Origin of the sequence: Nocardiopsis sp. YSL2, assembly GCF_030555055.1 — a bacterium.
In the GTDB taxonomy this organism is placed as follows: domain Bacteria; phylum Actinomycetota; class Actinomycetes; order Streptosporangiales; family Streptosporangiaceae; genus Nocardiopsis.
This window is the reverse complement of the sequence record NZ_JAMOAO010000001.1, coordinates 57,672-288,357: the sequence shown is the minus strand read 5'-3', so window position 1 is coordinate 288,357 and position 230,686 is coordinate 57,672. Positions and strand designations below refer to the sequence as shown.

At 70.7% G+C, this 230,686-nt stretch carries 189 protein-coding genes and 2 pseudogenes (2 of these 191 only partly in view); 113 read left to right on the top strand and 78 right to left on the bottom strand.

The annotated features are described in order from the left end of the window. The 5 genes and pseudogenes from M1P99_RS01185 to M1P99_RS01170 form a co-directional block, all read left to right on the top strand. Positions 1-884 carry the 3' portion of an AAA family ATPase gene (locus M1P99_RS01185; RefSeq protein ID WP_304450844.1) on the top strand. 385 nt of this gene lie to the left of the window's left edge, so the window shows 884 of its 1,269 coding nt (coding positions 386-1,269); its start codon lies off the left edge, out of view; its stop codon occupies positions 882-884. Between the two features lie 331 nt (positions 885-1,215). Then, on the top strand, positions 1,216-1,509 hold the full coding sequence (locus M1P99_RS01180) for a hypothetical protein (protein ID WP_304450843.1): 294 nt from the start codon (positions 1,216-1,218) through the stop codon (positions 1,507-1,509). A gap of 9 nt (positions 1,510-1,518) precedes the next feature. Then, positions 1,519-2,259 (top strand): hypothetical protein, encoded by a 741-nt coding sequence (locus tag M1P99_RS01175; protein ID WP_304450842.1) that lies wholly within the window; start codon positions 1,519-1,521, stop codon positions 2,257-2,259. Positions 2,260-2,321: 62 nt separating this feature from the next. Then, positions 2,322-2,597, top strand: a pseudogene (locus tag M1P99_RS28605) (multiprotein-bridging factor 1 family protein); the annotation flags it as partial. Positions 2,598-2,795: 198 nt separating this feature from the next. Continuing rightward, entirely contained in the window at positions 2,796-3,014 is a 219-nt protein-coding gene (locus M1P99_RS01170; RefSeq protein ID WP_304450841.1) for a hypothetical protein, read from the top strand. A gap of 576 nt (positions 3,015-3,590) precedes the next feature. Here the strand turns inward: M1P99_RS01170 and M1P99_RS01165 are convergent. The 5 genes from M1P99_RS01165 to M1P99_RS01145 form a co-directional block, all read right to left on the bottom strand. Further along, on the bottom strand, positions 3,591-3,824 hold the full coding sequence (locus M1P99_RS01165; protein WP_304450840.1) for a hypothetical protein: 234 nt from the start codon (positions 3,822-3,824) through the stop codon (positions 3,591-3,593). 73 nt (positions 3,825-3,897) lie between these two features. Then, positions 3,898-5,085: a helix-turn-helix transcriptional regulator gene (locus M1P99_RS01160; RefSeq protein ID WP_304450839.1), complete on the bottom strand. Its 1,188-nt coding sequence runs from the start codon at positions 5,083-5,085 to the stop codon at positions 3,898-3,900. A 118-nt stretch (positions 5,086-5,203) separates the two neighbouring features. Beyond that, positions 5,204-5,467: a hypothetical protein gene (locus M1P99_RS01155; protein WP_304450838.1), complete on the bottom strand. Its 264-nt coding sequence runs from the start codon at positions 5,465-5,467 to the stop codon at positions 5,204-5,206. A gap of 165 nt (positions 5,468-5,632) precedes the next feature. Then, positions 5,633-5,827, bottom strand: coding sequence for a hypothetical protein (locus M1P99_RS01150; protein ID WP_304450837.1), 195 nt, complete (start codon positions 5,825-5,827; stop codon positions 5,633-5,635). Positions 5,828-5,903: 76 nt separating this feature from the next. Beyond that, entirely contained in the window at positions 5,904-6,491 is a 588-nt protein-coding gene (locus M1P99_RS01145; protein ID WP_304450836.1) for a hypothetical protein, read from the bottom strand. A 206-nt stretch (positions 6,492-6,697) separates the two neighbouring features. Between M1P99_RS01145 and M1P99_RS01140 the strand changes: the two genes are divergently transcribed. Both M1P99_RS01140 and M1P99_RS01135 read left to right on the top strand, forming a co-directional pair. Then, positions 6,698-7,900, top strand: coding sequence for an IS110 family transposase (locus M1P99_RS01140; RefSeq protein ID WP_304450835.1), 1,203 nt, complete (start codon positions 6,698-6,700; stop codon positions 7,898-7,900). Positions 7,901-8,131: 231 nt separating this feature from the next. Continuing rightward, positions 8,132-8,854, top strand: coding sequence for a hypothetical protein (locus tag M1P99_RS01135; RefSeq protein ID WP_304450834.1), 723 nt, complete (start codon positions 8,132-8,134; stop codon positions 8,852-8,854). A 156-nt stretch (positions 8,855-9,010) separates the two neighbouring features. Here M1P99_RS01135 and M1P99_RS01130 read toward each other — a convergent pair whose 3' ends face one another. Continuing rightward, a complete protein-coding gene (locus M1P99_RS01130; RefSeq protein WP_304450833.1) occupies positions 9,011-9,778 on the bottom strand; it encodes a hypothetical protein in 768 nt (255 codons plus the stop codon). A gap of 651 nt (positions 9,779-10,429) precedes the next feature. On the opposite strand from M1P99_RS01130, the gene M1P99_RS01125 reads away from it, so the two are divergent. After that, complete coding sequence (locus M1P99_RS01125; RefSeq protein WP_304450832.1) at positions 10,430-11,257, top strand: hypothetical protein; 828 nt, start codon at positions 10,430-10,432, stop codon at positions 11,255-11,257. Here M1P99_RS01125 and M1P99_RS01120 read toward each other — a convergent pair. Further along, the gene (locus M1P99_RS01120) at positions 11,254-11,562 is read right to left on the bottom strand and encodes a hypothetical protein (RefSeq protein WP_304450831.1); all 309 of its coding nucleotides are present in this window, start codon (positions 11,560-11,562) and stop codon (positions 11,254-11,256) included. The two genes, M1P99_RS01125 and M1P99_RS01120, sit on opposite strands and share 4 nt — an antisense overlap. A 262-nt stretch (positions 11,563-11,824) precedes the next feature. Here M1P99_RS01120 and M1P99_RS01115 point away from each other — a divergent pair, with 262 nt between their 5' ends. Then, positions 11,825-11,974: a hypothetical protein gene (locus tag M1P99_RS01115; protein WP_304450830.1), complete on the top strand. Its 150-nt coding sequence runs from the start codon at positions 11,825-11,827 to the stop codon at positions 11,972-11,974. Here the strand turns inward: M1P99_RS01115 and M1P99_RS01110 are convergent. The 3 genes from M1P99_RS01110 to M1P99_RS01100 form a co-directional block, all read right to left on the bottom strand. After that, positions 11,923-14,292: a bifunctional SulP family inorganic anion transporter/carbonic anhydrase gene (locus tag M1P99_RS01110; protein WP_304450829.1), complete on the bottom strand. Its 2,370-nt coding sequence runs from the start codon at positions 14,290-14,292 to the stop codon at positions 11,923-11,925. The genes M1P99_RS01115 and M1P99_RS01110 overlap by 52 nt on opposite strands. A 326-nt stretch (positions 14,293-14,618) precedes the next feature. Beyond that, positions 14,619-17,141 carry a hypothetical protein gene (locus M1P99_RS01105; protein WP_304450828.1) on the bottom strand — a complete coding sequence of 841 codons (2,523 nt, stop codon included), beginning with the start codon at positions 17,139-17,141 and terminating at the stop codon, positions 14,619-14,621. A gap of 345 nt (positions 17,142-17,486) precedes the next feature. After that, positions 17,487-18,200 carry a YbhB/YbcL family Raf kinase inhibitor-like protein gene (locus tag M1P99_RS01100; RefSeq protein ID WP_304450827.1) on the bottom strand — a complete coding sequence of 238 codons (714 nt, stop codon included), beginning with the start codon at positions 18,198-18,200 and terminating at the stop codon, positions 17,487-17,489. A gap of 336 nt (positions 18,201-18,536) precedes the next feature. Between M1P99_RS01100 and M1P99_RS01095 the strand changes: the two genes are divergently transcribed. Further along, positions 18,537-21,869, top strand: a complete 3,333-nt coding sequence (locus M1P99_RS01095; protein WP_304450826.1) for a BTAD domain-containing putative transcriptional regulator — start codon at positions 18,537-18,539, stop codon at positions 21,867-21,869. Positions 21,870-21,969: 100 nt separating this feature from the next. Here the strand turns inward: M1P99_RS01095 and M1P99_RS01090 are convergent, their stop codons facing one another. Both M1P99_RS01090 and M1P99_RS01085 read right to left on the bottom strand, forming a co-directional pair. Further along, positions 21,970-22,800 carry an ABC transporter permease gene (locus tag M1P99_RS01090; protein WP_304450825.1) on the bottom strand — a complete coding sequence of 277 codons (831 nt, stop codon included), beginning with the start codon at positions 22,798-22,800 and terminating at the stop codon, positions 21,970-21,972. After that, complete coding sequence (locus M1P99_RS01085) at positions 22,797-23,771, bottom strand: ATP-binding cassette domain-containing protein (RefSeq protein ID WP_304450824.1); 975 nt, start codon at positions 23,769-23,771, stop codon at positions 22,797-22,799. The genes M1P99_RS01090 and M1P99_RS01085 overlap by 4 nt, the downstream gene beginning before the upstream one ends. A 143-nt stretch (positions 23,772-23,914) precedes the next feature. On the opposite strand from M1P99_RS01085, the gene M1P99_RS01080 reads away from it, so the two are divergent. Both M1P99_RS01080 and M1P99_RS01075 read left to right on the top strand, forming a co-directional pair. Next, positions 23,915-24,502, top strand: a complete 588-nt coding sequence (locus M1P99_RS01080) for a PH domain-containing protein (protein ID WP_304455520.1) — start codon at positions 23,915-23,917, stop codon at positions 24,500-24,502. Next, a complete protein-coding gene (locus M1P99_RS01075) occupies positions 24,502-26,457 on the top strand; it encodes a PH domain-containing protein (protein WP_304450823.1) in 1,956 nt (651 codons plus the stop codon). Before M1P99_RS01080 ends, M1P99_RS01075 begins: the two co-directional genes overlap by 1 nt. A gap of 57 nt (positions 26,458-26,514) precedes the next feature. Here M1P99_RS01075 and sepH read toward each other — a convergent pair whose 3' ends face one another. Next, the gene (sepH, locus tag M1P99_RS01070) at positions 26,515-27,849 is read right to left on the bottom strand and encodes a septation protein SepH (protein ID WP_304450822.1); all 1,335 of its coding nucleotides are present in this window, start codon (positions 27,847-27,849) and stop codon (positions 26,515-26,517) included. Between the two features lie 569 nt (positions 27,850-28,418). On the opposite strand from sepH, the gene M1P99_RS01065 reads away from it, so the two are divergent. Then, complete coding sequence (locus M1P99_RS01065) at positions 28,419-29,390, top strand: hypothetical protein (RefSeq protein ID WP_304450821.1); 972 nt, start codon at positions 28,419-28,421, stop codon at positions 29,388-29,390. A 21-nt stretch (positions 29,391-29,411) separates the two neighbouring features. On the opposite strand, the gene M1P99_RS01060 is transcribed toward M1P99_RS01065, so the two are convergent. After that, positions 29,412-30,710: a D-arabinono-1,4-lactone oxidase gene (locus M1P99_RS01060; protein ID WP_304450820.1), complete on the bottom strand. Its 1,299-nt coding sequence runs from the start codon at positions 30,708-30,710 to the stop codon at positions 29,412-29,414. Positions 30,711-30,861: 151 nt separating this feature from the next. On the opposite strand from M1P99_RS01060, the gene M1P99_RS01055 reads away from it, so the two are divergent. The 3 genes from M1P99_RS01055 to M1P99_RS01045 all read left to right on the top strand — a co-directional run bounded on the left by M1P99_RS01055 (position 30,862) and on the right by M1P99_RS01045 (position 35,224). Continuing rightward, positions 30,862-31,881: a ferrochelatase gene (locus M1P99_RS01055; protein ID WP_304450819.1), complete on the top strand. Its 1,020-nt coding sequence runs from the start codon at positions 30,862-30,864 to the stop codon at positions 31,879-31,881. Positions 31,882-32,076: 195 nt separating this feature from the next. Then, entirely contained in the window at positions 32,077-34,113 is a 2,037-nt protein-coding gene (locus M1P99_RS01050) for a S9 family peptidase (RefSeq protein WP_304450818.1), read from the top strand. Between the two features lie 298 nt (positions 34,114-34,411). Next, complete coding sequence (locus M1P99_RS01045; RefSeq protein ID WP_304450817.1) at positions 34,412-35,224, top strand: inositol monophosphatase family protein; 813 nt, start codon at positions 34,412-34,414, stop codon at positions 35,222-35,224. Positions 35,225-35,345: 121 nt separating this feature from the next. Here M1P99_RS01045 and M1P99_RS01040 read toward each other — a convergent pair whose 3' ends face one another. Beyond that, positions 35,346-35,510, bottom strand: a complete 165-nt coding sequence (locus tag M1P99_RS01040) for a hypothetical protein (RefSeq protein WP_304450816.1) — start codon at positions 35,508-35,510, stop codon at positions 35,346-35,348. A 656-nt stretch (positions 35,511-36,166) separates the two neighbouring features. Here M1P99_RS01040 and M1P99_RS01035 point away from each other — a divergent pair. The 4 genes from M1P99_RS01035 to M1P99_RS01020 all read left to right on the top strand — a co-directional run bounded on the left by M1P99_RS01035 (position 36,167) and on the right by M1P99_RS01020 (position 39,836). Then, on the top strand, positions 36,167-36,820 hold the full coding sequence (locus M1P99_RS01035) for a response regulator transcription factor (RefSeq protein WP_304450815.1): 654 nt from the start codon (positions 36,167-36,169) through the stop codon (positions 36,818-36,820). Then, positions 36,817-38,067: a cell wall metabolism sensor histidine kinase WalK gene (locus M1P99_RS01030; RefSeq protein ID WP_304450814.1), complete on the top strand. Its 1,251-nt coding sequence runs from the start codon at positions 36,817-36,819 to the stop codon at positions 38,065-38,067. The genes M1P99_RS01035 and M1P99_RS01030 overlap by 4 nt, the downstream gene beginning before the upstream one ends. Before the next feature lie 464 nt (positions 38,068-38,531). Then, complete coding sequence (locus M1P99_RS01025) at positions 38,532-38,828, top strand: DUF4193 domain-containing protein (protein ID WP_053619708.1); 297 nt, start codon at positions 38,532-38,534, stop codon at positions 38,826-38,828. A gap of 162 nt (positions 38,829-38,990) precedes the next feature. Continuing rightward, on the top strand, positions 38,991-39,836 hold the full coding sequence (locus tag M1P99_RS01020; RefSeq protein WP_304450813.1) for a hypothetical protein: 846 nt from the start codon (positions 38,991-38,993) through the stop codon (positions 39,834-39,836). Between the two features lie 76 nt (positions 39,837-39,912). On the opposite strand, the gene M1P99_RS01015 is transcribed toward M1P99_RS01020, so the two are convergent. After that, positions 39,913-40,200 (bottom strand): DUF4235 domain-containing protein, encoded by a 288-nt coding sequence (locus M1P99_RS01015; RefSeq protein ID WP_304450812.1) that lies wholly within the window; start codon positions 40,198-40,200, stop codon positions 39,913-39,915. Positions 40,201-40,382: 182 nt separating this feature from the next. Here M1P99_RS01015 and valS point away from each other — a divergent pair, with 182 nt between their 5' ends. The 4 genes from valS to M1P99_RS00995 all read left to right on the top strand — a co-directional run bounded on the left by valS (position 40,383) and on the right by M1P99_RS00995 (position 45,210). Next, on the top strand, positions 40,383-42,956 hold the full coding sequence (gene valS, locus M1P99_RS01010; protein ID WP_304450811.1) for a valine--tRNA ligase: 2,574 nt from the start codon (positions 40,383-40,385) through the stop codon (positions 42,954-42,956). Positions 42,957-43,039: 83 nt separating this feature from the next. Continuing rightward, positions 43,040-43,516 carry a dUTP diphosphatase gene (gene dut / locus M1P99_RS01005; RefSeq protein WP_304450810.1) on the top strand — a complete coding sequence of 159 codons (477 nt, stop codon included), beginning with the start codon at positions 43,040-43,042 and terminating at the stop codon, positions 43,514-43,516. A 60-nt stretch (positions 43,517-43,576) separates the two neighbouring features. After that, entirely contained in the window at positions 43,577-44,407 is an 831-nt protein-coding gene (locus tag M1P99_RS01000; protein WP_304450809.1) for a DUF3710 domain-containing protein, read from the top strand. Positions 44,408-44,472: 65 nt separating this feature from the next. Then, positions 44,473-45,210 (top strand): PIG-L deacetylase family protein, encoded by a 738-nt coding sequence (locus tag M1P99_RS00995; RefSeq protein WP_304450808.1) that lies wholly within the window; start codon positions 44,473-44,475, stop codon positions 45,208-45,210. A gap of 30 nt (positions 45,211-45,240) precedes the next feature. Here the strand turns inward: M1P99_RS00995 and M1P99_RS00990 are convergent, their stop codons facing one another. Next, the gene (locus M1P99_RS00990) at positions 45,241-46,347 is read right to left on the bottom strand and encodes a serpin family protein (protein WP_304450807.1); all 1,107 of its coding nucleotides are present in this window, start codon (positions 46,345-46,347) and stop codon (positions 45,241-45,243) included. A 390-nt stretch (positions 46,348-46,737) separates the two neighbouring features. Here M1P99_RS00990 and M1P99_RS00985 point away from each other — a divergent pair, with 390 nt between their 5' ends. Continuing rightward, positions 46,738-47,496 (top strand): DUF3159 domain-containing protein, encoded by a 759-nt coding sequence (locus M1P99_RS00985; RefSeq protein WP_304450806.1) that lies wholly within the window; start codon positions 46,738-46,740, stop codon positions 47,494-47,496. Positions 47,497-47,505: 9 nt separating this feature from the next. On the opposite strand, the gene M1P99_RS00980 is transcribed toward M1P99_RS00985, so the two are convergent. Both M1P99_RS00980 and M1P99_RS00975 read right to left on the bottom strand, forming a co-directional pair. Continuing rightward, positions 47,506-48,204 carry a TrkA family potassium uptake protein gene (locus tag M1P99_RS00980; protein ID WP_304450805.1) on the bottom strand — a complete coding sequence of 233 codons (699 nt, stop codon included), beginning with the start codon at positions 48,202-48,204 and terminating at the stop codon, positions 47,506-47,508. Beyond that, on the bottom strand, positions 48,197-48,877 hold the full coding sequence (locus tag M1P99_RS00975; protein WP_304450804.1) for a TrkA family potassium uptake protein: 681 nt from the start codon (positions 48,875-48,877) through the stop codon (positions 48,197-48,199). The genes M1P99_RS00980 and M1P99_RS00975 overlap by 8 nt, the downstream gene beginning before the upstream one ends. Before the next feature lie 247 nt (positions 48,878-49,124). On the opposite strand from M1P99_RS00975, the gene M1P99_RS00970 reads away from it, so the two are divergent. The 3 genes from M1P99_RS00970 to M1P99_RS00960 all read left to right on the top strand — a co-directional run bounded on the left by M1P99_RS00970 (position 49,125) and on the right by M1P99_RS00960 (position 52,758). Continuing rightward, positions 49,125-50,411: a class I SAM-dependent RNA methyltransferase gene (locus M1P99_RS00970; RefSeq protein ID WP_304450803.1), complete on the top strand. Its 1,287-nt coding sequence runs from the start codon at positions 49,125-49,127 to the stop codon at positions 50,409-50,411. Between the two features lie 215 nt (positions 50,412-50,626). Further along, positions 50,627-51,190, top strand: coding sequence for a dihydrofolate reductase family protein (locus M1P99_RS00965; RefSeq protein ID WP_304450802.1), 564 nt, complete (start codon positions 50,627-50,629; stop codon positions 51,188-51,190). 182 nt (positions 51,191-51,372) lie between these two features. Continuing rightward, positions 51,373-52,758 (top strand): MFS transporter, encoded by a 1,386-nt coding sequence (locus M1P99_RS00960; protein ID WP_304450801.1) that lies wholly within the window; start codon positions 51,373-51,375, stop codon positions 52,756-52,758. Positions 52,759-52,869: 111 nt separating this feature from the next. On the opposite strand, the gene M1P99_RS00955 is transcribed toward M1P99_RS00960, so the two are convergent. The 6 genes from M1P99_RS00955 to M1P99_RS00930 all read right to left on the bottom strand — a co-directional run bounded on the left by M1P99_RS00955 (position 52,870) and on the right by M1P99_RS00930 (position 57,375). Then, positions 52,870-53,271, bottom strand: a complete 402-nt coding sequence (locus tag M1P99_RS00955; RefSeq protein WP_304450800.1) for a type II toxin-antitoxin system VapC family toxin — start codon at positions 53,269-53,271, stop codon at positions 52,870-52,872. Beyond that, complete coding sequence (locus M1P99_RS00950; protein ID WP_304450799.1) at positions 53,264-53,512, bottom strand: hypothetical protein; 249 nt, start codon at positions 53,510-53,512, stop codon at positions 53,264-53,266. The genes M1P99_RS00955 and M1P99_RS00950 overlap by 8 nt, the downstream gene beginning before the upstream one ends. An 86-nt stretch (positions 53,513-53,598) precedes the next feature. Beyond that, positions 53,599-55,113, bottom strand: a complete 1,515-nt coding sequence (locus M1P99_RS00945; protein WP_304450798.1) for a hypothetical protein — start codon at positions 55,111-55,113, stop codon at positions 53,599-53,601. After that, positions 55,110-56,000 (bottom strand): ABC transporter ATP-binding protein, encoded by an 891-nt coding sequence (locus M1P99_RS00940; protein ID WP_304450797.1) that lies wholly within the window; start codon positions 55,998-56,000, stop codon positions 55,110-55,112. Before M1P99_RS00940 ends, M1P99_RS00945 begins: the two co-directional genes overlap by 4 nt. Next, on the bottom strand, positions 55,997-56,797 hold the full coding sequence (locus M1P99_RS00935; protein WP_304450796.1) for a zf-HC2 domain-containing protein: 801 nt from the start codon (positions 56,795-56,797) through the stop codon (positions 55,997-55,999). The genes M1P99_RS00940 and M1P99_RS00935 overlap by 4 nt, the downstream gene beginning before the upstream one ends. After that, positions 56,794-57,375 carry an RNA polymerase sigma factor gene (locus M1P99_RS00930; protein ID WP_053619580.1) on the bottom strand — a complete coding sequence of 194 codons (582 nt, stop codon included), beginning with the start codon at positions 57,373-57,375 and terminating at the stop codon, positions 56,794-56,796. Before M1P99_RS00930 ends, M1P99_RS00935 begins: the two co-directional genes overlap by 4 nt. A 127-nt stretch (positions 57,376-57,502) precedes the next feature. Between M1P99_RS00930 and M1P99_RS00925 the strand changes: the two genes are divergently transcribed. From M1P99_RS00925 to M1P99_RS00900, 6 genes are all read left to right on the top strand, one after another. Further along, positions 57,503-58,438 (top strand): LLM class F420-dependent oxidoreductase, encoded by a 936-nt coding sequence (locus M1P99_RS00925; RefSeq protein WP_304455519.1) that lies wholly within the window; start codon positions 57,503-57,505, stop codon positions 58,436-58,438. A 264-nt stretch (positions 58,439-58,702) separates the two neighbouring features. Continuing rightward, a complete protein-coding gene (acnA, locus tag M1P99_RS00920; protein ID WP_304450795.1) occupies positions 58,703-61,420 on the top strand; it encodes an aconitate hydratase AcnA in 2,718 nt (905 codons plus the stop codon). A gap of 151 nt (positions 61,421-61,571) precedes the next feature. After that, positions 61,572-63,551, top strand: a complete 1,980-nt coding sequence (locus M1P99_RS00915; RefSeq protein ID WP_304450794.1) for a hypothetical protein — start codon at positions 61,572-61,574, stop codon at positions 63,549-63,551. Continuing rightward, positions 63,541-64,890 carry a hypothetical protein gene (locus M1P99_RS00910; protein ID WP_304450793.1) on the top strand — a complete coding sequence of 450 codons (1,350 nt, stop codon included), beginning with the start codon at positions 63,541-63,543 and terminating at the stop codon, positions 64,888-64,890. The genes M1P99_RS00915 and M1P99_RS00910 overlap by 11 nt, the downstream gene beginning before the upstream one ends. A 196-nt stretch (positions 64,891-65,086) precedes the next feature. Then, the gene (locus M1P99_RS00905; RefSeq protein ID WP_304450792.1) at positions 65,087-67,354 is read left to right on the top strand and encodes a serine/threonine-protein kinase; all 2,268 of its coding nucleotides are present in this window, start codon (positions 65,087-65,089) and stop codon (positions 67,352-67,354) included. A 42-nt stretch (positions 67,355-67,396) separates the two neighbouring features. Next, positions 67,397-69,307, top strand: a complete 1,911-nt coding sequence (locus tag M1P99_RS00900; RefSeq protein WP_304450791.1) for a serine/threonine-protein kinase — start codon at positions 67,397-67,399, stop codon at positions 69,305-69,307. A 105-nt stretch (positions 69,308-69,412) separates the two neighbouring features. Here the strand turns inward: M1P99_RS00900 and M1P99_RS00895 are convergent, their stop codons facing one another. Continuing rightward, the gene (locus M1P99_RS00895) at positions 69,413-69,976 is read right to left on the bottom strand and encodes a uridine kinase (protein WP_304455518.1); all 564 of its coding nucleotides are present in this window, start codon (positions 69,974-69,976) and stop codon (positions 69,413-69,415) included. A 173-nt stretch (positions 69,977-70,149) separates the two neighbouring features. Between M1P99_RS00895 and M1P99_RS00890 the strand changes: the two genes are divergently transcribed. From M1P99_RS00890 to dxs, 7 genes are all read left to right on the top strand, one after another. After that, a complete protein-coding gene (locus M1P99_RS00890) occupies positions 70,150-71,325 on the top strand; it encodes an ROK family transcriptional regulator (RefSeq protein WP_304450790.1) in 1,176 nt (391 codons plus the stop codon). A gap of 384 nt (positions 71,326-71,709) precedes the next feature. Beyond that, positions 71,710-72,852, top strand: coding sequence for a sugar ABC transporter substrate-binding protein (locus tag M1P99_RS00885; RefSeq protein ID WP_304450789.1), 1,143 nt, complete (start codon positions 71,710-71,712; stop codon positions 72,850-72,852). A gap of 82 nt (positions 72,853-72,934) precedes the next feature. Further along, complete coding sequence (locus M1P99_RS00880; protein ID WP_304450788.1) at positions 72,935-73,735, top strand: ATP-binding cassette domain-containing protein; 801 nt, start codon at positions 72,935-72,937, stop codon at positions 73,733-73,735. After that, positions 73,732-75,012, top strand: a complete 1,281-nt coding sequence (locus tag M1P99_RS00875) for a sugar ABC transporter permease (protein ID WP_304450787.1) — start codon at positions 73,732-73,734, stop codon at positions 75,010-75,012. Before M1P99_RS00880 ends, M1P99_RS00875 begins: the two co-directional genes overlap by 4 nt. Positions 75,013-75,467: 455 nt before the next feature. Beyond that, on the top strand, positions 75,468-76,733 hold the full coding sequence (locus tag M1P99_RS00870) for a styrene monooxygenase/indole monooxygenase family protein (RefSeq protein WP_304450786.1): 1,266 nt from the start codon (positions 75,468-75,470) through the stop codon (positions 76,731-76,733). Positions 76,734-76,772: 39 nt separating this feature from the next. Beyond that, on the top strand, positions 76,773-77,543 hold the full coding sequence (locus M1P99_RS00865; protein ID WP_304450785.1) for a sulfite exporter TauE/SafE family protein: 771 nt from the start codon (positions 76,773-76,775) through the stop codon (positions 77,541-77,543). Positions 77,544-77,815: 272 nt separating this feature from the next. Further along, positions 77,816-79,741, top strand: a complete 1,926-nt coding sequence (gene dxs, locus M1P99_RS00860; protein WP_304455517.1) for a 1-deoxy-D-xylulose-5-phosphate synthase — start codon at positions 77,816-77,818, stop codon at positions 79,739-79,741. 81 nt (positions 79,742-79,822) lie between these two features. On the opposite strand, the gene M1P99_RS00855 is transcribed toward dxs, so the two are convergent. The 6 genes from M1P99_RS00855 to M1P99_RS00830 all read right to left on the bottom strand — a co-directional run bounded on the left by M1P99_RS00855 (position 79,823) and on the right by M1P99_RS00830 (position 87,637). Further along, positions 79,823-80,956: a rhamnogalacturonan acetylesterase gene (locus M1P99_RS00855; RefSeq protein WP_304450784.1), complete on the bottom strand. Its 1,134-nt coding sequence runs from the start codon at positions 80,954-80,956 to the stop codon at positions 79,823-79,825. A gap of 178 nt (positions 80,957-81,134) precedes the next feature. Beyond that, entirely contained in the window at positions 81,135-83,936 is a 2,802-nt protein-coding gene (locus M1P99_RS00850) for a Tat pathway signal sequence domain protein (RefSeq protein WP_304450783.1), read from the bottom strand. Between the two features lie 67 nt (positions 83,937-84,003). Continuing rightward, on the bottom strand, positions 84,004-84,573 hold the full coding sequence (locus M1P99_RS00845) for a hypothetical protein (protein WP_304450782.1): 570 nt from the start codon (positions 84,571-84,573) through the stop codon (positions 84,004-84,006). A gap of 6 nt (positions 84,574-84,579) precedes the next feature. Then, the gene (locus tag M1P99_RS00840; RefSeq protein WP_304450781.1) at positions 84,580-85,422 is read right to left on the bottom strand and encodes a carbohydrate ABC transporter permease; all 843 of its coding nucleotides are present in this window, start codon (positions 85,420-85,422) and stop codon (positions 84,580-84,582) included. Next, positions 85,419-86,360 carry a carbohydrate ABC transporter permease gene (locus M1P99_RS00835; protein WP_304450780.1) on the bottom strand — a complete coding sequence of 314 codons (942 nt, stop codon included), beginning with the start codon at positions 86,358-86,360 and terminating at the stop codon, positions 85,419-85,421. The genes M1P99_RS00840 and M1P99_RS00835 overlap by 4 nt, the downstream gene beginning before the upstream one ends. Before the next feature lie 8 nt (positions 86,361-86,368). Then, positions 86,369-87,637 carry an ABC transporter substrate-binding protein gene (locus M1P99_RS00830; protein WP_304450779.1) on the bottom strand — a complete coding sequence of 423 codons (1,269 nt, stop codon included), beginning with the start codon at positions 87,635-87,637 and terminating at the stop codon, positions 86,369-86,371. A gap of 471 nt (positions 87,638-88,108) precedes the next feature. Between M1P99_RS00830 and M1P99_RS00825 the strand changes: the two genes are divergently transcribed. Next, positions 88,109-89,515: an FAD-dependent oxidoreductase gene (locus M1P99_RS00825; protein WP_304450778.1), complete on the top strand. Its 1,407-nt coding sequence runs from the start codon at positions 88,109-88,111 to the stop codon at positions 89,513-89,515. A gap of 264 nt (positions 89,516-89,779) precedes the next feature. Here the strand turns inward: M1P99_RS00825 and M1P99_RS00820 are convergent, their stop codons facing one another. Together M1P99_RS00820 and M1P99_RS00815 are read right to left on the bottom strand one after the other, a co-directional pair. Further along, entirely contained in the window at positions 89,780-90,889 is a 1,110-nt protein-coding gene (locus M1P99_RS00820; protein ID WP_304450777.1) for a neutral zinc metallopeptidase, read from the bottom strand. A 90-nt stretch (positions 90,890-90,979) separates the two neighbouring features. After that, positions 90,980-91,774, bottom strand: a complete 795-nt coding sequence (locus M1P99_RS00815; RefSeq protein WP_304450776.1) for a TetR/AcrR family transcriptional regulator — start codon at positions 91,772-91,774, stop codon at positions 90,980-90,982. Positions 91,775-91,922: 148 nt separating this feature from the next. Between M1P99_RS00815 and M1P99_RS00810 the strand changes: the two genes are divergently transcribed. Continuing rightward, positions 91,923-94,148 (top strand): MMPL family transporter, encoded by a 2,226-nt coding sequence (locus M1P99_RS00810; protein WP_304450775.1) that lies wholly within the window; start codon positions 91,923-91,925, stop codon positions 94,146-94,148. A 195-nt stretch (positions 94,149-94,343) separates the two neighbouring features. Here M1P99_RS00810 and M1P99_RS00805 read toward each other — a convergent pair whose 3' ends face one another. The 6 genes from M1P99_RS00805 to M1P99_RS00780 all read right to left on the bottom strand — a co-directional run bounded on the left by M1P99_RS00805 (position 94,344) and on the right by M1P99_RS00780 (position 102,121). Further along, positions 94,344-95,204: a hypothetical protein gene (locus M1P99_RS00805; RefSeq protein WP_304450774.1), complete on the bottom strand. Its 861-nt coding sequence runs from the start codon at positions 95,202-95,204 to the stop codon at positions 94,344-94,346. A 142-nt stretch (positions 95,205-95,346) separates the two neighbouring features. Beyond that, positions 95,347-97,440 carry a 3-hydroxyacyl-CoA dehydrogenase NAD-binding domain-containing protein gene (locus M1P99_RS00800; protein WP_304450773.1) on the bottom strand — a complete coding sequence of 698 codons (2,094 nt, stop codon included), beginning with the start codon at positions 97,438-97,440 and terminating at the stop codon, positions 95,347-95,349. After that, a complete protein-coding gene (locus tag M1P99_RS00795; protein WP_304450772.1) occupies positions 97,437-98,636 on the bottom strand; it encodes an acetyl-CoA C-acyltransferase in 1,200 nt (399 codons plus the stop codon). Before M1P99_RS00795 ends, M1P99_RS00800 begins: the two co-directional genes overlap by 4 nt. Positions 98,637-98,844: 208 nt before the next feature. After that, positions 98,845-99,909 (bottom strand): tetratricopeptide repeat protein, encoded by a 1,065-nt coding sequence (locus M1P99_RS00790; RefSeq protein WP_304455516.1) that lies wholly within the window; start codon positions 99,907-99,909, stop codon positions 98,845-98,847. Positions 99,910-100,218: 309 nt separating this feature from the next. Beyond that, positions 100,219-101,481 (bottom strand): HRDC domain-containing protein, encoded by a 1,263-nt coding sequence (locus M1P99_RS00785; protein WP_304450771.1) that lies wholly within the window; start codon positions 101,479-101,481, stop codon positions 100,219-100,221. Positions 101,482-101,545: 64 nt separating this feature from the next. After that, positions 101,546-102,121, bottom strand: coding sequence for a DUF3000 domain-containing protein (locus M1P99_RS00780; RefSeq protein WP_304450770.1), 576 nt, complete (start codon positions 102,119-102,121; stop codon positions 101,546-101,548). A 280-nt stretch (positions 102,122-102,401) separates the two neighbouring features. Here M1P99_RS00780 and hemE point away from each other — a divergent pair, with 280 nt between their 5' ends. Further along, positions 102,402-103,436 carry a uroporphyrinogen decarboxylase gene (hemE, locus tag M1P99_RS00775; protein WP_304450769.1) on the top strand — a complete coding sequence of 345 codons (1,035 nt, stop codon included), beginning with the start codon at positions 102,402-102,404 and terminating at the stop codon, positions 103,434-103,436. Between the two features lie 315 nt (positions 103,437-103,751). Here hemE and M1P99_RS00770 read toward each other — a convergent pair whose 3' ends face one another. Further along, positions 103,752-104,822 (bottom strand): DUF4349 domain-containing protein, encoded by a 1,071-nt coding sequence (locus M1P99_RS00770; protein ID WP_304450768.1) that lies wholly within the window; start codon positions 104,820-104,822, stop codon positions 103,752-103,754. A 165-nt stretch (positions 104,823-104,987) separates the two neighbouring features. On the opposite strand from M1P99_RS00770, the gene hemG reads away from it, so the two are divergent. Then, positions 104,988-106,454, top strand: a complete 1,467-nt coding sequence (gene hemG, locus M1P99_RS00765) for a protoporphyrinogen oxidase (RefSeq protein ID WP_304450767.1) — start codon at positions 104,988-104,990, stop codon at positions 106,452-106,454. Continuing rightward, positions 106,451-107,161, top strand: a complete 711-nt coding sequence (gene hemQ / locus M1P99_RS00760; RefSeq protein WP_304450766.1) for a hydrogen peroxide-dependent heme synthase — start codon at positions 106,451-106,453, stop codon at positions 107,159-107,161. The genes hemG and hemQ overlap by 4 nt, the downstream gene beginning before the upstream one ends. A 211-nt stretch (positions 107,162-107,372) precedes the next feature. Here hemQ and M1P99_RS00755 read toward each other — a convergent pair whose 3' ends face one another. The 3 genes from M1P99_RS00755 to msrB form a co-directional block, all read right to left on the bottom strand. After that, positions 107,373-108,176 carry a phosphatidylcholine/phosphatidylserine synthase gene (locus M1P99_RS00755; RefSeq protein WP_304450765.1) on the bottom strand — a complete coding sequence of 268 codons (804 nt, stop codon included), beginning with the start codon at positions 108,174-108,176 and terminating at the stop codon, positions 107,373-107,375. Further along, positions 108,163-108,834: a phosphatidylserine decarboxylase gene (locus tag M1P99_RS00750; RefSeq protein WP_304450764.1), complete on the bottom strand. Its 672-nt coding sequence runs from the start codon at positions 108,832-108,834 to the stop codon at positions 108,163-108,165. Before M1P99_RS00750 ends, M1P99_RS00755 begins: the two co-directional genes overlap by 14 nt. 276 nt (positions 108,835-109,110) lie before the next feature. Beyond that, positions 109,111-109,548: a peptide-methionine (R)-S-oxide reductase MsrB gene (gene msrB, locus M1P99_RS00745; protein ID WP_304450763.1), complete on the bottom strand. Its 438-nt coding sequence runs from the start codon at positions 109,546-109,548 to the stop codon at positions 109,111-109,113. 250 nt (positions 109,549-109,798) lie between these two features. Between msrB and M1P99_RS00740 the strand changes: the two genes are divergently transcribed. Then, positions 109,799-110,218, top strand: coding sequence for a hypothetical protein (locus tag M1P99_RS00740; protein WP_304450762.1), 420 nt, complete (start codon positions 109,799-109,801; stop codon positions 110,216-110,218). A 57-nt stretch (positions 110,219-110,275) separates the two neighbouring features. Here M1P99_RS00740 and M1P99_RS00735 read toward each other — a convergent pair whose 3' ends face one another. The 9 genes from M1P99_RS00735 to M1P99_RS00695 all read right to left on the bottom strand — a co-directional run bounded on the left by M1P99_RS00735 (position 110,276) and on the right by M1P99_RS00695 (position 120,686). Then, positions 110,276-111,064, bottom strand: a complete 789-nt coding sequence (locus M1P99_RS00735; protein WP_304450761.1) for a GntR family transcriptional regulator — start codon at positions 111,062-111,064, stop codon at positions 110,276-110,278. 167 nt (positions 111,065-111,231) lie between these two features. Further along, positions 111,232-112,017 carry a pyrimidine reductase family protein gene (locus tag M1P99_RS00730; protein ID WP_304450760.1) on the bottom strand — a complete coding sequence of 262 codons (786 nt, stop codon included), beginning with the start codon at positions 112,015-112,017 and terminating at the stop codon, positions 111,232-111,234. 139 nt (positions 112,018-112,156) lie between these two features. Next, the gene (gene glgX / locus M1P99_RS00725; RefSeq protein WP_304450759.1) at positions 112,157-114,319 is read right to left on the bottom strand and encodes a glycogen debranching protein GlgX; all 2,163 of its coding nucleotides are present in this window, start codon (positions 114,317-114,319) and stop codon (positions 112,157-112,159) included. Between the two features lie 314 nt (positions 114,320-114,633). After that, positions 114,634-116,265 (bottom strand): acyl-CoA dehydrogenase family protein, encoded by a 1,632-nt coding sequence (locus M1P99_RS00720; RefSeq protein WP_304450758.1) that lies wholly within the window; start codon positions 116,263-116,265, stop codon positions 114,634-114,636. Positions 116,266-116,497: 232 nt separating this feature from the next. Then, a complete protein-coding gene (locus M1P99_RS00715) occupies positions 116,498-117,154 on the bottom strand; it encodes a pyridoxal 5'-phosphate synthase (RefSeq protein WP_304450757.1) in 657 nt (218 codons plus the stop codon). Next, positions 117,151-117,885 (bottom strand): sirohydrochlorin chelatase, encoded by a 735-nt coding sequence (locus M1P99_RS00710; RefSeq protein ID WP_304450756.1) that lies wholly within the window; start codon positions 117,883-117,885, stop codon positions 117,151-117,153. The genes M1P99_RS00715 and M1P99_RS00710 overlap by 4 nt, the downstream gene beginning before the upstream one ends. A 139-nt stretch (positions 117,886-118,024) precedes the next feature. Beyond that, positions 118,025-118,726 (bottom strand): phosphoadenylyl-sulfate reductase, encoded by a 702-nt coding sequence (locus tag M1P99_RS00705; protein WP_304450755.1) that lies wholly within the window; start codon positions 118,724-118,726, stop codon positions 118,025-118,027. Then, the gene (locus M1P99_RS00700; protein WP_304450754.1) at positions 118,723-118,920 is read right to left on the bottom strand and encodes a hypothetical protein; all 198 of its coding nucleotides are present in this window, start codon (positions 118,918-118,920) and stop codon (positions 118,723-118,725) included. Before M1P99_RS00700 ends, M1P99_RS00705 begins: the two co-directional genes overlap by 4 nt. A gap of 68 nt (positions 118,921-118,988) precedes the next feature. Then, complete coding sequence (locus M1P99_RS00695; RefSeq protein ID WP_304450753.1) at positions 118,989-120,686, bottom strand: nitrite/sulfite reductase; 1,698 nt, start codon at positions 120,684-120,686, stop codon at positions 118,989-118,991. 395 nt (positions 120,687-121,081) lie between these two features. Here M1P99_RS00695 and M1P99_RS00690 point away from each other — a divergent pair, with 395 nt between their 5' ends. From M1P99_RS00690 to M1P99_RS00680, 3 genes are all read left to right on the top strand, one after another. Beyond that, entirely contained in the window at positions 121,082-122,092 is a 1,011-nt protein-coding gene (locus M1P99_RS00690) for a YihY/virulence factor BrkB family protein (protein ID WP_304450752.1), read from the top strand. A gap of 377 nt (positions 122,093-122,469) precedes the next feature. Further along, a complete protein-coding gene (locus M1P99_RS00685; RefSeq protein WP_304450751.1) occupies positions 122,470-123,915 on the top strand; it encodes a hypothetical protein in 1,446 nt (481 codons plus the stop codon). 29 nt (positions 123,916-123,944) lie between these two features. After that, on the top strand, positions 123,945-124,814 hold the full coding sequence (locus M1P99_RS00680) for a hypothetical protein (RefSeq protein WP_304450750.1): 870 nt from the start codon (positions 123,945-123,947) through the stop codon (positions 124,812-124,814). A 95-nt stretch (positions 124,815-124,909) separates the two neighbouring features. Here M1P99_RS00680 and M1P99_RS00675 read toward each other — a convergent pair whose 3' ends face one another. Further along, positions 124,910-126,109, bottom strand: a complete 1,200-nt coding sequence (locus M1P99_RS00675) for an MFS transporter (protein ID WP_304450749.1) — start codon at positions 126,107-126,109, stop codon at positions 124,910-124,912. A gap of 371 nt (positions 126,110-126,480) precedes the next feature. On the opposite strand from M1P99_RS00675, the gene M1P99_RS00670 reads away from it, so the two are divergent. Together M1P99_RS00670 and M1P99_RS00665 are read left to right on the top strand one after the other, a co-directional pair. Further along, a complete protein-coding gene (locus tag M1P99_RS00670) occupies positions 126,481-127,041 on the top strand; it encodes a GNAT family N-acetyltransferase (protein ID WP_304450748.1) in 561 nt (186 codons plus the stop codon). A 139-nt stretch (positions 127,042-127,180) separates the two neighbouring features. Beyond that, on the top strand, positions 127,181-128,482 hold the full coding sequence (locus M1P99_RS00665) for a phosphoribosyltransferase family protein (RefSeq protein ID WP_304450747.1): 1,302 nt from the start codon (positions 127,181-127,183) through the stop codon (positions 128,480-128,482). Between the two features lie 120 nt (positions 128,483-128,602). Here M1P99_RS00665 and M1P99_RS00660 read toward each other — a convergent pair whose 3' ends face one another. Then, positions 128,603-128,902, bottom strand: a complete 300-nt coding sequence (locus M1P99_RS00660) for a WhiB family transcriptional regulator (RefSeq protein WP_017588640.1) — start codon at positions 128,900-128,902, stop codon at positions 128,603-128,605. Positions 128,903-129,676: 774 nt separating this feature from the next. Between M1P99_RS00660 and M1P99_RS00655 the strand changes: the two genes are divergently transcribed. The 6 genes from M1P99_RS00655 (at position 129,677) to M1P99_RS00630 (ending at position 136,708) form a co-directional block, all read left to right on the top strand. Then, the gene (locus M1P99_RS00655) at positions 129,677-130,084 is read left to right on the top strand and encodes a YccF domain-containing protein (protein ID WP_304450746.1); all 408 of its coding nucleotides are present in this window, start codon (positions 129,677-129,679) and stop codon (positions 130,082-130,084) included. Positions 130,085-130,206: 122 nt separating this feature from the next. Continuing rightward, on the top strand, positions 130,207-131,529 hold the full coding sequence (locus M1P99_RS00650) for an AI-2E family transporter (RefSeq protein ID WP_304450745.1): 1,323 nt from the start codon (positions 130,207-130,209) through the stop codon (positions 131,527-131,529). Between the two features lie 228 nt (positions 131,530-131,757). Next, the gene (locus M1P99_RS00645) at positions 131,758-133,356 is read left to right on the top strand and encodes an ABC-F family ATP-binding cassette domain-containing protein (RefSeq protein ID WP_304450744.1); all 1,599 of its coding nucleotides are present in this window, start codon (positions 131,758-131,760) and stop codon (positions 133,354-133,356) included. Positions 133,357-133,559: 203 nt separating this feature from the next. Further along, positions 133,560-133,766 (top strand): helix-turn-helix domain-containing protein, encoded by a 207-nt coding sequence (locus M1P99_RS00640; RefSeq protein WP_304450743.1) that lies wholly within the window; start codon positions 133,560-133,562, stop codon positions 133,764-133,766. Between the two features lie 211 nt (positions 133,767-133,977). Beyond that, the gene (locus tag M1P99_RS00635) at positions 133,978-134,817 is read left to right on the top strand and encodes an enoyl-CoA hydratase/isomerase family protein (RefSeq protein WP_304450742.1); all 840 of its coding nucleotides are present in this window, start codon (positions 133,978-133,980) and stop codon (positions 134,815-134,817) included. Between the two features lie 355 nt (positions 134,818-135,172). Further along, positions 135,173-136,708, top strand: a complete 1,536-nt coding sequence (locus tag M1P99_RS00630; RefSeq protein WP_304450741.1) for a DEAD/DEAH box helicase — start codon at positions 135,173-135,175, stop codon at positions 136,706-136,708. A gap of 92 nt (positions 136,709-136,800) precedes the next feature. Here M1P99_RS00630 and M1P99_RS00625 read toward each other — a convergent pair whose 3' ends face one another. Further along, on the bottom strand, positions 136,801-138,156 hold the full coding sequence (locus M1P99_RS00625; RefSeq protein WP_304450740.1) for an MFS transporter: 1,356 nt from the start codon (positions 138,154-138,156) through the stop codon (positions 136,801-136,803). Between the two features lie 263 nt (positions 138,157-138,419). On the opposite strand from M1P99_RS00625, the gene M1P99_RS00620 reads away from it, so the two are divergent. From M1P99_RS00620 to M1P99_RS00595, 6 genes are all read left to right on the top strand, one after another. Beyond that, a complete protein-coding gene (locus M1P99_RS00620; protein WP_304450739.1) occupies positions 138,420-139,982 on the top strand; it encodes a sodium:alanine symporter family protein in 1,563 nt (520 codons plus the stop codon). Between the two features lie 179 nt (positions 139,983-140,161). Continuing rightward, on the top strand, positions 140,162-141,235 hold the full coding sequence (locus tag M1P99_RS00615) for a permease (protein WP_304450738.1): 1,074 nt from the start codon (positions 140,162-140,164) through the stop codon (positions 141,233-141,235). Further along, entirely contained in the window at positions 141,232-142,059 is an 828-nt protein-coding gene (locus M1P99_RS00610; protein WP_304450737.1) for a TIGR03943 family protein, read from the top strand. Before M1P99_RS00615 ends, M1P99_RS00610 begins: the two co-directional genes overlap by 4 nt. 197 nt (positions 142,060-142,256) lie before the next feature. Beyond that, positions 142,257-143,606, top strand: a complete 1,350-nt coding sequence (locus M1P99_RS00605; protein ID WP_304450736.1) for a cell wall metabolism sensor histidine kinase WalK — start codon at positions 142,257-142,259, stop codon at positions 143,604-143,606. Next, positions 143,603-144,679, top strand: a complete 1,077-nt coding sequence (locus tag M1P99_RS00600) for an AI-2E family transporter (protein ID WP_304450735.1) — start codon at positions 143,603-143,605, stop codon at positions 144,677-144,679. Before M1P99_RS00605 ends, M1P99_RS00600 begins: the two co-directional genes overlap by 4 nt. 7 nt (positions 144,680-144,686) lie before the next feature. Then, the gene (locus M1P99_RS00595) at positions 144,687-145,370 is read left to right on the top strand and encodes a TVP38/TMEM64 family protein (protein WP_304450734.1); all 684 of its coding nucleotides are present in this window, start codon (positions 144,687-144,689) and stop codon (positions 145,368-145,370) included. A 40-nt stretch (positions 145,371-145,410) separates the two neighbouring features. Here M1P99_RS00595 and M1P99_RS00590 read toward each other — a convergent pair whose 3' ends face one another. Both M1P99_RS00590 and M1P99_RS00585 read right to left on the bottom strand, forming a co-directional pair. Continuing rightward, positions 145,411-146,739 carry an ABC transporter substrate-binding protein gene (locus M1P99_RS00590; protein ID WP_304450733.1) on the bottom strand — a complete coding sequence of 443 codons (1,329 nt, stop codon included), beginning with the start codon at positions 146,737-146,739 and terminating at the stop codon, positions 145,411-145,413. Between the two features lie 347 nt (positions 146,740-147,086). Further along, positions 147,087-148,013 carry a LysR family transcriptional regulator gene (locus tag M1P99_RS00585; RefSeq protein ID WP_304450732.1) on the bottom strand — a complete coding sequence of 309 codons (927 nt, stop codon included), beginning with the start codon at positions 148,011-148,013 and terminating at the stop codon, positions 147,087-147,089. 226 nt (positions 148,014-148,239) lie between these two features. On the opposite strand from M1P99_RS00585, the gene M1P99_RS00580 reads away from it, so the two are divergent. Further along, positions 148,240-149,391: an acyl-CoA dehydrogenase family protein gene (locus M1P99_RS00580; protein ID WP_304450731.1), complete on the top strand. Its 1,152-nt coding sequence runs from the start codon at positions 148,240-148,242 to the stop codon at positions 149,389-149,391. On the opposite strand, the gene M1P99_RS00575 is transcribed toward M1P99_RS00580, so the two are convergent. Then, positions 149,366-150,166, bottom strand: coding sequence for a 4'-phosphopantetheinyl transferase superfamily protein (locus tag M1P99_RS00575; protein ID WP_304450730.1), 801 nt, complete (start codon positions 150,164-150,166; stop codon positions 149,366-149,368). The two genes, M1P99_RS00580 and M1P99_RS00575, sit on opposite strands and share 26 nt — an antisense overlap. Positions 150,167-150,268: 102 nt before the next feature. Here M1P99_RS00575 and M1P99_RS00570 point away from each other — a divergent pair, with 102 nt between their 5' ends. From M1P99_RS00570 to M1P99_RS00555, 4 genes are all read left to right on the top strand, one after another. Further along, a complete protein-coding gene (locus tag M1P99_RS00570; RefSeq protein ID WP_304450729.1) occupies positions 150,269-150,418 on the top strand; it encodes a hypothetical protein in 150 nt (49 codons plus the stop codon). A gap of 58 nt (positions 150,419-150,476) precedes the next feature. Continuing rightward, positions 150,477-151,283, top strand: a complete 807-nt coding sequence (locus M1P99_RS00565) for a DeoR/GlpR family DNA-binding transcription regulator (RefSeq protein ID WP_304450728.1) — start codon at positions 150,477-150,479, stop codon at positions 151,281-151,283. Positions 151,284-151,456: 173 nt separating this feature from the next. Continuing rightward, positions 151,457-152,275 (top strand): polyprenol monophosphomannose synthase, encoded by an 819-nt coding sequence (locus M1P99_RS00560; protein WP_304450727.1) that lies wholly within the window; start codon positions 151,457-151,459, stop codon positions 152,273-152,275. A gap of 85 nt (positions 152,276-152,360) precedes the next feature. After that, positions 152,361-152,654, top strand: a complete 294-nt coding sequence (locus M1P99_RS00555; RefSeq protein ID WP_304450726.1) for a hypothetical protein — start codon at positions 152,361-152,363, stop codon at positions 152,652-152,654. Positions 152,655-152,724: 70 nt separating this feature from the next. Here the strand turns inward: M1P99_RS00555 and M1P99_RS00550 are convergent, their stop codons facing one another. The 3 genes from M1P99_RS00550 to M1P99_RS00540 all read right to left on the bottom strand — a co-directional run bounded on the left by M1P99_RS00550 (position 152,725) and on the right by M1P99_RS00540 (position 157,899). After that, positions 152,725-154,266, bottom strand: coding sequence for an MFS transporter (locus M1P99_RS00550; protein ID WP_304455515.1), 1,542 nt, complete (start codon positions 154,264-154,266; stop codon positions 152,725-152,727). Between the two features lie 152 nt (positions 154,267-154,418). Beyond that, positions 154,419-157,130, bottom strand: a complete 2,712-nt coding sequence (locus M1P99_RS00545; protein WP_304450725.1) for an ABC transporter permease — start codon at positions 157,128-157,130, stop codon at positions 154,419-154,421. 4 nt (positions 157,131-157,134) lie between these two features. Beyond that, a complete protein-coding gene (locus M1P99_RS00540; RefSeq protein WP_304450724.1) occupies positions 157,135-157,899 on the bottom strand; it encodes an ABC transporter ATP-binding protein in 765 nt (254 codons plus the stop codon). Between the two features lie 343 nt (positions 157,900-158,242). Here M1P99_RS00540 and M1P99_RS00535 point away from each other — a divergent pair, with 343 nt between their 5' ends. Together M1P99_RS00535 and M1P99_RS00530 are read left to right on the top strand one after the other, a co-directional pair. After that, on the top strand, positions 158,243-159,490 hold the full coding sequence (locus M1P99_RS00535) for a sensor histidine kinase (RefSeq protein WP_304450723.1): 1,248 nt from the start codon (positions 158,243-158,245) through the stop codon (positions 159,488-159,490). Continuing rightward, positions 159,487-160,146: a response regulator transcription factor gene (locus tag M1P99_RS00530; RefSeq protein WP_304450722.1), complete on the top strand. Its 660-nt coding sequence runs from the start codon at positions 159,487-159,489 to the stop codon at positions 160,144-160,146. Before M1P99_RS00535 ends, M1P99_RS00530 begins: the two co-directional genes overlap by 4 nt. Before the next feature lie 18 nt (positions 160,147-160,164). On the opposite strand, the gene M1P99_RS00525 is transcribed toward M1P99_RS00530, so the two are convergent. Next, a complete protein-coding gene (locus M1P99_RS00525) occupies positions 160,165-160,482 on the bottom strand; it encodes a hypothetical protein (RefSeq protein ID WP_304450721.1) in 318 nt (105 codons plus the stop codon). Between the two features lie 60 nt (positions 160,483-160,542). Between M1P99_RS00525 and M1P99_RS00520 the strand changes: the two genes are divergently transcribed. From M1P99_RS00520 to M1P99_RS00505, 4 genes are all read left to right on the top strand, one after another. Further along, entirely contained in the window at positions 160,543-161,247 is a 705-nt protein-coding gene (locus tag M1P99_RS00520) for a beta-ketoacyl-ACP reductase (protein ID WP_304450720.1), read from the top strand. Positions 161,248-161,310: 63 nt separating this feature from the next. After that, positions 161,311-162,075 carry an enoyl-ACP reductase FabI gene (gene fabI, locus M1P99_RS00515; protein WP_053619507.1) on the top strand — a complete coding sequence of 255 codons (765 nt, stop codon included), beginning with the start codon at positions 161,311-161,313 and terminating at the stop codon, positions 162,073-162,075. 82 nt (positions 162,076-162,157) lie between these two features. After that, entirely contained in the window at positions 162,158-162,919 is a 762-nt protein-coding gene (locus M1P99_RS00510) for an SDR family NAD(P)-dependent oxidoreductase (protein ID WP_304450719.1), read from the top strand. A gap of 118 nt (positions 162,920-163,037) precedes the next feature. Further along, on the top strand, positions 163,038-163,625 hold the full coding sequence (locus tag M1P99_RS00505; protein ID WP_304450718.1) for a Uma2 family endonuclease: 588 nt from the start codon (positions 163,038-163,040) through the stop codon (positions 163,623-163,625). 89 nt (positions 163,626-163,714) lie between these two features. Here M1P99_RS00505 and M1P99_RS00500 read toward each other — a convergent pair whose 3' ends face one another. Then, on the bottom strand, positions 163,715-165,445 hold the full coding sequence (locus M1P99_RS00500) for a helix-hairpin-helix domain-containing protein (RefSeq protein ID WP_304450717.1): 1,731 nt from the start codon (positions 165,443-165,445) through the stop codon (positions 163,715-163,717). A 134-nt stretch (positions 165,446-165,579) separates the two neighbouring features. Next, positions 165,580-166,533, bottom strand: a complete 954-nt coding sequence (locus M1P99_RS00495) for an aldo/keto reductase (RefSeq protein ID WP_304450716.1) — start codon at positions 166,531-166,533, stop codon at positions 165,580-165,582. Positions 166,534-166,676: 143 nt separating this feature from the next. Here M1P99_RS00495 and M1P99_RS00490 point away from each other — a divergent pair, with 143 nt between their 5' ends. The 4 genes from M1P99_RS00490 (at position 166,677) to M1P99_RS00475 (ending at position 170,039) form a co-directional block, all read left to right on the top strand. Continuing rightward, positions 166,677-167,522 carry an MSMEG_4193 family putative phosphomutase gene (locus tag M1P99_RS00490; protein WP_304450715.1) on the top strand — a complete coding sequence of 282 codons (846 nt, stop codon included), beginning with the start codon at positions 166,677-166,679 and terminating at the stop codon, positions 167,520-167,522. Between the two features lie 162 nt (positions 167,523-167,684). Further along, a complete protein-coding gene (locus M1P99_RS00485; protein ID WP_304450714.1) occupies positions 167,685-168,266 on the top strand; it encodes a DUF3090 domain-containing protein in 582 nt (193 codons plus the stop codon). 7 nt (positions 168,267-168,273) lie between these two features. Next, positions 168,274-169,020 carry an SCO1664 family protein gene (locus tag M1P99_RS00480; RefSeq protein WP_304450713.1) on the top strand — a complete coding sequence of 249 codons (747 nt, stop codon included), beginning with the start codon at positions 168,274-168,276 and terminating at the stop codon, positions 169,018-169,020. A gap of 212 nt (positions 169,021-169,232) precedes the next feature. Continuing rightward, on the top strand, positions 169,233-170,039 hold the full coding sequence (locus M1P99_RS00475) for an HAD-IIA family hydrolase (RefSeq protein ID WP_304450712.1): 807 nt from the start codon (positions 169,233-169,235) through the stop codon (positions 170,037-170,039). A gap of 65 nt (positions 170,040-170,104) precedes the next feature. Here the strand turns inward: M1P99_RS00475 and M1P99_RS00470 are convergent, their stop codons facing one another. Next, entirely contained in the window at positions 170,105-170,488 is a 384-nt protein-coding gene (locus tag M1P99_RS00470; RefSeq protein WP_053619498.1) for an RNA polymerase-binding protein RbpA, read from the bottom strand. Positions 170,489-170,985: 497 nt separating this feature from the next. Between M1P99_RS00470 and M1P99_RS00465 the strand changes: the two genes are divergently transcribed. The 9 genes from M1P99_RS00465 (at position 170,986) to M1P99_RS00425 (ending at position 179,961) form a co-directional block, all read left to right on the top strand. Beyond that, on the top strand, positions 170,986-172,392 hold the full coding sequence (locus M1P99_RS00465; protein WP_304450711.1) for an ATP-binding protein: 1,407 nt from the start codon (positions 170,986-170,988) through the stop codon (positions 172,390-172,392). Continuing rightward, positions 172,392-172,802, top strand: a complete 411-nt coding sequence (locus tag M1P99_RS00460) for a roadblock/LC7 domain-containing protein (RefSeq protein ID WP_304450710.1) — start codon at positions 172,392-172,394, stop codon at positions 172,800-172,802. Before M1P99_RS00465 ends, M1P99_RS00460 begins: the two co-directional genes overlap by 1 nt. Then, entirely contained in the window at positions 172,799-173,161 is a 363-nt protein-coding gene (locus tag M1P99_RS00455) for a DUF742 domain-containing protein (RefSeq protein ID WP_304450709.1), read from the top strand. The genes M1P99_RS00460 and M1P99_RS00455 overlap by 4 nt, the downstream gene beginning before the upstream one ends. Continuing rightward, positions 173,142-173,762, top strand: a complete 621-nt coding sequence (locus tag M1P99_RS00450; RefSeq protein ID WP_304450708.1) for an ATP/GTP-binding protein — start codon at positions 173,142-173,144, stop codon at positions 173,760-173,762. Before M1P99_RS00455 ends, M1P99_RS00450 begins: the two co-directional genes overlap by 20 nt. After that, positions 173,759-174,976: a cytochrome P450 gene (locus M1P99_RS00445; protein ID WP_304450707.1), complete on the top strand. Its 1,218-nt coding sequence runs from the start codon at positions 173,759-173,761 to the stop codon at positions 174,974-174,976. Before M1P99_RS00450 ends, M1P99_RS00445 begins: the two co-directional genes overlap by 4 nt. Continuing rightward, positions 174,976-176,220 carry a cytochrome P450 gene (locus M1P99_RS00440; protein WP_304450706.1) on the top strand — a complete coding sequence of 415 codons (1,245 nt, stop codon included), beginning with the start codon at positions 174,976-174,978 and terminating at the stop codon, positions 176,218-176,220. Before M1P99_RS00445 ends, M1P99_RS00440 begins: the two co-directional genes overlap by 1 nt. A gap of 93 nt (positions 176,221-176,313) precedes the next feature. Next, on the top strand, positions 176,314-177,543 hold the full coding sequence (locus tag M1P99_RS00435; protein ID WP_304450705.1) for a cytochrome P450: 1,230 nt from the start codon (positions 176,314-176,316) through the stop codon (positions 177,541-177,543). Beyond that, positions 177,543-178,787: a cytochrome P450 gene (locus M1P99_RS00430; protein ID WP_304450704.1), complete on the top strand. Its 1,245-nt coding sequence runs from the start codon at positions 177,543-177,545 to the stop codon at positions 178,785-178,787. Before M1P99_RS00435 ends, M1P99_RS00430 begins: the two co-directional genes overlap by 1 nt. A gap of 208 nt (positions 178,788-178,995) precedes the next feature. Continuing rightward, positions 178,996-179,961 carry a hypothetical protein gene (locus M1P99_RS00425; protein WP_304450703.1) on the top strand — a complete coding sequence of 322 codons (966 nt, stop codon included), beginning with the start codon at positions 178,996-178,998 and terminating at the stop codon, positions 179,959-179,961. A 21-nt stretch (positions 179,962-179,982) separates the two neighbouring features. On the opposite strand, the gene M1P99_RS00420 is transcribed toward M1P99_RS00425, so the two are convergent. Then, on the bottom strand, positions 179,983-181,413 hold the full coding sequence (locus M1P99_RS00420; RefSeq protein ID WP_304450702.1) for a nucleobase:cation symporter-2 family protein: 1,431 nt from the start codon (positions 181,411-181,413) through the stop codon (positions 179,983-179,985). 262 nt (positions 181,414-181,675) lie between these two features. Then, positions 181,676-182,068 (bottom strand): annotated as a pseudogene (locus M1P99_RS28600) (ATP-binding cassette domain-containing protein); the annotation flags it as partial. A 228-nt stretch (positions 182,069-182,296) separates the two neighbouring features. Here M1P99_RS28600 and M1P99_RS00410 point away from each other — a divergent pair. The 4 genes from M1P99_RS00410 (at position 182,297) to M1P99_RS00395 (ending at position 191,124) form a co-directional block, all read left to right on the top strand. Beyond that, entirely contained in the window at positions 182,297-184,402 is a 2,106-nt protein-coding gene (locus tag M1P99_RS00410) for a hypothetical protein (RefSeq protein WP_304450701.1), read from the top strand. Positions 184,403-184,533: 131 nt separating this feature from the next. After that, positions 184,534-186,048 carry a TIGR02677 family protein gene (locus M1P99_RS00405; protein WP_369696576.1) on the top strand — a complete coding sequence of 505 codons (1,515 nt, stop codon included), beginning with the start codon at positions 184,534-184,536 and terminating at the stop codon, positions 186,046-186,048. Between the two features lie 213 nt (positions 186,049-186,261). Next, entirely contained in the window at positions 186,262-187,020 is a 759-nt protein-coding gene (locus M1P99_RS00400; protein ID WP_304450699.1) for a DUF2637 domain-containing protein, read from the top strand. Positions 187,021-187,377: 357 nt separating this feature from the next. Further along, complete coding sequence (locus M1P99_RS00395) at positions 187,378-191,124, top strand: hypothetical protein (RefSeq protein ID WP_304450698.1); 3,747 nt, start codon at positions 187,378-187,380, stop codon at positions 191,122-191,124. Between the two features lie 93 nt (positions 191,125-191,217). Here M1P99_RS00395 and M1P99_RS00390 read toward each other — a convergent pair whose 3' ends face one another. From M1P99_RS00390 to M1P99_RS00350, 9 genes are read right to left on the bottom strand one after another with little or no spacing between them, the layout of a single operon-like run. Next, positions 191,218-192,126, bottom strand: a complete 909-nt coding sequence (locus M1P99_RS00390) for a hypothetical protein (protein WP_304450697.1) — start codon at positions 192,124-192,126, stop codon at positions 191,218-191,220. Positions 192,127-192,128: 2 nt separating this feature from the next. After that, a complete protein-coding gene (locus M1P99_RS00385) occupies positions 192,129-194,606 on the bottom strand; it encodes a beta-ketoacyl synthase N-terminal-like domain-containing protein (RefSeq protein WP_304450696.1) in 2,478 nt (825 codons plus the stop codon). Positions 194,607-194,616: 10 nt separating this feature from the next. Beyond that, positions 194,617-195,585, bottom strand: coding sequence for a transglutaminase domain-containing protein (locus M1P99_RS00380; protein ID WP_304450695.1), 969 nt, complete (start codon positions 195,583-195,585; stop codon positions 194,617-194,619). After that, positions 195,582-196,346 carry a class I SAM-dependent methyltransferase gene (locus M1P99_RS00375; RefSeq protein ID WP_304450694.1) on the bottom strand — a complete coding sequence of 255 codons (765 nt, stop codon included), beginning with the start codon at positions 196,344-196,346 and terminating at the stop codon, positions 195,582-195,584. The genes M1P99_RS00380 and M1P99_RS00375 overlap by 4 nt, the downstream gene beginning before the upstream one ends. Next, the gene (locus M1P99_RS00370) at positions 196,346-196,507 is read right to left on the bottom strand and encodes a hypothetical protein (protein WP_304450693.1); all 162 of its coding nucleotides are present in this window, start codon (positions 196,505-196,507) and stop codon (positions 196,346-196,348) included. The genes M1P99_RS00375 and M1P99_RS00370 overlap by 1 nt, the downstream gene beginning before the upstream one ends. Positions 196,508-196,562: 55 nt before the next feature. Beyond that, complete coding sequence (locus M1P99_RS00365) at positions 196,563-197,759, bottom strand: cytochrome P450 (protein ID WP_304450692.1); 1,197 nt, start codon at positions 197,757-197,759, stop codon at positions 196,563-196,565. A gap of 19 nt (positions 197,760-197,778) precedes the next feature. Continuing rightward, positions 197,779-199,020 carry a daptide-type RiPP biosynthesis aminotransferase gene (mpaD, locus tag M1P99_RS00360; protein WP_304450691.1) on the bottom strand — a complete coding sequence of 414 codons (1,242 nt, stop codon included), beginning with the start codon at positions 199,018-199,020 and terminating at the stop codon, positions 197,779-197,781. 5 nt (positions 199,021-199,025) lie between these two features. Next, positions 199,026-200,825 carry an ABC transporter ATP-binding protein gene (locus tag M1P99_RS00355; protein ID WP_304450690.1) on the bottom strand — a complete coding sequence of 600 codons (1,800 nt, stop codon included), beginning with the start codon at positions 200,823-200,825 and terminating at the stop codon, positions 199,026-199,028. Beyond that, positions 200,812-202,677, bottom strand: coding sequence for an ABC transporter ATP-binding protein (locus tag M1P99_RS00350; protein WP_304450689.1), 1,866 nt, complete (start codon positions 202,675-202,677; stop codon positions 200,812-200,814). The genes M1P99_RS00355 and M1P99_RS00350 overlap by 14 nt, the downstream gene beginning before the upstream one ends. An 823-nt stretch (positions 202,678-203,500) precedes the next feature. Between M1P99_RS00350 and M1P99_RS00345 the strand changes: the two genes are divergently transcribed. The 16 genes from M1P99_RS00345 to M1P99_RS00270 all read left to right on the top strand — a co-directional run bounded on the left by M1P99_RS00345 (position 203,501) and on the right by M1P99_RS00270 (position 222,443). Beyond that, positions 203,501-204,574, top strand: coding sequence for a Gfo/Idh/MocA family protein (locus tag M1P99_RS00345; protein ID WP_304450688.1), 1,074 nt, complete (start codon positions 203,501-203,503; stop codon positions 204,572-204,574). Continuing rightward, a complete protein-coding gene (locus M1P99_RS00340) occupies positions 204,571-205,407 on the top strand; it encodes a carbon-nitrogen hydrolase family protein (protein WP_304450687.1) in 837 nt (278 codons plus the stop codon). Before M1P99_RS00345 ends, M1P99_RS00340 begins: the two co-directional genes overlap by 4 nt. 38 nt (positions 205,408-205,445) lie before the next feature. Next, complete coding sequence (locus tag M1P99_RS00335; protein WP_304450686.1) at positions 205,446-206,423, top strand: TIGR03621 family F420-dependent LLM class oxidoreductase; 978 nt, start codon at positions 205,446-205,448, stop codon at positions 206,421-206,423. Then, entirely contained in the window at positions 206,420-207,409 is a 990-nt protein-coding gene (locus M1P99_RS00330; RefSeq protein ID WP_304450685.1) for an NAD-dependent epimerase/dehydratase family protein, read from the top strand. The genes M1P99_RS00335 and M1P99_RS00330 overlap by 4 nt, the downstream gene beginning before the upstream one ends. Positions 207,410-207,438: 29 nt before the next feature. Then, positions 207,439-208,317: a glycosyltransferase family 8 protein gene (locus tag M1P99_RS00325; RefSeq protein WP_304450684.1), complete on the top strand. Its 879-nt coding sequence runs from the start codon at positions 207,439-207,441 to the stop codon at positions 208,315-208,317. Then, positions 208,314-208,568, top strand: a complete 255-nt coding sequence (locus M1P99_RS00320; RefSeq protein WP_304450683.1) for an acyl carrier protein — start codon at positions 208,314-208,316, stop codon at positions 208,566-208,568. Before M1P99_RS00325 ends, M1P99_RS00320 begins: the two co-directional genes overlap by 4 nt. A gap of 25 nt (positions 208,569-208,593) precedes the next feature. Beyond that, positions 208,594-210,243 carry a carbamoyltransferase C-terminal domain-containing protein gene (locus M1P99_RS00315; protein ID WP_304450682.1) on the top strand — a complete coding sequence of 550 codons (1,650 nt, stop codon included), beginning with the start codon at positions 208,594-208,596 and terminating at the stop codon, positions 210,241-210,243. Positions 210,244-210,649: 406 nt separating this feature from the next. Continuing rightward, on the top strand, positions 210,650-211,906 hold the full coding sequence (locus tag M1P99_RS00310) for a glycosyltransferase family 4 protein (RefSeq protein ID WP_304450681.1): 1,257 nt from the start codon (positions 210,650-210,652) through the stop codon (positions 211,904-211,906). Then, positions 211,899-212,942, top strand: coding sequence for a nicotinate-nucleotide--dimethylbenzimidazole phosphoribosyltransferase (locus M1P99_RS00305; protein ID WP_304450680.1), 1,044 nt, complete (start codon positions 211,899-211,901; stop codon positions 212,940-212,942). Before M1P99_RS00310 ends, M1P99_RS00305 begins: the two co-directional genes overlap by 8 nt. Further along, positions 212,939-213,568, top strand: a complete 630-nt coding sequence (locus tag M1P99_RS00300) for an HAD family hydrolase (protein WP_304450679.1) — start codon at positions 212,939-212,941, stop codon at positions 213,566-213,568. Before M1P99_RS00305 ends, M1P99_RS00300 begins: the two co-directional genes overlap by 4 nt. After that, positions 213,565-214,917 (top strand): class I adenylate-forming enzyme family protein, encoded by a 1,353-nt coding sequence (locus tag M1P99_RS00295; protein WP_304450678.1) that lies wholly within the window; start codon positions 213,565-213,567, stop codon positions 214,915-214,917. Before M1P99_RS00300 ends, M1P99_RS00295 begins: the two co-directional genes overlap by 4 nt. After that, positions 214,898-215,464: a hypothetical protein gene (locus M1P99_RS00290; protein WP_304450677.1), complete on the top strand. Its 567-nt coding sequence runs from the start codon at positions 214,898-214,900 to the stop codon at positions 215,462-215,464. Before M1P99_RS00295 ends, M1P99_RS00290 begins: the two co-directional genes overlap by 20 nt. After that, entirely contained in the window at positions 215,461-218,571 is a 3,111-nt protein-coding gene (locus M1P99_RS00285; protein ID WP_304450676.1) for an amino acid adenylation domain-containing protein, read from the top strand. The genes M1P99_RS00290 and M1P99_RS00285 overlap by 4 nt, the downstream gene beginning before the upstream one ends. A gap of 17 nt (positions 218,572-218,588) precedes the next feature. Beyond that, positions 218,589-219,905, top strand: a complete 1,317-nt coding sequence (locus M1P99_RS00280; RefSeq protein WP_304450675.1) for a condensation domain-containing protein — start codon at positions 218,589-218,591, stop codon at positions 219,903-219,905. A gap of 294 nt (positions 219,906-220,199) precedes the next feature. After that, positions 220,200-221,162, top strand: coding sequence for an NAD(P)-dependent oxidoreductase (locus M1P99_RS00275; protein ID WP_304450674.1), 963 nt, complete (start codon positions 220,200-220,202; stop codon positions 221,160-221,162). Positions 221,163-221,762: 600 nt separating this feature from the next. After that, on the top strand, positions 221,763-222,443 hold the full coding sequence (locus M1P99_RS00270; RefSeq protein ID WP_304450673.1) for a PIG-L deacetylase family protein: 681 nt from the start codon (positions 221,763-221,765) through the stop codon (positions 222,441-222,443). Here M1P99_RS00270 and M1P99_RS00265 read toward each other — a convergent pair. After that, positions 222,427-222,840, bottom strand: a complete 414-nt coding sequence (locus M1P99_RS00265) for an NUDIX domain-containing protein (protein WP_369696575.1) — start codon at positions 222,838-222,840, stop codon at positions 222,427-222,429. The genes M1P99_RS00270 and M1P99_RS00265 overlap by 17 nt on opposite strands. A 1,674-nt stretch (positions 222,841-224,514) precedes the next feature. Here M1P99_RS00265 and M1P99_RS00260 point away from each other — a divergent pair. The 5 genes from M1P99_RS00260 to cas7c all read left to right on the top strand — a co-directional run. Next, complete coding sequence (locus M1P99_RS00260) at positions 224,515-225,282, top strand: DUF2637 domain-containing protein (protein WP_304450671.1); 768 nt, start codon at positions 224,515-224,517, stop codon at positions 225,280-225,282. Positions 225,283-225,897: 615 nt separating this feature from the next. Then, the gene (gene cas3 / locus M1P99_RS00255; protein WP_304450670.1) at positions 225,898-228,090 is read left to right on the top strand and encodes a CRISPR-associated helicase Cas3'; all 2,193 of its coding nucleotides are present in this window, start codon (positions 225,898-225,900) and stop codon (positions 228,088-228,090) included. After that, positions 228,087-228,785 carry a type I-C CRISPR-associated protein Cas5c gene (cas5c, locus tag M1P99_RS00250; protein ID WP_304450669.1) on the top strand — a complete coding sequence of 233 codons (699 nt, stop codon included), beginning with the start codon at positions 228,087-228,089 and terminating at the stop codon, positions 228,783-228,785. Before cas3 ends, cas5c begins: the two co-directional genes overlap by 4 nt. Before the next feature lie 4 nt (positions 228,786-228,789). Next, positions 228,790-230,604, top strand: a complete 1,815-nt coding sequence (gene cas8c, locus M1P99_RS00245; RefSeq protein ID WP_304450668.1) for a type I-C CRISPR-associated protein Cas8c/Csd1 — start codon at positions 228,790-228,792, stop codon at positions 230,602-230,604. 35 nt (positions 230,605-230,639) lie between these two features. Then, positions 230,640-230,686: the beginning of a type I-C CRISPR-associated protein Cas7/Csd2 gene (cas7c, locus tag M1P99_RS00240; RefSeq protein ID WP_304450667.1), read on the top strand. Its footprint extends 841 nt past the window's final position; 47 of the gene's 888 nt are visible here — the first part of the coding sequence; its start codon is at positions 230,640-230,642; its stop codon lies beyond the right edge, outside the window.

Sequence of the window (230,686 nt, the reverse complement as noted above, 5' to 3'; positions counted from 1 at the left end):
ACGGCAAGCCCCGCAGCGTCATCTACGCCGCCAGCGAGGACTCCTGGTCGTTCACCATCGCGCCCCGACTGGTCGCGGCTGGTGCTGACCTCGAACTCGTGTTCCGGGTCGACGTCGCCGACGACCAGGAAGCACACACCCGCCTCACCTTGCCCGTAGACATTCAGCGACTGGGCAAGGCCGCGGAGGAGTACGGGGTCGGTCTGCTCATCGCAGACCCGCTGCTGTCCCTCATCGACCGCCGCATCAACGACTACAAGGCCGCAGAGGTCCGCCAGGCCCTCGAACCGCTCGTGGCGACCGCGGACAAGCACGCGTTCACCATCCTCGGACTCGCGCACTTCACGAAGGCCGGCGACGCGGACCCGCTCAACCGCATTGCTGGGTCCGGTGCCTTCGGCCAGCTCATCCGCTCCGCCATCGTGTTCTCACGTGTCGAGGACCCCGAGGGAGACGGCCCCGGGTTCGTCATGAGCTTGGAGAAAAACAACCTCGGGCGCCTCGATCTGCCCTCGTATGAGTACACGATTCAGCCCGTGACCGTGGACATCCCGGGCGACGAACCCGCGTATCTGTCCAAGTTCGTACTCGGGCCCGAGGCCAGCACAACCGTCAAAGAGCAGATGCTCAACGGCGCACGCCCCGACGAGGAACGCGACGCGACCAGCGAGGCCGCGGAGTGGCTCGCCGGGTACCTCGCCGACGTCGGGGGTGCGGAGACCCGACCGGAGATCAAGAGGGCCGCGAAGGTGGCCGGCCTGAGTGAGTCGGCTGTGGAACGCGCCCGGAAGAAGCTCCGCATCCGTAGCAAGACGTCGGGCTTCGGCAAAGAACGCGTGGCGACCTGGTACCTGCCGGATGCGTTCCCCCAGGAGACCTCATGAGCGCTCTCCCATCACACCCTGACAGCTATGACGCTTATGGACCCCGACCTGCACTGATGCATAGCTGTCACGTGACTCCTATGGCGACACCTATGCACCCGCCATAGCTGCCATCCGTGTCATAGCTGTCACCCATAAGTGTCAGAAGAAACCGCAGGTCAGACACATAAATACCAATACTTTCAATCTCTTGTGATTAGGGGGACCGGATGAGCGACAACCCGCGCCGTCAAGTCCGCCCGGTCGTCGAGGAACAGGACCTACCGCGAACCACCCGCGCACCTCCTTCCAACCCTGACCACCAGCCATCCGCATACGAGAGGACCCACTGATGAAGAGGATCACCGCACCCGCCGGGGCCGCTGCCCACGGCGCGTTCAACCCGTTCGGCGACGAGCCGCACACGTGGTTCGTGGACGGCGTCGCCTATGTCGCTGACGACTCGCCGCTGCTGACCTACTTCGCTCGCAAGGGCTACGCCATCGACGACGACGCCACGCCCCCCCCGAGCGACTACACCGACCGCGCGGCCGCCATGGCGGGCGAGACCACCGTGCACGGCGCCGGCGACTCCCAGGACGCCATGGAACCCAACCGCCGATACACCAGCTACCGCAACCTCTAGGAGCACAGCATGTTCAACGTCTACGGCGCACACTCCGCCCTCAGCCGCCTCCGCAAGATCCGCAACGAGGAGCTGCCCGCGGTCCGCAGGGACTACTTCGAGGCCGCGGACCAGTCCATCCCCGACGCCCACCACCTCACCCAGGAAGGGCACGACACCCGCCGCAAGGAACAGCGCGCCGCGGCCCGCGCCCGTGCCGATGCCCGCATGGACCAGTTGGAGGCTGAGTTCACTCTGGCGCTGGACACGGTCCGCGCCTACGCCCGTGGCGCCCTGGCCCCGTCGGACGACCCCACCAGTGCCCTCCTGGCGGACCAGCGCCAGGGCCACGCCTGGGAGCGCAGCCGGCGACTCCTCGAATCCGGGCACAACGTCGCCAGCGTCATCAGGAACGCTCCCGACGCCGACACCGTCCACGCCCTGCGTGCGGAGCTGTCCGCCTGGATCAGCGCCCAGAACGGGCCGACGCGGCAGACCCTGGGAGGGGAGGCGTCCGACTTCTCCCCGCTCATGCGCAGCCTCGACGAGAAGCTAGTCGAGCACGTCAGCGGGGACGCCCGGACGCTCCTGCGGGCGCGCCTGGAAGCCGACGCCCTCGACCCCGGGGCACGGGAGTCCTTCAAGGCCATGCGCTCGACCGTCGAGCAGCACAGGGGGAGCCTGGGCGGCGCCCTCGCCGTCCGCATGGCTGACCAGCTGGCCGGCCTGACCGTCGATGCCATCGAAGGCCCCGACGACGCCGCCGCATAGAACCACCACCACGGGCCGCCCCGAGACCCGGGGCGGCCCACCGAACACCCAGGGGGCAGACGATGGTTCTCGCGCGAGAACACACCAGCACTCCCGCGCACGTGCGCGCGTTAGGCGCCCATGTTGTGAACGACCGGGCGAACTTCGCTGAGGCTGTCCCCAGCGACGACGAGCGCGAGCACCTGGCGTCCACACTTGGTAAGGCTCTGCGGGACATGCGCGCCGACCGCGGCCTGTCTACCCGGTCCCTGGCCGAACGGTCCGCGCTCGCCCGGTCGACCGTCAGGCGGTTGGAGTCGGGGGAGCGCAGGCCCCGTCCGGTCGTGTTGGAGGCGATCGCCTACGGGTTGGATCACAAGGCCCCTGAGCCGCTGTGTGCGGTCCTCAGAGAGGCTGCGGGAGCCTCGCTACGCCCCGACACCCCAGCGGGGCGCCGTCGCCACGCCAGGCGCCTACGTAACGCGCTCAGGGCCGCTGAACTCCGACGTGCCCGGGTCTACCGCGCCGCTGCGGCGATGTCCTCTGCGTGGTTGGGAGTGATTACCTCCTCTTGGCCCGAGGTCACCGCATCGTTCGTCAACGACGCCGAAGCGATGGACGCTGCCATCGTGCGGATGGACCGGGCCAACGCCCTGGCGGACCGGCTCGAACACGGCGCCAAGGCGGCGCGCTCGTGGCTGCGGGAAGCCGAACACCCGCTCGACCTTCAACGAATCCGCTACGCCGAATCGAGCATCGACTATGCCAACCAGTGACCGCACCCGTGCGGAGCTCTTGGAGTGGGCGCGGAAGTTCCGGCGCGCGGAGCACGAGCGCAAGGTTCGTGCCGGCCGTGCCAAGCCGCGGAACTGCCGAGAGGTGGACATGTTCGCGGTCGACTTGCTCGGGCCGCGCGAGGAGCCGGACGCTCCCGATAAAACCTGACCTCCGATAAGCGCGTTTACCGGAGGTCAGAAACGGTCGATAACCGTACATAGCACGCGGCGAAGGTAGACCACTCCGAACGCCTGGATTGGTCTACCTTCTGACCTGCGGAAATGCCAATGAACGTCTCACGAGAGGGTCATACCGAACGGCCCGCACTGCGCCACGGCTCCGGAAGCTTCTCACCTCCGCGCAAGAGTCGATCGAGCTCACTCAGTAGCCGGTCCGCATCCCGCAATGCTTCGTAGGCCTCCCCTGCGTGCCGGGGCCGCATCCGCAGCACCTCGGACAACTCGTCGTACACCTCGGTGCATCCGGCCTACGTCGAGGCAACCGCCCGCCTTCGACCAAGCGCACGGGACGCTCGGCTCGTCGAGGCGCAGTCAGCCGTGTGAGCTCTTCGAGGGTCACAGCGCCTCCCGCTGGAACGGGACCGCCACACGATCCCCCGGCGCACGCAGCTTCTCCTCCAACGCCGCGGCGCTCTCCTCCATCAACGTCGGCTCAGAGCAGACCCGTTTGTCTCGGGCCGTTGCGATCCAGTACCGGCCCTCAACCGACCGCCACAGCGCATACTCGTCTCCGAACTCCGACCGGAGCCGTTCAAGCTCCTGTTGATCCTGCTTCGTGGTGGTGTCCATGGCGTCGAGCATCGGCGCCCGCGGCCGGTGACACGAGTACGACCAGTGGTGACAACCCGATCCGTCACCACAGTCACCGGCCCCCGCCCGCCTCCAACGCCAGCCGCTCCCGGTAGTCCACCACCAGGCGCTCACCCCGGTAGCGGTTCTCCAACTCCGAGAGCAGGCCGCGCGCCCAGGACGTCAGCGCACCAGACCGGCGCTCGGACTCGAACGCCGCTTCCCCCAAGGACACAGCCTCGTCCAACGCGCCCCGACGCGCCGCGAGGATGCCCAGATTCAGACGGGCCGTAGCCAACCTCATGGGCCGGTACTCGCGCTGGTACCGGTCCGCCATCTCCGACGCGTACTCGCCAGCGGCCTCGTCCCACCCCAACCAGGTGTACGCCGTCGCTTCATGGCTGGTGAGCTTGTCAGGGTCGAACACGAAGTGGTGTTCGGGTTGGTCCGTGGCAGGCAACTGGGCGAGCATCTTCCCGGCCTCACCGAGCAGCCGGTGCGCGTGGTCGTCACCCAACTTCGCTGACGCCTTGGCCTGCTGAACGAGGAGTTGCACACCACCGCTGGACACCCCGGCGTGTGCGCGGCCGGCCTCAGCCGCGGTCACCACCGCCTGGTACCGGCCCTCGGACAGCGCGAACCACGCGGTGATCTCATACGCCCACGCGACGATCTGGCCGTGCCCGGCCTGCTCGCCCAACTGGTGCGCCATCTTGCGGGCGGTCTCCGCGGCGAGCCGGTCGCCAACGTCAAAGTGCACGCACCCAAGGAGCGCGGACAGCCATCCCACGTGGACGAGGAGCTCCCGGTGTTCAGCGAGGGTGGTGCGGCGCTCCAACAGCCCCAGGGCGTGTCCCATGAGCTTCTTGGAGCGGTCCCGCAGGACCGGCCCCGGGGCGGTCGGGTAGTCGCGGCAGAGTTGATCTACGGCGCTCCCGAGGACGTCGAGGGTGCCTGCCCCGAGCTCTGAGGTTTCCGCGCGCCGCATGAACTCCAAGACCTCGCCGGTCTCTGCCAGGTCGTCGGACGGAGGTGGTGCGTCGACCAGGGCGACGAGGTTCCCGCCGGCGTTGAGCTCCTGGTCGACGGCGTCAGCGAGCGCGGGTGAGGGACGCTGCTTCCCTGCCAGCACACGGGATAGGTATGCGTGGTCGAACCGGGTACGGCGGGCGAGTTCACGCACGGACACGCGCTGTTCGGCGAGGTGGGCACGGACGGTTTCACCGAAGGACGCCGGCACTGCGGGGGTAGGCTTTGGCATGAGGGCTCCGCCTTGCTGATCGGGTCGCACCATCAGCGTATGGCGGGGCCCTCGCCGTGTCAGGGGAGCGGCCGTGTTGTGACTGGGCGCCCGACCCGCACGGGCGCACGGCGAACCATCAACCGAGCTCGGCGATCAGGCGCTCTGCCTCCGCGCGACCTTCCGGCGTCAAACCATCAAAGAAGTGGACCGGACCGAACGCGCCGGGCTTCACCCCACGCAGCCACCCCTTCTCCTTGAGCCACAGAAACGCTGACTTGATGCGGTACTCGGACAGAGACGTCTTGGTGACGACCTCAGCTGGCGTAATGGGGAACGGGGCATGGGCCCGAGACTGCTCGATGTGGTAGATGGCCACGAGGACCTGTTCTTTCTTCTCCATGTGGCTGATGATCCATCGCACTTCCCCAGTTGATGGCACGCAACGCCGGGGTGTCAGCGAGGGGCGCAGGATAGCCACATGCGGACGAGAAACCGAGGGGGCGAGGTCGGTATGGGCGGAAGGTCCCCGAACACGCAGAAGGCCCCTCCGAAGAGGGGCCAACGTTCAGTCCGCAGGCGGGTCCTGGGCAACTTCCGACATCGCATTCCGAACCGGGTCCACCTGTTCGGCCACAGGCTTCTGGACGCCCTCGTTGACGACCTCTCTGTCCTCATTCGAGATGGACTGATCCGTGTGGAGCACGTGGTCATGGAGGCCGTCCATGATCTCGTCCTTCACCGGTTTCATGCTTTCGCTCATGCCGCCACCGTAGAACTCGGTAGGTCAACGCAGGACAAGGACTATCCCAGGCCCGCGGCCGGAAGCGGATACTCAGTCACTTGTCCCCGGGTACCTCGGACAGTCCGTCGCGGTGATGCAACCGCCAGCGCACACCGGACTCATCGGTGAAGTACACAGAGATGTCTTGCTCATCGACTTCCTTCAGCCAGTACAGCCGGGCGAAACCACCAGCGGTGACGGCATTCAGCGGCGGCGCGGACATACGCCGCTCTCCTTGCACGATGCCGCATCGGATCGGTGCGTCACCCGAGGTCGCGGTGATGTCGCGAATCGGTCCGTCGCTGTTGTTCGCGACGACCATCCTGGTAGTGAGTCCGCTGGGGTGAAGTCCAGAGCCTTTGAGGAACGCGAGGATGAGGGGCTCGTCGTCATCGCCGGGTCGCCATCCACGGAACAGCCTGAGGCGGACCGAGCGAGCTTGCTGCTGTCGTTGACGATCAGCCTCGTTGCGCCGCCACGCCATCTCGTCGTTGAGCGCCTTCGTGGTGGCCACGAGAGCTTCGTCCTGCTTCTTGGAGAGCCTGACGGTGGCGGACAAAGCCCCGTACTGCTTGATGATAAGGACGAGCGCGACGACCAGCGTTCCGACACTGCCGATCGCGGCGAGCCATTCGGGGGTCATGGGGGCTCCGTAAGTTGTTAAGTGGCCCGGGAGGGCCGGGTGTGGCTGATGGGGGCTTGCCTTCAGTGGCTTGCCAGGAGTGGCCGCCCGTCCCTCCGGGGCGCTCCGATCGCTGATTGAGATCTGCGCACGAGTCGCTGTTTACGGAGATGACGACGGGGTGTTCCACGGGCCGACGGCATGACGTCGAACGCCTGGAGGAGCGGATGGAACCCTCGCGTCAACGAGTCTGGGTCGGCATCGACGCGGGCAAGGCCCACCACTGGGCCACCGTGGTCGACGACACCGGCACCACCCTGTGGTCGAGCAAGATCGCCAACGACGAGAACTCGATCCTGGACGCCCTCGTCGAGATCCTGGCCCTGGCCGACGAGGCCGTGTGGGGCATCGACATCTGCGGCACCGCCTCGGCTCTGCTGCTCGCGCTGCTGGCCGCGCACGGCCAACAACCCCTGTACGTGCCCGGACGCACCGTCAACCGGATGGCCGGCGCCTACCGGGGCGAGGCCAAGACCGACGCCCGCGACGCCTATGTCATCGCCGAAACGGTGCGCCACCGCTGCGACTTCGCGCCCATCGACGTGCCCGCCGAGACCGTGCGGTCCCTGGCCGTGCTGACCGGCTACCGCAACGACCTGACAGCCGACCGGGTGCGGGCCGTCAACCGGCTGCGCGACGCTTTGTGCTCGATCTTCCCCGCTTTGGAGCGCGCCTTCGACTACTCCGGCGCCAAGGGGCCGCTGGTGCTGCTCACCGGATTCCAGACCCCTCGCGCTCTGCGCAAGATCGGCCGGGCACGGTTGGGGACCTGGCTGCGCAAGCGGGGTGTGCGCAGCGCCGAGTCGATCGCTGACAAGGCGATGGAAGCGGCCGCTTCCCAGCGCACGCAGGTGCCCGGCGAGGCCGTGACCGCGTCGATCGTGGCGGACTTGGCCCGCCAGGTCTTGGACCTGGACGACCGGCTCAAGGACACCGAGAAGCAGATTCGCGAGGTCTTCCGCGAACTGGACGCCGCGAAGATCATCGAGTCGGTGCCCGGGTTCGGTCCCGTCCTGGGGGCGGAGTTCATCGCCGCCGCCGGTGACCTGACCGCCTACCGGGACGCCGGGCACCTGGCTTCGGCTGCCGGGTTGGTGCCGGTGGCCCGGGACTCCGGGAGACGGACCGGTAATCTGCACCGGCCCAAACGCTACAACCGGGCTTTGCGCAGGGTGTTCTTCATGTCCGCGCTCTCGGCGCTCAAGGTCGAGGGGCCCAGCCGGGAGTTCTATCAGAAGAAGCGGGGCGAGGGGCTCAAGCACGTCCAGGCGGTGATCGCTCTGGCCCGGCGCAGGGTGAGCGTGCTGTGGGCTTTGTTGCGGGACGGGCGGGTGTTCACCCCCGTCCCACCGGTCCCGCTGGCGGCTTGACAACTTCATTGAGACTCCTTGGGGGTGGGGTTTCCCCGATCTTGGCACGCCCGACGGTGGCGCGGCATGAGAAGATCCAACCGAAGCCGGGTCTCGCCACAGTGGCAGGGGTAATCCCTCGACCTGCTCGCGCCGCAAGATCGTCTATGTGCGGCAAGGCTTCGTCGGACATGAGGTCAAGACTGGTCGCCGACAGCTACCGCATCGCTCGCAGGTGGGTAGTCCGCCGGTATGAACCCAGAACGCGGCATCCGAGTGTGGCCAGCCGACGGACCCGTGACTCTCCAGTGGCGCGCAAATTTGGGAGCGGAAGTTGGCCTCGACGACATCATCCGCCATCTCGGTTCCCTTGATGCCCTGCTTGAGCTAGCTCAGGAAGTTGCTGAGGAACAAGTCCGGAGCGAGGTGACCCATCGGCTGTTGCGTATGGTCGCTGATGCGGATCGAGGCCTCGTAAGCGAACTTCATTGGGCAGCGGAGAGTTTTGGTTTTGATGTCGACGCGTTGAAGAGCTTCCGGCACATCGGGTATCCGTCGATGTCGGTCCTTGGAGCCCAATATTCCGTGTCTCAGGCACTGAGCGGGATGGTGGAAGAGCGCGTGGCACGGACAATGTCATTCGCACCCGTCGTGAAGCGCGTCACATACTCAAACCCCATCGAGACGTGGATCGATGCCCTCCCTGCGGTACTCCAAGCGTTCACAGTCTTGCTCCCCACGGTTCTTGGTGCGGTCAGGCAACTAGGTGAGGGAAAGAGCCGTCGGAAGATTGAGGATGCAGTCACTCAGGACCTCCTCAGCAACGGAGGTCTGGAAAACCTTCCTCACCATGTGAAGCTGGGCATCGCACTGGGCCTCAAACCGGAGGACTATCAGTACCTCGCCAACGGCGGGATTGTGGAGGACCAACCGGAACCGGAAGTTCCCGAGGGGGATGAGCCTGAGGAGACGTAGCCGCCAGTACATGCTGTGCTCCGGTGGTGTCTCTAATCGGTCTAGCCGCTCTAGATCGCAGCTCACAGAGGGTCTGGGGACCTAGACAGGGGGTCTAGTTCTAGGCCCTCAGACCCTAGAACTAGACCCCCGCCAGACAACGCCGTAGACCCCCGATCACACCCGGTCGAGGGTCTCCTGCACACGGTCACGCCGGTACCCGTTCCTGTTCCGGCCGTCGAGGTCGACCTGCCCGGGGATCAACCCCAACGGCTTCACGGTCGCCGCGAGCTTCGCCGCATCCCACCCGATGTACTCGTCGGAGATCGCGGCCAGACGCCCCAACAGGTCCGCGGTGTGGACGCCCTTCGGATGCACCATCGCTTCCAGGATCGCCGTCAACAACCGCACCTCGGGCCGGTCCGCTGTCGCCGGAAGCGTCCCCGCCTCCCTGCGCAGCTCATACGGCCGGTCCGCCAACGCCTGCAACTCGCCCCGGTCCGGGTCGATGAACGCCGCCCGCGTCTGCGCAGGCGTCGAACCCTCCGCGAGCAGGTAGCCGGCGCCCCGCTGGTCCGGCTCGAACAGCGCAGCGGAGTAGCCGTGGCCCGACCAGCCCGAACCGAGGATTGTGTCCGATGCCGCCGGGGTCGTGCACCGCAGCGCCCACCGGATCGACAGGATGTCCCGCAGCCGGGTCGGCACCACCTCCGCCGCGGGCCGCTGAGTGATCACCCCCGTGATGATCCCGGCCGCGCGGCCCCGGCCGACGATGTCCGCGAGCATCACCATGAACTTCTCGTTCGACTTCTTGTCCCCGCCCGCAGACCAGTACTGGACCTCGTCGATGTGCACGACGATCGGGTGGAGGTCGTGCCGTTCCGCGATGTCCTCGGTGACCTTCGGGACCCCGAGCTTGCGCAGGAGCCCGTACCGCCGGTCCATCTGGGACGTCGCCGACGTTGCCGAACATTGGGGCGTCAGCCCGCAGACCATCCACAGCTACCGTTCGCGCAAGCGGGGGGAGATCCCCGCGCCCGACAAGACCTTCGGTCGGTCGCCGGCATGGAAGCCCGAGACGATCATCAACTTCGAGCGGCCAGGCCGCGGTGCCCGGACCGACCTCAAGTAGCCAGAGAGCACGACGGCCCCGGCCGGTGGACGCACCACCGAACCGGGGCCGTTCTGTGTCAGGAGTAGGGGAGTGCTCGGGCATCGGCCGCGCGCCTTCCGAGAGGGGCGGTCGGCCGTCACGCCCGTCCCGGAACCATCCCGGATGAACCCCAGACTTGCCCGGTCAAGCCGGGTCTAAGCGGGAATACGAAAGCGCAGGTCAACCGCTATGCGATTGGTATCTGCGCAGGTGGGGGAGGGTGTACCGTCATTATCCGGCTTACCGGCCGACTCCCTCCCTCACACCCCTGTGACCTGCGGCGCAGCGAGCGAGAGTCGGCCGTGTTCGCTCCTCGTTTGCTCCGGCCGTTCTCGTGGAGCCGGTGGCAGGCCAGGACCGAGGTGCGGACCATCACGCCCGTGCGGTGTGCGTGGTCGCCCGGATCTGGTCGGGTGGGCGGCACACCCTCGGGAGGTGGAGCGGTGAGCGGTAGTGAGGCGGGCGAACTGTTCAGGGACGACCCCGTGGCACGGCCCCTGACGTATCCGGGCACGGTCCCCGGCGCCTCGGGTGTCCTCCTGGGCGATGCCTACCTTGCGCTGCGGCCCGAGGCCGACGAGCCCGTGGCCGACTGGGCCGTGGAGTGCGCGGGGGAGCGGACGGCGTTGGCCGGTGTGCTGGCACGGCTGGGCCGGGCCCCCATGGCGGACCGGCGCCCGGTCCTGGCGGTGGGGTCCAACGCCGCGCCCGCCCAGTTGCGGCGCAAGCTCCGCTCCCGGTCCCCGGACTCTGCCGTCCCGATGGCCGTGGCCCGCGTGGACGGCATCGCGCCGGGCGTCTCCGCGCACGTGAGCCGTCCGGGCTACGTGCCGGCGGCTCCCGTCGTGGCCCCTGGCCGGAGCCGCCTGTTGGTCCTGTGGCCGGACCCGACGGAGCTGGAGGTGCTGGACGCCACCGAGCCCAACTACCGGCGACGGCCCCTGTCCGTGGCCCGGCATCCCGTCACGCTCGCCTCCGGCGTGCGGCTCCCGTCGTGCTTCGTCTACGTGGGCAGGCACGGCTGCCTGGTCGACGATGGGGGTCGGCCGAGGAGGCTGACCGGCCAGGCGGCCCTGATCCGGGCCCTGCTGGCGGAGTCGGCCGCGCTCCGCGGTCTCTGCGGAACCACGCCCGAGGAGTTCGTGGACCGTGTCAGGGATCCGGGGGTGCGGGAGGCCGTGAAGCTGCTCCTCCGAGACGAGGGGCGTGTGGCCGTCCAGCCGGAGGACGCCTGGCCGCCCGCCCGCCGAGGGGGACCGCCCGAGTCCTAGGTTGCCGGGCGCAGGCGGGCCAGGTCGCCGGGGGCCTGGGCCAGAAAGGCGTCGGGGTCGATGTCCTGGTCTTCGACGCGGTACCCGATCTCCGTGAACCCCGGCCCCGTGGTCAGGTTCGCGCCGCGCAGGACCTCCTCCGCGCGCCCCCTGGAACGGCCCCTGGCGAACCACCCCGGGTCGAGGTAGACGACCACGTCGGCGGTGGTGCCGCCGACGGTGACACTGCCCAGGCGCGTGCTCGTGTACTGCCGCCCGGTGGGCAGGGTGCGGGTCGTCCAGTCGGCTCTGGTGGTGCTGGTCATCGGTGTCCCCTCTGTCGCCGGCATGGCCGCCGGGGCGAGGGAACGGCCCTCCCCCGGCAGCACGCAACGTACAGCAGGTCGGGTGCGGTTCGCGATCGGGTACGGCGCTACAGCGCCGTGGTGATGGCCCGCGTCCCGCACTCACCGGTAGATTGGCCCTGCGCTCCGTACCCCCGGAGAGTCCCGGGGCGCGTCCGTCCGTGGGCCGGCGTCGGGGGTCGACGGCCTGGCGGGCATCCGCGGTTACGGGAATGGGTGACTCTTGTTCGACTCCACCGTGTTCTGGGTGGTCCTGTTCGGCCTGCCGTTGGCGGCGATCGGGGTGATCGTCGCGCTCGCCGCCTACCAGGCCTCAGGTGTTCAACAGGACGGGCGTGACGACGCGCCCGACGACGACTCGTCCGCCGGCTGATCGCCTTCGGCCGCGCTCGCGCGCGGGTGCGGCACGGGAGCCGCGACGTCCTGGACGCCGAGGACGGGCGTGAACCGCCCCGTCCCGGTGTCCAGCAGGTGTACCCGGGCGGACTCCAGGTCGTAGTACATCCCCGTCAGCTCCAGCGTTCCCGATTCCACCCGCTCGCGTACCACCGGGTACTCGAGCAGGTGGCCGATCTGCTGCTCCACGTTCGCCTGGGCCAGACGGCGCAGTGCTTCGGCCGTGGGCAGTCCGGCCAGTGCGCCGGAGTAGGCGCCGACGTGGGCCAGGCTCGCCTCTCCGGTCGACAGCCATCGGCGCATGTACGCGGTGGCGGCGTCTCCCTGCTCCAGGTGGGCCCGGTCGAGCAGGGCCTGCATCGCGCCGCAGTGGGAGTGGCCGCACACGACGATGGAGGGCACCCGCAGCACGTTCACGGCGTACTCGATGGCGGCGCCCACCGATCCGTCACCGGTGGCGTCCGGCGCCGGGACCAGGTTGCCCATGTTGCGGACGGTGAAAAGGTCTCCCGGGCCGCTCGCGGTGATGAGGTTGGGCACCACACGTGAGTCGGCGCAGGTGATGAACAGCGCCGTGGGGTGCTGGCCGTGCGCCAGACGGCCCATGACCGACCGCATCCGGTCGGCGGTGCTGGCGTGGTACTCGCGGGCGCCGGCGGCCAGCAGGGCGAGAGGATCCACCTCCCGGTCGGCGTCTCCGCGCATGTCCCAGGGCGCCCAGCTGCGCGCCATGCCTCCGGGCGCGGTCTTGGCGGCCGGGGCCGAGCGGGCCGAACTGCGCGCGTACCACTGTTCGTGGACCTCGTCGATGTCGACGCTGCCGCCGGTGCGCTCGTGGTCGACCCGCCAGGCGTGGATGGCCTCGAAGGCGGCGTGGTCCATGAAGTCGACGTGCAGGTCGAGGTCGACACGGCACCCCGATGGAACGGTGCGCAGCACGTGGGCGAGCCTGGGCACCCCCAGGAAGGTGAGCGACCCGTGCACGGTGACGTGGACGCGGTCACCGGACTCCTCCGTGGTGACGGTGAGCTTGGTCAGGCGCCGCAGGGACACCACCATCGCCAGGGCGAAGCCGAGGAAGACCCCTTCGAGCAGGCCGAGGAACACCACGCCGCCCATGGTGACGAGGTAGACGCTGGCCTCGTGGTGCCGTCGCAGGTCCCGCAGGTGGGCCACGGAGACCATCTGCACGCCGATGAAGACGAGCAGAGCCGCCAGTGCGGCCATCGGGATCAGTTCGACCACGTGGGCGAACAGGGCGACGAACAGCAGGATCCACACCCCGTGCAGGATCGTGGAGAGGGGGCTGTGCCCGCCCGCGCGGACGTTGGCGGTGCTGCGCACGATCGCGCCGGCCACGGGCAGGCCGCCCAGGGCCCCGCTGACGGTGTTGGCCGCGCCCTGGCCCATGAGTTCGCGGTTGAGCATCACGCGGCGCCCGTTGTGGCGGCGGTCGATGGCGATCGCGGAGACCAGGGACTCGACGCTGGCGACCATCGCGACGGCGGCCACGGCCAGGGCGATGCCGTCCCACTGCCCGGCCTGGGGCAGCTGCGGCAGGCTCCAGGCGTCGGCCAGGGAGTCGGGAAGGGCGACGGTCTCGACCCGCCAGTCGCCCAGGGCGGCGATGGTGGTCGCCGTTCCCACGGCGACCAGGGCCGCGGGGATCATCGACGGCCGGAGGCGGCCCAGGGACGGCAGCCGGTTCCACCCGAACATGATGGCGATCGTGATGACTCCGACCGCGACGGCGGCGGTGTGGTTGTGGGCGATCTGGTCGGGCAGATCGATCAGGTTGGCCAGGGCCGAGCTCTGCGGGGCGCCGCCAAGCACCACGTGCAGCTGGGCGAGCGCGATGGTGATGCCGACACCGGCGAGCAGGCCGTGCATCACGGCGGGGGAGACGGCCAGGGCGGCGCGGGCGATCCGGAAGGCGCCGAGGGCGAGTTGGACCAGGCCGGCGAGCACCGTGATCAGGCAGGTCACCCGCCACCCGTAGGTCAGCAGGAGGTCGGCGATGATGATGGTCTGCCCGGCCGCCGGGCCGCTGACCTGCACCATCGAACCGCCGACGAGGCCGGCGACGATGCCGCCGACGGCGGCGGCCACGAGGCCGGCCATGAGTGGGGCGCCGGAGGCGACGGCGATCCCCAGGGACATGGGGACGGCGACCAGGAAGACCACGAAGGAGGCGCCGACGTCGGCGGCGATCCCTTTGCGGTCGGCGTGGCTCCCGGTGGACTCCGCGGGCTTCGGCGGAGGTGCGGGGTGTGCTCCCTGGGCGTCGTTGCGCATGGTGGCTCCGTTCGGGTTGGACCAGGCAAGGCGGGCATGGGCGCTCGGGGACGTCGGTGTCCGGAGGGGGGATGCGCGCGGCTCGAATCGACGCGAGAACTGCGAAGTGTGCCACGACAGTAACTAATTGTAGCCAATCTTCGTGACGCAGTGTGACTCACTGTGGGCCTTTCGCTCACTGTTGCCTCGTGTTCACATCCGGTGGGGACAGACCGGGACACAAGAACACCGAGGTGGCAGGGGAGTTCCCCGCCACCTCGGTGGTGTGAAGGAGTGACGCGGCCGTGGGACCGGCCCGGTCACGCGCGGTGGTCAGCCGTCGCGGATCAGCGGAACCGGCCGTCCTCGTAGCCGCCTTCGTAGTACTCCTGGGGGTAGCGGCGCGGATCACCGGTCGGCTCGGTCGGGTAGTAGCCCTGCGGCTGTGGCCCGGGGGCGTGCGGGTGCCCCGCCTCGGGGCTCCATCCGTCCACGGGCGCGTAGTCGCCGTAGTCGGGCTGCGGAGCCGGGTAGCCGCCGCTCAGCACGTCGGGGTGGCCGCCGCCGGGCGGCGCGGGGGGCGCGACGGGGTGCCCGTAGGGGTCGGTCGGAGGCGGGAAGCCGCCGTAGCCGGGCAGCACGTCGGAGTAGGAGGGGTCGGCGGGGTAGCCGCCCGAGGGTCCGCTTCCGGCGGCGTAGCCCTGATGGTCGGCCGGGGCGCCCGTTCCACTGCCGGGGAAGGTCGGCTCGGAGTAGGAGGGGGGTGCGGTCGGCCCGCTGTTGGGGAAGGCCGGCTCCGAATACGAGGGCGGTGCGGTCCGCCCGCTGTCGTAGGCCGAGTGCCCGTGGACGGGCGCCCCCGGTCCGGGCGCCACGGGCCCGGGAAAGCCGCCGGACGGGGTCGGGGCGCCGCCTGTGTGGTCACCGCCGGGTCGGCCGCCCCACAGTGGTGCGTTGCCCGCCTGGTCGGGGCGCGTGTGGTGACCCGTGTCGTAGGCGGAGCGCGTGTGGTCGCCGGTGTCGAACTCGGGGCGCCCGTAGGGATCGGTGCCGTAGGCGGGCCGGGTGTGATTGCCGGTGTCGAACTCGGGGCGCGTGTGCGTGCCGGAGTCGAAGGCGGGGCGCGTGCCCGTGTCGAACTCGGTCCGGGCGTACGCGCCGCTCTCGTGCGCGGGGCGCGTGTAGTGGCCGGTGTCGAACTCGGGGCGCCCGTAGGGATCGGTGCCGTAGGCGGGCCGGGTGTGGTCGCCGGTGTCGAACTCGGCTCTGGGGGATGCGCCGAAGTCGGCGCGCAGGTGGGTGCCGCTGTCGTAGGCGGGCCGGGTGTGGTTGCCGGTGTCGAACTCGGGGCGCGTGTGCGTGCCGGAGTCGAAGGCGGGGCGCGTGCCCGTGTCGAACTCGGTCCGGGCGTACGCGCCGCTGTCGTAGGCGGGCGGGGCGTGGCGTCCCGTGTCGAACCCGGGACGTGTGGGGTCGCCGGTGTCGTAGGCGGAGCGGGTGTGGCTACCGGTGTCGTACTCGGGTCGGCCCAGGGGGTCCGTGCCCTGGGAATCCGGCCCGAAGGAGGGGTCCTGGCGCCGCGTCGACGCGTAGCCTCCGGTCAATGGGTCGGGCGCCGCTGGACCGCCGTAGGACGGACGCCCGCCGGTGCCGCCGTCCGTTCCGCCCGGTAGTCCGGAGCCGCCCAAGCCGTTCGGCAGCCCGGGTCCGCCGGCCGGCCCCGTTCCGCCCGGCAGCGCGGAGCCGCTCGCCCCCGGCAGGTTCGAGCGCCGGTGTCCTCCGGTGTCCATGCTGGACCAGATCGGCGAACCCCCGCTCGGCTCCTGTGAGGGCAGGGGCGGTCTGAAGTCCGGCGCGAGCGGGTCGGTCGTCCCCGACCGCTCCGTTCCGCCGCTCCAACCCGAGCCCGTGGAGCCGTACCCGGCGTGGTCGGTGCGGCCGCTCGTCCCGCTGTAGCCGAGCGGGTCCGACAGTGGATCGCCCGCCTCCGGGGCGCCGCCCGAGCCCGGGCCGTGCGTGCCGAAACCCGCTCCGGTGCCGGTCGAGCCCGCGGAGCCGATACCGGCGCCGCCGCTGTCGCCGATGCCGGCGCTCCCGCTCGGGCCGCCGTGCCCGCTCAGACCGCTGCTCCCGCTCGTGCCGAGCGGATCCAGCGGGTCCACCGCCCGGGCCGTCGGGGCTCCCAACGGGTCCGGCGTGACCGGTGAGGAGGTCTCTGCGCCGCCGGTCGGCCACGATCCCGTTCCCGGGCCGCGGCCCGCCTCCGGCGCGTCGTCGTCGCTCGCCGCGGCGGGCGGATTCGATCCTCCGTGGCCCAGGCTGGCGAGCATGGCGAGGTCGTTCGTGGGGTCGGCGCCGGCGGGTGTCGAGGGGAGCGCGTCCGCGACGGGCGCGGCGTCGACCGCGCGGGTGGGAGCGTGCGCTCCACCGCCTGCGGGCGCGGGAGCGTCGTCCTCCTCCTCGTACTCCTCGTACTCGTCGTCCTCGTACTCGTACTGGGTGACGGTCGGTTCCATGCCGCCGCGCCCGTCCCGGTCCGGCTCCTCCTCGCCGTCGCCGAGGCTGGACCAGAAGCCGTTGTCGGACAGCGCGGAGTCGTCGTCATCCCAGTCCACGCCGCGCTGGCGCCGTCCCCTGGGGCGCCGCCCGCCCCCGCCGCCGTCACCGCGTGATCGCCGCGCGCGCCCGCGCGGCGCGCGTTCCTCGTCGTCCCGGCCCTGGTCGGGCGCCTCGCCCTCGTCGTGGTCGTAGTCGTCCTCGTAGTCGTCGTCGCGCGAGCCGAGGCTCAGCGCGCGCATGCCCAGCAGCAGAAGCACCAGGACGGCGAGCACGACGATGACGGCGATGATGATGATGACGGTGACGGTCATGTTGTACGCACTACCTTGGAGAGGTCGGCCGCACCCACCACACGCGTGGGGTCGGCTTGGCGAGGACCGGCCGAGGGGGATCGGTGGCCGCCGGGCCCGCGGGCCCGGTGCGGCCGGCGAGCCGGCCGTGGCGAATCCGGTGTGACCGCGCCGCGCGGAGGCGTGCGGCGGTCGGACGGGATTCGGTCAGCTGAAAATGGGTGAGGGGCACCAGGCCACTGTATGCCTTGTCGCGCCCTGTGTGCAGAGGGCGATGGGGGCTTCCTTGCGTGAATCCCTCCGGGCCCGGACGCATCGCGGGTTCACCCGCGCGATGCCCCTCGTTCACCTCACGAGTGGGCCATGTCACTCACTGGTGGTGGTCAGAGTGCCCCTGGCGATCGCGCTGTCGGCGATGGCCTCCAGGGTCCGGCTCAGCTCGGATCCGTCGGGCAGGTCCAGGGTGCCGCTGAGCGCGTACACCGTGAAGCGGTACTCGTGCGGGTCCCCCTCCTCCGGGCACGGCGGCAGGTAGCCGGTCCCGCCCGCGCTGTTCTGTGCCTGGCGAGCGTCGGGAGGCACGGTGCCCTGCCGGATCCCGCCCAACTGCGGGTCCACGTCGAAGAGCACCCAGAAGACCTCGGCCGCCTGCGGGTCGTCGACCACGACCGCGATCGAGCCCACGGAGTCCGGGTCGGGCAGTCCCGACCAGTTCAGCGGGGGAGAGGTCCCCTCGACCGTCTCCTCGGCCTCCTCCCCGGCCGCGCCCTCGTCGGACTCCTCGCCGGTGTCCTCTTCCCCGGTGTCCTCTTCCCCGGTCAGGCCCTCGCCGTCCTCGTCGGCGGGCGCGTCGGTGTCCGCGGCGCAGGTGTAGGCCGCCGGCAGCGCCCGGCCCTCCTGGACCAGGGGGCTGGTGACGTTGATGTCGCTGGTGACCTCCCCGCCCGGCGTGAACAGACCGCACCCCGTGGTCAGCGCGACTGCGGCCCCCGCCGCCAGTGCGCCCGCGCGCGTGCCGGGGAGGGAGCGGGGCGCGGGCCGCGCACCGGTGGTCCGGGTCAGAGGGAGGGCCGGGAACAATGGGACTCCTGCTGGGCTTTCGGGCCGACGTGGCCAAACTCGCTGTGCACCTGCCGCGGTGTCGGGTCGTTCCCGCGCCGCGTATGGGGGAGCGCGCGTGCCGCACCTCGACGGGCACCGGCGCACGTTCCTGAGCGAACCCTACTGCGGTCGGGCGCGCACTGCGGCTGTGACCACCGCCCCCGCGCGCCACGACGCCCGAGTACACGCGCGTCCCCCGTCCCCGGCGGTACTCCGCACGCGCCCCGCACGGCGCCGGCCGCCACGGCCGTGACCGCGTCCCCAGCCCTGTGCGCCGAGCGGGCGCCGGTCGTCGGCATCGGTCATCATGGGGCGGTGCGGTTCTCCATTCTCGGTCCCCTCCACGTCCATGACGGTTCCGGCCGTCCGGTATCCATCGGCGGCGCCCGTCTGCGTACCCTGCTGGTCCTGCTCCTCCTGCGCCCGGGACAGCGCGTGGCCACCGACACGCTCGTGGACGCCATCTGGGGCGGGTCCGCCCCGGCCGCCACCGGCAACGCCCTCCAGGCCCTGGTGTCGCGCCTGCGCAGGGTCCTGGGCGGGGAGGCCGAGATCCACGGCGACGCCTCCGGTTACCGGTTGGAGGTCGGTCCCGGGCAGGTGGACCTGACGGAGTTCGAGGCGCTGACCCGGCGGGGCCGCGCACACCTCGCGGCGGGCCGCCCCGCGGACGCGATCACCTGTCTGGGCGAGGCCCTGGCGCTGTGGCGCGGCCCCGCCCTGAGCGACCTGACCGCGCGCGGCATCGCCGAGGACACCGCGCTGCGGCTGAACGAGACCCACCGCATGGTGCGCGAGGAGTACCTGGCGGCCCTGGTCGCTCTGGGCCGCCACACCGAGGCCCTGCCCGAGGCCGAGGCGCTGACCAGGGCCGAGCCGCGCCGCGAACGCCCCGTCGAGCTACTGATGCGCGCCCTGGCCGGAACCGGGCGCACCGCCGACGCGGTGGCCGCCTACGACTCCTTCCGCGCCCGGCTGGCCGACGACCTGGGCCTGGATCCGTCGGCCCGGCTGCAGGACGCGCACCTGCGTCTGCTGCGGGGCGAGCTGTCGGCCGCCGAGCCCGTGATCGCCGAGCCCGCGGAGACCGCCCGATCGGCGCGGCCCGGTCCGCGGGCCGAGGAGCCCCGGGCCGATCCGCCCCAGCTGCACCTGCCCTCGACCCTCACCAGCTTCGTGCCGCGCGAGGCCGAGGTCGACACGGCCGTGGACCTGCTCGCCCAGGGGCGCCTGGTCACCCTGACCGGCCCCGGCGGGGCGGGCAAGACCCGGCTGGCCATCGAGACCGCCGCCACCCTGGCCGCCCGCGCCCCCGCACTGCTCTCGCGCGGCGGCTGGTTCGTCGGGCTCGCGCCCGTCACCTCCGGCGCCGACGTCCTCGACGCCATCGCCCTCGCCCTGGACCTGCGCGAGCACGCCGTCATGCGGGCCCGCGCGAGCACCACGCCCAGTTCACCGACCGAACGCATCGCGGCCTTCCTCGGCGACCGCCCGGCCCTGATCGTGGTCGACAACTGCGAACACCTGGTCCGGGAGGTCGCCCGGGCGGTCGAACCGCTCCTGGCGCGGTGCCCGGGCCTGCGGGTGCTGGCCACCTCCCGCGAACCCCTGGGGGTGCCCGGCGAACGGCTGTTGACCGTGCCCTCGCTGGCGCTGCCGCCCGCGGACGCCGACGTCGCCCAAGCCGTCGCCAGCCCCGCCGTGGTGCTGTTCACCGAGCGCGCCCAGGCGGTCAGCCCCGGGTTCGCGGTCACCCCCGGCAACGTCGCCCACGTCGTGCGCATCACCCGTGAACTCGACGGCATGCCGCTCGCACTGGAACTGGCCGCGGCCCGGATGCGCACGATGGCGCCCGCCCAGCTCTCCGCGCGCCTGTCCGACCGCTTCCGGCTGCTGACCGGGGGCAGCCGCTCGGTGCTTCCCCGGCACCGGACCCTGCGCGCCGTCGTGGACTGGAGCTGGGAGCTGCTCGACGACGCCGAGCGCCGTCTGCTGCGCCGCCTGTCGATCTTCTCGGGCGGTGCGACCCTGGACGCGGTGGAGCGGGTGTGCGCCGACACCGGGGCCGAGGGCACCGTGCACGGCCAGGACACCTGGACGGTCCTGTTCGCGCTCGTGGACAAGTCCCTGGTCATCGCGGACACCGCCACCCGGGACGACGCCCCGCCCCGCTACCGCCAGCTGGAGACCGTGCGCGCCTACGCGCTGGAGCACCTCGCGCGCAGCGGTGAGGAGGAGCGCGTCCGCGACGACCACGCCCGCTACGTGCGGGACCTGTGGCGCGAGTCCGACCCCCTGTTGCGCGGACCCCGCCAGACGGAGACGCTGGCACGGCTGAGCGTGGAAGCCGACAACTTCGGTCCGGCCATGCGGTGGGCGGTCGAGCGACGGGACGGCGACCTGGCTCTGGACCTGGTCGAGTACGGGCAGTGGTACTGGATGCTGGACGGCTCCTGGCGCCAGTTGTCCCGCTGGTCCCGTCCGGTGCTGGCGTTGCTGGGGGAGCGCGCCCCCGAGGGGCGCGCGGTCGCCTACGCCTGCGCCCGGTTCAACCTGGCGGCGGACACGGGCCTGTCCCAGGACGGGGTCGCGGTGCACGTGCGGCAGGCGCTGAGGACCTTGGAGGAGGCGGGGGAACGGGCCGAGCACCACCCCATGCTGGTGTACGGGCTCGTGTACCAGGCGGTGTTCGACGAGGGCACGGGCGAGGCCGTGGAGCGCCTGGAGCGCGCGGTCGACCAACCGGACCCGTGGATGGGAGCCACCGTGCGGCTCCTGCTGTCCCTGGTCGACTCCCTCCACGGCCGCGTGGACCGGGCCGTGGCCCTGATCACGGCCGCCCTGGAGGGATACCGTGCCTGCGCCGACCTGTGGGGGCAGTGCCAGGCGGTGCTGCAGATGGTGGAGGCCGTGCGGTACCAGGACCTCGACCGCTGCCTCGCGCTCCTGGACGAGGGCCTGGACATGGCGGGGAGCGCCGGCCTGTCCGGCAACGTGGCGGTCTTCCTGCTCCGCCGCGCCCAGGTCCGTACCGAACTCGGCGATCTCGAGGGCGCCCGCGAGGACCTGGACGCACTCGTCGACGTGGACACCGCCATCGAGGACGAGCACGTGGTCCCGTTGCGCATGGCCGAGGCGGCCTGGCTGTGCGCCAAGGGCGAAACCGAGCGTGCCCGCGGTGTGCTGGAGACGGCGGAGCCACTCGTCGCGGGCCTGGGAGGCTTCGCTCCCCTGTACGTCGAGCCGGTCGTGCGGAGCATGTCGGCGCTGATCGCCTGGACGGGGGGCGACGCGGACCGGGCCTGGCGCGAGACGGCCGCCGCGTGGTGGGCGAGCACACGCGGGGTGGGTCCGGTCGGTGCCGAGGTCCTGGACATGTTCGCCGTGATGCTGGCCGCCGACGAGCCGGGGCGCGCGGTCGCACTGCTGGGCTCGTCCACGGTCCTGCGCGGAGTGCCCGACACGGCCACACCGAGGGTCGTCCGGGCACGGGAGGAGTGCCGGCGGGCGCTGGGGGACGCCGAGTTCGAGCGCCTGCTGGAACAGGCGGGGCGGTCGGACGCCAAGGCCGTGCGGACTCAGGTGGGCGCGTGGCTGGCGCGCCTGCTGCCGGACACGGTGCCCGAGGGCGGACCCGGGCGGGACTGAGGCCGGTGTGCGCCGACACGGGGGCGGCGCCGCACCGTTCCGTGCGACGCCGCCCCGGGAGTACTACGCCCTCGCCGTCACCGCGCGGGGACCCGCACGCTCAGGTGCGGCGCCGGTAGGCCCACACCGCCAGCGGGAAGAACACCCCGACGAAGACGGCCGACCACAGCAGCGTCCAGGCCACCGGCCCCGCGACGTCGCCGCCCAGCATCAGGCCGCGCATGGCGTCCACCAGGTGCGTGACGGGGTTGTTCTCCGCCACGACCCGCATCCAGCTGGGCATGGTCTGCGGGTCCACGAACGCCGAGCTGCCGAAGGTCAGCGGGAACATCAGGATCATCCCGAAGCTCTGCACGGCCATCGGGGTGCGCACCATCATGCCGACGAACGCCGACATCCAGCACAGCGCGAACGCGAACAGCAGCACGACCGCGGCGGCGCCCAGCACTCCGAGAACCCCGCCCTCGGGGCGGAATCCGATGGCCAGGCCGACCACCAGCACCATCACCACGGTGATGGAGTACCGGACCAGGTCGCCCAGGATGGCCCCGATCAGCGGCGCCGACCGTGCGATGGGCAGCGACCGGAACCGGTCGAAGATGCCCTTCTCCACGTCCTGGCACAGGGCGAAGCCGGTGCCCAGGGTGGCGAACACGACCGACTGGGCGATGATGCCGGGCATCAGGAAGTCGCGGTAGGTCTGCCAGTCGCCCATCATCGCCTGTCCGAAGACGAAGACGAAGAGTGTCACGAACATGATCGGCATGAACGTGAGCCCGAGGACCTCCTCGGGGTTGGCCTTGATCTTCAGCACGCTGCGCCAGGCCAGCTGGAGGCCGTTCTGCACGGTGCTGACCGGCGTGATGTTGCCGGGCGCCGCCGGCGCTCCGGTGGGCAGGTCGGACCGTGACGCGCTCGTCACCGCGCTCATGCTCGGTTCCCTTCGTCCGCGGTGGCTCCCGCGGTCTCGTCTTCGGCGGTGTGGCCGGTCAGGGCGAGGAAGACCTCGTCCAGGCTCGGTTTGCGCAGCGACAGCTCGGCGACGGCCACGCCCTGCTCGTCGAGGCGGCGCACGACCTCGGGGAGTACGGCGGCGTCGGTCACCGGAACGCGGGCGCGCACGGAGTCGGAGGTCACCGGGCTGCTGGTGACGGCCTCGATGATCTTCGTCGCCAGGGGCAGCTGGGCGGGTTCGACGGTCTGCAGCTCCAGCATCTGGTTGCCGGCGTGGTTCTTCAGCTGCTCGGGGGTGCCCTCGGTGATCACCCGGCCGTGGTCGAGCACCATGATGTCGTCCGCCAGTTGGTCGGCCTCCTCCAGGTACTGGGTGGTGAGCAGGACGGTCACGCCGTCGTCCACCAGCCCGCGCACCACGTCCCACAGGCCGTTGCGGCTGTGCGGGTCCAGCCCGGTGGTGGGCTCGTCCAGGTAGAGCAGGGCGGGCCGGCCGACCAGGCTGGCCGCCAGGTCCAGTCGGCGCCGCATGCCGCCGGAGTAGGTCTTGGCCGGGCGCCCGGCGGCGTCGGAGAGCTCGAAGCGCTCCAGCAGTTCCGCGGAGCGCGCGCGGGCCTGGGACCGGTTGAAGCCGAGCAGGCGGGCGATCAGGACGAGGTTCTCCGTACCGCTCAGCTCGGCGTCGACCGCGGCGTACTGCCCTGTCAGCCCGATCAGGCGACGGACCTCGTGCGGTTGGCGGACCACGTCGAACCCGCCGACCTCGGCACGTCCCTCGTCGGGCCGCAGGAGCGTCGACAGGATGCGCACGGTCGTCGTCTTGCCGGAGCCGTTGGGACCCAGTACGCCCAGCACGGCCCCCGTTGTGGCCGTCAGGTCGACGCCGTCCAGGGCTCGCTTGCCCTTGAACTGCTTGACCAGGCCTTCCGCGCGGATGGCGTCAGTCATCAATCCTCCATCGTGAATGTCTGTCCCAAGTGTGCCGAGAAGGTCTGACAAATCACTGACACGGGCGTGAGCGCCCGGATGCGGGCACGTGTGTGTCCGGAGCCGCCAGGCGCCGGGAGAGCGGCCCTAGAATCGGCCACGTGATGAACACGCCGCCGCACGACCCCGCCCCTCCTCCCGGTGAACCCGCGCCGGACCCCGGAGCCGAGGGCGAGGACGCGGCCGAACTGCGTCCCCCGCTGCGCCGGGTCAGTCCCAGGGCGGTGGGTGTGTGGACGCTGCGGCTGCTCATGGGCTCGTTGTTCAACCTCGTCCTGCTCTCCGCGGCCGCCTGGGCCGTCTCGGCGCTGGGATGGGGGTGGGTGCCGGACTGGGCGCGCGAGCACGCCTGGAAGGCGCCGCTGGTCTACGCCCTGTACGCGCTGCTGCAGATCGCGATCGTGCCCTCCTGGCGGTACCGCGTGCACCGCTGGGAGGTGACCGACGACGTGATCTACACCCGGGAGGGGTGGATCAGCCGGACCTGGCAGCTCGTCCCGGTCAACCGGCTGCAGACCGTCGACCACACCCAGGGCTGGCTGGAGCGGCTCTTCGGTGTGGCGACGCTGAAGGTGCAGACCGCCTCCTTCGCCGGGTCCTCCGGCATCGAGGGGCTCGACGAGGAGGAGGCACGCGCGTTGAGCGAGCGGCTGGCCGTGCGCGCCGGAGCGCTGCGGGGGGACGCCACCTGATGGACGACGACGGCGGACGGCCCCGGGAGCCCCGGGACCAGGACACCGACGGCTGGGCCGTCCCCGGCAGCACGCCCAGCCGGGACGCCCGCCGCGAAGCCGACCAGGCCCCCTCGCAGGACCCTGCGCGGGGTCCCGTGCCGGACGAGGGCACGGGAGAGGGGCCCGGGAGCGGCGTGCCCCGCGCGGAGGCGGACGACGGCGCGCTCACGGCCCGTGGCGCGCTCACGCCCGGAGCCGCGCGCACGCCACGCGGTGCGACCCCGGAGGCGGACCGGGACGGCGGCGGGCCTGCGGGACCCGCGGACCGGGACGGTGGTGGCGACGGCGGTGCGGACACGTCCGGCTCCACGGGCCACGAGACCCCCGCGCGGGACTGGTGGGGCGGGGGCGACGGCTTCGCCGCGGCCGAGCCCGCCCGCCGACTCAGTCCGCGCAGTATGGTCGTCGGCCCGATCAACCAGCTCCGGAACCTGGTGGTGCCGATCGCCGTCGGCCTGTTCGTCGGCGGATTCAACCCGTGGGTGATCGGTGCCAGCGCCGCCGCCGTGGTCGCCCTGCTCGCGGGCGGGCTGGTGACCTGGCGGACCGTCTCCTACCAGGTGGGCGAGGAGCGTCTGGAGATCCGCAGTGGACTCGTCCGGCGCTCGCGCCGCACCATCCCCCTGGAGCGGGTCCGGGGCGTGGACGTCACCAGCACCCTGCTGCACCGGCTGCTCGGGGTGGCGGTGGTGCGGATCGAGGCCGCCGCCGGGGCGGGCGGCAGCGAGGACGGCAAGCTCGACGCCGTGGCCGCCGCCGAGGCCGAGCGGCTGCGCCGGGTGCTGCTGGACCGCCGGGCGGTCCTGGCCCACGGCGCGTCCGGGCCCGCCCCGGACACCGGGGCCCGCGCGGAGGGGGCGGCCCCCCGGGACTCCGAGGCCGGAACGGACTCCGGGGCCGGGGCCGACGCCGCGGTGACGCACTTCTCGATGCGGCCGTCGTGGTACCTGTACGGGGCGCTGAGCCTCGCCTACCTGCTCACCCCGTTCGCCCTGCTGGCGACGCTGTTCGGCGTGGTCCAGCAGTCGGCGGGCGACCGGGCCGCCGACTACGTGCTGGACTTGGTGACCACGACCGACCGCGGCCTGCTGACCGCGCTGTCGGCGGTGGCCGCGGGTGTGCTGGTGCTGCTGATGCCGGTGTTCGCGGTGGTCTCCTACGCGTTCACCCACTGGGGTTTCTCGCTGCGTGAGCGCGACGGGTCGCTGGTCGCCGAACGCGGTCTGTTCACGCGGCGCAGCGTGACCCTGGAGAAGCGCAGGATCCGCGGCCACGAGCTGCTGGACAACCCGTTGGAGCGCACGCGCAGGGCGGTGCGGTTGCGGGCCATCGTCACCGGGCTCGGCGACACCGCCAACCGCGCGGTCCTGTTGCCGATCGGGCCCCGCGCCACGGTCGACGCGGTGCTGGCCCGGGCGCTCACCCCCTTCCGGGGATCGCTCACACCCCATCCGCGCGCGGCGCTGTACCGGCGCTGGATCCGCGCGGTGGGTCCGTTCGCGGTCCTGGCCGGACTCGGCCTGGTCGTGCAATGGCCGTGGCTGGCGGTCACCGGGGCCGTGCTCGCGCCGCTGGGCGTGGTCCTGGGCCTGGACCGGTACCGTTCCCTGGGCCACGGCTACGACGGGACCATGGTGAGCGTGCGCACAGGGTCGCTGCGCCGCCGCCAGGCCACCGTCGAGCGTTCGGCCGTGATCGGGTGGATCTGGACGCAAACCCTCCTGCAGCGGCGCGCCGGCCTGGCCGATCTCCAGGTGACCGTGGGCGCGGGCGACGGCGGCTACACGGCCATGGACGCCTCTCAGCGCCGCTCGGTGGCCTTCGCCGCCGGCGTCACCCCGGAGATCGTGCGTCCGTTCCTCGTGCGGCCGCGGGCCGAGGGCGCCGGGACCGGAGACACGGCGGAGGGGTGACCGGCGGCCGTGCCGCGGTCACCCCTCGTCTCCTCGCGGTGGGGCCTGGCCCCGTGGCTACTCGCCCTTCTTGGAACCGAACATGATCTCGTCCCAGGAGGGAACCGAGGCGCGCCGGCCGCGTCCCTTGCGCTTGGGCGGGGCCGGCTCGGCGGCTCCGCTGGCCGGGGCGGCGACCGGCGGCGGCTCGGGAGCCGCGCGCCGGGGCGCGGCACCGGTGTCGTTCAGATCGATGGTGGCCCGTCGCCGGCGCGCCGGGCGGGCCTGGGCGGGCGGCTCGGCCGCGGGCGGCGCGGAGTCCTCCTGGCGTGCGGGCGGGCCGTCCTGGGGCCAGTCCGGCGCGGCTCGGCGGCGCGGCCGCTGTGGGACCGGCGGTTCGGACCGGGCGGCCGGGGCCGCGGGGCCAGGGGCCCGGTCGCGGTCGTCGCGGCGCGGCTCGGCGGGTGAGGGCCGGACGGGCTCCGCGGCCGGTTCGGCGCGGTGCTCGTACCGGTCGGCCTGCCGGTGCTCGGCGGCGCGGAGGCCGGGGGCCTCCTCGTGCGGCGGGTCCAGTGGCCTGTGCCTGGGACGGTCCGCCTCACGCGGCCGCTCGTTGCCGTGCCCGGGGCGCTCGGTCTCGCGCTCCCGTTCGGCGGCGGGGTCGGCGGCCGCCCGCAGCGGGTCGTCCAGCGGGGTGTCCCGGGTGAAGGGGCGGGACGCGGCGTCCAGGCGACGGTCGGCGGTGGGCGGGGTGTCCGTGCGCGCCGGTTCGGGGATCTCCCCGCGGCGCGGCAGGAACGGTGTGACGTTGGCGCCGGGCGCGGGAACCGGGTCCAGGGGGTCGGCGGAGGAGAACCGGGCGGCCTCCTCGTCGGCGGGGGAGACGCTGTTGTGTCTGGGCTCGTACAGCCAGTGCGCGACGCGCTCGGTCCCTCCGTGCAGGTAGACGAGCTTGAGCTGCCAGGTGCGGTCCTCGCGCTTCCACGAGTCCCACTCGGCGTCCCCGGTCTCCAGCTGGTGGGCACCGATCCGCTTGGTGACGAGTTCCTCCAGGGAGGGGCCGGGCGCGGCGTCGCCGTGCGAGCGCACGGTCGCCCGCTGGGCCTGCTGGGCGATGTACTCGCGCTCCTGCAGGACGGGCCCCTCGAACCAGCGGACCCGTTCGATCGGTATGCCGGAGATCTCGGAGATGGCCTCCGCGGTCTCGCCGGAGCGGATGCGGGCCTGGATTTCCTTGGGGCGCAACGGATTCTCCACTTCGATCTCGTACTGGCCGAGCCGGGAGAACTGGCCGCGTACAGCGGCGCGGAGGCGGTCGTCGACGGGCAGCATGAAACGGGTTCCACGGCCGGTGCTGGCGAGCACCAGGTAGGTGCCGTCCTCGCTCACGGCCACGAGGCGAAGCTCGTGCATCGCCCTCCCTTTCGCGTCCCGTCGAGGACCGGTCGCACGACCGGGCCCCCGCGTTCTCCAAGTCTGGTCGGCCGACAACGGTTCGGCCAGTACCGCGCCCGGCATGTCCGAACTGTGTGCCCGCCTCCCCGTCCGCGGCCTTCGCCACGGTGGGAGCCGCCCCGGACGTCCGGAGCGCTCACGGTCGCTTCCGGTGCCAATCTTGACACGCGGATCCGTCGGTGACGGGGAGCGGTCGTCGGGAATGTCGTCGTTCCCGCGTGAAGGCTCCGCGGTGATGGTATCGCTCGACTCCCGAATCGCCCCAGGCCCGGGAAAAACACCGATCTCGGACCGACTCGCTTACATGATCGTGCGCAAGCGAAGCAACTCGACACGCCGGGAGACGTCGAAAAGTGATGCTTGTGGTGACCTGTCGTGACTGGAACCCGGCGGGGCTTAGTCTGAGTTATCCGTCTATGGGCGCTATGTGGCTATTGGGTCACTCGGGCCATTCGGCCCACCATGCGTCCGCTCACCGACACCCCCACCGTGCTCTCGCGCGGGCGAAACAAAGGGAGGACGACCGGATGGGTCGGACCGGACACGACGGGGACCACGAGGATCACGAGCCGGGGGAGGGCGCGGGGGAGGCGAGGAAGCGCATCGACCTGAGCCTGTCCCAGGTCGCGGGAGCCGGAGCCGCCACACTGACGGCGGCCACGGCCGCCTCCTACCTCAACGTCTACGGCACGGTCATCGGGGCCGCCGTCATCGCCATCCTGAGCACCGTCGCCAGCCCCCTGCTCCAGCACTGGTTCTCCCGCGGCGGCGAGCAGGCCAGGCAGCTGGCGGGGAGGGTCAGGCCCGCAGACGCGGCGCGGGCGGGCGCTTCCCCGACCCGGCCCGCGGAGGGCGCGGCGGCCGGTGTGGACGCCACCCGCACCATGGCCCTGCCCATGATCGCGGACGGACCCGACGGACCCGACGGACCCGACAGGCCCCACGGACCCGACCGCCCGGACGGGCGGCAGGCCGCCGAGGGGCCGGACCCGGCCGCCCGCGCAAGAGTGGGCTGGCGCGGCGTCCTCATTCCGGCCGGAGCGGTCTTCGTCCTGGTCATGCTGGTGATCCTGGCCTTCGAACTGCTCACCGGCCGCTCCCTGACCGCGTGGACCAACGGCGTCGACGAGCCGACCGCTCCCTCCCTCCTCGGCGGTACGCACGTCACCCAGGAACAGGACGACACCGGCTCCACCGACTCCGGCCGGACCCCCGAACAGGACACCGGGACCACCGGTGAGCCCCCGCCCGCGACCCGGGCCCCCGAGGACACCACCGAGGACGGCACGGAACCCGGCGACGCTCCCGCCGACGGCGGCACCGGGCAGGACGGCCAGGAGGAGCAGGCGGACCCCGGCGCCACCGCGCCGCCCGAGGACGGCGGGACCGGGGGAGAGGAGGAGGCCCCCGCACCCGTCCCCGAGGGCGGAGACGGTGCCGGGGACGGTGGCGAACAGGGGTCCCTCACGGTCCCGGAGGACGCCCCCGCCACGCAGTGACGCCGGGACGGACCGGCACCCTCAGCCGAACACCCGGTCCAGGTAGGCGTTGCCGAAGCGGCGGTCCGGATCCACGCGCTCGCGCACGGCCAGGGCCTCGCCCAGGCGCGGGTAGACGCCCTCCAGGTAGGCGCGGTCGCGGGTGTGCATCTTCCCCCAGTGGGGGCGCCCGCCCACGGAGGTGAACACCGCCTCCAGATCGGCGAAGTACGCGTCGTAGGGCGTCCCCTGGTACATGTGCACCGCCACGTAGGCCGTGTCCCGCCCGTAGGCGGTGGACAGCCACACGTCGTCGGCCGGGGCGAAGCGCACCTCCACCGGGAAGCTCACCCGGTGGCCGCCCCGGTCGACGATCGACCGGGCCTCGCGCAGCACGTCCGCGACGTGCTCGGCGGGGATCGCGTACTCCATCTCCACGAAGCGCACGTCGCGCACCGAGGCGAACACCCGGTGGGACGCGTCGGTGTACTCGCGCGCCGACAGCGCCCGGGCACTGATCTGGTTCACCGCCGGCACCGCTCCAGGGAAGCGGCGGCACAGCCGGTTGACCTTGTCGAAAACGGTGTTGGAGAGGAAGTCGTCGTCCAGCCACGCCCGCCACGGGGCCAGCGGCCGGGCCGGGCCCTTGCTGACGTTGTTGCGCTTGGTGTTGGTGCTCCCGGTGTGCGGGAACCAGAAGAACTCGAAGTGGTCGTTGTCGGCGCGCAGCTCGGGCAGGCGCTCCAGGACCTCGTCCAGGGGCATCGGCTCCTCCCGGGCGTGCAACAGGAACGCGGGCCGCACCGCCATGGTCAGGGCGGTGACGACCCCGAACGCCCCCAGCCCCACCCGCGCGGAGTGGAACAGGTCGGGTTCGCGGTCGGCGGAGCACTCCACCACCGATCCGTCGGCCAGCACCATTTCCAGGCCGACCACCTGGGAGGCCAGCCCGCCCGCGTCGCGGCCCGTGCCGTGCGTGCCCGTCTGGACCGCGCCGGCCATGGTCTGGACGGCGATGTCGCCCATGTTGGCCAGTGCCAGCCCGTGCTCGGCCAGGGCGTCGTTGAAGTCGCACAGGGGGAGACCGGCCTCGACGGTGGCCGTTCCGGCGTCCGGGTCCACCGAGCGCAGCTTGGTCAGGGAGGCGGGGGAGAGGAGCAGTCCGTCGGTGACGGCCACGTCGGTGAAGGAGTGGCCGGAGCCGACCATGCGGACCCGCAGGTCGTCGTCGGCGGCGGAGGCGACCGCCGAGACCACCTCGCCGGTACTGCCCGGTGCCGCCGTCCGCCGGGGGCGGGCCTGGTAGGTGTCGGCCCACGTGTTCCACAACACATCTGTCATGCCATGCGACATTACCCACGAGTCACTTCCACGGCCAGAGGCGAGGGGGAACCGTCCGCGGGACCCGTGCCTGGCGCGAAGGCCGAGAACACGGCGCCCCGGACCGGGGGGTCGCGCGAGCGGGCCGCGAAGAGCTGGTTTCATAAGGTCCATGAGGCCTTACGACGCGTTTTTGCTGATCTCCTTCGGTGGCCCGGAGGGTGAGGACGAGGTCATCCCGTTCCTGGAGAACGTCACCCGCGGGCGCAACATCCCCCGCGAGCGACTGGCTGAGGTCGGCGAGCACTACTTCCGCTTCGGCGGAGTGAGCCCGATCAACCAGCAGTGCAGGGACCTGATCGCCGCGATCACCGCCGACTTCGCCGCGGGAGGCATCGACCTGCCCATCTACTGGGGCAACCGGTTCTGGGCGCCCATGCTCACCGACACCCTCGCGCGCATGAGAGAGGACGGTGTCCGCCGCGTCCTCGCGGTACCCACCTCCGCCTACTGCAACTGGTCCAGCCGGACCGCCTACGTGGAGGACATCGCCCGGGCCCGCGCGGCCCTGGGCGAGGACGCGCCCGAGATCGACCTGGTCCGCCCCTTCTACGACCACCCGGGGTTCGTCGAACCCCTCGTCGAGCACACCCGCGCGGCCCTGGACGCCCTGCCCGCGGACCAGCGCGAGGGTGTGCGCCTGCTCTTCTCCGCCCACTCCATCCCCACGGCCATGGCCGAGGCCAGCGGCGGTCCCGAGCAGGGGTTCGGCGCCCAGGGCGCCTACGGCGACCAGCTGGCGGAGGTGGCCCGCCTGGTCGTGGACCGGCTCGACCGCGACTACCCCTACGAACTCGTCTACCAGAGCCGCAGCGGCCCACCGAGCCAGCCGTGGCTGGAGCCGGACGTCAACGACCGCATCGAGGAGCTGGCCGCCGAGGGCGTGCCCGCGGTCGTGGTCGTGCCCCACGGCTTCGTCTCCGACCACATGGAGGTCAAGTTCGACCTCGACGTGGAGGCGCGCGAGACCGCGGAGAAGCTCGGGATGGGCTATCAGCGCGCCCTCAGCCCGGGAACCCACCCCGCGTTCGTCTCCATGGTGAGCGACCTGGTGCGCGAGTACTCCGCACGGGCCGAACGCCGCCGCCTGGGCGGCCTGCCCCGCTGCGCGGAGTGCACCTGCGACCGCTGAACGCCCCGCGGCCCGGCTGCCGAGCCGGGCCCGCGGCGCCCGAGGGTCCGGAACGCGGCTGTGGCACAGTGGGTAAACGCTGCTGACACCGCCGCCCCGCCGGCGCCGGTGTCCGGCCGCCGCCAGGGGGAAGTGCTGTAGGGGATCCCTATAGAGTCGCCCCAGAACACACGTCGACGGTTCAGGAGACTCGTCTTGGTTCGTTCCTGGTATGAACTACCGGAATACCTCACACTGCGCCGCGTCAACGGACTGCGCCTCTCACCGGACGGAACCCGTCTGGTGGCGCCCGTCAGCGGCCTCGCCCCCGACGCCAAGACCTTCCGCAGCGCCCTGTGGGAGATCGACGTCGAACCGGAGTCCGAGGGCGGGCGGGCGCCGCGCCGTCTGACCCGCTCCGCCAGGGGCGAGTCCGCCGCCGACTTCCTTCCCGACGGATCGGTCCTGTTCACGACCGGCCGCCAGGACCCCGAGGCCGAGCCCCAGGACAAGCCCGGGCCCGCCCTGTGGCTGCTGCCCGCCGAGGGCGGCGAGGCCCGGCAGGTGGCCTCCCGGCCCGGCGGCGTCGGCGCCTTCGCCGTGGCCCGCGACTCCGGCCTGGTCGCCTTCACCTCCGACGTCCTGCCCGACAGCGAGGACGCCGACTCCGACGCCTCGGCCCGCAAGGCCCGCGAGGAGGCCGGGGTCACCGCCATCCTCCACGAGGCGCTCCCGGTCCGCTCCTGGGACAGCGACGTCGGCCCCGACCACCCCCGCCACTTCGTCGCCGCCCCGCCCGCCGACGACGACGCCCGCCTGGGCGAGCCCCGCGACCTGACCCCCGGCGCCGGCCTGGCGCTGCTGGACTCGGGACCGGCCCTGACCCCCGACGGCGCCACCCTCGTCACCGCATGGAGGGTTCCCACCGGCCGCGGCGCGACCCGCCACGACATCGTCGCCATCGACACGGCCACCGGCGACCGCAGGACCCTGGTCAGCGACCCGGGGTACGACTTCGACGGCCCCCTGGTCTCCCCGGACGGGCGATCGGTCCTGGTCGGTCGCGCGTTCCCGGGCGACTACGACGGCGAGCCCCGCGACCACACCCTCTGGCTGGTGGACCTGGCCACCGGGCGGGGCCGCGACCTGCTCGCCGACCACGAGCTCTGGCCGCGCGACTACGCGTTCGCGGCCGACTCCTCCGCCGTGTTCATCGTGGCCGACCAGAACGGGCGCCGCCCCGTCTTCCGGATCGGCCTCGCCGACGGGGAGCTCACCCGGATCACCGGCGACCACGGCGCCTACAGCGCGCTCAACCCCTCGCCGGACGGGCGCCACGTCTTCGCCCTGCGCGACGCCTGGGACGCGCCCCCCGCCCCCGTGCGGCTGGACGCGGACACCGCCGACGGCGAGCCCGTCCGCCTGCGCACCCCCGGCTCCGAGCCGACCATGCCGGGCACGCTCACCGAGATCGAGGCCACCGCCGACGACGGCACCCGGGTCCGCTCCTGGCTGGTCCTGCCCGAGGAGGCCTCGGCCGACGCACCGGCCCCGCTCGTGCTCTGGGTGCACGGCGGCCCCTACATGAGCTTCAACGGCTGGTCCTGGCGCTGGAACCCGTGGCTGCTGGCGGCGCGGGGCTACGCCGTCCTGCTGCCCGACCCGGCCCTGTCCACCGGCTACGGCCAGGACATGCTCCGCCGGGCCTGGGGGCAGTGGGGGCCGCGTACCCACGCCGACGTCATGGCGATCACCGACGCGGCCGAGGCCCGCGACGACATCGACTCCGAGCGCACCGCCATGATGGGCGGCTCGTTCGGCGGCTACATGGCCAACTGGATCGCCGGACACACCGACCGCTTCAAGGCGATCGTCTCCCACGCCTCCCTGTGGGCCCTGCACGGGTTCAGCGCCGTCACCGACCACCCGCCGGTGTGGGAGCGCGAGTTCGGCACGCCGCTGGCCCGGCCCGAGCGCTACGAGCGCAACTCGCCGCACCTGAGCGCCGACCGCATCCGCACGCCCATGCTCGTCATCCACGGGGACAAGGACTACCGGGTGCCGATCTCCGAGGGGCTGCGCCTGTGGCGCGACCTCCTCCTGCACGAGGTCGACGCCAAGTTCCTGTACTTCCCCGACGAGAACCACTGGATCCTCAGCCCCGGCAACGCCCGGATCTGGTACGAGACGATCTTCGCCTTCCTGGACCACCACGTCCACGGCAAGGAGTGGGCCAGGCCGGAACTGCTGTGATCCCACGGCTCGTGGCCCTGGCCGCCGGGCGTGCCGGGCGCGGATCCGAGGCCCGTACCACCCCGGACGGGCACGGCTCCCCCCGGCCGCCACGGGCCCGAACCACGCGGTCGGCCGGCGTGCGGGCCGGGGCCGGGGGCCGTTCCGACATCGCCACCGCCTACGGTGGTCGGGCCGCGATCAGCCACAGGCACGTCGGCCCGCTCCACCGAGCGGACGGTGACGCCTACACCACTGGGAAGGAGACGGGCGTTCCCGCTCCGGCCTGACGGCCGGGGCACCCACGCCCAACGAACACGTGAGCACCACCCGGTCAGCACCAGACCCCGAGGCCCTGCGCGACCTCGCCGTGACCGTGGCCGCGGAGGCGGGAGCACTCGCGGCCGAGGGGCAGGCGGGCATCACCGTGCTCGACACCAAGTCCAGCCCCACCGACGTGGTCACCAAGATGGACCGCGCCACCGAGGACCTCATCCGGGCACGGCTCCTGGCGGAGCGCCCCGACGACGCCGTCCTGGGCGAGGAGGGCGGTGACGAGGCCGGAACCAGCCGGGTCCGGTGGGTCGTCGACCCGATCGACGGGACCGTCAACTACCTCTACGGCAGCCCCGACTGGGGTGTGGCGATCGCCGCCGAGGTGGACGGGGTCGTGGTCGCCGCCGCCGTGCACATCCCCTCGCGCGGGGAGATGTTCGAGGCGGTCCTGGGCGGCGGCGCCCGGCGCGACGGCGAGCCGCTGCGCGCCCCCGACACCGTGCCCCTGGACCGGGCGCTGGTCGCCACGGGCTTCGGCTACTTCCCCGAGCGGCGCGTCCAGCAGGCACGGGTGCTGCTGGAGGTCATCCCGCACATCCGTGACATCCGCCGGGGCGGGTCGGCCGCGGTCGACCTCACCGGCCTGGCCACGGGCCGCTACAACGCCTTCTACGAGCGCGGCCTGCACGCCTGGGACTGGTCGGCGCCCGGCCTGGTCGCCACGGAGGCGGGCCTGCGGCTGGGCGGGCTGCGAGGAGGGCCGCCCAGTGAGGACCTGGTGATCGCCGCCCGGCCCGGGCTCTACGAGGAACTGTCGGAGCTCCTGGCACCGCTGGGGGCCGACACCGACGGCTGAGGCCGCCGGCCCGAGGCAGGAACGGCGGGAACGAAGAGAGGGGCGGGGAACGGCGAAAGCCGCTCCCCGCCCCTCACCCGTCCCGGTCCCTCAGGATCCGGGCGGTGCCGACGGAGGGATGTCAGCAGTGGGTGTCGACGCCGTTGCGAGCCGCGATCCCGTACAGGTCCTCCAGTTCCGCGGCGTGCGTGTCGGCGAGGTGGTCGTCTCCGGCGGCCTGGGCCGACTGGAGCGAACGGTAGGTCTCGTTGATGCGGACCTTGATCTCCGCGAGGAACTCGCCCATGACACCTCTTCCAGGGGTAGGCACCGGTACGGCTCGCCGCACCGGTGTGCATCCGTGTGTGTACGCAAGCGCGTGCGAGCGACCGCGGCCGCCACGTCCCTGTGCGCGTGCCCGTCGCGTCCCGACCGGTCGGCCGGGTCCACGCGTGCGTCCCCTACCTGTACCGCACTGTGACTCAGGTCAAACCACCGCCCCCCGTGCGTGATCCTTCCGTGATCACCCGTTCGCGCACGCACGGTTCCGTAGTCTGGAAAGGCCCCTGTCACGGGGGTCCGGCCGATCGACGGCGGCGGGCCGCGGTCGCGCGTGCCAAGGGAGGGTCGATGGTGTCCCATCGCACATTCCGTGGTTGCGCCCTGCGCTTACTTGTTTCTTATTCTTGATGTGTCAGTTTTGAGATGTGCGGGGATACGTCGCTGCCGACGGTTGGGGGATGCGTCGGTGGCGGCTCCCCGTGCATGAAGGGAGCTGTGAAGCTCCCGGCCGACGCCCGGTCTGCGGACAGGGGAGGAGTACGGTGGTTTACCGTCTCCTTACCCCGGATGTGAGACAACGGTTGACGCGGCCGGGACCAAGAACGCCGCTGCCGGTGTGTTGGGGGATGCGCCGGCAGCGGCCCCCTTTTTTCCCAGGCACCAACGCTCGAGAAGGACAACGTGCGCGTACTCGTGGTCGAAGACGAACGGGTTCTGGCCGACGCCGTGGCCCTGGGACTGCGCCGCGAGGCGATGGCGGTGGACGTCGTCTATGACGGCGACACGGCCCTGGAGCACACCGCGGTCAACGACTACGATGTGATCGTGCTCGACCGCGACCTGCCCGGAACCCACGGTGACGACGTCGCGCGCACCCTGGTCGAGGAGAGCTACACCGGCCGCATCCTGATGCTCACCGCCTCCAGCGGGGTCCAGGACAAGGTCGAGGGCCTGACCATCGGCGCCGACGACTACCTTGCCAAGCCCTTCGCCTTCGCCGAGCTCATCGCCCGCGTGCACGCACTGGGCCGCAGGTCGGCGCCACCGCTGCCGCCCGTGCTGGAGCGGCACGGCATCACGCTCGACCCGGCCAACCACCGCGTGCACCGCGACGGCCGCGAGATCGCCCTCACACCCAAGGAGTTCGCGGTCCTGCAGGTGCTCATGCGCGCCCAGGGGACCGTGGTCAGCGCCGAGGGACTGCTGGAGAAGGCCTGGGACGAGAACGCCGACCCCTTCACCAACGTCGTGCGGGTCACCGTCATGACCCTGCGCAAGAAGATCGGCGACCCGCCGGTCATCCAGACCGTCCCCGGCGCCGGGTACCGCCTGTGAGACCGGGCGAGCGCGCCGAGCCGGACCAGGTCGAACCCACCCGCCCCGGGGACACCGGGACCTGGCGCCGCCTGCACACCGCCTCGCCCGACCGTGAGGGCGCCGAGCGGTCCGCGGCCGCGGAGCGGGTGTACCGCTTCACCGACAACCTCAGCCTGCGGGCACGGCTCACGCTCATCTACGGGATGTTGTTCTTCGCGGCCGGATCCGTGCTGGTCCTGGTCAACTACCTCATCGTCGCGGTCCTGCTCAACGCCCTGCTGGCGGAGGAGGGCGCCGCCGAACTGCTGGCCCAGCGCCACCTCATCGAGGAGGTGCTCACCCACGTCACCCGGTTCTCCCTGCTCGCCCTGTTCCTGGTCGGCCTGCTGGCGGTCGCCCTGGGCTACGCGGTGGCCGGCCGCGCCCTGTCGCCGCTGCAGAAGATCACGCGCATCGCCCGCCGCCTGTCGGAGCGCTCCCTGCACGAGCGCATCGCCCTGTCCGGGCCCGACGACGAGATCCGCGAGCTCGCCGACACCTTCGACGGCATGCTGGAGCGCCTGGACCGGGCCTTCGACGGGCAGCGCCGGTTCGTCGCCAACGCCTCGCACGAGCTGCGCACGCCCCTGGCGATCAACCGCACCCTGCTGGAGGTCGCCCTCAGCGCCCCCGAGGTCTCTCCGGACCTCAAGAGCGTCGGCCGGACCCTGCTGGAGACCAACGCCCGGCACGAGCGCCTCATCGACGGCCTGCTCTTCCTGGCCAAGAGCGACCGGGAACTGGAGTCGCGGACCCGGGTCGACCTCGGCGAGGTCGCGGAGACGGTCTTGAGCCAGCTCTCGGGGGACATCGAGGAGTCGGGGCTGCGGCTGCGCCGGGACCTGCGCCCCGGCGCGGTGGTCGGCGACCCGGTCCTCCTGGAGCGGCTGGCCGCCAACCTGGTGGAGAACGCGCTCAAGTACAACGTCGAGGACGGGGAGATCACCGTTCGCAGCGGCATGTACGAGGGCGTGCCGGCGATCCAGGTGGAGAACTCGGGCAAGGTCATCCCCGCCTACGAGATCGAGGGCCTCTTCGAGCCCTTCCGGCGCGGATCGGGCGACAGGGTGGGCTCGGGCCGCAGCGCCGGACTCGGCCTGTCGATCGTGCGCTCGGTGGTGCGCGCCCACGAGGGCGTGGTCACGGCGTGGCCCCGCGCGGGCGGCGGACTGGTCATCACCGTCTGCCTGCCGCTGGCCCCGCCCGAGGTCCCCGAGCGCCGGTGAATCGGGCCGCGGCCCATCGAATCGCACTCGGGCCTGCTTCGTGGTATCTATACGTGTCCGAAGACACGCCCACCCGCGTCACGAGCGTCGACCCCGGGTGGGTATGCTTCCCCGGGCGTGGACACGGAGGGAATGCCTCCTGACGTGGGCATGTCTTTGTTTTCGCCCATGGCCGGGGGTTTCTTCCACGCTTGTCCGGAGTGGGCGGAAACGGGTTTTCGAGGTCTACGGGACACCCGACGTTGGGTAGTACGAGAGGAACCGATCGGGGTGCGGCCGCCGACGCGTGGCCGTCTCCGGTCACGGTGCCGAAAAGTACCGCTGACCTGTGAGCGGTGGCCCGGGAGGGGGCACGGTTCACCGATGTCGGGAAAACTCATCGACCGATCCGGGCACAACAGAGGTCTCTCAAGCGTTACACCCGCGCGACGAGGCACTAAACGAGGGGGATGGAGTTAGCAGAGATGGCCACCGACTACGACAGCCCGCGCAAGACTGACGAGGACATCAACGAGGACAGCCTCCAGGAGCTGCAGGCGCGGCGCGTGGACAAGGGCACCGGCACGATCGACGTCGACCCCGACGAGGCCAACGAAGGGCTCGAACTGCCCGGAGCGGACCTGTCCGGCGAGGAGCTCGCGGTCCGCGTGCTCCCGCGTCAGGCCGACGAGTTCACCTGCTCGCGCTGCTTCCTGGTGCACCACCGCAGTCAGCTCGCCGAACAGCGCGCCGGCCAGCTGGTCTGCAAGGAGTGCGCCTGACAGGACGGGGCGGACACCCGCCGTCCCGTTCCGAGAGCCGTTCCCCGACGCGCCGACCGAACGCGCCATGACCCGATGCGTCCCCTCCGGGGGCGCATCGCGCGTGTGCCGGGGGTACCCTGCGGGGTACCCACGACGCGCAAGGACACGAGGGAGGGGCCCGTGGACGACGACCAGCACCCCGAGGACTCCCGTGAGGGCACCGGCGGCGACGTCGAACGCCGTGAGGTGGGCGTTCTCGTGGGACGCATCCTCTCCGAGGACCTGGCGACCATGGACGAGGACGCCGCCGACGGAGAGGGCGCGGCCGAGCGCCGCCGCAGGCTGCGCGACCTCGTCACCGCTCTGGGAACCAGCGCCCGGTCCGCCGGACTGCGCGGCGTCGCCGCCGGGCGGTGGCTGAGTGAGACGTTCGCCGAGGAGATCGCCCCCCGCGTCCCCATCCGCGACCACGCCACACTCGTGCGCCACCACGGCGGCCTGGACGGCGAGGAGCTCGCCGACGCCCTCCAGCGCACCGCGGTCCGCACCACCACCGCCGTGGGCATGGCCGGAGGCGCCCTCTCGGCCGTGCAGTGGGCCGCACCCCCACTCCTGCTCGGAGCACCCGCGCGTCTGGCGGCGGAGACCCTGCTGGTCGCCGCCGTCGAGGTCAAGCTCATCGGTGAGCTGCACGAACTCCACGACGCCCCGGTCGAAGCCGACGGCTCCCTGCGCCGCAACGCGGGCTACCTGGGGGCGTGGGTCCACCGCCGCGGCATGGACCCCACCAAGCCCGAGGAGACCCTCCTGCTGGCCGTGGGCGCGGCCGCCAAGACCGCACTGCGCGACCGGCTGCTGCGGCTGCTGGGGCGCAACCTCACGACCCTGGGCCCCTACCTCACCGGCGCCGTGGCAGGCGGCGTCGTCAACCGCATGGCCACCGGCGCGCTGGCCGCCAAGGTCCGGGCCGACCTACGGGCCCAGAGCATCACCCGGGGCGGGGCGTCGGGGGAACTGGAGTCCTGACCGGGGGCCGGCCCCGGCGGGGGAGCGGCACTCGCCGTCCCCCGCCGGGAGGGCACTCCGCGCGCGGCCGGGCCCCTCAGTCGGATACGAGCTCCGGCTCCAGGCCGGTCGAGCCGTGCACCTTCTTCCGGGTGGCGCGTACGGCCAGCACCCGCGCCACCTCCACGCCCACGCCCGCCATCACGGCCCAGCTCAGAGCGCGACCGAGACTCACCTCGGGGGACTCCAGGTCCGTCGGGGGCTCCTCCCCGGTGGCGCGCGTCCAGGCGAAGGTCAGGGCCTTGCGCGCCACGAACTCCGCCGCGAACCCCGCCGCGAAGCCGAGAAGTGCGGGACCGAGTTCACCGCCGTCCTTCTTAGCCATGTGAATCGTTCACCGTTTCCGTTGTGCGTACGCCGGTGCGCGGACCGCGCACCCTCTGCGTACGGAATCCTTTCACGCCCGGCTCGGCGAACACAGGGGGCCCGACACGGTGCTCCCGCTCAGGCAGGGGCCCTGTCCACAAGGCGGAGCGAACACGCGTCGAAGAGCACTAACATTGGCGCATGACCAACGGCTCTCATTCCTTCCGCATGCCCGACAAGCCCTCGCTGGACGGTATCGAGGCGAAGTGGGTCGACGTATGGGATGAGTCCGGCGTCTACCACTTCGACCGTACCCGCAGCCGCGAGGACGTCTTCTCCATCGACACCCCGCCGCCCACGGTCTCGGGTTCGCTGCACATCGGCCACGTGTTCTCCTACACGCACACCGACACCGTCGCCCGCTTCCAGCGCATGAACGGCAAGGCCGTCTTCTACCCCATGGGCTGGGACGACAACGGCCTGCCGACGGAGCGCCGCGTCCAGAACTACTACGGCGTGCGCTGCGACCCCTCGGTCGCCTACGACCCGGACTTCCAACCCCCGGCCAAGCCCGACCCCAAGCGGCAGGTCCCCATCTCCCGCCGCAACTTCATCGAGCTGTGCGACGAGCTCACGGCCGAGGACGAGAAGGTCTTCGAGGCCATCTGGCGCCGCCTCGGGCTGAGCGTCGACTGGCGGCACACCTACGCCACCATCGACGACAACTCCCGTACCGCGGCCCAGCGCGCCTTCCTGCGCAACCTGGCGCGCGGCGAGGCGTACATGTCCGAGGCGCCCACCCTGTGGGACGTCACCTTCCGCACCGCCGTCGCCCAGGCGGAGCTGGAGGACCGCGAGCGGCCCAGCGCCTACCACAAGGTCGCCTTCCACCGGCCCGACGGCGACCCGGTCCACATCGAGACCACCCGCCCCGAGCTGCTGGCCGCCTGTGTGGCCCTGGTCGCCCACCCCGACGACGAGCGCTACCAGCACCTGTTCGGCACCACCGTGCGCACGCCGGTCTTCGGCGTCGAGGTCCCGGTGCGGGCACACCGCCTGGCCGACCCCGAGAAGGGGTCCGGCATCGCGATGATCTGCACCTTCGGCGACACCACCGACGTCACCTGGTGGCGCGAGCTCGACCTGGACACCCGGCCGATCATCGGCTGGGACGGCCGCATCGTCGCCGAGACCCCCTCGGGCATGCCCGAGCAGGGCCGCGAGGCCTACGCCCGCCTGGTCGGCGCCACCATGCACACCGCCCGCGAGCGGACCGTGGAGATGCTGCGCGAGAGCGGCGACCTCGTCGGGGAGCCCACGGCCATCACGCACCCGGTGAAGTTCTACGAGAAGGGCGACAAGCCCCTCGAGATCGTCACCACCCGCCAGTGGTACATCCGCAACGGCGGCCGCGACGAGGAACTGCGCTCGCAGCTGGTCCGGCGCGGCCGCGAACTCGTCTGGCACCCCGAGCACATGCGCCAGCGCTACGAGAACTGGGTGGAGGGCCTCAACGGCGACTGGCTGGTCAGCCGCCAGCGCTTCTTCGGTGTGCCCTTCCCCGTGTGGTATCCCCTGGACGGCGACGGCAACCCGCGCTACGACGAGCCGCTGCTGCCCTCCGAGGACCAGCTGCCCATCGACCCCAGCTCGCAGGCGCCGGAGGGCTACACCGAGTCCCAGCGCGGACGTCCGGGCGGCTTCATGGGCGACCCCGACGTCATGGACACCTGGGCGACCTCCTCGCTGTCCCCGCAGATCGCCTCGGGTTGGGAACGCGACCAGGACCTGTTCGAGCGCGTCTTCCCGATGGACCTGCGCCCCCAGGGCCAGGACATCATCCGCACCTGGCTGTTCGCCACGGTCGTGCGCGCCAACTTCGAGAACGGCACGCTGCCCTGGCGCACCACCGGCATCTCCGGCTGGATCCTGGACCCGGACCGCAAGAAGATGTCCAAGTCCAAGGGCAACGTCGTCACGCCCGTGGCGCTGCTGGAGAAGTACAGCTCCGACGCCGTGCGCTACTGGGCGGCCAGCGGCCGCCTGGGCACCGACACCGCGATGGACGAGGGGCAGATGAAGGTCGGCCGGCGGCTGGCCATCAAGATCCTCAACGCCAGCAAGTTCGTGATGTCGGTGGCCGGTGAGGGCGCCTCCGTCGACCCGTCCCAGGTCACCGAACCCCTGGACCGGGCGATGCTGGCCGCGCTGGCCGAGGTCGTCGACGAGGCCACCGCCGCGTTCGCCGCCTACGACCACACACGGGCCCTGGAGCGCACCGAGCGCTTCTTCTGGGACTTCTGCGACGACTACCTCGAACTCGTCAAGACCCGCGCCTACAACACCGAGTCCGCCGAGGGCGCCTCCGCCCGCGCCGCGCTGCTCGTCGCCCTGGGCGCCCTGCACAAGCTGTTCGCGCCCTTCCTGCCCTTCGTCACCGAAGAGGTCTGGAGCTGGTGGCAGGACGGCTCGGTGCACGGCCAGGCCTGGCCCCAGGCGGCCGGATACCGCGCCGCCGCGGCCGACGGCGACCCCGCCGTCCTGGCGGCCACGGCCGAGGTGCTGCGCGCGGTCCGCAAGGCCAAGTCCGAGGCCAAGCTGTCCATGCGCGCCGAGGTCGAGCACGTGCGGGTGGCCGGAAAGCAGGCCGACGAGGCCCGGGCCGCGGCCGGGGACATCGCCGCAGCCGGACGCGCCGCCGGGATCGACTTCGAGGTGACCGACGACGGTGAGCTCACCGTCGAGGTGGTCCTGCCCCCGTCCGAGGGGGAGTAGAACGCGTGTCGCGGCCCCGGACCACGGTCCGGGGCCGCGCTGCGCACCGAGCCGGGGTCGGGAGAGCGATAAGCTCGGCCGATGTGAGTACCACATCCCCGGAGGGCGGACGGATTCCGATCACGGTCCAGCGCCTGGACCCCGGACTTCCCCTGCCCCAGTACGCGCACCCCGGCGACGCGGGTGCCGACCTGTACACCACGACCGACGTCGTCCTCGCGCCGGGAGAGCGCGCCACCGTCCCCACCGGCCTGGCGATCGCCCTGCCCGAGGGGTATGCCGCCTTCGTGCACCCCCGCTCCGGGCTCGCAGCGCGGAGCGGCCTGACCATCGTCAACGCCCCGGGAACGGTCGACGCCGGCTACCGGGGCGAGATCAAGGTGACCCTGCTCAACACCGACCGGGACGCGCCTGTGAAGCTGTCACGCGGCGACCGGATCGCACAGATGGTGATCCAGCGGGTGGAACGCGCGGAATTCGTCGAGGCCGACGCGCTCCCGGAGTCCGCGCGCGGAGCAGGTGGTTTCGGTTCGACCGGGGGACACGCCGCACAGCGGTGACCGTCCCCAGACATCCCCCGGTGCGATCCCGGGACCAACGTCAATCGGAGAGGTGAAGGCGTGTTTGGACGCCGCCGCAAGAAGCGGGATCAGGAGACGGACAGAACCGCGAAGGAGACCCCGGAGCCCCGGCTGGGAGCCGCCGGAGCGGTCTCCTTCGGCAACGAGATCGAGCCCGAACGGCCCGCGGCCCCGTCAGCGAAGGCCGCCGACCGCCACCGCGCCAACGGGCCCTGGGACTCGCACGAGGACGTCCCGGACCTCCAGCGGATGGACCTGGGCAGCATCCGGCTGCCCGTCCAGCAGGGCTCCCAGATCCAGGTGAACCTCGCCAAGGACGCCCAGGGCAAGCAGCGGATCATCGGTGTGACCCTGGTGCTCGGCAAGACCTGGCTCCAGGTCCGGCCGTTCGCCGCGCCCAAGACCTCCGGCCTGTGGGACGAGAGGCGCGCGGAGATCCGTGAACAGATCGCCAAGGAGGGCGGCCGCTCCGAGGAGCACGAGGGCACCTTCGGTACCGAGATCAAGGCCCTGCTGCCGGTCAAGGGTCGCACCACCGAGGAGGGCAAGCAGGTCGCCGAACCGGTCCGCTTCATCGGTGTCGACGGTCCGCGCTGGCTGCTGCACGGCGTGATCCGCGGTGAGGGTGCCATCCGGCCCGAGAAGATGGGCGAGGTCGAGCAGATCTTCGCCGGCATCGTCGTGGTCCGCGGCGACCAGCCGGTGCCGCCGGGGGACATGCTGACGATCACCGTTCCCAAGAAGGTCCAGGAGCAGATGGCCGAGGCGGCCAAGACCCGGGCGGCCCAGCGTGCGGCCAACGGCGGCGCCGCCGGCGGGTCGGTGAACGGCGACGCGCCGGGAGGTGCGGCGGGGCCCACGCAGGCCTGAGGGCCGCGCGCCGCGCCTCTGCCGCCACTCTGCGGGGAAGCGCTGTCCTTCCGTAGTCTGGGCCCATGACACAGACCGAGAACAGCGCTCCCCAGCCGCTCCCGGAGGACTGGAACCGGGCCCTGGCGGTAGTCGCCCACCCGGACGACCTGGAGTTCGGCGCCTCGTCGGCGATCGCCCGCTGGACCGGGCAGGGCAAGGACGTCACCGAGCTGCTCGTCACCAAGGGCGAGGCCGGTATCGACAGCCTGCCCCCCGAGGAGTGCGCGCCCGTGCGCATGGCCGAGCAGCGGGCGTCGGCGGCGACCGTCGGCGTCACCACCGTGGAGTTCCTCGACTTCCCCGACGGCACCCTGGAGTACGGGCTGCCGCTGCGCCGCGCCCTGGCGGAGGCGATCCGCCGGTACCGGCCCGACGTCGTCGTCTCCATCAACTTCCGCGAGAACTTCGGCGGCATGAGCGCCTACAACCACGCCGACCACCGGGTGCTCGGCCCGGCCCTGCTGGACGCGGTCCGCGACGCCGCCAACCGGTGGGTGTTCCCCGAACAGCTCACCGACGGCGTCGAGCCGTGGTCCCAGGTGCGCTTCGTGGCCTTCGGCAGCTCCCCTCGCGCCACGCACTACGTCGAGTTGGGAGAGGAGCACCTGGCGGCGGGTGTGGCCTCGCTCGCCGACCACGCCGTGTACCTGTCCAACCTGGACGGTTTCGACCAGGAGTCCTTCCTGCCGCAGGTCGCGGCCCAGACGGGTGCGTGGGCCGGGGTGCCGCTCGCGACCGGCTTCGAGGTCTTCGACGCCTAGGGCCCTGTGGCGGTCACCCGCCCGCCCGGCTCAGTCCCGGGCGGGGCCGGGATCGTCGGGGTCGGTCACCCGGCCGAGGAACAGGACCGCCCCGCGTCGTCGCAGGACCACCACGAACGGTCGGTCGACGGTGAAGCGCACCGGGGCCGTCGGCACGGCGGCGGCCATCACCATGACCGCGGCGGTGGCGGCGGCCCCCTCGGCGCCCTTCTCGTCCACGCGCAGCACCGACTGGTGCAGCAGCGCGTCGACCTTGAGCGGCTCCTCGCTGATCCCGTCGAAGCGGGCGGCGTCCGTGGCGAACTCGGCGACCCCCAGTGCCGCCAGCGGTTCCAGCAGGGCGGAGTCGGTGTCCACGGCGAACCGGGGCAGCGCCAGGTCGATCTGCGTGGGCCGCAGGCCCCGGTACAGGGCGGTCAGGGCCTCGGCGGTCACCGGGGGCGGAGCGGTCGTTCGGGAGTCGGGCAGGAGCACGTCCATGGTGAGGTCGTGCTCGCCCTCCAGGCTGACCATGCTCCAGCCCGCCGCCTCGGCGTAGGGCATCCGTCCGGTGCGGTGCATGGTGGGGACGCCGTGTCGGCGCTCCGGCGCGTGGAAGGTGCGCTCGCGCGTGGCGGAGACCTCGAACGGATCGGACCACACCATCTTCACCCACAGGGCGTTGACCAGGAGCAGGCGTGTGTCGGGGCTGACGCTGCCGAAGGGCAGGAGTCGCGGTATGAGCCCGCGCGTCACGTCGGAGACCTTGGCGTTGATCCGCTCGCGCACGCCCTCGGCGTCGTCCCGGAAGCCCGCGCTCTCGACCTCGGCGCCGCCGCGCGAGCGGACCTGGTCGGCGAAGTCGGCCCGGACGGGGAGGTCGTCCGGGACGTAGAGCCCGTTGAGCGTGGCCAGGTCCAAGCCCTCCGCTCCGGCCGCGGCCTCGTCCAGGGCGGCGAGCTGCCCGAGGACGTCCTCGCCCAGCAACCCCACCAGCTCCTCGCGGGTACGCCCCGCCGCGGCGGTGGCGAGGAGGCCCAGGACGGTGCCCACCGAGTGCGGGGACCACACGTGCGACTCGCCCTCCCGGGTCAGGGCGCGGTCCAGGGCGGCGGCGAACTCCAGGTGGTCCGTGCGTGGCTGAGCGCTGACGTGCATCGGCGTGGCTCCCGTCGGCGGTGGCGTGGTGCCGCCAGCGTACGGAGTCGCCGGGCCGCCCGCCAGCGCCCCCGCTCAGGCGCCCGGACCGGGTCCATCGGGGTGTCGAAGACGACCGATGGGGGCGCGGGGAGGTGGTCATCGAGTGCTCCGCGGGGGTCGGTGGGCAACGGTCGGGAAACGGATGTGCCCGGAGGGTGAGTTCGGGCACGGGACAACAAGGGGCGAAAGGCGACAAGAGGGGACCGGTGGCCACCACGGCCGCTCCGGCGCCGCCACGGGGTCGGCCGTCCGTGAAATAGGGTGGGAGGCCAGGCGGGTCGCTCCGTCCGCCGCCCGCGGAGGCGGCGGGGTGCGGGCCCCGAGTACGGAACCTGTCTCTGGAGCGGAATGACTGAGCAGCAGCGGGACGCCGGCGAGGGCGCCCCCGCCGAGGACGGGGCCGGAGCCCCGAAGGTCACCGAGGGCACCGTCGAAGCGCTGGTCCGGGCCCAGTTGGCCAAGGCGCTGGGCGGCAAACGCGGCATGGTCGAGGCCGCGATCCCCACACTGACCTTCACGATCTCCTACATCGTCAGCTCCGAGCTGCGCCTGTCGATCTACGCCGGTGTGGCCGCGGCCCTGCTGCTCGGTGCGGTCCGGCTCGTCCAGCGCTCCTCCGTGCAGTACGTGATCACCAGCCTGCTGGGCATCGGCCTCGCCGCGTTCTTCGCCATGCGCAGCGGCAACGCCGCCGACGCCTTCCTGCCGGGCATCTACTACAACGCGATCTACTCGGTGGTGCTCACGATCTCGGTCCTCGTGCGATGGCCGGCGATCGGACTGATGATCGGCCCGTTCATCGGGCACAAGGAGGACTTCACCTCCTGGCGGGCCGACCCGGCCGTGGTCAGGCTGGCCTCCCGGCTCACCTGGCTGCTGGTGCTGCCGTGCGTGATCCGGGTGCTGGTGCAGTACCCGCTCTGGCTCGCCGACCACTACGAGTGGGCCGACACCTTCGCGCTGCTCGGCTTCTCCAAGGTGGCCATGGGCTGGCCCCTGCAAGTCGCCGCCTTCGCCGCCATGGTGTGGGTGCTGGCCCGGGGCCGCACCCCCCTGGCCGCCGACCACGGAGCCCGGTCGCAGCAGGACGGGCCGCAGGAGGACTGAGCCGGGGCGTCAGCCCTCCGAGTCGTCCTCGCCGTCGACCGGGCCGAGGACGCGCTCCAACGAGCCGAGGGCCTCCTGCTCGGCCAGGAACACCACCGTGGCGCCCACCGACAGCGTCTGCTCGGGATCGGGCGGGCGCACCCCGCCCGATCCCAGGACGGCGACCAGGGCCACCCCCTCGGGCAGCGCACGCGTCAGGTCCCGCTCCGGGCCGCCCACGAACGGGCTGGCGGCGTGCAGGACCGACTCGGCGATCTCGGCCCCGGGCAGCGGGGGCAGCGTCCCCTCGTCGTCGAGGTCCTCGTCCGCGGCGCCCTCGACCAGGTCCGCGATCAGCCGCGGCGGGGAGACCGCCAGGTCCACCCCCCAGGACTCGTTGAAAAGCCACTCGTTGACGGGGTCGTTGATGCGGGCGATCACCCGCGGCACGGCGAACTCGGTCTTGGCCAGCAGGGAGACCACCAGGTTCACCTTGTCGTCACTGCTGGCCGCGATGACCACGTCGAAGCCGCCGAGCCGGGCGTCCTCCAGCGTGGCCAGTTCACAGGCGTCGGCGAGCAGCCACTCCACCTGTGGCAGGTCGTCGACCCCGATCGCGCGCGTGTCGCGGTCGATGAGCAGGACGTCGTGGCCGTTGCCCGCCAGCTCCGTGGCGATGGAGCGTCCCACGCTCCCGGCTCCCGCGATGGCGATCCGCACCTCAACCACGCCCCGTTCCGTTGTCGCCGTTCAGACCGCCCACCGTGTCCTCCAGGTCGCGCCCGTGGCCGACCACGTGCAGGACGTCGCCGCGCTCCAGGGGCGTTCCCGGGCCCGCGAGCACGATCCGGCCCTGCCGGGCCAGGTACACCACCCGCAGGGCCGCGTGCCCCTCCAGCTCGTCCACGGTCCGCCCGGACCAGTCCTCGGGCAGGGCCAGCTCCGTCATGGCCAGGGTGCCGGAGGCGTCCTGCCACTCGGGGCCGGCGGTCAGGCGGCCGTCACCGGGCACCATGCGGCGCAGGACGGCATCGGCGGTCCACCGCACGGTGGCCACCGTCGGAATGCCCAGCCGCTGGTACACCTCGGCGCGCCGCGGGTCGTAGATCCGCGCGACCACGTTCTCCACACCGAAGGCCTCCCGGGCCACCCGGGCGGAGATGATGTTGGAGTTGTCACCGTTGCTGACCGCGGCGAAGGCGCCGGCGCGGTCGATACCGGCGGCCAGCAGGACCTCGCGGTCGTGCCCCACACCGCGGATCCCGTGCTTGGACACCGAGCCCCGCAACCGACGGAACGCCTCCGGGTCCTGGTCGATCACCGCCACGGTGTGCCCGAGGTCCACCAGTGTGTGCGCCAGGGTGGACCCCACCCGGCCGCACCCCATGATCACGATGTGCACCTGCCAGCACCCCTGTCGCGTTGTCGGTCGCGTTGGCGGTCGAGTCACGCCCGCCGGGCACGCCGTAGCCTCGCGAGCCCTCTCAGTCACACCATGCCACAACGGCCCGTTCCGCTCGACGCCCACTGGCTGGTGGGGCGGAACACGGGGTCACCAGGCCGGTCGCCACGTCGACTAGATTGGTGAGGATCGGTGGCTGTGCGTGCAGGGTCACCCGTCATGTGACCCGAACTGTGAAGGAACCCTTGTGACCCGTGTGGGCAACCAGTACGAACTGACCGTCGACGACGTCGCGCACGGCGGGTGGTGCGTGGGGCGCCACGACGACCAGGTGGTGTTCGTCCGCCATGCCCTGCCGGGGGAGCGGGTGCGCGTCCGCGTCACCGAGGAGACCACCCGTTTCCTGCGCGGTGAGGCCATCGAGATCCTGACCCCCTCCCCGGACCGCGTCGAGGCGCCCTGCGCCTTCGCCGGCCCCGGCAAGTGCGGCGGCTGCGACTGGCAGCACGCCTCCCTGGAGGCCCAGCGCCGGATGAAGGGCCAGGTCGTCACCGACCAGCTCGCCCGGATCGCGGGAATCGAGCGCGAGGTCGTGGTGGAGGAGCTGCCCGGAACCCCCGACGGCCTGGGCTGGCGCACCCGGGTGCGCTTCTCCGTCGACGATGAGGGCCGCGCGGGCCTGCGGCGCCACCGCGCCCACGGCATCGAGCCCGTGGACCGCTGCCTGATCGCGCACCCCGGCGTGACGGAGCTGGGAGTGACCGAGACGCTCTGGCCGGACGTCAAGGAGGTCGAGGCGGTCGCCTCCTCCACGTGCGCCGACCGCGCCGTCGTCGTCACCCCCACCAAGGCCCGGCTGACCACGCTCCCCGAGCTCAAGGCCTCCAGCGCCGTGCTGCGCCGCTTCAAGGGCGGCCGGGTCCAGGCCGTGCGCGGTCGCCGCGGGGTCCGCGAGACCGTCGCCGGGCGCGAGTACCGGGTGAGCGCGGGCGGCTTCTGGCAGGTGCACCCGGCGGCGGGCGAGGTCCTGACCGCCGCCGTCATGGACGCCCTCAAACCCCTGCCTGGCGAGACCGCCATGGACCTGTTCTGCGGCGCCGGGCTGTTCACGGGCGCACTGGCCGAGGCCGTGGGCCCCGAGGGCAGGGCGATGGGCGTGGAGAGCGGCGCCGAGGCCGTCCGCGACGCCACCTACAACCTGCGCGACCTGGAGCAGGTGCGGGTCGAGAAGAACGACGTGGCCGCGCAGCTGCGCGAGTGGGCGGACGTGCGCGCCGACGTCGTCGTCCTGGACCCGCCCCGGGCGGGCGCGGGCGTCAAGGTCGTGCGGTCGGTGACGGGTATGCGCCCGCGCGCGGTGGCCTACGTCTCCTGTGACCCGGCGACGCTGGCCCGCGACCTGGCGGAGTTCCAGCGCAGCGGATACCGGCTGGTGGACGTGCGCGCCTTCGACGCGTTCCCGATGACCCACCACGTGGAGTGCCTGGCGGTGCTGGAGCCGGTCCACAAGGCCCGCCGCCACCAGCAGGACTGACCCGACCGATTCGACGACGGCGCGCGCCCCGGTCCCCAGCGGACCGGGGCGCGCGCCGTTTCGGCACGGTTCCCGCCGGTACGCCGGAGGCTCCTCTCCGTACGGAGCATCCGCTCGGCGTGGTGGTCAACCGGCCCCCGGCGTGGCCCGACCGATGATTTCTGCGCGCCGTGCTGGTCTGTACGTCGAAGACCGACTCACGGAAAGCTGACACCATGCGGAAACTGAGCTATGGCATGAACCTGAGCCTGGACGGCTACATCGCCGCGCCCGGCGACGACCTCGACTGGAGCGTGCCGAGCGACGAGCTGTTCCAGTGGTGGTCCGACCGGGTGGACGCGACGGGCCTGGCGCTGTACGGGCGCAGACTGTGGGAGACGATGAGCTCCCACTGGCCGACCGCCGACCAGCAGCCGGGTGCCACACCGGCGGCGATCGAGTTCGCCGGCCGCTGGCGGGACATGCCGAAGGTGGTGTTCTCCTCGACGACCAGCACGGTCGACTGGAACACCCGACTGGTCACCGGCGACGCGGTCACCGAGATCACCAGGCTCAAGGCCGACGACGGCGGCCCCATGGACATCGGCGGTGCCACACTCGCCGCGGCGGCCATGCGGGCCGGGCTGATCGACGAGTACGCGATCGTCACCCATCCGGTCCTGGTGGGAGGCGGCACTCCGTTCTTCGCAGCCCTGGACAACCGGGTGAACCTGAACCTGGTGGAGACCCGGACGTTTCCCGACGGCGTGGTGCTGACCAGGTACGAAACCAGGCGCTGAGTGCCCGACGGCGGATCAGCGCGGGCATCGGGCCGCCCACCGTGCGAGGTCGGTCCGAACTCACACCTCCCACCGTCCGGAGTGAGCGGGTCGTCGCCGGTGCGTCATGGCAGGGCACCATCGCCGACATCGCGGCTTCCTAGCGTCGTCGGGGTCGGTACTCCCCTTCCTGAGGACCCCCCATGGACTCCGAACGCCCCGTCCGACGTCCGCGCTGGATCACCCGCTGGGACCCCGAGGACACCCGCTTCTGGGACGAGCACGGCTTCACCGTCGCCAACCGCAACCTGTGGGCGTCGATCGCGACCGAACACCTGGGCTTCTGCGTCTGGAGCCTGTGGTCGGTGCTCGTGCTGTTCATGACGCCCGAGTCAGGGTTCGCCTTCACCGGTGAGCAGAAGTTCCTGCTCGTCTCGGCCGTCGCCCTGGTCGGCGCCGTGCTGCGCGTGCCCTACACCCTGATCGCGCCCCGAGTGGGCGGCCGCACGTGGACGATGGTCTCGGCGGTGCTGCTGTTCGTGCCCACCGCGCTGGCCGCCGTTCTCATGCAGCGCCCCGAGACGCCCTTCCCCGTCTTCCTGGCCCTGGCGGCCACGGCCGGGCTGGGCGGAGGCAACTTCTCGTCGTCGATGACCAACATCAACTACTTCTTCCCCGAACACCACAAGGGCCTGGCCCTGGGACTGAACGCGGGCGGAGGCAACGTCGGGGTGGCCTCGGTGCAGTTCGCCGGGCTCGCCGTGATCGCCGTGGCCGGTACGGTGTCCGGGCACCTCCTGCCGCTGCTGTTCCTGCCCGCGCTGGCCCTGGGCCTGTGGGTGGCGTGGCGGTTCATGGACAACCTGGCGCACGCCCGGGTCAGCGTTCGGACACAGTCGCGCGCGCTCGGCGAACGCCACTTCTGGATCATGTCCCTGCTCTACGTGGGGACGTTCGGGTCGTTCATCGGATTCGGGTTCGCGTTCGGCCTGCTCCTGCAGGGCGAGTTCGGGCGCACCCCGCTGGAGGCGGCCTCCATCGCGTTCGTGGGGCCGCTCATCGGCTCCGTGATCCGCCCGCTCGGCGGCTGGCTCGCCGACCGCTTCGGCGGCGCGCGCGTGACCCTGCGGGCCTTCCTGGGCATGGCGGCCGTGGGCACGCTGGTGGTCCCCGCCCTGGCGGCGGGTTCCGTGCTGCTGTTCGTCGCGGTCTTCGCGGCCATGTTCGCACTCACCGGGATCTGCAACGGGTCCACCTACAAGATGATCCCGTCCGTGTACGCGGCCCGGGCCCAGGACCTGGCGGCCCGGGGCGTGCCCGTGCGGGAGGCGCGGGCACGGGCCGAGCACACCTCCAGCACCCTGCTCGGCATGATCGGCGCGGTGGGCGCGCTGGGCGGTGTCGGTATCAACCTGGCCCTGCGCGAGTCCTACACCCGGTGGGACACCGCCGTGCCCGCGTTCGGGGTGTTCGTCGTGTTCTACCTGGTCTGCGCGCTGGTGACCTGGTCGGCCTACCGCAGGCGCCCGGTCCACGGCAGGCGGCGGGGCGGGGAGCGGGAGCGCCGGCGCGTGGTCGCCGCCGGGTGAACGACGGGCGCTCTCAGGCGCAGTCGGTGGCCTCGCTCCAGGTCTGGTCCATCGCCGGGTCGAGTTCGGCAGGACCCACCTGATCGCTCCCCGGTTCTCGTGTCGTCCGTGTCAGGGGGCGATGATGTCCAGGCCGGGGAAGTAGCTCGCGAAGTCCTTCCTGTTCCGTGTCAACAGTCGATATCCGCACACGGCCGCATGGGCACCGATATAGAAGTCGGGCATGGGCGAAGTCTTGGCTCCTCCGCGCCCGCGGTACTCGGCGTGCGCGGCCACCGCCAGCTCGGCCGCCTTCCAGGGCAGGTCCTCACGGTCCACGAGGTCGTCCAGGGCGGCGTCCAACTGGCCGGGGTCGGCCAGGCACAAGGACACTTCGGCGAACACCAACTGGTTGATGACCACGCGTCCGGTGTCGGCCGCCTCAGCGAGCGCGATCGCCGACCACCCGGCCCAAGCGGCGTCTTCCTTGATGACGTCGATGAGGACGCAGGAATCGATCAGCGTGTCAGCCACGGATCAGCCCCAGGTACTCGTCCGTGCTCATCTGGGCGTATTCGGGCCGCTGTTCGAGAGCCTGCAAACGCATCACCAGGCGTGTTCCCCGGGTGCCCTCGTGGCTTGTGGGTGCGGTCCGGGCGTCGCGCTCCAGGAGTTCGCGAACATACGCCTGAAGACTCTTTCCCTGGCTGGCGGCGTGGGAACGAACCCTGTTGACGACCTCGTCCGGTACGTCTCTGATGCTCACATTGGTCATGAGAAGACGGTAGCACGCAATGCACGCAATGCGTGCGCTTGCTGGGGCCGGTCACGGTGTCGCCGCCGGGTGAACGACGGGCGCTCTCAGGCGCAGTCGGTGGCCTCGCCCCAGGTCTGGTATATCGCCGGGTCGAGTTCGGGGAAGATCCGGGCCCACTCGGCCTGCGCGGCCGGGACGTCCGCGCTCCCGGTGACGGACACCCCCACCAGCTCGGCCAGCTCCAGGGTGGTGCCCTCCGGTGTGGACAGCGGCACCCAGCGCTCCGCCAGGGCCTCCACCGTCCGCTCCCGGGGGACGTCGTCGATCAGGGCCCGCAGCAGCTCCAGGTCCGCGACCGAGGGGGAGTAGGTGCTGAGCATGGTGGCCGCGGCCTCCAACCCGTCGTCCGCGGGCACCTCGGATGCGGTGGCGGCCAGCCACGCCACGATCACGAACCTGGACTGGCCCGTGCCCAGGCACCACTCCCAGGTGTACTCGCCCAGGCCCAGCGTGGCCAGGGCGGCCGAACCCGCCATGATCGACCGGCTGAACGGCTGGCCGGTGTCCAGGTACTCGTACACCCTCAGGGAGCGGTCCGCCGGCACGTCCAGGTCGCGGTGGTAGGCGTCCCCCTCCTGCCACACGACCGGCAGGTCGTCGTGGGCGGCCTCGGGGAGCAGGGCCATGGAGGGCCCGATCGTGCCGTGCCACTCGTCCACCCAGGCTTCGTAGCCGGGCAGGGGGCAGTAGGTGATGCCCTCGCGGACCTGGCACTGGTCGGCGGAGGCCCCGTGGATCGCCTCGTCTGGGAAGGTCGTGCCGATGGGGTAGGCCAGGCGCCCGTAGCCGATCGTCCCGGCCACTCCGGCCAGCAGTACGGCGGCCGCGGCCAGCAGGGCCCTGCGCCGTGCCGACCGGGCGCGCGCGGCCGTGATGAGCGCGAACAGCAGGGCCGTGGCCAGGGCGGTGTAGGCGAACTGGAGTGTAGCCAGCGGCGTGACGGCCGGACTCCGGAAGCCGAAGGGGCGCTGGGCCAGGTCGGTCACCCGGGAGATCTGGTAGACGGCCGTCTCCAGGCCCAGGTCCGCCACGGAGTACCGGTACAGCAGCATGGCCGGGACGGCCAGGGACAGAACGACCAGCGGCGCGTAGGTGCGCGTCCAGGAGACCACCGCGATCGACGCCAGCGGCCCCACGGCCGCGACGAGGAAGGGCGCGGGGTGGGCCAGAGGACTCAGCGTGCCGGCGAGGGGGGCGGACCGCAGGACGGGGTCCAGCAGTACCATCCCCGCCATGACCGCGGTGGTGAGCAGGACCGACGCCGTGCTCAGGGCCAGCAGGCGGCCCACGGGCCCCAGGGCGGCGACGGTCCGCCGCGAGTGGCCGACCTCGCGCATCGCGGGGAAGCAGACCACGGCGGCCATCGTGGCCGCGACCACCGCCGCGGCCCCTTCGAGACCGGCGTGGTACTCCGGCATCGTGGGCGCCGCCGGTACCCAGTAGCGCGGCCGGGCGTAGAGGTAGAGCGCCGCGGCCACGCCGATCCACAGGAGCGGGTTCACCGCCATCCGGCGGGCGTCGAACGACACCAGGCGCGCGAAGGTGGCCGCTCGGCTCACCGCGCGCTCCGTTCCACGCCCGTCAGCAGCAGGTAGGCGTCCTCCAGGGTGGGCTCGACCCGGATCCGGTCCCCGGGCGGCGCCGGATCGTTGCGTTCCGTGGTCAGGACGCGGTAGCGGCCGTCGGCCAGCCGCCACGTGGTGACCCCGCCCCGGGGCCGGCCGGTCTGCTCCCACACGTGGCCGCGGGCCCGGTCGATCAGCGTGCCCGGAGAACCGTCGAAGACGACCCGCCCCCGGTCCAGGCACACCACCCGCTGGCACAGCGCCGACACGTCCTCGATCTGGTGGGTGGACAGCACCACGGTGCTGCGCACGGCCAGTTCCGAGACCAGGTTGCGGAACAGGATGCGTTGCTCGGGGTCCAGGCCGATGGTCGGCTCGTCCAGCAGCAGCAGTTCGGGGTCGCCCATCAGGGCCGCGGCCAGGGCCAGCCGCTGGCGCATGCCCCCCGACAGGCGCCGCACCCTGGTGTGCCGGCGCTCGGTCAGGCCCACCCGGTCCAGGCTCCGGCGGATCTCGTCGTGGCGGGCCCGGCGCCCGCCCAGCTCCTTGAGCACCGCCATGTAGTCCAGTAGCCCGAAGGCGGTGAAGTGCGGGTAGAACTCCGGGCTCTGCGGCAGGTAGCCCAGCCGCCGCCGGATCTCGACGCGCTCGGCGGGGTCGGCGGGGTCGCGGCCCAGCACCCGCAGTCGGCCGGCGCTGACGTCCAGGTCGGTGGCCAGGCTGCGCAGCAGGGTGGTCTTGCCCGCGCCGTTGCGCCCCAGCAGCCCGGTGACCCCGGCCCCCAGGTCCAGGTCCACGCCGTCCAGGGCCCGGCGCGCTCCGTACCTGCGCACCAGGCCGCGCGCGTGGATCGGCGCGGTGATCGTGGTCGGAGCGCTCACGCCGCCCTCACCCTCAGCAGGATCGCGCCGATCAGGGCGACCAGCGCGGCGGCCCACCACATCTGGGACACCGGAGCGAACAGCTCCAGGACCGAGACGTGGTCGGTGACGGCGAACACCACCATGGCGAGCACCCACAGGCCGCCCACCGCGGCCCCGGCGGCGCTCATGTGCAGCCAGCGGCCGAGCAGGAGCGACCCGGCGACCAGAGTCAGGGACGGCAGCAGCCAGAACCCGGCGTTCCACAGGGTGGCGGGGGAGGGCATGAGGACCGCGGCAACGGTGCACATCGCCAGGGCGGGGACCAGGACCGCGCACGAGCGCAGGAACAGCAGCCGCTGGCCCGCCATCGGCGTGACCGCCGTGAGCGTGTGGGCGGGGTCCACGCCGCGGCCGTAGGCGACGGCGACGCCGACCAGGGGCACGACGGGGGCGGTGAAGGCGAACAGCAGGGAGCCGCGCGGCAGGTGGTGGGCGCTCAGCAGGGCCGCGGCCAGGACCACCACGGTGGCCACGAGCCAGGCGCGGTAGAGCTGCGGCGTGGCGGTCAGGAGCTTGGCGGTGGTCTGCCGCAGGCCCACCGCGGTCAGCGCGCGCTCCAGGAGGCCGGTGCGGGGCCGGTCCACGATGTCGCGCAGGTCGGCCCAGCTGTCGGCCAGCCACGCCTCGTCGGCCGGAACGAGGGAGCGGCAGGGCGCGCAGTGCATGAGGTGGGCCTCCACGGACATGGCGGTGACGTCGTCGACGGTGGACGACACGTACTCGTCGACCTGGGCAGGGGTCAGGTGCCAGCTCATGTCAGGGCCTCCCGTAGACGTGCCTTGGCGCGCATCACCCGTGTCTTGACCGTTCCCTCCGGGATCTGGAGGATCTCGGCGGCCTCGCGCACGGTGAGTCCGTCCAGGACGGTGGCCTGGATGGCCGAACGCAGTTCGGGGGACAGGGTGTGCAGGGCGGCGCCCAGTGGGCCGTGCTCGATGTTGAGCAGCACGGTGTCCTCGGCGGAGGCGTCGCCGATGGTCTCGTAGGGTTCGGAATCGCTGTCGGCGATCCATCGGTTGGCCCGTTTGCGCAGCTGGGAGATCAGCTGCCGGATCGCGATGGTCCACAGCCAGGCGCCGGCGTCGGGGTCGCCGGGGCGGGGTGTGAACGATCCGGCGTTCTTCCACACCGCCAGGAAGGTCTCCTGTAGGGCGGCGTCGAGCTGGTCGGGGTCCGAACAGCGGTAGCGCAGCCGGGCCCGCAGCCAGGGCGCGTGTCTGCGGTGCAGTGTTTCCAGGGCTTCGGTGGAACCGTCGGCGACGGCCGCGAGCAGCACCGCGTCGGTGCTGTCGGGGGAGGGGGCGCGTCGTCGGGCGCGGCGGAGCAGCTTCACGTCATGGCTTATCGCGGTCGTGGCGGGATTCGGTTCAGCCCGATCGGTACGGCTGCGGGCGCGGTTTTCCACAGTATCCGCGCGGCGTGTGCGCCGAGGCTGTGGAGGATGGGCGAAAATGGGACGTATGCGCCTGAGGATCTTCCTTGAACCCCAACAGGGGGCCACCTACGAGGACCAGCTCGCCGTCGCCAGAGCGGCGGAGGACCTGGGATTCGACGCCCTCTTCCGTTCCGACCACTACCTCCACATGGGCGACCACACCGACGGGCTCCCCGGTCCGACCGACGCGTGGATCACCCTGGCCGGACTGGCCCGGGAGACCTCCCGTATCCGTCTGGGCACCCTGATGACGGCCGCCACCTTCCGCTACCCGGGGCCGCTGGCCATCGCCGTGGCCCAGGTCGACCGGATGAGCGGCGGCCGTGTCGACTTCGGCTTCGGCGCCGGGTGGTACGAGCAGGAGCACGCCTCGTACGGGATCCCCTTCCCGGCCACCGCGCGCGAGCGCTTCGACCGCTACGAGGAGCAGCTCGACATCATCACCGGGTTGTGGTCGACCCCGGCGGGGGAGACCTTCAAGTACGAGGGCAAGCACTACCGTCTGGCGGAGGGGCCCGCGCTGCCCAAACCGCAGCAGGGTCCCCGTCCGCCGGTCCTGATCGGGGGCACCGGGCCCAAGCGCACACCGCGCCTGGCGGCGAAGTTCGCCGACGAGTACAACGTGCCCTTCGCCTCACTGGAGGAGACCTCCGCCGCCTTCGACCGGACGCGGGCGGCGGTCTCGGCCTCCGGGCGCACCGCGCCGATGGTCTACTCGGCGGCGCAGGTGCTGTGCGTGGGCCGGAACGAGGCGGAGATCACCGAGCGCGCCGACCGGATCGGCCGCCGGGTGCCGGAGCTTCGGGAGAACGGCCTGGCCGGATCGCCCGACGAGCTGGTGGACAGGATCGGCCGGTTCGGCGAGGCGGGGGCGGAGTGCATGTACCTGCAGATGTTGGACATGTCCGACCTCGACCACCTGGAAGTGGTGGCGTCGCGGGTCGTTCCGCAGTTGGGCTGACCGCGAACCACGGGGGGCGGTCACGCGGGCCGGGGAGCGACCCGATAACTTGATATCGAGATACAAGTTGGATACCTTGACATCAAGATAACTGCGGGGCTCCCCCCGGCCCGCTCCAGGGCAGCGGTTCTGACGGACGCCCGAGAAGGCGAAGGCCACCCCGCGGCCTATCGGCCCCGCGTCCGCTCAGAAGCGGCAGGTCCCGCTCCCATCCGACGAGGTGGGAGGCTGGGGACAAAGTGGCGAGATCAGGAGGCAGACACCGTGTCCGCGAACAGCTTCGGCGCCCGTGACACGTTGCGCGTTGGCGACGAGTCGTACGAGATCTTCCGGTTGGACGCCGTGCAGGGCGCCAACCGGCTTCCCTACAGCCTGAAGGTGCTGCTGGAGAACCTCCTGCGCACCGAGGACGGCTCGAACGTCACCGCCGACCACATCAGGGCCCTGGGCGAATGGGACGCCGCGGCGCAGCCCAGCCAGGAGATCCAGTTCACCCCCGCGCGGGTGATCATGCAGGACTTCACCGGCGTGCCCTGCGTCGTCGACCTCGCCACCATGCGCGAGGCCGTACGCGACCTGGGCGGCGACCCGGACAAGGTCAACCCGCTCGCCCCCGCCGAGCTGGTGATCGACCACTCCGTCGTCGTCGACCTCTTCGGCCGCCCCGACGCGTTCGAGCGCAACGTCGAGATCGAGTACGAGCGCAACTACGAGCGCTACAAGTTCCTGCGCTGGGGCCAGACCGCCTTCGACGAGTTCAAGGTCGTCCCGCCCGGCACCGGCATCGTGCACCAGGCCAACATCGAGCACCTGGCCCGCGTGACCATGTCCCGTGGCGGCCAGGCCTACCCCGACACCTGCGTCGGCACCGACTCGCACACCACCATGCAGAACGGCCTGGGCATCCTGGGCTGGGGCGTGGGCGGCATCGAGGCCGAGGCCGCCATGCTCGGCCAGCCGATCTCCATGCTCATCCCGCGCGTGGTCGGCTTCAAGCTGACCGGGCAGCTCAAGCCCGGCACGACCGCCACCGACCTGGTGCTCACCATCACCGAGCAGCTCCGCGAGCACGGTGTGGTCGGCAAGTTCGTCGAGTTCTACGGTGACGGCGTCGCGTCCGTGCCGCTGGCCAACCGCGCCACCATCGGCAACATGAGCCCGGAGTTCGGTTCCACCGCCGCGATCTTCCCGGTCGACGACGAGACCATCCGGTACATGAAGCTGACCGGCCGCTCCGAGCAGCAGGTCGCCCTGACCGAGGCCTACGCCAAGGCCAACGGCTTCTGGCACGACCCGTCCGTCGAGCCCGCCTTCTCCGAGTACCTGGAGCTGGACCTGGGCGACGTCGTTCCGTCGATCGCCGGCCCCAAGCGCCCGCAGGACCGCATCGCCCTGTCCGCGGCCAAGCCGACCTGGCGCCACGACGTCCAGAACTACGTCTCCGACGACGAGTCGGGCGAGGAGTCCTTCCCGGCCTCCGACGCCCCGGCGCAGGCCGCCAACGGCCACCGTCCGCACCGCCCGGTCAAGGTCACCATGGCCGACGGCACCGAGACCGAGATCGACCACGGCGCCGTGGTGATCGCCGCGATCACCTCGTGCACCAACACCTCCAACCCCTCGGTCATGCTGGGCGCCGCCCTGCTGGCCAAGAAGGCGGTGGAGAAGGGCCTGTCCCGCAAGCCGTGGGTCAAGACCTCCATGGCTCCCGGCTCCAAGGTCGTCACCGACTACTACGAGCGCTCGGGCCTCACCCCGTACCTGGACAAGCTGGGCTTCAACCTGGTCGGCTACGGCTGCACCACCTGCATCGGCAACTCCGGGCCGCTGCCCGAGGAGATCTCCAAGGCGGTCCAGGACAACGACCTCGCGGTCTCCGCGGTCCTGTCCGGCAACCGCAACTTCGAGGGCCGGATCAACCCGGACGTGAAGATGAACTACCTGGCCTCGCCGCCGCTGGTGGTCGCCTACGCGCTGGCCGGCTCGCTCGACGTGGACATCACCACCGAGCCCCTGGGCGTCGGCAAGGACGGCCAGCCGGTCTTCCTGGCCGACATCTGGCCCACCGCCGAGGAGATCCAGCAGGTCATGGACTCCGCCATCGCGTCGGACATGTACGAGTCCGCCTACGCGGACGTGTTCGCCGGTGACGACCGCTGGCGCTCGCTGCCCACGCCCACCGGCAACACCTTCGAATGGGAGGGCGAGTCCACCTACGTGCGCAAGCCCCCGTACTTCGACGGGATGGACGCCACCCCGGCGCCGGTCACCGACATCTCCGGTGCCCGCGTCCTGGCCAAGCTGGGCGACTCGGTCACCACCGACCACATCTCCCCGGCCGGCGCCATCAAGCCGGGCACCCCGGCGGCCGACTACCTGAAGGCGAACGGCGTCGAGCGCCGCGACTTCAACTCCTACGGCTCGCGCCGCGGCAACCACGAGGTGATGATCCGCGGAACGTTCGCCAACATCCGGCTGCGCAACCAGATCGCACCGGGCACCGAGGGCGGCTACACCCGCGACTTCACCCAGCCCGAGGCGCCGGTGTCGTTCATCTACGACGCCGCGCAGAACTACGCCGAGCAGGGCACCCCGCTGGTCGTCCTGGGCGGCAAGGAGTACGGTTCCGGGTCCTCCCGTGACTGGGCGGCCAAGGGCACGCGCCTGCTGGGCGTGCGCGCGGTCATCACCGAGTCCTACGAGCGCATCCACCGCTCCAACCTGATCGGCATGGGCGTGCTGCCCCTGCAGTTCCCGCAGGGCCAGTCCGCCGACTCCCTCGGCCTGACCGGTGAGGAGACCTTCTCCATCACCGGCGTGACCGCGCTCAACGAGGGCCGTGTCCCGAGCACGGTGAAGGTGACCACCGACACCGGCGTCGAGTTCGACGCCGTGGTGCGCATCGACACCCCGGGCGAGGCCGACTACTACCGCAACGGCGGCATCCTGCAGTACGTGCTGCGCCAGCTCATCGCGAAGTAGTCCACAGACTCCGCCCGCGCCCACAACGGCGCGCCGCGCGGTTCACCGGGGCCGCCACCGTCCGACCGACGGTGGCGGCCCCGGCCTTGTGTCGGAGGATGTTCCGGACTCGGTGATCCGGATGGCCGAAACCGGTCTGTATGCTCTGCTCATGCCCGCCCTCTCCCTCCCGCGGCTCCTGGTCCGCGCGCTGCTCTCCCCGGCGGTGGCGGTGGCGGCGGCGGTGGTGCTGACGGCATCCCCCGTCGCGGCCGACACGTCCGCCGACACCCCGACGACACCCGCCGAGTACTACGCCCGGCTCCTCGCCGAACAGCCCGAGGGCGCCGCCGTCGTGGTCGACCCCGCCAGCGGCGGCCTGACGGACCCGGCCGAGACCGCCGAGGCGGTGCACGCCGCCTTCGGTGCCCTGGACGTGCCCTACCAGGTCGTGGTCACCCCCTTCACGGGACCCGGGTCGGCCGGTTTCAGCAGGGTGCTGCCCGCCCTGCACGACCGGCTCGGCGCGGACGGGATCTACGTCCTGCTGCCTCCCGAGGGACGGCCCGACGAGGTGCGCGCCTACGGCGTCGACCTGCCGGTGCAGGCAGGGATGCGCGCCGTGGACGCCGACCCCGACCTGGGCTACGACGCACCCGCCGCCGACGTCGCGCGGGTGTTCGCCGCGGCCCTGGCCGACCCCGCCCTGGCGGAAGGGATGGCGGCGGAGCAGGAGCGCGCCGAGGCCGTCCCGGAGGCGTGGACGGAGTTCCTGGACGACATCGACCCCACCCGGTTCAACGGCCCGGAGAACCTCGGCTTCCTGGCCGGGTCGACGGCCGGGCTCCTCCTGTCGGCCGGCGGCTGGATCGTGTGGCTGACACTGCGCGGCGGCCGCAGGAGGATCGCGGTCGCCACCGCCGCGGGTGCCGCGGTCCTCGCGGGCGCGGCCGTCGTCGCGCCCTACGCCTACGTCATGAGCGCTCCCGAGGGCGGGCACGAGATCCCCGACCCCCTGGAGCTGGTGCGGCTGGAGGAGCCCTATGTCTTCTCGACCGGCCGCATCGAGCACATCGCCGAACGGCTCGCCGAGGACCCGCTGTACGTCGACCCCCTCAACCCCCAGTCCCGTGAAGGGCTCGCCGAGGTCGCCGCGACGCTGTCGGAGGGACCGGTGCCGGTGTACGCGGCCGTGGTGAACCTGAGCGGTGAGGACGAGTCCGGGGGCGACCCCGAGGTCCTCGCGGCGGCACTGGCCTCCGTGTCCGGACGCGAGGGGCTCTACCTCGTCGCGGGCCCGGACTTCGGCGTTTCCACCACTGAGGTCGGGGCCGCCGCCGAAGGGGTGGAGGTGGACGCCTCCGCGCTGTGGCGCGAGGTCTACGACATCGAGGAGCCGACCCCGGCCCGAGCCCTCGACACGGCCGTGACGGCCCTGCGCGCGGAGACGGAGGCGGTGGTCTCCGGCGGCGCCGAGTACACACCCCGGTTCGCCGACGACGAGCCCAACCTGCCCGGCCCCCGGTCGGAGCGGTACTGGTCCGACGGCCTGTGGGGTGGGATGCTCCTCGTCGGTCCGCTCGTGGTGGCCACCGTGATCGGGTCCTACTACCTGGTCGTCCTGCTCGTGCGGAACCTGCGGAGCGGGGGCGGACCGACCGTGCGCGGCCCGCGCGCACTGCGCCGCGTCGCCGAGCGGGAGACCGGCCGCCTGCGCACCCTGCTGTCGACCCGCGGCGACCGGGTGCCGGACACGCTCATGCCGCAGGCGGAGACCGCGCTGATCCTCATGGACCGCGGGGTGGAGGGCCTGGACCTGCTCGGCGCGGCCGTCCTCGCCCGGCGGGTCGTGGCCGCCGCCGAGAACCCGGGCGCCGACGACCTCGGGCCCTGCCTGGTCAACCCGTTGCACCCGCCGGCGACGCGGCGCGCGGACACGCGCCTCGACCGGACCGGGAGCGGCGCGCTGTGCGCGGCCTGCGCCGAGTTGACCGACGACGAGCGCGAGTCGCGCGTCCTGCGGCTGCGGACCCGCTCCACGGCGCACAGCTATCTCAAGAGCCCCAAGGACCCGTGGATCCGTCACCGGTTCGGAGCCGACCGGCCCCAGGAGCTGGTCGAGCTGTTGCTGAAGGAGGACCGTGTCCACTGAACACCCCGACGCCGCCGCGTCCCGGCCGACCCGACGCGCGTGGGCCCTGGTGGCCGCTCTGGCCGCCGCCGCGCTCGTGGCGGGCGCCCCGGCCCCCGCCCTGGCCGGCACCGCAGCCGACCCGGCGCCCGCCTCGGCCGAGGGCGCGTCCCCGGCCTCCGATGGGGACGCCGGGACGGCCGAGGAGGGCGCGAGCCCCGCCCAGACGATCGCCGACGTCCTGGCCGAGTCGCCCGTCCACGTCTCGCCCGCCTTCGACAGCGCCTTCCCGGTCGCCGAACGCGAACGCCTGGCGGAGGTGATCGCCGAAAGCGGCCTGGACCTGTACGTGATCGCCGTCCCGCTCACCGAGGGCGACGAGTGGAACGGGGACGCGGACGAACTCGTCTCGGCCGTTCAGGACCGTATGGGCGCGGAGGAGCGGCACTTCCTCGTGCACGACGGCCGCAGGCTGCAGGGCGTGGACTTCGGGCCGGCAGGCGCGCATCCGGAGACCCGGCCCGCGGCGAACGGCGCCCACACGGCCTCCTACCGCACCATGGGCGAATCGGACACGACCATCGCGGAACTGGTGGGGATCGGCGTCGAGACCGCCCTCTCCGACGATCCCGAGGCCGCCTATGAGCAGGCGGTGGCGGACTACGAGGCGGAGAACGGCCGCATGATGTCGGACGGCACGACCTGGCTTCCCTGGATCGTGGCCGCCGGAGCCGTCGCGGTCCTGGCCGTCCTGGGCGGCGTGGTCCTCGTCCGACGCTCCGCGAGCCCGGCCGTCCCTCTCGCGCAGCACGCCGCGTTCGACAACGCCGACCGCGCCCGTCTGGAGTCCCTGGTCGAACGCTGCGACCGGGACCTCATCGAGCTGGGGGAACGGCTCAGCCAGGCCGGAAGCACCAACGGCCGCCGCCTGACTCGGGCCCTGGACACCCGCGACGCCGCCGTGCGGGTCTACGACCGGATGGTCGCGGAGGGCCCCACCCTGCCCGACGCCGTGGGTGTGCTCGTGCTGCTCGACCTGGCGGAGGACGCTCTGGCCGGTCGGCGGACCCCGCGCCGGCCCTGCTACGCCAATCCGCTGCACGGCAGCGACACGCGGCAGGTCGACTGGCGTGAGTTCGGCGGTACCCGGACCATCCGTGTCCCGCTGTGCTCGGACTGCGCGCGTGCCGTGCGCGACCGGGTGCGGCCCACCGTCCTGGCGGACGAACACGAGGGCCGGTCGGTCCCGTACTACGAGGTGCCGCCCGAGGAGAGCGTGTGGGCGGCCACCGGGTACGGCACGCTCAGCGACGACCTGGTGGAACGCATCCAGCGCGGCGCCCACCGGACGGCGCGGTGACCGCCGCAACCCACGGGCCGGAGTAGGCCGCCGGGCCGCACAGGCTTGCGGCCGGGCCCCGGCTCATCGACGCCTTCGCCAGGGGCACCGCGATCCCGGGCCCGGACTCGGGACATCCACAACGTGGCTATAGTTCCCACGGATCCCCGCGGTGGAGGCGGGACGGACGGACGAGCGACCAAGGAACGAGGCGGCTGTGGACGACGGGACGGGCGAGGACGGGGGCGCACACCCCCCGGCGCGCACGGTCGGCGACTACCGGCTGGTGCGGTCGTTGGGGCGCGGCGGGTTCGGCGAGGTGTTCCTCGGCGAGGCCCCCGACGGGAGGAAGGCCGCGGTCAAGCTGCTGCACGCGAGCTGGGCGGGTGACGCCGACATGCGGCGCCGTTTCACGGCCGAGGTGGAGCAGGCGCGGCGGGTGAGCGGGTTCTGTATCGCGGGGATCCTGGACGCCGATCCCGAGGCGGAGCAGCCGTGGATCGCCACCGAGTACATCGAGGGCCCCACGCTGCAGGACGCGGTCGACCGGGAGGGCCCCCGCGGCGGAGCCGACCTGCACCGCCTGGCCGTCTCCACCGCCACCGCGCTGGCGGCGATCCACGCCGCGGGGGTGGTGCACCGGGATCTGAAGCCGGACAACATCATGCTGGCGCCGGACGGGCCGAGGGTGATCGACTTCGGGATCGCCCGGGCCGTCGAGTCGACGTCGGTGACGGCCAGCGGCGTGGTCGGCACCATCGGGTACATGGCTCCGGAGCAGTTGGAGGGCGCCCGCCTGACGTCGGCGGTGGACCTGTTCTCCTGGGGGTCGGTGATGGTCTACGCCGCGACGGGACACGAGGCCTTCTCCGGCCCGACCCAGGCCTCGAGGATCGCCCGCATCCTGGGTGGGGAGCCCGATCTGGGGGCCCTGCCCGAGCCCCTGCTCGGCATCATCCGGACGTGTCTGGACAAGGACCCCGATCAGCGCCCGGACGCCTCCACGCTGCTCAACCGGCTCATCGCCGCCCCGCACGCGGGCGCTCCGACCCCGGGACCGGCGCCCGCCGCGGTCACCCCCCGGCCCGACGACCGGACGCGGGTCGGCGTCGACCGGACGAGGATCGCCGGGGACGCCCCGCCCCAGGTCGACCCCACCCGCGCGGCGCCACCCGCCACCGTCGACCCCACCCGCGCCTACACCCGCCTCGCCACGCGGGAGACCCCGGCCGCGCAGGTGTCGGAGCACTCCGGTGCCCCGCCCGCGCCGCAGTACCCCGGTCCCGCGCCATCGGGGCCCTACCACTCCGGTCTGCGGCCGCCCGGGTCCGGCGAGTCGGCTGCGTACCCGTCGGGCCCCCTGCCCTCCGGCCCCCACCACACCGGCGGGGTCCCCCCGTACCACTTCCGCGGCGTCCGGTTCACCGATCCGCGCGCACTCGCCGAGGCCTTCCAACAGGACTGGCCGGCGGCCCTCCGGGTCTTCGGCGACACCGCCGAGCGCGCGGCCCTGGGCGCCTGGATCATCGACGACCTGGGCGACACCACCGTCGACCGCTCCCTGTTCCGGCGCCAGGCCGCGGACGCCAACCTCGCCATCGCCTCCTTCGTCGCCCAACTGCGCCCCGACCTGCCGCCGGTCTTTCGAGGCCGTCCCGCCGGCCTGGAGGCGCTGGGCGAGCTGTTCGCCGATCCCGCGCCCGTGCTCACGGGAGCGCCCCTGGCCAACGAGATGGCACTGCTCGCCCGGCCCGACGTCCTGCGGGTGATGGGCGACCACCACACTGATCGGCCCGGTGCGCTCCACCGGCTCGCCGAGCACCTGGGGCAGGCCGAACGGGCCGGGATCGCCTTCCACGAGCGGCTCCGGGGCGACCTGGCCGGATGGGTCGGCACGCGGGTCCACGTCAATCCCGCCCTGGTGCTCGCTTTCCTCCTGCACCCGGAGCGCGCCGTCCCGCCGAACGACGGGGACAAGGCCGTCGCGGAGTGGGTCGACATCCTCTGGCGCAAGGTCGAGTCCGCGCCCGTGCCCGACAGGGCGGGCTGCGCCGCGATGGTCTACGGTGCCGTGCCGACACTGCGCGAACTGGCCCGCCAGCGACGCCACTGGGAGGAGCGCTTCGCCTCCGTCTCGGCCGAGCACGACGCCCTGGCCACCAGGGTCGGCCTCCAGGTCCGACTCACCAACGGCGTGCGTTACAGCCGGTGGGCCCTCTTCGCCTTTCCGGGCGCGTTCGTGCTGGAGTACGCCCTCGGCGCCCCGGACTGGATCGTCGGCCTGTTGGTCGTGGTCTCCGTCCTGGGCCTGCTCGGGGCGCTCTCGTGCACGGCGGCCCGCCGGGTGGTCTGTGGCACGCCCGCGCGCCGCGCCCACAGGGTCATGGAACTGCAGCACTCCAACGCCCAGCTCCCGCAGCTGACCTCGGGTGTGGAGCGCATCCGCACCGACCTCGCCCAGGCCCGCAGGATCAGCGAGGGCTGACCGACGGCAGGGACGACACGACGACAGGAGATGGGGACGGGTATGGACGGGACCGCTCGTACGGTGGGCGAGTACCGGCTGGTGCGGTCGTTGGGGCGTGGCGGGTTCGGCGAGGTGTTCCTGGGGGAGCGGCCGGACGGCACGCTGGCGGCGGTCAAGCTCCTGCACACCGCCTGGGCCGAGGACACCGACATGCGGCGCCGCTTCACCGCCGAGGTGGAGCAGGCGCGGCGGGTGAGCGGGTTCTGCATCGCGGCGATCCTGGACGCCGACCCCGAGGCGGAGCAGCCGTGGATCGCCACCGAGTACATCGACGGCCCCACACTCCAACAGGCGGTGGCAGCGCAGGGCCCGCGCACGGGATCCGCGCTCCAGCGCCTCGCGGTGAGCACGGCCACCGCCCTGGCCGCGATCCATGCCGCGGGCGTGGTGCACCGGGATCTGAAGCCGGACAACATCATGCTGGCGCCGGACGGGCCGAGGGTGATCGACTTCGGGATCGCCCGGGCCGTGGAAGCGACCTCCGTGACGGCCAGCGGTGTGATCGGCACGGTCGGGTACATGGCTCCGGAGCAGTTGGAGGGCGCCCGCCTGACGGCGGCGGTGGACCTGTTCGCCTGGGGATCGGTGATGGTCTTCGCGGCCACCGCACATCAGGCGTTCCCCGGCCCCACACAGGCCTCGCGCATCGCCCGGATCCTGTCGAGCGAACCGGACACCGGAGGGGTCCCCGAACCGCTCGCCACGGTGGTCCGCGCCTGCCTGGACAAGGACCCCGAACGGCGACCGGACGCCGCCGCGCTGATGGACCACCTGGTCACCGGCCGCCTCCTCGCCGTCGGCGCATCCAGGATCCACTCGACCCGCGCCTACACTGAGTCGGCGTCGGCCGGGGAGAGCCCCCGTGCCGCGCACGCGGGTACTCCGTACGCCTCCGGTCAGCCGGGATCATCCCCCGAAACCGGGTACACGGAGGCTCCGCGCACGTCCGGTCACGCGGCGGCGCCGTATGCCCCCGGTTCCACCACGGTTCCTCCTGCCTCACATCCCACGAGCGCCCCGTACACCTCCGGTCACGCGCCGCCGCCGGACCCTGGGGATGGGTTCACGTGGGCTCCGTACACTTCTGCTTCCACTGGGGTTCCGCCTGACCCGGCCACCCCCTCTACGTCGGGTCACGCGCCGCCGCCGGATCCCGGTGATGGGTTCACGGGGGCTCCCTACACCTCCGGCCCCACCGGGACGCCGTACGTGCCGGGGACCGGAGGGGGCGGACAGGCGCCGACCTACCGTTTCGCCGGGACGGCGTATACCGACGCCGGCGACCTGGCGGCGGCAATGCAGCGCGACTGGGCCGAGGCGACCTCGGTCTTCGGTGACACGACCGAGCGCGCCGCCCTCGACTCATGGATCGGCCACGACCTGCGCGTGACGCTCGCCGACCGTTCGCCCTTCCAGCGGGGGGTGGTGGACGTGAACCTGGCGGTGGCGTCGTTCGTCGCCCAGCTCCGTCCGGACCTGCCGCCGGTCTTCCACGGCCAGGACGCGTCCCCCGCCGGGCTGCGTGCACTGTTCCGGGACAGTCGGCCTCCGGTACCCGGCGACCGGACCGCCCACGAGCGCCTGCTGCTGGCCCGTCCGGCGGTGATCCGCCTGATGGCGGCGCACCGCGGCCCGGACGCCGAGGCCCTGCGGATCCTGGCCCAGGACCTCGACACGGCGGACCGCGCAGGCGCGGTGCTCTGGCAGGGCAACGGAAGCCCCGGGCGACCGGACCCCGTGCTGACCCTGACGTTTCTGCTGCATCCGGAGCTGGTCGTCCAGCCCGATCCCGGCGACCGGCCCGGAAGGGCGGAGTGGGGGCGCAACCTGTGGGCCCGGGTGGAGGGCGCCACGGGTGCCGCGCGCGCCGGGTACGCCGCGGCCGCCTACCAGCTCGTGCGAACCTTCTGAGTCGCGGGGCTCCGACGCGGCCCCACGGGTGCGGCGCGGCTTCGGCCTGGTGAGAGCACCACGGGATAGGCGGCTCGCGACGGCCCGCGTCCCACCGCACACGCCCTAGCGTGTGGGTGCGGCCGCAGCGGTGTTGTCCACGACCAGCCCGGCGTGTGCGTCGGGGCGGTGCTCGGCGTAGAACGCCTCCTCCTGCCGGGCCCACCGGTCCCGGTGCGGAGCGTACACGGCGGCGTCCCAGCGCGCGTCCAGCCTGCGGGCCCGCTCGGCGCCGGGTGCCGCCACCCAGACCAGCGCGTCGACCAGGCCACGGACGTCCGCAGCGCCCGATCCGCAGCCCTCCACCACCAGCGTGCCCCCGGTGGCGACCTCCTCCGGGAGGCGGGTCCGCTCCGGGGCGAAGGCGCCGCGGTCCCAGTCGTAGCGGTGCCAGGCCACGCTCTCCCCGCGGCGCAGCGGGGCCAGTACCCAGCTCCGGAGCAGGCCCGGCGCACGCGCCAACCCGTCCCAACCGGGGTAGAGGTCCTCCATCGTCAGCACGTGGACGGGCTCACCGCGTGCGGCCAGTACCGCGCGCAGGCGTTCGGCGACCGTGCTCTTGCCGGATCCGGAGCGGCCCTCCACCGCCACGACGCGCACGCGGGCGCTCCGCTCGGGCAGGAGCGACACCGCGCGGGTTTCCCAACCGCTCTCGGCCGTGCTGATCCTCGGTACTGGCACGATCGCACCCTAGACCATGGCCAGGTCGGCACCGGCGGCGTTCCCGCTTGCGTTCAATGCTTGTAGCATTCGTCTCAGAAGCGCCGTCGCGCTTGCACGAGAGACGACGAAAGGGCCACCGGGTGACCGACACCGCCGGGACACCGGGATCACAGTCCGCCCTGCGGCAGGCCAACGAACGCCGGATCGTGGACGCGCTCCGCAAGGAGGGCACGCGCACCCAGGCCGAGCTCGCCCGGGCCACCGGGCTGTCCGCCGCCAGCGTGTCCAACATCGTGCGCGGACTGCGTGCGGCGGGTACCGTCTCGGTCCGCGACACCGCCTCGAACGGGCGCCGTGCCCGCGCGGTCACCCTGCTGCGCCCGCCCGGCGCGGTCGTGGCCGTGGACTTCACGCCCACGCGTGTCCAGGTCGCGATCGGTGACAGCGACGGCAACATGATCGCCCGCGAGGCGATCGACTACGACGTGGCGGCCGACGCCGAGCGCGGTGTGCGCCGGGCCGCGTGGCTGACGGAGACCACGCTGCAGCGCGCCCGCATCGACGTCGGCACCGTGTCGGCGGTGGTGGCCTCGGTGCCCGCGCCGATCGATCCGGGCACCGGCGAGGTCGGCCGGATCTCCTGCGTCCCCCGCTGGGCGGGCCACCGCCCGGCCAAGGCGCTGACCGAGCGGCTGGGCCTGCCCGTCGTCGCCGAGAACGACGCCAACCTGGCCGCGCTGGCCGAACAGCACCGGGGCGCGGGCGAGGGCGCCCAGCACGTGATCACCCTGGTCATCGGCGAGGGCGTGGGCGCCGGCATCATCCTGTCCGGCCGGCTCTTCCGTGGCGCGGGCGGCACGGCGGGCGAGGTGGGCCACATCGCGCTCGACCCGCGCGGGCAGGTGTGCCGGTGCGGCAACCGCGGCTGTCTGGAGACGTTCACGGGTGCGCACTACCTGCTGGACATGCTGCCCCAGAACGCCGACGTGGCGCGCGGCCCCGGGCCGGTCGGCGTGCCCGACGTCGTGGCCGCGGCCCTGGACGGGGACCTGGGCAGCCGACGGATCGTCTCCGAGGCGGGCACGGCCCTCGGACAGGGCACGGCGATCATCGCCAACCTGTTCAACCCGGACCGGGTGGTCGTCGGCGGCGACCTGGCCGAGGCGGGCGAACTGCTGCTGGACCCGATGCGCCGCGCGATGGAGCTGGGCGCTCTGGGCAGCGCGTTGAGCCAGCTCGAACTGGTGCCGAGCGCGCTGGGGGGCGACGCCTCCCTCTACGGCGCTCTGCTCATCGCGGCACAGCGCGTCGGCTGACCGCGGGCACTCTCACCCAAGACTTGTAGGGCTCGTCACTGTGGGGCGCGTCACCGTTCCACAGTGTTCACGCGTGCCCGGACGCCGTCCGGCGGGCCCTCGGGCGTACCTCCCCGGGGGTGTGCCTCCCGACGTTCTTCGAGGTCAGGGGCGGGTAAAAAGTTCACGGACGGGCGATCGGCACGTACCCTTCACACAAGGTCACGTACGCTGCGAGCCGCTCTGGCCAGGGGTTTTCGTGTCTTAAGTGCTTGAAGGCAATGTCCGTGATGTTTCGGTTATGTGTTCAGGAGTTGACGGCAAGCCCTCCACGGGGTTGTACTTCACATCATTGCTCGCGAGTTCCCACACCGAAAATCCCCCGTGAAGAGAGGCACAGCGTTGATGACCCGACGCTTCGCAACCCACCAGAAGTTCACAGGCGGCCTCGCCGCCGCCACGGCCTCCCTGGCCCTGCTCGTCTCCGGCTGCAGTGCCCTCACCACTTCCGGTGAAGAGGGAGAGCAGACCGAGCACACGGTCGAGGAGGGCTTCCACGTCGGCCTGCTGCTCCCCGAGCTGCAGACCGCGCGCTACGAGGCCTTCGACCGTCCCTTCTTCGAGGAGGCCCTGGGCGAGCTCTGCCCCAACTGCGAGCTCTCCTACGCCAACGCCGACCAGGACGTCGACGAGCAGCAGACGCAGGCCCAGGCCATGCTGACCGACGGGGTCGACGTCCTCGTGCTCGGCGCCGTCGACTCCCAGGCCGCCGCGGGCACCGTCAACGAGGCCCGCTCGCAGGGCGTGCCCGTGGTCGCCTACGACCGCCTGGCCGAGGGCGGCGCGGACATGTACGTGTCCTTCGACAACCACCGTGTGGGCCAGGTCCAGGCCCAGGCCCTGCTGGAGGCGCTGGAGCAGAACGGCACCACGGGCGAGGGCGAGATCGTCATGATCAACGGCTCGCCCACCGACCCCAACGCCGGTGACTTCAAGGCCGGCGCGCACGAGATCTTCGACGGCCAGGTCGAGATCGGCCAGGAGTTCGACACCCCGGACTGGTCGCCGGACGAGGCCAACAGCCAGATGGAGGGCGCCATCACCTCCCTGGGCGTGGACGAGATCGTCGGCGTCTACTCCGCCAACGACGGCATGGCCTCCGGCATCATCTCCGCGCTGCGCAGCGCGGGCGTGTCCACCGAGGACCTGCCTCCCGTCACCGGCCAGGACGCCGAGCTCCACGGCATCCAGCGCATCATCGCCGGTGAGCAGTACATGACCGTCTACAAGGCGATCCGCCCCGAGGCCGAGATCGCCGCCGCGATGGCGGTCTCCCTGGCCACCGGCGAGGAGCTGGAAGCGGGCGAGTACACCCTCACCGACGTCGAGGACGCCAACGGCGAGGCCGTGCCCTCCATCCTCCTGGAGCCGATCTCGGTGACCGAGGAGAACATCGGCGACACCGTCATCTCCGACGGCATCTACTCCATCGAGGACATCTGCACGGCCGACTACGAGGACACCGACTTCTGCCAGGAAGCCCTCTAACCGGGCCAGGCGCGACGCCCCGGCGGGGCGGGGGGACAGTGAGTCCGCCCGCCCCGCCGGGACGAGAAGAGAGAAAGAGCGCATGAGTACACCCGTCCTGGAACTGTCCGGGATCTCCAAGACCTTCGGGGCCGTCCGTGCCCTGAGCGAGGTCGACTTCCAGGTCGACCCCGGAGAGGTCGTCGCCCTGCTCGGCGACAACGGCGCCGGTAAGTCCACCCTGGTCAAGGTCATCGCCGGTGCCCACCCCGCCGACTCCGGCGGGGTCATCACCTGGGACGGCCAGCCGGTCACCATCGGTGCCCCGTCCGACGCCCAGAAGCTCGGTATCGCGACCATCTACCAGGACCTCGCGCTGTGCGACAACCTGGACATCGTCGGCAACCTGTTCCTCGGCAACGAGAAGCTCCACTTCCCCGGCACCCTCGACGAGGTCGAGATGGAGAGCCGGGCGCGGGAGCTGCTCGACTCATTGTCGGTGAGCATTCCGAACCTGCGCGTCCCCGTCGCCTCGCTCTCCGGCGGCCAGCGGCAGATCATCGCGATCGCCCGCTCCCTGCTCGGCCAGCCGCGCGTGGTGATGCTCGACGAGCCCACCGCGGCGCTGGGCGTGGCCCAGACCGCCCAGGTGCTGGACCTGATCGAGCGCCTGCGGGACCAGGGCCTGGGCGTCGTGCTCATCAGCCACAACATGGCGGATGTGCGTGCCGTCGCCGACCGCGCCGTCGTGCTCCGCCTGGGCCGCAACGCGGGGGACTTCCCCATCGCGTCGACGAGCTACGAGCAGATCGTGGCCGCCATCACCGGTGCAGCCGACAACCCGGTCACCCGGCGCTCCAGCCGTACCGGTTCCTCGGCCCTGGCCACGGAGGACAACCGATGACTCAGCAGACTCACGCCACGCCCGCGTCGGGCGAGGGGACCGGCGCCCCCGGCGAGCCGAAGCGCGATCCCCGCCTCCTGGTCACGGCCGCCTCGCCGAGCGGGTGGCTCAAGGCGCTGCGCCGCAACCTGCGCGGCGGCGAACTCGGGCCCGTCCCGGTCATCGTCGGTCTGATCCTCATCGCCCTCGTGTTCCAGTCGATGAACGACCGGTACCTGTCGCCGCAGAACCTGTCCAACCTGACCGTGCAGATCGCGGCGGTGGGCCTGATGACCACCGGCGTCATCATGGTCCTGCTGCTGGGCGAGATCGACCTGTCCGTGGGGTCGGTGTCCGGTCTCTCGGCCGCCGTCCTGGCGGTCCTGGCGGTGCGCTACGGCGTCTCCGAGTGGGTGGCGATCGGAGCGGCGGTCCTGGTCGGCCTCACCGTCGGCCTTCTGCACGGCGTCATCTTCGCCAAGCTGGGCGTCCCGGCCTTCGTGGTCACCCTCGCCGGGCTCCTGGGCTGGCAGGGCCTGCACGTCTACCTCCTGGACAGCTCCGGCTCGGTCAACACCAGTGCCAGCGGCGCCATCGCCATGCTGACCCAGACCTACTTCGTCCCGGTCGTGGGCTGGGCGCTCGCGGGCCTGACGGTGCTGCTGTACATGGCCGCGGTGTTCACCGTCGAGCGCAGGCGCCGCCTGGCGGGGCTGCCGTTCAAGCCCTTGCCCGAGGTGCTCTTCCGTTCCGCGCTGCTGGCCGTGCCGCTGGTGGGCGGCGTGTGGGTGCTCAACCAGTACAAGGGCGTGCCGCTGGCCTTCCTGATCTTCGTCGGGTTCGTGGTCGCGCTCGACCTGATCCTGCGCAAGACCCGGTACGGGCGCATGGTCTACGCCGTCGGCGGGAGCTCCGAGGCGGCCCGTCGCGCCGGCATCAACGTGGACTTCATCCGGATCTCGGTGTTCGGTATCGCCTCCACGCTGGCCGCCCTGGGCGGCATCATGCTGGTCTCGCGCAACTTCGCGGCGAGCGTGTCCACCGGTGGCGGCGAGGAGCTGATGATGGCCATCGCGGCCGCGGTCATCGGCGGGACCAGCCTGTTCGGCGGTCGCGGCAACGCCTACTCCGCGCTGCTGGGCGGCCTGGTGCTGGGTGCGATCGCCTCCGGCCTGCTCCTGCTGCAGATGGACACCTCGGTGCGCTTCATGATCACCGCCGCGGTGCTGCTCATCGCGGTGATCCTGGACGCCATCTCCCGGCGCGGTCGCAAGACCCACGCCAGGGGCGGCGCCTAGGGACCGGCGACGATCCCCGGCGCCCCCGCCCGGCCCCGAACAGGGGGCCGGGCGGGGGCGCTGTGACATGTGTCGCTCATCGTCCGACGCGGCCACCTCGGGCGGGCCGGTCCGGGCCGGCGCGGCGCACCGGAGGGCGGCATGGCCCGCCCGCCGACCGCGATCACCCTCCGGCGCGACTGTGACCTGCGGGAAGGTCTCCTCTCCAGCCGCGGGACGCGCCGGCGGGACGTGCGCGCGCGGGGAAGTCGAAGGTCCCCGGCGCGGGAGGGTCGAAAGTCCCATCGGCGGGGGCGGCGGCGGGGCCCCGCCGGGCGCTGTTAGGTTCGCGGCGATATCGACCGGTCCGGGCCCGACACGCGTCCACGGCGCGCCGGGGCCCCGCCCCGTCGTGCCCGTCGCACCCGGTCCGTCCACTGCCCGGGGGCGCGCCCGGGCGTCCGCGAAGGAGTGACATGCGCAGGATCCTCGTCGTCGGCGGCGGGCCGTCCGGACTCCAGCTCGCCCTCGGCCTGCTGGCCGAGGACTACGACGTGACGCTGGTCAGCCCACACGGCCCCCAGGACGTGCGAGACGGAGGAGTCCTCTCCACCCAGTGCCTGTTCGGGCCCGCTCTGCGCCGCCTGCGCCGGCACGGCCTCTTCCCCTGGGACGACCGCGCCCCGGCGATCGGTGGCGTGAGCGTGCGCGTGGCCGACGCCCGCGGGGGGAGCGAACCCACGCTGTCCTTCGCGGGACGGCTCGCCGAGCCCGCCCGGTCGGTCGACCAGCGGCTCGCGCTCCCGGCCTGGATGGACCTGTTCACGCGGGCGGGCGGCCGCCACCTGCGTCGCTCCGCGGACGCCGACGACCTGGAGCGCCTGGCCGCCGACCACGAGCTCGTCGTCGTGGCCGCCGGCCGGGGCGGCCTGTCCGGACTCTTCCCCCTCAGGACCGAGCGCTCGCCCTTCACCGCGCCGCAGCGCTCGCTGATGCTCGCCTACGTCCGCGGCGCCGACCCCCACCCCGGCGGCGCCCTGCTCTCCCGCACGGCCGTGCCGGGGGCGGGGGAGGTGTTCACCCTGCCCGTGTACTCCCTGGACGGGGTGTGCGACGCGGTCCTGGTCGAGGCGGTGGCCGGTGGTCCGCTGGAGCGGCACCTGCCCGAGGGCGCCGGAGCGGGGGAGGTGCTCGCGGGCGTGCTCGACGCGGTCCGCGCGCACGCGCCCTGGGAGTACGAACGCCTCGCGGGGGCACGCCTGGCCGACCCCCGGGCCGCCCTGCGCGGCGGGTACACCCCGGCGGTGCGCGAGCCCGTGGCCCACCTGTCCGACGGCACGCCGGTCCTGGGCATGGCCGACACCGTCGTGGCCAACGACCCGGTCACCGCCCAGGGGGCGAACATGGCCTCCCTGTGCGCGGACGTGTACCGCCGCGCCATCGTCGACCAGGGCCCGGGCCCCTTCGACGAGTCCTTCATGCGCGCCGCCTTCGCCGCCTACTGGCGGCACGCGCGCCACGTCACCGCCTGGAGCAGGGTGATGCTCACCGGTCCACGGCACGTGTGGCAGCTCTACCGGCTGGCGCAGCGCCACCAGGGGACCGCCGACCGCTTCGCGGACTCCTTCGCCGACCCGAGCGGTCTCATCGACTGGTTCCTGCACCCCGAACGCGCCACCGCCTACATGGAGGACGTCCGCCGCGCCGCCCCGGCACGGACATCCGATGTCCCGATCTCCTAATTCCGGTCGGATGGATCGAGATATAGCCTCGGCGTCCTCATGATCGAAGACATCGCACGCCCCGCCGCCCAGGGGCTGGCCGGCTCCGCCGACATCTGGCTGGTGCTGCTCATCGCCGGAGCGGCCGTCCTGGCCGGAGCCGCGGTCCAGAGCGCCGTCGGCCTCGGTCTCGGCCTGGTCGCCGCGCCGGTCATCTCCTTCCTCGACCCCACGCTGATGCCGGGGGCGATGCTCATCGCCGCCGTCCTGCTGCCGGTGCTCACCCTGCTGCAGGAGTGGCGGCACGTGGACTGGAGGGGCATCGCCTGGGGGCTGCCCGCACGCCTGCCCGGCACGATCGCGGCGGTGTGGGTGGTGGCCGCTCTGGCCCCCCGGGCCCTGGCCGGGGTCGTCGGCGCCATGGTGCTCGCGGCCGTGGCGCTGTCGGTGTGGTCCTTCCGGGTGCGGATCACCCCGGTGTCCCTGCTGGTCGCCGGGTGCCTGTCCGGCTTCGCCGGGACCGCGACCTCCGTGGGCGGCCCGCCGATGGCACTGCTCTACCAGCACGAGCCGCCCGCCAGGGTCCGAGCGACGCTGGCCGCGTTCTTCCTGTGCGGGGCCACGCTGTCGCTGGCCGCGCTGACGGTGGGCGGGCAGATGGACACCCGCACCCTGGTGGCCGGGCTCGCGATGATCCCGTGCGTGGCCGTCGGTTTCGGGGTGGGCAACCTCCTGCGCCGGTGGGTCGACGCGGGGTGGCTGCGCCTGGCGATGCTGTGCGTGGTCACCGCCTCGGCCCTGGGCCTGCTCGTCCAGGCCGTGCTCGGCTAGCCGGCGCTCGGGCGCGAGGGGCTATGTCACCTTCCAAAGGCGGTAATGTACGCCCAAACCGAGAGCGGGCCGTCGACGCGTGTGGTGCGGCTCACCGAGTGGGACGGCCGGACCGGACCGTGCGGACCCCTCCGGCCGGACCTGGGCGGGACCCGTGGGATCAGGCCCATAAACTCGGGTATGGATACCTGCCGGTAGCCCACTCCGGCCCATGTCGGGGGCCGGTCAGGGCACAGTTGACGGACACGCTGGACGAGGGGACTGACGAGACAGTGGCACTGTTCGAGTCGATACAGAATCCGGAAGCGCTCAAGAGGCTCCCGGCCGACCAGCTCCCTGCGCTGGCCCAGGAGATCAGGGACTTCCTGGTCGTCTCCTGCGCCCAGACCGGCGGCCACCTGGGGCCGAGCCTGGGCGTCGTCGAGCTCAGCATCGCCCTGCACCGCGTCTTCGATTCCCCCAAGGACCCGATCCTCTTCGACACCGGCCACCAGGCCTACGCGCACAAGGTCCTCACCGGTCGGCACGACTTCAGCAACCTCAAGTCGGAGGGCGGCCTGTCCGGCTACCCCTCGCGGGCCGAGTCCGAACACGACTTCATCGAGAACTCCCACGCCTCCACCGCCCTGTCCTACGCCGACGGCATGGCCAAGGCCAACGAGGTGCAGGGGCGCACGGACCGCACCGTGGTCGCGGTGATCGGCGACGGCGCCCTGACCGGCGGTATGGCCTGGGAAGCGCTCAACAACATCGCGGAGAGGAAGAACCGCCGCCTGGTCGTGGTGGTCAACGACAACGGCCGCTCCTACTCGCCCACCCGGGGCGGCCTCGCCGACCACCTGTCCTCCCTGCGGCTGGCCCCCGGCTACGAGCAGGCGCTCGACCTGGCCAAGACCACCCTCAACCGCACACCCGTGGTCGGCCAGCCCCTCTACGAGGCCCTGCACGGTCTCAAGAAGGGCGTCAAGGACGCCATCCAGCCGCAGATGATGTTCGAGGACCTGGGCCTGAAGTACCTCGGCCCCATCGACGGCCACGACGAGCAGGCCCTGGAGAAGGCGCTGCGTCGCGCGCGCGACTTCGGCGGGCCCGTGATCGTCCATTGCCTCACCCAGAAGGGCAAGGGCTACGCCCCCGCGGAGAACCACGACGAGGACCAGTTCCACGCGCCCGGCCCCTTCGACGCCGCCACCGGTGAGGCCAAGCCCGGCCCCAACGTCGTCAAGTGGACCTCGGTCTTCGCCGACACGATGGTGGAGATCGGCGCGGAGCGCGAGGACGTCGTCGCCATCACCGCGGCCATGCTCCACCCGACCGGGCTGCACAAGTTCGCCGCAGCCCACCCCGACCGCATCTTCGACGTCGGCATCGCCGAACAGCACGCCGCCACGTCGGCCACGGGCATGGCCATGAACGGCCTGCACCCCGTGGTGGCCGTCTACGCCACCTTCCTCAACCGCTGCTTCGACCAGGTGCTCATGGACGCCGCCCTGCACCGCCAGGGCGTCACGTTCTGTCTGGACCGCGCGGGCGTCACCGGCAACGACGGCGCCAGCCACAACGGCATGTGGGACATGTCCATCCTCCAGGTGGTGCCGGGCCTGCGCCTGGCCGCTCCCCGTGACGCCGAGCGCCTGCGCACCTCGCTGCGCGAGGCGGTCGCCGTCGAGGACGCACCGACCGTGGTGCGCTACCCCAAGGGCGCGGTCGCCGAGGACCTGCCCGCCCTGGACAAGGTCGGCTCCATGGACCTGCTCCGCCGCGCCACCGAGGGCGGCCGGTCCCGCGACCTGCTCATCGTGGGCGTGGGAACGATGGCCCAGGTCGCCTGCGAGGTCGCCGACCGGATGGCCGACCAGGGCATCGGCGTCAGCGTCATCGACCCCGTGTGGGTCAAGCCCCTGGACGAGGCCCTGGTGGCCGAGGCCGCCGAGCACAGTGTGGTCGCCGTCATCGAGGACAACGGCCGCACCGGAGCGGTGGGCGACGCCGTGGCCCGCCTGCTGCGCGACAACGACGTCGACGTGCCCGTGCGCACGTTCGGCATCGAGCAGGAGTTCCTGGACCACGCCAAGCGCGACCGCATCCTCCAGCAGCAGGGCCTGACCCCCCAGGAGCTGTCCCGCAAGCTCACCGAGGCCGTCCTGCGGCGCACCGAGGCCGGCCAGGGCCACGAACTGGCCGACGAGACCGCCTGACCCGCCCCCTCCCAGACGTGAGTGAGGCCGTCCCGCCATCGGCGGGACGGCCTCCTGGTGTCCGGTGGGGCCGTTGGGGTACTAGGGCCTGATCTCCCGCTCGCCGGTTCCGGCGTCCTCGGCGCGGCCGATCTCCGTGCGCACCTCGACGCGCTCGGGCACCAGCCCCTGGGCGCGCAGTTCGGCGGCCACCAGGTCCGACACCACCGCGGCTCCGGCGATCGACAGGTGGGTGTCGTCACGCAGCTCGCGGGTCAGGTACAGGTCCTTGGCGGCCTCCGGCCCCAGCCCTTCGACCACCTCACGGCTCAGCTCGGTCAGATCGATGAGAGCGGTGCCCTCGGCTGCGGCGACCGCGCGCATCTCCGCGGGCAGGTCCACCCCGAGGCCGTTGACGATCAGGCCCACCTCGTTGAGCCGGTCGCCGGTGAACCAGCGCCGCACCACCGGGGTCACCAGGACGGGTTCGGCACCGGTGGCGCGGATGCGTGTGACGGCTGCGGTCAGGTTCGCGCGGAACTCCTCCGCGCTCGTCTGCTTGTCGTTGTGCCCGACCTGGTACAGGACCGTGTCACCGGGTGCGAGCCGCTGCTCGACCGCGGGCAGCAGGGCCGGGTGGGCGAGCACGGATCCGCTGCTCTCCCCGGAATCGGCGTAGTTGGCGACGGCCAGGCCGTGCCGGTAGTGGGCGGGCAGCATCTGGCCCCAGCCGGTGTAGGGGTGGCTGCCCTGGTCGGTGACGGTGGAGTCGCCCAGGAGGTAGAGGTCGGACCGTCCGTCGGGCACGGGCGCGAGCCCGACCGCGTCGACCTCGGGGGCCGGGCCGTCGAAGACCAGGGTGAGCCCGGGCTCGCCGGGACCGCCCCCGCCGGTGGGTTCGCCCTCCGGATCGCGGACGTCGACGGTGAAGGTCGCCCGGTGCGTGTGGCCGGCCTCCGTCGCGGTGGCGGGGACCATCAGCCGGCGGGCCTCGGCCCACACGGCCGTGTGGGCGGCCTCGGCGCCGCCGAGGCGGACGGTCACGTCGTACCGGCCGGGGTCGACGTCGAAGCGGCAGACCACGGGCGCCGTTCCGGTGCACTCCTCCAGGAGCGCGGGGGCGGGGTGCGGAGCCGGACCCAGGCCCTGCCGGGGCGGGGCGGCGTGGGCGGGCGCGGCCACCGATGCGGCCAGGGCGAGGGCGGCGAGCCCGGTGATCAGATGGTTGGTGCGCACTGCGTTCTCCAGGGGTCGAGGGGGACGGGGGAGAAGGGGAGTGGAGCCGTGCGGGGCCTCGCGGGTGCGGGCCCGTGGGTCCGGGGACACCCCGGGGAGGGACGCCCCGGACCCACGTTCCGGGGGGTGTTCCTCGATGGCCTTCGAGTGGGCGAGAGACCGCCGCGCGGAACACGGTCTAGGTACGCGGCAGTTTGTCGCCGATCAGCGCCAGGTTCTGGATCGCGGCCAGCCCGAACAGCGCCGTGGTGTTGGTCGACACCCACGGCGCGCTGTCCGCCGGGTTGAGGGTGCGCTCGGACTCCGTCGAGCTCCAGTCGCGGTCGTGCGCGTACTCCCAGCCGTCCTGGGGATTGAGGAACCGGTCCCACGCGCGCGAGGCGTAGGAGTCCTCGCCCAGCCGCACCGCGGCGTAGGCGTCCAGCCGGGAGTGGCCCTGGCGCAGGATGAGGTGGCCGAAGTGCTCGCCCACCTCGGCCGTCTGTTCGTCGCGACTGGCGTTGTACAGACGGCAGTACTGCAGCCACGCCTGCTCGAACTCGGGCATGTCCACCAGATCGATCAGCTCGGCGCACACCTCCACCTGGCCGAACATCGCCGACAGGTGGCTCACGCCCACCGCGGGCTCCGCCTCGGCGAACACCCCGGTGTCCAGGTCGTAGAGCCCCTCTCCCTGGATGAACCCGTTGGGCATGGCGGCGATCGACTCCATCGTTCCGCGCAGCTTGGCCTCGGCGGTCTCCGCCTTGGGCCCGCGGCGCTCCCACTCGGTCAGCCAGGCGAACGCCAGGCCGCTCCAGTCCGTGCCCAGGCCGATCGCCAGCGCGTTGCGGTCCGGTTCGTAGGGCTCGGTGCGGATCTTGCGCAGCGGGTCCAGCGCCAGGAACGTCTCGTCGGAGTCCACCAGGGCGCGCATCAGGTCTCCGGTGCGCTCGTCGGCGGTCAGGAAGTAGAACATCCGGCGGTACCCGGCCGTGGAGATGCGCTGCTGCTTGGCACTGCACCCCCAGTGCTGCACGTTGTGGCGGGTGCCGAGCCCCGCCCACGGGCCCAGGTGGTACACGTCCACCTCGCCGGTGTGCCGCGTCATCGCCTCGGCCATGCGGAACACGTCCGCGCGCCCCGAGCGCATGTAGGCGTACCACAGCCACAGGTCGGGAGAGAGCTCGGAGTTGTCCCAGGCGTACCCGCCGACGTCGTACCGCCACACCTCCCGGTCCTCGTCGAAGGTGTGCATGATGTCGCCGTAGTCCCAGAACCCGTACCAGTGGCGCTGCTCGACCTGCGCGGAGTAGTAGTCGAAGAGGAAGTCGAGGTTGGCCTCGATCTCGGCCTGGGCGGGGTCGGAGCGGTCCACCGGCGCGAACAGGCCGCCGAACACGCCCGCCGAGGTCAGGTGCGACGTCGAGTTGACGATCTGCGGGGTCGCGCTCACCGTGCGCCCCATTGCGCCCAGGCGCTCGGCCGAGGGCGTGGCCGCCACGGCCCAGAACGTCAGCTCCGTGGTCCTGGCGATGCCGTGGGGCGTGCCGAAGCCGGGTTCGTAGTCCTCGTAGGTGATCTTGAGGCCGTCGAGCTGGTCGGCGTGGGTGTCCTGGCCCATGCCGTCGTGGTAGAAGCGCGTGTCCATCGGACCGGCCTCGGGCGACCACATCCAGATCGTCGCCTGCGCCTCGTCGGTGTGGGCGCCGCGCACGTCAAGCTGCGCCGGGTGGCGCTGCCAGAAGTCGCGCATGCCGAACACCAGCCCGCCGCCGACACCGCCCACGTATCCGGTACCCGCGGCGCGCCGGCCCTGGTCGACCGGAACCCACCCGTGCCCGGGGGCCGTGCGCTTGCGTACGGAGAACCCCTCGGAGGTGAGCTGGCTCAGCGTGTGGTCGCCCCAGGCGGGCACGTAGTGCATCCACTCGCCGACCCGCGGGTCCCACGTGCCGATGTCGGGGAGCCGTTCCCCGGCGACCTGCGCGGCCCGCACCTGCGCGCCCGGGTCGCGGCGCAGCCCCGTCACGCCCTGGACGGCTTCGGCCACCATGCGCTCGCCGCCCGAGAGCAGCCGCACGTGCCGGTTGTAGAGCTCGTCGCGCATCGGTACGGAGAACCGCACGCCCAGGCCTGCCACGAAGTCCGTGGTGCCGTCGCTGTCCAGGACGAAGCTGTGCACCACGCGGAAGGAGTCCGATCCGGCGAAGAAGTACAGCCGCAGCGTGAACGGCAGCCACCCCCGGCGCCCGTTCACCTTCCCCCGGCGCGCGGCGCGGTGGGTGCCCTCCACGCGCACCACCGCGCGCACCGGGCCCTCCTGTTCGACCGTCACCTCGTCGATCCAGCTCCTGTAGGCGTGCCGGCGGGCCGGCGCGGCCTCGATGTCGTCGACGATGTCGTCCTGCTTGAGCGCGACCAGCTCGCCGTCCGTGGCGATGGTGACCCCGTCGCGCTCCACACTGGAGACCACGTACTGGCCCCGGGTGGGGATCCTCGCCGTGATCACGCCGGTGGACACGGTCACCTCCCGGCCGCCGGTCGAGACCGACACCGCCGACTCCGGCTCGGCCGGTGTCCCCTCGCCCAGCGTGTACTCCTCATGGGCGGCCACCGAACCGGGGATGGCGTGGCCGGTCCACTTCACCGTCCCGTCCGGCCAGAACGCGGTCGGCCAGGTCTGCAGGGGAACGGCCGTGCCGTCCGCGCCGTGGAGGGCGAAGGAGGCCCCCTCCGCGACGGCGCCCTTGGGCCAGGGCGTGCCCCAGGTCGCGCCGGGGAGCTCGGAGGGCACGCCCTCCAGCCACCGGACACCGACGTCGGGCGCACCGGCGGGTTCGGTGGGCAGGGCCGCGGCGGCGGCCGTCCCGCCCCAGCCCGCGTCCATCGCCATCGTGGTGAGCGGGACGGCCACCCCGGTGGCGGCCATGCCCTTGAGGACGTCGCGCCGGACGTATTCCGTCCTCGCGCTCTCCTGTGTGCCTGTCTGCTCGTGCACGTGTGGTGCCTTTCCACCGGCTCGTGTGGAGCCGGACGTGAACTGCCGGGACCCCCGCCCCGTTCGATCACCCCGTGGTCCGGACGGCCTCCCTTCCCTCGGCGCGTACCTCCACGGCCGCGGCGGCCAGCAGCACCTGCCCCAGCACCAGCGGCGCCATGATCGGCACGGCCGTGCCGATCACCGCGGCCGCGACCACCGCCAGGACCACCAGGGCCGACCCGTACAGGTCGCCGGTGATCCGGTCGGCACCGGCGCGGGCCGTGCCGCGCCAGTCCAGGCCCGGGCGCCAGCACGCCGCGATGCGCAGCAGCGCCGCCGCGGCCGCGACGACGGCCGCGGCGGCGGCAGCGGACCACACACCGGCACCGGGAAGGCCCGCCCCGGCCGCCCCGTAGCCCACCAGGAGCACGGCCGCGGCCGTCGGCGGCAGGAGCAGGACGGGCGGACCGGCGCGCAGGGCCTCCCGCAGGCGCGCGGCGAACAGCGCGACGCCCGCCGGCCCGGTCCGTGACTCGCGCAGGACCGCGCATCCGGCGGCGACCGCCGCCAGGGCCGGGACGACCAGGAGCGCCACCAGCGCGGTCAGGACCCCGACCAGCAGGGATTCGGCGAACAGGCCCAGGCGTGGGAACACCTCACCTCACCCCTTCAGACCCGAGGTCGCCATGCCGTCGACCAGGTAGCGCTGGAAGGCGGCGAAGAACAGCAGCACCGGCAGCATCGAGAGCACCGAGAGCGCGAACATCGGGCCGAAGTTCGCCACCGACTCCTGGGTGTCGACGAACAGCCGCAGTGCCAGCGGCAGCGTGTAGTGGTCCGGCGAGGACAGGTAGATCAGCTGCTGGAAGAAGTCGTTCCAGGTCCAGATGAAGGTGAAGATCGCCGTGGTGATGAGCGCGGGGCGCAGCAGCGGCAGGATCACCAGCGTGAAGATCCGGAACGGTCCGCAGCCGTCGATGCGCGCGGCCTCGTCCAGGTCCTGGGGCAGCTGTCGGACGAACTGCACCATGAGGAAGACGAAGAAGGCGTCGGTGGCCAGGAACTTGGGCAGGACCAGCGGCCAGAAGGTGTCGACCATGCCCAGCTGCTGGAAGATCGTGTACTGCGGGATCAGCACGACGTGGTACGGCAGCATGATCGTGGCCAGCATGAACGCGAACATCGGCGTGCGCAGGCGAAAGCGCAGGCGGGCGAAGGCGTAGGCGGCCAGGGAGCAGGTGAGGACGTTGCCCAGCACCGCGCCCACCGAGATGAGCGTGGTGTTGAGGAAGAAGCGCCACACCGGGACGCCCACGCGCGGTTCGAGCGCGGCCGCGTAGTTGCTCCACTCCCAGGTCCGCGGGATGAGCGTGATGCTCGTGACGATCTCGCGGCTGGGCTTGAGGCTGCTGGCCAGCATCCACGCCAGCGGGTAGAGCATGACCAGCAGGATCGCCAGGACCAGCGCGTGCCAGGCGAGCGTGCGGATGCGTGCGGGCGTCATCGCTTCTCCCCCGCGTAGTGCACCCAGGAGCGGGCGCTGCGGAAGATCAGCCCCGTCACCAGCGCGATACCCAGGAGCAGGACCCAGGCCATGGCCGAGGCGTAGCCCATGTTGAACTCCACGAATCCCTTCCGCCACAGGTAGAGCGTGTAGAACAGCGTCGTGTCGCTCGGACCGCCGGTGCCGCCGCTCACCACGAAGGCGGCGTTGAACACCTGGAAGGCGTTGATGGTGTTGAGGACGAGGTTGAAGAAGATCACCGGCGAGAGCATGGGCACCGTGATCGAGCGGAACCGGTGCCAGGCGTTGGCGCCGTCCACGGCCGCGGCGTCGTAGAGCTCCTGGGGGATCTGTTTGAGTCCGGCCAGGAAGATCACCATCGGCGCGCCGAACTGCCACACGATCAGCAGCACCAGGACGGCCAGGGCCAGCTGCGGGTCGTTGACCCAGCCGCGCGAGGGCATCCCGAACAGCCCGGAGAGCTGGTCGGCCGGCCCGTCGGCGGTGAACAGCGAGCGCCACACCAGGGCGAGCGCCACGCTGCCGCCCAGGAGCGAGGGCGCGTAGAACGCCGACCGGTACACGCCCGACATCCGGCTCGCCCGGTTCAGCAGCAGGGCCACGCCCAGGGCGGCGGCGAGCTGGATCGGGACGCCGAAGACGACGAAGCGCACGGTCGCCAGCACCGAGTTGCCGAACCTGGGGTCGTCGGTGAGCATCCGCTCGTAGTTCTCCAGGCCGATCCAGTTCGGGGTGGAGAACAGGTCGTAGTCGGTGAAGGACAGGTAGAGCGAGGCGAGCATCGGCCCGAGGAACATCAGCAGGGCGCCGAGGATCCACGGGGACAGGAACAGATAGCCCGTCGCGGGATGGTCGCCGTAGGTGCCGCTCCGCCGCCGGCGCGGGCGGGCGGCGGAGCGGGTGAGCGGAGTGGTCATGTCGCCGTTCAGTCCTGGTTGTCGGCGACGACCTGCTCGGCCTCGGCGTAGAAGGCGCGCGCCTGCTCCTCCGGGTCGGCCCGGTCGAACATCACGTCCTCGTAGTAGGTGGTGAAGAGGTCGAACAGGGTGCTGGCGCCCTGCGGCGGGGCGGGCGGGCCCTCCTTGAGCTCGGGGCCGACCAGTTCCTCGTACTCGTACACCTGCTGCCAGGCGCCCTCGAGACCGGCGGCGATGTGCTCGCGGTTGGTCTGGTTGGCCGGCAGGCCGAAGGCCATGCCCAGTGCCTCGGCGGCGGCGGGCTCGTTGACGATGTAGTCGATCAGGGCCAGGGACTCCTCCTCGTGGGAGGTGCGGGCACTGGCGCTGATGAGCATCGCGGGCTCGGCGTACAGGCCGAGCGAGTCGGCCTGGGGCAGTGGAGCGAGGGCGAAGTCGCCGTCGAACTGCTCACCGTGATCGGGTCCGAAGGTCGAGTCCGGCGTGAACTCCGAGGCCGAGTGGCGCTGGAACATGGGGGAACCGGCGGTCCTGTCGTTGGTGATCTCGCCCGGGGTGGTGGCTCCGGCCTCGCGGAACTCCGTGGCCATCTCCCACCACTCGACGACGTCGTCGGCGGTGTAGCCGAGCTCGCCGTCCTCGGTGTAGAGGGACTTGCCCTTCTGGCTGAGGTAGACCTTGAACCAGGACTCGATGCCGCCGAAGTCGCTGGCGCCGTAGACCTCCTCGTCGGTGTGCTCGGAGACGAGCTGGGCGGCTTCGAGGTAGTCGTCCCAGGTCCAGCCGAGTTCGGGCGCCTCGGCCCCGGCCTCCTCCCACAGCCCGGGGTTGTAGGGCATGGTGATGGTGATCTGGCTCATCGGCAGGCCCCACAGGTGGTCGCCGTCGGTGCCCAGTCCCATGACCTGGGGGATGATGTCGTCGGTGCGCACGCCCTCGCCGACGTGCGGCGCCAGGTCCATGACGACGTTGCGGCCCGTGTACTCGCGCAGGTGGCGGTCGCTCATGAGGAACACGTCGGGGGCGTTGCCGCCGGCCATCTCGGTGTTCATCCGCTGCCAGTAGGGGTCGTACTCGGCGATGGTCGTCTCGACCTGGATTCCGGGGTTGTCGTCCATGAACGCCTGGACGGCGGCCTGGACGACCTCGTAGCGTTCCTCGCTGCCCCAGATCGCGAAGCGCAGGGTGGTCTCGCCGTCCGACCCGCCGGAACCGCCGCAGGCGGTCGCCAGGAGGGTGAGGGCCAGCGCGGTGGCCGCGACCGGTGTCTTCTTCACGTGGATCTCTCTCGTCTGGCCCAGGTCCGGACACACGTCGCGCAGGGCTGAGCAAGCGCTTTCCAGAAACCTGGGGGGATGGCTGGTGGGAGGCTCCTTGGCTGGTGGCGCACACGGATCGGGGCCCCGGAGGGACCGCACGAGCCGGGTGCGTCCTTGGATTTAAACGTCTTAATGCCGGGTGGACAAGACCCTGGCTCGGGGTGAACGGGAGGGGTGGGGTGAGGCATCCCTGTGGTGTCGCAGGCGCCCTGGGGGGTGTTGATCCTGCTCACAAGGGATGCGGGGGATTTCAGAAAGAATGTTGCCTGTTACCTGATCGCAATGAAGTGGATCACACTGACGGCCACTGTCGGCGGGTTCGCCTGGGGTGTGGATGTTCCTTTGGTTAATACGTTTTAAGTCCTGTTGGTCCGCTCGTCCCCCGAGCGTTCCGAGCCGCACGTCCGCCACGGCTGCGACAATGGCGCCATGACTTCACCCGCACCCGAGCGGCCGCGCACCGACGGCGCCGGTCCGCTCCGCGTCGCCGTCATCGGCTCCGGACCGGCGGGCGTCTACACGGCCGACGCCCTGACCCGGCAGAACCGCGTCCCCGTCCGGGTCGACGTCATGGACCGCCTGCCCACGCCCTACGGACTCGTGCGCTACGGTGTCGCCCCCGACCACACCAAGATCAAGGGTGTGGCGCGCGCGCTGCGCACCGTCCTGGAACGCCCCGAGGTGCGCTTCGTGGGCGGGCTGGAGTTCGGCACCGACCTCACCCGCGACGACCTCGCGCACGCCTACCACGCCGTGGTCTACGCGACCGGGGCCAGCGTCGACCGCCGCCTGGGCGTGCCCGGCGAGGACCTTCCCGGCAGCGTCGCCGCCACGGACTTCGTCAACTGGTACTGCGGACACCCCGACAGCGAGCTGGAGCGGTTCGTCCTGGACGCCGAAAGGGCGGTGGTGGTCGGCGCGGGCAACGTCGCCCTGGACGTGGTCCGCATCCTGGCCAAGACCGCCGACGAGCTCCGCCACACCGACATCCCCCAGCCCGTCCTGGACGCCCTGGCCGCCAGCCGCGTGCGCGAGGTGCACCTGTTGGCGCGCCGCGGCCCCCTCCAGGCCCGGTTCACCGCCCCGGAGCTGCGCGACCTGCTCGACCTGCCCGGCGCCGACGTCCACGTGCGCGCCGACCAGGTCGACATCGACCCCACACAGGTGGGCGGAGGCGGTCCGGAACTGCGTGACGTCTCCCGTGCCGCGCGGACCAACCTGCGCCTGCTCTCCGAGCTCGCCGGTCGAGCGCCGAAGGGGAGGCCCCGCAGCGTCCACCTGCACTTCTGGTCGCGCCCGGTGCGCATCCTGGGCACGGACCGCGTGCGGGGCGTCCGGGTCGAGGAGACCCGCCTGGACCCCGAGGGCAGGCTCGAGGGCACGGGCCGGACGACCGACCTCGACGCCGGAATGGTGCTGCGATCGGTGGGCTACGCCGGGGTGCCCCTGGCGGGCGTGCCCTTCGACGACCTGCGGCGCACGGTCCCGCAGGAGGACGGGCGGGTGCTGGACGCCGAGGGGGCCGTGGTCCCGGGCGACTACGTCGCCGGGTGGATCAAGCGCGGCGCCTCCGGGGTGATCGGGACCAACAAGTCCGATGCCGCCGCCACCGTCCGGTCCCTGCTCGCGGACTCCGACGCCCTGATGGCCGCGGCTCCGCGCACGGTGCCGCTGGAGCGGCTGCTGGACGAGCGCGGGCTGGCTCACTACGACTACCAGGACTGGCTGCGCATCGACATCGCGGAGGCCGAACAGGCCCGCGAGCTGGAGCGCGGCGAGCGCGTCAAACTGCACGGCTGGGACGCCTACCGGGAGGCGGCTGCTCGGGGCGCTTGATGCCGGGGCCTTCGTCGTCGACTTGCCTTGCTCGTTCCCGCACCGTCGCCCGCCACCACCCTCAACGGACGCCTGCGGCGCGGCCCTTCCTGCTTTGGCCCGGATCGACCCCCTGTGGTCGCGGCGGGCACGCCCGTGGGCGTTCGACCCCCTGGGGTTCCGGCGGTCAGAACGGCCACCTGCGACCTCTGCGGCGCCGCAGGAGGGGCGGCCTGCGTTCTCCCCCCCCGTGGCTCGGCCGTTCCTCCTTCGGCACGCGCTCGGTCAGAGCACCCGGCCCTCCTCGGCGCCGTAGGTGTTGCAGCTGCCCACGGTCGGCTCGGACCAGCCCTGCTCCATCCAGAAGGCCCGGTTGACCGCGGTGCCGTGCGTGGGCAGGTCGCCGCCGCCGTTGAAGTTGGCGTTGACCACTTCGAGGGTCTGGGCGCCGCCGTCGGTGATCCCGCGGAGCCCGATCCCCGCCATGCACTCGGCCTGGAGCTCGGTCCGGCGCAGGGCGTCGAGCTCGTCGGCCTCGTTGACGGCCGACGTGCGCAGGTCGTGGCTGATGCCCAGGATGCCGGTGGCGTACTGCACGTGGTGGCCGTACTCGTGTCCCATGAGGGCCAGCCACACCTGTTCGCGCTCGTCCGGCCGCACCTGTGCCCCGAGCTCGCGCACGTTGGGCAGGACCACGGTGATCCGGGTGAAGTCGCCCTCGTAGTAGGCGAGCGTGTAGCCCTCGGCGTCGGCGGGGTCCGGCGACTCGGTGGTGACCGCGAACTCGGGTGCCTCCGCCATCAGGCCCAGGTCCGCCAGGACGGGCGCCCAGAGTTCGTCCAGGCAGCCGCCGACCGCCGTCGCGAACTCCTCCCAGGACTCGTCGGACTCCGACCGCAGCTCGGGTGGGTCGCAGTCGACGGGCTCCGGCATCGCGGCCTCGTACAGGGGGTGGTCGGCGACGTCCACCGTGACCGGGTTGGGCGGCGCGGCCATGGTGTCCTCGTAGTGGAGGGACAGGTTGGTCCCTCCGGTGGCGGGCTCCTCGCGCGGGGTGTTGACCACGATCAGCACGCTCGCGGCCAGGGCGGACAGTGCGACCGCGGCGGCCACGCCCGCGCCGAAGAGCACACCCGCGCCGTTCTGGCCGGACGGGGGCGAGGGGGGCGGCGGCAGTGGCCGCGTCGCCGGGGGCGCGGGCCAGGGCGGCGGCGGGAAGGCGCCGTGGCCGCCCGCGGGCGGCACGTGGGGCGCGTGGGAAGGCGCAGGGGGCGCCGGGGCGGGGTACGCGGCCGGGGCGGGCCACCGGGCCTGTGCGGCGTGGTCGACGGGGCCGGGGCCCTGGGGGCCGGAGGGCGCGGCCCCGGGCTGCTCGCCGCCGGGTCGGTTCTCCACGGGGTCTGTCCTCGCTATCGTTCCGACGCACCGGGCTGGGCCGGTTCGGCGCGCGAATCCGGCAAGTGTCGCAGAACTCCAGTATGGGGGCTAATCCGGCGAGGCGCTCGGACGCGCGCCCGCTTCGCCCTCGTCGGCGGGCGGCGTGTAGCGCACCCCCAGCTCGGTCATGACGTCGAGCAGTTCGGCCTCGAACAGCGGTTTCATGTCGTTCATCGCGAAGTGCATGTGCTCGAAGACCTCCATGCACACCACGCCGTAGAGCCGCACCCAGCACGAGGCGAGGATCCTGACGGCGGCCACGGGGATGTGGTCGGCCGAGATCCCGCAGGTGTCCGCGAAGGAGCGCAGCTCCCGCGCGAGGTCGGCGGGTACGCTCTCGTCCTCGGGCAGGGGGAAACGCTGTTCGGCCAGCAGGCGGTCGAAGAGCGTGAAGAACGTGGCGCCGAACCGGCGGCCCGCCTCCACCGCCGGGGTGATGTCCGCCTCGGGGGCCGTGCGCGGCCCGAACATGATGGCGAACTCCGCGCGGTGCCCGGTCGCCCACGAGCGAAAGGCACGCAGGGAGCTGAGGATGCGCTGGTCGGTGTCGTGGTCGGGGACGCCGGCGTCCGCGGCGGCCACGGCGGACGCGAGCTCGTCGAACAGGTCGGCGGCCACGGCCACGAGGAGGGCGTCGATCCCCGGGACGTAGCGGTACAGGCCGGGGGCGGTCATGCCCATCTCACGGGCGACGGCGCGCAGGGACACACCCGCGGGTCCGTGCTCGACCAGGTGGCGCCGGGCGGTCTCCTTGATCTCCAGGAGTGTGGCTTCGCGCACACGCTCCCGCCGGGTGGGGGCGCTCGTGCCCGTCGGTGGCGCCGGGACCTGCGGTGTGGCCATGTGCTGCGTAACACCCCGTTTCCACGCGCCGGTTCGGTGGCGCGTGACTCAACAATGCGACATTGACATCGTAACGCCCGAACGCTTTAGTGAACACCGTTAGCTGACACCGTTCACCCACATGAAGACCGTTCGCGGAGGATCACGCATGCGCACACATATGGGGATCTTCGGGCGTCTGGGGCTGGCCGCCCACCGTCGCCGATGGTGGGTCCTGGTGGCCACGGCGCTCTTCGCGGTCTTCGCCGCCGTCTGGGGCTCGGCGGTGTTCTCCGACGTCAGCGAGAGCGGTTTCGAGGACCCCGACTCGGAGTCGTCGCGCGCCGTCCAGGTCCTGGAGGACGAGCTCGGCCACGACGACGTCGACGTCGTCGCGGTCTACCGCAGCGATGAGATGCGGGTGGACAACCCCTCCTTCGCGGCGGCCGTGCAGCGGATCGTGGACGACCTGCCCGAGGACGCCGTCGCCGAGGCCGACACCTATCTCGACGAGGACCTCGGGGAGACCGAGCGCGGCATCCTCGTCTCCGAGGACATGCACGCCACCTACGTACCGGTGACCCTGTCCGGCGCGGACCACGCCGAGCGCCTCCACCAGTACGACGAGGTCGCCGAGGTCCTGGAGTCCGGCCAGCTCGACGTCCACCTGGGCGGCCCCGTGGCGGTCGAGAGCGAACTGTCGGCCACGGCCGAGAGCGACGTCGTGCGCGCCGAACTGGTCACGCTGCCGATCCTGCTGCTCCTGCTCGTCCTGATCTTTCGCGGACTGATCGCCGGGCTGGTGCCCCTGGCCGTCGGCGGTCTGGCCATCCTCGGCTCCCTCACCGCCCTGCGCGCTCTGACCCACGTCACCGACGTGTCGGTGTTCGCGATCAACGTCGCCACCATCCTGGGCCTGGGCCTGGCGATCGACTACGGACTGTTCCTCGTCAGCCGCTTCCGCGAGGAGACGGGACAGGGCAGACCGATCGCCGAGGCGGTGGGCCGGACGGTGGACACCGCGGGCCGCACGGTGGCCTTCTCCGGCGTCACCGTGGGTATCGCCTTCGCGGGCCTGCTCTTCTTCCCCCAGCCGATCCTGCAGTCGATCGGATGGGGCGGCATCGCGGTCGTCGCCTTCGACCTGGTGGCCGCGCTCGTGTTCCTGCCCGCTCTGCTGTCCGTGGTCGGGCCCCGGATCGACAGCCTGCGCATCCCCCTGCCCCGCCGCACCGTCACCGGAGCCGTCCACGAGCGCGCCGGTGCCTGGGCACGCCTGGCCCGCACGGTGATGCGCGGCCCCGCGGTCTCGCTGGTCGCGGTCGGCGGCGTACTCCTGGCCTTCGGTTCTGGGCTGGCCTCGGCCCAGCTCGGCTCCACCGACCAGCGCTACCTGCCCGAGGACGCAGGGAGCCGGATCGCGAGCGAGTCGCTCGCGGACGACTTCCCCGCGGGCGGCCTGGGACGGCTGCACGTCGCGGTGGTCGGCGACGTCGCCGAGGACGACCTGGAGGACTACGCCGAACGGCTGGCGGACCTGCCCGAGGCGGCCCTGGCCTCGGTGGAGCGCACCGGTGACGGTATCGCGCACGTGCTGGTCGCCTACGAGGGCGAGTCGGACTCACCCGAGATCGAGGGCCTGGTCGCCGACGTGCGGTCCGAGCCGCTGCCGGAGGGGGCCCAGGAGACCCTGGTGGGCGGAGTGGCCGCCATGCAGGCGGACAACGTGGCGGCGATCGTCGAGTCGGTGCCCGTCACGGTCGCCTTCGTGGCCACCGCGACCCTGCTCCTGCTCTTCCTCGCCTTCGGATCCGTGGTGCTGCCGGTCAAGGCGGTCCTGATGGGCGCCCTGTCGCTGAGCGCGTCCCTGGGCCTGGTGGTGTGGGGGTTCCAGGAGGGCGCGTTCGCGGCCGTGCTGGGCTTCGACGCCGTCGGCACGATCGACCCCACGTACCTGGTCCTGATCACCATCGTCTCGTTCGGCCTGGCGATGGACTACGAGCTGTTCCTGCTCAGCCGGGTGCGCGAGGAGTACCTGCGCAGCGGGGACAACACCGGGTCGGTGGCGCTGGGACTGCAGCGCACGGGCCAGATCATCACCAGCGCCGCGCTGCTGCTCGTGGTGGTCCTGGTGGCGATGGGCACCTCAGGGCTGCTGTTCCTGAAGATCATCGGCATCGGCCTCGCCCTGGCGGTGGTCGTGGACGCCACACTCGTGCGGGCCGTCATGGTGCCGGCGACGATGCGCCTGCTGGGCGGTGCCAACTGGTGGCTCCCGCGGCCCCTGCGGTGGGTGCACGACCGCATCGGCATCTCCGAGGGCGGGGCGGAAGAGGACGGATCCAGCGTCCGCACCGCGCCGGAGCGGAGCCCCCGCGAACTGGAGCGCATCTAGGGCGTGCGCTGCGGATACTCGCCCCGCTGCGCGTCGCTCCGGCGGTATCCACCACCCACGCCCTGGCGCGGTGCCCCGAACCGGTCGCCGCGGAGGATGCCGCCCGCGCCGGGCTCGTGTCCGCGGACGGCCCGCACCGGAGGATCCGGCGCGGGCCGTCCCCACCGCTCACCGGGCCCGTTCACGTACGGGGACCTACTCGGCGAACAGTTCGTCCATGGTCGTCGCGGTCACGGACCTGTCCAGCCACGTGTCGAGGGTCTCTTCGTCCGTGCACCGGAGGATGCGCTCGCGCGCCTCCCCGGGGACCTCGATGCCGCGCCTGGCGAGTACCCGCAGAAGCGCCTTGGCCTCGCCCTCGGCTCGGAGGCTGTCCACCCAGGGGCTGTGGTAGTCGAACGTGTTCGCCATCATGAGCGCCTCCAGTGCCTTCTGTCCATCAGTTCCGGCGAGCAGGTGCAGCGAGTACCCAATGTACTTCGCCGCGTCCTCGGGGTCGATCGCGTCGAGGCCCGTGTGCAGGGCCTCCAGGACATCCGTCTTCTTCGTTCCGTGCGCGGCGGCCGACAGCACACCCAGGGTGGGGGAGGCGGAGACCGTGCCCGGGTCGGTGACGACGGGGATGTCCTTGGGTCCGATGACCAAGGGTCGGAGAACGAGCCCGGGATGCCCGAGTTCGATCGGTGCGGCGTACCAGTCGGCCACGGACTGCTTGGGGCAGATGACCAGAAGAGTGACCGGACACTCGTGCCTGGCCCGCAGGGCGGCCACGTACTCGGGCCAGGTGAAGCGCTTGCGCGCCTTCTCGTCGCGCTGGACCTCGACCACGATCCCCATGAGTCTGTCGAAGGGGTCCGTGGGGCCCCGGCCACGCAGCATGATCGCCACGTCGGAGCGGCGCTCGACGGGGTCGACGTGCCCGAGGTCGCACGAGGTGATCTCGCTGCGTTCGTACTCGGGGATTCTCGCGCCGAGTCCGCGCAGGAACTCGACGGCCATGTCGGGGGAGTCTGAGAACAGTTCTGAGTAGATCTGATGCTCTGGGGAGATTGCCACGCGTGAGACATTACACAGGGTTACGTGTCGGTAGGAACGTGTAATGGAAACGCGGAGAATCGTGGATTTCGGTGGCTTTGTGGAGAAAGGTGGCGGGCCCGGTCGCCTGTGGCGACCGGGCCCGCTCAGGGGTTCCGGGAGGCTAGAGGGCCTTCGGGGCACCCTCGTGGAACCGCTTGCCGTTGACGGCCTCGGACACGCCGGCGCGGTCCAGGTACGGCGTGATGCCGCCCGTGTGGAACGGCCAGCCCGCGCCGGTGATCAGGCACAGGTCGATGTCGGCGGCCTCGGCGACGACACCCTCGTCCAGCATGATCCGGATCTCCTTGGCCAGCGCGCGCAGCGCACGGTCCAGGATCTCGCTCTCCTCGGAGGGCTTGTCGCCGCCGCTGAAGAGCTTCTTGACCTCCGGGTCGATCGTGAGGTCGGGGGCGAAGATCGCGGTCTTGCCCTCCTTCACGATCTCGGCGAGCTCGGCCGAGACCGCGAAGCGCTCGGGGAACGCCTCGTGCAGGGTCTCGGACACGTGCAGCGCGACCGCCGGGCCGACCAGCTGGAGCAGCATGAGCGGCGACATCGGCAGGCCCAGGGGCGCGACCGCGCGGTCGGCGGTCTCGGGCTCGGTGCCCTCGCCGACCGCACCCAGAACCTCGCCCATGAACAGGGTGAGCAGGCGGTTGACGACGAACGCCGGAGCGTCCTTGCACAGCACGGCGGTCTTCTTCAGCTTCCGGGCCGTGCCGAAGGCCGTGGCCAGCGCGGCGTCGTCGGTCCGCTCGCCGCGGATGATCTCCAGCAGCGGCAGGACGGCGACCGGGTTGAAGAAGTGGAAGCCCACGACCCGCTCGGGGTGCTGGAGCTTGGACGCCATCTCGGTGATGGACAGCGACGAGGTGTTCGTGGCCAGGATCGCCTCGGGGGAGACGACCGCCTCCACCTCGGCGAAGACCTGCTGCTTGACCTCCATCTTCTCGAAGACCGCCTCGATGACGAAGTCGGCGTCCGAGAAGGCGTCCTTGGTCAGCGAACCCGTGACCAGGGCCTTGAGGTGGTTGGCCTTGTCGTTGTTGATCCGCCCCTTCTTCAGGAGCTTGTCGACCTCGCCGTGGACGTAGGCCACGCCCTTGTCCAGGCGCTCCTGGTCCAGGTCGGTCATGACGACCGGCACGTCCAGGCGGCGGGCGAACAGCAGGGCCAGCTGCCCGGCCATCAGGCCGGCGCCGACGACGCCGACCTTGGTGACCTTGCGGGCCAGCGACTTGTCGGGCGCGCCCGCGGGACGCTTGGCACGCTTCTGGACCAGGTCGAAGGCGTACAGGCCGGACGTGAGCTCGTCGCTCATGATGAGGTCGGCCAGCGCGTCGTCCTCGGCCGCGAAGCCCTCATCGGGCGTGCGGTTCTTGGCCTCGGCGACCAGCTCGACCGCGCGGGCCGGAGCGGGGGCGGCGCCGTGCAGCTTGCCCTCGACCACGAACCGGGCCATGTTGACCGCGTTGTCCCAGGCCTCACCCTTGTCGACCTCGGGGCGCTCCACCGTGACGTCGCCCTTGAGGACCTGGGCCGCCCAGCGCAGGGACTCCTCGACGAAGTCGGCGGGCTCGAACATCGCGTCGGCGATGCCCATCTCGAACGCCTGCCCGCCCTTGATCATCTTGTTCTGGGCGAGCGGGTTGTCGACGATCAGCTTCAGGGCCTTCTCGGCGCCGATCAGGTTCGGCAGCAGGTACGTGCCGCCCCAGCCCGGGACGAGCCCGAGGAAGGTCTCGGGCAGTGCGAGCGCCGGGACGCCCGAGGAGATGGTGCGGTAGGTGCAGTGCAGCGCCACCTCGGTGCCGCCGCCCATCGCCGCGCCGTTGATGAGCGCGAACGTCGGCACGTCCAGCTCGCCCAGCTTGCGGAATACGTCGTGTCCGAGCTTGCCGATGGCGTGCGCCTGCTCGCGGGTCTCGATCTTGGGCACACCGGTCAGGTCCGCGCCGACGGCGAAGATGAACGGCTTGCCGGTGACCGCGACGGCCACGATGTCGGTGCGCGCCCGGGCCGCCTCGATCTGGGCGTCCAGGCTCATCAGACCACCGGGGCCGAAGGTGTTCGGCTTGGTGTGGTCGTGGCCGTTGTCCAGTGTGATCAGGACGGCCGTGCCCGCGCCGTAGGGGAGCTCGACGTCACGCGAGATCGCGTTGGTGACGACCTCGTCGCTGAACAGTTCCCGCGCTTGCTCGATAGCGGTGCTCACTTGCCCCCCTCGTAGTTGGTGTTCTCCCACAGGACGGTTCCGCCCATGCCCATGCCGACGCACATGGTGGTCAGGCCGTAGCGGACGTCGGGACGCTCGGCGAACAGGCGCGAGAGCTGCATCATCAGGCGGACGCCGGAGGAGGCCAGCGGGTGGCCGAGGGCGATGGCGCCGCCCCACGGGTTGACGCGGGCGTCGTCGTCGGCGATGCCGAAGTGCTCCAGGAAGGCGAGCACCTGGACGGCGAAGGCCTCGTTGATCTCGATGAGGCCGATGTCGTCGATGCCCAGGCCCTGACGGGCGAGCAGCTTCTCGGTGGCGGGGACCGGGCCGACACCCATGACCTCGGGCTCGACACCGGTGAAGGAGAAGTCGACGAGGCGCATCTTGGAGCTCAGGCCGAGCTCGTCGGCGACGTTCTCGGCCGCCAGGATGGCGCCGGTGGCACCGTCGTTGAGGCCGGCGGCGTTACCGGGCGTCACGTTGCCGTGGGCGCGGAACGGGGTCTTGAGGCCGGCGAGCGACTCCATGCTCGTGCCGGGCCGCGGCGGCTCGTCCTGGGTGGCCAGGCCGAAGCCCTGCTCCAGGGAGCGCACGAGTACCTCGACCAGGTCGGGCTGGATCTTGCCGTCGGCGTAGGCCTTGGCGACCTTCTCCTGGCTGCGCACCGCGTAGGCGTCGGCGCGCTCCTTGGTGATGGTCGGGAACCGGTCGTGCAGGTTCTCGGCGGTGTTGCCCATGACGAGCGCACTGGGGTCGACCAGCTTCTCGGAGAGGAAGCGCGGGTTGGGGTCCACGCCCTCACCCATGGGGTGGCGGCCCATGTGCTCGACGCCACCGGCGATGACGACGTCGTAGGCGCCGAAGGCGATGCCCGCGCCGGAGGTGGTCACGGCCGTGAGCGCACCGGCGCACATGCGGTCGATGGCGTAGCCGGGGACGCTCTTGGGCAGACCGGCGAGGATCGCGGCGCTGCGCCCGATCGTCAGCCCCTGGTCGCCGATCTGGGTGGTGGCGGCGATGGCGACCTCGTCGACGCGCTCGGGCGGCAGGCCCGGGTTGCGGCGCATCAGCTCGCGGATGACACGGACGATCATGTCGTCGGCGCGTGTCTCGGCGTAGAGGCCCTTGCCTGACTTGCCGAACGGGGTGCGGACCCCGTCGACAAACACGACATCGCGGGCAGTTCGCGGCACGATGGGCCCTCCTTCTCCAAGGTGTGAATGGACTGTATGCGTTCATGCTACTCGCCAGTAACAAGTTGCGCGAGTGGAGGGGGCCACGAACCTGGGCCGAACCTGCATCGTCTCCTCCCCGGGCATGCGAACGCCCCCGACACGCGGATCGGTGTCGGGGGCGTTCGGCGTGCTCCGGAACTCCAGAGGCCGTTCCCCGGCGCTCTGGTCACAGCAGGGCGTTGGCCTCCCGGTGGCGCCCGGCCGCGTTGTAGGCACCCGCCAGGTCCCGGCGCAGACGCATCGTCAGCCGCCGCACCTCCGGGTCGCCCGAGGAGTTCAGTGCCACGCGGTAGGCCTCCCGCAGCACGTCCACCGCCTCGTCGGGCCGTCCCGCCTGCGTGTGGGCACGCCCCAGCCGGTGGTGCACCGACAGGGTGTCCAGGTGCCCCTTGCCCAGCCGGCGCCGCCGCGCCGTCAGGACCAGGCGCAGCTGGTCGATGGCGGCCGCCGCGCCCCCCGTCATACTCAGCGCGGCGCTCAGGCCCAGGCGCAGCTCCTCGCGGCGCTCGGTCGAACCCACGTCCCGGATCGCCTGCTCGTAGTGCTCGACCGCGGCCTCCGGGCGACCGCTGCGCCGCAGGCACACCGCCAGGCGGATCCGCGCCTCCACGGTGTCGGCGTCGGCCGTGCCGAACTGGCTCTCCCGCTCGTTCAGCAGGATCTCCCACTGGCTCGCCGCCTCCGCCGGACGGCCGGCGTCCTCGTAGGCCCAGGCGAGGTTCTCGCGGATGATCTCGGTGCGGGGGTGCTCCTCGCCGTAGACCGTGACCGCTTCGGCCAGGGCCAGCTCGAACTGCTGCACGGCCGACTGTCGGCGCCCCATCTGCGCGTACTTGGTCGCGAGGTTGTTGCGCGCGGTGATCGTGTCCGGGTGCTCCGTCCCCAACCGCTCGACGAGCGAGCGCAGGGTCCGCTCCAACGCCGCGGCACGCATCCCCGCCGTGGGGACGCGCGGCTCGGCCGAACGGGACGCGACACGGGTCGCGCCGTCCGCGGGCTCGGCCACGGCGTGCGTCGCGCTCGGTGCGGGCAGGCGCTTGGGGGCGGGGGCCCGGACCGGGGCGACGGTGGCGGTCCCCGCCACATGTTCCTCCGGAGCGATGGCGCCGGTGCGTTCATCCCGCTCGCGGGCGCGCTCGCCGAAGGCGGCGCGAGCGGTGTCGGCCGACCGCTGGGCGGACAGACCCGCCAGGCGGGTGCCGCGTACGAGGGCACGCCAGAACGACAGCAGACTCACCACATCTCCCTGATCGAACGGCCGTGGCTGTGATCGCCGACGGTCGGTCGCAAACCCGTATGATCCTCACGCACCCGAGAACGTCCGGGCACGTTTCTATAACTTAATCGGACACGGGGCCACGGAACAGGCATCAACCACCCTTCGAGGGCAGTGACTTCCGTCACGTTTGGATTGGATGTGTCCGCTGGGGGTACCAGCTAACTTTTGTCCACTCTCCGGTCACGTGACGTTCGCCCGACCCGGCCCTCCTCCACGGGCACCCGTCCCGCTCGTGGCGGGGCGGTCCGCACCGGCCGCGCCCTACTCCCGCTCGGCTCCGAGCAGAGCCGTGGCCAGGGGATCCGCGGTCAGGCCGACCTGCCAGTCCCTCGCCCCGCGCTCGCGCAGGAACGCGGCCACGGAGTCGGGATCGACGGTCCCGGGAGGCGACCAGGCCAGGCGCCGGACCGTGTCCGGCAGCAGGAGGTTCTCCGTCGGCATGACCACGTCCTCGGCGATGCCCGTCACCGTCGCCCGCGCCGCCTCCAGGCGCCGCGCGGCCTCCGGCGCGCGGTCCGCCCACCGGTTCACCGGGGGAGGCCCGTCACCGGGGGCGTTGGGCCGCGGCAACTCGGCCTGCTCCATGTCCCGCGCCCGGTTGATCGCCTTGATCCACGTCGTCAGGTAGCGGCGCGCGAGCTTGATGCCGTACTGCCGGATCCCGGCCAGCTCCGCCGTGGTCCTCGGCATGGTCGAGGCGGCCTCCACGATCGCCGCGTCGGGCAGCACCCGGCCGGGCGAGACGTCCCGCTCCTGGGCGATCCGGTCCCGCTCGTACCAGAGCTCGCGCACGGCGGCCAGGGCCCGCTGGTTGCGCACCCGGTGGATCCCCGAGGTGCGGCGCCAGGGATCGGCGCGCGGTTCCTTGGGCGGCGCGGTGAGCACCGCCGCGAACTCCTCCCTGGCCCACTCCAGCTTGCCGGTCTCGGCCAGCTCGGTCTCCAGGGTGTCGCGCAGCTCGATGAGGATCTCCACGTCCAGCGCCGCGTAACGCAGCCAGTCCTCGGGCAGCGGACGCTGCGACCAGTCCACCGCCGAGTGCTCCTTGGCCAGGCGCACGTTCAGCAGGCGCTCCACCATGAAGCCCAGGCCGACCCGCTGGTAGCCCAGCAGCCGTCCCGCCAACTCGGTGTCGAACAGCCGTGCTGGACGCAGGTTGACCTCGGACAGGCACGGCAGGTCCTGGTGGGCGGCGTGCAGGACCACCTCGGCGCCGTCCACGGCGTCGTTGAGGGCGCTCAGGTCCGGGCAGGCGATGGGGTCGACCAGAGCCGACCCCGAACCCTCCCGGCGCAGCTGCACCAGATACGCGCGCTGCCCGTACCGGTAACCGGAGGCCCGCTCGGCGTCCACCGCGACCGGACCGGTCCCGGCCGACAGCGCACGGACCACGTCGGCCAGCGCGTCGGCGTCGGCGGTGACCTCGGGCAGGCCCTCGCGCGGTTCCCGCAGCAGGGGCGCCCTCTCAGCGTCGTCGTCGCCTGGTTCGCGGGAGTCTGTCTTGGAGTTCAACGCGTTCGCCACACCACTACGGTATGCGCTGTGGCCACCGAACGCCGATTCGGCCGTCGGCGCAGCGGCTGCGTGGTCAGGGCCGCGAACGCTGCCTGGCGATGTCGGTCACGTCCAGCGGCGGCAGGCCCGAGGCCGAGGCCAGGAGCGCCAACCACGCGCTGACGTGGGGCGACAGGTCATCGGTCTCCGGCGTCCAGGAGGCGCGCATCTCCACCTCCGTGGTCGAACCCTCGCCCGCCTTCGTGCCGAATCCCTCGGTCGTCGCACGTGTGACCGTGCCGCTCAGCGTGTGGTGCGAGGCCTCCTCGGCGTCCAGGGCGTCGGCCAGCCAGCTCCACGCGACGGGCCCCAACAGGGGATCGGTGGCGATGTCCGACTCCAGCTCGGAGTTGACCTGGCAGACCACGCGGAACGGCCCCGGCCAGTCCCGTACGCCCTCCGGGTCGTACAGGATGATGAGGCGTCCCCAGGCGATCTCCTCGTCGTGCACGCTGACCTCGGCCGAGACCGCGGCCGTGTGAGGGGCCAGCCGCTGGGGGGCGGGAATCTCCCGCACGGTGATCTCGGGGCGGACACGGGCGCCGTGCAGGGCCTCGACCGCTCGCCGGAACGTCTCGTGCGCGTCCTCGGCGCTTCCGACATCGGGCATGGTGGGAACGTCAGCCTTCATTGTGTGGTGATCACGTCCTGGCGGGCTCATCCGGCATATCCCCGGTTCTCCCCGTGCGGACGAGGGGTGGGCACGCCTTCGACCGTGGCACGAGTCACCGCGTGGTGGCCGCAGATGGCGCGGCGTGTCGGGGTTTTGTGATGATCTTGGGACCCGGAACCGCTGGGCCGCGCCGGATCGCGGTTCCGCGGCGCCGTCCGGCGGCCCCGGTCGGCCGATCCGAGTCGGAGTACGGCGGAGGGCATGGCACGATCGAGGAGTGACGCTTCAAGACTCTCCTTTCCTTCGCGCCTGCCGGCGCCTGCCGGTGGACCACACGCCGGTGTGGTACATGCGCCAGGCCGGACGCTCCCTGCCCGAATACCGACGGGTCCGCGCCGACGTGCCGATGCTCGAGGCGTGCGCGCGCCCCGACATGATCACCGAGATCACGATGCAGCCGGTGCGCCGCTACGACGTCGACGCCGCGATCTACTTCAGCGACATCGTCGTTCCGCTCAAGGCGATCGGCATCGACCTCGACATCAAGCCCGGGGTCGGCCCCGTCGTCGCCGACCCGGTGCGCGACGCCTCGGGGATCAAGCGCCTGCGCGAGCTCGAGCCGGACGACCTGCCCTTCGTCTCCGAGGCGGTCGGCCAACTCACCCATGAGCTGGGCGACAAGCCGCTCATCGGCTTCGCGGGCGCGCCGTTCACCCTCGCGTCCTACCTCATCGAGGGCGGGCCGTCGAAGAACCACGAGCACACCAAGGCGCTCATGTACGGCGAGCCCGAGCTCTGGGACGAGATGATGCGCCGCCTGGCCAACATCACGCTGGGCTTCCTGCGCACCCAGATCGAGGCCGGGGCCAGCGCGGTCCAGCTGTTCGACTCCTGGGTCGGCGCGCTGAGCGCCGAGGACTACCGCACCTCTGTGCTGCCCTACACCTCGTGGATCTTCGGTCAGCTCAGCGAGTTCGAGGTGCCGCGCATCCACTTCGGTGTGGGTACGGGAGAGCTCCTCGGCCTGCTCAGCGAGGCCGGGGCCGACGTCGTGGGCGTCGACTGGCGGGTGCCGCTGGACAAGGCCGTCCAGCGCGTCCAGCCGGGCACCGCGCTCCAGGGCAACCTGGACCCGGCGACCCTGTTCGCGCCCTGGGAGGTCATCGCCGAGCGCACGCGCGACATCCTGAACCGCGGGCGCGCCGCCGAGGGCCACATCTTCAACCTCGGACACGGCGTGCTGCCCAGCACCGACCCGGAGGTCCTCACACGGCTGACGGCGTTCGTGCACGAGCAGACTCGGGGCGCTTGACGCCGGGTCCTTCGTCGTCGACTCGCCTGGCTCGCAAGCTCGCTGGCGGCAACGTCGCCCGCCACCACCCTCAACGGACGCCTGCGGCGCGGTCCTTCCTGCTTCGGCCCGGATCAACCCCCCTGGGGTCGGTGAGCGCGCCCGTGTACGTCCAACCCCTCTGCGGTACGGGCGGGTTGAACGGCCGACGTCCGATCCGGTGGGGCATGGGTGGGCTGCAGTCGACGTCCGACCCCCTGGAATGCTCTGGTGCCCGGTCACGCCCCCGGAGGGTGACCGGGCACCGTGCTGTTCACGGCCCGGTGGCCGCGGAGGTCACCGCTCGTCGTCCTCGTCCGGGGCCTCGGACGGAGCGCCGCCGGTGTCCGGAGCCGACTCGTCCGTGCGCTCGGCGGTGCCCGGCCGGTCGCCGCCCCGCCCGCGTCGGCGGCCGAACGGGGTGCGGCGCTCTGCGCTCTGGGGCGCGCGTGCGGCCCGCCGGCGGCGCCACCAGATCCAGGGCCCGGCGGCGACCACGACGGCGACCGCCAGGAAGGGCAGCAGCCAGCCCAGGGCCACCGCGATGCCCTCGCCGAGCGTGACCAGGGCGCGCCAGCCGCGTTCGAGGCCGCCCATGAACCCGATGGAGTCCTCGTCCGGCTCCTCCAGATAGGTCTCCGGCGGCATCAGCCGCAGGTGCACCGTCGAGTACGACGTCAGGTTGCTCAGGGACTCCATCCGAGCCTGGAGGGACTCCAGCTCCGCCTGGCGGGACTGGATCTCGCGCTCCACCTCCAGCAGGTCCTCGACGTCCTCGGCCTCGTCCAGGTAGCCCCGCAGGGTCGCCAGCGACGCCTCGGCCGACTCGATCCGGCTCTCGACGTCGGTGACCTCCTCGGTCACGTCCTCCACCGACCGCTCCAGGCTGGACCGGTCTCCCAGTTCGGCCAGTGCGCTCAGGGCGTCCTCGTACCCCTCGTCGGGGATACGGAGCGTGAGAGAGGACTCGGGCGTCCCGCCGGTCGGGGTCGACACCTGCTCGAAGGCCACGTAGCCGTCCGCGTCGACGGCGACGTCCTTGGCGGCCTCGGACGCCTCGGACACGTCGTCCACCCGCACGGACAGGTCGGCTGTGTGGACGAGGTCGCGGTCGTCGATCTCGACGTCGGCGCCGACACCGGTACCGCCCTCCCCTCCGTCGGCGCTCTCCTCGGCCGATTCGCCCTCGGCGGCGGCGATGTCATCGGCCGCCGCCTCCGGAGCGGGGCCCTGGGCGTAGGACTCGGTGGTGCGGTCAGCGGACGATCCGCCTCCGGCGGCTCCGCAGGCGACGAGCATCCAGGCGGACAGGCCGGCCGCGATCACTACCCCGACGGATCGCGCCGGGGGCAACGCTGAAGTATCCATGTCCCTCGGACGCACCCGTTCCGCCGCCCGTTGCGGTCGCGCGGTCACGACACCGCAACGGCTGGGCCACGTCCCGGTGGCGGACGCCTGGACGGGCCGCCGCCGGCCGGGGCCCAACCGGCAGTGCGGATCGCTGTGACCCAGAGCATCTGGAAAGCTGGGGTCATGCCTGAAGCACCGCACGTCGTCGTGGTCGGCGGCGGGGTCTCCGGACTCACCGCCGCCCACCGCCTCACCGGGCTCGGAAGCGCCGTCACCGTCCTGGAGGCCGCCGAGACCCCGGGTGGGAAGCTGCACGCCTCCGCCGTCGCGGGCGTTCCCGTGGACGCGGGCGCCGAGTCGGTCCTGGCACGCCGCCCCGAGGCGCTGGAGCTCTTCACCGAACTGGGCCTGTCCGACCAGATCGTGCACCCCGGTCCCGGCGCCGCCGCCGTCTACAGCCGCGGGCGGATCCGACCGCTGCCCAAGGGGCAGTTGATGGGCGTGCCGGGCAGCCTGCGCGAGCTGGCCCGCAGCGGGGTCCTGTCCTGGTCCGGGACGCTGCGCGCCGGGCTGGACCTGGTCCGGCCGCGCACGCCGGTGCGCGGGGACGTGCCCGTGGGCGCCTACGTGGGCGCCCGGATGGGCGCCCAGGTCGTGGACCGGCTCGTCGAACCCCTGCTCGGCGGCGTCTACGCGGGTCGCGCCGACCGCCTCTCCCTGGACTCGACGCTGCCCCAGATCGCCCCCATGGCCCGCCGCGACCGCTCGCTCATGCGCGCCGTGCACACGAGTCTGCGGGGCAGGGGCTCGGCGCCCACCGCCTCCGGGCCGGTGTTCGCCTCACTGCGCGGCGGCGTCGCCACGCTCACCGGCACCCTGGCCGAGCGGTTGGGCAAGGACGTGCGCACGGGTACGCGGGCCCGCTCCCTGGAGCGGCTCTCCCAGGGCTGGCGGGTCCACCTGGACGACGGCGAGTCGCTCGACTGCGACGGTGTCCTGCTGGCCTGTCCCGCCCACGAGGCCGCCCGCCTGCTCGCGGACCACGCCCCCGAGGCGGCCGACGGACTCCGAGGCGTCGAGTACGCGGGCATGGCGCTGCTGACCTTCGCCTTCCCGGCGTCGGCCTTCCCCGAACCGCTCACCGGCACCGGCTTCCTCGTCCCGGCGGGGGAGGGGCTCACCATCAAGGCCGCGACCTACTCCACCAACAAGTGGCCGTGGCTGGCCGAGGAACTCGCCGCCGCCAATCCCGGAGACGACCTCGTGGTCGTGCGCTGCTCCATCGGCCGGGCGGGCGACGGAGCGTTGGAGCGCTCGGACGAGGAGCTGACCGCGGCCGCGCTCGCGGACCTGACCACGGTCACCGGACGGACCGCACCACCCGTGCAGACCCGCCTCACCCGGTGGACCGACGGCCTGCCCCAGTACGCGGTCGGGCACGCCGACCGCGTCGAACGCGTGCGCTCGGCGGTCCACGGCCTCCGGGGCCTGGGGGTGTGCGGCGCCGTCTACGGCGGCGTGGGCATCCCCGCGTGCATCGCCGACGCGGGCCGCGAGGCCGCGCACCTGGCGGGCACCCTCCAGTCGAACAGTCACACCCACCCCGGCGGCGACGCCGACGGACCGAACCAGCAAGGAGTCAACCCGTGACGGGCCAGCAGAACACCGCCGTCGACCAGGACGGCACCGACCTCAACTCCCTCATCCGCTACACCATGTGGTCGGTCTTCAAGGTCGGCTCCCTCCAGGGCCTGGACCGGGCCGCGGCCGCCGACGAGCTCCAGACCTTCCTCGACAAGGCGGCCGAACGCGGGGTGACCACCCGCGGCAGCTACGACGTCCAGGGCTTCCGCGCCGACGCCGACATCATGTTCTGGTGGGTGGCCGACAGCTCCGAGCTGGTCCAGGAGACCTACTCCGCCTTCCGGCGCACCCGGGTCGGGCAGGCGAGTGCCCCGGTGTGGTCGGTCGTGGGCCTGCACCGCCCGGCCGAGTTCAACCGCGGCCACGTGCCGGCCTTCCTGGCCGGTGAGGAGCCGCGCGACCACCTGTGCGTGTACCCGTTCGTGCGCTCCTACGAGTGGTACCTGCTGCCCGACGACGAGCGCCGCGCGATGCTCGCCGAGCACGGCCGCATGGCCGCGCCCTACCCGGACGTGCGCGCCAACACCGTCTCCTCGTTCGGTCTGAACGACTACGAGTGGCTGCTGGCCTTCGAGGCCGACGAGCTGCACCGCATCGTGGACCTCATGCGCCACCTGCGCGGTGCCAAGGCCCGCCTGCACACGCGCGAGGAGCTGCCCTTCTACACCGGCCGCCGCAAGAGCGTCGCCGAGCTGGTCGACGCCCTGCCGTAGCTTTTTCGGGGCCTCCGCCCGTTCCTCGCTTTGCCCCGAGCCAACCCCCCAGGGGTCCCGCTCGCCGGAACCCCAGGGGGGCTATCCGGGCCGAAGCGAGGAACGGGCGGAGGCCCGAAAGGCACAGCGAGGGCGCCGACGGGTCCTGGAGGGCCTGGAGGTGCACTCCCGAGGAACGAGGGAGTGCACCGGAAGGACCGAAGCCCCCGTCCTAATGGCGCCCGAGGCGGGCCGATCTGCGGGTGGCCAGCACGTAGAAAGGGATGGTCACGATGAAACCGAGCACGGCGGCGCTCATCAGGTAGATGAGCGTCTGACCGGCCGGCGCCCCCAGGCCCCAGGCGGCCATGAGGGCCACACCGGCGGCGAGGACGCCCAGGACGGCGTAGGCCTTGCGGCCGCGCGGCTTGGGGTACTCCATCCGGCTCACCATGAGCCAGGAGATCAGCAGCACCGCGGCCACGCCCGCCAGCGGCGGCGGGTCGAGCAGGACCACGGTCACCACGGCCATCGCGCCGAAGGGGCACGGCAGACCGGTGAAGTAGTCCGCCCCCGGGGCCTGGCAGGAGAACCGGGCCAGCCGGACGATCACCGCGAGCAGCACGGCCCCGCCCGCCACGACGGCGAACGGCTCCAGTCCCTCGGCCCGCATGCCCCACACGACGAAGAAGAAGGCCGGGGCGAAGCCGAAGCTGACCACGTCCGCGAGGTTGTCCAGCTCCGCGCCCATGCCGCTGCCGCCGAGCTTGCGCGCCACCCGGCCGTCGAGCACGTCCAGGGCGGCGGCCACGAGCATCAGACCCACGACCGTGGCCATCGCGGCGTGCGGCAGCGGCCCGCCGGTGCCGGAGGCCGCCTGCGCCGATTGGGCCGTGGCGAGCGCCCAGACGGCCAGAAAGCCGCACAGGGCGTTGCCGAGGGTGAGGTAGTCGGCGGGGCCCAGGCGCAGCCGAGGAGCCGTCTCAGCGGGCGCCCCGGCCGGCGGGGGCAGGACGGCGCCGTCAGTCGGCGTCAAGACGGGTTTCTCCGGCGCGGACCTTCTGGCCGACCTCCACCGCCGGGGCGACCCCGGACGGAAGGTAGACGTCGACCCGTGACCCGAACCGGATGAGCCCGATCCTCTCGCCTTGCTCGACCTTCTGCCCCGCAGCGAGATACGGGACGATACGCCGGACCATCGCGCCGGCGATTTGAACGACCGTGACCTCACCGATCTCGGTTTCAAGGGTCCAGATGACGCGCTCATTACGCTCGCTGTCCTTGTCGAAGGCGGGGCGGAAACCCCCGGGGCGGTGCTCGACGCCGGTGACCAGGCCGGCGAGGGGAGCACGGTTGACGTGCACGTTGAGGGGGTTCATGAACACCGCGACCCGGACGCGTCCGTCGGGCCGGGTGTCGAGGCTCTGGACGACGCCGTCGGCCGCGGACAGCACCCGACCGGTCGCCGGGCCCCGCTCGGGGTCGCGGAAGAACCAGGTCATGCCCGCGGCGAGGGCGACCACGGGGAGGGCGGCCGCCGCACGGACCCGGGACCCGCGCGCGGCGAGGGCGGCGGCTCCGGCGGCGGCCAGGGACGGGACCAGCCAGGGGGCCGATCCCTGTGCCATACCGAGTCTGGGCCTGGCCGCGGGACGCGGGGAGGAGGAGGTGGTGGTGGGTGAGTCGTCGGTCATCGAGCGCTTTCGTCGCGGGTCGGTCTGGTCGCCCGCACATCGGGTACCGCTGTGAGGGGTCGACCCGGTGCCTTCCGGGTCTGGCGGGTGCGCGGGCGCCCGGGTACTTCCGTCCGTCCGCACCGTGCTCCCCGGGCCGGGGGGGTGTTCCCGGTCGCACGTCATGTGATTATCCCTGATCCGGCTGTGGCCGTGGCGCGGCCGCCGGAGACGTCGCCGGCCACCGGGGGCGGTGGCCGACGGGCTCGTGACCCGGAACCTGGATGGTATGCCAACCTACTCCGCCGGCTCCAGGGTGAGGGCGATGGAGTTGATGCAGTACCGGGCGTCGGTGGGAGTGGCGTATCCCTCGCCTCGGAAGACGTGGCCCAGGTGGGAGTCGCAGGTGGCGCACCGCACCTCGGTCCGCGCCATGCCCATCGAGGTGTCCTCGTGCAGGGTGACGGCGTCGCTGTCGGCCGGGTCGAAGAAGCTGGGCCAGCCGCAGTGGGAGTCGAACTTCTCACTGGAACGGAACAGTTCGACCCCGCAGCCGCGGCAACGGTAGACCCCGGTCGTCTTGGTGTCGACGTAGTCGCCGGTCCAGGGTCGTTCCGTGCCCGCCTGGCGGAGAACGGCGTACTCCTGGGCGCTGAGCCGCTCGCGCCACTCCTGGTCGGTCTGGGGAATGTCCGCCGCCCCGGTGCCCGGGGCCGGATCCACTGAGTCAGCCATGATGAGACGCTACCCCGAATCGTGCCCGGGCGCTGCCAGGGCGCCACGGGCGACAAATGCCGCAGATATCCATGAAGCAAGGTAAATCATCCTTAGAGGCCACATACCAGTAACTTCACTTTGCGCAACGTTCGGGACGGATTGTGCAGGGTAGGCCACACACCAGGGTCAGCGGTCGAAGTGCACTGAGGCAGGTGGCATGGCTGTAGCGGCACAACAGGCACTCAGAGTGACTCGCCGACCACTGCGTGTGGGAAGAATCAGATACGGACTGTGGTGGCTGGACCAGGTCACCGTGGGAGCCCGGGCCCGCGCCCGCGCCGCCTCCGCCGGGGTGGTCACGGTCGCGGGGGAGGTGCGCTGGGCGGTCGAGCTCAGCGCCAGGGCCACGGTGGCGGGGATCGCCCGCGCCAGGCCCGAGCCCTGGACCGATCGCGGTCTGCTCGCGCTGGCGGGCGCGATCGCCCTCGGCGCGTTGGCGCTGGCGGTGTTCCTGGGGTTCGGGATGGCCCAGTGGGCGATGACCCGGCCGGAGAGTCCGTTCTTCGCCGCGGCGGGGGCGCTGGCCGTCGGGCTGGCGATCCTGCCGCTGGGATATCTGGTGTTCGCCTCCAAGCGGGGTGGTTGCCGAGGCAGGACAGGAAACGGGAATCGAGTCGATCGAGCATGAGCCGACCGAAACGGCAGAGGGGCGCCCGCGGGCGCCCCTCCTCGTGTGTGCGGCGGATCAGGCGTCGAAGTCGTACTGGAGCACGTACGCCGAGCCGTCCATGGTGATCTCGTTGAACTCCACCGGCACGTTCTGGTCGGTCAGGGCGGTGCGCGCCACCTCCAGGACCGGCGTCCCGGGGGTCAGGCTCAGCTCCTCGCTCTCCTCCGGGGTCGGCATCCGCACCCGGATCTCCTCGGTGAAGTGGGCCGGGGCCCGGCCCAGCTCGGCCAGGCGCGCGTAGATTCCGCCCGGCCCGGAGTCGGGCTCCCTGATCCTGCGCGCCGCGGGGGAGTCCTCCGGCCGCCCGAGGAGGGACAGGGGCAGGTGGGAGACGGCGCTCTGCACCGGACGGCCGTCCACGAGGTAGCGCCGGGTGCGCCGCACCACGGCCTCGCCCTCGGCCAGCCCGAGCGCGCGCCGCACGTGGTCCCCTGCCACCGCTTCCTCCACGCGCAGGTGGTCCACGTCGTAGCCGCGGTCCTCGGTGTCGGTCCGCCAGATCGCCCGTCCGTTGCCCCACAGCTCCTTGGACAGGCGTCGGGCCCCGTGTCTTCGTACCGGCCGGAACAGGCGGACGTAGATGCCGGAGCCGCGCACGGCCACGGCCAGGCCCTCGTTGATCAGGACGGAGAGCGCCTGCCGTGCCGTCGCTCGTGCGACACCATGACGCTCCATGAGGGAGTTCTCACCGGGGAGGCGGTCGCCGTCGGCGTACCGTCCGGAGCGGATCTGTCCGCGTAGCTCCTCGGCGATCTCTCGGTAGACCGGAGGGGACCCGTTGTCGGACGTCGGCACTACGTTCATCCTCTCGGCCGGGGGGCCAAGCCGGTAAGCCCCGTCGATGCGGTGTGTCCGGTGTCGATCTACCCACCAGAGGCACACATCGGGTATGTCCGATTCCGGGGCGGTTCATGCGTGATTGGGGGGTGGCCGAAATCGACGTGGAGCACGCGGGTCCCTCCGCGGAGCGTTTACCGCAGATAACGCGCGAACAGGTGGCCGTCGGCTTCCAACAGGTGTGCCAAGCGCACGGGTGTGTTCTGCACGGAGGCGTGCTCCGGTGCCCCCGGTGTGCCGGAACCCCCGGCGACGATGCGGGGTGCGCCCGAGCCCAGCAGGTGCGGGCTCACGGTCAGGCACAGCTCGTCCAGGAGTCCGGCGGCCACGTACTCCGCCAGCAGGTGCGGGCCGCCCTCGGTGAGCACCCTGTACAGCCCGCGCTCGGCCAGGGCGTTCACGACGTGCTCGGGACCGACGGACAGTCCGTCGACCACGACCAGGTCGGCGTGCTCGCGCACGTGGTCGCGGCGCTGCGCCGGGGCGTGCGAGGTGGTGAACACGACGGTGCGCGCGTCCGTGGGCGCATCGGTCAGCAGCGCCTCGGGCAGGTCCAGCGAACGCGAGACCACCGCCACGCGGGGCGTGTCGGGCCGGCCGGCGCGCAGGGGAGCCCACGACCCGCGGGCGCGGACCGGCCCGTAGCCCTCCGCGCGCGCGGTCGCCGCGCCCACCAGGACGACGTCGCACAGGCCGCGCAGGACTCCCATCACCCGGCGGTCGGGAACCGAGGACAGGTCGCGGCTGCGCCCGGAGGGGCCGACGGCGCCGCCGTCGGCACTGGCGACCATGTTGGCGCGTACCCAGGGCCGGTCCAGGCCGACGGGGTAGGCGTAGGCGGCGGCCAGGTCCACGTCCGTGGCCCCGGGAGAGGGCAGCAGTTCGCGGAAGGGCGCGTGGTCCGGGTTGTTCGACGACATGGTCACCAAGGGTAGGGCTTCGCGCTCGCCGGGCCCGGGCGGAGCGGGCCGCACGCACCGGGCCGCCCGCCCGGAGCCGCCGCCGCGAGCCGGGCCGCGCGACCGGGATCCGCGGAGCCCGGCCGCGCGGCCCGGACCCTCAGGTGCGGTGGGCGGTCTGTCCGGTGCGGTGCGAGACCCTGCGCAGGAGCAGCAACGCGCGGTCGATGACCCGGACGGGGCCCGAGGCCGGCACCGGAGGCCGACCGCTCACGTCCGGTTCGGCCGTGTCCAGGACGGTCTCCCACGCCATCCCGAACTCGGTCCCCGGCAAGGTGAAGTCCACCGCCTGCGCGCCGCTGTTGAGCAGCAGCAGGAAGGAGCCGTCGTGGATCCCCCGCCCGCGCGGGTCCGGCTCGGTGATGGCCTCCCCGTTGAGGAACACGCCCAGTGCCCGTCCCTCCGCGTTCCAGTCGGCGCCGGACATCGGCTTGCCGTCCGGACGCAGCCACGCGATGTCCGGCAGGCCGTCCCGGCCCGAGCGCGAGCCCTCCACCGGGCTGCCGTGGAAGAACCGCCTGCGCCGGAAGACCGGGTGCTCGCTGCGCAGGCGCGCCAGCGCGCGCACGTAGTCCAACAGGTCGTTGTCGGGCTCCTCCCCGTCCAGCCCGGCGCCCTTCCAGTCGATCCACGAGATCTCGTTGTCCTGGCAGTAGGCGTTGTTGTTCCCGCCCTGGCTGCGGGCCACCTCGTCGCCGTGCGAGAGCATCACGACCCCCTGCGACAGGTACAGGGTGGTGAGGAAGTTGCGCATCTGGCGGCGTCTGAGTGTGATGATCTCCGGGTCCTGGGTGGGTCCCTCCGCCCCGTGGTTCCAGGACCGGTTGTCGTCGGTCCCGTCCCGGTTGTCCTCACCGTTGGCCTCGTTGTGCTTGTGGTCGTAGGAGACCAGGTCGGCGAGTGTGAACCCGTCGTGGCAGGTGATGAAGTTGATCGAGGCCACCGGGCGGCGGCCGTCGTTCTGGTAGAGGTCGCTGGACCCCGCCAGGCGCGAGGCGAGTTCGCCCAGCACGGGCTCGCCTCTCCAGAAGTCCCGCACGATGTCGCGGTACTTGCCGTTCCACTCCGTCCACAACGGCGGGAAGTTGCCGACCTGGTAGCCGCCCGGGCCCACGTCCCAGGGTTCGGCGATCAGCTTGACCTGGGAGATCACCGGGTCCTGCTGGACGATGTCGAAGAAGGTGCTCAGCCGGTCCACGTCGTGGAACTCCCGCGCCAGGGCCGAGGCCAGATCGAAGCGGAACCCGTCCACGTGCATCTCCAGGACCCAGTAGCGCAGCGAGTCCATGATCAGTTGGAGCGAGTGCGGGTGGCGGACGTTGAGGCTGTTGCCGCAGCCGGTGTAGTCGAGGTAGTAGCGCTGGTCCTCGTCGCTGACCCGGTAGTAGCCGATGTTGTCGATACCCCGCAGCGAGAGCGTGGGGCCCATGTGGTCGCCCTCGGCGGTGTGGTTGTAGACCACGTCCAGGAGCACCTCGATGCCCGCCTCGTGCAGCGACTTCACCATCGCCTTGAACTCCTGGACCTGCTGGCCCCGTGAGCCCCGCGCCGCGTACCCGCTGTGCGGGGCGAGGAAGGCCAGGGTGTTGTAGCCCCAGTAGTTGGTGAGTCCGCGCGCCACCATGGCGTGCTCGGGTACGAAGTGGTGCACGGGCATGAGCTCGACCGCCGTCACCCCGAGCGAGGTGAGGTAGTCGATCATCACCGGGTGCGCGAGCCCCGAGTAGGTGCCCCGCTGGTGCTCGGGGATACCCGGGTGGCGCATGGTCAGGCCGCGCAGGTGCGCCTCGTAGATGACCGTCTCGTGGTAGGGCGTGCGCGGACGGGACTCGTTGCCCCAGTCGAAGAACGGGCTCACCACCACGCACTTGGGTACGTAGGGGGCGCTGTCGGCGGTGTTCTTCCGGTCGGGATCGGCGAAGTGGTAACTGAACAGCGACTCGTGCCAGGTGAGGTTGCCGTTGAGGGCCTTGGCGTACGGGTCGGTGAGAAGTTTGTGCGGATTGCACCGCAGCCCCTGTTCCGGTGCGTAGGGGCCGTGGACTCTGTATCCGTACTGCTGTCCCGGGCCGACGCCCGGGAGGTATCCGTGCCAGACGAATCCGTCGTATTCGGTCAGTGGTATGCGGGTCTCCTCGCCGTCGTCGTCGAACAGGCACAGTTCCACCTGTTCGGCGGCTTCGGAGAAGAGGGAGAAATTGGTGCCGGACCCGTCGTAGGTCGCACCGAGCGGATAGGAGCTACCTGGCCAGACTTCCACCATAGGCGTCGTCAGTCTCTTGGTGTCGGGGCTCTCGGGGGCCGCGGATCGGAAGAGCCCCGAAGGCCCCGTTTCCGGGAGGGGCGCACCGATTCGCGGCCCGTCCGAAAGCGGGCGGTTGCGTTGGTGACGACTACTTACTTCCGCTCCCGTCACCGAAGTATGCCGACCAGGGCCGATGATCATCGGAGGAGTGGCGAAACGGGTGGTATGTCTCTGGAATTATCTGGGTTTGTCGGAGTATTCGGGATCGGCGAAAACCACGAATCCTCCTCGGGCCGGTGCTCCGGTGCTCCGGTGCCAGGGGCGGGGCCCGCTCAGCGCCGGGGCCGGGCGCGGTCCAGGATGAGGGCGGTGTCGACGCCGCGCGGCAGAGTACCGAACACCCCGCCCCACTCGCCCCCCAGCCGCGAGCGGGTGAAGGCCTCGGCCACCGGGGTCGGAGCGTGCCGCAACAGCAGGGACGCCTGGAGGGTGAGGGCCATCAGCTCCACGACCGAGCGGGCCCGGTACTGGGCCTCGTCCAGGTCGCCCAGCGTCTGGTGCAGGCGCTTGAGGGCGGCGTCGAAGCGGTCGTCGGTGCCCGAGGCCGTGCCCACCTCGCCGAGGAAGGCCTCCAACGACTCCGGGTTGCGGCCCATCGCCCGGAGCACGTCCAGCGCGGCCACGTTGCCCGAGCCCTCCCAGATGGAGTTCAGCGGGGAGTCGCGGAAGAGCCGAGGCATCCCGGACTCCTCGACGTACCCGTTGCCGCCCAGGCACTCCAAAGCCTCCGCGGCGTGGACGGGCTGGCGCTTGGTCACCCAGAACTTGCCGACCGCCACCCCCAGGCGGCGGAACGCCATCTCGGCTTCGTCTCCGCGCACCGAGCGGTCCATGGCCCCGGCCAGGCGGGTCATGAGGGTGGTGGCGGCCTCCGACTCCAGGGCGAGGTCGGCCAGGACGTTGCGCATCAGGGGCTGGTCGACGAGCGTCCGCCCGAACGCGGCGCGGTGCTCGGCGTGGTGCAGCGCGTGCGTCAGGGCGGCGCGCATGCCGGAGGCGGAGCCGATGACGCAGTCCAGGCGGGTGCAGTTGACCATCTCGATGATGGTGGGGACACCGCGGCCGGGCTCGCCGACCAGGTGGGCGACCGCGCCGTCGTACTCCAGCTCCGCCGAGGCGTTGGAGTGGTTGCCGAGTTTGTCCTTGAGCCGCTGGACGAGGAGGGCGTTGCGGGAGCCGTCGGGCAGGACCTGCGGGACGAGGAAACAGCTCAGCCCCTCGGGTGCCTGGGCCAGGGTGAGGAAGAAGTCGCTCATCGGAGCGGAGGTGAACCACTTGTGCCCGGTGAGGAGGTAGTGGCCCTCGGAGGTGGGGACCGCCCGGGTGGTGTTGGCGCGTACGTCCGAGCCGCCCTGCTTCTCGGTCATGGACATGCCCGCGATCAGGCCGCGCTTGCCCAGGGGAGCGCGCAGCCCGAAGTCGTAGGAGCGGGAGGTCAGCAGCGGTTCGTACTGTTCGGCGAGCGCCGGCGCGTGGCGCAGCGCGGGCACGACGGCGTAGGTCATCGAGAGCGGGCACCCGTGGCCGCTCTCGGCCTGTGACCAGAGGAAGAACTTGGCGGCGCGCGCCACGTGCGCACCGGGGCGCTCATCGGCCCAGGGCGCGGCGTGCAGGCCGTGCTCGACGGCCTGGTCCATGAGGACGTGGTAGGCGGGCTGGTAGTCGATCTCGTCGATCCGGTGCCCGTAGCGGTCGTGGGTGCGCAGGACCGGCGGGTAGGCGTTGGCGGACTCGCCCCAGGCGCGCACGCGCTCGGACCCTGCCGCGTCGCCGACCTCGCGGACCTCCGGCTCCGCCCACTCCGCGCCCTCGCGCCGCAGGCCCTCCACCAGGGCGGGGTCGTCCGCGGCGGCGTAGTCGCCGAGGGGAGTGGCCTGGTTGAACACCTCGTGCGTCGGGGGCATCGTCGCCTACCGTCCTTCGGATCCGGGCTGGAGAGTGACCGCATCGTACCCGGACGGGACGCAGTGAACCGAACCAGGTTCGGTTCACTGGAGGAGGCCCGACCCGTCCAGAGCGCCTCCTGCCCGCCCTCGGGCCGAGCCGTCCCGGTCCCGCCCCGGGCGTCCGGGGCCATCCGGCACCGCGGCTCGCCGCACCGCGTCCTCGCGCACCCGGACGGGCTTCAGGGCGGGGTCAGGGCCACAGGAGGGTGCGGTGCCAGGGCGCGCCCGGCTCGGCGCGCTCGTAGGCCAGACGGGTGTGGCGGCGGTCCGGGTCGCCCTGCCAGAACTCGACCTCGACCGGGGTCACCAGGTACAGGCCCCAGTCGTCCGGTGCGAGGTCCGGGTCCTCCAGCAGACGCTCCCGGCTCCGGTCGGCGGTGCGGCCGATCTCGGCGAGGTCGCTCAGCGGCTCGCTCTGGTGACCGTGCAGTCCCGCGACCCTGGACTCCAGGGGACGGGCGAGGAAGTCGGCCGCGCACTCCTGCGCGCTCGCCAACTCGGCGGTTCCGCGCACACGGACCTGGCGCCCCTGCGGGCCCCAGTAGAAGCCGAGGGCCACGGCCGGGTTCGCGGCCATGTCGCGGCCCTTGCGCGAGGTCGTCGTGGTGGCGAACCACCACCCCTCGGGCGTGAAGTCCTTCATGATCACCACACGCGAGGACGGCGCGCCCAGGTCGTCGACCGTGGCCACGGTCATCGCGTGCGGCTCGCTCACACCCACCTCGACCGCCTCGGTGAACCACCGGATGAACAGGTCGGCGGGATCGGCCGGGGCCGAGTCCGGGTCGAAGGCCGCCAGCGGTCCGGCGAAGACCGGAAGGCCCCGTAGCCGGTTCCTGATGCTCACAGCTCCCCCCTCAGGGCCGGTTCGGAGACCGCCGCATCGTAGCGCTCCAGGACGACGCGGGCGAGTTCGGGGACGTCGCCGAGGGCCTCGGAGACCACGTGCGCACCGGCGGACCGCTCCCGGATCCGGTCGGAGAAGTACCCGGGCGCCAACAGGTAGGTCGCGACCGCCACCCGGGAGTGCGGCAGCAGCTCGGCGACGGCCTCCGCCGGACTCGGCGAGGCCGCGGAGGCGAACGCGGCGACCACCTCGCGCCAGGGCCCGCGCTCGGCCAGCCGCTCCGCCATCGCCCGGATGGTGGCGTTGGCCTCGGGATCGCTCGAGCCGGCGGAGGCCAGGACCAGTGCGGTCCCGGGATCCGCGGTGGCTCCCGCCTCGGCCAGGCGCCGCTCCACGGCCCGCAGCAGCAGCGGGTGCGGGCCCAGGGTCTCGGCGTAGCGCACCCGCAGCCAGGGGCTCCGCTCGCGCACACCGGCCAGGACCCCGGGCAGGTCCACCTTGCTGTGGAAGGCCGCGGTGAGCAGCGTCGGCAGGACGACGACCTCGCCGGCGCCGGACGCCGCGAGGTCGTCGAGCGCCTCCTCGGCGCTGGGCGCGGTGTGGTCGAGATAGCACACGCGCACGTCGAGGCCGGGGCGCAGGGACCGCACGCGCTCGAACAACGCGGACACCGCCGCCGCCGAACGCGGGTCGGCGCTGCCGTGTGCCACGGCCAGCAGGGTCGTACTCATCGTCTCCGTCACAGCGTCGGAGGGCGGGGCCAGGTCGTGTTCCGAGGGGCGTTCCGGGCTCGCGACCGCTCGCTCACCCGAAGGCCCTCGCGGAAACACTCCCTGGGCCCCGTCCTGGGTTAGAGGGCCCCGTCCCGGGTCAGACGTGGATGCCGCACTCGGTCTTGCCGGTGCCCGCCCAGCGGCCGCTGCGCGGGTCCTCGCCCGGCGCCACGCGCCGGGTGCACGGCTCGCAGCCGATCGAGGGGAAGCCGTCGTACTGCAGGGGGTTGACCATGACCCCGTTCTCGGCCATGTAGGTGTCGACCTGGTCCTGGGTCCACCGTGCGATCGGGTTGACCTTGGTCATCCGCCGACGCCGGTCCCACTGCACGACCGGGGTGTCGCGGCGGGTCACCGAGTCCTCCCGGCGCAGGCCCGTCAACCACGCGCTGTAGGGCTCCAGCGCCCGCTGGAGCGGTTCCACCTTGCGCAGGTGGCAGCAGATCGCCGGGTCGCGCCCGTGCAGTCGCGGCCCCAGGGCCAGGTCCTGCTCGGCCACGGTCCGGACGGGCTCGACGTTGATGAGGTTGATGTCGTAGACCGAGGCCACGGCGTCCCGGGTCCCGATGGTCTCGGGGAAGTGGTAGCCGGTGTCCAGGAAGATCACGTCGATCCCGGGCACCGACCGGGACGCCAGGTCGACCATGAGGGCGTCGGCCATCGAGGAGGTCATGCACAGCCCCTCCTGAAAGGTCCGCGCGGCCCAGGAGATGATCTCCGCGGCGGAGGCCTCCTCCAGCTCGCGCGCGGCGCGCTCGGCCAGCTCGGGGCCGCCCACCGGGGTGATCGTGGCGTTCATGAATTCCCTTCCGTCGGTCTGGAGGGGGCGCTCAGCGACGCGGAGCGCAACCCGACGTACTTGACTCGGAACACGCGGGCACAGGACAGGCAGGCCCAGGGGTATCCCTCGCCCTTCACAGCGGCGCCCTCCTCGGGCACCAGGTCCTCGTCACCGCAGTAGGGGCAGTAGTAGGGCGCGGCCCTCTCGGACATGGCGCACCTCTTCCTTCGTGGGTGGGCGTGGCGGGCCCGGGGCCCGCCACGGCTCAGATCAGATCAGATCAGGTCAGGTCGGCGTCGTCGGCGCGGCCGACCCAGGTCGCGAACGCCTCGCCGTCCTGCTTCTGCGCCTGGTAGCGGCGCAGGACGCGCTCGACGTAGTCCGGCAGGTCGTCCGCGGTGGCCTTCAGACCGCGGATCTTCTTGCCGAAGGACGAGGTCAGGCCCATGCCGCCGCCCAGGTGGATCTGGTAGCCCTCGACCTGCTCGCCCCGGTCGTTCAGCATCAGCTGGCCCTTGAGGCCGATGTCGGCGACCTGGATACGGGCGCAGGAGTTCGGGCACCCGTTGACGTTGATGGTCAGCGGCTCGTCGAAGTCCGGGAGCCGCTTCTCCAGCTCGTCGATGAGCGTGGCGGCGCGGCCCTTGGTCTCCACGATCGCCAGCTTGCAGAACTCGATCCCGGTGCACGCCATCGTCTGGCGGCGGAAGGTGCTCGGGTTGACCTGCAGGTCCTCCGACTCCAGCGCCGCGGTGATCGAGGCGACCCGGTCCTCGGTGATGTCGAGGATCACGAGCTTCTGGTCGGCGGTGGTGCGGATGCGGTCCGACCCGTGCTCCTCGGCGATCTCGGCGACGCGCAGCAGCTTGGTGCCCGAGACCCGGCCGACCTTGGGCGTGAAGCCGACGTAGAACTTCCCGTCGCGCTGGCGGTGCACGCCCACGTGGTCGCGCTCCAGGCCCGGGTCCAGCTCCGGCGCGGGACCGTCCGGCAGCGCGTAGCCCAGGTACTCGTCCTGCAGGACCCGGCGGAACTGCTCGGCGCCCCACTCCTTGATGAGGAACTTGATCCGCGCGCGTGTGCGCAGGCGGCGGAAGCCGTAGTCGCGAAAGACCGAGCAGACCCCCGCCCAGACCTCGCTGACCTGGTCCGGGCGCACGAACGTGCCCAGACGCTGGGCGAACATCGGGTTGGTGGACAGGCCGCCGCCGACGAACAGGTCGTAGCCGGCCTCACCCGCCTCGTTGCGCACCCCGACGAAGGCCACGTCGTTGATCTCGTGGTTCGTGCAGTAGGACGAGCAGCCCGAGATCGACGTCTTGAACTTGCGCGGCAGGTTCGAGAACAGCGGGCTGCCGATGTGGTCCTCGTTGACCTGGAAGATCTCCGGGGTGGCGTCCAGGACCTCGTCCTCGGCCACGCCGGCCAGCGGACAGCCCAGGATGACGCGCGGAGTGTCGCCGCAGGCCTCCATGGTGGACAGGCCCACCGACTCCAGCTTGTCCCAGATCGCGGGCACGTCCTCGACCCGGATCCAGTGGTACTGCACGTTCTGGCGGTCGGTGATGTCGGCGGTGTCGCGCCCGTAGTCGCGGGAGATCTCCGCGACCGCGCGCAGCTGCGCCGCCGACAGCTGTCCGCCGTCGATGCGCACGCGCAGCATGAAGTACCGGTCGTCGAGCTCCTCGGGCTCCAGCACGGCCGTCTTGCCGCCGTCGATGCCCGGGGCGCGCTGGGTGTAGAGGCCGAACCAGCGGAAGCGCCCGCGAAGGTCGGCGGGGTCGATGGAGTCGAAACCCGCCTTGGAGTAGACGTTGACGATCCGGTCGCGGACGTTGAGCCCGTCGTCGTTCTTCTTGTTCTCCTCGTTCTTGTTCAGCGGCTCACGGTAGCCCAGGGCCCACTGGCCCTCGCCACGGCGTCGCCGTGGCTTGGCTGCCGTCGCGGACGTGCCGGGCTGCGCGGAAGAGGGAGGCATCGCGGGTGTCTCCGATGGGGTCGCGGGGTGCACACGGTCCCGGCGCCCGCACCACTGGCTCCAGCGCCGCACGTCGTCGTGCCGGGCGAACAGGAGTGAGTCCACGTGTGTGGGAATCGAAGAAGGGGAGAGCGCCGGGGCCGCGCGCACACCTGAATCACGGGTGCGTCAAAAAGGCGGCGAGATTAACCGACGCTGCAACAGATGGCACTACGGACCCGAAGGAAGTCCACGTGGCGGCGCACGCAGAGCATGGGGTCCAGAGCAGCGATCATGCAATGAGAATGTCACGGGGGTCCGCGCTTTGTCCAGACGGGAGCGCGCGGGGTGAGTCAGGTCACCCCACGGGACGGCCGCGCGCGTGGCCGATTCCCCGGGCCGATAACGTTCTCCCTGTGGTGGGATTCTGGGAAGGTCTGTGGAGGGCCGTCGGCGCGTGGCTGCGCCGTCACCCCCGCACGCACAACGCGCTCCTGCTGGTCGTGCGGACCGTCCGGGCCTTCGCCAGGGACCGCGTCGTCGGACTGGCCGCCGAGTCCGCCTTCTTCTCCCTGATCTCGCTGCCCGCGCTGCTGCTGTGCCTGGTCGGCGCACTGGGGCCGCTCGCCACGGTCCTCGGCGAGGACCTGGTGGAGGAGATCCGGGTGTGGATCCTGGACCTGGCGGCCCGGGTCCTGACCCCGGCCACGGTCGGCACCGTCGTGGAGCCCCTGGTGGACGACTTCCTGGGCGGTGTCCAGGGCGGCCTGCTGTCGGCGACCTTCCTGGTCTCCCTGTGGTCGGGCTCGCGCGCCATGAACGTGTTCATCCGCTCCATCACCATCTCCTACGGGTTGGACGAGCTCCGGGGGTGGATGCGCCAGCGCGTCCTGGCCTTCGTGGGCTACCTGGGGGCGCTGGTCTTCGCGTTGCTCGTGCTGCCGGTCCTGGTGGCCGGCCCCGACCTCGTCCACCACCTGCTGCCCGTCACCGTGGGGCGGCTCAACGTCTTCTACTGGCCGATCGTGGTGGTCCTGGCCGTGGCCGCGGTCACCTTCCTCTACGCGCTCAGCGTCCCGGTCCGCACGCCGCTGTGGCGGCACCTGCCGGGCGCCCTGCTGGCCACCCTGGTGCTCATCGCCGGGTCGGCGGTGCTGCGCGCCTACCTGGACGCCTCGTTCGGACAGGTGAGCATCTACGGGTCGCTGGCCGCGCCCATCGCCATCCTGGCGTGGCTGTACGTCATGGCGATCGCCGTACTGGTGGGTTCCAGCCTGAACTCGGAGATCGACGCCATGTGGCCGACCGCGCGTACCGCCGCGGCCCGGGCGGAGATCGCCACCCGCGGCTTCCAGCGTGCCAACCGCCTCGTCGAACGCCGTGAGCAGGCGGTCATCGACACGATCGACGAGTACCACGGGCGCTGACACCGCCGGGCCCTCCGGCGCCCTGGCCGGATCCGGCCATTTTCGGCGTGAACCATGTGTGCTCGGAATGTGTCCACTTCAACGTCGGGTCACGCCGGACGGTGCGACGACGAATCGAGGTGAACGCGAATTCCGAGGTCAGGGCGTAAGAGCCTCGCGCACGACCCGATCGTTCACCCTGTGCGGCCGCTCGTCCCGACCCTGGCCGGAATAGGCGACGCGGCCGTCAGTCAGTATCATCTCGTGCAGCATTGACTACGCGTGTGCCAACGCCACCGCTCGGTAACCCCCCAGGGCAGCGGTGCCCACCGTTGACCGAGGTCCCCCGTCACCACGTACACGAACAGGTCCACGTTCCCCATGCCTTCGGAGGCACCATGAGCCGGGCGTCCCGACCGGGGCAGTCCCGGCCCACAGCCGTCATCGTCATCGCTCCCGACGAGCACAGCGCGGAGATCGTCATCGATGGGCAGCGCCAGGTCGTGACCGGCGCCGCACCCAAGGAGACGCGCCGTGCCGCGCTGGACGTCGCCACCGGCTACGCCGCCAGAATCGGGCAGCCGGTGCTGGTCGACGCCCGCGACGCCAACGGCTACTGGCTGCTGATGGCGACCCCCGACGGTGTGGTGCGGGCGGCGGACGAGGCGGCGCCCGCCGCCGCGCCGGCCGCGGCCGGCGTGCACCCGCCGGCGGTACGTGGAGGCGGTTCCTCCCGGGGGAGGACTCTGGTCATCGCCGCGGCAGCCGCGCTGGCCCTGGTACTGCTCGTCGGAGCGGGTGCCGTGGCGACGCGGTTCCTCTCCGGCCCCTCCACGGCCGCCGAGAGCGGGGGTGAGGACGGCACCGCCACCCTCGGCCACCCCGCGCCCCCCGGTTTCGACGACGTCGTCGTCTTCGACGAGCCCCTGGCCCCGGACACCCGGCCGGGAGTGAGCCGGGAGGGCGACTTCCTCGCCTACACCGACCCCGACGACCGGCTCAACCTGTTCGGCGCCGACGGTGAGCGCCGCTGGGTCGTCGACCTGCCCGCGGGCTCCGGGGAGTTCCTGGACCCGCCGCGCTTCGTGGAGTACGAGGGCGCGACCGCGATCGTCCTGGAGACGGCCGACACGCTCTGGTTCTGGCCCACCGAGGGCGGCCCACCGACGAGCGTGGCCCTGCCGACGGACGCCACCGCCCAGTACGTGGGCGACTCGGTGCTCGTGCGCACGGCGGAGACCGCGTTCGTGCCCGTCGGCGGGGAGCTCGTCGAGATCGAGCCCCCGGGCAGCTCCGCGCCCCTGGTGGCAGACGGGGAACGCGTCCTCACCGCGGTCGTGAACGGCCCCTGGGAGTGGGTCGACACCGACGGCGGCAGCGAGGAGGTCCACGCCCGGCGCCCGCAGGACGCCGGTGAGATGGACGGGATCGTCACCGCACTGCGCGAGTACGTGATCGTGCGCTGGGAGCCCCTCCGAGGGGAGGGGGTCCACCTGGCCTTCCACGACCGCGAGGACGGCAGTGCGGTCGGAGGGGCCGACATCGACCCCGCGGACCTGGAGGACGTGCGCCACCGCTCCGGGCCGATCGGGACCCGCGTGGTCGCCTACGGCCCCCTCGTGATGGACCCCGAGTCCGGCGACGCGGCGGTGCTCCCCGGCTTCGTGCCCGAGATCGCGGTCGGAGACCAGGTCTTCGGGCAACTCGACGGCGCGCCGGTGGCGGTGAGCACCTCGGGCATGCCCACCGACGTGCCCGAGGGCGCCGCGCAGCCCGAAGGGCTCCTGGGCGACAACGCCATCGTGGTCCACGACGACCACCTCTATGCCATCCCCTCTCATTAGAAATCCCCATGGAAGAAGAAAGGAGTGGGATGACCCCCAAGAAGCGAGTCCTCACCGTGACGGCCTCCGCGCTGTTCATGGCGGGATTCTCGGTCGGCCCGGTGTTCGCGGACACCGTGGAGGAGGCCACCCCCGTAGCGGCTGAGGAGACACAGGCCCAGCCTGTGGTTCCGGCCCTGGACGAAGCCGTCCAGAGCACCTTCGACGCCCTGCTCGACGGCGACCAAGGTGACGACCCCGGTAACCCCGGTGGTGGTGACGGCGGTGGCGACACCGGCGGTAACCCCGGTGGTGGTGACGGCGGTGGCGACACCGGCGGTAACCCCGGTGGTGGTGACGGCGGCGGTGACGCCGGCGGTAACCCCGGTGGTGGTGACGGCGGTGGCGACACCGGCGGTGGTGACACCGGTGGTGACACTGGCGGTGACACGGGTGGTGACACCGGTGGTGACACGGGTGGTGACACCGGTGGTGACACGGGTGGTGACACCGGTGGTGACACCGGTGGTGACGGCGGCGGTGACACCGGTGGTGACACCGGTGGTGACACCGGTGGTGACACTGGCGGTGACACGGGTGGTGACACCGGTGGCGACACGGGCGGCGACACCGGCGGCGACGGGGGCAACCCCGGCACCGGCGGTGACTCGGGTGACGAGAGCCAGGCTCCCGGCACCTCGGCTCCCGGCGCCTCGGCCCCGGGCACCGGCACGCCGGAGAGCTCCGTGCCGAGCAGCACCGGCACCGGATCGGTCACCACGTCCAGTGGTGACGACAACGGTCCCCTGCCCACGACCGGTGTCGACCTCGAGGGCTTCGTCCTCGGCGGTGCGGTCGTGACCGGGATCGGCGCGCTGGCCCTGTGGGCCGGTGCCCGCCGCGAGTCCCCGGTGGCGTAGTACCCGCGACCACGGCTCCTCCGGGGCCGTGAGTGCGTGAGGGCCCCGGCCGCCACGGCCGGGGCCCTCGTCATGCCAGCGTGCCGGGGAGCCGCTCACCCCCTCGGGCGCAGGGCGGAGGCCAGCAGGAAGGCCGCCACACCACCGCCCGAGACCACCCACAGCGCGGCCCCCAGGGAGAGCGTGTCGGCGATCATCCCCACCAGCGGTGGGAAGGCCAGGAACCCGGCCCGGCCGAGCCAGCCCACGATGGTCACGCCGTCCCCGGTACGGACGCCCGGGACGTTCCCGGCGGCCGCCAGAGTGAGCGGGAACAGGGTGGACACGCCCAGGCCCATCACGCCGAAACCGATCACCGTCGTCACCGGGTGCGCGATCAGCAGCGCGAAGGCCATGCCCCCCGCCGCCAGCAGACCGCAGGCGCGCCCCACCGCGGCCGCGCCGAACCGGTCGGTCACGCGGTCGCCGAGCAGTCGTCCCACGGTCATCATCGCCTGGCAGGCCACGAACGGCATCGCGGCCAGGAACAGCGACGCGTCGAGCTCGGTGGTCATGTACACCGCGCCCCATGAGGCGGCGGAGTCCTCGATCCCGCCGGCGAACATCAGCAGGACCGCGAGCATGAGCAGCAGGACCACTCCGCGCATCGGCATCCGCTGCCGCTGCCCGCCGTGCCCGTCGGTCCCGTCCCCGCGCTCGCTGTTCTCCGGGCCCGGCAGCAGCATGCGGCTCGCCACGAGATTCACACCCACCAGCACGACGGCGACCCCGCCCAGGTGCCACAGGATCGGTACACCGGAACCGGCCATCGCCGCGCCCAGGAGGCCGCCGACGACCGCGGCCAGGCTCCACACGGCGTGGAAGGTGTTGATGATGGTGCGCCCGTAGCGCCGCTGCACGCGCAGGCCGTGCGAGTTCTGTGCGGAGTCGGTCCAGGCGTCGGCGCTGCCCAGGACGAACAGGGCGGCCGCCAGCATCCACCAGTTCTGCGCCAGCGCGATGAACGGAAGCGCTCCTAGGGACAGCAGGCTCGTTCCCACCGCCGTGCGGCCGCTGCCGAACCAGTGGATCAGCGGGCCCGCCAGCATCCCGGTCAGAATGGCACCAGTGGGCATCGCCGCGATCGCCAGGCCCAGTTCGGTGTTGGACAGGCCCAGGTCCGACTTGATGACCGGCAGCCACGGCACGGCGTTGGTGTAGGTGAACCCGTTCACGAAGAAGAGCGTGGAGACGGCGCCCCTGGCCCTGCGCGCCTCGGGGGGCGGGGCGGAGGTCATGTCGGTCGTACTGCTCAAAGCGGCTCCAGGGGCGTCGTCGGTGCGCGCAGATGCTATCCACTCCGCCTGGAGGAGGACACCGGAATGCGCCGCCGGTGGCGGTGGGGGTTGCCATCGTGCCCGTGGCCGATGTACATAGAGGGCCTGCCACAGTCGCCCACCACCGCCCTCGCCCCGGCCCTTCCGATCCCTCGCCCGCCACCACGATCCACGGACGCCTCCGGCCAAGCCCTCGTCATCCGCCCCGGCCCTCCCTCCTCGACAGGCCCGACATGGTCCGCGCCCCGACGGTCCGCTCCCGCGCACGGCGCGCTCCGCCCCTGTCCGCCGACGCCCGACCCCGGGGGACGTGCCAGCCACGGCTCCCGGACGGAACCGGAAGATCACACATGATCAACATGAGCGCGCTGCGAGACACCCCGACCCTCTCCGGGAGGAACGTCCGCCTGGTGCCCCTGGCCCCGGAGCACACGGAGGCCTACTTCGCCGCCAGCCTCGACGAGGAGGTCCGCAGACTGACCGGCACCCATCGGCACCTGACCTACGCGCAGGCCAGGGAGTGGTGCGAGAGCAGGTCGGGGCGCACGGACCGGATGGACATGGCCATCACCTCGCCCGGAGACCACCGCTACCTGGGCGAATTGTCGGTGTACTCGGTGGCGCCGGAGAACGAGAGCGCGGGGTACCGCATCGCCCTGTCGGCGATCGAGTTCACCGGCCAGGGCCTGGGGAGGGAGGCCACCGAACTCGTCCTGGACTACGCCTTCGACAAGATCGGGCTGCACCGGGTGTGGCTGTACGTCTACGCCTTCAACATGCGTGCCATCGCCGTCTACCGCTCGTGCGGTTTCGCGGTCGAGGGCCGGATGCGCGACGCCCTGCTCTGGGAGGGTCGCAGGCACGACGCCCTCCTCATGGCGGCGCTCCGGAACGGCGCGCGGGCGACCTGAACGCGCCCTTTTTGCCGACGGTCGGGGTTGGAACGGCCGTGCCGCGGGGTATGCCGGTACCACTTTTCCAACGGCTCAACACGAGACGCCGAGAGGAGCGGCGCCAGGCTTTCCGAGGAGGTCCGGCGCCGGGAAGACTATGAATCCGGTACCCGTGTCGCTGCCCTTCACCGACCGCTCCGAGGCGGGCCGCCGCCTCGCCGAGCGCGTGCGCGCCTACGCCGTCAACGACCCCATCGTGCTGGCACTGCCCCGCGGCGGTGTTCCGGTCGGCGCCGAACTCGCCCGGCGGCTGGACGTCGACTTCGACGTGCTCGTGGTCCGCAAGATCGGCCTGCCCGGTCGGCCCGAGACCGGGGTCGGCGCGATCTCCGAGGACGGACACGTCTTCTTCGACGACCAGGCGCTCGCCAGGCTGCGGGTCCCGCGGCAGGCACTGCACGACACCGTGGAGGCCGAACGCGCCGAACTCGACCGGCGCCGCCGTGTGTACCGGGGAGAGCGGCCGGCGCCGCGCATCGCCGGGCGTGACTGCGTGGTGGTGGACGACGGCGTCGCCACCGGCGGTACGGCGCGGGCCGCACTGCGCATGGTCCGCCAGGCCGGTCCGTCCCAGGTGGTCCTGGCCGTACCCGTCGCCTCGCCGGAGGCGGTGGAGTCGCTGCGCGACGAGGCCGACGCCCTGGTCGTGCTCAGCGTGCCCGAGAACTTCCACGCGGTGGGTGAGTGGTACCGGGACTTCGGCCAGCTCTCCGACGGTCACGTCACCGCGATCCTCGCCGAACGCGGCCGTGTGCGGCCGGAGGAGAACACGGCCCGCGCGGTGCGGATCAGGGCCGGGCAGGTCTACCTCGACGGAGACCTGACCATGCCGAGCGCACTGCGCGGCGCCATCGTGATGGCCTTCGGGGAGGGACGGACCGACCCACGCTGGCGCGCCGCCGCCTCGGTCTTCCAGCGCGCCGGCTACGCGACACTGCTTCTGGACCTGTGGACCGACGCCTCGGCCGGCGCCGACGGCGACGACGCCCGGACGATGGGGGAGCGCCTCAACGCGGCGGTCACCTGGCTGCGCCGGGCCACCGACGCGGCCACCGAGCCGCTGGGCGTGTTCGGCGCCGGAGCGGCCGCGCCCGCGGCCCTGGTCACCGCCGCGGAGCGGCCGCAGGACCTGGGCGCGGTCGTGGTGTACGGAGGCCGGATCGACCTCGCCGAACCGAGCCTGTCGCAGGTGCGCGCACCGTCCCTCATCCTGTTGGAGAGCAGTGACTCCTTCGTGCGCGAGCTCAGCGAATGGGCGCGCGGCCGCATGAGCGCACAGACCGACCTGCGCGTGGTCTCCGGGGCCGAACAGCTGCTCCAGGGCGCACAGGAGTGGCGGCACACGGCGGTGGAGGCACTCGACTGGTTCGACCGGCACCTGGCGCCCCGCACGGACTGAGGAAGGGCATGTGAAAACCCGCGGCGCCCTCGACGTGGAACGTCGGGGCGCCGCGGGTCATGACGGGGGCCGGGGCCACCGGGGGAGATCAGCCGTGCCGGACTCGGGAGCCTCGCTGGGTCAGGCGGCGTTGGCGCGGCGCATACGGCGACGACGCTCCGAAGCGCGCTCGTCCTCGTTCAGACCGCCCCACGTGCCGTATTTCTCCGGACGCGAGATCGCGTAGTCCAGGCAGTCGGTGCGGACCGGGCAGGCAGCACAGATCTCCTTGGCCTTGCGCTCACGAATCTCCCGCTCCGGCTGGCGTTCGCCGTCCGGGCCGAAGAAGAGCACAAGGTCCTCGCCCCGGCACGCGGCGGCATCCTGCCACCCCCAGCTCGGGCGGGGGCGCAGCGCGGCCTGCCGACGTACCTGAGACATGCTTGAACCACCTCTACTGAAATCACTAGTAAGCTGTCGGAAAAAGCTTCAGTCACCAAAAGTTGGTCATGCGGCGTGAGTCACTCCGCACGACGCAAACGCCGCGCGGTGGTGGCGATGTTCCCCGGTGTGGCTGAGACCACGAGAAGCACGAGACCCCGCGGTGGCGCTGACCGCTTGTATCGGAGTGCTCTCACACGAACGGCGGCGGAGGCGGTGACGGCCTCCGTCCGAGCCGGTACGTAATCATGCCATCCCTACTCCCGCTCATGCACGGGGGGTAGGGAAATTACTCGCCCAACCGTTACCGAAACCTGATGTCGCTGACTGGTCTTCGGTCGTTTGCCCGAGTTTGTCGCAAATCCCAAGATCTGGTGCCTTGTGAAGGACACAGCACATCGTATGGTGCGAAGACCCTCCTGCCTAGGGGGTTCTCCTGATGTCCGGGTCACATTGCGGTCTACGCAGAGTTCCGAGATTGGGTGTGACCGTATGTCCTCACCCTGTGCAGTGACAGCCCTGAGTGACGGCGGACCCCCGCGCCCTCCGACGCACCCCGACGCGCCCTTCCGACACGCCCCGCCCCCGAGTGCGCCCTCCCCGTGCCCCACGGCTGCCGACCCGCGTGTGGGCAGGGACGCCACCGCCCCCTAGGGGAACGACCAGGGTCGCCGGGCCCAACAGGTCATGGTGCACGGGCGTCACAGACGGTAGAACACGAGTGCGGCCCGTGCGCGGCCGCACCCCCGCACCGGAACAAGGAGTCGGATCACCGTGGCCCTCCTGCGGCTCGTCCTCAACGTCATCTGGCTGATCGTGGCCGGATTCTGGCTGGCGGTCGGCTATGTCGTCGCCGGAATCATCTGCTGCATCCTCATCGTCACCATTCCTTTCGGTATCGCCTCCTTCCGCATGGCGAGCTACGCGCTCTGGCCCTTCGGCCGCGACATGGTCCGCAAGCCGGGCGCCGGCAGCGGCAGCACGGTCCTCAACGTCATCTGGCTGATCGTCGCCGGATGGTGGCTGACGCTCGGCCACATCACCACCGCCATCGGCCTGGCGGTCACGATCATCGGCATTCCCATGGCCTGGGCGTCCCTGAAGATGATCCCCGTGGCGCTGGCGCCCTTCGGCAACGAGATCGTGCGCACCGGACACACGCGCGAGCCCTGGCAGTTCTAGCGTCCATCCCTCCGCGACAACGGCAGAACCAGGTGTAGCGTTCGGGGATCTCCCTACCCGGTGGTCGCCACATCCGTCGCGACCCGAAGGTCTCCCACGCCACCCCAGAGAATGGAGTCCATGTGCAAGCCCAGCGGCCGGGAGTGTGGGCGCTCCTGAACAAGTGGATCGCCGCTCGCAGAGCCCGGGCCGAGCGCCTCGCGGCGCGGGCCGAGGAACTGGCGGAGGACTACGCGCGCCCCGAGGCGGAACCCGCTCAGGCCGCCTCCCAGGAACGTGACGACGTGGGCGCAGGCGACCTGCTGCGCAGCATCAGCGACGTGGCCTGGCGGATGCTCATCATCGGTGTGGTGGCGGGCCTGCTGGTCTACGCCCTGACCTACCTCTCGGTGGTCACCCTGCCGGTGATCATCGCGGTCTTCCTCACCGCACTGCTGATGCCGCTGGCCAACTGGCTGCGCCGACCCAACCCGGTGGCCCGGCGCGGGTTCGGCCGAGGGCCGTCGACGGCGATCACCGTCCTCGTCGGACTGCTGGTCTTCAGCGGGGTCATCACGATGATCGTGGGACCGGCCGTCAGCGGATTCGGGCCCCTGGTCGACAGCGTCACCGACGCTGTCGTCGAACTGCAGAACCTGGACGTGCCCTTCGGGCTCGACCCCGCCCTCATCACCGACGCGATCAACAGCGCGTGGGCCCAGGCCCAGAGCCTGATCACGGAGAACACCGACCAGCTCCTCGGCGGCGCGTGGACCGCGACGACCGCCGTGTTCCGGGTGCTGCTCGGCATCGTCCTCATCATCGCCCTCACCGTGTACTTCGTGCACTCGGGCGACAAGCTCATGGACTGGATCGCCACGCTGCTGCCGCCCCGGTCCCGCCCGGGCCTGATCCACGCGGGCAACGTCTCCTACGGGGTCATGGGCCGCTACGTGCGCGGCGTGGCCATGGTCGGCCTCTTCGACGCCGTGGGCATCGGCATCGCCCTGGTGATCCTCATCGACACCAACCTGGCGATCCCCCTGATCGTGCTCACCTTCGTCGGCGCCTTCCTGCCCATCATCGGTGCGTTCCTCACCGGTCTCCTCGCCGCGCTGGTCGCTTTCGTGACCGAGGGGTGGGGCGTGGCCGTGATCGTGGTGGCCGTGGTGGTGGTCGTCCAGCAGTTGGAGAGCAACGTCTTCGCGCCGCGCATCTACGGCCAGGCCCTCGAACTGCCCTCGGCGGTGGTCCTGATCGCCCTGACCATCGGTGGCATCGTCGGCGGCATCCCCGGCCTGTTCCTGGCCACCCCCATCGCGGCTGTGCTCGCCGCACTGCTGCGCAACCGCCCGCCCGCGCACCACGCGGAGCCCGCCCGCGGCCAGGGGGAGCCGGAGGAGACGGCCCCGCCGCCGCCAGCCGCGCGCCGTGCCGAGGGGGAGAACGCGGCCGAGGAGGACTGAGGCCCTCCGCCCTTCCGGGAATGACCGGCGCCCGCCTTCCGTTGCTCCGGGAGGCGGGCGCCGCGTTCTCCGGCGCGAATACGCTTGGCCGGACCGCGCCCCGTGCCGTTAGGCTGGGTCGGTCGGCCGCCCGACACCCCTCCCGCTCCCACCGGACCTCCTACTCGTCCGCGTGCGGGCGCCGTCGCCGCGACCACACCCGCACTCCACCTCTAGGAAGCCCCTGTCATGCTGATCGCCACCGACCTCGAACTGCGCGTGGGACCTCGGCTCCTGCTGGAGCCGACCTCCTTCCGGGTCGCCGCCGGTGACCGGATCGGTCTGGTCGGCCGCAACGGCGCGGGCAAGACCACGATGACCAAGGTGCTGGCCGGCGAGGGCATACCCACCGACGGCACCGTCACCTCCTCGGGGACCATCGGCTACCTCCCCCAGGACCCGCGGACCGGCGACCTCGACATCATCGCCAAGGACCGGGTGCTCTCGGCGCGCGGCATCGACGAGGCCCTGAACGGCCTGCGCGAGGCCGAGAAGAAGATGGCCAGCGACCACGAGAAGACCCGCAACAAGGGTGTGCGTGCCTACGCGCGCTGGGAGGAGCGGCTGCACGTGCTGGGCGGCTACGCCGCCGAGTCCGAGGCCGCGGCCATCGCCTCCAGCCTGGGCCTGCCCGACAACGTGCTCTCCCAGCCGCTGAGCACCCTCTCCGGTGGCCAGCGCCGCCGGATCGAGCTGGCGCGCATCCTGTTCAGCGGTGCCGACACACTGCTGCTGGACGAGCCGACCAACCACCTGGACGCCGACTCCATCGTCTGGCTGCGCGACTTCCTCAAGTCGCACCAGGGCGGGCTCATCGTGATCAGCCACGACGTGGAACTGGTCGAGCACGTGGTGAACAAGGTGTTCTACCTCGATGCCAACCGCAGCGCCATCGACATCTACAACATGGGCTGGAAGCAGTACCTGACCCAGCGCGAGGCCGACGAGCGGCGGCGGCGCCGCGAGCTCGCCAACGCAGAGAAGCAGGCCGACACCCTGCGCAAGCAGGCGGACCGGTTCCGGGCCAAGGCCTCCAAGGCGCGGGCCGCCCAGCAGATGCTCAACCGAGCCGACAAGCTGCTGGACGGCGTGCAGGGCGTGCGCAAGTCCGACAAGGTGGCCAAGCTGCGCTTCCCCGACCCGGCGCCGAGCGGGCGCACCCCGCTGATGGCGGAGGGCCTGTCGAAGTCCTACGGCTCCCTGGAGATCTTCGCGGGGGTGGACCTGGCCATCGACCGGGGCAGCCGCGTGGTCATCCTCGGGCTCAACGGCGCGGGCAAGACCACGCTGCTGCGCCTGCTCGGTGAGGTCGAGAAACCGGACACAGGGCGTGTCGTGCCCGGTCACGGGCTCAAGCTCGGCTACTACGCCCAGGAGCACGAGACCCTGGACGTGTCCCGCACGGTCCTGGAGAACATGATGAGCGCGGCGCCGGACCTGCCCGAGGTCGAGGCGCGGCGCACGCTCGGCTCGTTCCTGTTCACCGGCGACGACGTCGAGAAGCCGGCCGGGGTGCTCTCCGGCGGCGAGAAGACCCGGCTGGCCCTGGCCACCCTGGTCGTCTCCAGCGCGAACGTGCTGCTCCTGGACGAGCCCACCAACAACCTGGACCCGGCCAGCCGCGAGGAGATCCTGGCGGCGCTGCGCAACTACAAGGGCGCCATCGTGCTGGTGACACACGACGAGGGCGCGGTCGCCGCGCTTCAGCCAGAGCGGGTCATCATGCTGCCCGACGGTGTCGAGGACGTGTGGAACGCCGAGTTCGAGGACCTCATCGCGCTGGCCTGACCCGGCGACTCCGCAGGGGGAGTGGACGCCCGGCCCGCCGGGAGGTTCACTCCCCTTCATTGTGGTCGGGGTTTGTGCCCTGCCGAAACCGGTCTCTGGAAGCCGAACCGCGTGCCGCGCCCGTCGGGTGTGGCGGACCGCGGAGAGGATGCCGGATCATGTGACTGTTCCGGACAACAGTGACCGAAGGCGAGGAGGGCCCAGTGGGCAACGGAGTGAAGAAGGGCATCCGGGTGTCGGGCGAGGACCGGGCCGAGCTCGCGGCCCAGCTCAAGCGGCGCTACGACGCGGGGGAGAGCATCCGCGTGCTGGCCGACGCCACCGGCCGGTCCTACGGCTTCGTCCACCGGCTGCTCAGTGAGGCGGGCGCGGAGCTGCGCGGACGCGGCGGCGCCACCCGCCGGGCCTAGTTGCGGCCGGAGGCCGTCCGTTGAGGGTGGCTCGCTCTGCGCGGAGCGCCCCCGAGCGGTGGTGGGCGACGGGTGGGCGTAGCTGCGGCCGGAGGCCGTCCGTTGAGGGTGGCGGCCCGCCCCCGCGTAGCGCTTGGGGCCGTGGCGGATGGGCCATCGGAGTTACCGGCGAGTAATCTCTGGAGTGACACCGAACACGACGGAGGAAGACATGGCACAGGCGTCGAACGCGTCCGGTACGCCGCCCACCGAGGACGAACTCACCCGCGCCGGGCTCCGGCTCGCGGTGGAGGGGCAGGTCGCGCGGATCACCATCAGCCGCCCCGAGCGGCGCAACGCGATGACCGGGCGGACCTGGACCACGCTGGCCCACATCGGCCAGACCCTGCCCGCTGATGTCCGAATCGTGGTGATCACCGGTGAGGGTGACATCTTCTCCGCCGGGATCGACCTCAACATGTTCACGCCCGAGGGCGTGGACGGCGAGCGCTCGATCGTCGCCGGCCTCGCCGACGGTTCGGCGGACGAGGCCGACCTGGAGGGCTACATCGCCGAACTCCAGGAGGGGTTTTTGTGGCTGCGCCGTCCCGACCTGGTGACGATCGCCGCCGTGCGCGGGCACGCCATCGGCGCCGGCTTCCAGCTCGCGCTCTCCTGTGACCTGCGGATCCTGGCCGACGACGCCAAGTTCTGCATGAAGGAGCCCGCGCTCGGCCTGGTCCCCGACCTCACCGGGACCAAGCCCCTGGTGGACATCGTCGGCGTCCACCGCGCCGTCGAGATCTGCCTGACCGCCCGCCGGGTGGGCGCGGAGGAGGCCCGCGACCTCGGACTGGCCGAGCTCGTGGTTCCCGCCGACGAGCTGCCCGGCGCGGTGGACGACGCGGTCGCCGCCGTGCTCGCCACCGACCGCGACGCGGCCACGGCCACCAAGGCGCTGCTCTGGCAGGCACCGGACAACACGCTCGAGGAGCAGATCGCCGCCGAACGCCGCGCCCAGATCGGCAGGCTCACCGCACTGGCCGCCGGCATGGCCGCAGAGCAGGGCTGACCGGCGCGGCGACACGCGAGGGGCGGGGTGGGGGAGACCCGTATCACCGGTGAAAAACACCCATCCCGTCCCCGATCCGGAGCGATCTCTAGTACGCTTCACCAAGCGGTCGATGAATGCCGCGCGCATCCGAGCGCGCCGGGCCGCACAAGACGCGGAGAACGTGTCGACCCCGTCGACGCCACTCTTGAACCCAAGGAGTGCACAAGCCCCACTTACGTAGGGGCCGCATCCGCGTGTGATCAGGCGCGTTTGTGTGATTTCTTCGCTGGGTCCTCCGTGGCCGTGTGGAGCCTTCCTCGAAACGCCGCCAAACGATGAGGAAGGTACACGTCACTTGACGGACACTGCCGTAATGCCTGCTTTCGACAGCCTCGGGCTTCCCCAGGACATCGTCGACGAGCTGGCGAAGAACGGTGTGACCACCCCGTTCCCGATCCAGGCAGCCACGATCCCGGACGCCATCGAGGGCCGCGACGTCCTCGGCTGCGGCCGTACCGGATCCGGCAAGACCCTGGCCTTCGGTTTGCCGGTCCTGATGCGCTGCTCCGAGCGCCGCGCCTCGGCGAACCGTCCCCGGGCCCTGATCCTGGTGCCCACCCGCGAGCTCGCGCACCAGGTGCGCGACGCCCTGCGCCAGTACTCCCGCGTCCTCGGCGTCCGCGTCGGCGACGTCGTCGGAGGAAGCTCCTACACCCGCCAGATCAACGAACTGCGCCGCGGTGTCGACGTCCTCGTCGCCACCCCGGGCCGTCTCACCGACCTGATCGAGCAGGGCGCCTGCGACCTGGGCGACGTGGAGATCTCGGTGCTGGACGAGGCCGACCAGATGTGCGACATGGGCTTCATGCCGCAGGTCAGCGAGCTCCTCGACCAGGTGACGCCCGGCGGTCAGACCCTGCTGTTCTCGGCCACCCTCGACGGCGACGTCGACAAGCTGGTGCGCCGGTACATGAACGACCCGCAGACCCACTCCGTGGACCCGCCGGTCTCGCAGGTCACCGCCATGGAGCACCACCTGCTCAAGGTGCTGCCCCGCGACAAGAACAAGATCGTGACCCTCATCGCCGCGCGCGAGGGCCGCACGATCCTGTTCGTGCGCAGCAAGTACCGGGCCGACACGATCAGCGAGCAGCTGATCCAGGCCGGCGTGCCCTGCGCCTCGCTGCACGGCGGCAAGACGCAGAGCGTGCGTACGCGCACCCTCGCCAAGTTCAAGGAAGGCAAGATCCAGGCCCTGGTCGCCACCGACGTCGCCGCTCGCGGCATCCACGTCGACGGCATCGACATGGTGGTCAACATCGACCTGCCGACCGGGCACAAGGACTACCTGCACCGCGGCGGCCGTACCGCACGCGCCGGTCTGGCGGGCACGGTCGTCTCCCTGGTGGCGCCCAACCAGCGCCGCATGGCCCGCCGTCTGCTCAGCGACGCCGGGGTCGACGCCAAGCAGCACCTGGTCAACCCGGGTGACGAGCTCCTCTCCGAGGTGACCGGAGCCAAGGAGCCGTCCTGGGAGCCGTGGATCGAGCCTCCGGAGCCGGTGCGCGAGCGCCGCGGCCGCGGCGGACCCCGCCGGGGCGGGTACCGCGGTGGCGGCGGTGGCGGCTACCGCGGCGGCGGTGGCGGTGGCGGGTACCGCGGTGGCTACCGCGGCGACCGTCCCCGTAACGACCGCGGTGAGGGCGGCTATCGCGGTGAGCGCGGCGAAGGCGGCGGCGAGGGCGGTTTCCGCGGTGAGGGCGGCTACCGCGGTGAGCGTCGCGGCGGCGGTGGCGGCGGCTACCGCGGCGGAGGCGGCTACCGCGGCGGTGACAACCGCGGTGGCGGCGGTTACCGCGGTGGCAACCGGAGCGGCGGCAGCCGCTTCGACTCGGCGCCGCAGCGCTGACCCACCCCGGGCGGCCCAGGCCGCCCACTGAACAACACACTCGGGCCCGGCGATTCCTCGCCGGGCCCGAGTGCTGTTACCGGGGTTGCCCACTACTCTCGGACAGTCCCTTCGGCGACGGCGGAGACCTCGCTCAGGTTCCGGCCCCGTGTCTCCCGGGCGACCGCCACGGCGACCAGGGTCAGCACGGCCATCCCAGCCATGTAGAGCGCGACCGGCGTCGCCGTGCCGAACGTGGCCAGCAGCGCGGTCGCGATCAGCGGGGCCAGGCCGCCCGCCACGATGGACGCCAGCTGGTAGCCCACGGAAGCGCCGGAGTAGCGCACCCGCGTGCTGAACAGTTCGGAGAAGAAGGCCGCCTGCGGGCCGTACATGGCACCGTGCAGGATCAGGCCGACGGTGGCCGCGAGCGCCACCGACCAGAAGGCGCCGATGTCGATGAGGGGGAAGAAGGCGAAGCCCCACACGGCGATGCCCGCCGCGCCCAGCGCGGTCACCGGACGCCGGCCGATCCTGTCCGAGAGCGCGCCCCAGGCGGGGATGGTCACCAGGTGCACGGCCGAGGCGACCAGGACGGCGTTGAGGACCTGCCCGCTGGGCAGTCCCGCCTGTTGGGTGGCGTAGACCAGGATGAACGCCGTGACGATGTAGTAGGAGACGTTCTCGGCCATGCGCACGCCCATGGCGACCAGGGTCTCGCGCCAGTGGTCCCTCAGTACGCCGACGATGGGCGCCCGCTCGGGCCGCGCGGCCTGTTCGGCCCGCTCGCGGGCCTGCCGGAAGACCGGTGACTCGGTGACGGCGAGGCGGATCCAGAGTCCCACCAGCACCAGGACGCCCGAGAGCAGGAACGGGATCCGCCAACCCCAGTCGAGGAAGGCGTCGTCGGTCATCACGACCGCCAGCACGGCGAGGACGGCGGTGGCCAGCAGGTTGCCGCCGGGCGCTCCCGCCTGCGGCCAGGAGGCCCAGAACCCGCGGTTGCCCGGCTTGCCGTGCTCCGAGACCAGCAGGACGGCACCGCCCCACTCGCCGCCCAGCGCGAAGCCCTGGACGACGCGCAGGAGCGTCAGCAACAGCGGCGCGGCCACGCCCACCGCGGCGTAGGTGGGCAGCAGGCCGATCGCGAAGGTCGCGCCGCCCATCATCAGCAGGCTGATCACCAGGAGCCGTTTGCGGCCGACACGGTCCCCGAAGTGGCCGAAGACCAGCCCTCCGAGCGGCCGGGCGACGAACCCCACGGAGTAGGTGGTGAACGCCAGCATCGTGCCGACCAACGGGTCGGACTCCGGGAAGAAGACGTGGTTGAACACGAGCGCCGCGGCGGCGCCGTACAGGAAGAAGTCGTACCACTCGATCGTCGTGCCGATCAGGCTGGCGGTCACCACGCGCACGAACGGCGTCCGCGGCTGTTCGGGGGCGGGGGCAGGGGAGGTGTTCGGTTCCATGTGCCGAACGTTAGGCAGATCACATTCGGCTGGCCATAGTGGAGACCCCCACACGGCGACCCGCCGACATGTGTGCGGTTCGGATGACCTGTGGAGCACGTTCCGCGGGCTCCGTTCACGGCCCAGCCCGCACGAAACGTCCTTTACCTCCCTTTACCGGCTCTTCGCGTGTCCGGGCGGCGCTCTTCCCGAGAGGGCGTGGACAGTGACGAGACGGCCCCTCATCAGCGCAGGGGTGACCTCGTCGCCTTGAAGGGGAACGCGTGAACGTCCTCAACGACGCCATCGTCGCCGTGAACGACTTCTTCTGGAGCTACTTCCTCATCCCGCTCCTGATCATCCTGGCCGTCTACTTCACCATCCGGTCGGGCGTGGTGCAGATTCGCCTGCTGCCGGAGATGTTCCGCGTCATCCGCGGAGCCCCGGGTGTGGCCCCCGACGGCAAGCGGGAGATCTCCTCGTTCCAGGCCTTCGCGATCTCGGCCGCCTCCCGCGTGGGCACCGGCAACATCGTGGGCGTGGCCACCGCGATCGTCCTCGGCGGCCCCGGGGCGATCTTCTGGATGTGGCTCATGGCGACGGTCCTGGGGTCGGCGGCGTTCGTCGAGTCCACCCTGGCCCAGCTGTACAAGGTGCGCACCACGACGGGCTTCCGGGGCGGCCCCGCCTACTACATGCTCCACGGGCTGGGACAGCGGTGGATGGGCGCCCTGTTCGCCGTCGTCATCACCGTGACGTTCTCCCTGGTGTTCAACTCGGTCCAGGCCAACAGCATCTCCGGGGCGGTGGGCACGTCCGCGGACGCGCTCGGCCTCGGCGGAGGACTCGCGCTGGCGGCGGCGGTCGGAGTCGTCCTGACCGCGATGGTGGCGCTGGTGATCTTCGGCGGTGTCCGGCGCATCGCCCACGTCGCCCAGACACTCGTCCCACTGATGGCCATCGCCTACATCCTGCTCGGGCTGGCCGTGGTGGTCCTCAACATCGGCGAGGTGCCCCGGGTCATCGGCGACATCTTCGCCTCGGCCTTCGGGGTCCGCGAGTTCGTCTCCGGCGGCGTGGGCGTCGCCATCGTGCAGGGCATGCGCCGCGGGATGTTCTCCAACGAGGCCGGGCTGGGCTCCGCGCCCAACGCGGGTGCCACCGCCTCGGTCTCGCATCCGGCCAAGCAGGGGCTGGTCCAGTGCCTGGGCGTGTACTTCGACACCCTTCTGGTGTGCTCGGTGACGGCGTTCATCGTCCTGGTCGGCGAGCCCGAGTACGAGACGGGCGGCGGCGTCCAGGTCACCCAGAACGCGTTGCAGGGCAGCCTGGGTGACTGGTCGATCCACGCGCTGACCGTCATCCTCTTCCTGCTCGCCTTCACGTCGGTCCTGGGGAACTACTACTACGGCGAGTCCAACATGATGTTCCTCGCCGCCGACGCCCGGTACATGACCTACTTCCGCTGGGCCGTCCTGCTGGCGGTGTTCATCGGCAGCATCGCGCCGCTCACGGTCGTCTGGAGCCTGGCGGACGTGGCGATGGGCGTGATGGCCACGATCAACCTGGTGGCGATCGCGCCGCTGTCCGCGGTGGCCTTCCGCCTGCTGGCCGACTACAGCCGCCAGTACCGCAACGGGCTCGACCCCCAGTTCACCCTGTCCAAGATGCCCGACCTGCGCAACGTCGAGTGCTGGGGGGCGCCCACTGGGGCGCTGCCCGAGGACGTGGACCGCAGCGAGGGGAGTGCCCCGGCCGACCCGGCGGAGTCCTCCCGGCACGCACGGGGACCCGAGGACCGCGCCGAGGGCGACGGCTCCGGCGACGGCGGTGCCGGGGAGCGCTGAGCACGGCACGGCCGCCCCACCGGTGCCGCCTTCGCGGTGCTGGTGGGCGTGGTGCTCGTACGGGCTACCCCGGCTGACGCGGACCGCGCTCGTCCACAGGAGTCGGCCGTACGGCCCCGGCCGAAAACGGTTTCGGCTACCATGCGTGGAGATCCCACCCCACACCTCGGAGTACCCACGTGCCTGAACGGACTACGCCAGGTGCCGACCCGACGACGCAGGCGTCACTCGGCGACTCCCTCGCCGAGGGCTGGAACCGCGACGAGGACCTGCCGCCCTCGGACTGGGGGCGCCGCCGCACTTCGCGCAGGACCGGCACGGTCTGGCTGTTCGCCCTGTTCATCACGGCCATGGCCCTGGCCCACGCCTGGCTGTCCGACTCCCTCACCAGCGAGGCCTTCCTGGCCTGGGCGACGATCTTCACCGCGATCAGCTTCCAGGCCCTGCCCTTCCTGGTGTTCGGCGTCGCGCTCTCGGCAGCGCTGACCGCGTTCGTGCCCGCGTCGGTCTACGAGCGCTTCTTCCCCGACAGGGCGAACCGGGCCGTCCCCGTGGCCGGACTGTCCGGAGCGGTGCTGCCCGGCTGCGAGTGCGCCTCGGTGCCCATCGCCGGCAGCCTGATGAGACGGGGGGTCGCGCCCGGCGCGGCGCTCACCTTCCTGCTGGCGGCGCCCGCCATCAACCCGGTCGTCATGATCGCCACCGCGGTGGCCTTCGCCGGCCAGCCCGAGATGGTGTTCGGGCGGTTCGGCGCCTCGCTGCTGGCCTCGGTGGCCATCGGTTGGATCTGGGTCCGCTTCGGTCGTGCCGACTGGTTGCGCCTGCCCTCGAGCGAGCACGCGCCGGGCACGTCCACGTGGGTCGTCTTCCGCGACTCGATGGTGCACGACATGATGCACGCGGGCGGCTACCTGGTGGTCGGCGGACTCGCCGCCGCCAGCCTCAACGTGATGGTGCCGCGCGAGTGGCTGGTGACCGTGGCCGGGATGCCGATCGTCTCCGTGCTCGTCCTGGCCCTGCTCGCCATCCTGCTGTCCATCTGCTCCGAGGCCGACGCCTTCGTGGCGGTCAGCCTCACCGACTTCTCTCCCACGGCCAAGCTCGCGTTCATGGTGATCGGTCCCATGGTGGACCTCAAGCTCATCGCGATGCAGGCGGGCATGTTCGGCTGGCGCTTCGCCCTGCGCTTCGCTCCGCTGTGCGTGGTCGTCGGCCTGCTCAGTACGTTCCTGTTCGGAAGGATTCTGTTGTGAACCGCATCGGTCAGGGTCTGACCCTCGTCCTGCTCGGTGCAGCGGCGCTGACCAGCACGATCCCCACGGACCTGTACCTGAACTGGGTCAAGCCGGGCTTCGGGCCCTTCCTCGTCGGCGCGGGCGTGGTCATGGTCGTGCTCGGGGCGCTCGTCGTCACCGCCGAACTGCGCGGTGAGGGCGAGGCGGAGCGGGACGAGGCGGAGCCCGAAGCCGCGCGTACGGCCGCGGTGGCCGGGCCGGAGGCGGACGACGCCGCCGCCGTGGCCGAGCGGTACGGACACGGCGGCGGCCACGGGCACGACCACTCGCGCGCTCCCGGCATCGCGTGGATGCTGTTGCTTCCGGTCCTGGCGGTCTTCGTCGTCGCGCCGCCCGCGCTGGGCGCCTACACGGTGCAGACCAGTGCCGATTCGGCGGCGCCGCCCCGGGACACCGCTCGTGCCGGGCGCTTCGACGACGGCCTGGAGGAGGCCGGGCCGGGTGAGGTCGTGGCGATGGACATCCAGGCGTTCATCATGCGCGCCTGGATCGACGAGGACCGGCACCTGGCCGGCCGCGAGGTCGAGCTGACCGGCTTCGCCGTGCCCGATCCCGATGGCGAGGGCTGGTACCTGGCCCGCCTGCAGATGGCGTGTTGCGCCGCCGACGCCGTGGTCAACAAGGTGTTCATCGACGACGGGGACATCCCCGAGGCGGACAGCTGGTGGACGGTCCAGGGCACCTGGGTCGAACCCGAGGGCGCACTGGAGGACGTCTCCGAGCACGAGGTGGAGGTCACCGAGCGCGTGGCCGTCGACAATCCCCCGGACCCCTACGAGTAGACGTCCGCCGGGAGCCCGTACGGCGGCCCGCCACGATCCCCGTGCGCCGGGCCGGTGGGAGCGGGCTCCCTATCGCCACACCGTGCGCCGTCCGTTGCTTATCGTTCTCTCTGGGTGACAATGGGCGGGTGTCGGAGCGGATAGGTGGACTCAGGCGGGCTGGGAGAGGATTGCGCCCCCGGTCGATCCGCGCGCGTGTGACGGTCGGCGCGGTCGCCGCCGTGGCGGTCGCCCTGGGCGTCGGGGTGGTGCTCACCATCATCTTCGTGCAGCGCACCCTGGCCATGGAGTTGCGCGACGACGCCGCTCAGGCGGCCCGGCTGGTGGCCGACGAGATCGTGGACGAGCGCTACCCGGGCGCGATCCCCACCGACGGCCTGGTCCTGCGTCTGCAGATCGTCGAGCGCGGGACCGGGGAGGTCCTGGCCGCGAGCGACGCCCTGCGGGGGCGGCCCGCGATGGCCGAGGACGACGAGGACGACCCCGACTTCCGGGTGGAGACGACGGCCTGCGGGAGAGCGATCGGTGCCGCACCGGGAGAGTGCGTCCTGGTCGTCGGCTACGAGATCGACGACACCGCCTACGGCGACGTCCTGGTCCTGGCCGGGACCCGCCCGCCGGCCGTGCTCGACAGCCTCCTCCCGGAGGTGGCGTTCGTGGCCCTGGGCCTGGCCCTGCTCGCGTCCACGGCGGCCATCATCTGGTTCGGTGTCGGCCGCGCCCTGCGGCCGGTGCGGGAGATCACCGAGGAGATCCACCGGATCACCAGGTCCGGGCTGCACGGCCGGCTCTCCGTCCCCTGCACCCAGGACGAGATCTCCGAACTCGCCAGGACGGCCAACGCGGGCCTGGACCGTCTGGAGGAGGCCGTCACCCGCCAGCGCCGGTTCGTCTCCGACGCCTCACACGAGCTGCGCAACCCCATCACCGGGATGCACACCAAACTGGAGGTCGAACTCTCCGATCCTGAGCCCGACCCGCGTTCGCGCGAACTGCTCCTGACCAGCCTGCTCGCCGACACCGAGCGCCTGGAGCACATCGTCGCCGACCTGCTCGAACTCGCCCGGCTGGACACCTCGACGCGCCAGGAGTACGAGCGCGTGGACCTGTCCTCCCTGGTCTCGAACGAGTTCGGGGGCCGCCGGCGCGCACGTCACGAGTTGCGGGTGCACACCTCGGGTCCGGTGTGGGTGCGCGGCAACCGGCTCCAACTGGTCCGCATCCTGACCAACCTGATCGCCAACGCCGAACGGCACGCGTTCTCGCGCGTGGACGTGGTCGTCGAACGCGAGGGCGACGCGGTGGTGGTGGAGGTCCACGACGACGGGTCCGGCATCCCCGAGAAGGACCGCGAACGCGTCTTCGCGCGCTTCGCGCGCCTGAGCGAGTCCAAGGAGCGCGATCCGGGCGGTAGCGGCCTGGGACTGCCCATCTCCCGGGAGATCGCGAGGTCCCACGGCGGTACGCTCGTGGCCGGGCACAGTGACCTGCTGGGAGGCGCGATGTTCACACTGAGGATCCCCGACTCCCCGCGGAAGGCGAAGTGAGGCGGGGCACGGGCCCGCTGGCGCTGACCACGGGGGAGAGTCCGCCCCGGCGACCCAACTACTTCCTCTTCGGCTTCGTGGGCGCACTGGGTGTTCTCAGCGCGTGGATCCTGGTCCAGGCGGTGATCGAGGCGCGCGCGGTCCTCGTGTACATCCTGGTCGCCCTGTTCCTCGCAGTGGGTCTCAACCCGGCCGTGGAGGGCCTGCGCCGGCGACTGCACCTGCCGCGGTGGGCCGCGATCCTCACCATGTGCCTGGCGCTCGTGCTCTTCGCCGCGGTGTTCGTGTGGGCGATCGTCCCACCGCTGACCACACAGATCACGGGATTCCTCACGCACCTGCCCCAGACCGTCGGGCAGCTCCAGGACACCCCGTTCTTCGCGGATCTGGAGGAACGCTACGACATCCTGGACCGGGTCCAGGCCGCCCTGGCCGACGCCGACTTCGGGTCACAGGTGTTCGGGGGCCTGGTCGGCGTGGGCCGGGTGGTGTTCAACTCGCTGTTCGCCACCTTCACCGTCCTGATCCTGACCCTGTTCTTCATGGCGTCCCTGAACGGCATCCTCGGCCTCATCTACCGGCTCGTCCCGCGTTCCAACCGCGACGGGGTCCGCGAGATCGGTGACGAGATCGTCCAGCGCATCGGAGCGTTCATCGCCGGCCAGCTCATCGTGGCCGCGATCAGCGGGACGGTGGCCTTCCTCTTCATCTGGGCGATCGGATCCGCCTACGCGCTCACACTCGCCCTGCTGGTGGGGGTGACCGCGCTCATCCCGCTGGTGGGGACCACGATCGGGGCGCTGGCCGCGTCCCTGGTGGTGGCGGTCAGCGATCCGTGGCTCGGCTTGGCGAGCCTGGTGTTCTTCCTCACCTGGCAGCAGGTCGAGAGCTACGTCGTCTCGCCGCGCGTGATGCGCCAGGCGGTGGACGTCAGCCCGACCGCCAACATCACCGCCGCCCTGGTCGGCGGCACGCTGATGGGCCTGGTCGGTGCGCTGCTGGCCATCCCCACCGCGGCGGCCCTGACGATCGTGCTCACCAAGGTCGTCTTCCCGCGCCTGGACCGTCGCTGAGCCGCGGGTGGACGAGCTCGCGGGGGAGGGGAGGACGCCAGGGGCACGCGCCGGACGGGTGGCCCGGTTCGGCGTGGCCGTGGTGTGGGCCGCGGCCCTGCTGGCCGCCTGGCGCTACGGCCCTGACGCGGCCACGGTCCGGGCCTGGGTCGGCGAGGCGGGCGCTGCGGGGGCGGCGGTCTACCTGGGCGCCTACGCCCTGGCCGTGTTCGCGCTGGTGCCGCGGCCGCTGCTCAACGCGGCGGGCGGGCTGTTGTTCGGTCTCTGGCCGGGCCTGCCGCTGGCCCTGGCGGGCGGGGTGGCCGCCGCGCTGGTCCAGTTCTGGGTGGCGCGGTACGCGGCGGGCGAGTTGATCGCCCGACGGCTGTCCCCGGGCGTCCTGGACTGGCTGGACGGCCTGACCGGCCGTCGGGCCCTGGTGGCGGTGGTGCAGCTGCGCCTGCTGCCGGTGATCCCCTACCAGGCGGTCAACTACGGCTTCGGCCTGACACGGGCGGGCGCCCTGCCCTTCGCACTCGGCACACTCCTGGGCGGGATCCCGGCGACGGTGGCGCTGGTGCTGGTCGGGGCGGGCGGGGCGGACGTCGGAGTGCCGGTGGCGGTCGGCGGAACCGTGCTCGCGGTGGCGATCGGTGCGCTGTGGTGGCTGCGCTCGCGCGGCGCGGCGCGGGAGCGGCGGGCGGGCGCCTGAGGCCCGCCCGCAGGGGCCGTGGCGCCCGCCACCTACGCCCCTACCCCTCACCGGTTCCGTCGAAGAGCTCCATGTCCTCGGGGGCGGGCCGGTCCAGTTCGAAGGGCACGATCTCGCCGCCGTCGCTGTCGGTGGCCATCGGTTCCTGCAGGATCTCCAGCTCCTCGTCCGCGTGGTGCCGCATCACCTGGACACCGGCGTAGCCGCTGTGGTCGTTCTCGGTCGCCTGGAAGGGCACCAGGCCCGGACCGGTCCACTCGCGCGAGTGCAGGGTGTCGATGAGCGACTGGCGGGTGAGGTCGGGGCCGGTCTCCATGAGGACCTGCGCGAACAGGACCGCCTGCGCCATGCCGTACACCGTGGTGTCGGTGAAGGGGGTGCCCTCGTTGTACTCCTGGTGGATCTCGTGGAAGAACGCGGTCCAGGGGTCGTCGGGCTGGGCGACCGGGGGCAGGAACGACGTGATGATGAGCCCGTCCAGGAAGGCCTCGGCCGGGATGTCCTCGGCCGGGGTGCCCTCGGAGAACTGTTCGATGAGGCCGGTGGCGATCTGGACGTCGCCTCCGAAGCTGGGCGCGACCCACTGGGGCTCGTAGCCGACGGCGGCGGCCTCCATGACCGCCTGGGCGAGGAAGGCGGGGATGCAGTAGCAGACGGCGACGTCGGCGCCGCTGGCCTTCATCGCGGAGATCTGGCCGCCCAGTTCGGGCACGCCGGGGTCGTAGGACTCCCAGGCCACGATCTCGTCGGTGAGGTACTGCTCGATGCCCGCGTGTGAGGAGGGGCCCACGTCGTCGTTCTGGTAGAGCAGGGCGACCTCCTCGCCGGAGAAGTTCTCGGCGAGGAAGTGGCCCTGGATCTTGGCCTCCTTGGTGTAGTCGACCTGGAACCCGTAGCTGTAGGGGTACTCCTCGGGCTGGTCCCAGGCCAGCGCTCCGGAGGAGACGAACAGGTCGGGCACACCCGCCTCGTTGAGGTCGGCGATGACCGCCTCGTGGGTGGGGGTGCCGAGTCCGCCGAGCATCGCGAAGATCTCGTGGTCCTCCATCAGGACCCGGGCGGCCTCGGCCGTGCGCGCGGGGTCGAACCCGTCGTCCTGTACCTGGTAGTCGATCCGGCGTCCGTGGATGCCGCCGTTGTCGTTGATGTAGTCGAAGACCGCCCGGGCTCCCGTGGACACGTGCCGGAAGCCCGGAGCCGCGGACCCGGTGAGCGGCTGGTGGGTTCCGATGACCACGGTGTCGTCGGTGACGCCCATGGTCTCGTCCGTCGGGGCGCCGGTCGCCTCGTCGTCGGGTGCGCCGCCGGAGCAGGAGGAGACGAGGAGTGCGACGGTGAGCGCGGAGGCGAATGCCTTCAGTGATCGCATTGATGGTGTCCTGAGCCTGTAGTGCTGTGTCCGCCTGGGCGGGGAGCGGACCCCCGGGGGGATGACGAGAGGTGAACCCGGTCATGGGGGAGCACACCTACTGGTCGGTAGCTTACCAGTGAGTAGCATACGTGTGCCGTGGGCCACTGTCCGCGCGGGGGGCGGTTCCCTGGTGCGGTGCGGAGCCCGGGGCGGCATCGGCCCAGGTGAGCGGGCACGTCGGCGTGGCTCGCCGAGGGGGTGCGCCGGTGGGACACGTGACGCGTCGACCGGACGCGTAGCGGGCCGCCGGGACACGTGGCGGGCCCCGGGCGAGCGGTGTCGGCGGCGGGTGGCGGAGCCGGTGGTCAGCCCAGCGAACCGACCGGTTCGGTGGTGTCGCGGGGGCCGCGGTCCAGGATCCGGCGGGCCACCCGGGCGATCTGGTCGGCGTACTGGTGCACGGCGCCGTCGCGGCGCCAGACCAGGAGGTGGCGCAGTTGGATCGGGGCGCCGGCCAGCGGACGGATCACCACGTTGGCCCCGGTCTCGAAGTCCGACTGGCAGGGCGCGATCGCCCGGCCGTCGGAGATGAGGTCGCGGATCTCCGAGCGCTCGTAGAGCCGGAAGGGTACGTCGGGGGTGAAGCCCGCGCGCTGGCAGGCGAGGTAGAAGCAGTCGGGCCAGCCCGCGCCGTCGGGGGGCGTCAGCGCCCAGGGGCTGTCGGCGAGGTCGGCGAGCCGGACGACGGGGGAGCCCGCCGCCGGGTGGTCGGCCCACAGGGCCACGTGGAGCGGCTCCACGGCCAGCATCGCCCAGGCCAGCGGGCCGTCCGTGGAGGGATCGCGGTCCGCGTAGTCGATCGTGGTCCCCGCGTCCAGCCGCCCGGCCCGGACCAGGTCGGTGACCAGTTTGGGGGAGTACTCCGTGCGGACCTGGATCGGTACGTGGGGGACCACCTCCGACATCCGCGCCGACAGCTCCAGCGCCAGTGCCCCCACGCCGCCGATGCGCAGTGTGGTGGGAGAGGCGCCGCGCGCGGTGATGTCGTTCACCAGGTCGTCCATGGACAGAAGGACGGAGCGGGCTCTGACCAGGACGAACTCCCCGAGCTCCGTCGGTTTGACGCCTGAGCGCCCCCGGTGGAACAGAGGGCCGCCGACCTCGCGCTCGATCCGCTGCAGCTGCGTGGTCAGCGCGGGCTGGGACGTGGAGAGCGCGGCGGCCGCCTTGGTCACGCTGCCGGTGTCGGCCAGGAGGCAGAGGGTGCGCAGATGGCGGAGTTCGAGGTCCATGCGAGGGAATCTAGGACGCGGAGGGGTCCCGTGTACAGGCGTACGCCCTGGGCGGGTCTCCCGGGGCGCCTCGTTCAGCGAAGCCCGTCGCCGCGGTTCCCGGTGTCGAGGGCTCGGTCGTTCCGCCGTCTCGCTTGGTGAGATAAGGTGCCGTTCGTCACCATATAGTTGGACGACCTACTAAATGTGGTCGTGGTGGGTCCGCGCGCACGCTGGGGAGAGGTTCATGGCGGTCGAACGCACACTGCACACTCCGGAGGCCGAGCAGCTGCTCGAGCTGACCCGGGAGATCGTGGACAAGGAGCTCCTGCCGCGTGCGGCGGGCGACGAGGAGAACGCCGTCTTCCCGCGCGAGGTCTTCGCCACCCTCGGGGCCGCGGGCCTGCTCGGCCTGCCCTACCCCTCCGACCACGGCGGCGGCGACCAGCCCTACGAGGTCTACCTCCAGGTCGTGGAGGAGCTGGCCCGCGGCTGGCTCGCGGTCGGGCTGGGCGTGAGCGTGCACACCCTGTCCTGCTATCCGATGGCCGCCTTCGGCACCGACGAGCAGCGGGCCGACCACCTGCCCGACATGCTCGGCGGCGACCGGCTCGGCGCCTACTGCCTCTCGGAGGCCGCCTCCGGGTCCGACGCCGCCGCACTGACCACCCGGGCCGAGGACACCGGGCACGGCTTCCGGGTCAACGGCGCCAAGGCGTGGATCACCCATGGGGGCCGCGCCGACTACTACACGCTCTTCGCCCGTACCGGGGAACCCGGATCCGGGGCCCGGGGGATCAGCTGCTTCCACGTGCCGGCCGACACCCCCGGGCTCGGTGCGGCCGCCCCGGAGCACAAGATGGGGATGAACTCCTCACCCACCGCCGGCGTGCTCTTCGACGGCGTCGAACTCGACGAGGGGGCGCTCATCGGACCGCGGGACCAGGGATTCGGCATCGCGCTGTCCGCTCTGGACTCCGGCCGTCTGGGCATCGCGGCCTGTGCCGTCGGCCTGGCCCAGGCCGCGTTGGAGGCGGCCGTGGCCTACTCGCGCGAACGCCACCAGTTCGGCCGGGCCATCGGCGACTTCCAGGGCGTGGGCTTCATGCTGGCCGACATGGCCACCCAGGTCGCCGCCTCCCGGGAGCTGTACCTGTCGGCCGCCCGCCTGCGCGACGCCGGGCGCCCCTTCGGTGAGCGCGCCGCGATGGCCAAGCTCATGGCCACCGACACCGCCATGCGCGTCACCACCGACGCCGTCCAGGTGTTCGGCGGCTACGGCTACACGCGCGACTTCCCGGTGGAGCGGTACATGCGCGAGGCCAAGGTGCTGCAGATCGTGGAGGGCACCAACCAGGTGCAGCGGATGGTGATCAGCCGCCACCTGGCCCGGTCCTGACGTCCCGGGTGGCGAGCAGGTCGGCGGTGTCCTGGGGGGTGCGCACGACCACGTCCACCGGTCGGTCGGTCAGCACCGCCAGGGCCGACCGGTAGGCCGTGCCCCGTTCCAGGTCCGACAGCCACGCGGCGTCGGGGCCCCCGCCGCCCTCCCAGGACAGCAGCCGCGCCCGGGTGTGCGGCGGGGAGACGGCCACCCGGCGCAGACCGCCCGACAGCCCCAGGCCGGTGGCCTTGAGCAGGGCCTCCTTGCGCGCCCAGTAGCCGAAGAACGCGGTCGCCCGCTCCTCGGCGGGCAGGAGCAGCCAGTCCCGGCGTTCGACCTCGGCCAGCGTGAAGTCGGCCAGCCCCTCGACGTCGCGCGCCTCCGAGACGCCCTCGACGTCGATCCCGACCGGTGCCCCCTCGCTCACCGCCAGGGCCACCCAGTCACCGGAGTGGCTCACCGAGATCTCCAGGCCCTGGGCGGGTCCCGAGGGGTGCGGCTTGCCGTGGGGCTCGTCGTCGCCGCCGCGCGCCCCGGTGCGCTCCTTGTCCTCGCAGGAGCGGCAGCGCAGGTCGAAGGTGACCTTCTCCGGAGGGCAGCCGGCGAGGTCGGCCAGCGCCAGCCGGGCCAGGGAGCGGCCCAGCAGGTGCCGGTCGCGGTCGGCCTGTCGGCGGAAGCGGGCGTTGCGGGTCCGCTCGCCTGCGTCGAGCAGGCGCAGGAGGCGGGGATCGGCGTCGGAGATGCGGGCCCACCAGACGGTGGGTGCCAGGGGTGTGGGGTCGACCGTCATGCACCCATTCTCACCGCATCTTCCCGGTGATCGGTGGTGTGAGGCCAAGCTAAACCGGGAATTTGGTTATTGGCAGGTCAGCCCATCCCTCGGGAGGCCCGTATGTCAGTCGTCATGCTCTTCGGAGCCGGTGCCCTCATCGGACTGGTCGCCCTCACACTCGTCGTGATCGTCACCCTCCTGATGGAGAAGCCCCCGACGCCCCCCGCCGCCCGCGAGGCCGCGGACCGTGAGGACCGGCCCGTACCCTGAAGAGGCGCGGGAGGACCCGTGCGCACGTTTCGAGCACGGGTGAAAGCGAGTCACGTCCATGGCCGAGGAGAACCGTCCGGCGTTCGCCGCCGAACGCCGGGAGCGCATTCTCGAACTGGTCCGCGCCAATGGCACCATGTCCCTGCGTGATATCGCGGTCAAGGTCCGGGCCTCGGAGGTGACCGTCCGCCGCGACGTGCGCGCGCTGGAGGCCGAGGGACTGGTCGACCGCCGCCGCGGCGGCGCCGCGCTGCCGGGCCGGATCGGTCACGAGCAGAGCTACGCGGGCAAGAGCGAGCAGTGCGCGGCCGAGAAGGCCGCCATCGCCGCCTCCGCCGCCCGTCTGGTCCGCCCGGGTGACGCCGTCACGATCGGCCCCGGCACCACCGCCGAGGCCTTCGCCCGCGAACTCGCCTCCCACACCGACCTGACCGTGGTCACCAATTCCCTGCGCGTGGCCGACGCCCTGCTGAACGCCGCCGGCGTGGAGGTCGTGATGACCGGCGGGACGCTGCACGGCCCCATCAGGGCCCTGGTGGGGGGTGCGGCCGAGCAGTTCCTCGACGGGCTGCGGGTCAACCGGGCCTTCCTGACCGGCAACGGGGTCAGCGCGGACCGCGGACTGAGCACGCCCAACCCGGCGGTGGCCAGTGTCGACCGCGCCCTGGCGGCCTGCGCCGAGGAGGTCATCGTGCTGGCCGACCACACCAAGATCGGCGCGGACACCATGGTTCCCACGGTCGCCCCGGAGATGATCGCCCACCTGGTCACCGACAACCGTGCCGACCCCGAGGTCCTGATGACCCTGGAGGAGACCGGAGCCCTCGTGCACGTCGCCGTCGTCATGGACGCGCGGGGGCAGTGACGTGGGGCGGCCGGGGGTACGGCCGGTTCCGGACGCGTACGGTGAGGCCTTCCCCTCGTGCCGCGTACGGGGACCGCGTACCCTACCGTTCACGCCCCTTGCGCGATTGGCGCGTCATGGGCTGTTTGCGACGTAGTGTCCTTTTCGTTGTCCACACCCAGGAGCCGCCGCGCATGACCTCCCAGCCGACGCCCCCGGAGCAGTCACCGTCCGCGCCGGTCCACGTGACCCCGTCGCCCGTCGCCCTGCCCTCCCCCTGGTCGCGGTCGCGGCTGACGGTCGTGGTGCCCACCTATGACGAGGCGGCCAACCTGCCGCGCCTGGTCGCCCAGCTGATGGCGCTGGACCTGCCGGAACTGCGGGTCGTCGTGGTCGACGACAACTCGCCTGACGGCACCGGTGAGGTCGCGGACAAGCTCGCCGTCGAGCACCGGGGCCGGATCAGCGTGGTCCACCGCACGGCCAAGGACGGTCTCGGGCGCGCCTACGTGGCGGGGATGACACACGCCCTGGACGAGGGCGCCGACTTCGTGGTCCAGATGGACGCCGACCTCAGCCACCCGGTGGGCTATGTCCCCCAACTGCTGGGGACCCTGCACTCGACCGACGCCGACGTGGTGATCGGCAGCCGCTACGTGCCCGGCGGCAGCCTGTCCGAGCGCTGGGGCCTGCGTCGCCGCCTGCTCAGCGGATGGGCCAACACCTACGTCAAGACACTCCTGGCCATGCCCGTGCGCGACGTCACCGCCGGGTTCAAGATCTGGCGGTCCTCGGCGCTGCGCGTGCTGGACCTGCCCGGCATCGAGAGCACCGGCTACGCGTTCCAGGTCGAGATGCACTACCGCGCCTACCGCCGCGGCCAGAAGATGATGGAGATCCCCATCCACTTCGAGGACCGGGTCGAGGGCGAGAGCAAGCTCGACGCCGCCGTGGCCCTGGAGGCCGCCCTGCGCCCGCTGCGCCTGCGCCGCGCCGAGCACCGGCGGCCCTGACCCGGGGGCGGTGACACCGCCGGGAAGCTGACATGTCTTCCGCGACCTGCGATCATCGGAGCATCGGGGTAAGGAGGGGGACACTGTGAGCGAAGGACCCTACGACGTCGACGCGGACATGGGGGACGACCCCCAGGAGAGCGAGATCGCCGAGAGCGAGCGCTCCATCGACGCCGACTTCAACATCCTCGGCTACGACTTCGAGGACGATGACAGCCGCGGCACACTGGGCATCAACGCCGAGGTGCGCGCGGAACGCACGGATGTCGTTCCCCACCAGCGCTGGGGCGCCGAGCGCAGTGCCGAGGAGGAAGCGGTCAGCGTCGTGCCCGAGGCGGAGGTCGAGTCCGGTGCCGAGGAGCGGCCCGAGGACCAGTAGAACCGGTGCCCGCGCCGAGGGGCTCGGGAGGACGCGCCGCCCGCGACGGGCAGCGTCCGCCACACCCGCCCTAACGGCCGTCCCCGCCGGGGGTGTCCTGTTCGGTGCCCGCGCTCGAGCCGGGACAGGACTGCCACGGCGGCTCCGTCGTACCGCAGAACCGGGACGGCGCGGTGGGCGGCTGCGGCGCGACCGCCCCTTCCGCCTCGTGCCCGGCCGCCGGGCGCGCCCGCATCCCCCGTTCCGCGCGCAGCGCCGACCGCCGCGGCAGCGCCAGGGCGCACAACGCGGCCAGGGCGCACATCCCCGCCAGGATCAGCATCGCCGAACCGAAGCCCTGTGCGATCGCCGACGCGCTCGCCGAGCCGTCGCCCCCCTCGCCACCGCTCCCGATGCCCGCCGCCACCGGGACGGCGGCCACTCCGATGAGCTGCGCGCCGCGCGCGAAGGTGTTGTTGACCCCCGAGGCCAGGCCCGCGTGCCGTTCGGGTGCCGAGGCCAGGACGGTCGCGGTCAGGGGCGCGACCGCCGACGCCAGCCCGAGCGCCACCAGCAGCACGCCCGGCAGGACACCGGTCAGGTAGGGGGCGTCCGGCTCCAACCGCGCCAGCAGTAGGAAGCCGCCCGCCAGCAGCAACGGTCCGACCAGAAGCTGGGGACGGGGCCCGATCCGCGCGGCCAGCTTGCCCGAGCGCGCCGACAGCAGCAGCATCAGGACCGTGATCGGCAGTGACGCCGCGCCCGCCGCGATGGGCGAGTACCCGCCCACCTCCTGCAGGAAGATCACGAGGAGGAAGAGCATCGGCCCCAGTGCCCCGTAGACCAGCACCGTGGCCGCGTTGGTCACGCTGAAGGGGACCGAGGAGAAGATGCCCAACGGCAGCATCGGGTGTCGGCCGCGTGCCTCGGCCAGGACGAAGGCCGCCAGGGCGAGCACGCCGACCGCGGCCGCGGTCAGCACCGCCGGAGTGGCACCCGCCGCGCCCCACTGGATCAGCGCGTAGGTGATCCCGCCCAGAGCCAGCACTCCCAGCAGGGCGCCCGTGTAGTCCAACCCGTGGTCGGCACCGGAGTCCCGCGACTCGGGCACCTTGAACCAGGAGATCAGCAGCACGGCCGCCGCCGTCGGGACGTTGATGAGGAAGATCAGCCGCCAGTCGCCGATCTGCACGAGCCAACCGCCCAGGAACGGCCCCACCGCCCCGGCGACACCGGTCAGCCCCGACCAGGCACCGATCGCCCGGGCCCGGTCCTTCTCCCGGAACCCCGCCTGCAGGATCGCCAGGCTCCCCGGGGTCATCATCGCACCGCCCACCCCCTGGACGACGCGCCCCGCCACCAGCCACTCCAGGGTGGGCGCGAAGGTGCACAGCACCGACGCCAGCGCGAACGCCACCACCCCGGCCATGAACAGCCGCACCCGCCCGAACCGGTCCGAGAGCGATCCGCTGAGCAGGATCAGCGCGGACAGCGTGATCATGTACCCGTTGACGATCCACTGCAGTCCGGACAGGCCCGTGTCGAGGTCGGATCCGATGGCGGGCAGCGCCACCGTCACGACCGTGGAGTCCAGGAACGCCATGCCCGATCCCAGGACCGTCGCCGTCAGCATCCACCGGGCGGTGGGCGTCCCCCACGCCACCGTGCCGGCCGTGACCGGAGTCGTCGTACCCACAGCGGACCTCCCTCGCGCCTACGGTCACACAGTACGGCGCGGGCCCCTCCGAGCGGAGGGGCCCGCGCCGCGTCACCGTGGAACGACGGTCACTCGCTGGCGAGCGCGCCCGTGATGGACGTCCCGGCGGCCCGCCGGCCCGGCAGGACCGAGGCGAGCAGCCCGGCCAGGACGGCGATCACGATGAACACCCCGATCTGGGCGCCGGGGACGGACAGCATCGCGTCCGGCAGTGTGGCCTCCACGGCGGCCCAGCCGAAGACCACGCCCAGCCCGATACCCACGCCGGCGCCGATCAGGCACAGCAGCACGGCCTCCAGGCTCAGCATGCGGCGCAGCTGGCCGCGGGCCAGGCCCAGGGCCCGCAGGAGGGCGGACTCGCGGGTGCGCTCCAGCACCGACAGCGCCATGGTGTTGGAGATGCCGAAGACCGCGATGAGGATCGCCAGCCCCAGCATCGCCGCGATCGTGTAGAACGCGATGTCCATCATCTCGGAGAGCTGCCCGCGCATCTCGGCCATCGACGCGACCTGCAGGGTCGGGTGGTCGTCGACCGCGGCGTAGACGGCCTCTCGCAGTTCGGCGGGGTCGGCGTCGTCAGTACCGCGGACCATGACGGCGTCGTTCCCCGTCACTTCCGGGAAGGCCTCGGTGAAGTCCTGTTCGTCCAGGAGCACCCCCATCGTCATCATGGGGTCCAGAAGTGCGACGACCTCCAGGGACACCTCCGTGCCGTCCTCCAGGGGCAGGGCGAAGGTGTCACCGATACCGGCGCCGTCGGCATCCCCCTCGGGGAGGGCGATCTTTCCGGGGCCGAGGTCGGTGAGGTCGCCCTCGGTGGACTCGAAGCCCAGGTCCTCCACGTCGGCACCGGGGTAGGCGCTGATGTTGAGGAAGCGTCCGTCGTCCGTCTCGACGAAGGCGTTGCGCCGGCCGCTGACCACGGCCACGGTCGGTTCGGCCTCCAGGTCCTCGAACACGGAGTCGGGGACCGTGTTCAGACCGGCCGCGGGAACGGACCCCTCGCCGGACTCCGGAGCGGTGTCCTCGGTGCCTTCCGTACCCTCGGTGTCCTCCGCGCCTCCGGCACCCTCGGTGCCCTCTGCTTCCGGCGGGGCGTCGACGTCCTCGGCGGTCCCCTCATCGGACCCGGTGTCCGCGTCCGGAGCGGACGCGCCCTCCATCGCGAACTGCGGGGTGATCTGGTAGTCGATGGGGAAGTTCTCGTCCAGCTGGCGGGTCATCGTCGACTCCACGCTCGCGCTGACCACGGAGTAGCCCGTGATCAGGGTGGCGCCCACGGTCAGCGCGATCATCGCGGTGGCCGCCCGGCGAGGGCTGCGCGTGGAGTTGTCCACGGCGAGCATGCTGGCCACGCCCACCCTGCGCATCGGGATGCCGACGAGCCGCACGCAGCCGCGGACGATCAGCGGTCCCAGGACGACCACGCCCACGAACGCGACCAGGGCGGCGCCGGTCACGACGATCGGGCCCGTCTGGTCGGGACCGGTGAGCCGGGTCAGTGCCACCATCGCCGCGGCGATCGCGAAGGCCAGCAGCCCGAACACGACCCGGACCCACCCCGTGCCCTTCTCCAGGCCCGCGGCCGTGGCGCTGGTGCGCAGCGCCGCCAGCGGGGCGACCCCGGTGGCGCGCATGGCCGGGACCAGGGCGGAGCACACCGTCACGACGGTGCCCACGACCAGACCGGTCAGGACCGCCAGGGGGGTGAGCACGACCGGGACGCCGGCGTCCATGCCCATGAGCGGGCCGCCGAACGCCGCGCCGGCCATACCGATGCCCACACCGGCGAGGACGCCCAGGGCGGAGGCGACCAGGCCCACGACCACGGACTCGGCCAGGACCGACCGGAAGACCTGGGCGCGGGTGGCGCCCACGCAGCGCAGCAGGGCCAGTTCGCGCTGGCGCTGGGCGATGAGGATGGCGAAGGTGTTGTAGATGACGATCCCGGCGACGAACATCGCGATGAACGCGAACAGCAGCAGGGCGGTGCGCAGCATCTCGGTGTCGGCCCCGGCCCCCTCGGCCATCGCCAGGCCGAACTCCTCACCGGTGCTGACCTCGGTGTCCGAACCCAGGACCCCGGCCACGGCCTCGGTCACCTGCTCGTCGGTGTAGCCCTCGGCGGCCAGTACGTCGATTTCGGCGTACCCGGTGGCGCCGGTCATCTCCTCCAGGGTGCCCGGGTCCAGGACCAGGGCGCCGCCGTAGGTGAAGGCCGGGTCGACACCGAAGTTGACCAGGCCCGAGACGGTGAACTCGCGCTCCTCCATGTCGGCGTCGAGCACGGTCACGGTGTCGCCGACCCCGAAACCCGTCTGGTCGGCGGTGGAGGTGGCCAGGGCGATCTCGGTTCCGTCGGTGGGCAGACGGCCCTCATCGGCGGAGAAGCGGGTGACCTCCTCCAGGGCCAGGGCGGCGGGCGGCATGTAGCCGGACGCGCGTCCCTCGTCGTCCAGGAGCACGGCCTGTCCCTGGACCATCCCGTCGGCTCCGGCGACCTCCGGTAGGGCCCGGACGTGGTCCAGCTGATCTTCGGTGAGCCGCGGCGGCTCGCCCGGCTCCTCGGCGGGGTCGCCCGTCCCCTCCGGGGCCGAGGGTACCGCGATCGTGTCGACCGAGGTCGCGGAGCCCATGACGGACTCCTCGTAGTTGGCGTTGAGGGTGTCGGCGAAGACCATGGTGCCCGAGACGAACATGACACCGAGCAGGATGGCCAGGACCGTGGTGACGTAGCGGGACCTGTGCAGCCTCAGTCCCGCGAGTGTGGTGCGCAGCATGCGCTCAGGCCTCCAGCTTCAGCAGGCGCGCGGAGACGAGCTCGGCGGTGGGGTCGGTGACCTCGTCGACCAGGCGGCCGTCGCGCAGGAAGACCACGCGGTCGGCGTAGGAGGCGGCGACGGGGTCGTGGGTGACCATGACGATGGTCTGGTCCAGGTCCCGGGCGGAGTCGCGCAGGAACGACAGCACCTCCGAGCCGGACCGCGAGTCCAGGTTGCCGGTGGGCTCGTCGGCGTAGACCACCTCGGGGGCGTTGAGCAGGGCCCGGGCCACGGCCACGCGCTGCTGCTGGCCGCCCGAGAGCTTGGCCGGAAGGTGGTCCAGGCGGTCGCGCAGGCCGACCACGTCGATGATGTGGTCGAAGCGCTGGCGGTCCACGGCGCGCTTGGCGATCTGCGACGGCAGCAGGATGTTCTGCTCCGCGGTGAGCATCGGCAGCAGGTTGAACGACTGGAAGATGAAGCCGATCCGGTCGCGGCGCAGCTGGGTCAGTTCGCTGTCGCGCAGCCCGGTGATCTGGGTGCGGCCCAGGTGGACGGTGCCGGAGGTGGCGGTGTCCAGTCCGGCCAGGCAGTGCATCAGGGTGGACTTGCCGGAACCGGAGGGGCCCATGATCGCGGTGAACGCTCCGCGGTGGAACTCGACGTCCACCCCGGCCAGGGCGTGCACCTGGCTGGCCCCGGTGTCGTAGGTCTTGGTGAGCCCCCGCGCGACCACCACCGGTGGCGGGGTGACCGTGGGGACGGACGTGGCGATGGGCTCTGTCACGGCTGACAACTCCTGATACGGGGACGAACGAACGTGGGGACCGGGACGGACCGGTGTCCGTCTCGGTATGCCTCCACGCTAGGAGCCGCCGAGCGGCCGGGGCGTCCGCCTGTGGGCCGATTCGCCCCTCGGCCAAAGGCATGGTGCGGAGTGGGTTCGCGACTCCTTCGTCTGGCGGAGGCACCGACTTTCGTCGGGGGTCGCCGACGGGGCCACACCCGTGCCGGGAGACGGGAGTCCCCGCCGGCCTGCGCTGACGCGGACGGGACCGACGATCGGACGGGGGCGGCGCGCCACAGGAGGACGAGCTGGTCCGCGCCGGTGCGGCCATAGAATCCGGCGCATGAGGGAGTGGATGGCGCGTCAGGCGCGGGAGCTCGGCGGGCTGTGGCGCCACAACGCCGAATGGTGGTGGCAGCGCCGACTGCGCTTCGCCGACTGGGTCTATGCCCTGGGTCTGGCGCCGTTCGTCCTCTTCCTCCAGATCATCCCGCAGATGGGACTCGTCCAGGGCATGCTGGCCGCCCTGCCCCAGCGCCACGAGGCGGCCGTCGCGCTCGCCATCATCCTCTTCCTGGGGCTGGTCCCCACGGCGATGTTCTGTGTGACCGTGCTCCTGCGCCGCAGCCGTCCCATGTGGCTGCTCGGCCTGGCGTTCGTCCTGCTCATCGCCTTCGGCAACCTGGTCCCGGCGGCGTTCGCGCTCTACTCCTACGCGGTCCACTTCAACGACCGGCGCCTGCTCGCCGGCTGGTTCGCGCTGATGACGCTGGCGATGGGCATCGGGCTGGACGTCTCCGGGATCACCCTCTTCGTCAACGTCTCGATCCTCCTCGTCGTCCCCATGACCGTCGGCCTGTGGGTGGGCACCCGCCGGCAGCTGGTCGACCGGCTCCAGGAACGCGCCGAGCGCCTCGAACGCGAACAGCACCTGATGGCGGAGCAGGCCATCGGCGCCGAGCGCACCCGCATCGCCCGCGAGATGCACGACGTGGTCGCCCACCGCGTCAGCCTGATGGTGCTGCACGCGGGCGGCCTGGAGGTCTCGGCGCCCGACGAGCGCACCGCCGAGGCGGCCGGCCTCATCCGCACGACGGGGCGGGAGGCCCTGGCCGAGCTGCGCGGCATCCTGGGCGTGCTGCGCGACGACACCGGCGGCGCCGCGCCCACCGCGCCCCAGCCGGTGCTGACCGACCTCGACCGGCTCGTGGAGGAGTGGCGCGGTGCGGGGATGAGCGTGCGGCGCACCGGCGAGGGCCTGGTCCCCGACCTGCCCGCCCAGGTCCAGCGCACGGCCTACCGCGTGGTGCAGGAGGGGCTCACCAACGCGGCCAAGCACGCGCCCGGGGCGGAGGTCGTGGTGGACCTGCGCCTGGAACGCGGCCACCTGGCGGTCGAGGTGGCCAACGGGCCCGCCACCGTCCCGTCCGTGCCGCCACCGGTCAGCGGATTCGGACTCACGGGGCTGCACGAGCGCGTGGCGCTGGCGGGCGGGACCCTGTCCTCGGGGCGCCGCTTCGACGGGGGGTGGCGCCTGCGCGCTATGGTGCCCATCGACCACCACGCCGGAACGGAACGAGGGCCGCGTTGATCCGTACGCTCCTGGTCGACGACGAACTCCTGGTCCGCTCCGGGTTGCGGATGATCCTGGACGCCGCTCCCGACATCGAGGTCGTGGGCGAGGCGGGCGACGGTGCCGAGGCGGTGCGCATGGCGGAGGAGCTCGCCCCCGACGTCGTGCTGCTCGACATCCGTATGCCCGGAACCGACGGCCTCACCGCGGCCGCGCGGCTCACGGCACTGGAACGCGCGCCCCGGGTGGTCCTGCTCACCACCTTCGACCTGGACGAGTACGTGCACGACGCGCTGCGCGCCGGAGCGGTGGGGTTCCTGCTCAAGGACACACCGCCCAGGGACCTCATCTCCGCGGTGCGCAGCGTGCACGAGGGCCACGCGATGCTCTCGCCGAGCGTCACCAAGCGCATGCTCGAACGGTTCGCCGCGCCCGCCGAGGGCGGGTCGGCGGCCGGACGCGAACACGCCCGGGAACGTCTGGCCGTGCTGAGCGAACGCGAGCGCGCGGTACTGGTCGCCGTGGCCCAGGGGCGGTCCAACGCCGAGGCCGGACGGGCCCTGGGGATGCGGGAGGCGACGGTGAAGGCGCACGTCAGCCGTATCCTCGCCAAGCTGGGGATGTCCAACCGGGTCCAGGCGGCGATCCTCGCCCACGACGCGGGGTGGGCCTGAGGGCCTCGGCGGAGCCGGTCACAGCTCCAGGCCGGCGCGCAGGGAGCCCAGGGCCTCGTCCACGGCGTCCCTGGGGTCGGTGCCCGGGCGGTCGGCGCCGTCGGCCAGGGCCCGGACGCACACGCCCACCACGGCTCCCGCCAGGGATCGGACGGCGGCGTCCCGCGGTGAGCGCCCCGTGCGGCGGGCCAGGAGGTCGCGCAGGCACCGGGTGCCCTCCTCGACCAGGGCCCGCGGTGGGCGCGCGGGGCCGAACTGCGGCTGCGGGGCGCGTGACCGGGCCCCCGGCGACCGACCTCGGTTGCGGCTACCGGTCGGTAGCTCGGTACCCTGCAAGGCGATCCCACCCCGAACATCCTGGCTGTTCACCCCAGCCCCAGCAGTAGAGGAGCAACTATGTCGCGCTCGGTCCTGGTCACCGGCGGCAACCGCGGAATCGGACTGGCGATCGCCCGCGAGCTGTCGGAGGGCGGCGACAACGTCGCGGTGACCCACCGCTCCGGCGAGGCGCCCGAGGGCCTGTTCGGGGTGCGCTGCGACATCACCGACTCCGCCCAGGTCGACGCCGCGTTCAAGGAGGTCGAGGAGGCCCAGGGTCCCGTCGAGGTCCTGGTCGCCAACGCCGGCATCACCAAGGACCAGCTGCTGGCCCTGATGAGCGAGGAGGACTTCTCCTCGGTACTGGACACCAACCTCACGGGGTCCTTCCGCGTCGCCAAGCGTGCCGTGCGAGGCATGATGCGCAAGCGCGGCGGGCGCATCATCCTCATCTCCTCGGTGGTCGGCCTCATGGGCTCCGGCGGCCAGGCCAACTACGCGGCCTCCAAGGCGGGCCTGGTCGGCTTCGGCCGGTCCCTCGCCCGTGAGCTGGGTTCGCGCAACATCACGGTCAACGTCGTCGCCCCGGGCTTCATCGAGACCGACATGACCGCGGAGCTGCCCGAGGACCGCAAGGCGGAGATCAAGAAGAACATCCCCCTCGGCCGGATCGGCAGCACCGAGGACATCGCCCGCACCGTCGGCTTCCTCGCGGGCCCGGGCGGCGCCTACATCAGCGGTGCCGTCATCCCCGTCGACGGCGGCATGGGCATGGGCCACTGAGCGCCCGCCGCCCAGCACTCTCCCGCCGCCGGACCCGCCGACCCCTCACACAGACAGGACACCATGGGACTCCTCGAAGGTAAGCGCATCCTCATCACCGGGGTGCTGACCGACTCCTCCATCGCCTTCCACGTGGCCAGGCTCGCCCAGGAGCAGGGCGCCACGGTCGTCCTCACCGGCTACGGCCGGATGAGCCTGGTCGAGCGCATCGCCAAGCGCCTGCCCGAGACGCCCCCGGTCCTGGAGCTGGACGTCACCGACGACGAGCAGCTCGCCAGCCTGGCCTCGCGCGTGGGCGAGCACGTCGACGGGCTCGACGGCATCGTGCACTCCATCGGGTTCACCCCGCAGGAGGCGCTGGGCGGCAACTTCCTCAACACCGAGTGGTCGGACGTGGCCACGGCCATGCACACCTCGACCTTCTCGCTGAAGTCGCTCACCACCTCCCTGACCCCGCTGATGAAGAACGGCGGCTCGGTCGTGGCCCTGGACTTCGACAACAGCGTGTCCTACCCGATCTACGACTGGATGGGTGTGGCCAAGTCCGCGCTGACCTCCACCGCGCGCTACCTGGCCCGGTACGTGGGCGGGGACGGCATCCGCGTCAACCTGGTCTCGGCCGGCCCGCTGAGCACCATGGCCGCGCGCAGCATCCCGGGCTTCGCGGACCTGGCCAAGCACTGGCCCGAGCGCGCGCCGCTGGGCTGGGACGTCAGCGACCCCGAGCCCGCCGCGAAGGCGGTCGTGGCCCTGCTCTCCGACTGGTTCCCGGCCACCACCGGTGAGACCGTGCACGTGGACGGCGGCTTCCACTCCACCGGGGCCTGAAGCCGCCGGGGCCCCGGCCGCCGGCCGGGACGATCGCCAGGGCGGGCACCATGGGTGCCCGCCCGTTCGGGAAGGGAACTCCATGGATCTGGGACTGTCAGGGGCGCGGGTGCTGGTCACCGGTGCCAGCCGGGGGATCGGGCGCGCCATCGCCCAGGTGTTCGCCGAGGAGGGGGCCGACCTGGCGATCTGCGCGCGCACTCCGGCGCCGCTCGCCGAGGCCGCGGGGGAGCTGTCCTCGACGGGCGCGCGCGTGTACGCCGACCCGGTGGACGTGGCGGACCACGACGCCCTCACGAGGTTTCTGGGCGAGGCCGCCGACCACCTCGGGGGACTGGACGTGCTGGTCTCCAACGTCTCCGGCGGCAGCGCGGCGACGCCGGACCAGTGGGAGCGCGGCCTCAACTCCGACCTGCTGCCGTTCGTGCGCCTGGCCGAGGCAGCCCACCCCTACCTGGCCGCCTCCGAGCGCGGCGGCTCGGTGGTCCTGATCTCGACCACCTCGGCCCTGCACACCACCGCTCCGGCCGGACCCCACTCCTACGGCGCGGTCAAGGCCGCGCTCAACCACCACGCCTCCTCCCTCGCCCGGGCGTGGGCGCCGGAGGGGATCCGGGTCAACACCGTCTCGCCCGGCCCCGTCGAGTTCCCGGGCGGCGGCTGGGCCAGGCGCCGGGAGAACGATCCGGCGCTGTACGAGAGCATCCGCGAGCGCATCCCCTACGGCCGCCTCGGCCGCCCCGAGGAGGTCGCCCGCGCGGCGGCCTACCTGGCGAGCCCCGCCGCGAGCTACGTCACGGGCAACAACCTGGTGGTCGACGGCGCCTTCCTCGACCGGATCTGACGATTCCGGTCCGCGCGCACCTTTGCTTTCGGCACGTGAGTGGGATCAGGATGAGGGAAAGCCCGGACACGCGGCCCTGGAGGTCTCTTCGATGGCTAGGCGAAAGGAAGGGGAAGAAATGACCGCCGTACTGGAAAAGTCGTCTGACGTGCGTCCGTCCCCGTTCAATCTGCGCGAACTGGCCGACCACCTCGACGTCCCGCAGGGATTCAAGGTGGAGGTCATCGAAGGGGCCATCGTGATGTCACCCACCCCGTCGAAGAAGCATGGGGCTGCTCTTCGCCGACTTTATGATCAGGTGGCCGGTCAACTGCCCGAGGGCCGGGTCGCCGAGCAGATGTACTCGATCGAGGCGCTTGAGGGCGAGGACTTCGCCTCGCCGGACCTGCTCATCGTTCCCGTCGCGGTCGAGGAGGAGGACGGGTGGCTGGTGGACCCCGACGACGTCGACTGCGTGGTCGAAGTGGTCTCTCCCAGCAACCACACCAACGACACCAAGGTCAAGCCCTCCCTGTACGCGCGCTGGCGGATTCCTGTCTACCTCCTCATCGATCCGCGCAACGGGACCACGAGGGTGTACTGGGACCCCCAGGGCGGCGAGTACCGGGCGCACCACGACACCGAGTTCGGGGACGAGGTCGTCCTGCCCGAACCGCTCAAGGACGTCCGGATCGACACCTCCGTCTTTCCCAGGTACGCGGCCTGACGCCCCGGGCCGTCATCGTGGCCCGGGGCGGAGGTGTCGCGTGAGCCGGACGGCCGTCACCGCCGTGCCGACCGGCCCGCCGCCCGCGATCAGCCCTCGCGCAGGATGCGGGCCAGGCGGGTCGTGCGCTGGACGGCGGCGTTGTCGCGCACACCTGTGGCCAGCGCGCCGTCGGTGACGTCCACCAGCGACACGTGGCGTACGGCGCGGGTGAGCACCGTGTACACCTGCGGCCGCGAGACCGGTACCTCCGGCGGGAACACGCCCACGACCGCGGGCCAGCGGCCCCCGTGCGCGGCGGCCACGGTGATCGCCCACCCCGGGCGCAGCGCCGAGGGGTCGGCGACCTCCACCCGGCGGCCGTCGGACAGTTCGACCACGGCCCGTTCGCCCACCTCGCGCAGGTAGCCGGTGTCCCCGGGGCCGTATCCCGGCCCGTCTGCCGCCAGCAGCACACGGTCGCCCACGTCCAGGCCGCCGTGCGCGCCCGGGCCCGGGTTCAACCGCTCCTTGCACGCCGCGTTGAGCGCCCGCGCGCCCGCCGGGCCGTCTTCGCGCGAGGCGATGACCTGTGTGCGCTCGGGGTCCACGCCGATCGCGCGCGGGATCGAGTCGGTGAGCAGCTGCACCACCCGGTGCGCCGCCTCCTCCGCCGAGGCGGCGGGCACTCGCACGACCTCGCGGTCGGGGGCGGCCACGTCCGGCACGTCGCCGTCGGCCACGCCCAGGGCCAGCTCCGCGATCGGGCCCGGCTCGCCCGGGGCCGCGACCTCGCCCGCATGGGCGGCACGCGAGGCGGCCACGTCCAACGCGACCTGGCCCGGCGTGGCGGACGGCGCCTGGCGGGGGTCGGCCAGGAGCACCAGGTGCGTCTCGTCGCCGCACGACGACACCAGCTCGGCGGTCCGCGCCGCGCCCACCGACATCGACTCCTGCAGCACCACCAGCCCGGCCGTGACCGGAGCCTGGGAGAGCAGTTCGGGCAGGGACAGCGCGCGGACCGGCGGTTCCTCGGCGACGGCGGCCAGGTCGGCGTTGAGTGCCGCCGCGGCCTGGGCGGTGGGGGCCGCCACGGCGATCCCGACCTGGCTGTCGGTGGCGATCGCGCCCAGGCACACCAGGGCCCGTGCCACCTCGCCCGCGTCGCCCGGCCCGTGCCAGAGCACGGTCACCGGGCGCAGCGTCGCCGTGACCAGGGCCTGACGGGTCGTCTCCGCGACGGTGAACCCGCCCTTCTCGGCGGCCTCGTCGACGGTCTCGCCGGCGGTCGCCGAGTCCATGATGGGCTCGTTCCCGCTCATGAGGCGCAACAGCTGGTCGCCCAGGCGCTGTTCGGCGTGGCCGACGTCGGGCAGGGCGTAGTACCGCTCGGTGTCGGGCACCTCCGGGACCCCGCCCTCCTCGAAGTCGAAGTCGTCGTCGGAGTCCTCCATGCTCTCCAGGACCACGGCGCTCTCCTCGGCCACGGCCGCCTCCAGCGCGTCCGACGGGCGCGGCACGCCCAGCTGGCCCACGAGGGTGGCCAGCCGCTTCTCCTCGACGACCGTGTGCCCGCGCCGCGCCGACATCCGCAGGACGTGGGCGGTCAGAGCGCTCAGCCGTCGCGGGTCGCCGGGGCGGGCGTTCTCGCCCAGGTGTCTGCGGGCGCAGAAGTCGGCCTGCTCGACGGTCACCTGCGGCAGGCGCAGCAGGAGCCAGGGGTTGGCGTTCAGTTCGGCGGCGCCCCCGGGACCCAGGGCGGCCGCCAGCCGGGGGGCCAGGGCGGGGGGCGCGCCCATCCGGTCGAGGACTGCACTGACCTGTTCGACTGCCTCGGACACCTGGGGCCGTTCCCCTCGTTGGACACTTCGCGGACTCTGGGAGAGCGTACCGAGTCCCGGTGACGCCGGTGGTCACCCGCGCGATCGGCGTCCGCTCCGCGCGGGCCCGGGGCCGGGACACGGGTCCGGGCGGCTCAGCGGTCGGGGACCGACGTCGCGTCGTCGAGGGCGGAACGGATCTCCGGCGGCAGCTCCACGCCCTCCACACCGAGGATCTCCTGGAGCTGGGGCAGGGTCCGCGGCCCCACGACGGCGGCGGCCACGCCCTCCTGGTCGCGCGCCCAGCTCAGCGCGACGGCCAGCGGCGGGACCCCCAGGCCCTCGGCGGCCGTGCACACCGACTCCACCACCCGTCGGCTGTGGTCGTCCAGGTAGGGCTCCACGTAGGGCGCCATGTGGGGAAAGGCGCCGCGGGAGTCCGGCGGGACGCCGTTGCGGTACTTGGCGCTGAGCACCCCGCGCCCCAGCGGTGACCACGCGATCACGTGCGCCTGAGCCGCCGCGGCTGCCGGCCGCAGCGACCGGTCGGCACCCCGGTTGAGCAGGGAGTACTCCGCGCCCACGCTCACCAGCGGGACCCGGCCCGCGCGGGCGCGCTGCCAGGTCGCCAGCGTGGAGAACTGCCAGGCCTCCAGGTCGCCGGCGCCCACGTAGCGCGCCTTGCCGCTCGCGACGGCCGTCTCCATCGCCGCCAGCGACTCCTCCGGCGGCGTGGCCGGATCGAACACGTGCAGCTGCCACAGGTCGACGTAGTCGGTCTGCAGCCTGCGCAGGGAGGCGTCCAGGGACGCCAGGAGGTGCCGTCGGGAGCCGTCCACGGGACGGTAGGCCTCGGGGGTGTGCCCGGTCTTGGTCGACACCACCAGGTCCTCGCGGCGCAGCGAGCCGCGCATCAGGCGCCCCAGGATCCGCTCGCTCTGCCCGCCGGTGTAGATGTCCGCGGTGTCCACCAGCGTGCCGCCCGCGTCCACGAACGCGGTGAGCTGCTGCCCAGCCTCCTCCTCGGAGGTGTCCTGTCCCCAGGTCATCGTGCCCAGGGCAGTGCGTGACACCCAGAGTCCTGATCTGCCCACCTGTCGCTGTTCCATGCGGCGGAGAGTACCGTGTCCGGGCCGGGCCGACCGGGGATCCTCCCCGCGAGGCGACCGCCCGCGCACCGTGGGGGCGGGCCCACGGGCGCCCGCGGTGTCGGTGCGGTGCGCCGGTGGGAGCCAGGTCCTACCCTGTGCCCATGGCGACATCCACGGCACCCCAGAGCGCGTCCTCCGCGGCCGCGGCGCCCCCTCCCGCTGACCGGCCGACCGCCCCCGAACCGCAGCCTTCCGCGGCGTCCGCGCGGCCCGCTCCGCCTCCGCCCGCCGCGATCACGCTGCTGCTGATCCGGCACGGTATGACCGACGCCACCGGACCCCGCCTGGCCGGGCGGGCCCCGGGGCTGCACCTCAACGACACCGGCCGGGGCCAGGCGGCCGACGCGGCCCACCGGCTGAGCGGCCTGCGCCCGGCCGCGCTGGTCTCCAGCCCGCTGGAACGCTGTCAGGAGACCGCGCAGGCGATCGCCCTGCACCTGGACACCGCCGTCACCACCGACGAGCGCTTCATCGAGTGCGACTACGGGAGCTGGACCGGCCGGAACCTGTCCGACCTGGCCGAGGAGCCGCTCTGGCGGGTGGTCCAGGACCACCCCAGCGCCGCCCGCTTCCCGGGAGGGGAGTCGCTGGCGGCCTCCTCCGCGCGGGCCGTGGCCGCGGTACGGGACTGGAACACCCGCCTGCTCCAGGAGCACGACGCCGCCGGGGGCGAGGGGCCGCCGCCGGTGTACGCGGTGTGCAGCCACGGCGACATCATCAAGGCGATCGTGGCCGACGCCCTGGGCATGCACCTGGACATGTTCCAGCGGTTGCGGGTGGACCCGGGCTCGGTGACGTCGATCACCTACACCCGGACGCGGCCGTTCCTGAACGTGCTCAACGACACCGGGGAGAGCCTGGTCGCGGGCCTGCCCACCCGGGCCGAGGCCCGTGGGGACGCCGCGGTCGGCGGCGGCGCGGGCGGCGGAGCGGACGAGACCGCCTGAGGCGCGGACGCCGGAGCGATCGGTCGTCGTCGCACGTGCGCGGTGGGGGAGCGCCGTCGGACCCGGGCCGGAGGCCTCGACTAGAGTTGGTGTCAAGGGCGGACGCCCTGCTGTGTCCGCGGTTTTCGCGTCCTGACACGGCTATCCCTTAAGGTGCTTGGCATGCCCGTATTCCAGTTCAATCCGCCGGACCGGTTCGTCGCCGGAACCGTGGGCCAGCCGGGAGACCGCACCTTCTTCCTGCAGGCCGTGGGGGAAGGCCGCATCACCAGCGTCGTCCTCGAGAAAGCCCAGGTCGAGGCGTTGGCGACCCGGATCGAGGAACTACTGGAAGAGGTGCACCGCCGATTCGGCGCGCCGCCCGACGAGACCGCCCCGCCTGAGGACGACGCTCCGCTGGAGCAGCCCATCGAGCAGGACTTCCGCGTGGGCACCCTGGCCCTGGCCTGGGACGCCGAGGCCGCGCGGGTGATCATCGAGGCCCAGGAGCTCGACGAGACCGCGGGCGATGACGACGTCGAGGACGACGACGAGGAGCTGGAGGTCTTCGCCGAGGACGCTCCCGCGCACCGGGACGTCCTGCGCGTCTACCTCACTCCGGGGGCCGCGCGCGCGTTCGCGGGGCGGGCGCTCAAGGTCGTCTCCGCGGGCCGCCCCGACTGCCCGCTGTGCGGTCGGCCCCTGGATCCCAACGGCCACATCTGCGCCCGGCAGAACGGCTACCGGCCGGACCGCCTCGTCTGAGGCGCCCATGACCGCTGACGCCTTCGAAGGGCTGACCCCCGATCTGGGCCTGGACCTGGTGCGCACGGGCGAACTCACCGTGGAGGGGCGGCTGACCGCGGCCTCCAACGCCACGCTGTACTGCACGGTGTCGGACGGGGCCCGCTCGGCCGCGTGCGTGTACAAGCCGGTGGCCGGGGAGCGCCCGCTGTGGGACTTCCCCGACGGCACCCTGGCGGGCCGCGAGGTGTCGGCCTACGCCGTCTCCGAGGCCCTGGGTTGGTCGGTCGTGCCCCCCACCGTCCACCGGGACGGCCCCTTCGGTGAGGGCATGGTGCAGCTGTGGGTCCACGGTGACACCACCGTCGACCTCGTCGCCCTGTCCCGCGAGACCGACAACCGCGACCTGCGGCGGATGGCGGTCTTCGACGCGGTCATCAACAACTCCGACCGCAAGATCGGCCACCTGCTGCCCACACCCGGGGGACACCTCTACGGGTGCGACCACGGCGTGTCCTTCGCCGAGGAGTACAAGCTGCGCACCGTGCTGTGGCAGTGGCAGGGCCAGCCGCTCGGCGATGACGCACTGGAGGCGCTGGAGGGAGTGCACGACGCACTCCGGAACCCGGCGAGCGCGTTGTCCGCCGAACTGGAGCGTCACCTGACCGGACCGGAGGCCTTCGCGGTCCGCCGTCGGGTCGAGCTGTTGATCCACCACCGGGTGCACCCCTACCCGGCGCCCGACTGGCCCTCGGTGCCCTGGCCGCCGGTCTGATCCTCCCGCGGAGCCCCCGTGGCCGCTGCGGGCGGCGCCTGACCGCGGACCCCCACCACACCGGCGGACACTCCGGTCGGCTCTGGCGCGCGCAGGCCGCGGCGAGCGGACCGCCGCACGGCTCCAGGAGCGGCCCCGGACGCCGGGCCCACGTGTGAGTCCCGACCACTACTCGGGAGTAGGAATGGCGGCCCCCAGGTCAGGACGGCACAATGGGGCACGTGAGCAACGAAAACCAGTGGAACTACCTATTCGACATGGACGGTGTGCTCGTTCGCGAGCAGCACCTGATCCCCGGCGCGGACGCGTTGGTCGCCGAGCTGCGTGAGAACGGGATCCCGTTCATGGTGTTGACCAACAACTCCATCTACACCCCGCGCGACCTGCGCGCACGTTTGCTCAACACGGGGCTGGACATCCCTGAGGAGTCCATCTGGACCTCGGCGCTGGCCACCGCCCAGTTCCTGCAGACCCAGCGCCCCAACGGCACGGCCTACGTGGTGGGCGAGTCCGGCCTGACCACGGCTCTGCACAACGTCGGCTACGTCATGACCGAGAGCAACCCCGACTACGTGGTGCTGGGGGAGACCCGTACCTACAGCTTCGAGGCCATCACCCGGGCGATCCGCCTGGTCCGCAACGGCGCCCGGTTCATCGCCACCAACCCCGACGAGACCGGCCCCAGCCCGGAGGGCCCGCTTCCGGCCACCGGCGCGGTCGCCGCGCTGATCGAGAAGGCCACCGGGCGTCGGCCCTACTTCGTGGGCAAGCCCAACCCGCTCATGATGCGTTCGGCGCTGCGGCGGATCGGTGCGCACTCCGAGAACACGCTGATGGTCGGCGACCGCATGGACACCGACGTGCTCAGCGGGTTGGAGGCGGGCCTGCAGACCGTCCTGGTGCTCTCGGGGATCTCCGGCCGGGAGACGGCCGACATGTTCCCCTACCGTCCCACGCGGGTGATCGATTCCGTCAAGGACCTGGTGGGCGCCACGCGCGACCCCTTCGGCCAGGTGTAGCCGGACCGGCACAGACGACGGGGGCGGTGGACACGATGTCCACCGCCCCCGAATGTCGAGGTGTGTCAGGCGCTCTGCCGCTGCTTGGCGAGCTCCTCCACCTTGGCCGCCTCCTCGCGGCGGCGCGCGCGCAGCAGGGCCAGGCGCTCGGCCAGGACCTCCTCCAGGTCCTCCATGCTCCGGCGCTCCAGCAGCATGTCCCAGTGGGTGCGCACCGGCTTGGCGTTCTTGGGCTCCTCACCGGAGCCGTCCCGACGCAGGGCGCGGTCGCCGCAGAAGCGGCACTCCCATTCGGCGGGGATCTCGGCCTCGGTCGCGAAGGTGACCGCGAAGCGGTGGCCCCGGGTGCAGTCGTAGGTGACTTCCTGGCGCGGGGCCAGGTCGGTGTTGCGGTCGTTCTCGTAGCTCGTCGCCCCGAGCCGTGTGCCGCGAAGTGCTCGCTCGGCCATCGTGTGGGTGCCTCCAGGCGCTGGTGCGGTCTCGCGGGGTGTAACGCGTCGTTCCACGTCAAGATTCCCCACTGACCTGAGGTCGAACCTCGTCCGGCCACCTCGGGGTCGCCCCGTCCTCGCCGCGACAACGTACCAAAGCCGGCCCGTCGGCCCGTGCGCGACCGCGATTTCGTGGTGTCTTCGCAGTTCACGTTGTGCTCTCCGGTGCCCCTCCGGGCCTTTTTGTGCAGATCGCCGGGTTTGGTCCGATCGGGTGTCGGTCGCGTGGATGTCCGGAGGCCACAGGCCTGCCGTCGGGCACCGCCCCGGCGAATTCCTCGGTGATTGCACGGACGTGACGCTTGTGTCGACTGGTGGTAGGTTAAATCTCCGTGTGCTGAAAAGCGCAGGTTAAGGCCATTCTGTCTTTTCTTTCGGCGCACTCCGGCACGCGGGCCGTGACCTTCGGCGTGCCCCGCGCGTGACCGTACGGTAACGGCAGGACATGGAATCCGATGACTGACATCCCCCCACACCCCGGCACCGCCCTCTCACGGCTGGCCGTCCCGGGTTGGCTGTACCTTCCGCTCGTGAGCCTGCCCCTGTGGGCCTGGGCCCTGTGGGCGGTGCCCCCCGCCGGATCCGTCCCCGTCCTGGTCGCCTCCGTGGCCGCTCTGGCGTCTCTGGTCGTGCTGGCCCTGGTCCTCAACCGCCGCGACCGCCGCGTCCGCGAGCTGGCCGACGCCATCGCCGGGCTGCGCGCCGACACCGCCGCGCTGGCCGAGGACCACCTGCCGCGGCTGGCCGAACGGCTGCGCCAGGGCGACTCGGCCGAGACCGCTCTGCACCGCGTTCCGGCCCCGGGCGACCCCGGAGGGCGGGCCGTACTGGAAGCGGTGGCGGCGCAGATCGCGGCGGCCGAGCGCCGCCGCGCGTCGGCCATGGTCGCCTGCGCCACTGCTGCCGGGCGGGTCCAGGCACTGTCCACCACGATGCTCGCCGACCTTCGGCGGATGCAGGAGCGCCACGGTGACGGCGGCGGGTCCGGTGACGACGTCCTGGGCGACCTGATGCACCTGGACCACAGCACCGCCCAGGTCGGCCGGATCGCGGACAGCATCGCGGTGCTCACGGGGGCCCGGTCGGGCCGCCGCTGGGGACGGGCCATCGGCATGGAGAGCATCGTGCGCGGCGCGATGGGGCGCATCGGCGACTACCGGCGCGTGCGGGTGCACAACGTGTGCACCCAGGCGGTGGCGGGCTTCGCCGCGGAGGGCGTGGTGCACTGCCTGGCGGAGATCCTGGACAACGCCGCCCGGTTCTCACCGCCCACCTCGGAGGTCCACGTCCACGTGGAGGAGGTCCAGGCCGGGATCGCCGTGATGGTCGAGGACGGGGGCCTGGTCATGGGCGAGGAGGCCCTCGAACGGGCCCGCCGGACCGTCGAGTCCGGGCTGGACCTGGCCACCATCTCCGGAACACGGCTCGGTCTGGCGGTCGTGGGCCAGCTCGCGCAGCGCTATGGGCTGTCGGTGTCCTTCCGCTCCTCCTCCCGCGGCGGCACCGCCGTGGTCCTGCTCCTGCCCCAGAAGCTCATCAAACCCCTGCCCCGGCCCCGCATCGACCAGGCCCCGGCCACCACCCCCGGCATCGCAGCCCCTCCCGCGTCCGCCTCCCCCGGGGCCGCGGCGGGAGCCGGCGCCGACCCCGAGACCACGCCGTCCGCGCCCCCCGCGGCGCACGGTGAGGAGAAAGCGGAGACCGGGCTCCCCCAGCGACGCCGCGGGATGACCCTCGCCGCCGCGGAGAAGGCCAGGCCCGCCCCTGCCGACTCCGGCCCCACCACCCCGACGAAGGGCTTCGGTGCGTTCCGCTCGGCGGTACGCGGCCAGGACCCGAACGGATCATCGAAGGACGCCTGATGAACCTTGACACGTTGACCTGGCTGCTCGAAGGGCTGCTGGAGCGAACGCCCGGGGCCCGCCACGCCCTGGTGCTCTCGCGTGACGGCCTCAAGCTGTGCCACAGCGCCAGCCTGGACAAGGACGCCGCCGACCACCTCGCGGCGATCGCCGCCGGTGTGCAGAGCCTGGCCCACAGCGCGTCGGTGGAGTTCGGAGCCGGCGCCGGCGCGGGCGGTGTCCGCCAGGCCATGGCCGAGTTCTACGGCGGGCTGCTGTTCATCGTCGAGGCCGGGCACGGCGCCCACCTGGCGGTCATCACCTCCGAGGAGGCCGAGCCGGGCCTGGTCGGGCACAACATGAACGAGCTCGTCGAGCAGATGGGCGAGCACCTGACCACCCCGCCCCGCGCCGCCACCGGGTCGGTATGAGGCGCTCGCACCGGCAGGAGGCGCCCGACCGCCTCTACGTCATCACCTCCGGGCGCAGCGCGGGGGCCGACGAGTCCCTGGACGCGGTCACCCTCATCGTGGCCGAGAGCGAGCCCGCGCCCGGGATGCAGTCCGAGCACGCCGAGATCCTGCGGATGTGCGGGGCCGGCCCGATGGCGGTCGTGGAGATCTCCGCGCACCTGCACCTGCCGGTGGCGGTCGTGCGGATCCTGCTCACCGACCTCCTGGACTCGGGCCGGGTCACCGCCCGCCACCCCAGGCCGGCCCCTTCGCCGGCCAAGCCCCTGGCCTCCCCGGACGTGTTGGAGAAGGTGCTCGTTGCACTCCACAACCTCTGAACCCCCCTCGCCCGCACCCGACGCGGCACCCGTGCCGCTCCTGGCGACCGCGGAGCAGGCGCTCAAGATCGCCGTCGTCGGCGGCTTCGGAGTCGGCAAGACCACCCTCGTCCGCTCGGTCAGCGAGATCCGCCCCCTCAACACCGAGGAGACGATGACGCGGGCCGGCGACGGCGTCGACGACCTGCACGGTGTGGAGGCCAAGCGCTCCACCACCGTCGCCTTCGACTTCGGCCGCATCACCCTGGACGCGACCTCGGTCCTCTACGTCTTCGGCGCCCCCGGACAGGAACGGTTCTGGTTCCTGTGGGACCGCCTGTTCTCCGGGGCCCTGGGCGCCGTGGTGCTCGTCGACACCCGTCGCCTGGCGGACTCCTTCTACGCCATCGACCGGCTGGAGGCCCAGGGCACGCCCTTCGTGGTCGCCCACAACGACTTCGGCGAGGGCACCCACGAACTCGCCGACGTGCGCTCCGCCCTGGACCTGGACCCGAACGTCCCCCTGGTCCGCTGCGACGCCCGCGACCGCGGCTCCGCCAAGCAGGTCCTCATCGCGCTGGTCCGGCACGTCCGATCCCTCGTCACGGAAGGCTCCAGGTGAACGACTGCCCGGTCCACCTCTACGGACCGCGTTTCCAGACCGACCCCACGGGCCTGTACCGGGAGATGCGCGCCCAGCACGGGCCGGTCGTCCCGGTGCTGATGGAGGGCGACGTCCCCGCCTGGCTGGTCATCGGCTACCGCGAGGTCCACCACGTGGTGAACGACCCCGCGGTCTTCGCCCGCAGCTCGCGGCGCTGGAACGCCTGGCCGAAGGTCCCCGACGACTGGCCCCTGCTCCCGCTGGTCATGCAGCTGCCCACCGTCCTCTACTCCGAGGGGGAGGAGCACCGGCGCCGGGCGGGGGCGATCAGCGACGCCCTGGCCGGGGTGGACCCCCACGAGCTGCGCACGGTCGCCACGCGGCTGGCGGACCGGCTCGTCGACGAGTTCTGCGGCTCCACGGGAGCCGACCTGCGGGCCGCCTACACCGCGCGGCTGCCGGCCCTCGTCCTGAGCTGGATGTACGGACTCGACGACGACCAGGGCGGCGCCCTCGCCTCCGACATGACCACCATGATCGACGGCGGCCCCGCGGCGATGGACGCCCAGCGCGCGCTCATGGCGGCCATGGCCGGACTGGTCGCCGAACGCCGTGCGTCCCCCGGCAACGACGTCGTCTCCCGGATGATCGGGCACCCCGCGGCCTTCACCGACGAGGAGCTGGTCCCGGAGCTGATCGTGATGCTCGGCGGCGGGAACCAGCCCACCGGCGAGTGGCTCGGCAACGCCCTGCGCCTGATGCTCACCGACGACCGCTTCGCCGACTCCATCGCGGGCGCCCGCCGAAGCGCACGCGAGGCCCTCAACGAGGCCCTGTGGGAGGACACCCCCACCCAGATCCAGGCGGGCCGCTTCGCCGCCCACGACGTGGAGCTGGGCGGCCGGCTCATCCGCCAGGGCGACCTGCTGCTCCTGGGGCTGGCCGGGGCCAACCACGACCAGCGCGTCCACCAGGGTGTGCACGGCCCGGGCCGCCAGGGCAACCACGCCCACCTGTCCTTCTCCCACGGAGAGCACGGCTGCCCCTTCCCGGCGCGGGAGATCGCGGAGACGATCGCCGTGACCGGGATCGAGGTGCTCATGGACCGGTTGCCCGACCTCGAACTGGCCGTCCCCGCCGCGGAGCTGCGCTGGCGCCCCTCTCCCTGGGTCCGCGGCGTCGCCTCGCTCCCCGTCACCTTCACCCCCGCCCCACCCCGAGGAGACACCTGATGTCCTGTCCCGTGCAGCACGGCTCCGGCGGCGCCTTCGTCCTGGACCCCTACGTCACCGACCTGCCCGCCGAACGCGAGGCGCTGTACGCGGCGGGCCCGCTGACCCGGGTGGAGTTCCCCGAGGGTGTGACCGCCTGGGGCGTCACCCACCACGAGACCGCCCGCGCGCTGCTCACCGACAGCCGACTGGTCAAGGACGTCGCGCACTGGGACGACTTCCAGAACGGCCGGATCTCGCAGAGCTGGCCGCTGCTGAGCACCATCCCGCCCACCCCCACCAACCTGCTGGGCACCGACGGGGCGGAGCACCGCCGGCTGCGCCTGCTCACCGCCAAGGCCTTCTCCGCCCGCACGGTGGAACGGCTGCGGCCCCGCATCCACGAACTCACCACCGAGCTGCTCGACGCGATGGAGCCGGCCGCCGACCGTCCCCTGGACCTGAAGTCGGAGTTCGCGTTCCGGCTGCCGATGAGCGTCATCGGCGAGCTGTACGGGGTGGCCCCCTCGGAGTTCCCCTACCTGCGCGACATGTACGTGAAGTTCTTCTCCTCGGTCACCGGGCCGGAGGAGTTCATGCGCGTGTACGCGGAGCTGGAGCAGTACTACGACGACATGATCGCGGCCAAGCGCGCCGAGCCCGGTGACGACCTCACGACCGAGCTCCTCCAGGCGGGTGAGGACGGCGACGCCCTCACCGACCTGGAGGTGCGGGGCACCCTCCAGGTGACCGTGGCGGCCGGCCACGAGACCACGGTCAACCTGCTGTGCAACGCGGTCCGCGCCCTGCTCGCCCACCCCGCCCAGTTCGCCCTGGTCAAGGAGGGCAAAGTCGGCTGGGACACGGTGGTCGAGGAGGTGCTGCGCTACGATCCGCCCACCTCCAACATGATCTTCCGCTTCGCCACCGAGGACATCGAGGTCGGGGACACGGTCATCGCCAAGGGCGAGGCCCTGATGGTCTCCTACGGGGCGATCAGCCGCGACCGCGCCGAGCACGGTGAGGACCCCCACCCCGCCGCGTTCGACCTCACCCGCTCCCAGGGCCGGCACATGTCCTTCGGCTACGGCCCGCACGTGTGCCCCGGCGCCGCCCTGGCCCGGATGGAGGGCCAGATCGCCCTGCCCATGCTCTTCGAGCGCTACCCGGACCTGCGCCTGGCCGTGCCCGACCAGGAGCTCGCCAACCACCCCTCCATCATCGTCAACAGCCTCAAGGAGCTCCCGGTCCTCCTGCGTCCCTGAGTTTCTTCCACGACCGGGCCGCCACCGCAGGACCGGGGGCGGCCCGGTCGCATGTACCCCCCTCGCCCCCCTTCCCCCCACGGAGGCTCCCCGGTGAGCGATGCCGTCCGCCTGTACGGATCCGCCTTCCACGACGACCCGGCCGCCGTCTACCGGACCATGCGCGACGAACACGGGCCGGTCGTGCCGGTGCTGCTGGAAGCCGACGTCCCGGCCTGGCTGGTCATCGGCTACCGCGAACTGCACCACGTGCTGAGCACCCCTGACGTGTTCGCCCGCAGCCCGCGCCGCTGGAACGCCTGGGACCGGGTGCCCGAGGACTGGCCGCTACTCCCGGTCCTGGCGCCGCTGCCCAACCTGCTCTCGGCCGAGGGCGCCGACCACCGGCGCCGCTCCACGGCCGTCAACGACGCCCTGCACGGCGCGGACCCCTACGAGCTGCGGACGTTCACCACGCGGCTGGCCGACCGCCTCATCGACGGCTTCTGCGCCGGCAGCACCGCCGAGCTGCGCGGCCAGTACGCCGAACGGCTTCCCTCCCTCCTGCTGTGCTGGATGTACGGCCTGGACGACGAGAAGGGCGAGGCGATCACCTCGGACATGAGCACGGTGTTCGACGCCGGACCCGATTCCGTGGCGGCCCACGGCCGCATCGCCGCGGAATTCGCCCGGCTGGTCGCCGACCGCCGGACGGCGCCCGGCCCGGACGTGGTCTCGCGGATGATCGCGCACCCCGCCGACTACACCGACGAGGACCTGGTCGCCGAACTCGTGGCCATCCTGGGCGGCGCCCACCAGACCACGGCCGAGTGGATCGGCAACGCCCTGCGCCTGATGCTCACCGACGACCGCTTCGCCGCGTCGCTGTCCGGAGCGCGCAGCAGCGTCCGCGAGGCCCTGGTGGAGGTCCTGTGGGAGGACTCGCCCTCGCAGATGAACGCGGGCCGCTTCGCCGCCCACGACGTGGAGCTGGGCGGGCGGGTCATCCGGAAGGGGGACCTGCTGGTGCTCGGCTTCGCCGCGGCCAACCGGGACCCGTGGCTGGGCGAGGGCGGGTCGCGGACGGGGCGGACCACGTCCGGGCACGGCGCCAACCACGCCCACCTGTCCTTCTCCCACGGAGAGCACGGCTGTCCCTACGCCGCCCGCGGGCTGGCCGAGACGATGGCGGTCACGGCCGTGGAGGTCCTCCTCGACCGCCTGCCCGACCTGGAGCTGGCGATCCCCGCGGAGGAGGTCCGGTGGCGGCCCTCTCCCTGGATCCGAGGCGTGACCGCACTCCCCGTCACCTTCACGCCCTCCACCCCACAAGGAGCCATCTGATGTCCTGCCCCGTCCAGCACAGCCCCGACGGCGTCCCCCTCATCCACGCCGTGCCCGACGACGTCCAGGCCGACCGCGAGCGCCTCTACCAGGAGGGCCCGGTCACCCGTGTGGAGCTGCCCGGCGGAGTCCGGGCCTGGGCCACCACCCACCACGGGGTCAGCCGCGCCACCCTCACCGACCCGCGCTTCGTCAAGAGCGTCGACCACTGGGCCGACTACCAGAACGGCCGGGTCCCGCAGGGGTGGCCGCTGATGGGCACGATCCCCACGGACAACACGAACATGCTGGCCCTGGACGGCGCACCGCACCGGCGGCTGCGGCAGCTCACCGCCAGTCCGTTCTCCGCGCGCCGGGTCGAGCGGCTGCGGCCGGACATCGAACGGATCACCGCCGCCGCGCTCGACGCCCTGGAGCCCAGGGCGGGGGAGCGGCTGGACCTGAAGTCCGCATTCACCTTCAAGGTGCCCATGAGCGTGATCGGGGAGCTCTACGGGGTGGCGGAGTCCGAGTACTCGCAGCTGGGCGAGATGTACGCCAAGCTCTTCTCCGGGAACACGGCCGAGGGGGAGCACCTGGAGATCTACGGGGCGCTCTTCCAGTTCTTCGGCGAGATGGTCGCCCGCAAGCGCGCCGAACCGGGCGACGACTTCACCACCGACCTGCTGAACGCGAGCGCGGACGGGGAGGCCCTGAGCGACGCGGAGATCACCATCACGCTGCTGACGGTCGTGGCGGCCGGGCACGAGACCACGGTGAACCTGCTGACCAACGCCGTGCGGGCGCTGCTGGCGCACCCCGACCAGTTCGCCCTGCTCGACCAGGGCGAGGTCACCTGGGAGGCGGTCATCGAGGAGGTCCTGCGCTACGACCCGCCCAACAACCTCATGATGTTCCGGTTCGCCACCGAGGACGTCGAGATCGGCGGGGAGACCATCCGCGCGGGCGAGGCGCTGCTGACGCACTACGGGGCGACCGGTCGGGACCGCGCGGAGTTCGGCGAGGACCCGCACCCGCAGGTCTTCGACGCCACGCGCACCCGGGGCCGCCACATCAGCTTCGGCTACGGGCCGCACATCTGCCCGGGCGCCCCGCTGTCGCGGCTGGAGGCCCGGATCGTCCTGCCGATGCTGTTCGAGCGCTTCCCGGACCTGCGGCTGGCGGTCCCGGACGAGGAACTGCGGGTGGAGTCGGCGCTGTCGGTCAACAGCCTGGCGGAGTTCCCGGTCGTCCTGCGGCCCTGACCAGGGCGCGTGCCGCGCTCCCGTGCGGTCACGGACGGGCCCGTGGTGACCGCCGTGTCGTCATGCGCTCCGGAGCCGGAGGCGGTGGACTTGGCCTCCGCTTTCCTCTACCCAGAGAGGGACATAAGTGACAGAACAACCTTAGTTTGGACATCTCGCACTAGGCTCGGCGGGCATGGCTTCGTGGTGATCGCAGGGGAGGAGCCCTATGGCCTCGACGCGTCTGCGTGCCTCGGCGGCGGTGGCCGCACTCCTCCTGGCCACCGCGGCCTGCGGGTGGCCGCAGGATCAGGAACCGCCCGCGACCGTGGGGCCCGCCGAGGAGGAGCCTCGGACCCCGGGCTCACCGGACGGAACCACGCCGTCCGAGGAGTCACCCGGCCGGGAGTCACCGGAGCAGGAATCGCCGGAGGAGGAGTCGCCGACCGCCGCGCCGACGGCCCCCGAACGCACGGGGCAGCCGTCGCCCTCGCCGTCACCGAGCGCGGCCTCCCCGACGCCGGAATCGGCGACCCCGCCCGAGGCAGCGGCGGAGTACATGGACGCCCTCGCCGCGACAGACGACCCCGACCGCATGCGCGAGGGCTGGCTGCTGACCCCCGAGGGATCCACGGCCGACGCGTTCCTCACCCATCGGATCTCGGTCGTGCAGGCGCGGGTCGACGAGGGGCGGCCGCTCACCGCGGCCGAGGTGCGGCCGACCGGGCAGGGCTTCGAGCTGTGCGATCCCGGGGACAAGGACGCTGATCCGCCGCAGGAGCGCCAGTGCGCGCACTTCACCGGCTTCGAGTCGGCGGGCGACCGGATCGAGGGCTTCCTGGTGGACGGCTCCGACCCCGGGCCCCGACTGCTGGGGGCCGGGGACGGCAGCGTGTCCTCCGAGGGCGTGCACGCATCGCTGGTGAGCGCCTACCGCGCACAGGACCTGGAGGTGACCATCGACGTCAGCACCGTCCACGCGGTCGACATCGACCTCTTCGGCGCCGTGTACGTGGACCCCGACGGCCGGGAGCACGACGTCGCCGCCGCGGCCGGCCGCTACGAGCTGGAGCCGGGATCCACCACCCGGGCGTCGTTCGTCGTCCCCGACGCGGAACCGGGCGGTGTCCTGCGGATCGGGGGCTGCCGGGAGGAGTGCTCCGCCACTGTGGAGCTGGAGGTCCCGGTCGGGTGAGGGGCCGGCCGGGACCGTCCGTCACTCCTTCGGCGCGCTCCCGGGCGCCTGCCCGCCGGCGTCGGCCGGAGGCGCGGGCGCCCCGGTCCTCTCCGGAACCGCGTCCGACCCGGCCGGCCCGGTCGCCTCGGCTCCGCCGTCCTTGCGGCCCACGATGTTGAAGCAGGCGTTGAGCAGCAGTGCCGCGACCGCGCCCGCCACGATCCCCGAGCTCAGGATCATCGCGGCCCAGCTCGGGAAGCCGTCGTAGAAGCCCGGCGCGGCCAGCGGGATCGTGCCGAAGGCCAGCGCCACCGCGACGATGATGAGGTTCATGTTGCCGTCGTACCTCACCGCGGCCAGCGTCCGGATTCCGGCCGCGGCCACCGAGCCGAACAGCACCAGGCCGGCCCCGCCCAGCACGGGGGAGGGGATCATCGCCACGATCCGCCCCAGGACCGGGAACAGTCCGAGCGCGATGAGGATCAGACCGCCGACGGCCACCACGTACCGGCTCCTGACCCGGGTCAGCGCCACCAGGCCGACGTTCTGGCTGAACGTGCTCCCGGGGAAGGTGTTGAGCAGCGGGCCGACGACGGAGGCCAGCGCGTCCACACGCAGGCCGTCGGCCAGGCGGCGGCCGTCCATCCTGGCGCCCACGATCTCCCCGACGGCGAGGATGTCGGCGACACCCTCGGTCAGGATGACCAGCATCACGACGCACATGGTGATGATCGCCGCCGTCTGGAACTCCGGCGGGCCGAAGTAGAACGGCTGGCCGAACGAGAAGACCGCGCCCTCGCCGACCGCGGAGAAGTCGACCTGGCCGAAGGCGGCGGCGACCGCCGTGCCCAGGACCAGGCCGCCCAGCACCGCCATCCGGCTCCACACCCCGGGCAGTACCCACGCCAGGAGCAGCACGAGCAGCAGGGTGGTCCCGGCCAGCGCCAGGCCGGTGGTGGTCGGCACACCGGTCTCGTTGTTCTCCGTGATCCAGCCGACCGCGACGGGGAACAGGGACACCCCGATGATGGTGATGACACTGCCCGTCACCACCGGCGGGAAGAACCGGATCAGACTCGCCATGACGGGGACGACGCACAGGCCGAACACACCGGCCACCAGCGCGGCGCCGAACACCGTGGGCAGGCCGCTCTCGCCCGCGATGCCGACCATCGCGCTCACCGGGACGAACGAGATGCCGATGACCGAGGGCAGCCGGGCGCCGAAGCGCCACACGCCCATCGTCTGCAGGAGTGTCGCCAGACCGCTGACCATGAGCGCGGCGCTGATGAGGAGGCCCATCTCCGCGGTGGACAGGCCCACGACCGACCCGACGATGATGGGCGGGGTCACCACACCGGCGTACATGGCCAGGATGTGCTGGAAGCCGTAGACGACCATCAGGCCCGCTCTGGGCCTCTCGTCCTCCGGTCTGCTCTCGGGTCCGGCGGCGTTCTGGGGGATCGACATACGCGGCCTCTGCTCTCAGGGGGAAGAGTCGGATCGGTCCGACATGTTCCGTTCTTGCCCGGTGGAAGGCAACTACCCGCGTATTTCGCGGGGTGTTCGTCCCCGTTGCGCCGCGGTCAATTCACGGGATGTATACGCTCCTGCGCACACCGCCTCAGCGGTCCCGTCGCACGCGCTCCTCGTCCCACACCGGTTCCGGCACCTCCCGCACGCGCCCGTCCGCGCCGAACACGACGAAGCGGTCGAAACCGCGCGCGAACCAGCGGTCGTGGGTGACCGCCAGCACCGTTCCCTCGAAGGCCTCCAAGGCGGTCTCCAACGCCTCCGCGGACACCACGTCCAGGTTGTCGGTGGGACGTCCAGGTGGTTGTCGGGTTCGTCCAGCACCAGTACCGGGGCCGGTCCGCGCAGCAGAGCCTCGATGACCAGGCGCTTCTGTTCGCCTCCGGGCAGCGTGCGCACCTCGCGCCACCGGCAGCGCTCGCAGGGGGTGCCCTGGGCGGCGACGCAGGCGCATCAGTGTGCTCTTGCCCGCGCCGTTGGCTCCCACCAGCGCCGTCTTGGACCCCTCGCCCACCCGGAACGAGACCGCGCTCAACAACACGCGTCCGTCGGGCAGGGTGTGTCCGATCTGGTTGACCTCCACGTGTCCCACCGCCGCAGGCTTCCACGCGCCGTTCACGCACCGCAACGGGTTTTCCGGCCGGTGACCTCGGGGGTCCGCACAGCGTGGCCGGCCACGGTGCCGCGCGCGGTCTCGGTTCCGTTCGGTGACCCGTTCGTCTTGTTGGTGAGATTTGTTCCGGTCTACAATCAAGCCCTTTCCGATATGCCAGACGTCTGAGTCACCTCACACGTGATTCTGGGAAGATTCCCCTCCGATATGGCTAAGCCCCCCGCACGTCGCCTGCCCTCCGGCGTCACCCCGCTCACACAGAGTGACCCCAGCCTCATCGGGCCGTACAGGATCATCGGGCGGCTGTTCTCCGGCTCCTCGGCCGTGGTCTACGCCGCCGTCTCGCCGGACGGCGCGCCGAGCGCCGTCATGCGCGCCGACGCCCCCACCGGGGCCGGGGCGGAGGCCGAACTCGCCGACCGGGTGGCGGCGGGCCAGCGCGTGTCCAGCCTGTGCGCGGCCGTCGCCCACGACGGCGGCCTCCACGAGGGATCGCTGTGGACCGCGACCGACTACATCCCCGGGCACTCCCTGCGCGACCACCTCCAGTACCAGGGGCCGCTGACCGGCCAGGCGCTGACCGTGGCCGCCGCGGCCTACGCCGAGGCCCTCAGCGCCCTGCACGCGGCCGACCTCGTCCACGGTGACATCCGCCCGGAGAGCGTGGTCGTCTCCCCGGACGGCCCCCACCTGGTCGACCACGGACTCGGCCGGTGGACCCAGCGGGCCCGGGCCGGGGCCCGCGGCGACACCTCGGCTTGGGGCAGGCTCGTGCTGTTCAGCGCCGGACGCACCCCCGCCCGCCCCGGGCAGCTTCCCGAAGGGCTCGAACCCCTCGTCCAGCGGGCCCTGTCGCCCGATCCGGCCGCGCGGCCCGAGACGGAGGAGGTCTACCTCGAACTCCTGCTGCTCCTGGGCATCGGCGAGGACGTCCCCGCCCGCGAGTGGTCCGACCGCCTGTGGGCACTGATCGGCGAGCACTGGCCGAGCGTGGACACCTCCTGGCACGACCCGGGCCTGTGGAGCGCGGCGGCGCGCACCGCGTCGGCTCCGCGGGAGCGTACGGACCAGGCCGCCCCGGACCGGGGTTCCGCCGTCGCCGCCACGCCCGGGCCCGCCACCCCGGCCGTGGGAGCACCCGTCGGCGGCCGCGCGCCGGCCGGAACCGGCGCCGCCGTGCCGACGGGCGCCGACACCTCCCCCGCACCGGACCCGCCCGCCCCCGGCTCCCCGGGAGGGGCCTTCGCTCCGCCCGCCGCCGACACCGCGATGCCCTCGCCCGGCGCCGGCACGGCACGTCCGGGCGCCCCCGCGGGAGTGCCCTCGGACGGCGGGTTCTCCGGCCACGCCGTCAACGCGGTGTTCGAGTCCGCCCCGGGCGCGGCGGACGCTCCCGGGGCGACCGCCGCCCCCGCCGCGGACGGTGCGGCGACCCTCTCCGCAACCCGGATCGCCGTCCTGGCGACCGTCGGGGTCATCGCCGCCGGAGTGGTCGCCGGAGGCGGATACCTGCTGTTCAGGAGCCTGGCGCAGGAGGAACCGAACGCCGTCGTTCCCCCGGCCGCCGAGCAGCCCACGACTCCCGAGGAACCCGAACCCGAGCCGACCGGCATCGACCTGGCCGCCGCGTCCGCGGAGGTCTTCCTGGACGCCGACAGTTTCGAGGTGTCGATCCACCAGTATCCCGGGGACGGGTCCGGGCCGCCGCAGGAGCCGCCCGCGGACCCGATCGGGGCGACGGGCAACCGGGTCTGGTTCGACCACTTCACCTACGGCGACGACGTCATGCAGCGCCGGGTCGGGACCTACGCCTCGGAGTACTCCGAGAGCATGTTCGTCGACGACCGCGTGATCGTCTCGGCCGGACCGGCCGGCGAGTGGGTCGACGTCTCCGACAGCACCGGGTACGACCCGGCCGACTACACCCCCCAGGCCGTGGCGGAGCCCCTGACGGCGATCGCCGAGACGGGCCGGGTCACCGACGAGCAGCCGACCGAGTTCGCGCCGGTCCTCGAGCACTGGCAGATCTACGACCCGGCCTACACCGAGCCCGAGACGGGCCCGGCCGTCCCCGGCACCCGGCTGGAGGGCACCTACACCGACCCCGCGGGCGGCCCGACCTCGTTCGTCCTCATCGTCGGCGAGGACCGCGCGCCGCTCAGCCTCCTGGTGGAGACCCCGAACACCGGAGAGCCCCTCGACGTCGGGTACTGGAACCTCGACTACACCTTCCGCAGCCTCGACGACGAGGTCGACCTCACCGTCCCCGACCCCGGCTCCGTGCTCTCGGAATGGCCCGGCGGCACCTTCTGACCGGCCCCGCGGACCCGTCGTCCACAGCCCTCGCCGACGCGTGAACCGGCACGTCGCCACGCTGTCATAATGTCGTTGCGTCGCCGAACGGCGTCGGCGCGTGGGGGCGTGCACGGGGAGAGGGGATGACGTTGGCCGAGCGCAGGGCTCTGGATCTGGACGCGCTCGCGGTCAGCGACCGCTTCCAGCTGTTCAACTTCACCCGCCGCGACGATCACATCACCTACCTGTGGATCCTGCGCGCGCTGGACCGGCTGCGCGAGGTCCACCAGGTCCAGGCCGGGGCCGAGGACGTCGCCACGGCGCTGCGCGAACTCGCCGCGAGCCACCCCGAGGCGCCCGCGCCCGCGCACGGCCTGCGCCACCGCCTGGACGAGCTCAGCGCCGACGGCGTCGTCCACCGCTTCGACGACGCCTCACGGGCGGGCGACCTGGCCAGCTACCGCAACCGCCAGTCGGTCTACCAGTTCAGCGAGCTCGGCTACTGGGCCTACCGGGCGGTGGAGAACGTCCTGGGCGCCCGGGTGGAGGACGTCAACCTCTCCCGGCTGGTCTTCTCCGACGTGCTGGAGGACCTCACCGCGCTGGCCGAGGCCAACCGCACCGGCCAGGCCGAGAGCGTCTACCGGCGCCTCTCCCGCCTGGACTCGGTCATGGAGGACATGGGGCGGCGCTCCGCCCAGTTCCACGTGACCCTGGGCGAGATCCTGCGCTCCACCGAGGCCTCCCCCGAGGTCTTCCTGCGGCACAAGAACGCCCTGCTGGTGCACATGTCCGACTTCATGGCCGAACTGGACCGCTACCTCCCGCGCCTGGACAAGGCCGTCCACGACGTGGAGGGCACCGGCCTGGCCACCCTGCTCTCCCGCGCTGCCGAGGCGGACGAGCGCCTGTTCATGGCGCGCGGCGAACGCGTGGAGGACTGGCGGCGCCGTTGGCGGGCGGTCCGCGGCTGGTTCGCCTCCGAGGGCGGCGCGCCCACCCGCGCCGCCGAGCTGGGCGCCGCCACCCGCTCCGCGGTCTCGGGCGTCATCGCCCTGCTGCGCCAGCTCACCGAGGCCCAGCGCGGCGGGGTCAACCGCTCCACCCAGCTGCGCCACCTCGCCGAATGGGTGTTCAACACCCCTGACGACGGCGCGGCCCACGCCCTCATGGGCGCCGCGTTCAACGTGCGCTCCGCCCGCCACCTCGGCACCGCCCACGAGGACGACGAGCAGATCCCGCCCACGACCACCTGGTGGGACGCGCCGGGCGTGGAGCTGTCCGTCACGCTCTTCCGCAGCGACCGCGCCCCCACCACCGGGGTGCCCAAGCCCGTCAAGCGCAACGCCGGCGCCCGGTCCGCGCTGCGCCGCCGGCAGGCCCAGCAACGCGCCGACGAACGCATGGCCGCCGCGCGGCTCGCCGACGAGGGCGCGCACGACCGCGTCCTGGACGAGGCCGACACCCGCATCCTGCTCCGCCTGGTCACCAAGGCCCTGGAGTCGCGCTCGGTGGTCGCCGGACGCCTGGGGTCGGCCACCGGCGCCGACGGCGGCACCGCCGTGCGCCTGGTGCCCAGCGACCGGGGCAGCACCGTACGCACCAGCCGGGGCACGCTCCACCTGCCGGGCTTCCGCCTCGAACTCACGACCGGGAAGGGGTAGGCGCGGCAGTGGCCTGACCTGCTTCAATCCGTGTTATTGCAGTTCAGAGGGTTCCGTTGAGGGGCCTTCGCAGCCGTTGGAAGCCGTTGTGAGACATTCGCGTCTCCCATAGATCTCCCAGTCCGGGTGGGAGACGGATGCCTCCCACGCCGCTCGGAAGGGCGGTTCCCAGCACCGTGAGGGTCCCTCGGTCACCAGGAAAGGGTGATCGGGATGGAGTCCTCCCGTTGGTCACGATGGGTCACCATCGCGGCCGTGCTGCTGCTGGCGATGATCGCAGCGGTGGTGTCCTACTCGCACATGTACGAACTCGCTTTGCGCCACGGCGAACCCGAGTGGCGTGCGGCCCTGTTCCCGCTCTCGGTCGACGGCATGATCGTCGGCGCGTCCATGACATTGCTGAGCGATGCCCGTCACGGCCGCAAGGGCGGGCTACTGCCCTGGGCCCTGCTCATCCTGGGATCGGGTGCTTCGCTCGCGGCCAACGTGGCGGTCGCCGACCCCACGATGTGGTCCAGGATCATTCATGCGTGGCCCTCCTTCGCGCTGATTGGTGCGTATGAGCTGCTCATGCGCGAGTTCCGTACCGTCGCGCGCAGCGTACGCAGTGCGTACGCAGCTGATGAGCAGGCCCCGGAAGTGGCGGCACACGAAGTTCAGGAGGCAGGGGTCTCGGAGACCGGGAGGAGCACTGATACCGATCTGCAGATCGTGCCTGATTCGAGCGAGGGGCCCGTAGAAGGGCCTGCCTTGTCGCCATTTCAGGATCGGGCTTGGCGCTGGGCGTTGGAACGACAGAGGGAAACGGGGGATCTCCCGAGTGGGAAGGAGATCGCGGCGAAGTTCGGGCGGAGGGAGCGTTGGGGGCGCCTGGTCAAGCAGAAAGGACAGCGAGGACTGTCCGGGGCAGTGCCAACATCGCTCCACTCGATGAGTGAGAGACCCGCTGCTGAGCTCGCTCACGAACGGTGATCCGCTCCGTGACCGGAGACGACGGGGCGGCACGCTGCTCTTGCATCCTCACCGGCAGGGGGGAGACGCCTCGAGCTACGACGGAGTGAATCAGGACTGCGCGGCGGTGCAGTTCTCTTCCAGGCTCAGCTACGCGGTGAACACGCATATGTGCATCCTGCAGGTGTCCGAGCCGCCCAACGTAGAGGTCTGACCGCACGGAGGAGGCGGCGGATGGCTCCCACGCTCGGGGCAGTCGGCGCACACTTCAGCCTCACACGAGGATCCGTTCCTACCCCGAGCGTGAACATCACTGGCGAAGTGCCGGATCAGTTACGATCACCACGCTACTGACGAATTAGGGCATAGCATTCGAGTATGAGCATGGCAGAGGAACAACCGACTTACACGAGCCAGCCTGAAGTACCGCAGCCGCTCGAGAGCACGACGTCACCGGCCGCCGTGGCCAGCTCCCACCAGTTGAAGTTGCGGAGCCTCGGAGCCGAGTTCAGCGAGGAACACCATGGGGTGTACGTCGAAGCACTCCAACACGCGATCGAGCATGAGCTGTCCGTGAGGAACATCGCTGTCACCGGCGCCTATGGTACGGGTAAAAGCAGTGTTCTCGGCGAGATATCGCAGCTATATCCGAAGCGAGTTCTCGAACTCTCATTGTCTACTGTCAGCGCTGAACAGGACGATCCCAATGCGGGGTCGGAGGGTAATCCTGCGTCGTCGACGACTAACCGCATCCAAAAGGAGATTGTCAGGCAGATCCTCTATCGCGACGCTCCCTCACGGACGCGCGGTTCGCGATTTCGCCGTATCTCGAGGTTTCGCTGGAATAGCGAGATTGGAATTGCGGGCGGTATAGGGCTAATAGTCCTGATAATTCTGTTTCTAAGCGGCCAGAGTGAGCGGTTGGTTGCTGTGGCGCAAGGTCGAGTCGTATCCACTATCGCCGCCTACGTTACCCTTCTAATGATCTTCACTGCCGCAATCGTATGGGCGCGATGGCTGACACATAATCGCGTGTTTCTGGAGAAGCTCACTGCAGGTCCGGCGATGGTCACTCTTGCTGCGCACTCCTTGAGCTACTTTGACCAGTATATGGATGAGATTGTTTACTACTTCGAGGTTAGTGGACGCGACATCGTCATCTTCGAAGACATCGACCGTTTTGAAGACGTCCAAATCTTCGAGACACTGCGCTCATTGAACACGCTTCTCAATGGTGCCGAACAGGTGCGCTTCCGCAAAGGACACTCTGCTCGCCAGCAGAAGAATCGGGCATCGGCAACGCCCGACGTCAAATTCATCTACGCCCTGCGCGATAGCGTGTTTGAGCAAATCGGTGCTGACAGTCAGGAGGCCAATCTCGGTGACGCGGCCGCTGAGGAAGTCAAGCGCGCAAACCGCACGAAGTTCTTCGACCTCGTAATCCCGATCGTCCCCTTCATCACCCACCGCAATGCTCGAGATCTGATGATTGACGAGATGGAAGGAACCGGTGTCTCCTCCGCACTGACCGACCTTGCAGCTCGCCACATAGCCGACAAGCGGCTGATCGTCAACATGCGCAACGAGTATGACATGTTTGCGAACAGGCTCCTGGGAACCGAGAACCAGATCCCAGGCCTGGACCAGGATCGAATGTTCGCGATGATCCTCTACAAGAGCGTTCACATGGCCGACTTTGAGGCTATCCGCCTCGGTGCGAGCAAGCTAGACGACCTCCACATAGCCTGGCAGCGACTCTTTGAGTACTGCGTGAACGATTTAACAACCAGATCTCTCAACCTTACGAGTCGCATCGAGGCACATGACGCAGTAGTTACCAGGAGCGCCCGACTCGGCGAACGCCTCAAAGTGATAGCCAAGGCTGCCTTCCCCGAGAACATCCAACAGTACTCTCGGGTTTCGGTTTCGGATAGTACGTATGGTATCGCGCATCTTACAATTCCTGAATTGTGGTACGCCATAATCACCGAAAAGAAGCAAATTCAGATTACAAATTCTCGGAACGCCGGCTCGCGAAATCTGGTCTTCAAGGATCTTCAGCTAGTATTTGGCGAGGACCTCGATGCTGACAAGTGGCAGCATGAGGACCATGCCGAGCTCGTCCGAGAAAAATCGGAGATACCCGACAAAATTTCATTCTTGCGACATCACACATGGCAGGATATCTACGATCGTCCAGAGTTCGTTGGACCGGACTCCGAGGAGCGCAGTCCTGAGTCGTTCCGTCAACTCACCGAGCGTTTGCTGGGCTCAGTGCTCGCTCGCGAACTCGTCGCAAACGGCTACATCAACGACTACTTTGCTCTCTACATCTCGATCTACTACGGTCGGCACCTGCGTCACAATGCTCTGAACTTCATCGTTCACGCCTTGGACCAGGGAAAACCACACATTCTATACTCGCTCGAGCCCGACGATGTCAAGGCCATCCTTCGCGACAAGGGCGACGGAATTTTGAGAGACCGTCGCGTCTACAACGTCTCGCTCCTGGACCATCTCCTATCGACAAAGGACGCCCGCGCCGAGATGCTGATCAAGCAGATTTCTGCCTGGGGCAGCATTGACCAGAACTTTGCGGATTGGTACCTCGACGTAGGGGCACACAAGAATGAGTTCGCCCAGGCTCTCGCCCCATTACGCGATGAGATCCTGACCTATCTCGTCGGAAGTGCAAGGGTTGATGAGACGCAACGTGTCGAACTGGTGAACGCCGCCTTGGGACACCTGGATTCCGAGCGTGAGTACTTCCGCGAGGGTGGCGTCACCCGGTTCGTGGAATCTCACTACACCGAGTTCGAGGTGCTGACCGGCAATGTGCCAGCAAAGCAGACGTCCCGGGCGATGGCGATGATAGCCACGATGGGACTGCGACTGCCTTCGGTCGCACCGCTTAACGAACGAGGGCGTCAGGCTGCCATCGCCGATGGTACCTACCTGATCAACGAGGCAAACCTTCAGAGCCTCACAGGGAGGCCATCCATCGCGCTGAACGAGCTCCGCGAAGCAAATACCGATATTTATGACACTGCTCTATCGCGTCTACCCACATATATCGAAGCTATCCGGGAGGCCGCGTCGCTCCAGAAAACTGTGACCGCGAACGACGCGTTCCTGGGCATCTTGCATGAAGCCGGGGAAGCTGCCCCCAACCGCGATAACGCGATGGTGAATCTCGTGCATCTGGCCGCAGAGGAATGCCGTGTGGACGTACTGACCGATGCTCCACATTGGTCCTGGCCAGCGCTCACCGCTAGCCGTCGCACTAACCCAACGGCTACGAACCTGGTTGCCTACCTTGGTGCATTCGATGGTTTCGACGAGAATATTGCTGCACTTCTCGCAGACAGCGAGATAGTCACCCATGCCGAGGCCGTGGAGGGCACGGACCGCATCCAGCTCGCCACTGCCATCCTCAATGGGCGTACGCACCTCCCCTCCGCGACCCAATGCGTGTGCCTCGCTGCGAGCCTCAACCTCGAGACCTTGCTCGATCCCGAGGAGATCACCCCCGAGCATGGAGCGTTCGCTGGCCTGTTGATCGAGCGAGGGATCATCGCTGACAACCCCACGACATTCTCGAGCCAGCTCATCGTCGACTGGGAGACACGTCAGTGTGCGATCGAGAAGTCAGAGGCGTTTGGTGAGTTCATAGGCTCGGATGTATTGCCCGCTCATGACGTAGGGGAGTTCTTCAACAGTCCACGCGTCGACGCCGCATTGAAAGACTCGGTGCTGGCAAACATCAGTTCCTACCTTGCCGATGCCTCAACTGGGACCTGCAACATAGTGGGCCGATACGCCATGCAGTCACAAACTGTGCTCGACTACGACCAGATCGAGGCCATACGCGCTGGCGGAGCAGAGTATGGGATTCTCATTAACCTCATTGCAGCCGCGAGCGCCCTGCCGATCAGTGAGCTGAGGAGCTTGCTGCGATCGATGAATGAGCCATATTCTACGATCGCCGACCACGGCACGAACCGCCCACTTGTTCCTGATGACAAGGCTCACCGTACGATTCTCCAACGGTTGAAGAATGCTGGTATCGTCAGCAGATTCTCAGAGTACAAGCGTCAACTGCGAGTGTCGCGTCATCACAGATGAGCATGTCCGGGCCCCCTTTCATCACTCGAGTGAACCAGCAGGGATCCGGAGTCCTCGTGATTCGTGGCTTCTGGCGGTGCCCTGCCAGGTCTCTCAGTTCTTGCGGAGCGCGACTGCGGGAATCAGATCCATCCTGTGCTCCGCACACCAGTGGTGCACGTGGAAGGTGTCCTCAGGTGCGATCCTGACCAGGCGATTTAGTAAGGATCCCTTGCAGAACTCCGCGTATTCTGTGGTGAAAAATCTGGGTGCGAGGACGGCCATCGAGGGATCCAACGGTTTCCAATCGCCGTTATCCTCCTCAAACTCTACCCACCTGTGTATCCGTGCTTCCCGTCCTGAGAACAGGAAACCGTCCCGGGTCCTGGACGAGAGTCCGTGACCGGCGAGTTTCTCACTGAGCGCCGCTGATAGGGCCGTGCAATCTCCTACTCTCCTGGTCCGTGTGAGTTCCGGAGTCTGTTCTCGACGCATGAAGAGGTAGTGAAACGAGTTGCCGTTGACGAATTCAGCCCAAACCTCTTGTGCCTGAGAGTCATGAACGATGTCCCGGCGGCCGGAGACCGTGATCTCCCCCGTCCACCTCACCCGCCCAGTTGTGGACTTGCCCTCGTGCCATCGGGCCCCCAGCAACTGGGGGGATTCCCAACGATCACTGACGCAGTCACCCTCGCTAGGACAGGCAGCCTCCAGAGTGATCGAGTACTCAGTTGGTACGATCCAGTCCCGCCGCGGTGACACGACCAGACCGAAGAACACCATCTCCAGCTCCGGTCGGCTGGCCCCCGTACCTGAATAGAGACCTACGTTCCACAGGTCGGAGAGTTCGAATCCGTCTCCCCGGGTTTGGATACCAGAGGAACGGAGCCGTGTGATCTCCTCATCCGAGCAGCGCAGGAGCTCACGCGCGTAATCAGCGTCGACCCATTCCTGATACCCGTCCGGGGTCGGGGACACATGTTCAAGGGCTCGGGCCCAGTCCGTCGATCCATGGCTCGACATGACTACGTGTCCTCCTGGCTGATCGCGTTTGGGTGGTAAGTGAGCAGGTGGTTCTTGATGGACCGAAGAGAGGGACCGTCGAGCACGATGTCGGGATCCATCTTGATGCCGAAGCGTTCGTCGATGTCCCTGATGAGATCGATCAAGGCGATGGAGTCGAAGCCGATCTCCATGAGGTCGGCGTCCAGATCTACCTCGTGTGGCAGGGTCCGCAAGTACGTGGAAGCCACGAGCCGGAGTTGGTGTCCGATGTCACCGCCGACCGCTTCGGGAGGTGCGGCATCGGACGGGCTGTCGGATGCTAGAGGCATCGATTCTGTTGTTCTGCCCGACATCTCATCATGTGGATGGACCCAATAGCTTGTGCGCTCCCAGGGTTGGGAGGGCAGGGATATACGTGTCGGTCGGCTTCCAGGCCACAGAAGCGACCAGTCGACACCGATCCCGTCCACCCACAGTCGGGCCAACTTCTCAAGTGACCTCCTGCGCATGAGCATGCGGACGAACTCCCGGCCCTCCTCACCGTCGAGAAGCTGGCGATCGATGCTCGCGTGAGGCCGAATGGTGAGCAAAGCTTGGTGTTCCCCTCCAGCGTGGAACGCCCGGAGAGCGGCGACTGCTTCGGCGATGTCTTCGGTCAGCACAGCCAAGCGCGCCGGCAGCTCGCGCCTGCCGACCTGTGATGTGAACGCCAGGGCATCGAGGTCTGTGGTGGTGTCGCGCGCAAGCATGTCCGCGGTGCGCTTGGCCATGAGGCGGAGCTGTGTCGGTGTGCGGGCGGACAACAGCAGGATCGGGCGCCCAGGTGACCCGCCTAAGCCCGTCGCCTGCGACGGTTTGGGAAGGAACTCCTCGACCACTACGTGGGCATTGGCGCCTCCCGCGCCGAATGCGCTTACACCGGCGCGACGCGGGAGAGGGCTCCCCGGCCCGCGGGGTACGACCGGTGCCCAGGGGATCGCCGAGCGTGGGAAGTGGAAGGGCGTTCCCGCCAGAGTGATCTTGGGGTTCACCGACTCCAGACCGGCGCATGGAGCCAGCTCTCTGTGCCGCAATTGGAGCAGCACCTTGGTGAGCCCTGCGATGCCCGCTGCACCTTCGAGGTGGCCGATGTTGGCCTTCAAGGAGCCCACCGCGCAACTGTCAGGATCGCGGTCTGCGGTCGAGAACACTCGGGAGAGCCCATCGAGTTCGATGGGGTCACCGAGGGCCGTCCCGGTCCCGTGCGCCTCTATGTAGTTGACCGTGGAAGGATCCACACCCGCCCTGATCAGAGTCTCACTCACTAGATCCGCCTGCGAGCGTGGACTCGGAACCATGAATCCCGACGTGCGGCCGGAGCTGTTGACGAAGCTCGCCCTGATGACCCCCAGGATCCGGTCCCCGTTCGCCACCGCGTCCCTCAAGGGCCGGAGCAGCACGGCCCCGACCCCTTCGCCCGGGACGAATCCGTTTGCGCGAGCGTCGAAGACCTTGTCCCTGCCGTCCGGGGCCAGGACCCCCATGGCGGCCAGTCCGGCGAGGTGGGAGCGGTGCAGTATCAGGTTGACGCCCCCCGCGATTGCCATGCGGCACTCACCCCGGCGCAGGCTCTCGCAGGCCAGATGGACCGCAGTGAGTGATGCCGAACAGGCGGAGTCGACCGCGAAGCTGGGGCCGGAGAAGTCGAAGAAATAGGAGACGCGGTTGGCTATCAGGCCTGGTGATGACTCTGGCCCTACGAGGGGGCCATCAGCCCACCTGGTGGCGCCGATCTTGCCGTAGGTCGTATGCATGGTGCCGACGAAGACCCCGGTCGAGGGTTCGTGAGTGGACGTTCCGAGGAAGCCACTGTCCTCCAACAGGTTCCATGCGGTCTCCAGGAAGAGCCTCTCCTGGGGATCCATGTTCTCTGCGTCATGGGGAAGGATGTTGAAGAACGCGGCGTCGAAGGAGTCCACGTCGTCCAGCAGGGCCGCCCAGCGCTCGCCCGGCGTGGCGTCGTCCGCCACGGTCCAGCGTTGTCGAGGGATCTCGGAAATGCGGCACACGCCCGCACGCAAGTCATCCCAGAAGGAGTCCATGTCGGCGGCGCCAGGGTAGCGCCCACTCACTCCCACGATCGCGATGCCGTCGGAGAGGGCCGTCTTATCACCGCTCTCCGCCTGAGGGGGAGGGACATCGGTCTCAGAACCTGGGACGGCTGACGCGCTGGAGGCATTCCAAGTCCCGCCGGTGTCACACAGCTCCGACAGCCGTTGGGCGTGCTCTTCCAGGAGGTACGACGCGACCTGTTCGACTGTCTGATACTCGTACAGAAGTGTGACGGGCAATTCGCCGAAGTCCTCTTCCAGACGGAGCACCAAGTTCATTTTGGTGATGGAGTCGGTCGGGGCGGCGGAGAGCGGGTCGTCGCCCGGCGCGTCCAGGGGGAGAGTTCCGAGGACATCGGTGACGACACCGCGGACGTACTCCTCGGCGCGTGACTTCAGATCCTGCACGTCGGTCCAATCACTGGGGTCGGAGAGAGCTTGTGTTCTCGTGAGCGGACACCACGCGGGTCGGCATGGAAAGCTCGACACCGGCTCCCGCCACTCTCACCAGGGGGTCCTCCACGAAGGAGAGCCGATGGGTGCTGGGCCCGATTGACCGGTGCATCGGCCACTCTCCTCCGCTGAGCAGACCAAGCTCGACCAGAGCATTAAGGAGATGGGGGTCAAAGCCGTACCAGGATCCGTCGACGTAGATTTCCGCCCACGCGTGATCGATTGAGTACGGGACGGCCAGGAAGAACCCGAAGGCACGTCTGGCCCTCATCCCGCTGGCCTCAGCCCTGTCCACGACGAACTTGGCGGCGAGTTTGCAGTCGGCCAAGCCTGTCTCACGGAGGAACCCCAGATCTTCTCGGAGCTCGTCCGGAAGCACGTGGAAATACAAGTCCGCCACTGGGCTGGTGAGTTCTAGGAGCGCGTCACACACCGGGCTCTCCCGGTGGTCGGGGGTCAGAGTCAGGCGGAACTGGCCGTTGCCGAGTTCCGAGAAGGAGGGAAGGCTCCTCAGCAGGTCTGAAGGGGAGAATCGAGGGTCCTCCACTGCTGTTTCCGGAGGGCGGCTGGTGATCACCACCTCGTGGAGTCTGTCTTCCGGCAGTGGCGCCTTTAGCGATCCCGCCCATCCCCGCATCGCCAAGTACCGCGCGGTGGGCAGGCGCAAGGCGAGGGAGATGTTGCTCAGGTCGCGGTGGTCGTAGAGGCGGTTACGGGATGAGCCCCGACAGGGGAGACCGGCATCGGTCAGTTCGTTGAGCAGTTCCCGGTCCAGCCTGTGCAGCCACTCGGCCCGGTCTGGGGTGACCCGGAACTCCCGGTAGCGGTCCGGTACCTGGCGGACGCGGTCGACCACCGCTTCCAGGGTTGTCGGGTTCTTCCCCGCGCGTTCCTGCTGTCCCTTTCCGATTGGGCCCACGGACGCTGCGCTCACCTGCGCCCACTCCACAGGTGGACGGTCCTCCTCAACACGGCGACGCGGTTGAGGCGTTCGAAGGCTTCGTCCACCCTCTTCCGGAACTTGTCCTGTTGCGGGTGGGGGAGGGACAGGATCAGCTCCCCAGTGCCGTTCTTGGTGAGGAACTCCCATGCCGCCTCGGAGTCGGGGATCTCCACCTCGGCCGTGATCTCCTGGCATGCAACGTCGGTGAACCCTGCGCCTTCGAGAACGGATTCGGTCTCCAGAACGTGGACGATGGGCCGTTCGAAGACCGGAAGGTACCTAGAGAATTCCGCGTACAGTCGGTTGCAGAATGACAGATCACCTGATTCGTTCTTGCCCCCGGGGAGGGTGAAGGCCAATAGGCCGCCCGCTTTGAGCACACGGTACGCCTCTTGGACGACCCTGGCCGGGTACTCGAAGAGATTGACCGCGAACCCTGCCGTGACGATGTCGAACGTCGCATCCTCGAACGCGAGGTCGTGCACGTCCATGACGTGGATGCTCCCCTGTGGCAGGTCCTGCCGTAAATGGGCGACCATCGACGGGGCCGCGTCCACGGCTGTCACAGAGCAGCCGCGTTCCTGGGCAGGCCGTGCCACAGCCCCGCGTCCGGCTGCGAGGTCGAGGAGCGCTGAGCCTCGTGGGGGATCGATGGTGTCCACCATGACGCGCCCGAAGGTGGAGTAGAAGGGAACTGCCTGGTCGAACTCATCCGCCAGGTCCTCGTACATCTGCGCGGTGCTCGTGATCATCACTCTCCCACCACCGATCGGATCCGCCTCGTCTGCTCAAATCCGCCGAGGAACCGGGTGTCCTCATTGGCAGCGCGGATGTCCTCCGCTGTTCCCTTCAAGTCGGGGGTACCGCCCCATCTGATCTTCAGATCGACGATCGGAATCTGTGTGCTGCTCATACACGATCCTTGTGTGTTGTGAGGGATGGACTACGCACCTTCCCTAAGGGAAGTGTCAAGACCAAGTGACGTTCAGCTGCCGCAGGCCGTAGACCAACATGTCGTCCAAGAATCCGAAGGGTCCCCCCGGAGCAGTTAGGCGGAGCTGGGGGAGCCGCTCGAACAGTGCGGCGATAGCCAGTTCCGTCTGTGTCTGAGCCACTGAGCTCCCGAGACAGCGATGTACTCCGTGTCCGAAGGCCAGGTGCCCTCGTGCTTCCCTCGTCATGTCGAATTCGTCAGGACTGGGGAAAACAGACGGGTCACGGTTGACCGTGGGCAGGTGGACGATGACGGCATCGCCTTTTCGGATCAGCTGCCCTCCGATCTCCACGTCGTGAGTGCATACCCGGGCCACGCCATGTTGGATGACGGTCCAATAGCGCAGCGATTCGCTAACGGCCGGGCCTGCCCATCGCCGCGGGGACTCACTCATCAGGCGGCGCTGGTTTTCGTCCCTGAGTAGAGAGAGCATCGTCAGGGAGAACAAACCGGCCACTGTCTCCAGGCCGGCCACGAGGATGAGGTTGGCGATTCCGACCGCTTGTGCCGTGGTCAGTTCATTGCTGGCTCGGAGCTTGGCCAGTCGGGTGAGGATGTCGTCGCCAGGAGGGCCCACTTTAGCGTCGATCATCCTCGCGAGCAGGCGGTTCGTTCGCCCGCTGACTGCGACGCGCTGTGCTGTCGTCGCGTCCTGGACCTGGAGCCTGCGGGCGCAGTCCATGAAGACTGGCCTCTGATCGTCTGGCACTCCGAACATCTCCGCCGTTCCCGCCCCGGGGAGTGGGACCGCGACCGTCGCCACCAGGTCACCGGACGATGCCCCGCTTCCGATCAGGGCATCGATCAGTCCCGCCACGACTGTGTCCACCTTGGGACGCAGCTGCCGGACGCGGGCCGCACTGAAGTCGGAGGTGACCAGTTTGCGCATCGACGTGTGCTCGGGCGGGTCCATAGATACGAAGTGACCCGGTACGTGGCGTTTGGATGAAAGAGGGAGGTTGGGGTAGTCAGGGTTGGTCGAGTCGGAGCTGAAACGCGCGTCCGCTAGGACCATCCTGGCCGTCTCCATGTCCGTGACCATCCAGGCGTGGCCGCCGTAGGCGAGCTGCAGCTGGTAGAGGCGGTCCTTCCCTCCTCGATAGGAATCTGGCGGGTCGTAGGGGTTCTCTCGGGCTGTGGGAAATCTCGGGGCGTACACGTTCCCGGTCATGGCGACGACACGCCTTCCGTCAGGAGGATCTTTCCGCGGTTTCGTCCAGCCCCGTACGCAGGGCGTGCTCCAGTTCCTCGAGGTCATCTGGTTCGTAGACGAGCGCGGGAGCCAGTTGGACGCAGTCGGGGCCGGGGCTGACGACGGCGCCGGCCGCGTGGATCATGTCTACGGCTGTTGCGGCCGTGACCTTGTCCGACGTGTGCAGCCGTATCGCCCGAAAGCATCCTGTGCCGCCGGTGGAACGCACGAGGGGATGGCCGCCTATGGAATCGAGGAGTCTGTCCAGTCCGACTGACACCCGCTTCCCGTTCTGGAGCGCATCGAGCCGCTCCATCTCACCCGCAACCGCGGTGATCGCCGCGCAGGTGGTAGGGGAGCCAGCCTGCGTTTCCGCGTGGATGAGCGAAGCGTCGGCTCGGTTGAACACCGACAGCACCTCCGCCGAGGCCACGACCGCAGCCGCCGCGCACGTACCGTTGGTCAGCCCCTTGGAGGCCAGCAGGATGTCGGGGGGTTCAGGCCACTCCTGACTGGCGAAGTAGGGGCCGGTCCGCCCGAACCCCGTGGCGACCTCGTCCGCCACGAGCAGGAACCCGTGTTCGCGTCGCAGCCGGAGCAGGTCCGCGACCATATCCGGGGTCAGCGGGTACGCGCCGGTGCCCAGGACCGGTTCGACGACGACCGCTGCCACGGACTCGCCCTCGGAGGCCAGCAGCTCAGTCAGTTCGCCTGCGCCACGGTGGTCGACATGCCGGATCCAACGCTGGTCCACGCTGTAGTAGCTTTGGGCGAGTGACTCGCCGGTCAGACCGTGGCTGCCGTAGGTGAGACCGTGATAGCTGCCGCGGAGCCCGACGATGACGCGGCGGCGGAAGCTCCGCCTGAGCGCCCAGTACTGCCGGGCCATCTTCATTGCGGCGTCGTTGGCGGAACCCCCCGAGGTGGTGAACAGGACCCGACCGTAGTGGTCGTCGCCGCAGACCTCAAGGAGCGCGCGGGCCGCCTTGACCGCGGGGCTGTGGCCGCCCCGGAACAGGCTCAGATAGGAGTGGTCGATCAGGGCCGTCCCCACCGCATCGGCGATGCGCTGGTTTCCGTAGCCCAGGTTGGCGTTCCATAGTCCGCTGGTCGCGCACAGGCGCCACCGGTCATCAGCGAAGCGGATGCGGGTTCCCCGGGCGTGTGTGGCCGTGTGCTCGGGAGCCCCGAAGCCACTTGGCCGTCCCAGGAGTTCCCACAGAGGGTACTGAGCGTTCACGGTGGTCACCTCTCGATCCGGTAGGCGCGGGCCTGGATCTCGTACAGTTCGGCGTAGCGCCCGCCGTGCTTCATGAGTTCTTCGTGGGTGCCCTGTTCGCACACGCGGGCCCCGTCCATGACGACGATGTGGTCGGCCATGCGCACGGTGGAGAAGCGGTGCGAGACCAGGAGCGTGATGCGGTCCCGGCCCCTGAGTGCTCTGGCGCGTTCGGCGTACTGCTCGAAGAGCAGGTGCTCGGTCTCGGCGTCCAGCGCCGAGGCGGGCTCGTCCAGCAGCAGGAGCAGGGGATCGTCGCGCATGTAGCCCCGGGCGAGCGCGACCTTCTGCCACTGTCCCTCGGACAGTTCCACCCCGCCGGCCCAGGTGTTGCCGAGCCGGGTGTCCAGGCCGCGGTCGAGCCGGTCGACCAGGGCGCGGGCGTCCGCGCGCTCGACGGCCCGGTCGACGGCCGCCCCGTCCTCGGCTCTGGGCAGGTCGCCCAGCCCGATGGACAGCCGCAGCGGGTACTCGAAGCGCGCGAAGTCCTGGAAGGCGCCGGAGAGCCGTTCCCGCCACGCGTGGGCCGGCATGTCGGCCAGGTCGGCGCCGTCGACGAGGATCCGCCCGGAGTCGGGCTCGTACATCTTCGCCAGGAGCTTGACCAGCGTGGACTTGCCCGCTCCGTTCTCGCCGACGACGGCGACCACCGCTCCCGCCGGCAGGTGGAGCGTGACGTCGTCCAGGACCGGCCGGTCCGTTCCGGGGTAGCCGAACGAGACCCGGTCCAGGGTGATGCCGGAGCGCATCCGCTCAGGTGGGGGGACCGGGCTCCGCGAGACGGATCGGGCGGACAGCTCCTCCAGCCACAGCAGGCGGCGCCCGCCCTCCAGCCAGATGGTGCGCAGGAAGTGCACCTGGCGCAGCGTCTGGCCGATGTACTGGGCCAGGCGTCCGCCCGCGGTGAGCAGGAGGACGACCTGGGCCGCCGAACCGGTGCCCGTGGCCACCCAGACGACCGCGCCGGTGAACGCGCAGCCGAAGACCGCGAGCGCGGCCGCCTGCCACGCCGTGGTGGCCCAGCGGGCCCGGGACAGGGCCCGGTGGCGTGCGGCCCACGCCTGGTGGCGCCCGTGGCGGACGCGCTCCCTGGTGCGGGTGACGCGCAGCTCGCGCCCGGGTGAGGCGTTCGTGCCGAGGAGGAAGAAGTGCCGCGCGAGGCGCTCGTGGTGTCCGAGCCCCTCCTGCAGCGCGTGCTCCGCTCCGCCCCGCCAGTGGGAGACCAGGGCGGTGGGTACGGCGAACAGGACCAGCAGGCCGAGCAGGGGGTGGACGGTCATCAGCAGCGCCGTGGTCAGCCCCAGCCGCAGGAGGGCGCCGATCGCCTGGAACAGGTACTGGTAGACCTCGCTCAGGGTGTCCGCGTGGTCGCGGAGCAGCTGGGCGCGGTCGACGTAGGCGGGGCGTTCGTGGTGTTCCAGGGTGGGGATGCCGCTCTGGAGCCGGACCACGTGCGCTTCCATGAACACCGCGGCGCGGTCGGCGAAGCGACGGTTGGCCCGCTCGCTCACCACGCGCAGCAGCCAGCTCAGAGCGGCCAGCGCCCCCAGGAGCACGGCGGCCGTGATCATCTCGGTCCGGCCCCCGGAGACCACCGCCTCGGTGAGCCCCGCCAGGACGGCGGCGATGAGGACGTCGGGCAGGGCGGCGCCGACCGTGGTGGCGAACGCCACCGCGATGAGCCCGGGTGACGCTGTCCAGCCCAGCCGCAGGGTGCGGCCCAGGGCCCGCCCGGACGAGGGCAGGGGATGATCATCGGTCGGCATGGCCGGCTCCGTCCTGCTCGTCGCTGAACTCTTCGGTGAAGCGCGCGGCCTGGAGGTCGAACAACCGCGCGTAGGTGCCCCCGAGGGCCATGAGTTCGTCGTGGCTCCCGAGCTCCACGACCCCGCCCCGGTCCATGACACAGATCCGGTCGGCGCGGCGGACCGTGGAGAAGCGGTGGGAGATCAGGACGGTCGTGCAGCCCCGCGTGGCCTCCAGCACGCGGTCGAAGACCTCGGCCTCGCCGCGCACGTCCAGCTGGGCGGTGGGCTCGTCCAGCACGACCACACCGGCGCCCTGGCCCACCGCGCACAGGACCCGGGCGAGGGCGACGCGCTGCCACTGTCCGCCGGACAGGTCGGTGCCGTTCTCGTATCCGGGGGAGAGCACCGTGTCCGGGTCGCGCAGATCCGTGGCGCCGGCGATCGCCAGGGCTTCGCGGACCTCCTCGGGGGTGGCGCCCAGGGGGGCGACGTTGTCCTTGAGCGGCAGCTCGTAGCGGACGAAGTCCTGGAAGATCGCGCTGACGCGGCGGCGCCAGGACTCCACGTCCAGGTCCCTCAGGTCGGTGCCGTCGACCTCGATCGTTCCCGAGACCGGGTCGTAGAGGCGGCACAGGAGCTTGACCAGGGTCGACTTGCCCGCGCCGTTGACACCGACCACGGCCAGGGAGCCCCCGGCGGGAATGGTGAGGTCGAGACGGTCCAGGACCGGCGCGGACATGCCCGGGTAGGCGAAGGTCACGTCGCGGAACCTGATCTCCGCGGCGGGCATCCTCTCCGCCGACGCTCCTCCGGAGACCACACCGCGGGCCGCGGCCGTGGTGGACATCTTCCGTTCGACGCGCAGTACCGACGCGACCCCGTCGGAGGCCAGGGACAGGGCCCAGTTCAGCCCTCCGAAGGCCAGGGCGCTCGCGCCGACGGCCGCGTAGGCGAAGGTGCTCACCTGGCCCAGGCCGACGGCGCCCGAGGCGGCGTCCCGGCCCAGGGACCAGAAGAACAGTCCGCCCGAGACCATCAGGACCGCCACCGCCCAGCGCATCGGCCGCTGCCGTAGCCGGGTGGCCTGCCAGCGCAGTTCGACGAGGGTGCGGCGGTCGGCGGCGAAGCGGTCGGTCAGCCAGCTCGCGAGGCCGAAGAGCCGGATCTCCTTGGCGGCGGGGGAGTCCACGGCCAGCCGGTAGGAGTACTCGGCGCGGCGCTGGGCGTCCAGGACCTCGCCGGTGTTGCGGTCCCACTGGCTGCTCTCGCGGAGCAGCCAGTGGGTGGAGAGCCAGGCGCCGCCGACCAGGAGCGGGGCCCACCAGGCGTACGCGGCCAGGACCACCGCCTGGGCCAGGCCCGCGACCGCCTCGACCAGGCCGCCCGCGATGAGGCCCATGGACAGGTGCAGGGGTGGGCCGGTCATCCCGAGGTCGAAGTCCCGGGAGGCGGTGAGCTCGTCCATGTGCTCGCGGTTCTCCAGGTGGGCGACGCCCTCGGGGGCGCCGGCGGCGACGAGCAGGCGGTCGTGCAGGCGGTCGGAGACGTGCTCGCCCAGGAGGGAGCCGACCTGGGAGTGCAGGGGTGTCAGGACCTGCATGAGGACGAAGACGACCCCGATGAGGAGCAGTGGCGTACGTAGCGGGGCGCCGTCGGCGACGGCGCCGACGAGCGTTCCGACCGCCACGACGAAGCCGGCGGGAAGCACCCCCTGGGCCAGGACGAGCGCCCACCACAGCACGGTCAGCCCCGGATGGGAGCTCCATAGGGTGGCGAAAAAGATCCATTCCTTCCGCGATGCGATCGAGGACGTTAATCCGCCCTTGGGGAGCACCACTTCTTCGGCGGCAGGGATGGGCACCCTGGGCACCAGCCTTTCCTTACGCGCGGGCCTGGTAGTTAATAGGTGACTCCGCACGGATGTGGATGTCAGGGAAAGCAGACGCGCCAACATTCTTGCCGAATGACTGGCCGATGTGGAACCTACGGCGAGATTGCTGGGGTGTCAAGATGGATATGGTAGGTCAGGCGCCACAAGGGTCCCTCCCATCAGGGATTTAATCGTTTTTAACATTTTTTAACAAATTGTTCACATGTGGGGCAAGGCTCCTCGCGGTGGCCGGCGGCTCTGCTGGGTGGTCCGTGGGTGCTATCCCTCTCTGGTGCCGCCTTCGACGTGTCGCGCGCGCCTTCCCGCTGATCGTCGGCTGTATGCCTGTTGGCCGACTCCGGCCACGGCTGGGGGGTCATCCGTGCGGCAGGGTGCGCACGGTCGAGCCTGGCTGTGTGGAACGTTCGCATTGCCTGCCTCGGTTTCATGACCTGGTGTTTTCCTTGGGGGAGAAGGCTTTGTAGGTAGCTGAGCGCTGGTAGTCATGTGGGTCCGTAGCTGTGACTCCGGCAGTCGCTTTACTGTGCGCAGGGCCTCCTCGGGTCTTGACATCTCTTCGGTAGGCGTTCAATACTGCCTCCGGCTGCGGCGATTAACGGCACACCTGGTGTTTCAACCGCGTCTCGTGTAGCGTCAGGCAAGCGCTTTCAATGTTTTTATGATGTTGGCGCCGACCTGTGTTGTAAATGCACCCACCTCATGGGGTATTTGGGGAGGTCCGCTCCTCCCGGGTCGAAATGGAAGTTATTCTCTGTGCCCGTTGAACGTTGGGTACGGAGCAGGATCGGCGGAAAGAGGCAGCGTGGAGACCCAGTTCCAGACCGCTCAGCGCAGCGTCCTTCGCGTAGTGGTCGTCGGTGCGGGGGCCATGGGCCTCGAATGGATACGCACCGTCCTGGCCTCAGACGACACCGAGCTAGTGGGCGTAGTGGACAAAGACATCAGGCGGGCACGGTGGGCGGTGATCCGAACCGGCGCCAGGGGGGTTCCGGTTTCCTCAAACTTGGATGAGCTGCTGCCAGCCCTCGACGGGGTTGATGCGGTGGTCAACGTCACTCCTCCAAGCTCTCACTTCACCGTCACCGCCGAGGCCCTGGCCCTCGGTTTGCCGGTACTGGGAGAGAAGCCGATGGCTGCCTCCCTGGCCGAGGCTGAGGAACTGGTTGCGCTGGCCAGTGATGCCCGCAGGTTGTTCATGGTGGCGCAGAGCCGCACTTACGAGTCTCACCTGTCCTCACTGCGTGACCACGTCCGTTCGATCGGCCCTCAGTTCCTCATCGCCGTGAACTTCCTGCGCGACGAGCCCTTTGATGGGTTCCGCAGGGAGATGTCCCACCCACTGCTGATGGACATGATGGTTCACACAGTTGACGCGGTCCGCTATCTCACCGGTGAAGAGGCCGCACACGTGTACTGCGAGGAGTACAACGCATCCTGGAGTTCGTTTTCCTCCGGAGGTTCGGCCACGTGCGTGTTCGAAATGGTGGGGGGTGGGCGCTTCGTCTACAACGGGAGCTGGTCTGCCCCAGGCAACATGACCTCCTGGAACGGTGAGTGGCGGGTCAGTGGGGCACACGGCAGCGCCCTGTGGGACGGGGACGGCCCACCGGTGCGGCTCTCTCCCTCTGCTCCAGACGGGACTGTGTCTTCGGAACAGAGCCGATCCGACGGGGGTGTGGGACGAGTCCTTGCGGAATTTGTCCGTGCCCTGCGCACCGGTGAGATGCCCTGGGGTGAATGCTCGAACAATCTAGGCACTCTAGCCATGGTGCAAGCAGCCATGAACTCTGCGCGGACTGGACGGCGCGTTCGAGTCCCGCACCCGACGGGACAAACGCCGGCCGCCCCTGCCTCCCGTCATGAAGAGCGCGTATGAGGATCGCCCTGGCTCAGCACCGCGCAGCAGTGAACGACCCCGACGCCAACCTCAAGCGGGGCCTGGACATATGCCGTGAGGCCGCGGCGGAAGGCACGGACCTGTTGGTCTTCCCCGAGATGTGGAGTACGGGATACGGCACACCGCCTCGCGTCCCGGACGCGCGTGCCGCTTGGGAGGCCTGCGCGATGGGCCCAGATTCACAGTGGTTAGAAGCGTTTCGCCGGTCCGCACGCGAACACGACATGGCTGTAGTGGTCACCTATCTCCAAGGCGGTGCGAACGGCCTCGGTAACGCGGCCACCCTTATCGATCGCCAAGGGCGCGACCTACTCACCTACACCAAGGTGCACACCTGCGACTTCACGTGGGAGGAGGCCCTTACACCCGGCGGGACATTTGACGTGGTGCGTCTGGACACTGGTGCTGACCACGTCGACGTGGGCATCATGCTCTGCTTTGACAGGGAGTTCCCAGAGGCCTCTCGGGCATTGGCGCTCGGAGGGGCCGAGTTGGTCGTGACTCCGAACGCTTGTCTGCTCTGCGACGACCGCATCGGACAGTTCCGGGCCAGGGCCTTCGAGAACATGGCCGCCCATGCCATGGCGAACTACCCGGCGCCCCGCATGAACGGCCGGTCCTGCGTCTTCGACGGAATGGCATTCCGAGATGGCCGGCCACGTGACCATTGCCTGGCGGAGGCCGACCACCAACCGGGCATGGTCCTGATCGATTTGGACCTGCGGATGCTTAGGCACTACCGATCCACCCAGGTTTGGGGTCCGAACGCAAGACACCCAGGGGCCTACAGGAGGTTGACCGAACGGTCATGACGCCGGACCTACCCTCTCGCTCTCCGAAAGGTCACACCATGTCAGAAGTGCCATCTGGACGGAAACCCTTCCGTTTTGGCGTTCTCGCCGCGAACGGGACCGAGGCCTCGGACTGGCGCCGCAGGGCCCGGTTGGTCGAGTCGCTCGGCTACTCCTCGCTGCTCTTCCCCGATCACCAGGACAAGGACTGGGGTCCCCTTGTCTCCCTGGCCGTAGCGGCGGAGCACACTTCACGACTTCGCCTGGGCACCCTGATGCTCGCAGCTGGCCTAAGGTCCATTCCCCTTCTCTACAAGGAGATGGCGACATTGGATTTGATGTCCGGCGGAAGGACGGAGATCGGGTTGGGAGCGGGTTGGTACGCCCAGGACTATGAACGCGCGGGTGTGGAGATGGTGTCGGCCCGTGAGCGGATCGCTCTGCTGGAGGAAAGTGTCGAGGTCTTCACGGGGCTATGGGAGGAGGGCATGGCGAGCCTCTCTGGCCGGTACCTGCGCATCGAGGGGGCAGTGGGGAGGCCGCGGCCGATCCAGGAGAAGGCGCCCCTAACCATCGGCGGAGGCGGAGAACGTGTGCTCGGGGTGGCCGCACGCCACGCCGGCATCGTCAACATTGGAGCGGTCCTATCCTCCGGTGGCAAGGACACGCGTTTCGGAGCCTCGGCGACGGCTGAACGCTTCGACGAGCGGGTACGGCTGGTCCGTGAACTCACGGCGGAGCGGGATTCGCCGCCGGAGCTTCAGTGCCTGGCCTTTGCCGCCGCGGTTACCGATCAGCGTGAGCGATACGCGCGAAGGGTCCTGTCGCCTATGTTCGGCCTTCCACCTGACGAGGCGCTGGACTCCCCCCTGGCCGTCGTCGGCTCCGTGGACCAGATCTGCGACATCCTCGTCGAGCGCAGAGAGCGGTACGGGATCACCTACTGGGTTATTCCCGTGCATCTAGCCGAGGCCTTCGCCCCGGTGGTCGCGCGTCTGGCTGTGCGCCGGGAGTCGGCGCTCGCGGGGGCGGAATGAGCAGCCCTCGTGCGATTGTCACCGGCGGAGCTGGATTCATCGGATCCCACCTATGCGAACGGTTGGTGGACGATGGGTACGAGGTGCTCTGCGTAGACAGCCTGATCACCGGTGACCCGGCCAACCTCATGCGGCTCGAGAATGAGCGGCGGTTCCACCTTCTCGAGCACGACGTCGCGCACAGCCTGGAGGTCTCCGGCGGCGCGGATGCCCTCCTGCACCTGGCCTCGCCCGCCAGTCCAGTCGACTACCTGCGCTTTCCCCTCCAGACCCTGGACGCTGGTTCCCGCGGAACCGGCAACGTCCTCGCCCTGGCGCGCGAGACGGGAGCCAGGTTCCTACTAGCCTCGACCAGCGAGGTGTATGGGGATCCTCAAGTCCACCCCCAGCGCGAGGACTACGTGGGACACGTCAACCCGATCGGGCCCCGATCGGTGTACGACGAAGCGAAGCGATTCTCGGAGTCCCTGACCATGGCTTACCACCGAGAACACGGCGTCGCCACATCCATCGTCCGCATCTTCAACACCTACGGGCCGCGTATGCGCCCCCATGACGGCCGCGCAGTGCCGACCTTCGTTAGCCAGTGTTTGAGCGGTCAACCGATCACAGTGACCGGTGACGGGACCCAGACCAGATCCATGTGCTATGTGGACGACCTGGTGGAAGGTATCGCACGGGTGCTTCACCACGGCGGAGTCGGTCCCTACAACCTCGGCAACCCTGAGGAGATCACCATCCTCGACCTCGCGCGGCGAGTTCGTGACCTGTGCGGCGCCGACTCGTGGATTGACTTCATCGCCAGCCCAGTCGACGACCCGCGCCGACGTATCCCAGACATCGCCCGTGTTCGGAAGGATCTCGGCTGGGAACCGAGGGTGGCGCTGGACGACGGCTTGGAGCGCACCGTCCTATGGATGGCTGCCCAACGCGAAGACGAGCACACGCGACCGGCCACGATCGGTCCACGGAGCGCAGCCCTATGAACTCCCGTACTCACCCATCGACCACGACCGTGGCTTTCGCCGTCGACGAGAAGTATTGCCTGCCGCTGACGGTGGCCTGGCAGTCCCTCCGGGAACGCGACCATAATCTGGTCTCCTCGCTTGATATCAGGGTCCTGCATACCGGACTACCTCAGGCGTCCCAGCGTCGCCTGGCCGATCACGCATCGAGGCTGGGGATCGAGATCCGGCTTCATCGCGTCGACCTGCCGGCCATGGAGTATCCCGTCGCCTTCGGCGGTGCCCACGCGAACTATCTGCGGATGCTGTTGCCTCGAATCCTGCCCGAGGTGGGACGCGTGCTCTATCTCGACGCTGACCTCTTGGTGCTGGGTGACCTCCGAGAGGTCCTTAATGCAGACCTGCACGGGGCGTGCATCGGTGCTGTGCGTGATCCAGCCAACCCGGCCTATCGCTTCGGTAAGGCGATGCCCGGATGGGAGGAGCTGGGAATTCCTGGTGACCGCGAGTATTTTAACTCCGGTCTCATGCTCATTGATCTGGAACGAAGCCGCGAAGAAGGTCTCTTCGAGCGAGGGTTCCGCTTCGTCGAGGAGTGCCCTCAGCACATCCGGCTCTGGGACCAGGACGCCCTGAACTGGGCGGCAGACGACCGTTGGGAACGCTTCCCCGCTGAGTGGAACGCCTTCCCTTTCTCAGCTCTCAACCGAACCCCCTGGATCAGGTACAAGGCGGAGGAACTCATGCCCATGGAACGGCTGCTCGCCGTCGAAGACGGCGCGCGTGTTCTTCACTTCGCCTCGCCAGCCAAACCCTGGACGGGTTCCCTCCCGGTAGGCCATGCCTCCTCTCTTTACCGCGATTATCTCGACCCCGTCCTCGCAGCGGACGGTACCTCCTATGAAGATCTCATGAAGGGTGCAAAATGAACGACCGTAAGCAGATCGCCGAGTTGGTGTCGAAGCACATTGCCACTACCATTCCCGAATTGAGCGACCAGGAGGTGCCCGAGGACAAGGATCTGCGTGAATTTGCCGGATTCGATTCCCTTGGCATTCTGGAGAGCCTCGTGTGGCTGGAATCAGAGTTCGGTATCACGATCCCTGATGAGGAGCTCACAGTCGAGAAGTTCAGCTCCGTCACTAAAATGGTCGACTACGTTATCGACCACCGCGGATAGAGCCGCCTTAAGAAAGGACGGACACATGCGCGTACTCGGATTGGGTGGCTCCCACCACGACTTCAGCGCCTGCTTGGTGGAGGATGGGAACGTCGTCTCCGCTGTCGAGGAGGAGCGACTGAGCAGAGTGAAGATCGCCTTCGGTCTGGGGCCCCGGCTCCAGAGGTGTGCTGCGGCGGACTATGTCCTCTCCGAAGCGGGGATCACCGTCGACGACGTCGACGCCGTTGTGGCCAACGATTTCATCAACCCCGTCTACACACTGCGCTACCGCGACAGGATCGAGTGGATTGGGCACCACCTGGCGCATGCCGCCAGTACTTTCTACACTTCGCAGTTCGAACGCGCGGCGGTCATGGTCGTCGACGGGGTCGGGAGCGCGGTCGATAAGGGCGGGCTCCTGTACGGGGAGACGGTCTCTCATTACACGGGAGGACCGGACGGTCTGGATTACATCGGAGGCAGACACGGGAGGATCACCCGTAGGGAAAACCGATCGGACGATCCCTATGAGGATTCGGTCGGTTGGATGTACGAGACAGTGTCCAAGCTGATCGGCTTTATCGGCCCGGGAGGCACGGGCGAGCCGGGAAAGACGATGGGACTGGCCCCCTACGGAAACCCTAGGTACGTCACGGCATTCGAAGGCCTCTACCGGATCGCCGAAGGAGGATTCCAACAAAGCACCGAACAGCAGATCAATCTGCGCGAGCTGGTCACCAAAGAAATGGATCATGCAGCGGGATCTTCGGAACGGGACAGGGTACGGGCGGACTTTGCCTACGCTGTCCAACACCATACCGAACACATTCTGATCGAACTCGCGCGCTGGTTGCACGACCGGGCCGGTTCGGATGACCTCTGCCTGGCTGGCGGGGTAGCGCTCAACAGCGTCGCGAATTTCAAGATTCTGCAGCAGACCCCGTTCAAGCGGATCCACATCGTTCCCGCAGCCGGCGATGCAGGAACGGGAGTCGGTGCCGCTCTGCACGGATACTACGTCCTCGGCGACAGGACATGGAAACCCGCTGACCAGGTATTTTCGCCCTATCTCGGACGCGAGTACTCGCAGGAGGAGATCGATGGAGCGGTTCGGGAGGCTTCCACCCCTCTGAAGATCACGCGCCCCGACAACCTGTATCGGGAGATCGCCGGGAAGATCGCTGACGGTGCTGTGGTCGGGTGGTTCCAAGGCCGGTCAGAGTCGGGTCCGCGGGCACTGGGAAACCGCAGTATTCTCGCCGACCCCCGCCATTCGGGGATGAAGGATCTTATTAACGCGAAGGTCAAACACCGCGAAGCCTTTCGCCCCTTCGCCCCAGTCGTTCTGGAGGAACACCAGACCGAATACTTCGACTCGGACGTCAGCGCCTACTACATGCTGATGGTCCCCCAGGTGCGCGCGGAGAAGCGATCGGTCATACCCGCCGTCACACACGTGGACGGCAGCGCGCGACTTCAAACCGCCTCGTGGTCGCTGAACCCCAGACTGTGTGAACTCCTCACCGCGTTCCGCGAATTGACGGGCGTGCCTGTTCTGCTCAACACCTCGTTCAACGATCGAGATGAACCGATTGTCGAGACGCCCGCCGACGCTGTGCGCTGCTTCCTCAACACCCGGATGGACCTGCTGGTGCTCGGTGACGTTGTCGTGAGCAAGGAGGGCTTCGAGTGAGGGATCAGCCCTCCGCCACGTTCCTGGGCGATGGATTGGGCCTGAAGGCGTGCTCGGAGAGCGATAAGCGGAATAAGCCTCTCCATATGCTTTCGAACAGCCGTGACCTGCTCCTCCACGACACCGACTGCTACCGGGCGTTCGGGATTGAGGAGTTTATTCTGTGCCTCGGCCACGGCTCGTGGGCGATCAAGCCAGCGGCCCTTGAGGGGTCCGCTGCGCCCGCACCACGGGGAGCGATACGGGTGGGCTCCCCTCACATGGCGTTCGGGGAGGGCGTCCCCGAGGCACCCAGAGCCGAGCGCGTGCTGGCTGGCCATCCCTACCTGCCCGGGAGCGCTCCCGGGCATGCGGTGTGGCGAAAGGCGGAGCGGTTCCCGGTACGGGACACGATCGGAGCGCACCCATGAACGGTCCACACATCGTAGTGTTCTCGCGCGAGTACCCGCCCATTTCCGTCGGAGGGACGAGCACCGCCGCACGCGACGTGGCCAGAGGTTTGGCACGAATGGGGTGTCGGGTCTCCGTCGTCTCCTCCGGTTCCGGTACCTCCGGTTCCGCAGGGGAACAGGACGGCTCGGCACGGGTGTACCGGTCTGGTGCACAGAGAGTTTACGACGAGCACACAGGTCTGCGCGACCAGAGCATGCGGACCCACCGTGGTCTGTTCGCCGCCGCAGAGGGCGCGGTAAGGGAGTGCGGTCCTCCTGACATCGTCGTCTTCCCGGACCTGTTCTGCTATCCCGAAGCGGCCGCACTCGCACGACGATACGACGTTCCGCTTCTCAACATTCTCCTTCAGGACTTTCGCGGAAGCACGCCCTACGACGAGGGTGCGCACCAGGTCACCAACGGAGTCACGGCCCGAGCGTCCGACCTCCTAGCGTTGGAGGAGAAAGCGATCCGTGGAAGCGATCACACGGTATTCATCAGTGACGCTCTGCGGAAGGGTATCGAGGGCCACTATCCGGATCTCGACCGATCCCGCAGCGTCGTACACCTGGGCGTGGATTTCGAGGAGATTGACGCGGTCGCTGGGAGTACTCGACCAGCGACCTTGCGGGCGTCGTTGCCTGCCGACGCCGGCGAGAAGCCCCTCGTCGTGGCCTGCGGGCGCCTTGTGCCGTTCAAGGGGTTCTCTCCGCTCCTGAGAGCACTGTCCGAGACCACCAATCCCTCCCACTTGGTGCTCGTGGGTGTGGGCCCCGAGGCAGAGAAGTTGCGGAGCCTGGCTCTCGACCTCGATCTCCGGGACAGGGTCACGTTCGCCGGGGATGCCTCCCACCTTGACGCACTGGCGTGGATGGCGACGGCGGATGTTGCCGTGGTTCCGAGCCTATGGGAGTCGTTCTGCTACGTGTGTGCCGAGATGATGTCGTTCGCCAAACCTGTGGTCGTGTCCTCCGTGGACTCACTCAATGAGTTGATCCCGACTGACGAATACGGGTTCAGGGTCCCGGTTTCCGACTCGCTCAGGCACCGTGTCATCGATCCGGAAGACCTGCGGGAACAGCTCGACCTGGCACTCAGCGATCGACAGACCGCCATGGCGCGGGGCGAGGCGGCTAGGAAGCGCATTCAAGAGCACTTCACAGTGGAACTCTTCGCCGAGCGCCTGTCCACTCTGGTGGGGTCTTTGACAGGGGAGGCGAACCGTGTCTGAGGCGCTCGATGGCTTCTGCTCACAGATCCGGGCTCCGTCGACGCGCACGGCACGTCTCTGGGAGGTACGTCAGTTGACTCGGGCACGGCCGCTCCGCAGTCTCGGCTCGCTTGACGCCCTTGCCGAACGAGTGGCAGTGATTCTGGGAGACGCGGATCCGGGCCCCCTCCCAGCGGTGGTCAGTGTGATCGCCGGGGACCACGGAGTGGCCAAGAAGGGTGTTTCCCGCTTTCTACACGGTACGACGTCCTCGGTGTTCTCCCTCATCTCCTCCGGCGACGCCCCTGTGAACCACCTGGCCGCCCGAGTACCCGCTCGGGTGGAGGTGGCGGACTTCGGGATGGCGAACACGGTCGGGACGCGCAGGTACAAGGTCGCGAACGGCACGGAGGACCTGTCCGTGCGGGACGCGATGACCGTGGACCAGGCCCGTGACGCGGTCGCCAACGGGGCCTCCTTCGCGGAGGAGCGCTTGCTCCGGGGCTTCTCGGCCCTGGGGGTCGGAGAGATCGGGGTCGGCAACACCACGTCGGCCGCCGCGCTGACCGCCCGTCTTCTAGGGCTACCCGCGACCGCCGTCGTCGGCCCCGGGGCGGGATCCGGGGCCGAATCGGTGGAACGCAAAGTGGGCCTGGTCGAGACCGCGCTCGTGAGAACGGAGAACCATCCGGACGACCCGCTCCGCTTGCTCGCCGCGCTCGGCGGCTTCGAGATCTGCGGCAACGTCGGAGTGATCCTTGCAGCTGCCCGCGCCGGACGCGTTGTCGTTCTGGACGGGTTTATCACCGGGGTCTCCGCGCTGGTCGCCACCCGTCTGTGCCCTGACGCCGCGGGTTACCTCGTCGCCGCCCACCGCTCGACCGAACCAGCACACGAGTTCGTACTGGACGAACTCGGACTCCGGCCGCTTCTCGATCTGGACATGCGGTTGGGGATGGCCTCAGGCGCCGCGATCACCCTGGGGTTGATTAACACGGTCCTCTCCGTGTGCGCCTACACCCCCGCTGCGGCGAAGGTGGGGCTCGCGATCCGGTGAACACGCAATCCTCAGCGGTCGTCTTCGATCTCGACGGCACCCTTGTCGACTCCTGGAGGGCGCATGTGGCGAGCCTGCGCCACGCCGTGCGCACTGTCGGGCTGCCCGTACCGGACAGTGAGAGCTTCGCGGATCGCCAGCGTCCGACGGACCTGGAGACCCTGTCGTCCTTGGTGGGGGAGGACCGGCTGTCCTCGGGATTCGCTGCCTACCGGATCGCCTTCGGCCGTCTGTCGGGGACCGTGCGTCCCATGCCTGGTGCACACGCCCTTGTCTCGAGGCTGCGAGGATCAGGGGTCGCGCTGGGAGTCTGTACAGGCAGGTCACGGGTTGAGGCGCAGATGCTCCTGGATTCCGCAGGGCTGTCCGTCCCCCTCCTCACGGCCCGGGAGGACGCAGAGCCGCCCAAACCCGACCCGTGCGGGCTCCTGGCCGCGCTCCGGACCCTCGGCGTCGACCGTGAGCGCGCGGTCTATGTCGGTGACGGACAGGCGGACTCCGACCAGGGCGTGCGCGCCGGAGTCAGGACCTACGTCGTGGGCGCCGCGACCCTGGCGCCGAGGCCTGGCGTCACCTCGGTCGCCTCGCTAAGAGAACTCCCGATCCTCCGATGGAGGGGGCAATGACCAGACCCGTTCTTTTCGACGCGGTGAGAGAGGCGGCTGAGCACCGTTCTATCGCGATCACCACACGCGACGGCACACACACCTTTCTCGAACTGCTCTCCGCCTCCGAGCGCTACGCGCACACGATCCCGGAGGGGCCGGTGAGCCTGCGTGTCCACGATCCCGTGGCGGCGGCCGTCGTACTCCTTGCCTGTGACCTCGTGGGCACACCGGTCGTCCATGAGGATCCGGAGACGGTTCACCCGGCCATTGGAGCGACCATCACGGACGTCCCGGTGCCCGGTGCGAAGGTTTGGAAGGCTTCGGACACCCTCTCCTTGTGGACTTCTCCTGCGCCTGAGGGCGATGTGCCTGTGAGACTCCCGCAGCGCACGCACACCTTTCGCACCTCCGGGTCCACTGGAGCACCCACAGGTGTGGTCAGGACCGCGGAGGCCGTGCTGGCCGACGGCCGACGTGTCGCGGCGTTCCTGGACTATGGAGCAAAGAGCCCGGTCATCGTGTGCGCCCCGCTCTTCCACGTCTACGCCTTCAACTACGGCCTCGTGGGCACGCTGACGATCGGGGCCCCCACTCGCTACCTCCCCACGCGCTCGGTGCCGTCGCAACTGGTACGAGGCGCGAGGGAACACCGGGCCCGCACCTTGATCGCCCTGCCCGCGCACTACCGCATGCTTGCCTCCTCCCAGGACCTTTTCCAGTCCACCCTGCGCCGTGCCGTGTCAGCCGGTGCGCCGCTGGCCGAAGGTGTGGCCGCTGCCCTGCGGGAGAAGAGCTCCTTCACCCTTTTCAACTGCTACGGGTCGTCGGAGGCCGGCGCCGTGACCTTGGCCCCTGCCCTCGCGGATACGGCCGTCGTGGGAGAGCCCCTCCCGGGGGTGCGAACACGCCTGGACCAGGTGGACGAGGGAGAAGAACTCCTCCTCAAGACGGAGTCGCTCGCCGTCGGCCGACTCGGGCCGGACGGCTTCGTCCCTTTGGAAACGGACCAGGGCTGGTACCGCACCGGCGACCTCGTACGGTCGGCGACCGCCGGGATCCGCATTGTCGGACGCAGGGGGAGCGTCATCAACGTCGGGGGCAAGAAGGTGAACCCGTCCGAGATTGAGTCCGTTCTCAGGGGCCACCCGGCCGTGAGCGAGGTCCAGGTCCTTCCGGAGGCCCACCACGCCTACGGACACGTGCCCGTGGCGCGCGCCGTTGCGAAAGGCCCGACGTCGGTTGAGGAGCTGGTGGGCTGGTGCCGGAAGCACCTGGAAGCACACCAGATTCCGCGACGTATCGACCTCGTATCGGAGTTGCCGCGATCAGCGACCGGAAAGACCCTCCGTGATGTACACCGACAGTGAGCATGTCTCCCACCCCCGTCGTCAACTCACCAGGTTCGGCCCCGTGGGGCAAGCGCTTCTTATGACTGACGGAACGCTGACGCTCCTTCTCGGGCACTTCGCCGGGGAACGGATCATCGTCGATCGTCTGGCACAGCACGTGATCTCCGGGACCGCCGCGCCCCAGGGCCCCCTCCCGCCGGCGAAGGGGCCGGTGCTCGTGCGTGACGTGGACCTCGCGGGTGAGCACAGTGCCCGTACGTACGTGCGGGCCCGGTCGATCACCCGGCTCGAAGCGATTCCGACGGCGATGGGTGAGGAGCTCCTGACCTCCCGTACGCCTCTGGGAGTGCTGTTGAACAAGTACGGCCTCGGGGTGTTTCGCAGACCCTTGGGGATCCATGAGGGTTCGCCACTCGACGAGGGAGAGGTCAGCTGGACGTCGAGGTCCTCCCTCCTCTCAGTCGGTCGTTCCCCGGCGATTTCCCTTGTCGAGGCATTCCCCGACAACGTCCTCCTCGATTTGGACGCGGCCGTTCGAGACACCCGCGGAGGGGACATCCAGTGAGGGACATCAAGGACGGCTACCCGCTCTCCGCCGCGCAGGAAGGAATTCTGTTCCACAGCACGGCGTGCGCTGACCACAGTCTGTACGTCGAAACGGCCGCCTTCCGTGTGAGCGGGGCCCTGGACGTCGGCGCACTCACGGCGGCCTGGCAGGCCGCGACCGGACGGCACACCGTGCTGCGCACCGCATTCGTCCACGAACGCGTCAGTCCTCCGCGCCAGACGGTGTTCCCGGAGGCGAGCGTGCCAGTCGACCACCACGACCTGTCGGACCTGACCGGAGCTGCGAAGGCGGAGGAGGTAGCGGCACGGACAGACCGGCTGAGCGCCGAACCCTTCGATCTGGCCCGGCCTCCGCTGATCCGGCTGCTGGTCCTGCGTCTGGGCCCGACGGAGCACCTGATGGTCTGGGCCTACCATCACCTGATCCTCGACGGCCGGTCCGCAGCATCGCTGGTAGCCGAGGTCATCGCCGAACTCGGCGGTGTGGACGTGTGTCAGACACCCAGGGCACCGGAATTTCACGAGCACATCGCTTGGCTGGGATGTCGGAACTCCCAGGGCGACCGCGCCTTCTGGACCGAATACCTGGCCGGGTACCACGAACCCGCGGTGCTCACCTTGGCCGGCGTACGTCCTGGCGCCAAGCCTTCCGGCCGGTTCCGCACGGTACGAGCGAGCATCCCCGCTGAGACCACCCGTCGGCTGCGCGATGTGGCTGCCACCTGCTCCACCGGCCTCCTCGGTCTGGTCGAGGCCGCGTGGGCAGGCACCGTCTCCCGCTACTCCGGACGCGACGACGTGGTGGTGGGCACCACCGTCGAGAGCCGGCCTCCCCTGCCCGGAGCCGAGCGCATGGTCGGCATGTTCAGCAACACCGTGCCGGTGCGTGCCCGTGTCGACCCCGGCCTCCCTGCCAAGGAATGGCTCAGTAGGCACTCGGAGGACCGCCACCACGTGCAAGAGCACCGGCACACACCCCTTCTCGACATCCAGCACTGGGCTGGCACCGAGCATGGTGTGTCCCTGTTCGACACCGTCGTCGTCTTCGAGGACCATCCGGATCCGTCCCGGGCCCGGCCCGCAGGGACGGCGCCGCGGATATCGGCCGTGACCCACGAAACCCGCACCAACTATCAGGCCACCCTCGTCGTGCGGGACGACGGTGAACTGCTACTCCGACTCGTCGTGGACGCCGGGGTGTTCGATGAGGACGAGGCCCGGCGCACGCTCGCTCACACGACGGCCGTGCTCGGGCGCCTCGCCGACCGTCCGGACGTGCCCGTACGTGCACTCCTCGCGGTTCCGGAAGAGACACGGACTCTGCTTCTCGACCACTGGAACGGCGACGACGTCGACCGCACCCCGCCTCGTACGCTGCTCCCAGGCCTGATCGACAAGGCACTCGCCGAACGCCCCGACCACCCCGCAGTCGTCTGCGACACAGTCACCTACACCTACCGAGACCTGGACGCCCGGGCCACCGCCCTCGCCCACCGCATCGCCTCCCTTGGAGCCGGACCCGGTGACCGTGTCGGCGTCTGCCTGGGACGCGGCGCCGACCTGGTCACGGCGTTACTCGCGATCGCCCGTACGGGAGCCGCTTTCGTACCGCTGGACCCGGACCATCCCGCTGACCGCACCGCCTACATCCTGCGCGACGCCGCGCCAACGCTCGTGCTCACTGACGATGCCGCGCGCCTCCCGGAGTGCTGGAACGGGCACGTCCTCGACCTCGCTCGACAGGGACCGAGCACGTCAGCCGCTTCCGACGGCCTGCCCGGCGCCGTCGCGGACTCCCTGGCCTATGTCATCTACACGTCCGGTTCCACAGGTCGTCCCAAGGGCGTCGCCATCGGCCACCTCGCCCTCGCCAACCTGGTGGACAGCCTGGCCCTGCGCCATCCGGGTCTCGGGCCCGACGACCGGTTCCTGGCACTGACCACTCTCACCTTCGACACCTCGCTGGCTGAACTCCTGGTGCCACTCGCGGTCGGGGCCACGGTGCACGTCGGAGGCGGCTCACTCGCGCTCAGCGGCAGAGCAGTCGACGCCTATACGGCCAAGAACGCCATCACGGTGCTGCAGGCCACCCCGTCCCGCTACCGGGCCCTGCTCGACTCCGGTTGGCGCGGCGTCGGCCGTCCCCGCCTCTACAGCTGTGGCGAGGCGTTCCCCGCCGACCTGGTCGAACCACTCGCCAAGCGGGGGGAATCGGTGTGGAACATGTACGGACCGACCGAGACCACCGTCTACTCCAGCTTCGAACGGATCCACGCCGGCACCACACGGATCAGCGTCGGACGCCCCATCTCCAATACCTTCCTGCGGGTGCTCGACTCGCGCGGAGACCTCGTCCCCCTCGGCTGTGTCGGTGAGCTGTGCATCGGCGGCGACGGTGTGGCCGACGGCTACTGGAACCGGCCCGAACTCACCGCGGGCCGCTTCGTGCCGGACCCTTACGCCGGGCCGCACGGGCGGATGTTTCGCACCGGAGACCACGCACGGACTTTGTTGGACGGCAGGCTGGAGGTACTCGGCCGGATCGACAGACAACTCAAGCTGCACGGCTACCGCATCGAGCCAGGAGAGATCGAACAGGTGCTGCTGGAGACCCCCGATGTCGCGGCCGCAGCCGTCGACGTACGTGAGGGCCGGCTCCTGGCCTGGACCGTATTGGATGGCCGCAGTGGCCAGGCCACGCCCGATGAACTCCGCCAGAGGCTACGCCACCGCCTCCCCTCTTACATGGTCCCCGAGACCGTCGTCGTCCTCAAGGAGCTACCGCTCACCCCGGCAGGAAAGACTGATCTTCTCGCGCTCGACGTGCCCCCCGGGCGGCCGGTGTCCGAAGCATCGGCACCGGAATCGGCTGGGGAGCTGGAGGAAGTGGTGGCGCGGCTGTTCCGTGAGGCGCTTGCAGTGCCGCATGTAGGCCTTGACGACGACTTCTACGCGCTGGGAGGGGACTCCCTGCTCGCGATGCGGCTCGCCGTCATGCTCCAGGCGGAGCTGGACCTTGACTTCGACGTGGAGAGGATCTTCGATCACGCGACGGTGCGCGAAGTGGCCTCCGGACTTGCCGCACCGACCACCAACAGCGAGTGACACGGAAAGGTCGTCCATTGGCTACTACCAGGGTCGAGAACTTCGAGGGCTTCAAGGACAGGCACGGTCCCCTCACATGGGGCCAGCGCCACTACTGGACGATCCTGGCGGGACATCCGATGAATCGCCGCCAGTTCTCCCTCCGTCAGCACTGGCGGATTCCTGCGGGTGCCAATCTGGAACTCGTCTGCTCTGCCGTGCGAACGCTGGTGGAGAGGCATGAGGCCCTGCGCACCCACATCTTCTTCCACGGTGACGGGGAGCCGATCCAGCGCGTCCGCGGATGCGGATCGTTCCAGATAACAGTGAGGGACGTCGGCCACGAGGCGACGGAGGCAGACGCGGAGGAAGCCGCCGGCGACATGGCGGCGCAGGACTTCCGGCTCAACGAAGAGTTCCCCATCAGATTCCAGGTCCTGCTGGCGGACGGCGAACCGGTGTTCCTGGCGGTGGTCGTCTCCCACCTCGCCGTGGACGGCTACGCGTGTGGTGTTCTCGAGGGCGAGTTTATGGAGGTTGTCAGGGGAGACAAAGATCTCGCCCCGCCCAGCAAGCAGCCCTTGGATTGGGCAGAAAAGGAGCGTTCCTCCGCCGGTGCTTCCGTCAACCGGCGTAGCCTGACGTACTTCGATGAGCTGCTTCGTGCGCATCCGGTCTCACTGTTCCCGCGAGATAACGCCATGGAGAACGTGGGCCGAGAAGGGTTCCCCGTGGTTCTTGGTCATGGCGTTGGCCTGGGTGCAAAAATCAGTGAGCTCTCCGGGAGATGGAAGTCACCGGTTTCCGCCGTGGCTCTGGCCTCGCTGGTAAGGTCCCTCGCACACCACTCCGCGACGGACGTCTTCCCACTCGGCCTGACAAGCTCCAACAGATTCCTTCCGGGAGCGGACGGGTATGTCGGCATGCTGGCCCAGAACACCGCTCTCGGCGTCAGGACCGCCGGCAAGTCGACACGAGAACTGGCGGGTGAGATCCGGCGCAGTCAGATGGCGGCCTATCAGAGCGCCGCATACGACCAGGGTGATCTGGACGCCCTGCTGGAAGTCGCACATCCGGGTGCCGATCGTGTGGGGTTCGGGGCGGTGAGCCACTTCGTGAACTTTCAGCACGGATACGTCTTCCCGCCCCGGCCTGACGGCATCGCCCCGGAATTGCCTCCGTACTTCCTCTGGCACGGGGATCGGGTGCCCTACGAAATCCCCAGATTTGGGATCATCATTTCGTCAGACGATCATGACTTGGGCGTACGCATATTCGCCGACCCGGCGGCTCTTCCTGTTTCGAAGGTCGAGTCAATTATCAAGACCTTCTTCGACGAGTTCATCGGGCATTGATGGGTTTTTCCCTTGTGTGATGCTGTGATGTCGGTGTGGACGAGATGACATATTCGCGGGAGATTATAGCTAAATTATACCAAACCTAGTGGCCGTTCTAATTTTAAGGTGTAAAAACCACCTGAGGATCAGAAGAGTATTGAGGATCTGGGCTTCGTTCCTGGGAGAAGATGTCAGAAGATCACTGAATTTGTCCGATTGAACCTCACATACACCGCACTGTTAAATCGCCGTGCCAAACCTGGCCCGGTTTGTTCATCACCCCCTCTAGAAAGCACGCTTGTGGACTCGGTTTTGATCACCGGCGCTGCCGGCTTCATCGGCGGCGCGCTCACTAGCCTTCTACGCCAACGCGGCATCACCGTCCACCCACTGGACGACCTGTCGGTGCCCAGCCTGCTGCCCTCTCCTCCCGGGCTGGATCGCCGCGACGTGCGCGCCCTGCACTCTACGGACTTGGACAGCGTCGATACCATCGTGCACCTGGCCGCACGCAAATCCGTCCCCGGCAGTTTCGCCGACCCTAGTGCCCTGTCACACAATCTCTCCGTCGACCATCACATTCTGCGCACATTCGCTGGCTCTAGAGCCCGGCGCCTGCTGATGGCGTCCACCTGCGAGGTTTACGGCGACCGGCCCGGTCCGTTAGCCGAGACCTGTCAATGCGTGCCCCGCTCGCCGTACGCGACTGGAAAGACCGCCAGCGAACTCCTCGCCGCCGTGTACCGTCCCCTTTTAAATGCCTACCAACAGATCGGTGTCGTCCGATTCTTTAATATCTTCGGGCCAGCAGAAGGCGCCGATGCGGTTGTTCCAGCCTTCCTGGACGCTGCCGCCCACGACGGACAGCTCACGATCGAGGGCGACGGGACCCAATCCCGAGATCTGACCCACATCGATGACGCAATGCTGATGATTCAGCGGATTCTGGACGAACCCAATCTGGCGTCCGTGGTTAATCTCGGCTCCGGTCGCACCATAACCGTTCATCAGATAGCCGAGTCAGTCCTGGAACTGACTGGCAGGGGCAAAATCGTCCATGCGCCCGCCCGCACCAACGAAATCCGTTCCTTCACCGCTGACATGCGTCTGTTTACTGATACCTACGGACATGTGCCCGCCCTCTCTTGGGAGCATGCTCTGGCCCAGACCTACCGTGAACGCGCAAGGCTGAGGGATCTGGTAGGAACCCCGTGCGACACGCCTGCTCCTAACGGCCTTCACGCGAGGTCGTCCCTCCGTGAGGTACGACCGTGACCGATCCCCTCCCGTGCCCGACGGTTGAGACCCTGTCGCTCTGAGCACCTTCACGTTCTGCTTCATTCCGCACACCGAAGCAGTCAATGCCCTCCTCGATTAACGTAACCCTCTGGCAACCACATCCTGGTATCGCCCCGCTGACGGGGGCACATACCAAGTCCCTTCCTGGATCGACCAGACTCGAGCACCTCACCGCCTCGGTCGAGCGCTCTACGCACCGACTAGGCTGCGCACCGGAAGTGCATTGGTCGGTTGCGCGGTCCTGGCTGGTGAAGTCGCCCGCACCCCGCACCAGATCACCAGGTCGGAACAGTTACCCAGGTAGTGGACCTCCAACGGGAGTATGGGCCGACTGCGATCTTGGAACACATATGTACGCGCACACCACTTCGCGTTCCCATACGAACCGAGCCCTGAGGACTCCGACTCGTCGAGCACGCCCTGAGAAACAGGGGCATGCTCCTTTCCGCTGACACTCGACCGGGGACGTACGAACTGTGTCTACGCCCCTCCCATCACCCACTGCACCATCTTCAACACCCTTAGGACCGACGCGATGCCTTGCGCGCCGCACCAATCAACACCCTGAAGGAACCCATGACGAGTTCAGAACGAGTCCTGGCCGTGGCTGCGCATGCAGACGACGAGATCATTGGCGCGGGAGGAACCCTGGCCATGCATGCCGCCGCAGGAGACCAACTGTGCATTCTCGTCCTCAGCAGCACTGCCAGTAGCCGTTCCGGTATCGACCACACCCAGGTTCACCAGCACCGTGCCGACTGTGCCCGCGCGGTTGCCCATCTCTACGGCGCAGAGCTCCACCTGGGAGCGCTGCCGGACAACCGGTTCGACACTGTCGAGCGGCTGGACATCGTCCAGCAGGTTGAGGAAGTCATCGGTCAGTGGCGGCCCACGCGGATTTACTCCCATTCTCCGGCCGACCTGAGCCTGGACCACCAGATCACGGCGCACTGCACCGCTACTGCGGCTCGTCCCCTGCCCGGCTCGCCGGTCCGTGCCCTGCTGGCATGGGAGATTCGATCGGCCACCGAATGGGCTACGACGCCCTTCCAACCCACCTGGTTTCAACCGCTCACCCCAGCCGCCCAGGAACTGAAAAATCAAGCTCTGAGGATCTATGACTCTGAGATGCGTCCCTGGCCCCATCCACGCTCTTACCAGGGCATGCACGTGCAGGCCCAGGTTCGGGGTGCTCAGGTTGGCCATGAGGCGGCAGAGGCCTTCGCTTTGGTGCGGTGCGTTAACGCGCTGGAGTGAACCACGCGGTGGTGCGACCACTGAGTACTAGTTCGATGCGATCCTGAATACGGCGGCTCATGTGCGGCAACCGATCCGGGGCAAACCATGCAACCTCGAGTGACTCATCATCGGCCGCATGGGCTTCTTGGAGATGATCCACCGGTCGGCATCGAAAGGTTAGCTCCAGGTACTGGGCCCGATCCCCGTGAGGATGCCTCACCGCGGGGGAAACCGTGACGCTGACGAGGCATTCAGGCACCACCTGAACACCGGTCTCCTCTAGAACCTCCCGCACCACACCATCTGCGGGCTGTTCCCCCGGATCGAGAATGCCACTGAGTAGGGACCACTCCCGGTTGTCAGATCGTTTCTGCAAAAGCACACTACCACTGTGATCAACAACTACAGCGTTCACCCCCGGTAGCCACAACAGGTGGTCAGAACCTACCTTTTCGCGGAGGCAGGAGACAAATTCCGGAATCACGTGAAATCCTAATTCAAAGATTGCTAAAATGGACTGGGGCGTCTGCCCGATTATATATGAAATTCAGTGAATGTTTCGGTGTCGACCGTTCTGGGTGTAGCTGTGATTCAGGTTTAAGGTGGTTTCGGGGTGGTGAAAACTCAACAGCTCCTTTCTTGTTTGGCCACTGCCTTGATTGTTCGTTGGCATATAATCTCTAATTTCTGCCATGGAGGAAAAATGGCACCCGCTGTTGCTTTAAAGGTTGCTGGTGCTACGAGATCGGCAGCGCAGGCGCGGGTGCTCGATCTGGGAGTGTCAAGACAGCAGCGCCCGCTCGTAGCCTTTGCTCAACTCCAGCCACATGACGATGGTCGGGCAGTCCATCAGGTCTGTGGGTAGGACGCGACCTCCGGTTTCCCAGTGGAGGGTCTTCATGGACCATGACTGGCCCTGGCAGGAGTCGTCGCGACTCGCAGACCGCCCGCCGCTTGATCTGCCAGTCGGCCGCGAGTCATCGGGTCTCTCTCTCCGTCACGCAGGGATCATCCCATAAGTGGGGTGGTCAAACTAAAAGGAACCCAATGCCGCGTCGCCGACGTGCCTAGTCGAGGTAATGAAGACGGTGAGGGCTCGCTCGGGGTGGACTGGACGTAGACGAGCGGCCGTAGTCGTCCGGCCTCCGCCCGATCTCCTCGTCGCCCCACGGGCGCCGCTGCCTCCGCCACCTCGCCCTCGTGGATGCCGCCATCGCGGGGGTTCAGTCGTCGCTTCCGAAATGGAGCAGCGGATCATCGTGGAGGTTGGGATTCGGGACTTGGTGGATCTGAGGCGATGCCCATCATGCCGGGCTGGTTGAGGTCGCGTTTGGTGGGACGGAGGAAGCCGCCGTAGTCACGGGTGGCCGCGAACTCGCAGGGGTGGCACCGGCGGCGGTGGCGGTGTGGGGTCTCAGGATCTCCTTGACATCTTGGTGTCGGGAGATGCTTGACGTTCCGGCTGGGCCCCTTGCCCTTGACCTAGAGTCGGGTGACCGGCCGGTCCTGGGTTCTTGCGAGGCCGGACCGCGATCTCTTCATCGCCGTGCAGGACACGCAAGTGGGTGTCCTCGATGACGCCCCCGGCATGTCGCGGACTGAGCTTGATGAACTGTTTGGCGACCATGATCCGGCCACTGGCGTGCACCCTGCGCGGGGCACGCAGCGGTCCGTCAGGCAGCGGCGAGGGTGGAAGCGGTGTAGACGGGGTTTTCGGGCTCCCTGGAGACGGGCCAGGCGGTCGGTGTCGACTGGGCAGGGCCGGGTACCGATCAGGGCATCTTCGGCGATGGCGTGCATGAGGTGCTCGTCCAGGCACAGGACGACCCGGCGGCCGGCCCAGGCGAACCCGACCAGGTGCTGTTCACCGGCGATGGTCACGGTGCCGTGCCGGGAGACCACGCGTTCGATCTCGACGGCTCCGCCTTCGGAGAGGGCGGGGGTGCTGTTGAGTCGGCGCAGCGAGGGCGAGGGAACTGCAATCCAAGCTGATGAGGATGGGGGTTCGAGTCGGAGGGGGGACTCGCCAGTTACGTACATGCCGCTGACCCTGTCCGCGGACCTGGCGTTGGACGGGCGGTGACCTGCGATGGATTCTTCCCGCTGGTCCCGCTGGACAACCATCGCCGCCGTGCTGATGCTGGCGGTCATCGCGGCCGTGGTGAGCTACAGCCACATGTACGAACTCGCCCTGCGCAACGGCGAACCCGAGTGGCGCGCGGCCCTGTTCCCGCTCTCGGTGGACGGCATGATCGTTGCCTCCTCCATGACCCTGCTCAGTGACGCCCGCAACGGCCGCAAGGGCGGCCTGCTGCCCTGGACCCTGCTGATCATCGGTTCCGGTGCCTCCCTCGCGGCCAATGTCGCGGTCGCCGACCCCACGATGTGGTCGCGCATCATTCACGCCTGGCCGTCCTTCGCCCTGATCGGCGCGTACGAGCTGCTCATGCGGGAGTTCCGCACGACTGCGAAAAGCGTACGCACTGCGTCCGCAACCGATGAGCAGCCGAACCCCGATGCGCTGGAGGGTGGGATCACACAGGCGAGCTCGGATTCCAACGATGTTCCTGCCCAGGATGTGGCGTACGCAGGTGCTCGTTCGCGTACGCACGTGCGGGTGGTCGAACAGTCGGATGAGCCGCAGGGCGAGGGCGCACCACCGCTCCAGGTTGAGGCGTGGCAGTGGGCTCTGGGCAATCGCGGCGATGATGGTGAGCTTCCCAGCGGCAAGGAGATCGCGGAGCGTTTCGGCCGTAAGGAGCGCTGGGGCAGGTTGATCAAACAGAAGGGACAGCGAGGACAGCTTGGGGGTGCGGCTTCGATCTTGGTTGAAAGGAGCTCAGTCGCGGTGGGCTGAGCGTTACCCTCAGCGTGCGTCCAACTGGGCTGTGAAGGGGTGGTTAGGAACCGGAAGTGATCATGAAGTTCCGGGAAGGTTCCCAGCTCGTTTTCGTCGGTGATGGGAAGTAGTGTCCGATCTTGAGTCAGCGCGCAGTTCTGGCCCGCAGGACGTTTGGGCAGGGTGCGCGCTGTGGCGGTCGCCCTCCGGGGCGGCCGAGGATCGCAACGTCCCCCCGCCCCCTAGACCCCCATCCCCCCTAGCGGTGGCGGTCGCCCTCCGGGGCGGCCGAGGATCGCAACGAGCCGGACGGCGTCACACCCCAGGAGACCACCGAGGTGGCGGTCGCCCTCCGGGGCGGCCGAGGATCGCAACGATCACCGCTTCCAGCATGAACACCCCAAGCGGCAGCTGTGGCCCTGTCAGCCGTCGTGATGGTTCGGTTCTCACCGCATCCGCTGGAGTTTCAGGGGGTTTGATGGTTTTTGACTATTTTGGGAATTAATGAGAAATTAGGGACTTTTGCGATGTGTCTCTTTTGTCGTTTTTCTTGAAGTGCTGAGAATTGTCGTCGGCCTCCAGTAGGTTCCTTGCTCGTGGCATTCGTGAACGAGTTGGGCTTGGAGCGCACCTGTGGCCTTGTGGGGGCATAGCGTCAACCACCAGGGAAAACGACATTCCCTGGAAGATCATCTGAAGGGGACCGGTCGTCGTGCCGGACAGGCCGCGAGTGTGTTTCGGGCTGCTGCTCTGGCCCGTCACCTGGGTCATCTGCATGACGTGGGGAAAGGCGCTTGCGACTGGCAGGACGGGCTGCTGCGGGCCGAGTGCAGCGGTGGGCGGGTCGGTATCCCGCACAAGCACGCCGGAACCTGGCTGGCCGAACAACAGGGCCTGGCGGTGTTCTGCGGGGTGGTGTTCGGCCATCACGGCGGGCTCCTGTCGTGGGCCGATCTCAAGAAAGAGCTGGACCAGGCCGAGGGTAAGTACAAGCTCCAGGTCGAGGAGGCCATCGACCGCGTCAGCAAGATCATCCCGGAAATCCTGACCGGACCCGGGCTGCCCGCCTGGATCGAACAGTCCCAGGATCCGATGGCCGTGGACGTGCTGGTCCGCATGGTCTTCAGCGCGGTCGTGGACGCCGACTACCTCGACACCGCCGAGCACTTCGACGGACGGCCCCGTCTTCCCCACACCCTGAACGCGGCCGACCTGGTGAGCCGGTTCGAGAGCGCACGGCAGCAGAAGCTGGCCGACGCCGTGGCCTCACCTGTGAACTTGTTGCGCAACGAGGTCTACGACCAGGCCGTGGCCGGCGCTGCGGGGCCGGTGGGCTTGTACCGCCTTCCCTCACCCACCGGGTCGGGCAAGACCTTCTCCGCTGCGGCCTTCGCGCTGCACCACGCGGCCGCCAACGGTCTACGGCGGGTCATCGTGGCGGTGCCGTTCATGTCGATCACCGAGCAGAACGCCCAGGTCTACCGCGACCTGCTCGACCATCCCGGCCACACCCCCGTGGTGCTGGAGCACCACAGCGGCATCGACCTGGACAAGCCGGGCAAGACCGTCTCCGCAGCGGAGCGGTGGCGGCGCCTGGCCGCGGAGAACTGGGACTCCCCGTTCGTGGTCACCACCACGGTGCGCCTGTTCGAGTCCTTGTTCAGCAACCAGCCCGCCGCGATGCGCCGCCTGCACAACATCGCCGGGTCCGTGCTCGTACTGGACGAGGTCCAAGCCCTGCCGGACGCCATGCTGCGGCCCATCCTGTCGATGCTGCGCACCCTGACCGAGCACTTCAACGTCACGGTGCTGCTGGCCTCGGCCACCCAACCCGCCTACGGCAACCTCCAGGTCGTGCGCAACCTGCCCGTGCACGACCTGGTCCCCGAACCGGAACGGCTGTACAAGGCGCTGAACCGGGTCCGCTACCAGTGGTGGATCTCCCCGAAGCCCACACCCGACCAGGTCGCCCAGCGCGCCGCGGCTCAGCGCCAGAGCCTTGTCATCTGCAACACCACAGCCCAGGCCGCCGAGCTGCACACCCTGATGGAGCAGCACCGCGCTCCCGAGGGCGGTCGGGTCTGGCACCTGTCCACCCGCATGGCCTCCGCGCACCGCAAACGCCACCTGGAGGAGATCCGCAGGCTTTTGAAAGCGGGCGAGCCGGTGGCGGTGGTCTCCACCCAGCTCGTCGAAGCCGGGGTGGACCTGGACTTTCCCATGGTGCTCCGCGCGTTCGCGACCGCCGAGGCGATGCAGCAGGCCGCCGGCCGGTGCAACCGCAACGGGCACCTGGCCGAAGGCGACGTGGTCATCTTCGACATCGACGGTTGGGACAAGGCCGCAGAGCGCATCTACGGCCCGGCCCTGGGGGTGACCCAGGAGTACTTCGGTCCCGGCCGAGCCCTGCCCGACGACGTCACGGTCATGGACGCCTACTACACCGAGCGTTTCGCGCGCGCCAACGTCGAAGCTGTCGGCGCACACATCCAGGACCGGCGCGAGAACGCCGACTTCCCCGAGGTCGCGAAGCTGTTCCAGATGATCGAGGAGCACACCGTCCCCGTGGTGGTCCCGCGCAGCACCAAGGACGCAGCCGAACAAGCCGAGTGCCATCGCCTGATCGGCCAGTTGCGTGCCGGCGCCCCGGGTAGCGGCGACCTGCTGCGCTGGCTGCGGCCCTATATCGCCAGCCTGCCCAAGGCCCTGGCCCGCAAGCACGCCGACCTGACGAGCCCGGTCCTGGGCGACCTCGTCGAATGGCTGGGCGATTACGACGATCAGCGCGGCATCGAGTTGTCCGATTCGAAGGAGTACGTGTTTTGACCCGACCCCGCCACCGCCCCGGCCAACACCCATCCCTGGTGGTGGAGGTCGAGGGCCCCAACGCCTGCTTCACCCGCCCAGAGTTCAAGACCGAACGGCTCAGCTACCCCGTCATGACCCCATCCGCGGCCAAAGGGGTCCTGGAAGCGATCTTCTGGAAACCGGAGTTCGCCTACCAGGTGCTGCGTATCCAGGTGCTCACCCCCATCCGCTGGTTCTCCGTCCGCCGCAACGAGGTGGACTCCACCCTCTCCCTGGACTGGGTGCGCACGGCCATGAGCGACCACCAGCACCGCTTCGACGCCGAACAGCACCGCGACCAGCGCAACATGGTGTGCCTGCGGGATGTGGCCTACCGCATCCACGCCCAGATGCGGATGCGACCACACGCGGACGCGCCCGAGGCCAAGTACCGCGACCAGTTCCGCCGACGCGTCGAACGCGGCGCGTGCTTCTCCCAACCCTTCCTGGGCACCCGGGAGTTCTCCGCCTCCTTCGGTAAGGCCACCAGCCGGGGCCCGATCGACCACACCGAGGACCTGGGGGTGATGCTGCACAGCATCGACTACACGGGCGGCCGTGAGTCCTACCGGTGGTTCCACGCCCAACTCGAACGGGGGGTCCTGGCGGTTCCACCACAAGGAGCCGAGCTGCCCACCGCCTCTGCCGGAGTCCGTGCCGGTGGGAGGGGATGAGCCGATGCTGTTGACCCGTCTGGTCGAACACGCCCCCCACCTGGACCTGCCACCGGTCTACTACCGGCACCGGCGCGTGCGCTGGGTCCTCTCCCTGGACGCTCAGGGCAGGGTGAAGTCGGTGGACAGCGCCGGACACCCCACGTTGGGCTCCCTTGCCGATGGCGAAAACCGCCACGGGATCGAGCTGGCTACCCCTTACATCTACCGGTCCGGGGCCAAACCACCCCCGATGCTGCTGGTGGACACCCTGCAATACGTGCTCGCCATGCCGGTGAACGATTCCGACAAGGCCGAAGCCGAAGCGATCCGCTGCAACGACGCCTACATCGCCCTCCTCGAGCAGTGGTTCGAGCACGCCCCGGACGAGTCGACCGCGGCGGCCGTGCTGGCGTTCTTCCGCCGCCAGGGCCACCTCAACGTCACCATTCCCGAGGACGCCAAGCCCAGCGACACACTCGCCCTGCGCGTGGAGGGCCAGTGGGCCCATGAAGCCGACAGTGCCTCATCGGTCTGGCGCACCGTTGTGGCCCAGCGCAAGGGAAGCGACACAGGGAAGGGGGTGTGCTTGGCCTGCGGGCAGGAAGGGGCCCTGCTGGACACCATCCCCGAACCCGTCAAGGCCGGGGCGATCCCCGTCCCCACGGGGAGGGGCAGGGACACGGTCCTGGTCTCGGTCAACAAGTCCGCCCAGGGCCGCGGTGGACGGATCCAGCTTGCCGACATCCCCATCTGTGCCGGATGCGGCAGTACGGCCACCGCCGTGCTCAACTCGCTGCTGGCCACCAACGAGCACCGGTACCGCACCAGCGACAGCGTCACCGTCTGGTGGCTCAAACGCCCCACCCAGGTGAGCCTGCTGCGGTCCTTGCGTGAGGCCCGACCCGAGGACATCGGCGCGCTCTTCGCTGAACTCGACCAGCCCCGCACCGGGCTGGAGAACACCCGCACCGACCCCAACGCCTTCTACGCCGTGACCTTGTCGGCCAACCAGAGCCGGGTCGTGGTCCGGGACTGGCTCGATGTCCCCCTCACCGACGCGCTGACCCACGCCCGCACCTGGTTCGAGGACCACCAGATCCAGGACGTGTGGCAGACAGAACCCCAGCACGTGGCGCTGTGGCGGATGGCGCGCTGCCTGGGCCGCTGGAAGGACGACGACACCGGCAAGGGCTACGCCAAGGACAGCGAACCCAAAACAGCCGAGCGCACGCTGCTGTCCATGGCGCTACACGGCGAGCACTACCGGCCGCCGGTGTTCCTGCTCCAACGTCTGGACCAGCGCATCGGCGCCGACGGACACCTCGACCTGCCGCGCATGGCCCTGCTCAAACTCCTCCTGCTCCGCCTCAACCCCCAGCTTCGGGAGACCGTGATGCCCACCCTCAACGACAACGACGACCACCCCGCCGTGCTGTGCGGGCGCTTGTTCGCCACCTTCGAGCAGATCCAGTACCAGGCCCTGCGCGACCCCGCGACGAAGAAGGGCCCCAACACCACCGTCACCGACAAGTACTTCACCGCAGCCAAAGCCCGACCGCTGTCGGTGATGGAGATGGTCCGCGACACCGCCAACGCCCATCTCAAGCGCCTCAAGCGCGACAGCCCGGGTGCCTGGGGCGGATTGAGCAACCGCCTGGACGTCCTCTACACCCGCCTGGGCGGAGCACCACCGGCGACCCTGAACCTGGAAGGCCGCGCCCTGTTCACACTGGGCTACCACCAGCAGCGCGCCGACGACCGCGCCGCGGCGGCCAAAGCTAAGGAAGACAAAGCCGTCAAGGCCGCTCAGGACACCCCGGCAGACGAAACCGAATAACTGCCCCGCTGAGAACCCTCGGAAAGGACCTCTTCATGAGCACTGACACCACCCGCACGCACCTGGACCCCGCCCGCAAGCA

Coding starts and splice junctions, on each gene's coding strand:
- M1P99_RS00990 (WP_304450807.1), bottom strand. CDS start 46,347: ATGCACGTCAGCGCTCAGCCACGCACGGACCACCTGGAGTTCGCCGCC.
- M1P99_RS00720 (WP_304450758.1), bottom strand. CDS start 116,265: ATGCCCCCGACGCACGAGGTGTTCAACCAGGCCACTCCCCTCGGCGAC.
- M1P99_RS01015 (WP_304450812.1), bottom strand. CDS start 40,200: ATGGCTAAGAAGGACGGCGGTGAACTCGGTCCCGCACTTCTCGGCTTC.
- M1P99_RS00710 (WP_304450756.1), bottom strand. CDS start 117,885: ATGAGTACGACCCTGCTGGCCGTGGCACACGGCAGCGCCGACCCGCGT.
- M1P99_RS01130 (WP_304450833.1), bottom strand. CDS start 9,778: ATGGACCGGCGGTACGGGCTCCTGCGCAAGCTCGGGGTCCCGAAGGTC.
- M1P99_RS00315 (WP_304450682.1), top strand. CDS start 208,594: ATGCGCGTACTCGGATTGGGTGGCTCCCACCACGACTTCAGCGCCTGC.
- M1P99_RS00585 (WP_304450732.1), bottom strand. CDS start 148,013: ATGGACCTCGAACTCCGCCATCTGCGCACCCTCTGCCTCCTGGCCGAC.
- M1P99_RS00885 (WP_304450789.1), top strand. CDS start 71,710: ATGACCCGACGCTTCGCAACCCACCAGAAGTTCACAGGCGGCCTCGCC.
- M1P99_RS00680 (WP_304450750.1), top strand. CDS start 123,945: ATGACCCCCAAGAAGCGAGTCCTCACCGTGACGGCCTCCGCGCTGTTC.
- M1P99_RS00670 (WP_304450748.1), top strand. CDS start 126,481: ATGATCAACATGAGCGCGCTGCGAGACACCCCGACCCTCTCCGGGAGG.
- M1P99_RS00425 (WP_304450703.1), top strand. CDS start 178,996: ATGGCCTCGACGCGTCTGCGTGCCTCGGCGGCGGTGGCCGCACTCCTC.
- glgX (WP_304450759.1), bottom strand. CDS start 114,319: ATGGTGGAAGTCTGGCCAGGTAGCTCCTATCCGCTCGGTGCGACCTAC.
- M1P99_RS00770 (WP_304450768.1), bottom strand. CDS start 104,822: ATGGATACTTCAGCGTTGCCCCCGGCGCGATCCGTCGGGGTAGTGATC.
- M1P99_RS01065 (WP_304450821.1), top strand. CDS start 28,419: ATGGGTCGGACCGGACACGACGGGGACCACGAGGATCACGAGCCGGGG.
- M1P99_RS00685 (WP_304450751.1), top strand. CDS start 122,470: ATGAGCCGGGCGTCCCGACCGGGGCAGTCCCGGCCCACAGCCGTCATC.
- M1P99_RS00565 (WP_304450728.1), top strand. CDS start 150,477: ATGGCCGAGGAGAACCGTCCGGCGTTCGCCGCCGAACGCCGGGAGCGC.
- M1P99_RS00925 (WP_304455519.1), top strand. CDS start 57,503: ATGCGCCTGAGGATCTTCCTTGAACCCCAACAGGGGGCCACCTACGAG.
- M1P99_RS00730 (WP_304450760.1), bottom strand. CDS start 112,017: ATGTCGTCGAACAACCCGGACCACGCGCCCTTCCGCGAACTGCTGCCC.
- M1P99_RS00390 (WP_304450697.1), bottom strand. CDS start 192,126: ATGTCGAGCCATGGATCGACGGACTGGGCCCGAGCCCTTGAACATGTG.
- M1P99_RS00465 (WP_304450711.1), top strand. CDS start 170,986: ATGACTGACATCCCCCCACACCCCGGCACCGCCCTCTCACGGCTGGCC.
- M1P99_RS00430 (WP_304450704.1), top strand. CDS start 177,543: ATGTCCTGCCCCGTCCAGCACAGCCCCGACGGCGTCCCCCTCATCCAC.
- M1P99_RS00355 (WP_304450690.1), bottom strand. CDS start 200,825: ATGCCGACCGATGATCATCCCCTGCCCTCGTCCGGGCGGGCCCTGGGC.
- M1P99_RS00455 (WP_304450709.1), top strand. CDS start 172,799: ATGAGGCGCTCGCACCGGCAGGAGGCGCCCGACCGCCTCTACGTCATC.
- M1P99_RS00965 (WP_304450802.1), top strand. CDS start 50,627: ATGCGGAAACTGAGCTATGGCATGAACCTGAGCCTGGACGGCTACATC.
- M1P99_RS00660 (WP_017588640.1), bottom strand. CDS start 128,902: ATGTCTCAGGTACGTCGGCAGGCCGCGCTGCGCCCCCGCCCGAGCTGG.
- M1P99_RS00490 (WP_304450715.1), top strand. CDS start 166,677: ATGGCGACATCCACGGCACCCCAGAGCGCGTCCTCCGCGGCCGCGGCG.
- M1P99_RS01145 (WP_304450836.1), bottom strand. CDS start 6,491: ATGACCCCCGAATGGCTCGCCGCGATCGGCAGTGTCGGAACGCTGGTC.
- M1P99_RS00420 (WP_304450702.1), bottom strand. CDS start 181,413: ATGTCGATCCCCCAGAACGCCGCCGGACCCGAGAGCAGACCGGAGGAC.
- sepH (WP_304450822.1), bottom strand. CDS start 27,849: ATGCACGAGCTTCGCCTCGTGGCCGTGAGCGAGGACGGCACCTACCTG.
- fabI (WP_053619507.1), top strand. CDS start 161,311: ATGGGACTCCTCGAAGGTAAGCGCATCCTCATCACCGGGGTGCTGACC.
- M1P99_RS00295 (WP_304450678.1), top strand. CDS start 213,565: ATGACCAGACCCGTTCTTTTCGACGCGGTGAGAGAGGCGGCTGAGCAC.
- M1P99_RS00395 (WP_304450698.1), top strand. CDS start 187,378: ATGAGCATGGCAGAGGAACAACCGACTTACACGAGCCAGCCTGAAGTA.
- M1P99_RS01085 (WP_304450824.1), bottom strand. CDS start 23,771: ATGACTGACGCCATCCGCGCGGAAGGCCTGGTCAAGCAGTTCAAGGGC.
- M1P99_RS01080 (WP_304455520.1), top strand. CDS start 23,915: ATGAACACGCCGCCGCACGACCCCGCCCCTCCTCCCGGTGAACCCGCG.
- M1P99_RS01025 (WP_053619708.1), top strand. CDS start 38,532: ATGGCCACCGACTACGACAGCCCGCGCAAGACTGACGAGGACATCAAC.
- M1P99_RS00320 (WP_304450683.1), top strand. CDS start 208,314: ATGAACGACCGTAAGCAGATCGCCGAGTTGGTGTCGAAGCACATTGCC.
- M1P99_RS00505 (WP_304450718.1), top strand. CDS start 163,038: ATGACCGCCGTACTGGAAAAGTCGTCTGACGTGCGTCCGTCCCCGTTC.
- M1P99_RS00635 (WP_304450742.1), top strand. CDS start 133,978: ATGGCACAGGCGTCGAACGCGTCCGGTACGCCGCCCACCGAGGACGAA.
- M1P99_RS01165 (WP_304450840.1), bottom strand. CDS start 3,824: ATGGACACCACCACGAAGCAGGATCAACAGGAGCTTGAACGGCTCCGG.
- M1P99_RS00510 (WP_304450719.1), top strand. CDS start 162,158: ATGGATCTGGGACTGTCAGGGGCGCGGGTGCTGGTCACCGGTGCCAGC.
- M1P99_RS00865 (WP_304450785.1), top strand. CDS start 76,773: ATGATCGAAGACATCGCACGCCCCGCCGCCCAGGGGCTGGCCGGCTCC.
- M1P99_RS00985 (WP_304450806.1), top strand. CDS start 46,738: ATGACTGAGCAGCAGCGGGACGCCGGCGAGGGCGCCCCCGCCGAGGAC.
- hemG (WP_304450767.1), top strand. CDS start 104,988: ATGCCTGAAGCACCGCACGTCGTCGTGGTCGGCGGCGGGGTCTCCGGA.
- M1P99_RS01105 (WP_304450828.1), bottom strand. CDS start 17,141: ATGACCGTCACCGTCATCATCATCATCGCCGTCATCGTCGTGCTCGCC.
- M1P99_RS00580 (WP_304450731.1), top strand. CDS start 148,240: ATGGCGGTCGAACGCACACTGCACACTCCGGAGGCCGAGCAGCTGCTC.
- M1P99_RS01075 (WP_304450823.1), top strand. CDS start 24,502: ATGGACGACGACGGCGGACGGCCCCGGGAGCCCCGGGACCAGGACACC.
- M1P99_RS00330 (WP_304450685.1), top strand. CDS start 206,420: ATGAGCAGCCCTCGTGCGATTGTCACCGGCGGAGCTGGATTCATCGGA.
- M1P99_RS00570 (WP_304450729.1), top strand. CDS start 150,269: ATGTCAGTCGTCATGCTCTTCGGAGCCGGTGCCCTCATCGGACTGGTC.
- M1P99_RS00935 (WP_304450796.1), bottom strand. CDS start 56,797: ATGAGCTGGCACCTGACCCCTGCCCAGGTCGACGAGTACGTGTCGTCC.
- M1P99_RS00835 (WP_304450780.1), bottom strand. CDS start 86,360: ATGACCACTCCGCTCACCCGCTCCGCCGCCCGCCCGCGCCGGCGGCGG.
- M1P99_RS00900 (WP_304450791.1), top strand. CDS start 67,397: ATGGACGGGACCGCTCGTACGGTGGGCGAGTACCGGCTGGTGCGGTCG.
- M1P99_RS00535 (WP_304450723.1), top strand. CDS start 158,243: ATGAGGGAGTGGATGGCGCGTCAGGCGCGGGAGCTCGGCGGGCTGTGG.
- M1P99_RS00485 (WP_304450714.1), top strand. CDS start 167,685: ATGCCCGTATTCCAGTTCAATCCGCCGGACCGGTTCGTCGCCGGAACC.
- M1P99_RS00825 (WP_304450778.1), top strand. CDS start 88,109: ATGACTTCACCCGCACCCGAGCGGCCGCGCACCGACGGCGCCGGTCCG.
- M1P99_RS01055 (WP_304450819.1), top strand. CDS start 30,862: ATGAGGCCTTACGACGCGTTTTTGCTGATCTCCTTCGGTGGCCCGGAG.
- M1P99_RS01160 (WP_304450839.1), bottom strand. CDS start 5,085: ATGCCAAAGCCTACCCCCGCAGTGCCGGCGTCCTTCGGTGAAACCGTC.
- M1P99_RS00460 (WP_304450710.1), top strand. CDS start 172,392: ATGAACCTTGACACGTTGACCTGGCTGCTCGAAGGGCTGCTGGAGCGA.
- M1P99_RS00470 (WP_053619498.1), bottom strand. CDS start 170,488: ATGGCCGAGCGAGCACTTCGCGGCACACGGCTCGGGGCGACGAGCTAC.
- M1P99_RS00995 (WP_304450808.1), top strand. CDS start 44,473: ATGACACAGACCGAGAACAGCGCTCCCCAGCCGCTCCCGGAGGACTGG.
- valS (WP_304450811.1), top strand. CDS start 40,383: ATGACCAACGGCTCTCATTCCTTCCGCATGCCCGACAAGCCCTCGCTG.
- M1P99_RS00375 (WP_304450694.1), bottom strand. CDS start 196,346: ATGATCACGAGCACCGCGCAGATGTACGAGGACCTGGCGGATGAGTTC.
- M1P99_RS00915 (WP_304450794.1), top strand. CDS start 61,572: ATGCCCGCCCTCTCCCTCCCGCGGCTCCTGGTCCGCGCGCTGCTCTCC.
- M1P99_RS01135 (WP_304450834.1), top strand. CDS start 8,132: ATGAACCCAGAACGCGGCATCCGAGTGTGGCCAGCCGACGGACCCGTG.
- M1P99_RS00550 (WP_304455515.1), bottom strand. CDS start 154,266: ATGCTGACGGCGACGGTCCTGGGATCGGGCATGGCGTTCCTGGACTCC.
- M1P99_RS00400 (WP_304450699.1), top strand. CDS start 186,262: ATGGAGTCCTCCCGTTGGTCACGATGGGTCACCATCGCGGCCGTGCTG.
- M1P99_RS00370 (WP_304450693.1), bottom strand. CDS start 196,507: ATGAGCAGCACACAGATTCCGATCGTCGATCTGAAGATCAGATGGGGC.
- M1P99_RS00260 (WP_304450671.1), top strand. CDS start 224,515: ATGGATTCTTCCCGCTGGTCCCGCTGGACAACCATCGCCGCCGTGCTG.
- M1P99_RS00815 (WP_304450776.1), bottom strand. CDS start 91,774: ATGGCCACACCGCAGGTCCCGGCGCCACCGACGGGCACGAGCGCCCCC.
- M1P99_RS00560 (WP_304450727.1), top strand. CDS start 151,457: ATGACCTCCCAGCCGACGCCCCCGGAGCAGTCACCGTCCGCGCCGGTC.
- M1P99_RS01110 (WP_304450829.1), bottom strand. CDS start 14,292: ATGCGCAACGACGCCCAGGGAGCACACCCCGCACCTCCGCCGAAGCCC.
- M1P99_RS00340 (WP_304450687.1), top strand. CDS start 204,571: ATGAGGATCGCCCTGGCTCAGCACCGCGCAGCAGTGAACGACCCCGAC.
- M1P99_RS01090 (WP_304450825.1), bottom strand. CDS start 22,800: ATGAGCGCGGTGACGAGCGCGTCACGGTCCGACCTGCCCACCGGAGCG.
- M1P99_RS00810 (WP_304450775.1), top strand. CDS start 91,923: ATGCGCACACATATGGGGATCTTCGGGCGTCTGGGGCTGGCCGCCCAC.
- cas8c (WP_304450668.1), top strand. CDS start 228,790: ATGCTGTTGACCCGTCTGGTCGAACACGCCCCCCACCTGGACCTGCCA.
- M1P99_RS00870 (WP_304450786.1), top strand. CDS start 75,468: ATGCGCAGGATCCTCGTCGTCGGCGGCGGGCCGTCCGGACTCCAGCTC.
- M1P99_RS00440 (WP_304450706.1), top strand. CDS start 174,976: ATGTCCTGTCCCGTGCAGCACGGCTCCGGCGGCGCCTTCGTCCTGGAC.
- M1P99_RS00645 (WP_304450744.1), top strand. CDS start 131,758: ATGCTGATCGCCACCGACCTCGAACTGCGCGTGGGACCTCGGCTCCTG.
- M1P99_RS00735 (WP_304450761.1), bottom strand. CDS start 111,064: ATGAACGTAGTGCCGACGTCCGACAACGGGTCCCCTCCGGTCTACCGA.
- msrB (WP_304450763.1), bottom strand. CDS start 109,548: ATGGCTGACTCAGTGGATCCGGCCCCGGGCACCGGGGCGGCGGACATT.
- M1P99_RS00875 (WP_304450787.1), top strand. CDS start 73,732: ATGACTCAGCAGACTCACGCCACGCCCGCGTCGGGCGAGGGGACCGGC.
- M1P99_RS01150 (WP_304450837.1), bottom strand. CDS start 5,827: ATGAGCGAAAGCATGAAACCGGTGAAGGACGAGATCATGGACGGCCTC.
- M1P99_RS00575 (WP_304450730.1), bottom strand. CDS start 150,166: ATGACGGTCGACCCCACACCCCTGGCACCCACCGTCTGGTGGGCCCGC.
- M1P99_RS00310 (WP_304450681.1), top strand. CDS start 210,650: ATGAACGGTCCACACATCGTAGTGTTCTCGCGCGAGTACCCGCCCATT.
- M1P99_RS00625 (WP_304450740.1), bottom strand. CDS start 138,156: ATGGAACCGAACACCTCCCCTGCCCCCGCCCCCGAACAGCCGCGGACG.
- M1P99_RS01040 (WP_304450816.1), bottom strand. CDS start 35,510: ATGGGCGAGTTCCTCGCGGAGATCAAGGTCCGCATCAACGAGACCTAC.
- M1P99_RS00495 (WP_304450716.1), bottom strand. CDS start 166,533: ATGGAACAGCGACAGGTGGGCAGATCAGGACTCTGGGTGTCACGCACT.
- M1P99_RS00270 (WP_304450673.1), top strand. CDS start 221,763: ATGACGAGTTCAGAACGAGTCCTGGCCGTGGCTGCGCATGCAGACGAC.
- M1P99_RS00665 (WP_304450747.1), top strand. CDS start 127,181: ATGAATCCGGTACCCGTGTCGCTGCCCTTCACCGACCGCTCCGAGGCG.
- M1P99_RS00750 (WP_304450764.1), bottom strand. CDS start 108,834: ATGACCGACGACTCACCCACCACCACCTCCTCCTCCCCGCGTCCCGCG.
- M1P99_RS00480 (WP_304450713.1), top strand. CDS start 168,274: ATGACCGCTGACGCCTTCGAAGGGCTGACCCCCGATCTGGGCCTGGAC.
- M1P99_RS01180 (WP_304450843.1), top strand. CDS start 1,216: ATGAAGAGGATCACCGCACCCGCCGGGGCCGCTGCCCACGGCGCGTTC.
- M1P99_RS00840 (WP_304450781.1), bottom strand. CDS start 85,422: ATGACGCCCGCACGCATCCGCACGCTCGCCTGGCACGCGCTGGTCCTG.
- M1P99_RS00700 (WP_304450754.1), bottom strand. CDS start 118,920: ATGTCCGAGAGGGCCGCGCCCTACTACTGCCCCTACTGCGGTGACGAG.
- M1P99_RS00590 (WP_304450733.1), bottom strand. CDS start 146,739: ATGCGATCACTGAAGGCATTCGCCTCCGCGCTCACCGTCGCACTCCTC.
- M1P99_RS00545 (WP_304450725.1), bottom strand. CDS start 157,130: ATGCTGCGCACCACACTCGCGGGACTGAGGCTGCACAGGTCCCGCTAC.
- M1P99_RS01175 (WP_304450842.1), top strand. CDS start 1,519: ATGTTCAACGTCTACGGCGCACACTCCGCCCTCAGCCGCCTCCGCAAG.
- M1P99_RS01140 (WP_304450835.1), top strand. CDS start 6,698: ATGGAACCCTCGCGTCAACGAGTCTGGGTCGGCATCGACGCGGGCAAG.
- M1P99_RS00950 (WP_304450799.1), bottom strand. CDS start 53,512: ATGACCAATGTGAGCATCAGAGACGTACCGGACGAGGTCGTCAACAGG.
- M1P99_RS00705 (WP_304450755.1), bottom strand. CDS start 118,726: ATGAACGCCACGATCACCCCGGTGGGCGGCCCCGAGCTGGCCGAGCGC.
- M1P99_RS00520 (WP_304450720.1), top strand. CDS start 160,543: ATGTCGCGCTCGGTCCTGGTCACCGGCGGCAACCGCGGAATCGGACTG.
- M1P99_RS01120 (WP_304450831.1), bottom strand. CDS start 11,562: ATGACCAGCACCACCAGAGCCGACTGGACGACCCGCACCCTGCCCACC.
- M1P99_RS00960 (WP_304450801.1), top strand. CDS start 51,373: ATGGACTCCGAACGCCCCGTCCGACGTCCGCGCTGGATCACCCGCTGG.
- M1P99_RS00410 (WP_304450701.1), top strand. CDS start 182,297: ATGGCTAAGCCCCCCGCACGTCGCCTGCCCTCCGGCGTCACCCCGCTC.
- M1P99_RS00335 (WP_304450686.1), top strand. CDS start 205,446: ATGTCAGAAGTGCCATCTGGACGGAAACCCTTCCGTTTTGGCGTTCTC.
- M1P99_RS00780 (WP_304450770.1), bottom strand. CDS start 102,121: ATGCCCGATGTCGGAAGCGCCGAGGACGCGCACGAGACGTTCCGGCGA.
- M1P99_RS00695 (WP_304450753.1), bottom strand. CDS start 120,686: ATGCCTCCCTCTTCCGCGCAGCCCGGCACGTCCGCGACGGCAGCCAAG.
- M1P99_RS00630 (WP_304450741.1), top strand. CDS start 135,173: ATGCCTGCTTTCGACAGCCTCGGGCTTCCCCAGGACATCGTCGACGAG.
- M1P99_RS00880 (WP_304450788.1), top strand. CDS start 72,935: ATGAGTACACCCGTCCTGGAACTGTCCGGGATCTCCAAGACCTTCGGG.
- M1P99_RS00365 (WP_304450692.1), bottom strand. CDS start 197,759: ATGACCGGGAACGTGTACGCCCCGAGATTTCCCACAGCCCGAGAGAAC.
- M1P99_RS01060 (WP_304450820.1), bottom strand. CDS start 30,710: ATGACAGATGTGTTGTGGAACACGTGGGCCGACACCTACCAGGCCCGC.
- M1P99_RS00475 (WP_304450712.1), top strand. CDS start 169,233: ATGGGGCACGTGAGCAACGAAAACCAGTGGAACTACCTATTCGACATG.
- M1P99_RS01155 (WP_304450838.1), bottom strand. CDS start 5,467: ATGGAGAAGAAAGAACAGGTCCTCGTGGCCATCTACCACATCGAGCAG.